The 230,686-nt window shown below is 68.1% G+C and carries 203 protein-coding genes and 5 pseudogenes (1 of these 208 cut by a window edge); 142 read left to right on the plus strand and 66 right to left on the minus strand.

The features are described 5' to 3' along the window. Positions 1–350: 350 nt before the first annotated feature. Complete coding sequence (locus ORI27_RS07550; RefSeq protein WP_265996346.1) at positions 351–1,199, minus strand: RecB family exonuclease; 849 nt, start codon at positions 1,197–1,199, stop codon at positions 351–353. 76 nt (positions 1,200–1,275) lie between these two features. Here ORI27_RS07550 and ORI27_RS07555 point away from each other — a divergent pair, with 76 nt between their 5' ends. Next, positions 1,276–2,136, plus strand: a complete 861-nt coding sequence (locus ORI27_RS07555; protein WP_265996345.1) for a tRNA (adenine-N1)-methyltransferase — start codon at positions 1,276–1,278, stop codon at positions 2,134–2,136. Between the two features lie 66 nt (positions 2,137–2,202). On the opposite strand, the gene ORI27_RS07560 is transcribed toward ORI27_RS07555, so the two are convergent. Genes ORI27_RS07560 through ORI27_RS07570 form a run of 3 tightly spaced genes read right to left on the minus strand, consistent with a single transcriptional unit; the run spans position 2,203 to position 3,572 of the window. Next, positions 2,203–2,496 carry a DUF503 domain-containing protein gene (locus ORI27_RS07560; RefSeq protein ID WP_265996344.1) on the minus strand — a complete coding sequence of 98 codons (294 nt, stop codon included), beginning with the start codon at positions 2,494–2,496 and terminating at the stop codon, positions 2,203–2,205. Further along, on the minus strand, positions 2,497–3,069 hold the full coding sequence (locus tag ORI27_RS07565; RefSeq protein ID WP_265996342.1) for a hypothetical protein: 573 nt from the start codon (positions 3,067–3,069) through the stop codon (positions 2,497–2,499). A gap of 11 nt (positions 3,070–3,080) precedes the next feature. Continuing rightward, complete coding sequence (locus ORI27_RS07570; RefSeq protein WP_265996341.1) at positions 3,081–3,572, minus strand: hypothetical protein; 492 nt, start codon at positions 3,570–3,572, stop codon at positions 3,081–3,083. Positions 3,573–3,719: 147 nt separating this feature from the next. Between ORI27_RS07570 and arc the strand changes: the two genes are divergently transcribed. The 3 genes from arc to ORI27_RS07585 all read left to right on the plus strand — a co-directional run bounded on the left by arc (position 3,720) and on the right by ORI27_RS07585 (position 7,492). Further along, positions 3,720–5,522 carry a proteasome ATPase gene (gene arc / locus ORI27_RS07575; RefSeq protein ID WP_265996340.1) on the plus strand — a complete coding sequence of 601 codons (1,803 nt, stop codon included), beginning with the start codon at positions 3,720–3,722 and terminating at the stop codon, positions 5,520–5,522. 106 nt (positions 5,523–5,628) lie between these two features. Further along, positions 5,629–6,099, plus strand: a complete 471-nt coding sequence (locus ORI27_RS07580; RefSeq protein ID WP_265996338.1) for an adenosine-specific kinase — start codon at positions 5,629–5,631, stop codon at positions 6,097–6,099. A gap of 82 nt (positions 6,100–6,181) precedes the next feature. Then, the gene (locus ORI27_RS07585) at positions 6,182–7,492 is read left to right on the plus strand and encodes a phenylacetate--CoA ligase family protein (RefSeq protein WP_265996337.1); all 1,311 of its coding nucleotides are present in this window, start codon (positions 6,182–6,184) and stop codon (positions 7,490–7,492) included. 3 nt (positions 7,493–7,495) lie between these two features. Here the strand turns inward: ORI27_RS07585 and ORI27_RS07590 are convergent, their stop codons facing one another. Genes ORI27_RS07590 through ORI27_RS07600 form a run of 3 tightly spaced genes read right to left on the minus strand, consistent with a single transcriptional unit; the run spans position 7,496 to position 10,443 of the window. Continuing rightward, positions 7,496–8,107, minus strand: coding sequence for a hypothetical protein (locus ORI27_RS07590; protein WP_265996336.1), 612 nt, complete (start codon positions 8,105–8,107; stop codon positions 7,496–7,498). Further along, positions 8,091–9,257, minus strand: a complete 1,167-nt coding sequence (locus ORI27_RS07595; RefSeq protein WP_265996335.1) for a hypothetical protein — start codon at positions 9,255–9,257, stop codon at positions 8,091–8,093. Before ORI27_RS07595 ends, ORI27_RS07590 begins: the two co-directional genes overlap by 17 nt. A 28-nt stretch (positions 9,258–9,285) precedes the next feature. Then, positions 9,286–10,443, minus strand: coding sequence for a hypothetical protein (locus tag ORI27_RS07600; protein ID WP_265996334.1), 1,158 nt, complete (start codon positions 10,441–10,443; stop codon positions 9,286–9,288). A gap of 99 nt (positions 10,444–10,542) precedes the next feature. On the opposite strand from ORI27_RS07600, the gene dop reads away from it, so the two are divergent. The 5 genes from dop to ORI27_RS07625 all read left to right on the plus strand — a co-directional run bounded on the left by dop (position 10,543) and on the right by ORI27_RS07625 (position 14,919). Then, complete coding sequence (gene dop, locus ORI27_RS07605; RefSeq protein ID WP_265996332.1) at positions 10,543–12,051, plus strand: depupylase/deamidase Dop; 1,509 nt, start codon at positions 10,543–10,545, stop codon at positions 12,049–12,051. Positions 12,052–12,137: 86 nt separating this feature from the next. Then, complete coding sequence (locus tag ORI27_RS07610) at positions 12,138–12,332, plus strand: ubiquitin-like protein Pup (RefSeq protein ID WP_108059026.1); 195 nt, start codon at positions 12,138–12,140, stop codon at positions 12,330–12,332. Beyond that, complete coding sequence (prcB, locus tag ORI27_RS07615; RefSeq protein WP_265996330.1) at positions 12,329–13,207, plus strand: proteasome subunit beta; 879 nt, start codon at positions 12,329–12,331, stop codon at positions 13,205–13,207. The genes ORI27_RS07610 and prcB overlap by 4 nt, the downstream gene beginning before the upstream one ends. Then, positions 13,208–13,948, plus strand: coding sequence for a proteasome subunit alpha (gene prcA / locus ORI27_RS07620; RefSeq protein ID WP_265996329.1), 741 nt, complete (start codon positions 13,208–13,210; stop codon positions 13,946–13,948). Further along, positions 13,945–14,919 (plus strand): NAD-dependent epimerase/dehydratase family protein, encoded by a 975-nt coding sequence (locus ORI27_RS07625; protein ID WP_265996376.1) that lies wholly within the window; start codon positions 13,945–13,947, stop codon positions 14,917–14,919. The genes prcA and ORI27_RS07625 overlap by 4 nt, the downstream gene beginning before the upstream one ends. Here ORI27_RS07625 and ORI27_RS07630 read toward each other — a convergent pair. Both ORI27_RS07630 and ORI27_RS07635 read right to left on the minus strand, forming a co-directional pair. Then, positions 14,916–16,625, minus strand: coding sequence for an alpha/beta hydrolase (locus tag ORI27_RS07630; protein ID WP_265996327.1), 1,710 nt, complete (start codon positions 16,623–16,625; stop codon positions 14,916–14,918). The two genes, ORI27_RS07625 and ORI27_RS07630, sit on opposite strands and share 4 nt — an antisense overlap. Beyond that, positions 16,622–16,894 (minus strand): hypothetical protein, encoded by a 273-nt coding sequence (locus ORI27_RS07635; protein WP_265996326.1) that lies wholly within the window; start codon positions 16,892–16,894, stop codon positions 16,622–16,624. The genes ORI27_RS07630 and ORI27_RS07635 overlap by 4 nt, the downstream gene beginning before the upstream one ends. 116 nt (positions 16,895–17,010) lie before the next feature. Here ORI27_RS07635 and pafA point away from each other — a divergent pair, with 116 nt between their 5' ends. The 7 genes from pafA to ORI27_RS07670 all read left to right on the plus strand — a co-directional run bounded on the left by pafA (position 17,011) and on the right by ORI27_RS07670 (position 25,284). Then, positions 17,011–18,369 (plus strand): Pup--protein ligase, encoded by a 1,359-nt coding sequence (gene pafA / locus ORI27_RS07640; protein ID WP_265996324.1) that lies wholly within the window; start codon positions 17,011–17,013, stop codon positions 18,367–18,369. Between the two features lie 11 nt (positions 18,370–18,380). Then, the gene (locus ORI27_RS07645; protein WP_265996323.1) at positions 18,381–19,370 is read left to right on the plus strand and encodes a helix-turn-helix transcriptional regulator; all 990 of its coding nucleotides are present in this window, start codon (positions 18,381–18,383) and stop codon (positions 19,368–19,370) included. Next, complete coding sequence (locus tag ORI27_RS07650; RefSeq protein ID WP_265996322.1) at positions 19,367–20,338, plus strand: helix-turn-helix transcriptional regulator; 972 nt, start codon at positions 19,367–19,369, stop codon at positions 20,336–20,338. Before ORI27_RS07645 ends, ORI27_RS07650 begins: the two co-directional genes overlap by 4 nt. 65 nt (positions 20,339–20,403) lie before the next feature. Then, entirely contained in the window at positions 20,404–20,667 is a 264-nt protein-coding gene (gene tatA, locus ORI27_RS07655; protein ID WP_265996321.1) for a Sec-independent protein translocase subunit TatA, read from the plus strand. A 45-nt stretch (positions 20,668–20,712) separates the two neighbouring features. Next, entirely contained in the window at positions 20,713–21,648 is a 936-nt protein-coding gene (gene tatC / locus ORI27_RS07660) for a twin-arginine translocase subunit TatC (RefSeq protein ID WP_265996319.1), read from the plus strand. A 28-nt stretch (positions 21,649–21,676) separates the two neighbouring features. Then, the gene (locus tag ORI27_RS07665) at positions 21,677–24,448 is read left to right on the plus strand and encodes a DEAD/DEAH box helicase (protein WP_265996374.1); all 2,772 of its coding nucleotides are present in this window, start codon (positions 21,677–21,679) and stop codon (positions 24,446–24,448) included. A 56-nt stretch (positions 24,449–24,504) separates the two neighbouring features. Further along, a complete protein-coding gene (locus ORI27_RS07670) occupies positions 24,505–25,284 on the plus strand; it encodes a DUF4333 domain-containing protein (protein WP_265996317.1) in 780 nt (259 codons plus the stop codon). A gap of 79 nt (positions 25,285–25,363) precedes the next feature. Here the strand turns inward: ORI27_RS07670 and ORI27_RS07675 are convergent, their stop codons facing one another. Both ORI27_RS07675 and ORI27_RS07680 read right to left on the minus strand, forming a co-directional pair. Beyond that, positions 25,364–26,326, minus strand: coding sequence for a 5'-3' exonuclease (locus ORI27_RS07675; protein ID WP_265996315.1), 963 nt, complete (start codon positions 26,324–26,326; stop codon positions 25,364–25,366). Positions 26,327–26,329: 3 nt separating this feature from the next. After that, the gene (locus ORI27_RS07680; protein WP_265996314.1) at positions 26,330–27,178 is read right to left on the minus strand and encodes a hypothetical protein; all 849 of its coding nucleotides are present in this window, start codon (positions 27,176–27,178) and stop codon (positions 26,330–26,332) included. Positions 27,179–27,213: 35 nt separating this feature from the next. On the opposite strand from ORI27_RS07680, the gene ORI27_RS07685 reads away from it, so the two are divergent. After that, positions 27,214–28,389 (plus strand): M24 family metallopeptidase, encoded by a 1,176-nt coding sequence (locus ORI27_RS07685; RefSeq protein WP_265996313.1) that lies wholly within the window; start codon positions 27,214–27,216, stop codon positions 28,387–28,389. Here the strand turns inward: ORI27_RS07685 and ORI27_RS07690 are convergent. Beyond that, a complete protein-coding gene (locus ORI27_RS07690) occupies positions 28,386–28,802 on the minus strand; it encodes a F420-dependent biliverdin reductase (protein WP_265996312.1) in 417 nt (138 codons plus the stop codon). The two genes, ORI27_RS07685 and ORI27_RS07690, sit on opposite strands and share 4 nt — an antisense overlap. 35 nt (positions 28,803–28,837) lie before the next feature. Between ORI27_RS07690 and ORI27_RS07695 the strand changes: the two genes are divergently transcribed. From ORI27_RS07695 to ORI27_RS07710, 4 genes are read left to right on the plus strand one after another with little or no spacing between them, the layout of a single operon-like run. Continuing rightward, positions 28,838–29,587, plus strand: coding sequence for an SDR family NAD(P)-dependent oxidoreductase (locus tag ORI27_RS07695; protein ID WP_265996311.1), 750 nt, complete (start codon positions 28,838–28,840; stop codon positions 29,585–29,587). Beyond that, entirely contained in the window at positions 29,584–30,795 is a 1,212-nt protein-coding gene (cbiE, locus tag ORI27_RS07700; protein ID WP_265996309.1) for a precorrin-6y C5,15-methyltransferase (decarboxylating) subunit CbiE, read from the plus strand. The genes ORI27_RS07695 and cbiE overlap by 4 nt, the downstream gene beginning before the upstream one ends. Continuing rightward, entirely contained in the window at positions 30,792–31,547 is a 756-nt protein-coding gene (gene cobM, locus ORI27_RS07705) for a precorrin-4 C(11)-methyltransferase (RefSeq protein ID WP_265996307.1), read from the plus strand. The genes cbiE and cobM overlap by 4 nt, the downstream gene beginning before the upstream one ends. Continuing rightward, a complete protein-coding gene (locus tag ORI27_RS07710; protein ID WP_265996305.1) occupies positions 31,547–32,275 on the plus strand; it encodes a cobalt-precorrin-6A reductase in 729 nt (242 codons plus the stop codon). Before cobM ends, ORI27_RS07710 begins: the two co-directional genes overlap by 1 nt. 21 nt (positions 32,276–32,296) lie before the next feature. Here ORI27_RS07710 and ORI27_RS07715 read toward each other — a convergent pair whose 3' ends face one another. The 4 genes from ORI27_RS07715 to cobG form a co-directional block, all read right to left on the minus strand. Beyond that, positions 32,297–33,649 carry an HNH endonuclease signature motif containing protein gene (locus tag ORI27_RS07715; protein ID WP_265996302.1) on the minus strand — a complete coding sequence of 451 codons (1,353 nt, stop codon included), beginning with the start codon at positions 33,647–33,649 and terminating at the stop codon, positions 32,297–32,299. Positions 33,650–33,727: 78 nt separating this feature from the next. Further along, positions 33,728–35,182: a precorrin-2 C(20)-methyltransferase gene (locus ORI27_RS07720; protein ID WP_265996299.1), complete on the minus strand. Its 1,455-nt coding sequence runs from the start codon at positions 35,180–35,182 to the stop codon at positions 33,728–33,730. After that, positions 35,179–35,805 (minus strand): precorrin-8X methylmutase, encoded by a 627-nt coding sequence (locus ORI27_RS07725; protein WP_265996296.1) that lies wholly within the window; start codon positions 35,803–35,805, stop codon positions 35,179–35,181. Before ORI27_RS07725 ends, ORI27_RS07720 begins: the two co-directional genes overlap by 4 nt. Positions 35,806–35,809: 4 nt before the next feature. Next, positions 35,810–36,943, minus strand: a complete 1,134-nt coding sequence (gene cobG / locus ORI27_RS07730) for a precorrin-3B synthase (RefSeq protein ID WP_265996294.1) — start codon at positions 36,941–36,943, stop codon at positions 35,810–35,812. A 30-nt stretch (positions 36,944–36,973) separates the two neighbouring features. On the opposite strand from cobG, the pseudogene ORI27_RS33105 reads away from it, so the two are divergent. From ORI27_RS33105 to cobN, 7 genes and pseudogenes are all read left to right on the plus strand, one after another. After that, positions 36,974–37,315 (plus strand): annotated as a pseudogene (locus ORI27_RS33105) (NAD(P)-binding protein); the annotation flags it as partial. Positions 37,316–37,587: 272 nt separating this feature from the next. Next, complete coding sequence (locus ORI27_RS07740; RefSeq protein ID WP_265996290.1) at positions 37,588–38,529, plus strand: DUF4129 domain-containing protein; 942 nt, start codon at positions 37,588–37,590, stop codon at positions 38,527–38,529. 53 nt (positions 38,530–38,582) lie between these two features. Further along, a complete protein-coding gene (locus tag ORI27_RS07745) occupies positions 38,583–39,002 on the plus strand; it encodes a hypothetical protein (protein WP_265996372.1) in 420 nt (139 codons plus the stop codon). Further along, the gene (locus ORI27_RS07750) at positions 38,999–39,967 is read left to right on the plus strand and encodes an AAA family ATPase (RefSeq protein WP_265996289.1); all 969 of its coding nucleotides are present in this window, start codon (positions 38,999–39,001) and stop codon (positions 39,965–39,967) included. The genes ORI27_RS07745 and ORI27_RS07750 overlap by 4 nt, the downstream gene beginning before the upstream one ends. Next, a complete protein-coding gene (locus ORI27_RS07755) occupies positions 39,964–41,226 on the plus strand; it encodes a DUF58 domain-containing protein (protein WP_265996288.1) in 1,263 nt (420 codons plus the stop codon). Before ORI27_RS07750 ends, ORI27_RS07755 begins: the two co-directional genes overlap by 4 nt. Continuing rightward, positions 41,223–41,642 (plus strand): hypothetical protein, encoded by a 420-nt coding sequence (locus tag ORI27_RS07760; protein WP_265996286.1) that lies wholly within the window; start codon positions 41,223–41,225, stop codon positions 41,640–41,642. The genes ORI27_RS07755 and ORI27_RS07760 overlap by 4 nt, the downstream gene beginning before the upstream one ends. A 42-nt stretch (positions 41,643–41,684) precedes the next feature. Next, the gene (gene cobN, locus ORI27_RS07765; RefSeq protein WP_265996285.1) at positions 41,685–45,257 is read left to right on the plus strand and encodes a cobaltochelatase subunit CobN; all 3,573 of its coding nucleotides are present in this window, start codon (positions 41,685–41,687) and stop codon (positions 45,255–45,257) included. 179 nt (positions 45,258–45,436) lie between these two features. Here cobN and ORI27_RS07770 read toward each other — a convergent pair. Beyond that, a pseudogene (locus tag ORI27_RS07770) lies at positions 45,437–46,843 on the minus strand (IS1380 family transposase). A 133-nt stretch (positions 46,844–46,976) separates the two neighbouring features. On the opposite strand from ORI27_RS07770, the gene ORI27_RS07775 reads away from it, so the two are divergent. The 5 genes and pseudogenes from ORI27_RS07775 to lnt all read left to right on the plus strand — a co-directional run. Then, positions 46,977–47,357: a PPOX class F420-dependent oxidoreductase gene (locus ORI27_RS07775; protein ID WP_265996284.1), complete on the plus strand. Its 381-nt coding sequence runs from the start codon at positions 46,977–46,979 to the stop codon at positions 47,355–47,357. 2 nt (positions 47,358–47,359) lie between these two features. Next, on the plus strand, positions 47,360–47,743 hold the full coding sequence (locus tag ORI27_RS07780) for a PPOX class F420-dependent oxidoreductase (protein WP_265996370.1): 384 nt from the start codon (positions 47,360–47,362) through the stop codon (positions 47,741–47,743). Between the two features lie 20 nt (positions 47,744–47,763). Then, the gene (locus ORI27_RS07785) at positions 47,764–48,279 is read left to right on the plus strand and encodes an FxsA family protein (protein WP_407666250.1); all 516 of its coding nucleotides are present in this window, start codon (positions 47,764–47,766) and stop codon (positions 48,277–48,279) included. A gap of 103 nt (positions 48,280–48,382) precedes the next feature. Further along, on the plus strand, positions 48,383–49,924 hold the full coding sequence (locus tag ORI27_RS07790; RefSeq protein ID WP_265996366.1) for an amidohydrolase: 1,542 nt from the start codon (positions 48,383–48,385) through the stop codon (positions 49,922–49,924). After that, positions 49,917–52,393: pseudogene (gene lnt / locus ORI27_RS07795) on the plus strand (apolipoprotein N-acyltransferase); the annotation flags it as partial. The gene ORI27_RS07790 and the pseudogene lnt, both read left to right, overlap by 8 nt. Before the next feature lie 19 nt (positions 52,394–52,412). On the opposite strand, the gene rbpA reads toward lnt, so the two are convergent. Continuing rightward, positions 52,413–52,751 (minus strand): RNA polymerase-binding protein RbpA, encoded by a 339-nt coding sequence (gene rbpA / locus ORI27_RS07805; protein ID WP_265996278.1) that lies wholly within the window; start codon positions 52,749–52,751, stop codon positions 52,413–52,415. Positions 52,752–52,876: 125 nt separating this feature from the next. Between rbpA and ORI27_RS07810 the strand changes: the two genes are divergently transcribed. The 3 genes from ORI27_RS07810 (at position 52,877) to ORI27_RS07820 (ending at position 55,236) form a co-directional block, all read left to right on the plus strand. Next, positions 52,877–53,206 (plus strand): hypothetical protein, encoded by a 330-nt coding sequence (locus ORI27_RS07810; protein ID WP_265996277.1) that lies wholly within the window; start codon positions 52,877–52,879, stop codon positions 53,204–53,206. Between the two features lie 44 nt (positions 53,207–53,250). Continuing rightward, positions 53,251–54,465, plus strand: a complete 1,215-nt coding sequence (locus ORI27_RS07815; RefSeq protein WP_265996276.1) for an alpha/beta fold hydrolase — start codon at positions 53,251–53,253, stop codon at positions 54,463–54,465. Positions 54,466–54,540: 75 nt separating this feature from the next. After that, complete coding sequence (locus ORI27_RS07820; RefSeq protein WP_265996275.1) at positions 54,541–55,236, plus strand: hypothetical protein; 696 nt, start codon at positions 54,541–54,543, stop codon at positions 55,234–55,236. Between the two features lie 170 nt (positions 55,237–55,406). Here the strand turns inward: ORI27_RS07820 and ORI27_RS07825 are convergent, their stop codons facing one another. After that, positions 55,407–56,459 (minus strand): polysaccharide deacetylase family protein, encoded by a 1,053-nt coding sequence (locus ORI27_RS07825; protein ID WP_265996274.1) that lies wholly within the window; start codon positions 56,457–56,459, stop codon positions 55,407–55,409. 289 nt (positions 56,460–56,748) lie between these two features. Between ORI27_RS07825 and ORI27_RS07830 the strand changes: the two genes are divergently transcribed. Then, positions 56,749–57,945 (plus strand): glycosyltransferase family 4 protein, encoded by a 1,197-nt coding sequence (locus tag ORI27_RS07830; protein WP_265996273.1) that lies wholly within the window; start codon positions 56,749–56,751, stop codon positions 57,943–57,945. Between the two features lie 20 nt (positions 57,946–57,965). On the opposite strand, the gene ORI27_RS07835 is transcribed toward ORI27_RS07830, so the two are convergent. After that, positions 57,966–58,754: an SDR family NAD(P)-dependent oxidoreductase gene (locus ORI27_RS07835; RefSeq protein ID WP_265996364.1), complete on the minus strand. Its 789-nt coding sequence runs from the start codon at positions 58,752–58,754 to the stop codon at positions 57,966–57,968. Positions 58,755–58,851: 97 nt separating this feature from the next. On the opposite strand from ORI27_RS07835, the gene ORI27_RS07840 reads away from it, so the two are divergent. Next, the gene (locus tag ORI27_RS07840) at positions 58,852–59,433 is read left to right on the plus strand and encodes a TetR family transcriptional regulator (RefSeq protein ID WP_265996272.1); all 582 of its coding nucleotides are present in this window, start codon (positions 58,852–58,854) and stop codon (positions 59,431–59,433) included. Here the strand turns inward: ORI27_RS07840 and ORI27_RS07845 are convergent. Beyond that, complete coding sequence (locus ORI27_RS07845) at positions 59,410–60,291, minus strand: DMT family transporter (RefSeq protein ID WP_265996271.1); 882 nt, start codon at positions 60,289–60,291, stop codon at positions 59,410–59,412. The genes ORI27_RS07840 and ORI27_RS07845 overlap by 24 nt on opposite strands. A 35-nt stretch (positions 60,292–60,326) precedes the next feature. Here ORI27_RS07845 and ORI27_RS07850 point away from each other — a divergent pair, with 35 nt between their 5' ends. Next, a complete protein-coding gene (locus ORI27_RS07850; protein WP_265996270.1) occupies positions 60,327–61,652 on the plus strand; it encodes a replication-associated recombination protein A in 1,326 nt (441 codons plus the stop codon). Positions 61,653–61,658: 6 nt separating this feature from the next. Here the strand turns inward: ORI27_RS07850 and ORI27_RS07855 are convergent, their stop codons facing one another. Continuing rightward, the gene (locus ORI27_RS07855; protein WP_265996269.1) at positions 61,659–62,315 is read right to left on the minus strand and encodes a hypothetical protein; all 657 of its coding nucleotides are present in this window, start codon (positions 62,313–62,315) and stop codon (positions 61,659–61,661) included. Positions 62,316–62,372: 57 nt separating this feature from the next. After that, positions 62,373–62,993, minus strand: coding sequence for a hypothetical protein (locus ORI27_RS07860; RefSeq protein ID WP_265996268.1), 621 nt, complete (start codon positions 62,991–62,993; stop codon positions 62,373–62,375). Positions 62,994–63,121: 128 nt separating this feature from the next. On the opposite strand from ORI27_RS07860, the gene ORI27_RS07865 reads away from it, so the two are divergent. The 6 genes from ORI27_RS07865 (at position 63,122) to ORI27_RS07890 (ending at position 69,295) form a co-directional block, all read left to right on the plus strand. Then, positions 63,122–63,511, plus strand: a complete 390-nt coding sequence (locus ORI27_RS07865; RefSeq protein WP_265996362.1) for a secondary thiamine-phosphate synthase enzyme YjbQ — start codon at positions 63,122–63,124, stop codon at positions 63,509–63,511. Between the two features lie 79 nt (positions 63,512–63,590). After that, the gene (gene alaS, locus ORI27_RS07870) at positions 63,591–66,311 is read left to right on the plus strand and encodes an alanine--tRNA ligase (protein ID WP_265996267.1); all 2,721 of its coding nucleotides are present in this window, start codon (positions 63,591–63,593) and stop codon (positions 66,309–66,311) included. A 5-nt stretch (positions 66,312–66,316) separates the two neighbouring features. Further along, positions 66,317–66,820 carry a Holliday junction resolvase RuvX gene (gene ruvX, locus ORI27_RS07875; protein ID WP_265996266.1) on the plus strand — a complete coding sequence of 168 codons (504 nt, stop codon included), beginning with the start codon at positions 66,317–66,319 and terminating at the stop codon, positions 66,818–66,820. Continuing rightward, positions 66,813–68,048, plus strand: a complete 1,236-nt coding sequence (locus ORI27_RS07880; RefSeq protein ID WP_265996265.1) for an endolytic transglycosylase MltG — start codon at positions 66,813–66,815, stop codon at positions 68,046–68,048. The genes ruvX and ORI27_RS07880 overlap by 8 nt, the downstream gene beginning before the upstream one ends. 4 nt (positions 68,049–68,052) lie before the next feature. Beyond that, positions 68,053–68,856 (plus strand): shikimate dehydrogenase, encoded by an 804-nt coding sequence (locus ORI27_RS07885; protein WP_265996264.1) that lies wholly within the window; start codon positions 68,053–68,055, stop codon positions 68,854–68,856. Between the two features lie 19 nt (positions 68,857–68,875). After that, entirely contained in the window at positions 68,876–69,295 is a 420-nt protein-coding gene (locus ORI27_RS07890; RefSeq protein WP_265996361.1) for a prepilin peptidase, read from the plus strand. On the opposite strand, the gene ORI27_RS07895 is transcribed toward ORI27_RS07890, so the two are convergent. Next, positions 69,292–69,735 carry a nuclear transport factor 2 family protein gene (locus ORI27_RS07895; RefSeq protein ID WP_265996263.1) on the minus strand — a complete coding sequence of 148 codons (444 nt, stop codon included), beginning with the start codon at positions 69,733–69,735 and terminating at the stop codon, positions 69,292–69,294. The two genes, ORI27_RS07890 and ORI27_RS07895, sit on opposite strands and share 4 nt — an antisense overlap. Before the next feature lie 69 nt (positions 69,736–69,804). Between ORI27_RS07895 and aroC the strand changes: the two genes are divergently transcribed. The 5 genes and pseudogenes from aroC to ORI27_RS07920 all read left to right on the plus strand — a co-directional run bounded on the left by aroC (position 69,805) and on the right by ORI27_RS07920 (position 74,119). After that, positions 69,805–71,031 (plus strand): chorismate synthase, encoded by a 1,227-nt coding sequence (gene aroC / locus ORI27_RS07900; RefSeq protein WP_265996262.1) that lies wholly within the window; start codon positions 69,805–69,807, stop codon positions 71,029–71,031. 4 nt (positions 71,032–71,035) lie between these two features. Beyond that, positions 71,036–71,548 (plus strand): annotated as a pseudogene (locus ORI27_RS07905) (shikimate kinase); the annotation flags it as partial. Between the two features lie 149 nt (positions 71,549–71,697). Continuing rightward, positions 71,698–72,786, plus strand: coding sequence for a 3-dehydroquinate synthase (gene aroB / locus ORI27_RS07910; RefSeq protein ID WP_265996260.1), 1,089 nt, complete (start codon positions 71,698–71,700; stop codon positions 72,784–72,786). Beyond that, positions 72,783–73,226 carry a type II 3-dehydroquinate dehydratase gene (gene aroQ / locus ORI27_RS07915; RefSeq protein ID WP_265996259.1) on the plus strand — a complete coding sequence of 148 codons (444 nt, stop codon included), beginning with the start codon at positions 72,783–72,785 and terminating at the stop codon, positions 73,224–73,226. Before aroB ends, aroQ begins: the two co-directional genes overlap by 4 nt. A 5-nt stretch (positions 73,227–73,231) precedes the next feature. Further along, positions 73,232–74,119: an MBL fold metallo-hydrolase gene (locus tag ORI27_RS07920; protein ID WP_407666249.1), complete on the plus strand. Its 888-nt coding sequence runs from the start codon at positions 73,232–73,234 to the stop codon at positions 74,117–74,119. Positions 74,120–74,133: 14 nt separating this feature from the next. Here the strand turns inward: ORI27_RS07920 and ORI27_RS07925 are convergent, their stop codons facing one another. Both ORI27_RS07925 and ORI27_RS07930 read right to left on the minus strand, forming a co-directional pair. After that, the gene (locus ORI27_RS07925; RefSeq protein WP_266073913.1) at positions 74,134–74,988 is read right to left on the minus strand and encodes a hypothetical protein; all 855 of its coding nucleotides are present in this window, start codon (positions 74,986–74,988) and stop codon (positions 74,134–74,136) included. A gap of 67 nt (positions 74,989–75,055) precedes the next feature. Next, the gene (locus ORI27_RS07930) at positions 75,056–75,853 is read right to left on the minus strand and encodes a class II glutamine amidotransferase (protein ID WP_265996257.1); all 798 of its coding nucleotides are present in this window, start codon (positions 75,851–75,853) and stop codon (positions 75,056–75,058) included. A gap of 118 nt (positions 75,854–75,971) precedes the next feature. Between ORI27_RS07930 and ORI27_RS07935 the strand changes: the two genes are divergently transcribed. After that, entirely contained in the window at positions 75,972–77,303 is a 1,332-nt protein-coding gene (locus ORI27_RS07935) for a type I glutamate--ammonia ligase (RefSeq protein ID WP_265996256.1), read from the plus strand. Here ORI27_RS07935 and ORI27_RS07940 read toward each other — a convergent pair. Beyond that, positions 77,277–77,956, minus strand: a pseudogene (locus ORI27_RS07940) (B-4DMT family transporter); the annotation flags it as partial. The gene ORI27_RS07935 and the pseudogene ORI27_RS07940 overlap by 27 nt on opposite strands. A 33-nt stretch (positions 77,957–77,989) precedes the next feature. Between ORI27_RS07940 and ORI27_RS07945 the strand changes: the two are divergent. From ORI27_RS07945 to ORI27_RS07965, 5 genes are read left to right on the plus strand one after another with little or no spacing between them, the layout of a single operon-like run. Continuing rightward, positions 77,990–79,081 (plus strand): M24 family metallopeptidase, encoded by a 1,092-nt coding sequence (locus ORI27_RS07945; RefSeq protein ID WP_265996254.1) that lies wholly within the window; start codon positions 77,990–77,992, stop codon positions 79,079–79,081. Between the two features lie 40 nt (positions 79,082–79,121). Then, positions 79,122–79,685 carry an elongation factor P gene (efp, locus tag ORI27_RS07950; RefSeq protein WP_265996253.1) on the plus strand — a complete coding sequence of 188 codons (564 nt, stop codon included), beginning with the start codon at positions 79,122–79,124 and terminating at the stop codon, positions 79,683–79,685. 1 nt (position 79,686) lies between these two features. Then, positions 79,687–80,169 (plus strand): transcription antitermination factor NusB, encoded by a 483-nt coding sequence (nusB, locus tag ORI27_RS07955; protein ID WP_265996252.1) that lies wholly within the window; start codon positions 79,687–79,689, stop codon positions 80,167–80,169. A 9-nt stretch (positions 80,170–80,178) separates the two neighbouring features. Beyond that, positions 80,179–80,715: a TetR/AcrR family transcriptional regulator gene (locus tag ORI27_RS07960; protein WP_265996251.1), complete on the plus strand. Its 537-nt coding sequence runs from the start codon at positions 80,179–80,181 to the stop codon at positions 80,713–80,715. A 32-nt stretch (positions 80,716–80,747) separates the two neighbouring features. Further along, entirely contained in the window at positions 80,748–81,923 is a 1,176-nt protein-coding gene (locus tag ORI27_RS07965; RefSeq protein WP_265996250.1) for an acyl-CoA dehydrogenase family protein, read from the plus strand. Here ORI27_RS07965 and ORI27_RS07970 read toward each other — a convergent pair. Together ORI27_RS07970 and ORI27_RS07975 are read right to left on the minus strand one after the other, a co-directional pair. Further along, the gene (locus ORI27_RS07970) at positions 81,920–83,122 is read right to left on the minus strand and encodes a serine hydrolase domain-containing protein (RefSeq protein WP_265996249.1); all 1,203 of its coding nucleotides are present in this window, start codon (positions 83,120–83,122) and stop codon (positions 81,920–81,922) included. The genes ORI27_RS07965 and ORI27_RS07970 overlap by 4 nt on opposite strands. Then, positions 83,119–83,772, minus strand: coding sequence for a class I SAM-dependent methyltransferase (locus tag ORI27_RS07975; protein ID WP_265996248.1), 654 nt, complete (start codon positions 83,770–83,772; stop codon positions 83,119–83,121). Before ORI27_RS07975 ends, ORI27_RS07970 begins: the two co-directional genes overlap by 4 nt. A 130-nt stretch (positions 83,773–83,902) precedes the next feature. On the opposite strand from ORI27_RS07975, the gene pyrR reads away from it, so the two are divergent. The 7 genes from pyrR (at position 83,903) to pyrF (ending at position 92,705) form a co-directional block, all read left to right on the plus strand. Then, the gene (gene pyrR, locus ORI27_RS07980; RefSeq protein WP_265996247.1) at positions 83,903–84,469 is read left to right on the plus strand and encodes a bifunctional pyr operon transcriptional regulator/uracil phosphoribosyltransferase PyrR; all 567 of its coding nucleotides are present in this window, start codon (positions 83,903–83,905) and stop codon (positions 84,467–84,469) included. 94 nt (positions 84,470–84,563) lie between these two features. Continuing rightward, complete coding sequence (locus ORI27_RS07985) at positions 84,564–85,517, plus strand: aspartate carbamoyltransferase catalytic subunit (RefSeq protein WP_265996246.1); 954 nt, start codon at positions 84,564–84,566, stop codon at positions 85,515–85,517. Positions 85,518–85,519: 2 nt separating this feature from the next. Continuing rightward, positions 85,520–86,815: a dihydroorotase gene (locus ORI27_RS07990; protein ID WP_265996358.1), complete on the plus strand. Its 1,296-nt coding sequence runs from the start codon at positions 85,520–85,522 to the stop codon at positions 86,813–86,815. After that, positions 86,812–87,342 carry a PH-like domain-containing protein gene (locus ORI27_RS07995; RefSeq protein WP_265996245.1) on the plus strand — a complete coding sequence of 177 codons (531 nt, stop codon included), beginning with the start codon at positions 86,812–86,814 and terminating at the stop codon, positions 87,340–87,342. The genes ORI27_RS07990 and ORI27_RS07995 overlap by 4 nt, the downstream gene beginning before the upstream one ends. Continuing rightward, on the plus strand, positions 87,339–88,460 hold the full coding sequence (carA, locus tag ORI27_RS08000) for a glutamine-hydrolyzing carbamoyl-phosphate synthase small subunit (RefSeq protein WP_265996244.1): 1,122 nt from the start codon (positions 87,339–87,341) through the stop codon (positions 88,458–88,460). Before ORI27_RS07995 ends, carA begins: the two co-directional genes overlap by 4 nt. Before the next feature lie 86 nt (positions 88,461–88,546). Continuing rightward, the gene (gene carB, locus ORI27_RS08005) at positions 88,547–91,888 is read left to right on the plus strand and encodes a carbamoyl-phosphate synthase large subunit (RefSeq protein WP_265996242.1); all 3,342 of its coding nucleotides are present in this window, start codon (positions 88,547–88,549) and stop codon (positions 91,886–91,888) included. Continuing rightward, positions 91,881–92,705 (plus strand): orotidine-5'-phosphate decarboxylase, encoded by an 825-nt coding sequence (pyrF, locus tag ORI27_RS08010; RefSeq protein WP_265996241.1) that lies wholly within the window; start codon positions 91,881–91,883, stop codon positions 92,703–92,705. Before carB ends, pyrF begins: the two co-directional genes overlap by 8 nt. Here pyrF and ctaD read toward each other — a convergent pair. Next, complete coding sequence (gene ctaD, locus ORI27_RS08015) at positions 92,702–94,423, minus strand: aa3-type cytochrome oxidase subunit I (RefSeq protein ID WP_265996240.1); 1,722 nt, start codon at positions 94,421–94,423, stop codon at positions 92,702–92,704. The two genes, pyrF and ctaD, sit on opposite strands and share 4 nt — an antisense overlap. Before the next feature lie 571 nt (positions 94,424–94,994). Between ctaD and mihF the strand changes: the two genes are divergently transcribed. From mihF to metK, 5 genes are all read left to right on the plus strand, one after another. After that, entirely contained in the window at positions 94,995–95,315 is a 321-nt protein-coding gene (gene mihF / locus ORI27_RS08020) for an integration host factor, actinobacterial type (RefSeq protein WP_005146193.1), read from the plus strand. 41 nt (positions 95,316–95,356) lie between these two features. Then, positions 95,357–95,935: a guanylate kinase gene (gene gmk, locus ORI27_RS08025; RefSeq protein ID WP_265996357.1), complete on the plus strand. Its 579-nt coding sequence runs from the start codon at positions 95,357–95,359 to the stop codon at positions 95,933–95,935. Between the two features lie 104 nt (positions 95,936–96,039). Then, positions 96,040–96,342 (plus strand): DNA-directed RNA polymerase subunit omega, encoded by a 303-nt coding sequence (rpoZ, locus tag ORI27_RS08030; RefSeq protein ID WP_265996239.1) that lies wholly within the window; start codon positions 96,040–96,042, stop codon positions 96,340–96,342. A 21-nt stretch (positions 96,343–96,363) separates the two neighbouring features. Next, positions 96,364–97,608, plus strand: a complete 1,245-nt coding sequence (coaBC, locus tag ORI27_RS08035; protein ID WP_323055578.1) for a bifunctional phosphopantothenoylcysteine decarboxylase/phosphopantothenate--cysteine ligase CoaBC — start codon at positions 96,364–96,366, stop codon at positions 97,606–97,608. Positions 97,609–97,744: 136 nt separating this feature from the next. Next, the gene (gene metK, locus ORI27_RS08040; protein ID WP_265996237.1) at positions 97,745–98,956 is read left to right on the plus strand and encodes a methionine adenosyltransferase; all 1,212 of its coding nucleotides are present in this window, start codon (positions 97,745–97,747) and stop codon (positions 98,954–98,956) included. A gap of 211 nt (positions 98,957–99,167) precedes the next feature. On the opposite strand, the gene ORI27_RS08045 is transcribed toward metK, so the two are convergent. Continuing rightward, positions 99,168–99,557, minus strand: a complete 390-nt coding sequence (locus tag ORI27_RS08045) for a hemophore-related protein (RefSeq protein ID WP_265996236.1) — start codon at positions 99,555–99,557, stop codon at positions 99,168–99,170. Positions 99,558–99,652: 95 nt separating this feature from the next. Then, on the minus strand, positions 99,653–100,594 hold the full coding sequence (locus ORI27_RS08050) for an alpha/beta hydrolase (protein WP_265996235.1): 942 nt from the start codon (positions 100,592–100,594) through the stop codon (positions 99,653–99,655). Here ORI27_RS08050 and ORI27_RS08055 point away from each other — a divergent pair. The 8 genes from ORI27_RS08055 to ribD are packed head-to-tail and all read left to right on the plus strand — an operon-like array spanning position 100,560 to position 109,836. Continuing rightward, complete coding sequence (locus ORI27_RS08055) at positions 100,560–101,291, plus strand: lysoplasmalogenase (RefSeq protein ID WP_265996234.1); 732 nt, start codon at positions 100,560–100,562, stop codon at positions 101,289–101,291. The two genes, ORI27_RS08050 and ORI27_RS08055, sit on opposite strands and share 35 nt — an antisense overlap. Before the next feature lie 33 nt (positions 101,292–101,324). Continuing rightward, positions 101,325–103,322, plus strand: coding sequence for a primosomal protein N' (locus tag ORI27_RS08060; RefSeq protein WP_265996233.1), 1,998 nt, complete (start codon positions 101,325–101,327; stop codon positions 103,320–103,322). Positions 103,323–103,372: 50 nt separating this feature from the next. Further along, on the plus strand, positions 103,373–105,184 hold the full coding sequence (locus tag ORI27_RS08065; protein WP_265996232.1) for a DUF2207 domain-containing protein: 1,812 nt from the start codon (positions 103,373–103,375) through the stop codon (positions 105,182–105,184). Continuing rightward, positions 105,178–105,714: a LemA family protein gene (locus ORI27_RS08070; protein WP_265996231.1), complete on the plus strand. Its 537-nt coding sequence runs from the start codon at positions 105,178–105,180 to the stop codon at positions 105,712–105,714. The genes ORI27_RS08065 and ORI27_RS08070 overlap by 7 nt, the downstream gene beginning before the upstream one ends. A 4-nt stretch (positions 105,715–105,718) precedes the next feature. After that, a complete protein-coding gene (gene fmt / locus ORI27_RS08075; RefSeq protein WP_265996230.1) occupies positions 105,719–106,648 on the plus strand; it encodes a methionyl-tRNA formyltransferase in 930 nt (309 codons plus the stop codon). Continuing rightward, positions 106,645–108,123: an RsmB/NOP family class I SAM-dependent RNA methyltransferase gene (locus tag ORI27_RS08080; RefSeq protein ID WP_265996229.1), complete on the plus strand. Its 1,479-nt coding sequence runs from the start codon at positions 106,645–106,647 to the stop codon at positions 108,121–108,123. Before fmt ends, ORI27_RS08080 begins: the two co-directional genes overlap by 4 nt. Before the next feature lie 10 nt (positions 108,124–108,133). Beyond that, a complete protein-coding gene (gene rpe / locus ORI27_RS08085) occupies positions 108,134–108,820 on the plus strand; it encodes a ribulose-phosphate 3-epimerase (protein WP_407666248.1) in 687 nt (228 codons plus the stop codon). Further along, on the plus strand, positions 108,817–109,836 hold the full coding sequence (ribD, locus tag ORI27_RS08090; RefSeq protein WP_265996227.1) for a bifunctional diaminohydroxyphosphoribosylaminopyrimidine deaminase/5-amino-6-(5-phosphoribosylamino)uracil reductase RibD: 1,020 nt from the start codon (positions 108,817–108,819) through the stop codon (positions 109,834–109,836). The genes rpe and ribD overlap by 4 nt, the downstream gene beginning before the upstream one ends. A gap of 3 nt (positions 109,837–109,839) precedes the next feature. Here ribD and ORI27_RS08095 read toward each other — a convergent pair whose 3' ends face one another. Both ORI27_RS08095 and ORI27_RS08100 read right to left on the minus strand, forming a co-directional pair. Continuing rightward, positions 109,840–110,829 carry an ABC transporter ATP-binding protein gene (locus ORI27_RS08095; protein ID WP_265996226.1) on the minus strand — a complete coding sequence of 330 codons (990 nt, stop codon included), beginning with the start codon at positions 110,827–110,829 and terminating at the stop codon, positions 109,840–109,842. A 1-nt stretch (position 110,830) separates the two neighbouring features. Next, entirely contained in the window at positions 110,831–111,880 is a 1,050-nt protein-coding gene (locus tag ORI27_RS08100; protein WP_265996225.1) for an ABC transporter permease, read from the minus strand. Positions 111,881–112,004: 124 nt separating this feature from the next. On the opposite strand from ORI27_RS08100, the gene lysA reads away from it, so the two are divergent. Then, positions 112,005–113,279 (plus strand): diaminopimelate decarboxylase, encoded by a 1,275-nt coding sequence (lysA, locus tag ORI27_RS08105; RefSeq protein WP_265996224.1) that lies wholly within the window; start codon positions 112,005–112,007, stop codon positions 113,277–113,279. Here lysA and ORI27_RS08110 read toward each other — a convergent pair. Together ORI27_RS08110 and ORI27_RS08115 are read right to left on the minus strand one after the other, a co-directional pair. Continuing rightward, complete coding sequence (locus ORI27_RS08110; RefSeq protein WP_265996222.1) at positions 113,259–114,824, minus strand: MFS transporter; 1,566 nt, start codon at positions 114,822–114,824, stop codon at positions 113,259–113,261. The genes lysA and ORI27_RS08110 overlap by 21 nt on opposite strands. 11 nt (positions 114,825–114,835) lie before the next feature. Then, positions 114,836–115,534, minus strand: a complete 699-nt coding sequence (locus ORI27_RS08115; RefSeq protein ID WP_265996220.1) for an LppX_LprAFG lipoprotein — start codon at positions 115,532–115,534, stop codon at positions 114,836–114,838. A gap of 130 nt (positions 115,535–115,664) precedes the next feature. Here ORI27_RS08115 and ORI27_RS08120 point away from each other — a divergent pair, with 130 nt between their 5' ends. After that, the gene (locus tag ORI27_RS08120; protein WP_265996219.1) at positions 115,665–116,279 is read left to right on the plus strand and encodes a riboflavin synthase; all 615 of its coding nucleotides are present in this window, start codon (positions 115,665–115,667) and stop codon (positions 116,277–116,279) included. A gap of 329 nt (positions 116,280–116,608) precedes the next feature. Next, the gene (locus ORI27_RS08125; protein WP_265996218.1) at positions 116,609–119,788 is read left to right on the plus strand and encodes an Ig-like domain-containing protein; all 3,180 of its coding nucleotides are present in this window, start codon (positions 116,609–116,611) and stop codon (positions 119,786–119,788) included. A 372-nt stretch (positions 119,789–120,160) separates the two neighbouring features. On the opposite strand, the gene ORI27_RS08130 is transcribed toward ORI27_RS08125, so the two are convergent. Beyond that, a complete protein-coding gene (locus ORI27_RS08130) occupies positions 120,161–120,844 on the minus strand; it encodes a hypothetical protein (protein ID WP_265996217.1) in 684 nt (227 codons plus the stop codon). Here ORI27_RS08130 and ORI27_RS08135 point away from each other — a divergent pair. Together ORI27_RS08135 and ORI27_RS08140 are read left to right on the plus strand one after the other, a co-directional pair. Next, positions 120,801–123,161: an Ig-like domain-containing protein gene (locus ORI27_RS08135; protein WP_265996216.1), complete on the plus strand. Its 2,361-nt coding sequence runs from the start codon at positions 120,801–120,803 to the stop codon at positions 123,159–123,161. The two genes, ORI27_RS08130 and ORI27_RS08135, sit on opposite strands and share 44 nt — an antisense overlap. Before the next feature lie 186 nt (positions 123,162–123,347). Continuing rightward, positions 123,348–125,375, plus strand: a complete 2,028-nt coding sequence (locus ORI27_RS08140; protein WP_265996215.1) for an Ig-like domain-containing protein — start codon at positions 123,348–123,350, stop codon at positions 125,373–125,375. A gap of 84 nt (positions 125,376–125,459) precedes the next feature. On the opposite strand, the gene mgtE is transcribed toward ORI27_RS08140, so the two are convergent. Further along, positions 125,460–126,845, minus strand: coding sequence for a magnesium transporter (mgtE, locus tag ORI27_RS08145; RefSeq protein WP_265996213.1), 1,386 nt, complete (start codon positions 126,843–126,845; stop codon positions 125,460–125,462). A gap of 338 nt (positions 126,846–127,183) precedes the next feature. Here mgtE and ORI27_RS08150 point away from each other — a divergent pair, with 338 nt between their 5' ends. From ORI27_RS08150 to ORI27_RS08160, 3 genes are read left to right on the plus strand one after another with little or no spacing between them, the layout of a single operon-like run. Further along, the gene (locus ORI27_RS08150; RefSeq protein ID WP_265996212.1) at positions 127,184–128,461 is read left to right on the plus strand and encodes a bifunctional 3,4-dihydroxy-2-butanone-4-phosphate synthase/GTP cyclohydrolase II; all 1,278 of its coding nucleotides are present in this window, start codon (positions 127,184–127,186) and stop codon (positions 128,459–128,461) included. 1 nt (position 128,462) lies between these two features. Further along, a complete protein-coding gene (gene ribH / locus ORI27_RS08155) occupies positions 128,463–128,942 on the plus strand; it encodes a 6,7-dimethyl-8-ribityllumazine synthase (RefSeq protein ID WP_265996211.1) in 480 nt (159 codons plus the stop codon). Continuing rightward, on the plus strand, positions 128,939–129,403 hold the full coding sequence (locus ORI27_RS08160) for a PH domain-containing protein (RefSeq protein ID WP_265996210.1): 465 nt from the start codon (positions 128,939–128,941) through the stop codon (positions 129,401–129,403). Before ribH ends, ORI27_RS08160 begins: the two co-directional genes overlap by 4 nt. Here ORI27_RS08160 and ORI27_RS08165 read toward each other — a convergent pair. Further along, the gene (locus tag ORI27_RS08165; RefSeq protein ID WP_265996209.1) at positions 129,390–129,854 is read right to left on the minus strand and encodes a GNAT family N-acetyltransferase; all 465 of its coding nucleotides are present in this window, start codon (positions 129,852–129,854) and stop codon (positions 129,390–129,392) included. The two genes, ORI27_RS08160 and ORI27_RS08165, sit on opposite strands and share 14 nt — an antisense overlap. A 45-nt stretch (positions 129,855–129,899) precedes the next feature. Between ORI27_RS08165 and uvrC the strand changes: the two genes are divergently transcribed. The 4 genes from uvrC to whiA are packed head-to-tail and all read left to right on the plus strand — an operon-like array spanning position 129,900 to position 134,870. Further along, positions 129,900–131,924 (plus strand): excinuclease ABC subunit UvrC, encoded by a 2,025-nt coding sequence (gene uvrC / locus ORI27_RS08170; RefSeq protein WP_265996208.1) that lies wholly within the window; start codon positions 129,900–129,902, stop codon positions 131,922–131,924. Between the two features lie 23 nt (positions 131,925–131,947). Next, entirely contained in the window at positions 131,948–132,838 is an 891-nt protein-coding gene (rapZ, locus tag ORI27_RS08175; protein ID WP_407666253.1) for an RNase adapter RapZ, read from the plus strand. Beyond that, on the plus strand, positions 132,835–133,896 hold the full coding sequence (yvcK, locus tag ORI27_RS08180; protein WP_265996206.1) for a uridine diphosphate-N-acetylglucosamine-binding protein YvcK: 1,062 nt from the start codon (positions 132,835–132,837) through the stop codon (positions 133,894–133,896). The genes rapZ and yvcK overlap by 4 nt, the downstream gene beginning before the upstream one ends. After that, complete coding sequence (whiA, locus tag ORI27_RS08185; RefSeq protein WP_265996356.1) at positions 133,893–134,870, plus strand: DNA-binding protein WhiA; 978 nt, start codon at positions 133,893–133,895, stop codon at positions 134,868–134,870. The genes yvcK and whiA overlap by 4 nt, the downstream gene beginning before the upstream one ends. On the opposite strand, the gene ORI27_RS08190 is transcribed toward whiA, so the two are convergent. Next, positions 134,867–135,532: an MOSC domain-containing protein gene (locus tag ORI27_RS08190; protein WP_265996205.1), complete on the minus strand. Its 666-nt coding sequence runs from the start codon at positions 135,530–135,532 to the stop codon at positions 134,867–134,869. The two genes, whiA and ORI27_RS08190, sit on opposite strands and share 4 nt — an antisense overlap. A gap of 71 nt (positions 135,533–135,603) precedes the next feature. On the opposite strand from ORI27_RS08190, the gene ORI27_RS08195 reads away from it, so the two are divergent. The 6 genes from ORI27_RS08195 to secG all read left to right on the plus strand — a co-directional run bounded on the left by ORI27_RS08195 (position 135,604) and on the right by secG (position 141,202). After that, positions 135,604–137,025 carry a glycosyltransferase family 2 protein gene (locus ORI27_RS08195; RefSeq protein WP_265996204.1) on the plus strand — a complete coding sequence of 474 codons (1,422 nt, stop codon included), beginning with the start codon at positions 135,604–135,606 and terminating at the stop codon, positions 137,023–137,025. Positions 137,026–137,035: 10 nt separating this feature from the next. Next, entirely contained in the window at positions 137,036–137,806 is a 771-nt protein-coding gene (locus ORI27_RS08200) for an ABC transporter substrate-binding protein (RefSeq protein WP_265996203.1), read from the plus strand. A 79-nt stretch (positions 137,807–137,885) separates the two neighbouring features. Next, positions 137,886–138,908 carry a type I glyceraldehyde-3-phosphate dehydrogenase gene (gene gap, locus ORI27_RS08205; RefSeq protein WP_265996202.1) on the plus strand — a complete coding sequence of 341 codons (1,023 nt, stop codon included), beginning with the start codon at positions 137,886–137,888 and terminating at the stop codon, positions 138,906–138,908. 5 nt (positions 138,909–138,913) lie between these two features. Beyond that, positions 138,914–140,137 carry a phosphoglycerate kinase gene (locus ORI27_RS08210; RefSeq protein ID WP_265996201.1) on the plus strand — a complete coding sequence of 408 codons (1,224 nt, stop codon included), beginning with the start codon at positions 138,914–138,916 and terminating at the stop codon, positions 140,135–140,137. A gap of 15 nt (positions 140,138–140,152) precedes the next feature. Further along, positions 140,153–140,938 (plus strand): triose-phosphate isomerase, encoded by a 786-nt coding sequence (tpiA, locus tag ORI27_RS08215; protein WP_265996200.1) that lies wholly within the window; start codon positions 140,153–140,155, stop codon positions 140,936–140,938. Positions 140,939–140,968: 30 nt separating this feature from the next. Then, positions 140,969–141,202, plus strand: coding sequence for a preprotein translocase subunit SecG (gene secG / locus ORI27_RS08220; protein WP_265996199.1), 234 nt, complete (start codon positions 140,969–140,971; stop codon positions 141,200–141,202). Between the two features lie 16 nt (positions 141,203–141,218). Here secG and ORI27_RS08225 read toward each other — a convergent pair whose 3' ends face one another. Continuing rightward, complete coding sequence (locus ORI27_RS08225) at positions 141,219–142,556, minus strand: HNH endonuclease signature motif containing protein (protein WP_265996197.1); 1,338 nt, start codon at positions 142,554–142,556, stop codon at positions 141,219–141,221. A gap of 130 nt (positions 142,557–142,686) precedes the next feature. On the opposite strand from ORI27_RS08225, the gene ppc reads away from it, so the two are divergent. Further along, positions 142,687–145,482 (plus strand): phosphoenolpyruvate carboxylase, encoded by a 2,796-nt coding sequence (ppc, locus tag ORI27_RS08230; RefSeq protein ID WP_265996196.1) that lies wholly within the window; start codon positions 142,687–142,689, stop codon positions 145,480–145,482. 162 nt (positions 145,483–145,644) lie between these two features. Here ppc and ORI27_RS08235 read toward each other — a convergent pair whose 3' ends face one another. The 6 genes from ORI27_RS08235 to tkt all read right to left on the minus strand — a co-directional run bounded on the left by ORI27_RS08235 (position 145,645) and on the right by tkt (position 152,633). Continuing rightward, complete coding sequence (locus tag ORI27_RS08235) at positions 145,645–146,031, minus strand: ATPase (protein ID WP_265996195.1); 387 nt, start codon at positions 146,029–146,031, stop codon at positions 145,645–145,647. 4 nt (positions 146,032–146,035) lie between these two features. After that, positions 146,036–146,779 (minus strand): 6-phosphogluconolactonase, encoded by a 744-nt coding sequence (pgl, locus tag ORI27_RS08240; RefSeq protein WP_265996194.1) that lies wholly within the window; start codon positions 146,777–146,779, stop codon positions 146,036–146,038. After that, positions 146,776–147,687, minus strand: coding sequence for a glucose-6-phosphate dehydrogenase assembly protein OpcA (opcA, locus tag ORI27_RS08245; RefSeq protein WP_265996193.1), 912 nt, complete (start codon positions 147,685–147,687; stop codon positions 146,776–146,778). Before opcA ends, pgl begins: the two co-directional genes overlap by 4 nt. Before the next feature lie 112 nt (positions 147,688–147,799). After that, a complete protein-coding gene (gene zwf, locus ORI27_RS08250) occupies positions 147,800–149,395 on the minus strand; it encodes a glucose-6-phosphate dehydrogenase (RefSeq protein WP_407666245.1) in 1,596 nt (531 codons plus the stop codon). Beyond that, entirely contained in the window at positions 149,392–150,510 is a 1,119-nt protein-coding gene (gene tal / locus ORI27_RS08255) for a transaldolase (protein WP_265996192.1), read from the minus strand. The genes zwf and tal overlap by 4 nt, the downstream gene beginning before the upstream one ends. A 29-nt stretch (positions 150,511–150,539) precedes the next feature. Then, positions 150,540–152,633, minus strand: coding sequence for a transketolase (gene tkt, locus ORI27_RS08260; RefSeq protein WP_265996191.1), 2,094 nt, complete (start codon positions 152,631–152,633; stop codon positions 150,540–150,542). A 247-nt stretch (positions 152,634–152,880) separates the two neighbouring features. On the opposite strand from tkt, the gene ORI27_RS08265 reads away from it, so the two are divergent. Then, positions 152,881–153,810 carry a heme o synthase gene (locus ORI27_RS08265; RefSeq protein ID WP_265996190.1) on the plus strand — a complete coding sequence of 310 codons (930 nt, stop codon included), beginning with the start codon at positions 152,881–152,883 and terminating at the stop codon, positions 153,808–153,810. Positions 153,811–153,844: 34 nt separating this feature from the next. Here ORI27_RS08265 and ORI27_RS08270 read toward each other — a convergent pair whose 3' ends face one another. Both ORI27_RS08270 and ORI27_RS08275 read right to left on the minus strand, forming a co-directional pair. Further along, positions 153,845–156,397 (minus strand): PEP/pyruvate-binding domain-containing protein, encoded by a 2,553-nt coding sequence (locus ORI27_RS08270; RefSeq protein WP_265996189.1) that lies wholly within the window; start codon positions 156,395–156,397, stop codon positions 153,845–153,847. Continuing rightward, positions 156,394–157,341 carry a DUF7065 domain-containing protein gene (locus ORI27_RS08275; protein ID WP_265996188.1) on the minus strand — a complete coding sequence of 316 codons (948 nt, stop codon included), beginning with the start codon at positions 157,339–157,341 and terminating at the stop codon, positions 156,394–156,396. The genes ORI27_RS08270 and ORI27_RS08275 overlap by 4 nt, the downstream gene beginning before the upstream one ends. A gap of 62 nt (positions 157,342–157,403) precedes the next feature. Here ORI27_RS08275 and ORI27_RS08280 point away from each other — a divergent pair, with 62 nt between their 5' ends. Continuing rightward, positions 157,404–158,027 carry a TetR/AcrR family transcriptional regulator gene (locus ORI27_RS08280; RefSeq protein WP_265996187.1) on the plus strand — a complete coding sequence of 208 codons (624 nt, stop codon included), beginning with the start codon at positions 157,404–157,406 and terminating at the stop codon, positions 158,025–158,027. Between the two features lie 6 nt (positions 158,028–158,033). Here ORI27_RS08280 and ORI27_RS08285 read toward each other — a convergent pair whose 3' ends face one another. Then, positions 158,034–159,008 carry a quinone oxidoreductase family protein gene (locus ORI27_RS08285; RefSeq protein WP_265996186.1) on the minus strand — a complete coding sequence of 325 codons (975 nt, stop codon included), beginning with the start codon at positions 159,006–159,008 and terminating at the stop codon, positions 158,034–158,036. 18 nt (positions 159,009–159,026) lie between these two features. Here ORI27_RS08285 and ORI27_RS08290 point away from each other — a divergent pair, with 18 nt between their 5' ends. Continuing rightward, the gene (locus ORI27_RS08290) at positions 159,027–159,977 is read left to right on the plus strand and encodes an ATP-grasp domain-containing protein (RefSeq protein ID WP_265996185.1); all 951 of its coding nucleotides are present in this window, start codon (positions 159,027–159,029) and stop codon (positions 159,975–159,977) included. On the opposite strand, the gene ORI27_RS08295 is transcribed toward ORI27_RS08290, so the two are convergent. The 4 genes from ORI27_RS08295 to mptB all read right to left on the minus strand — a co-directional run bounded on the left by ORI27_RS08295 (position 159,927) and on the right by mptB (position 164,436). Beyond that, complete coding sequence (locus ORI27_RS08295) at positions 159,927–160,856, minus strand: COX15/CtaA family protein (RefSeq protein WP_265996354.1); 930 nt, start codon at positions 160,854–160,856, stop codon at positions 159,927–159,929. The two genes, ORI27_RS08290 and ORI27_RS08295, sit on opposite strands and share 51 nt — an antisense overlap. Before the next feature lie 82 nt (positions 160,857–160,938). Beyond that, positions 160,939–161,715 carry an ABC transporter permease gene (locus ORI27_RS08300; protein WP_265996184.1) on the minus strand — a complete coding sequence of 259 codons (777 nt, stop codon included), beginning with the start codon at positions 161,713–161,715 and terminating at the stop codon, positions 160,939–160,941. 28 nt (positions 161,716–161,743) lie between these two features. After that, on the minus strand, positions 161,744–162,676 hold the full coding sequence (locus ORI27_RS08305) for an ABC transporter ATP-binding protein (protein WP_265996183.1): 933 nt from the start codon (positions 162,674–162,676) through the stop codon (positions 161,744–161,746). Further along, the gene (gene mptB / locus ORI27_RS08310; RefSeq protein WP_265996182.1) at positions 162,673–164,436 is read right to left on the minus strand and encodes a polyprenol phosphomannose-dependent alpha 1,6 mannosyltransferase MptB; all 1,764 of its coding nucleotides are present in this window, start codon (positions 164,434–164,436) and stop codon (positions 162,673–162,675) included. Before mptB ends, ORI27_RS08305 begins: the two co-directional genes overlap by 4 nt. A 45-nt stretch (positions 164,437–164,481) precedes the next feature. Here mptB and ORI27_RS08315 point away from each other — a divergent pair, with 45 nt between their 5' ends. The 14 genes from ORI27_RS08315 (at position 164,482) to ORI27_RS08380 (ending at position 176,411) form a co-directional block, all read left to right on the plus strand. Beyond that, a complete protein-coding gene (locus ORI27_RS08315; protein WP_407666244.1) occupies positions 164,482–165,219 on the plus strand; it encodes a helix-turn-helix transcriptional regulator in 738 nt (245 codons plus the stop codon). A 63-nt stretch (positions 165,220–165,282) separates the two neighbouring features. Next, positions 165,283–166,725, plus strand: coding sequence for a Fe-S cluster assembly protein SufB (gene sufB, locus ORI27_RS08320; RefSeq protein ID WP_265996181.1), 1,443 nt, complete (start codon positions 165,283–165,285; stop codon positions 166,723–166,725). Then, the gene (sufD, locus tag ORI27_RS08325; protein WP_265996180.1) at positions 166,726–167,916 is read left to right on the plus strand and encodes a Fe-S cluster assembly protein SufD; all 1,191 of its coding nucleotides are present in this window, start codon (positions 166,726–166,728) and stop codon (positions 167,914–167,916) included. Further along, positions 167,913–168,680 carry a Fe-S cluster assembly ATPase SufC gene (gene sufC, locus ORI27_RS08330; protein WP_265996179.1) on the plus strand — a complete coding sequence of 256 codons (768 nt, stop codon included), beginning with the start codon at positions 167,913–167,915 and terminating at the stop codon, positions 168,678–168,680. Before sufD ends, sufC begins: the two co-directional genes overlap by 4 nt. A 1-nt stretch (position 168,681) precedes the next feature. Continuing rightward, positions 168,682–169,932, plus strand: coding sequence for a cysteine desulfurase (locus ORI27_RS08335; protein WP_265996178.1), 1,251 nt, complete (start codon positions 168,682–168,684; stop codon positions 169,930–169,932). Next, positions 169,928–170,398 carry a Fe-S cluster assembly sulfur transfer protein SufU gene (sufU, locus tag ORI27_RS08340; protein WP_265996351.1) on the plus strand — a complete coding sequence of 157 codons (471 nt, stop codon included), beginning with the start codon at positions 169,928–169,930 and terminating at the stop codon, positions 170,396–170,398. Before ORI27_RS08335 ends, sufU begins: the two co-directional genes overlap by 5 nt. Beyond that, positions 170,395–170,748: a metal-sulfur cluster assembly factor gene (locus ORI27_RS08345; RefSeq protein WP_265996177.1), complete on the plus strand. Its 354-nt coding sequence runs from the start codon at positions 170,395–170,397 to the stop codon at positions 170,746–170,748. Before sufU ends, ORI27_RS08345 begins: the two co-directional genes overlap by 4 nt. A 10-nt stretch (positions 170,749–170,758) precedes the next feature. Beyond that, positions 170,759–171,328, plus strand: coding sequence for a hypothetical protein (locus ORI27_RS08350; RefSeq protein ID WP_265996176.1), 570 nt, complete (start codon positions 170,759–170,761; stop codon positions 171,326–171,328). After that, on the plus strand, positions 171,325–171,963 hold the full coding sequence (locus ORI27_RS08355) for a hypothetical protein (protein ID WP_265996175.1): 639 nt from the start codon (positions 171,325–171,327) through the stop codon (positions 171,961–171,963). The genes ORI27_RS08350 and ORI27_RS08355 overlap by 4 nt, the downstream gene beginning before the upstream one ends. Before the next feature lie 42 nt (positions 171,964–172,005). Continuing rightward, complete coding sequence (locus ORI27_RS08360) at positions 172,006–173,157, plus strand: oxidoreductase (protein WP_265996174.1); 1,152 nt, start codon at positions 172,006–172,008, stop codon at positions 173,155–173,157. A gap of 44 nt (positions 173,158–173,201) precedes the next feature. Beyond that, entirely contained in the window at positions 173,202–173,561 is a 360-nt protein-coding gene (trxA, locus tag ORI27_RS08365) for a thioredoxin (protein ID WP_265996173.1), read from the plus strand. Positions 173,562–173,586: 25 nt separating this feature from the next. After that, positions 173,587–174,408: an enoyl-CoA hydratase gene (locus tag ORI27_RS08370; RefSeq protein ID WP_265996172.1), complete on the plus strand. Its 822-nt coding sequence runs from the start codon at positions 173,587–173,589 to the stop codon at positions 174,406–174,408. An 80-nt stretch (positions 174,409–174,488) separates the two neighbouring features. Then, on the plus strand, positions 174,489–176,126 hold the full coding sequence (locus tag ORI27_RS08375) for an ABC-F family ATP-binding cassette domain-containing protein (RefSeq protein ID WP_265996171.1): 1,638 nt from the start codon (positions 174,489–174,491) through the stop codon (positions 176,124–176,126). A 96-nt stretch (positions 176,127–176,222) separates the two neighbouring features. Continuing rightward, the gene (locus tag ORI27_RS08380; RefSeq protein ID WP_265996170.1) at positions 176,223–176,411 is read left to right on the plus strand and encodes a helix-turn-helix domain-containing protein; all 189 of its coding nucleotides are present in this window, start codon (positions 176,223–176,225) and stop codon (positions 176,409–176,411) included. A gap of 73 nt (positions 176,412–176,484) precedes the next feature. Here the strand turns inward: ORI27_RS08380 and ORI27_RS08385 are convergent, their stop codons facing one another. Further along, positions 176,485–177,060 (minus strand): TetR/AcrR family transcriptional regulator, encoded by a 576-nt coding sequence (locus ORI27_RS08385; protein ID WP_265996169.1) that lies wholly within the window; start codon positions 177,058–177,060, stop codon positions 176,485–176,487. A gap of 21 nt (positions 177,061–177,081) precedes the next feature. Next, the gene (locus ORI27_RS08390; RefSeq protein ID WP_407666243.1) at positions 177,082–179,892 is read right to left on the minus strand and encodes an aconitate hydratase; all 2,811 of its coding nucleotides are present in this window, start codon (positions 179,890–179,892) and stop codon (positions 177,082–177,084) included. Positions 179,893–180,082: 190 nt separating this feature from the next. Between ORI27_RS08390 and ORI27_RS08395 the strand changes: the two genes are divergently transcribed. The 9 genes from ORI27_RS08395 (at position 180,083) to ORI27_RS08435 (ending at position 189,022) form a co-directional block, all read left to right on the plus strand. Then, a complete protein-coding gene (locus ORI27_RS08395; RefSeq protein ID WP_265996167.1) occupies positions 180,083–180,643 on the plus strand; it encodes an Rv1476 family membrane protein in 561 nt (186 codons plus the stop codon). 193 nt (positions 180,644–180,836) lie between these two features. Next, positions 180,837–182,291 (plus strand): NlpC/P60 family peptidoglycan endopeptidase RipA, encoded by a 1,455-nt coding sequence (gene ripA / locus ORI27_RS08400; protein ID WP_265996166.1) that lies wholly within the window; start codon positions 180,837–180,839, stop codon positions 182,289–182,291. 25 nt (positions 182,292–182,316) lie between these two features. Continuing rightward, positions 182,317–183,006, plus strand: coding sequence for an NlpC/P60 family peptidoglycan endopeptidase RipB (gene ripB / locus ORI27_RS08405; protein ID WP_265996165.1), 690 nt, complete (start codon positions 182,317–182,319; stop codon positions 183,004–183,006). A 130-nt stretch (positions 183,007–183,136) separates the two neighbouring features. Continuing rightward, positions 183,137–184,255 (plus strand): chaperone MoxR1, encoded by a 1,119-nt coding sequence (gene moxR1 / locus ORI27_RS08410; protein WP_265996164.1) that lies wholly within the window; start codon positions 183,137–183,139, stop codon positions 184,253–184,255. Further along, positions 184,252–185,196, plus strand: coding sequence for a DUF58 domain-containing protein (locus ORI27_RS08415; RefSeq protein ID WP_265996163.1), 945 nt, complete (start codon positions 184,252–184,254; stop codon positions 185,194–185,196). The genes moxR1 and ORI27_RS08415 overlap by 4 nt, the downstream gene beginning before the upstream one ends. A gap of 25 nt (positions 185,197–185,221) precedes the next feature. Then, complete coding sequence (locus ORI27_RS08420) at positions 185,222–186,229, plus strand: VWA domain-containing protein (RefSeq protein WP_265996162.1); 1,008 nt, start codon at positions 185,222–185,224, stop codon at positions 186,227–186,229. Positions 186,230–186,362: 133 nt separating this feature from the next. Continuing rightward, a complete protein-coding gene (gene fabG1, locus ORI27_RS08425; protein WP_265996161.1) occupies positions 186,363–187,127 on the plus strand; it encodes a 3-oxoacyl-ACP reductase FabG1 in 765 nt (254 codons plus the stop codon). Positions 187,128–187,150: 23 nt separating this feature from the next. After that, positions 187,151–187,957, plus strand: a complete 807-nt coding sequence (inhA, locus tag ORI27_RS08430; RefSeq protein ID WP_265996160.1) for an NADH-dependent enoyl-ACP reductase InhA — start codon at positions 187,151–187,153, stop codon at positions 187,955–187,957. 9 nt (positions 187,958–187,966) lie between these two features. After that, positions 187,967–189,022 carry a ferrochelatase gene (locus tag ORI27_RS08435; protein ID WP_265996159.1) on the plus strand — a complete coding sequence of 352 codons (1,056 nt, stop codon included), beginning with the start codon at positions 187,967–187,969 and terminating at the stop codon, positions 189,020–189,022. Here ORI27_RS08435 and ORI27_RS08440 read toward each other — a convergent pair. After that, positions 188,991–189,851, minus strand: coding sequence for a hypothetical protein (locus tag ORI27_RS08440; protein WP_265996158.1), 861 nt, complete (start codon positions 189,849–189,851; stop codon positions 188,991–188,993). The genes ORI27_RS08435 and ORI27_RS08440 overlap by 32 nt on opposite strands. A 78-nt stretch (positions 189,852–189,929) precedes the next feature. On the opposite strand from ORI27_RS08440, the gene ORI27_RS08445 reads away from it, so the two are divergent. Then, the gene (locus ORI27_RS08445) at positions 189,930–190,364 is read left to right on the plus strand and encodes an NfeD family protein (protein ID WP_265996157.1); all 435 of its coding nucleotides are present in this window, start codon (positions 189,930–189,932) and stop codon (positions 190,362–190,364) included. Positions 190,365–190,375: 11 nt separating this feature from the next. Continuing rightward, on the plus strand, positions 190,376–191,593 hold the full coding sequence (locus ORI27_RS08450; protein ID WP_265996156.1) for an SPFH domain-containing protein: 1,218 nt from the start codon (positions 190,376–190,378) through the stop codon (positions 191,591–191,593). On the opposite strand, the gene ORI27_RS08455 is transcribed toward ORI27_RS08450, so the two are convergent. After that, on the minus strand, positions 191,590–192,297 hold the full coding sequence (locus ORI27_RS08455; RefSeq protein ID WP_265996155.1) for a TVP38/TMEM64 family protein: 708 nt from the start codon (positions 192,295–192,297) through the stop codon (positions 191,590–191,592). The genes ORI27_RS08450 and ORI27_RS08455 overlap by 4 nt on opposite strands. A gap of 179 nt (positions 192,298–192,476) precedes the next feature. On the opposite strand from ORI27_RS08455, the gene mutA reads away from it, so the two are divergent. The 8 genes from mutA (at position 192,477) to ORI27_RS08495 (ending at position 210,418) form a co-directional block, all read left to right on the plus strand. Continuing rightward, the gene (mutA, locus tag ORI27_RS08460; RefSeq protein WP_265996350.1) at positions 192,477–194,336 is read left to right on the plus strand and encodes a methylmalonyl-CoA mutase small subunit; all 1,860 of its coding nucleotides are present in this window, start codon (positions 192,477–192,479) and stop codon (positions 194,334–194,336) included. Further along, on the plus strand, positions 194,336–196,603 hold the full coding sequence (scpA, locus tag ORI27_RS08465; RefSeq protein ID WP_265996154.1) for a methylmalonyl-CoA mutase: 2,268 nt from the start codon (positions 194,336–194,338) through the stop codon (positions 196,601–196,603). Before mutA ends, scpA begins: the two co-directional genes overlap by 1 nt. Further along, the gene (meaB, locus tag ORI27_RS08470) at positions 196,603–197,586 is read left to right on the plus strand and encodes a methylmalonyl Co-A mutase-associated GTPase MeaB (protein WP_265996153.1); all 984 of its coding nucleotides are present in this window, start codon (positions 196,603–196,605) and stop codon (positions 197,584–197,586) included. The genes scpA and meaB overlap by 1 nt, the downstream gene beginning before the upstream one ends. A gap of 73 nt (positions 197,587–197,659) precedes the next feature. Then, positions 197,660–198,925 (plus strand): esterase/beta-lactamase LipL, encoded by a 1,266-nt coding sequence (gene lipL / locus ORI27_RS08475; RefSeq protein ID WP_265996151.1) that lies wholly within the window; start codon positions 197,660–197,662, stop codon positions 198,923–198,925. 1,016 nt (positions 198,926–199,941) lie between these two features. Then, complete coding sequence (pks2, locus tag ORI27_RS08480) at positions 199,942–206,220, plus strand: sulfolipid-1 biosynthesis phthioceranic/hydroxyphthioceranic acid synthase (RefSeq protein ID WP_265996150.1); 6,279 nt, start codon at positions 199,942–199,944, stop codon at positions 206,218–206,220. A 28-nt stretch (positions 206,221–206,248) separates the two neighbouring features. Continuing rightward, a complete protein-coding gene (locus ORI27_RS08485; RefSeq protein ID WP_265996149.1) occupies positions 206,249–207,685 on the plus strand; it encodes a condensation domain-containing protein in 1,437 nt (478 codons plus the stop codon). After that, positions 207,610–209,055, plus strand: coding sequence for a hypothetical protein (locus ORI27_RS08490; protein ID WP_265996148.1), 1,446 nt, complete (start codon positions 207,610–207,612; stop codon positions 209,053–209,055). Before ORI27_RS08485 ends, ORI27_RS08490 begins: the two co-directional genes overlap by 76 nt. A gap of 10 nt (positions 209,056–209,065) precedes the next feature. Next, positions 209,066–210,418: a hypothetical protein gene (locus ORI27_RS08495; protein WP_265996147.1), complete on the plus strand. Its 1,353-nt coding sequence runs from the start codon at positions 209,066–209,068 to the stop codon at positions 210,416–210,418. 7 nt (positions 210,419–210,425) lie between these two features. Here the strand turns inward: ORI27_RS08495 and ORI27_RS08500 are convergent, their stop codons facing one another. From ORI27_RS08500 to ORI27_RS08515, 4 genes are read right to left on the minus strand one after another with little or no spacing between them, the layout of a single operon-like run. After that, positions 210,426–211,154, minus strand: a complete 729-nt coding sequence (locus ORI27_RS08500; protein ID WP_265996146.1) for a GAP family protein — start codon at positions 211,152–211,154, stop codon at positions 210,426–210,428. A 45-nt stretch (positions 211,155–211,199) separates the two neighbouring features. Next, on the minus strand, positions 211,200–212,480 hold the full coding sequence (locus ORI27_RS08505; RefSeq protein WP_265996145.1) for a glycosyltransferase: 1,281 nt from the start codon (positions 212,478–212,480) through the stop codon (positions 211,200–211,202). Between the two features lie 39 nt (positions 212,481–212,519). Then, a complete protein-coding gene (locus ORI27_RS08510; protein WP_265996144.1) occupies positions 212,520–213,254 on the minus strand; it encodes a hypothetical protein in 735 nt (244 codons plus the stop codon). A gap of 40 nt (positions 213,255–213,294) precedes the next feature. After that, the gene (locus tag ORI27_RS08515) at positions 213,295–213,651 is read right to left on the minus strand and encodes an XRE family transcriptional regulator (RefSeq protein ID WP_265996143.1); all 357 of its coding nucleotides are present in this window, start codon (positions 213,649–213,651) and stop codon (positions 213,295–213,297) included. 136 nt (positions 213,652–213,787) lie between these two features. Between ORI27_RS08515 and ORI27_RS08520 the strand changes: the two genes are divergently transcribed. From ORI27_RS08520 to ORI27_RS08535, 4 genes are all read left to right on the plus strand, one after another. Continuing rightward, positions 213,788–214,393 carry a hypothetical protein gene (locus ORI27_RS08520; protein ID WP_265996142.1) on the plus strand — a complete coding sequence of 202 codons (606 nt, stop codon included), beginning with the start codon at positions 213,788–213,790 and terminating at the stop codon, positions 214,391–214,393. 213 nt (positions 214,394–214,606) lie between these two features. Further along, entirely contained in the window at positions 214,607–217,846 is a 3,240-nt protein-coding gene (gene ileS, locus ORI27_RS08525; RefSeq protein WP_265996141.1) for an isoleucine--tRNA ligase, read from the plus strand. Between the two features lie 340 nt (positions 217,847–218,186). Beyond that, the gene (locus ORI27_RS08530) at positions 218,187–218,429 is read left to right on the plus strand and encodes a hypothetical protein (RefSeq protein WP_265996139.1); all 243 of its coding nucleotides are present in this window, start codon (positions 218,187–218,189) and stop codon (positions 218,427–218,429) included. 131 nt (positions 218,430–218,560) lie between these two features. Then, a complete protein-coding gene (locus ORI27_RS08535; RefSeq protein WP_407666251.1) occupies positions 218,561–219,916 on the plus strand; it encodes a DNA polymerase IV in 1,356 nt (451 codons plus the stop codon). On the opposite strand, the gene ORI27_RS08540 is transcribed toward ORI27_RS08535, so the two are convergent. Next, on the minus strand, positions 219,881–220,798 hold the full coding sequence (locus ORI27_RS08540; protein WP_265996136.1) for an asparaginase: 918 nt from the start codon (positions 220,796–220,798) through the stop codon (positions 219,881–219,883). The genes ORI27_RS08535 and ORI27_RS08540 overlap by 36 nt on opposite strands. A gap of 73 nt (positions 220,799–220,871) precedes the next feature. Here ORI27_RS08540 and lspA point away from each other — a divergent pair, with 73 nt between their 5' ends. Genes lspA through rarD form a run of 3 tightly spaced genes read left to right on the plus strand, consistent with a single transcriptional unit; the run spans position 220,872 to position 223,293 of the window. After that, on the plus strand, positions 220,872–221,468 hold the full coding sequence (gene lspA / locus ORI27_RS08545; protein ID WP_265996135.1) for a signal peptidase II: 597 nt from the start codon (positions 220,872–220,874) through the stop codon (positions 221,466–221,468). Then, positions 221,468–222,394, plus strand: coding sequence for an RluA family pseudouridine synthase (locus tag ORI27_RS08550; RefSeq protein ID WP_265996134.1), 927 nt, complete (start codon positions 221,468–221,470; stop codon positions 222,392–222,394). Before lspA ends, ORI27_RS08550 begins: the two co-directional genes overlap by 1 nt. Further along, complete coding sequence (gene rarD, locus ORI27_RS08555; protein ID WP_265996133.1) at positions 222,391–223,293, plus strand: EamA family transporter RarD; 903 nt, start codon at positions 222,391–222,393, stop codon at positions 223,291–223,293. The genes ORI27_RS08550 and rarD overlap by 4 nt, the downstream gene beginning before the upstream one ends. Here the strand turns inward: rarD and ORI27_RS08560 are convergent. After that, positions 223,269–224,303 (minus strand): polysaccharide pyruvyl transferase family protein, encoded by a 1,035-nt coding sequence (locus ORI27_RS08560; RefSeq protein WP_265996132.1) that lies wholly within the window; start codon positions 224,301–224,303, stop codon positions 223,269–223,271. The genes rarD and ORI27_RS08560 overlap by 25 nt on opposite strands. 77 nt (positions 224,304–224,380) lie before the next feature. On the opposite strand from ORI27_RS08560, the gene ORI27_RS08565 reads away from it, so the two are divergent. Then, on the plus strand, positions 224,381–225,616 hold the full coding sequence (locus ORI27_RS08565; RefSeq protein WP_265996131.1) for a hypothetical protein: 1,236 nt from the start codon (positions 224,381–224,383) through the stop codon (positions 225,614–225,616). Positions 225,617–225,643: 27 nt separating this feature from the next. After that, a complete protein-coding gene (locus ORI27_RS08570) occupies positions 225,644–226,240 on the plus strand; it encodes a SecDF P1 head subdomain-containing protein (protein ID WP_265996130.1) in 597 nt (198 codons plus the stop codon). 4 nt (positions 226,241–226,244) lie between these two features. On the opposite strand, the gene ORI27_RS08575 is transcribed toward ORI27_RS08570, so the two are convergent. Beyond that, positions 226,245–226,586 carry a DUF202 domain-containing protein gene (locus tag ORI27_RS08575; protein WP_265996129.1) on the minus strand — a complete coding sequence of 114 codons (342 nt, stop codon included), beginning with the start codon at positions 226,584–226,586 and terminating at the stop codon, positions 226,245–226,247. Then, positions 226,586–226,957 (minus strand): DUF202 domain-containing protein, encoded by a 372-nt coding sequence (locus ORI27_RS08580; RefSeq protein ID WP_265996128.1) that lies wholly within the window; start codon positions 226,955–226,957, stop codon positions 226,586–226,588. The genes ORI27_RS08575 and ORI27_RS08580 overlap by 1 nt, the downstream gene beginning before the upstream one ends. A 115-nt stretch (positions 226,958–227,072) precedes the next feature. Here ORI27_RS08580 and dnaE point away from each other — a divergent pair, with 115 nt between their 5' ends. Together dnaE and ORI27_RS08590 are read left to right on the plus strand one after the other, a co-directional pair. Continuing rightward, a complete protein-coding gene (dnaE, locus tag ORI27_RS08585) occupies positions 227,073–230,630 on the plus strand; it encodes a DNA polymerase III subunit alpha (RefSeq protein ID WP_265996127.1) in 3,558 nt (1,185 codons plus the stop codon). Between the two features lie 9 nt (positions 230,631–230,639). Next, positions 230,640–230,686: the 5' end (the start) of an SRPBCC family protein gene (locus ORI27_RS08590; RefSeq protein WP_265996126.1), read on the plus strand. The gene runs 367 nt beyond the window's last position; the window shows 47 of its 414 coding nt (coding positions 1–47); it begins with the start codon at positions 230,640–230,642; its stop codon lies off the right edge, out of view.

Raw genomic sequence — 230,686 nt, forward strand, 5'->3', positions numbered from 1 at the left:
CAATGGCGCGGCCTGGCCACCCGCTACGACAAACTCGCCATCGTCTACCGCGGCGCAGCAGTCCTACGTGCCATCACCGTCTGGCTACCACATTTATCGGACACGGCCTAGTCGTCCCGCCCTCGTGCTCACCGAGTAGTTCGAAGCAACACGAGGACTGTGATGGCGACGGCCGATGCCCGGTTCGTCATCGTCGAACTCTCCACGGCCGGTGTGTCCTCGATGGCTTCAGTGAGTAACGCTCAACGGCGTTGAGCCGGAACGGATCTCGGGGTCCCAGTTGCTTCGGGTACGGTCCGTGGACGCGGAGATCGCTGTGTTGTCCTCAGTGCCGGGCCGCGGGCAGCAGCTTATGCCGCCGGCTCGCGACCCGGTTCCTCGGGCCAGCCGGGGTAGGGCGGCGGGGTGCCGCCATAGGCCGGGCACAGCGACTGGTGGGCGCACCAGCTGCACAACCGGGACGGGTTGGGCCGGAAATCGCCTGTGGCGCTGGCGGATTGGATCGCCCGCCAGATCGCCATGAGGGTCTTCTCGAAGCGCAACAACTCATCGAGCTCAGGGGCGTAGTCCAGAACCTGGCCGTCGGCCAGATAGATCAGTCGCAGCCTGGCCGCCAGCACGTCGCGGGAACGCAAGAGCGCAACCGCGTAGAACTTCATCTGGAACATTGCCTTGAACTCGGACAGCGCCCGGGCCGCCGGCGGCGCCTTGCCGGTCTTGTAGTCGACGACCCGGAGCTCACCGGTGGCGGCCACGTCGATGCGGTCGGCATAGCCGCGCAGCAGCGTGCCGTCGGCGAGTTCGACCTCGATGCGCTGCTCGCAGCTCTGCGGGTCGAACCGGGTTGGATCCTCGAGCCGGTAGTAACCGGTCAGCAAGGCCCGCGCCTCGCTCAGCAGCTGGCCGCGCTGCTCGTCGGTGAATCCATCGGCGAGGTCGGGGTGCCCGGCCAGCACCCGCTCGGTGGCCGGGTCGACCAGTGACAGCGCGGTCTGCGGCCCGCGGTCGGCGGCCGGCATGCCGTAGAGCTGTTCGAGAGCGGCGTGCACCACCGAGCCTCGCAGCTGGGCGGTGGACGGGGGCTCCGGCAGCCGGTCGACCGCCCGGAAGCGGTACAGCAGCGGGCACTGCTTGAAATCGGCGGCTCGCGACGGCGACAACGCGGGCCGCGGTCGATCCGCGTTCTCGGTGTCACTCATGACCGAAGCCTAGGACGGGGTGCCGACAGCGGACGGCACGTCGTGCGGCGAGTCCGCTATGGCAGGCTGAACGGCTGTGACAGACGAGCCTGCCGAAGCCCCGCGAAGGACCGGACCCTTCGTCATCGGGGATCGCGTGCAGCTCACCGACGCCAAGGGCCGTCACTACACGATGATCCTGAACCCGGGTGGCGAGTTCCACACCCATCGCGGGGCGATCGAGCACGACGCCGTGATCGGCCTGCCGGAGGGCAGTGTGGTCAAGTCGACCAGCGGCGACGCGTTCCTGGTGCTGCGCCCGCTGCTCATCGATTACGTGCTGTCGATGCCGCGCGGCGCGCAGGTCATCTATCCCAAGGACGCCGCCCAGATCGTCCACGAGGGCGATATCTTTCCCGGAGCCCGGGTCCTGGAGGCCGGGGCCGGTTCGGGGGCCCTGACGTGCTCGTTGTTGCGCGCGGTCGGTCCCGACGGGCTGGTGATCTCCTACGAGGTGCGCGACGACCACGCCGTGCACGCCCGGCGCAATGTGGAGACGTTCTTCGGGCAGGAGCCGCCGAACTGGCGGTTGATCATCGGGGACATCGCCGACTCCGATCTCGCCGAGGCCAGCGTCGACCGGGTCGTGCTGGACATGCTGGCCCCCTGGGACGTGCTCGAGACGGTGGCCCGCCTGCTGATACCGGGCGGGGTGCTGATGGTGTACGTGGCGACCGTCACCCAGCTGTCCAAGACCGTGGAGGCGCTGCGGGAACAGCAGTGCTGGACCGAGCCCAGGGCCTGGGAGACGCTGCAGCGCGGCTGGAATGTCGTCGGCCTGGCGGTGCGACCGCAACACAACATGCGCGGCCACACCGCATTCCTGGTCTCCGCGCGCCGGCTGGCCCCGGGCACCGTCACTCCGACGCCGCTTCGCCGTAAGCGGCTGGCGCCTTAACGGCGAAACCGACGCTTCGCAGAGAAAGTTCGAGTAAGAGTCCGCAAAATGTCGATCTCGAGCGGCTCAATCGTCGCTGCGGTGCAACCCGCGCCGCGTGGACAGCAGCTCGATCTCGGGACGCGCGGCCACCAGCTGTTCGGCGGCGTCGAGTACCTCGACAACGTGGGCGCGATCGCCGGCCACCAGCCCCACCCCGATACCGGCCCGCCGGTGTAGGTCGGCGGAGCCGGTCTCGGCCGCTGAGATCGCGAAACGGCGCCGCAGTTCGCTGACGATCGGGCGCACCACCGACCGCTTCTCCTTCAACGAGTGGACGTCACCGAGCAAGTTGTCGAACTCCAGCCAGCCGATCCACATCTACGGTGTCGGCGTGGGGCTGGCGGGGCTGGCCGGTGCGGGGCTGACCGGTCCGGGGCCGACCCGGGCGTTGCCGAACGCGAGCAGCATGTTCGCCGTCTCACGCGACAGTTGCCAGGCACCCTTGTCCTGTCGGAATTCCATCGGGAAGGTGAAGGCGCCCGGATTGGCCGGATTCGACGTGCTGACGTTCACCGAAGCCAGGGCATCGTTGGGTCGGCGATCCGACCAGCGGATCTCGGTCGCGGTGAACGTCAGCGGGGTGAAACCGCCGTCGCGCAACGCTGCCCCGAACTTGTCGATGGCCGCGGCATCGTCGGGGGTGGCCGCCTCGACGAGTTGCAGCTTGTCGGCACCCTTGACCGCCGGGTCGGCCAGCCGATAGAGGACGTCGGTCAGCGCCTCGGGGGTCGGCAGGGCGGTGGCGGTGGGTGGTGGCGGTGCCAGCGCGGTCGATGACTGTTCGAAGGGGCTCTGCGTCGCGTTCGGCTCTGGTTGCGGCGAACACCCAGAGAGGCTGAGCGCCGCCACGATTGTGGCGGCGCTCAGAACTGCGAACAGCGGGTGACGCATCCAGCGGCGACTCAGCCGGCCGCGGACATCAGCGATAGCGCCGACTGCTTCGTCAGCTGCCAGCCGGTGGGGCTGGGACCTGCGATGAACTGGATGGCCTGGGTGGCGCTCGCACCGGTGGGCGCGGTCGCGGTGACGTTGGCCGTCGCGGTCGGGCCTTCCTGGTCGATGTCGGCGACGTTGAAGCTCAGCGGGAACAGGCCCTTGGCCGAGGCGTTGCTGAAGGCCCGGTCGGCGGTGATGCCCTCGATCCGGCCGAGGCCACCCTCGATGTAGGAGGCCTTGGCGCCGGAGAACGATCCGCCGCTCTGCAGACCGTTGAGGGTGGCTACCAGCTGGCTCTGGAGCTCGGGGGCCGGTGCCTGCGGCATCGGTGCGCCGAAGACGACGGGCTGCACCGCCGGTGCTACCGGGGAGCTGAATGCAACCGACGTCACACCGGCGGCGGCGCCGCCGACGATCGCGGCGGCGGCAACGCCCGTGGCTAGGAATTTCAGGGTCACGGCTGTCCTCTCGATCGGCCCGACTCACGTCAAAGATTAACAGTGTTGCCCGTGTGTCGAAATTCCCCGAACGCACATGATCGTGGTTGGGCCGGTAGCGTTGAGGTATCCACCGCACCAACTCTCGGTGTGGGAGAGGAGCGCAACATGAGTGAGGCACAAGACCCACAACTGTCTAGCGAGGATGCTGCCGAGCTGGAGGAGCTGCGCCGAGAGGCGTCGCTGCTGCGCGAGCAGCTGGAGAACGCCCAAGGGCAGGGCAACGCCCGCAGTGCGCGCGATGTCCACCAGCTCGAGGCGCGGATCGACTCCCTGGCGGCGCGCAACGCCAAACTGATGGACACCCTCAAGGAAGCCCGCCAGCAGCTGCTTGCGCTGCGTGAGGAGGTCGACCGGCTGGGTCAACCGCCGAGCGGATACGGCGTCCTGCTCGGTTCCCACGACGACGACACCGTCGACGTGTTCACCTCCGGGCGCAAGATGCGGCTCACCTGCTCTCCCAACATCGACGTGAAGTCCCTGAGCAAGGGCCAGACGGTCCGCCTCAACGAGGCGCTGACCGTGGTCGAGGCCGGCACCTATGAGTCGGTCGGCGAGATCAGCACACTGCGCGAGATCCTCGCCGACGGTCATCGCGCGTTGGTGGTCGGGCACGCCGATGAGGAGCGGATCGTGTGGCTGGCCGAGCCGCTGGTCGCCATCGAGGATCTGCCGGCCGACGTCGCCGAGGCACTCGATGATGATCTCCGGCCGCGCAAGCTGCGTCCCGGTGACTCGCTGCTGGTGGACACCAAGGCCGGCTACGCGTTCGAGCGCATCCCGAAGGCCGAGGTCGAGGATCTGGTGCTCGAAGAGGTACCTGATGTCGCCTACAACGACATCGGTGGTCTGACCCGGCAGATCGAGCAGATCCGCGATGCCGTCGAGCTGCCGTTCCTGCACAAGGAGCTCTACCGCGAATACGCGCTGCGCCCGCCCAAAGGCGTACTGCTCTACGGCCCGCCCGGCTGTGGTAAGACGCTGATCGCCAAGGCGGTGGCCAATTCACTGGCCAAGAAGATGGCCGAGGTGCGCGGCGACGATGCCAGGGAAGCCAAGTCGTACTTCCTCAACATCAAAGGCCCCGAGCTGCTGAACAAGTTCGTCGGCGAGACCGAGCGGCATATCCGGCTGATCTTCCAGCGAGCCCGGGAAAAGGCCTCGGAGGGAACGCCGGTAATCGTGTTCTTCGACGAGATGGATTCGATCTTCCGCACCCGCGGCACCGGGGTGAGCTCGGACGTCGAGACGACGGTCGTGCCGCAGCTGCTCTCCGAGATCGACGGGGTGGAGGGGCTGGAGAACGTCATCGTGATCGGTGCGTCCAACCGCGAGGACATGATCGACCCGGCGATCCTGCGGCCCGGCCGCCTGGACGTCAAGATCAAGATCGAGCGCCCGGATGCCGAAGCGGCACTGGACATCTTCAGCAAGTACCTCACCGAAGAGCTGCCGGTCAATGCCGACGACCTGGCCGAGTTCGGCGGCGACCGTGGGCTGTGCATCAGGGCGATGATCGAGAAGGTCGTCGACCGGATGTACGCCGAGATCGACGACAACCGCTTCCTGGAAGTCACCTACGCCAACGGTGACAAGGAGGTCATGTACTTCAAGGACTTCAACTCGGGCGCGATGATCCAGAACGTCGTCGACCGGGCCAAGAAGTACGCGATCAAGTCGGTCCTGGAAACCGGGCAGAAGGGTCTGCGGATCCAGCACCTGCTCGACTCGATCGTCGACGAGTTCGCCGAGAACGAGGACCTGCCCAACACCACCAATCCCGATGACTGGGCCCGGATCTCGGGCAAGAAGGGCGAGCGGATCGTCTACATCCGCACGCTGGTCACCGGCAAGAGCTCGAGTGCGTCGCGGGCCATCGACACCGAGAGCAATCTGGGTCAGTACCTCTAGGTGCCGCCGACAGAATCGCCCGACACCGCCATGGTGTTCGGGCGATTCTGTACCCGGCACACCAACACGGCGGCACCATGGAGGGATGCCGTCGCTTTCCTAGGATGTGGTGCCCGTCGACAAGCCGGACGATGTCAACGTCATCATCGGGCAGTCACACTTCATCAGGACCGTCGAGGATCTGCACGAAGCGCTCGCAGGCGTGGGTGGGCCACTGCGGTTCGGGCTGGCCTTCTGCGAAGCGTCCGGGCCACGCCTGGTCCGCCGTAGCGGCAACGATCCCGAGCTGACGAATCTTGCGGTTCGCAATGCGCTGGCGATCGGTGCCGGGCACAGCTTCGTGATCGTTCTCCGGGATGGGTTTCCCGTCAGCGTGCTCAACCCGATCCAAGCCGTGCCGGAGGTATGCACGGTCTTCTGCGCCACCGCCAACCCGGTCGACGTCCTGGTGGCGGTCACCGCGCGCGGGCGTGGCATCGCCGGAGTGATCGACGGCGAACCGCCGCTGGGTGTCGAGACCGACGACGATATCGTCGCGCGCCGTGACCTGCTGCGCGCGATCGGTTACAAGCTCTGAGATGGCATCGTTGCGCGGTAGGCTACGGTTTCTGCAAATCGCCTGGGGAGCATGGTATTTCAGGAAAGGCGACGGCGCCGCCATGGCGCGTCTCCAGCGGGCGCGGCTGCAGAAGCTGGTTTCCCACGCGCGGACGGCGTCGCCGTACTACCGGCAGCTCTACCGGCAGGTGCCGCCAGGGCCGATCGAGCTGCGGTGCCTACCGGTGACGAACAAGCGCGACCTGATGGCCCACTTCGACGACTGGGTGACCGACCCCGAGATCACCCTCGATACCCTCCGCCGGGACCTTCTGGTCGACCCGGCACTGGCGGGAACGCGCTATTTGGGGCGCTATCACGTGGTGACGACGTCGGGGACCAGCGGCCATCCGGCGGTCGTGGTACACGACGAGGACTCCTGGGCGCTCCTCGGTCTGCTGGGCAGGCGCGGACGGGGGCAGTACATGGCCCGATGGGCCATCGTTTCGGCGGTGGCTCGCCGCGGGCTGCGGCTGGCGGCACTGTTCGTCGGCGGCGGCCACTTCGGTGCCGCGGCGGCGCTGGAGAGCGCCAGGCGTCGCAGTGCGTCGCTGGCGCGCCGGGTTCGGCTGTTCGACGTGCTGCGGCCGCTGTCGGACTTGGTGGCCGAACTGAATGCCTTCCAGCCCACTGCGCTCGAAGGCTACCCGAGCGCAGTCGAACTCCTGGCCGCGGAGCAGCGGGCGGGACGGCTGCACGTCGACCCCGTGCTGATCTTCACAGCCGGCGAGGTGCTCTCGACCTCTGTGCGGACCGCCGTCGAAACGACTTTCGGCTGCCCGATCGTCAACAACTACGGCTCCGCTGAATTCGTCGCCCTCGCGTCGCAGTGCCGGCATGGCCTGTTCCACGTCAACGTCGACTGGTTCCTGTTCGAGCCGGTCGACGAGGATTGCCGACCCGTACCGCCCGGGGTCTGCTCGCACACCGTGCTGGTGACCAACCTGGCCAACCATGTGCAGCCGATGATCCGCTACGACCTCGGTGACCGGGTCACCATGTCGGTTGAGCCGTGTGCCTGCGGTAACCGGCTGCCGGCGATGGCGGTGGAGGGCCGCACCGGGGACCTGTTGGTGTTCACCGCACCCGACGGGCACGCGGTGTCGATCCTGCCACTCGCCCTGGTAACGGTCGTCGAGGAGACGCCCGGTGTTCGCCGGTTCCAGGGGATCCGCACCGGCCCGACCACGGTGAGCGTGCGGTTGGACCTTACGGCGGGCGCCGATCCGGCCCAGGTATGGGCCGACGTCGATGCGCGGTTGAGTGCATATCTCGCTGCGCAGGGCGTGCCCGATGTCTCGATCGAGCACTCGGCACAGGCGCCGGCGATCGACCCGAAAACCGGGAAGTTTCGCCAGGTCTGGTCCGTGTAGTGCTCACACCTGAAGCGAGTAGCTGTTGGCGAAGTTGTCCTGGGTGACGTGGGCGTCGCACGTCGTGGTGTCCACGCTCAATCGTTCGGTGAGGATGCGGGTTTCGTAGCGCCAGCCTTCAGGCAGAGTCAGCCGTGGTGCCAGCTGCGCGAGGCCGGCCACGCTCATACCGGGATCCACGGCTTGGCTGTAGGTCTGCATGACCCAGCGCTGGCCCTGCGGGTCGACGAGCTCGAACACCGGGCGTCCGGCGTCGAAATTGAACACCGTCTTGCGGTCCACTCTGTTGACGCTGTACGGCGCGGGACTCATCGACGACAGCTTGACTGTCGCCTGCCGCATCATCTCGATGCCGCCGAATGTCTTGGTGTCGGGCCGGTCTCGAGGGGCCTTATCGATGCTGCTCATCAGCCAGTGCCGCGGACCGTTGAGGAGCGCTGCGAGGGCGCCGTGTTCCTTGGCGATCGCCTGGGCGTCGAGTTTGTCCCACAGTTCGGCGGGGCAGTCGTTGAGCGGAAAGCTGCAGTAGACAGTCGCTTCTGGCCCATCGGTGCCCGCGGTGACCAGCAGCACCTCTCCGTAGCGCTTGTCGAACACATCATTGCGCCCTGTCATCGCGTGCCTCCATCTCCAGATACGCGTCGCGGCCGGCCAGGCTCACCGCGACGTCGGCGATCAACGGGTCGAAGAACCGCTGCCGATACAGCGGATCGACGCTGGTGCTCACGGTGAAGTACAGCCCGGACAACACCGCCACGAACAGTGACACGTGCACCACGGTCTGCGGTACCGGTACATGGATGCCGAACCACGTTCCCGCACAGGGTGGTTGGCCGACAGTGCAGGCCTGTTCGGCTGACCACAGCACGGTCACGTCGTCGGGAACCGCGATGATCCCGAGTGCGAGGAAGAACACGAACAGCCCGGTGGTGAAGAACACCACCTGAATCGCCTGCGATACCACCATGACTGCGACGACGTTGATCTGCTCGGCAACCGACAGTGGCGTGCGGGCCGGGTCGGTATCGGTTTCCAGCGGTGTCCCGACCAGCAGCTGAGCCGGATTGTGTTGGCCGGAAAGGTCATCCCGCAGCGCTCGCACCTCGTCCCGGATGGTGGTCACCATGAACACCACCGCTACCAGCGCCAGGAAACCAATTGTCTGCCAGAGTCTTTGGCGGCTCATTCGAGCCGCGAGTTGCCACAGCTCGCCGGTGAAGTAGACCACCACCGTCAACATGAGCAGCGGCAGGGCCCGGCTCATCAAAGTTCCCAGCGCGCCCAACTGCTGCCAGGCGTACCGAAACGCCCACAGCGCGATCGAGCCGATGCCCAGGTAGGTCAGCCATACGGCCGCCACGGCCACCACGCCGAACACCACCACCTCGGCCAGTGCGACGCCGGTCCAGCCGCTGTCGGCTACCGGGAACCCGATGACGAACAATGCCATCACCAGCAGCGCGCCCGTCCGCCGGCCGGCCTCCCCGCGGGTGGTTCCGGCCCGGTGCAGTACGTCCAGCGCGAACGGTGCGGCGATCAGGACGACCGTCATCACAACGAAGCGGATCCCGAGCGCCAGATCGGGCGATTCGCCGGTGAACTCGGCGGCGGCCAGGGTCGCGGCGATGACCGCACCGACACTGCTGACCACCGGCGCCGACCGCTCGATGAGCGCCCGAGACCTGACCCGGCGGGTCAGCACCAAGGGGAGGCCGCGGTGCAGAAACCACTCCTGCGCACCCCGGATGTCGGACACGCGGCTCATTGTGCGCGCTCGATCCCGTTCCCGTCGATCAGCGCGCCGGGAGCGATGCCCGATAGCGTTCGCGGGCCACCAAAGTCGAGCGGACCTCGCCGATCAGGGGATCGAGGAACTGGGCGCGGTATTCGGTGTCGGTGACCGCCTTGGCGGCCAGATACATGAAGGTGATCGCGGTCAGCATCATGGTGGTCTGGAGCAACGGGTTGGGGATCGGCAGTGTCATGCCGAGGACCTGGCCGTCGGTGGAGCCGCTGCCGCGCGTCCACGCCTCCAGCAGGGGCGGGCTGATCACGATCAGCCCCAGGACGAAGAAGATCGTTCCGGTCATGATCGCGACCGTCAGCACCTGGCCCAACTGCGTGGCGGCGACGATGAACACGACGTTGATGCGTTCGGCGCGGGACAGCGCGTCGGTGCCCGGCCGGTCCGGCATGGCCTCGAACGGGGTGCCGGCCAGTCCGGCCATATCGTCGGGTGACGGCTGGTAAGAGGTCAGGACCGGCCGCACCCGGTCCAGCGTGCCGGACACCAGGAAGCTCGCGGCGATCAGGAACAGGAAACCCAGCGCCAGCCACAGCCGGCCACGGCTGACGATGGCGGCCATCAGCCACACGTAGGTGTTGAAGAACACCAGGAACGTGAGCAACACCACCGGCAGTGCCCGCAGGAACATGCCGCCGATCAGCGTCAGGTTGGATCCGGTGGAGCGGGCGGCCCAGCCCAGGATCGAGCCGATACCGGTGGCGGTGCAGGCCAGGATGGTCGCGACGGTGATCCCCGCCAGCAGCAGGTTGACCAGGATGCGGTGGCTCGGGCCGCCGAAGATCACCGCCAGGGCGATCACCGCGATGGCGGTGTTGGAGGCCACGATCCGGCGCAGCGGCGAGGAGATTCGCGACACCAGCCACCCCACCGCGGAGGCGGCGGGCAAGACCAGCACCAGCGAGGCCAGCACGAGACCCTCGCTCAGGTCCGGTCGTCCGTCGATGTCGATGGTGTGCTTGCCGGTCAGCTCGACGACCAGGATCGAATTCGCCGCCACCACAGCGAATCCGGCGAGCGCGGGGGCCGACCGACTCCACACCCGGCGCAGCAGCGCCCCCGGACGCAACACCGCGGGCAGGCCGTGGGTGAGAAACCAGCGCTCGGCAGCGTTGCGCTGGGCCTTCGTCGCGGGAGTTGCCTGCACGCACGTCAAGGTACCCAGGAACGCCCCGTTTGGCCCGCCGCCGCCGTGCGGCGACTCCTCGCGGCCAAGCGCGGTGGCGGGACCGTTAGGCTGGCGGCCATGCAACGGATCATCGGGACCGAGGTCGAATACGGCATCTCCTCGCCGTCCGACCCGACCGCCAATCCGATCCTGACCTCGACCCAGGCGGTGCTGGCCTATGCCGCGGCCGCAGGCATTCAGCGGGCCAAGCGCACCCGGTGGGACTACGAGGTGGAATCACCGTTGCGTGACGCCCGTGGATTCGATCTGAGTCGCTCGTCGGGCCCCCCGCCGGTGGTCGACGCCGACGAGGTCGGCGCCGCCAACATGATCCTGACCAACGGCGCCCGGCTGTACGTCGACCACGCCCACCCGGAGTACTCGGCTCCCGAGGTCACCGACCCGATGGACGCGGTCATCTGGGACAAGGCCGGGGAGCGGGTCATGGAGGCCGCGGCCCGGCACGTGGCCAGCGTGCCCGGCGCCGCCAAGCTGCAGCTCTACAAGAACAACGTCGACGGCAAGGGCGCGTCCTACGGCTCACACGAGAACTACCTGATGAGCCGGCAGACGCCGTTTTCGGCGGTGATCTCGGGTCTGACGCCGTTCATGGTGTCGCGGCAGGTGGTGACCGGTTCCGGTCGCGTGGGCATCGGCCCGTCCGGGGACGAACCCGGCTTCCAGCTGTCTCAGCGTGCCGATTACATCGAGGTCGAGGTCGGCCTGGAGACCACCCTCAAGCGGGGCATCATCAACACCCGTGACGAACCGCACGCCGATGCCGACAAGTATCGCCGGCTGCACGTCATCATCGGTGACGCCAACCTCGCCGAGACCTCGACGTATCTCAAGGTGGGCACGACATCGCTGGTGCTCGATCTGATCGAGGAAGGCCCCGAACACGGTCTGGACCTCTCGGATCTGGCCCTGGCCCGCCCGGTGCACGCGGTGCACGTGATCAGCCGGGACCCGTCCCTGCGGGCGACAGTGGCCCTGGCCGACGGCCGTGAACTGACCGCGCTGGCCATGCAGCGCATCTACCTGGACCGGGTAGCCAAACTGGTGGACGCGCGCGACCCGGATCCGCGTGCCTCGCACGTCGTGGAGACTTGGGCGCACGTGCTGGACCTGCTCGAGCGCGATCCGATGGAGTGCGCCGAGCTGCTGGACTGGCCGGCCAAGCTGCGGCTGCTGGAGGGATTCCGGCAGCGCGAGAATCTGGGTTGGTCGGCGCCGCGACTGCATCTCGTCGATCTGCAGTACTCCGACGTGCGGCTCGACAAGGGTCTCTACAACCGCCTGGTGGCCCGCGGGTCGATGAAGCGCCTCGTCGCCGAGCAGCAGGTACTCGACGCCGTCGACAACCCGCCGACCGACACCCGCGCGTACTTCCGTGGTGAATGCCTGCGCCGGTTCGGCGCCGACATCGCGGCGGCGAGCTGGGACTCGGTGATCTTCGATCTGGGGGGCGATTCGCTGGTACGGATCCCGACCCTGGAGCCCCTGCGCGGTAGCAAAGCGCACGTTGGGGCCCTGCTGGACTCGGTCGACAGCGCCGCCCAACTGGTGGAACAACTGACGACCTGACGGTCGTTAGAGGGAGCAATACCGGTCTCGACCGGTACTGTGGAGGAACCGGCGGCCCAGTCGCCGATGACGAGCAGGAGGCAGCGATGGCTCAAGAGCAGACCAAGCGCGGTGGCGGTGGCGGTGAGGATGACGACCTCTCCGGCAACGGTGCCGGCGGCCAGGAGCGTCGCGACAAGCTCGCCGAGGAGACCGACGATCTGCTGGACGAGATCGATGACGTCCTCGAGGAGAACGCCGAGGACTTCGTGCGCGCATATGTTCAAAAGGGCGGACAGTGACCTGGCCGTTCTCTGATCGCCTGGCCACTAGTTCACCTCTGTCCGACCTGTCCTCGTTTTCCGATTTCCTGAGGCGAGAAGCACCGCAGTTGCTGCCGACCAGCACTGGCGCCGGCGGCGCCCTGCCCGGTGATGCGCTGCCGCACGGCACCACGATCGTCGCGCTGAAATACCCGGGCGGCGTGCTGATCGCCGGTGATCGCCGTTCGACCCAGGGCAACATGATCGCCGGCCGCGACGTGCAGAAGGTGTACATCACCGACGACTACACGGCCACCGGAATCGCCGGTACCGCGGCCATCGCCGTCGAGTTCGCCCGGTTGTACGCGGTCGAGTTGGAGCACTACGAGAAGGTCGAAGGCGTCCCGCTGACGTTCCCGGGCAAGGTGAACCGCCTCTCGACCATGGTGCGCGGCAATCTCGGCGCGGCGCTACAGGGATTTGTCGCGCTGCCGTTGCTGGTCGGATACGACCTCGGCGACGCCAACCCGGAAGCGGCGGGCCGGATCGTGTCGTTCGACGCCGCGGGCGGCTGGAACATCGAAGACGAGGGTTACCAGTCGGTGGGCTCGGGCTCGATCTTCGCGAAGTCGTCGATCAAGAAGCTCTATTCCGGTGTCACCGACGCTGATTCGGCGCTGCGGGCGGCGGTCGAGGCGCTCTACGATGCCGCTGACGACGACTCGGCGACGGGCGGCCCGGACCTGGTCCGTGGCATCTTCCCGACCGCGGTCACCATCGACGCAGAAGGCGCCGCTGACGTACCCGAGCAGCGGATCGCGGAACTGGCGCGTGAGGTGATCGAAAAACGTTCGGCAACCAACACATTCGGGCCCGGTAAGGGACCCAGCAACGAAGCACCGCGGGTGGACTAAGTGAGCTTCCCATATTTCATATCGCCTGAGCAGGCGATGCGTGAGCGTTCCGAGCTCGCCCGCAAGGGTATTTCCCGGGGCCGCAGTGTGGTTGTGCTGGCCTATGACTCCGGGGTGCTGTTCGTCGCGGAGAATCCGTCGCGGTCGTTGCAGAAGATCAGTGAGCTCTACGACCGGGTCGGCTTCGCGGCCGTGGGCCGGTTCAACGAGTTCGACAACCTGCGACGGGGCGGCATCCAGTTCGCGGACACCCGCGGATACGCATACGACCGTCGCGACGTGACGGGCCGCCAGCTCGCCAATGTCTACGCCCAGACCCTTGGCACGATCTTCACCGAGCAGGCCAAGCCCTACGAGGTCGAGCTGTGCGTGGCGGAAGTGGCCCACTACGGCGAGACGAAAGCCCCTGAGCTGTACCGCATCACCTATGACGGCTCCATCGCCGACGAGCCGCATTTCGTCGTGATGGGCGGCACCACCGATCCCATCATCACCGCGCTCAAGGAGTCCTACTCCGAGAACGCCGCACTCGGTGATGCGGTCGGGATCGCCGTGGAGGCACTGCGGGCCGGCATCACCAGCACGGGCAGCGGCAGCACGCCACCGGCCGAGCCGCGGGTGCTCGGCCCGGCAACCCTCGAGGTGGCCGTCCTGGACGCCAAGCGGCCCCGGCGGGCGTTCCGCCGGATCACCGGCTCGGCCTTGGAGGCCCTTGTGCCCGCGGCAGGCGAAACCCCCTGACCCAACTCGTCATCGGGGCCAGCGGGTTCCTCGGCTCGCATGTCACACGCCAGCTGGTCGCCAGTGGTGTGGACGTCCGGGTGATGGTTCGCCGGACCAGTTCGACGAAGGGTATCGACGACCTGGACGTCGAACGGTGCTATGGCGACATCTTCGATGACGATGCCCTGCGCGCGGCGATGAGCGGCTGCGACGTCGTCTACTACTGCGTCGTCGACGCCCGAATGTGGTTGCGCGATCCGGCGCCGCTGTTCCGGACGAACGTCGAGGGGCTTCGTCACGTGCTGGACGCGGCCGTCGAGGCCCGGCTGAACAAGTTCGTCTTCACCAGCACCACAGGCACATTGGCGATCAGCGACGGCGCGCTTGTCACCGAGGAGGACCCGCAGAACTGGACCGGTGGCGGACCCTATATCGAGGCCAGGCGCCAGGCCGAGGATTTGGTACTGGGTTACGCCCGCGACAAGGGACTGCCCGCGGTCGCGATGTGCATCTCCACCACCTATGGGCCCCGCGACTGGCAGCCCACGCCGCACGGCTCGATGATCGCGCAGGTCGCCGCCGGCCGCATCCCGTTCTACCTCGCCTTCTCTTCGGAGGTCGTCGGGATCGAAGATGCCGCGCGCGCAATGCTTCTCGCCGCCGAGCGGGGGCGGCCGGGCGAGCGTTACATCATCTCTGACAAGTACCTGAGCACCCGCGAGGTGCACGAGATCGCCGCGGAGGCCGTCGGGGCCGGGGGTCCCCGGATCAAGATTCCGCTGTCGCTGCTCTACGCCGGCGCTCACGTCAACGACCTCGCCTCCCGCCTGCTGGGCCGGGATCTGCCCTTCGCGGTCGTCGGGGTGCGGATGGCGCAGTTGATGTCGCCGCTGGACCACAGCAAGGCGCAGCGCGAACTGGGCTGGCAGCCCGAGCCCGTCGAGGAGTCGATCCGCCGGGCCGCACGGTTTTTCGTCGAGCAGCGCTAGTCCTTCACCCGGATGTGTTCTCGGTCGCCGGTGATGACGGCCAGGATGTTGCGCCACGCGTCCGACGGCTCGTTGAGGACGCCGCTGTGCGCCGACGGGCCCATCATCGGTGCGCCGGTCAGCCGGCGCCCGGCATCCAGGCGGATGACCCCGGGCAGCTCATCGGGATCGGCCCCGTGCGACCCGAACGGGATGCCCTGTACCAGGCCGATCGGATCACCGGGCGCGGTGATGGAGAACCGCAACACGTCGGGGTTGCGGTTGTGCCAGTCCGACGGATGGTGGACGCCGACTCCGGCACCGGCCGCCTCGACGTAGATCACCCGGTCGGCGGTCAGGCCCAACCGCTCGGCGGTGCCCACGATCGACCCGCCATAGGAGTGGCCGAGGTAGGTGACCGGCATCGCCCCGGCGCGCCGCTCGACGTCCTCGCTGAACGCGACCAGCCGCGGCGCCATCTGCAGGGCGTAGTGCGGGTCGGCGGCGTCGGCTATCCCGGCGAGCAGCCGGCCGGTCGGGAACGGCCCGCCGAGGTAGCTGATCACGGCGACGTTCCCGCCGGACCCGGCGACGAGCCGCCGGGCGGTCGCGACATCGTCGGCGGAACCGTCGAATGTGGTGTTGAGCCCCGGCACCACCACGGCCAGCGCACGGGCCCGGTCGAGGTCACCGGACAGCTCGATGAGAGATTCCCGCTGCGGGTCGAACCCGAGGATCTGGCGCGGCACCCGGCGGTCGCGGTCCAGCGGATCGGGCGCGTCGGCAAGCAGGCTCTGGTAGTAGGCGATCCGGCGGGTGGCATCTCGGTCGTGGGCGGCGATGGTCGCGGCCCGCAGGGCGGGATCGGCATGCGCTGTCGCCCAAAGCCGTTCGGCGCCGGCCGGATCCCGCATCCGCGCCACGGCGGTGCGAAGCTTCACCTCATCGGGCGCGTCCAGATGGCGACGCTCGTCGAGGATCGCGTTCGCGATGTTGATCCGATTGGCCGCCAGCCGCATGTCCCACGGCACACCGTCGGTGTTGCCCACCTCATGGGGGCGTTGTTCGACCAAACGGCGCCTGCCGGCGTCGGACATCGCGGCGATCTGGCCGACGATGCCGTCCTGGCTCGTCTGTGGCCAGTTGGCCACCGGGTCGGGGGTCATCCCCGCCGGCCGGACCGCGGTGGACTCGGCTCCGGCGCCGAACGCCGCATCGATCGCCCTGGCGGCCGCGGCGTCGGCCGCACCGAGCTCGTTCAGCGCGGCCTGCAACGAACGGGTCAGCTCCGCGGCCCGCGCGTCGAGCATCGCCCGGGCGGGCGCATCGGCACCACCACTGCAGGCCACCAGCAGCGCCGACGGTGCGGGCGGCGGCCCGACCGTCCCGTCGTCGGCGACCGCGCACCCGTCGCCGCGGGCATCGGCCAACACGCCGAGCACCCGTTCACGGCCGCGACCGATCACGTCCGCGGCGTCGCGCGCCTCGGTGGCGGCCAGGATCAGCGCTCGGCAGACCCGGCGCAGTGCTTGTGCGGTCGGGCCGATGGCGTGCCGGGCCGCGGCGGCGGCCGAGCCGGTGAACGTGGCCGCGGTGCCGGCCAGCGCCTCGTCGACGGTATCCGCCTGGGCCTGCAGCCGATTCGCCGCGTCGTCCCATTCGTCGGCCAGTTCGCCGAGTGCCTCCGGTCGCCACGCCTGCACCTGCGCAATGCTCGGCCGGGTCATCGTGTCCGGAGTCGTTCGGCGCTGACATTCTCCGCGGCGGCCAGTTCTTCGACCGACCGGCGAGCCGAGCAAACCCAGTCCCCGATGTCGGCGCCGAGTCGCCGCACTTCAGCGGTGACACGCCGAGGTGCGTCCACACCACCCAGCGCAGAGCCGGGGCACGCGTCCAGGCCGGGTATCGGGATCGTCGCAATCTCGTCCGCGGCGCGGGTCAACTGCTCCACCAGCGCACTGGCCGCGGCGGTATCGAGGGTGACGGGCTCGGGCACGGTCAATGCTGACATCACTGGCGGCCCCGGCTTCTCGGCAATCCACAGGGATTGCCCGCGCGTTTCGGCGGCGGCTTGGGCACCACTAGCGCAAACCAACAAGTAGGCTCGGTGTCGTGCAGCGGAGAATCATGGGCATCGAAACCGAATTCGGTGTCACCTGCACGTTCCACGGCCATCGTCGGCTCAGTCCGGACGAGGTCGCCCGGTACCTGTTCCGCCGGGTGGTGTCGTGGGGCCGCAGCTCGAACGTGTTCCTGCGCAACGGTGCGCGGTTGTACCTCGACGTGGGTAGCCACCCGGAGTACGCCACCGCCGAATGCGACAACCTGGTGCAGCTGGTCACCCACGATCGCGCCGGTGAACGGGTGCTGGAGGACCTGCTCATCGATGCCGAGCAGCGACTGGCCGACGAGGGCATCGGCGGCGATATCTACCTGTTCAAGAACAACACCGATTCCGCCGGAAACTCCTATGGCTGTCACGAGAACTACCTGATCGTGCGCGCGGGTGAGTTCTCCCGGATCTCCGACGTGTTGTTGCCGTTCCTGGTCACCCGTCAGTTGATCTGCGGCGCCGGCAAGGTGCTGCAGACGCCGAAGGCCGCCACCTTCTGCCTGTCGCAGCGCGCCGAACACATCTGGGAAGGGGTGTCCAGCGCGACCACCCGCTCCCGCCCGATCATCAACACCCGCGACGAACCGCACGCCGACGCCGAGAAATATCGCCGGCTGCACGTGATCGTCGGCGACTCCAACATGTGCGAGGCGACGACCATGCTCAAGGTCGGCACCGCCTCGCTGGTGCTGGAGATGATCGAAGCCGGAGTGGCGTTCCGTGACTTCTCGCTGGACAACCCCATCCGGGCGATTCGGGAGGTCAGCCACGATCTGACCGGCCGCCGGCCGGTCCGGCTGGCCGGTGGGCGGCAGGCCAGCGCACTGGACATCCAGCGCGAGTACTACGCCCGGGCGGTGGAGTACCTGCAGACCCGCGAGCCCAACACGCAGATCGACCAGGTTGTCGACCTGTGGGGCCGGCAGCTCGACGCGGTCGAGAGCCAGGACTTCGCGAAAGTCGACACCGAGATCGACTGGGTCATCAAGCGCAAGCTGTTCCAGCGCTACCAGGACCGCTACAACATGGAGCTGTCGGACCCCAAGATCAGCCAGCTCGACCTGGCCTACCACGACATCAAACGTGGCCGCGGCGTGTTCGACCTGCTGCAGCGCAAGGGTCTGGCGGCCCGCATCACCACCGACGAGGAGATCGAGGCCGCCGTCGACACGCCGCCGCAGACCACACGGGCCAAACTGCGCGGCGAATTCATCAGCGCCGCCCAGGAAGCCGGCCGCGACTTCACCGTGGACTGGGTACACCTCAAGCTCAACGACCAGGCGCAGCGCACCGTGCTCTGCAAGGACCCGTTCCGGTCGGTGGACGAGCGGGTCAAGCGGCTCATCGCCAGCATGTGAGCGTCTCGCGAGTGGCGACATCCAAGGTCGAGCGGTTGATGAATCTCGTCATCGCGCTGCTGTCCACCCACGGCTACATCACGGCCGAACGTATCCGTGCCAGTGTCGCCGGTTACGCCGACAGCCCCAGCGACGAGGCGTTCTCCCGGATGTTCGAGCGGGACAAGAACGAGCTGCGCGATCTGGGCATCCCGCTGGAGACCGGACGGGTCTCGGCGTTCGACCCTACCGAGGGGTACCGGATCAACCGGGACGTCTATGCGCTGCCCGATATCGAGCTGACCGACGAGGAGGCAGGCGCCGTGGCGATCGCCACCCAGCTGTGGGAGTCGCCGGAGCTGATCACCGCTACCCAGGGTGCGCTGCTGAAACTGCGGGCGGCCGGAGTCGACGTCGATCCGGATGCGGCCGTCGCGATCACCACCGCCTCAGGACCGCCCGGGCTGCGCGGATCAGAGGATGTGCTGGGAAACCTGTTGTCGGCCATCGATTCGGGTCAACCGGTGCAATTCCGCCACCGTTCCCTGCCCACCGCCCCCTACACCGTGCGGACCGTGGAACCGTGGGGGGTGATCACCGACCGGGGCCGCTGGTATCTCGTCGGCCATGATCGGGACCGCAACGCCACCAGGACCTTTCGGCTTTCTCGCATCGGCGCCGACATCAAGTCCGTCGGGGTGCCCGGATCTGTGACCCGGCCGGACGGAGTCGACCTTCGGGCCATCGTCGACCGGGCCATCGGGGAGGCGCCCAGCGGTGTGCAGGCTTCGGTGTGGGTGGCCGACGGCCGGGCGATGTCGTTGCGCCGCAACGGCAGATCGGTGGGCACCCGCACCATCGGCGGGCGTGCCGGTGAGGTGATCGAACTCGACATCGGCACCAGGGACCGGCTCGCCCGCGAGGTCGCCGGCTACGGGGCCGACGCCCTGGTCCTGGAACCGGACACCTTGCGCGACGACGTGATCGCGCGGCTGCGGGCACAGGCCGGGGAGGAGCCGTGACACCGGTATCGACACGGCTGGTCCGGCTGCTGAATATGGTGCCGTATCTGAAGGCGAACCCCAGCATCACCCATGCCGAGGCCGCGGCCGATCTCGGGGTGACCCGCAAGCAACTCCAGCAGGATCTCGACCAGCTCTGGATGTGCGGGCTGCCGGGCTACGGGCCGGGTGACCTGATCGACTTCGAATTCTCCGGCGACACCATCAAGGTGACGTTCTCGGCGGGAATGGACTCCCCGTTGCGGCTGACCTCGCCGGAAGCCACCGGTCTGCTGGTCGCGTTGCGTGCGCTGATCGACATCCCCGGTGTCGTCGACCCGCAGGCCGCGCTGTCCGCGATCGCCAAGATCGAGTCGGCCGCGGGCACCGTCAGCGGTGACCACACGCACACCGCCGCCGCAGTCCAGGAGCGGGCGCCGATCGAAAGCGATACCGCCGCAGCGGTCCGCGCGGCGGTGCGCGACGCGCGTGCGCTGTGCATCGAGTACTACTCGGCCTCCCGGGACACGCTGTCGAGTCGCGTCGTCGACCCCATTCGGGTGGTCCTGGTCGGCGACCACAGCTATCTGCAGGCCTGGTCGCGCGATGCCGACGGGGTGCGGCTGTTCCGGTTCGACCGCATCGTGGCGGCGACCGTCCTCGACGAGGCCGCCGTCCCGCCGGAACCGGCCGTGCAGGCCCCGCCGGACACGTCGTTGTTCGACGCCGACCCCGCCCTACCGGCCGCGACCCTGCTGGTGGCGCCGACCGCGTCGTGGATGCTCGAGTACTACCCGATGCGGATCCTCGAGGAGCTCCCCGACGGCTACCACAAAGCCGCGATGACGTACGCCTCCGAGGAGTGGATGACCCGGGTGCTGCTCGGATTCGGTGCCGACGTCCGGGTACTGGGCCCCGAACCGCTGGTGACCCGGGTGCGCGAGGGCGCGGCGGCGGCATTGGCCGCCTACGCCGGCCTGGTCGGCTGACCTGCATCCCGGCTCGTCAGGGGGCCGGTGGGGTAGCATCGAACCGACGTCTGGAGGTGACGGAATTGGGTGCTCTACAACCGTGGCACTGGCTGATTCTCATCGCGGTGGTCGTGCTGCTCTTCGGTTCGAAGAGGTTGCCGGACGCTGCCCGCTCACTGGGCAAGTCGATGCGCATCTTCAAGTCCGAGGTCAAGGAGCTGCAGAGCGAGAGCAAGGCGGATACCCCCGTCACGCCCGCGCAGCCCCCCACGCAGGTTCAGTCCGAGCGGGTCGAGGCGCCGGTGACACCGCCGGGCCAAAGCCACACCGACGCCAAACCGGCCTGAACCCGACAACGAACAGGCGCCCACGCGCCGTAGTAAGACGCTGCCGTGCGCACCCCTAAAATCCTGTCGCGGCTGGATCCACGACAACGCCGCAGTCGCACCAACCCGGACGGGACGATGTCCCTGGTCGATCACATCCGGGAGTTGCGGACGCGGCTGCTGATCTCGCTGGCCGCCGTCGCGCTTACCACCGTGATCGGTTTCCTCTGGTACAGCCACGGTTTCTTGGGCATCGAGAGCCTGGGGGATTGGCTGCGCGAGCCCTATTGCTCGCTGCCCCAGTCGGCCCGTGCCGATATCAGCGCCGACGGTGGTTGCCGGCTCCTGGCGACCGCGCCGTTCGACCAGTTCATGCTGCGACTGAAGGTCGGCCTGACGGCGGGCATCGTGCTGGCCTGCCCGGTGTGGCTGCATCAACTGTGGGCGTTCATCACCCCGGGGCTGTACCGCAACGAGCGTCGCTTCGCGTCGGTGTTCGTATTCTTCGCGGCACTGCTGTTCGTGTCCGGCACCGTGCTGGCGTACTTCGTGTTGTCCAAGGCGTTGCACTTCTTGCTGACCGTTGGCAGCGATGTGCAGGTCACCGCGCTGTCGGGCGACCAGTATTTCGGCTTTCTGATCAACCTGCTGCTGATCTTCGGGGTCAGCTTCGAATTCCCGCTGCTGATCATCATGCTGAACCTGGTGGGCGTTTTGCCCTACACCCGGCTCAAGTCGTGGCGCCGCGGCCTGATCTTCGGGGTGTTCGTGTTCGCCGCCTTCGCCACCCCGGGATCGGATCCCTTCTCGATGCTGGCGCTGGGCTTGGCGTTGTCGCTGCTGCTGGAGTTCGCCATCCAGATCGCCCGACTGCAGGATCGGCGCAAGGCCAAGCGGGAGGCGCGGGCCGAGATTCCGGATGACCAGGCCGCGCCCATCGAGGCGCCGGCCCCGGTAGCCGCCCCGGCGACCTTCGCGGCGCACCATGACGACGTCACCTAGCGGCGGGGGAGAGCGCAGCGACCCGCAGCTGGCCGGAGCGTCTCAGCTCGAACAGTTCAGCGAGTTGCTGACGTTTCGACTCGATCCGTTCCAGACCCGGGCGTGTGAGGCGCTCGAACGCGGCGACGGCGTGCTGGTCTGCGCGCCGACCGGTGCCGGCAAGACCGTCGTCGGCGAGTTCGCGGTGCACCTTGCGCTGGCGGCGGGCCGAAAGTGCTTCTACACCACGCCGATCAAGGCGCTGAGCAACCAGAAACACAACGATCTGGTGCGCCGCTACGGCGCGGAGCGGATCGGCCTGCTGACCGGCGACCAGTCGGTCAACGGTGCTGCGCCGATCGTGGTGATGACCACCGAGGTGCTGCGCAACATGCTGTACGCCGGATCCGAAACATTGCGGGCGTTGTCCCATGTGGTGATGGACGAGGTGCACTTTCTGGCCGACCGGATGCGCGGCGCGGTGTGGGAAGAGGTGATCCTGCACCTGCCCGAGGATGTGCGATTGGTCAGCCTCTCGGCGACGGTGAGCAATGCCGAGGAGTTCGGTGGCTGGATCCAGACCGTGCGCGGCGATACCACCGTCGTCGTCGACGAGCACCGACCGGTGCCGCTGTGGCAGCACGTCCTGGTCGGCAAGCGGCTCTTCGATCTCTTCGACTATGACCGCGAAGGCAAGCAGCACCTCGTCGATCCCGACCTGATCCGTCACATCGCCCATCGGCGCGAGGCGCAGCGCCTCACCGACTGGGAGCCGCGCCGCCGCGGGCCTCGGCGCGGCGGGCCCGGCGGTTCGGGCCTCTACCGCCCGCCGTCGCGTCCCGACGTCATCGCCACACTCGACCGCGAGGGGCTGCTGCCGGCGATCACGTTCATCTTCTCCCGCGCCGGCTGCGACGCCGCGGTCAAACAGTGCCTGCGCAGCTCGCTGCGGCTGACCACCGACGCCGACCGGGAGCGGATCGCCGCGGTGATCGATCGACGGTGCGGTGATCTCGCCGATGCCGATCTGGCCGTGCTGGACTACTACGAGTGGCGCGAGGGCCTGCTTCGGGGGCTGGCGGCCCATCACGCGGGCATGCTGCCGATCTTCCGGCACACGGTGGAGGAATTGTTCACCGCGGGTCTGATCAAGGCCGTCTTCGCGACCGAGACGCTGGCGCTGGGCATCAACATGCCTGCCCGCACCGTCGTGCTGGAAAAGCTGGTCAAGTTCAACGGCGAACAGCACCTGCCGCTGACACCGGGGGAGTACACCCAGCTGACCGGCCGCGCGGGGCGGCGCGGGATCGACGTCGAGGGTCATGCCGTGGTGCTGTGGCACCCGGACACGGAGCCCGCCGAAGTCGCCGGACTCGCGTCGACCCGAACATTTCCGCTGAGGAGCTCGTTCGCGCCGTCCTACAACATGACGATCAATCTGGTGAACCAGATGGGCCCGGAGCAGGCCCACCAGCTCTTGGAGCGGTCCTTCGCGCAATATCAGGCCGACCGGTCGGTCGTGGGACTGGTCCGCGGTATCGAGCGCGGCGAGAAGATGCTCGGCGAGATCGCCACCGAGTTGGGCTGGGACCGCCGGGCGCACCCCGACCGCGAGCCGCCCATCCTGGACTACGTCCGGCTGCGGGCCAAGATCAGCGAACGGGAGCGGGCGCAGTCCCGGGCGTCACGGCTGCAGCGCAGGCAGGTCGCCGCCGACGCGTTGACGGCACTGCGCCGCGGCGACATCATCAACATCACCCACGGCCGCCGGGGCGGATTGGCCGTCGTGCTGGAGGCGGCCAACGATCCATCCGATCCGCGCCCCCTGGTTCTGACCGAAAGTCATTGGGCCGGAAGGATTTCCTCGGCCGACTTCGCGGGGGCGGCGTCCCGGATCGGGTCGATGACGCTGCCCAAGCGGGTCGAGCATCGCCAGCCGAGGGTTCGTCGCGACCTGGCGTCGGCGCTGCGGTCGGCCGCGTCCGGGCTGGTGGTGCCCTCGGGCCGCAAACGTCGGGGTGACCCCGATGAGCCCTCGGATATCGACCCGGAGCTGATGAAGTTGCGGGAGGCGATGCGGAAACACTCCGCCCACGGGCTGGCCGATCGGGAGGCCAGGGTGCGCATCGGCGAGCGTTATCTGCGGGTGGAACGCGACAACGAGCAGCTCCGCAACAAGGTCAGCGCGGCGACCAACTCGCTGGCCCGTACCTTCGACCGGATCGTCGGGCTGCTGACCGAGCGCGGGTTCATCACCCTGGGGCAGGCGCGGGGCGACGATTTCCGGGTGACCGCCGACGGCCGGCTGCTGGCGCGCATCTACAGCGAGAGCGACTTGTTGGTGGCCGAATGTCTACGCAAGGGGATCTGGAAGGGGCTTGCGCCGGCCGAGCTCGCCGCGGTGCTCTCGGCGATGGTCTTCGAGACGCGCGGCGGTGACGGCCCCACGCCGGCCCACACGATCGAGATGCCCACCGCCAACGTGCGCCGCGCCCTGGTCGAGACGAGGCGGCTGTCCGGGCAGTTGCGTGCCGACGAGAACCGGCACCGGATCGCCCCGTCGCGTGAGCCGGACGAAGGGTTCGTCGCCGCTGTGTACCGGTGGGCGACGACGGGCGACCTGGCGGCGGCCCTGGCCGCCTCCGATGTGGCCGGTGGCGGCACACCGCTGCCCGCGGGCGATTTCGTGCGGTGGTGCCGACAGGTGCTCGACCTGCTCGACCAGGTGCGTAACGCAGGGCCGCAAGCCGGGCTGCGGGGCAACGCGAAACGCGCCATCGACGACATCCGGCGCGGCGTCGTCGCTGTTGATGGCGGGTAGGGTGAGGCAACCGCTACGGTGGGAGCGGCGACTTGCGACCAGATCAAGGAGAGACGATGAGCGGACCGCAGGGATCTGACCCCAATCCCTGGCAGGGCCAGCCCGCGCAGGGTCAGGATCAGCCCGCCCCCGGCTCCGAGCAGCCCACGACCGCTGCGCCGTCCTGGCAGCAGCCGGAGACGCCGGCCGGTGAGACCCCGGCCTGGCAGCAGCCGACGGCCGAGCCTCCGGCGTGGCAGCCGCCCGCCTACACCCAGCAGCAGTACCCGCAGTACGGTCAGCAGCCGCCGCAGGCCTACCCGCAGCAGCCCTACCAGGCCCCGGCCGAGTACCCGGGCGGCTACGGCCAGCCGGGTCAGTACGGTCAACCGCCGCAGCCCGGCCAGTACGGTCAACCGCAGTACGGCCAGTACCCCCAGACCGGTCAGTACCCACCGCAGCCCGGCCAGCCGGGGCAGTACGCCCCGTACCCGCAGCCCGGCGGCGACGAGGCCGCCAAGAAGTCCATGGCCGTGATCGGCACGGTGGTCGGCGTGCTGGCCGCGCTCCTCGTCGTCGTGGTGCTCATCCTGGGCTTCTGGAAGCCCGGCTTCTTCGTCACCACGAAGCTGGACATCGGCAAGGCCCAGCAGGGTGTGCAGCAGATCCTCACCGACGAGACCAACGGCTACGGTGCCAAGAACGTCAAGGACGTCAAGTGCAACAACGGCCAGAACCCGACGGTCAAGAAGGGTGACACGTTCACCTGCGAGGTGAGCATCGACGGCACCAAGCGCCAGGTGACGGTGACGTTCCAGGATGACAAGGGCACCTACGAGGTCGGCCGGCCCAAGTAGGCCGCAACTTCGCGCGAGCGTGCATGAAGTGCCCGCTGCCGCGGCGTGTCAGCGGACCGACACGCACGCTCGCGGCGAATTAGAGCGCGTCCAGCGCTTTCTGTAGCCGCCCGATCGACGAACCGACGCCGTAGGCGTGCGCCAAATCGGCGACCCGGGCCGGGTCGGCGGCGGCCAGCGGCAGCCGGTCGTCGGGGGTGGAGAATTCGACGGGCGCATCGCGGGCCACCTGTACCACCGGCCCGGCCGCTTCGATGTAATCGGTGGCGGCCAGCAGCTTGGCGCGAAAGGCCTTGGACAGCTTGGATTTCGGATCGTGCGCGGCCGCCAGGATGTCGGCCAGCGACTCATATTGGGTGAGCAGGGTGGCGGCGGTCTTCTCCCCGACACCCGGTACTCCGGGCAGCCCGTCGGACGGATCGCCGCGCAGCAGAGCCAGTTCGGCGTAGGCGGGTCCCGCCCGGTGGGCCGGCACCCCGTAGCGCTCGGCGACTTCGTTCGGCCCGAACATCGTCGCGTTCGACAATCCCCGACCCAGGTACAGCACCCGCACTGACACCGGTTCATCGCCGACCAACTGCAGCAGATCGCGATCGCCACTGACCACCACCACCGGATCGTGCTGCTCGGCGGAGGCCAGGGTGCCCAGTACATCGTCGGCCTCGAAGCCGTCGGCGCCCGCGGTGGCGATCCCGAACGCATCGAGCAGCTCCATGATCATCTCGACCTGCGGGCTGAGTTCGTCGGGCACCTCCTCGACATCCGCTTCGCCACTGGGCATTTCCGAATCTTTTTGGACTGCCACCCGGTGCGCCTTGTACGACGGGATCGCGTCGACCCGGAACTGCGGACGCCAGTCCAGATCCAGGCAGACCACCAGCCGGGCCGGGCGCTCCCGGGTGATGAGCGTTGCCACGCTGTCGAGGAAGCCGCGCACGGCGTTGACCGGCCTGCCGTCGGGCGCGGTGATCGACGACGGCACGCCGAAAAACGAACGGAACCACATGCTGGCGCCGTCGAGCAGCATCACCGGTGCGGACATCGGTTACCGCCCAACCGAGAACAGGTACGACCCGGTGGTGATCGGCTTGTCGCCGGCGCCCTCGTCGTGCAGGGTGGTGCGGACCGCGACCGTGCCGTCGGCACCGGCGATGGGTTCGGCGTCAACGCGGAACGGTCCGAATTTGCCGCGCGACAGGAACATCACGTGCGAGCTGACGCCCTGCAGCCGGTCGGTGCCCGCGACCGTGGCCGCGGCGTCCAGCGCCGCGGTTTCGGCCACCACGAACTGCGGGCCGACGTGCAGCGCCGCGTCCGGGGAGGCCACCTCGACAGACAGTTCTGGCAGCGCCCACGCCCCGGAGGGCCGCCGGCCCGCGCCGAACACCTGCCACAGCGGCGGCAGGTCGGGGGAGTCGATGACCTCGATCGGGTTGAGTTCCATCTTTCCCAGCCCCTCGGGCGGAACGCCGATGCTGATGCCCTGTCCTTCGTTGAGAGCCAGCACCCGCGCCGGGTTGTCGGCATCGATGATCCGAGATCGGCTGTAGGCCAGCTGCCTGCCGCGTTTGAGGTCTTCGGACTGGATCTCGATACGGCGGACATCGCGGCCGGGGTCGAGCACCTGGATGGAGTGGATCACCGGGTTGGGCACCGCCTCGAGATCGGAGACCAGCCCGCTGTCCGGCGAGACGATGCCGAGCACGGCGAGCAGAAGGCCGCCGGTCGGGTTACGCATGTCGTGGCGGATCGCGACGGTGTCGCGGGCGTCGACGTCCATCGACGAGTAACTGCGGCCCAGGTAACGGTAGCTGAGCAACCCGCCCCAGCGGCGGTTCAGTTCGGCGGCGTAGGCCGCGGGGTCGTCGGCGAGCTCACGGATGTCGCGCAGCATCGCGTCATCGTATGCCTGCCGCTAGCCTGGCTGGCATGAGCGCCGACGACGATGCAGAACGTAGCGATGAGGAGGAGCGGCGCAATCATTCCGCCGCCGGCCGTTTCAGCAGCGATGTCTACGCCCGCCGGCTGACCGCCGCCGCGGCCGCGGCCGCCGACGCCGGGCTGGCCGGCCTGGTCATCACCCCGGGGTATGACCTGCGCTATCTGGTCGGTTCGGCGGCCCAGACCTTCGAGCGGCTGACCGCGCTGGTGGTGCCGGCCGCTGGCCAGCCGACGGTGGTGGTGCCGCGCCTGGAGTTGGCCTCGCTGAAGGAATCCGCCGTCGTCGACCTGGGGTTGCCGGTGCAGGACTGGGTGGACGGCGAAAACCCCTACGACGTGGTGGCCGTTGCACTCGGCGGCCACGCACGGGTCGCGGTGACCGACTCGATGCCGGCCCTGCACCTGCTGCCCCTGGCCGAGCGGCTCGGATCGGTGCCGGTGCTGGCCACTGACGTGTTGCGGACACTGCGGATGGTCAAGGACCCGGCCGAGATCGACGCGCTACGCAAGGCCGGCGCCGCGATCGACCGGGTGCACGCGCGGGTGCCGGATTTTCTGGTGCCCGGCCGCACCGAAGCCGACGTCGCGGGTGACATCGCCAAAGCCATTGTTAACGAGGGTCATTCAGAGGTGGCGTTCATCATCGTGGGCTCCGGTCCGCACGGTGCCGACCCGCACCACGAATGCTCCGATCGGGTGTTGCAGACCGGCGACATCGTGGTCGTCGACATCGGCGGACCGTACGCTCCCGGCTACAACTCCGACTGCACCCGGACCTACAGCCTTGGTGAGCCCAACACCGAGATCGCCGAACAGTACGCGGTGCTACAACGCGCCCAGGCCGCCGCTGTCGAGGCCGTGCGCCCGGGCGTGACCGCCGAGCAGGTCGACGCCGCCGCCCGTGACGTGCTGGCCGACGCCGGTCTGGCTGAGTATTTCGTGCACCGCACCGGGCACGGTATCGGGCTGTCGGTGCATGAGGAGCCCTACATCGTGGCGGGCAATGACCTGCCGCTGACCGAGGGGATGGCGTTCTCCGTCGAGCCCGGCATCTATTTCCCGGGCCGGTGGGGCGCCCGCATCGAGGACATCGTGATCGTCACCGCCGACGGCGCACTGGCCGTCAACACCGGCCCGCACGAGCTGACGGTGGTGCCGGTCTAGCCGGTCTTCGAGTGGTCGAGCAGCCCCGAGGACCCCAGCACCCGGGTCACATGCACCTCGATGACCACCCGCTTGGGGTTGACCCGCGGGGTGCGGTAGCGCTGGGCGTAGCGCAGCTCGGCGTCACGAACCGCGGTCGGATCGCGGTTGACGCTGGCCTGACCCTCCAGCGACAGCCACCGAGCGCCGTCGACCTGGGACAGCACGCCGACTTCGGACCGCTCGGCGTTGATGGCCTTCTGCGAACCGTCGCTGGTGATGACGCGGGCGATGTGGGTCTTGGGATCGAAGGTGAAGCCGACGGCCACCACGTGCGGTGAACTGTCCGCCCGCAGGGTCGTCAGCATCGCGAGGTGGCGTTCAGTGAGAAATGCCAGCGCGTCGCTGGTCAGCCGGGTCGTTGAGTTGCCCATCAACGTCCACGCTAGCGCAGTGAATAATCACAGCCGTGAATGACACGGGGGCCGGTCCGGTCGTGATTTTCGGCGGCCGCAGCGAGATCGGCGTCGAGCTCGCCGTGCGGCTGGCGCCGGGCGCCACCGTGGTGCTGGCGGCCCGGCGTGCCGACCGGCTCGATGAGCAGGTCAGGGCGCTGCGTGCCGCGGGAGCGACGGCCGTGCACACCGTCGAGTTCGACGCCGACGACCTCACCGCGCACGGCTCTCTGGTCGACAAGCTGGTGGCCGAGCACGGGCCGATCGGCACGGCGGTGCTGGCGTTCGGGATCCTGGGCGATCAGGCCCGCGCCGAAGCTGACGCCGGCCATGCCGTGGCGGTCGTGCAGACCGACTACGTCGCGCAGATCAGCCTGCTGACCCACCTGGCCACCGCGATGCGGACCGGCGGCCGGGGAGCACTGGTGGTGTTCTCCTCGATCGCGGGGGTGCGGGCCCGGCGGGCCAACTACGTCTACGGATCGGCCAAGGCCGGGCTCGACGCGTTCGCCAGCGGGCTGGCCGACTCGTTGCACGGCAGCGGGGTGCGACTGCTGATCGTGCGGCCGGGTTTCGTCATCGGGCGGATGACCACGGGCATGGATCCCGCACCGCTGTCCAGCACGCCGGCCCAGGTGGCCGGCGCGACGGCGCGGGCGCTGCACAAGGGCCGTGGCACGGTGTGGGTGCCCGCGCCGTTGGCCATCCTGGCGTTCGCGTTTCGGCTGACACCGCGCTTCGTGTGGCGGAGGATGCCCCGGTGAGCCGCATCATCGTGGTCGGCATCGGAGCCGATGGTATGGCAGGGCTGGCGCCGGCGTCGAGCGCCGAATTGCGCAGGGCCACAGTCATTTACGGATCGCGGCGCCAGCTGGACCTGCTGGACGAGTCGGTCACCGCCGAGCGCCGGGAGTGGGGCAAGCCGCTCATGGACACGGTGCGGACGCTGCGCGACTCGACCGCCGGCGACGCACACGTCGTCGCCAGCGGAGACCCGATGCTGCACGGCATCGGCGCCGCCATCATCCGAATGTGTGGCGCCTACCGGGTGACGGTGCTGCCGCACGTGTCGAGTGTGACGCTGGCGTGCGCGCGGCTGGGGTGGTCGGTCCAGGACACCGAAGTCATCAGCCTGATGACCGCGCAACCGCGCACGGCGGTGCGCCACGGTGGCACGGCGATCGTGCTGTCGACCGGGCGGGCCGCGCTGCGGGCGTTGGCGATCGCGCTCACCAACTCCGGGCGCGGCGACTCCGAACTCAGCGTGCTGCAGCAGCTCGGCGGCCCGGGCGAACGCCGCCACGACGCCATCGCACGGGACTGGGTTGACTCGGTGCCCGACGACATCGACGACCTGCACGTGATCGCCGTCCGCTATCTGCCGGAGGGCAGAGTGTGGGGGCTGGCCGACGGCAGCTTCACCAGCGACGGACAACTCACCAAACAGCCCATCCGCCTGGCTACGCTTGCGGCGCTCGCGCCCCGGCCCGGCGGGCGACTCTGGGACGTCGGCGCCGGATCCGGCAGCATCTCCGTCGAGTGGTGCCGCGCCTGGCCCGGCTGCACCGCGGTGGCGTTCGAGCGCGACGAGAAACGAAAGACATTCATCGGGCTGAACGCGTCGGCACACGTCGTCGACATCGACGTGCACGGGGAAGCGCCGGAGGCATTCGGCGACGCCAGGCTCAGCGACGGCGGTGTCGATGCAGTGCCCCGTCCGTCGGCGATTTTCATCGGTGGTGGCGTCACCCAACCCGGCATGCTGGAAGCGTGCTGGGAACACCTGCCCGTCGGGGGCCGGCTCGTCGCCAACGCCGTCACCGTTGAATCCGAAGCGCTTCTCGCCCAGTGGTATTCACGATTCGGCGGTGAACTGCGGCGATTCCAGCACTACCAGGGCGAACCGCTGGGCGCTTTCACCACCTGGCGTCCGGCATTGCCCGTCACCCAGTGGGTGGTGACCAAGCCGTGACGGTTTACTTCATCGGTGCCGGGCCCGGCGCGGCCGACCTGATCACCGTGCGCGGGCAGCGGCTCCTGCAACGCTGCCCGGTGTGCCTGTACGCGGGCTCGATCATGCCGGACGACCTGTTGGCGCTGTGCCCGGCCGACGCCAAAGTGGTCGACACCGGCCCGCTCACGCTGGAGCAGATCATCACCGAGCTGGCCGACGCCGATGCCGCCGGTCTCGACGTGGCCCGGCTGCACTCCGGTGACCCCTCGATCTACAGCGCGCTCGCCGAGCAGTGCCGCCAGCTCGACGCACTCGGCATCTCCTACGAGATCGTGCCCGGCGTGCCGTCTTTCGCGGCGGCCGCCGCGGTGCTCGGGCGGGAGCTCACCGTCCCCGGCGTGGCGCAGACGGTGACGCTGAGCCGGGTGGCGACCCTGTCGACGGCCATGCCCGACGGCGAGGACCTGACCACGCTGTCGAAGCCCGGTGCCACGCTGGTACTGCACCTGGCCGCGCACCGGATCGACGCGATCGTGCTGCAGCTGATCGAGGGTGGCTACCGCGCGGATACTCCGGCCGCCGTTGTCGCGTTCGCCAGCTGGCCGCAGCAGGTCGTGCTGCGCGGCACACTGGCCGACATCGCGGCCAAGACGCACGCCGAAAAGATCACCAAGACCGCGGTGATCGTCGTCGGCGAGGTGCTCGCCGCCGAAGGGTTCACCGACAGCTACCTGTATTCCTCGGGCCGAACCCGGGGGAGCCGGCACTGATGCGCATCCTGCTGCTGGGTGGCACCGGGGAAGCTCGGGCGCTGGCCACGCGGTTGCACCCGGACTACGACATCGTCAGCTCGCTGGCCGGGCGGGTGCCCGATCCGGCGCTGCCGGTCGGCCCGGTCCGCATCGGCGGCTTCGGCGGCGTGACCGGCCTGCGACAGTGGCTGGGCGACAACGAGATCGGCGCCGTCGTCGACGCCACCCACCCGTTCGCGGCGACCATGACCGCGCACGCCGCGCAGGTGTGCGCCGAAATCGACCTGCCACACCTGGTGCTGTCCCGTCCCGCCTGGGACCCGGCCGGCGCGGTGCTGGTGGATTCCGATGTCGAGGCCGCCCACGTCGTCGCCGACCAACACTATTCCCGGGTGTTCCTCACCACCGGACGCTCCGGGGTGCGCCCGTTCGCCGACAGCGACGCGTGGTTCCTGATCAGGGTGGTCACCCCGCCCGACGCCGACATGCTGCCGGTCCACCATGAGGTCCTGCTGTCGCGGGGGCCGTACGGCTACGACGACGAGCACACGCTGTTGCGGGACAACAGAATCGACGTGCTGGTGACCAAGAACAGTGGGGGTCTGCTGACCGAGGCCAAGCTGCGGGCCGCGGCGGATCTGGGTGTCGCCGTGGTGATGATCGACCGGCCGCCGCTGCCCGCCGGAGTGGATGTGGTGGGCACCGTCGAGGAAGCCGCCGCCTGGGTTGCGGGCCTGGAGCAATAACGACGGGGCGGGTCTGCTGTCTCATTCGTCGGAGCAGAGGAGCTCCTCGGGGTGATGGTAGTAGTTCACCCGGGTTTGTCCGCGATCGAGGTGCGGCGGTGGTATCCATTCGGTTTTGTTGTCTCTTCGGTGTTTTCGGGTGGTCCAGCCGGCGGGGCCGTCGTTGACCATGCGGTTGTCGCAGCCGCAGGCCAGGGTGAGTTCGTTGATGTCGGTATTGCCGCCGTGGGCGAAGTCGCGGGCCGCGTGGTGGACCTGGGATTGGTAGGCCGGTGCGGTGCAGTCCGGCTTGGTACATCCCTTGTCGAGGGCGTAGAGGGCGAGCCGTTGTCCGGGAGAGGCGGTACGGCGGGCACGCCCGTGGTACAGCTTGATCTCTTTCGGCGATTCGAACACCGTCAGGTAGGGGTGGGCGTGCGCGGCCATCCGGATGACTGTCGGTATGGGCACGTAGCTGCCCCCGCCGGTATGGGCCAGCCCAGCAGCAGAGGTCAGCTCTTCGAGGGTAGTGGTGACCACGATGGTGACGGGTAGGCCATTGTGCTGACCGAGCTGCCCGGAGGAGAGCATGGCCATGCACACGGTCTTCAGTGCGTCGTGGGTGCGTTGTCCGGTAGATCGCAGGTCACCGCTGATCTGGTCTTCGGTGGGTGTGCCGTCCACGCACGGATTCTCGTCACCGGGGTTGCAGTAGCCGGGCGCGGCGAGCTTCGCGAAGATGGCGTCCAGGGCAGCCCGCAGTTCCGGGTCCACCCAGCCGGTGATCTTGCTCATGCCGTCGATTTGTTGTGGGCCGATGCTCACGCCGCGTTTGCGGGCCTGTTCGCGCTCGTCGTCGAGGTCGCCGTCCTGGTTGATCATGGCCATCAGCTGGTGGGCGAGTTTGCGCAGTCCTTCCGGGGTGAGACCGCCGGCCAGCCCGCCCAATTGCGCTTCGGCATGCTCGCGCGTTGCCGCATCGACGGATGCGGGCAGATGGTCCATGAATGACCGGATAACGGACACGTGGTCGATGCCGATTTCCCCGCGGGCTTGCGCCGCAGCAGTTGTGGGGAGTGCCGGTGGAAGTGCTTGTCCGGTGAGGGAATGTCGTGGCGCCAACTCGGCGGCCTCGGTCAGCCGCCGACTGGCGTCGGCGCCGCTGATGCCGAGCCGGTGGGTGAGCACGGTGCGCCAGGACTTGGCGCCCACGTCGACCGGTGTGGTCTGTGCTTGCAGCTGTGTCAGGACGGTGTGTTCGACCGCGGGCAGTAGCCGGCGCAGCCGCTCCACCCGTTCGAGCACGGACAGTAGTTCGGGGGCGGCCATCGGATTCGCCGGTAATGCCACCACTTTGTCCCAGGCGGTCAGCACGTCCTCCAGCGCTTCCAACATGGTTCGAACATTAGTTCGATATCATGACAGATCCGGTCGGATTGTGACTGCTGTGGCTAATGAGCCCAAAGAAATTTGTCAGGCCGGGTAGCGCCGCGGCGTGAACACCGTGTCGCCGTACCACTGCGTCTGTGACGAGCCGACGATCAGCAGGCAGCGCATGTCGACATCGGCGGGATCCAGGTCGCCCAACCGCACGACCTTCACCGATTCGCGCGGCCCGGCGACATCACGCCCGATCACCACCGGCGTGCCGGGTTCCCGGTGTTCCAGCAGCAGGTCGCGCATCGCGGCCACCTGCCAGGTGCGGCTCTTGGATGCCGGGTTGTAGATCGCCAGCACCAGGTCCGCCGCCGCGGCAGCCGACAGGCGGGCGGCGATGATGTCCCACGGTTTGAGCCGGTCGGACAACGAGAGCACCACGTAGTCGTGCCCCAGCGGTGCGCCGACCCGACTGGCGACGGCCTGGGCGGCCGTCATCGCCGGGATCACCCGCACCGCGACGCTCGGCCACTGCTTGGCCTCCTCGAGCACGGCGGTCGCCATCGCGAACACGCCCGGATCGCCCGAGGACACCACCGCGACCGCGCGGCCCTGCTCGGCCAGCTCGCAGGCCAGCCGCGCCCGCGCGGGCTCGTCGGTGTTGTCGCTGGGGTGCCGCCGTTGCCCGGGCTGTGCGGGTACCCGGTCCAGGTACGGTCCGTAGCCGATCAGGTCGGTGGCCGCGGCCAGCTCGTGACGGCTCTGCGGCGTCATCCAGTCCACATCGCCCGGGCCGAGGCCGACGACGGCGACGCCGCCGACAGCGGGCTTCACCCGACCACCTCCGGGCAGGATCGCCAGCGAGAAGTACGGGACCCCGTCGGCATCGACCTCGCCGGCCGGCAGTACCCGCTGCGCGTCGGTGCTGGCCCGCTCGACATAGAACGCGTCATCGAGGCGACCCGCCATCGAAAGTGCTTCCCGCACATGGGGATAGGAGCGTCCCAGCTTGAGCACCACCGCCGCGTCGGCGTCGGTGAGGCGGCGGGCCAGCTCGCGCACTCCCATGGTGCCGGGCAATACCGAGAGCACCTCGTCGCCGGTGACCAGGGGAGTGGCGATCGCCGCCGACGCGGCGCTCACCGACGTGACGCCCGGAATGATGACCGCGCTGAAGCGTTCGGTGAGGCGGGTGTGCATGTGCATGTAGGAGCTGTAGAACAGCGGATCGCCCTCGGCCAGCAGCGCGACATCGCGCCCGGCATCCAGATGGACGGCGATCCGCTCGGCCGACTCCCGGTAGAAGTCCTCCATCGCGCCGGCGTAGCCGCCGGGGTGTTCGGTGGTCTCGGTGGTCACCGGGTAGACCAGATGTTCCTCGATCTGGCCGGCCCGCAGATACGGCTCGGCGATGCGCCGGGCGATACTGCGACCGTGCCGCGCGCTGTGGTAGGCCACCACGTCGGCGGCGCCGACGATGCGGGCGGCCTTGACCGTCACCAGCTCCGGATCGCCGGGACCGAGGCCGACGCCGTAAAGCACGCCGGTCATTCCCGCTCACTCGCGATCGCGTTCACCGCGGCGGCGGCCATCGCACTGCCGCCCCGACGACCCGTCACCACCAAATACTCCATCCCGCGCGGCCGCTCGATCAGCTCCTGCTTGGATTGCGCGGAGCCGACGAATCCGACCGGCCCGCCGAGCACCGCCACCGGGCCGGGCACTCCGTCGTCGACGAGTTCCAGCAACCGGAACAACGCGGTCGGGGCATTGCCGACGGCCACCACCGCCCCGGGCAGCCGATCAGCCCACAACTCCACACCGGCCGCCGACCGGGTGGTCTGCCGCCGCTGGGCCAGTTCGGCGGCCCGCGGATCGGCGACCAGCGACACCACCTCGTTGCCGGCGGGCAGCCGGGCGGCGGTGATTCCCGCGGCGACCATCGACGAGTCGCACAGGATCGGCGCCCCGGCCAGCAGGGCGGTGTGCGTCGCGGTCACCACACCGGGGGTGAAGGCCACGTGCTCGGCGACGTCGACCTGCCCACAGGTGTGGATCAGCCGGACGACGACCCGCGCGACATCCTCGGGGAACGGCGTCAGGTCAGCTTCGGCGCGAATCGTCGCGAACGACTGCCGGTAGATCTCGGCGGCGTCGCGAATGTAGTCGAGCACCCGATCACCCTACGACCCCGGGTTTCCGCTCGTAGAACCCCTCTGCGGTCGCCACCAGCACCCGCCCGGCCGGGGGGCTGCCACACGCCCGTTCGCAGCCGACGTAATGCACATGGCCGCCGGCCGGCCCGTCCACGTCCCCGGTGGCAACCCGGGTCGCCTCGGCTCGCACGTCGGCCAGTGACTTGTCGCATCCGGGGCTGCCCACGCAGGCACTCACGTCCAGCCAGGGTGAGTTCTCGTCGAACACCAGCCCCATCGGGGCGAGGACCCGCAGCGACGTGTCGGCGACCGCCTCGGTCAGCTCGCAGATGAGCAAGGAACGCCACGGGGTGATGACCACCGGTGCGTCGATGGCGGCGACGAACTCGGCCTGCCTGGCCGCGAGCACGCCCAGGGGGATCGCCGCCCCCAGCGTGACCCGGCCGTCCTCCTGGGCGATCCAGCCGACCGGTGGGCGCGGCACCGGTGGGTAGGTCGCCCCGGCTGACGCGGTTGCCGGAAAATCCGAGACCAATGCCGACGGATCATTCAATTCGGCTATCCGCCAGGCCTTTCCACGGATCGTGACGAAGCGACGGGCGACCGTGGCCAGTGCCGTCACCACGTCACCCGGCGGGAGCCGGATCCCGGTGTCGCGACCGGCCAGCAGCAGCGTCACGCCCTCGTCGAGTACGTGCGCGCCCACGTCGGCACCCAGGCCGGAGATGTCGCCGCGTCCGTCGTCGATGCCGAACAGGAACCGGCCGGGCAGCCGGGCCAGGTCCGGGTCGGCCTGGAGGGCGGCGTCGAGTTCGGCCACCCACGACCGTACGTCGGCCAATCCGCCGACCCGGCCGGACAGCGGGGAGGCGACGATGTTGCGCACCCGTTCGTGGGTCGGCGAGGGCAGTAGGCCGGCCGCGGCCACCGCCTCGGCGACCACTGCGGTATCCCGGACGGCACGCAGCTGCAGATTGCCCCGCGCGGTCAGCTCCAGGGTGCCGTTGCCGAACTCGGTCGCGACATGCGCCAGCGCTTCGAGCTGCGCCGCGGTGATCATCCCGCCGGGCAACCGCACCCGGGCCAGCGCGCCGTCGGCGGCCTGGTGCACCTGCAGGGCACCCGGGCACGCGTCGTCGTCGCGCATTCGCTTCACCGGTCCACCGTACGGGCGTATGTTCAGGCGATGGCGAGGGCAGCCACACCGCGGGTGGGGATCATCGGCGCCGGGATGTCCGGCCTCGGCATGGCGATCAAGCTGCACGACGCCGGTATCGACTCGTTCGTCATCTACGAGAAGGCCGACGACGTCGGTGGAACCTGGCGGGACAACACCTATCCCGGCTTGCACCGCGACATCCCGTCACCGTTCTACGGCTACTCCTTCTTCCCGAACGCGGAGTGGTCGCGGATGCTGCCGCCCGGCGGCGAGATCCAGGCGTACCTGTGCCGCGTCGCCGACGAGTGCGACGTGCTGGTCACCGCGACGGGGTTCCTGCGGGTGCCGCGCGTTCCCGATATTCCGGGTCAGTCGCTGGTTCCGGTCGCCGAGGACCAGGCCGATTGTGCGATGTGGTGGATCGAGCGGATCCGGGCCGGCCGGGTCGCCAGCGCCGCACCCACCGAAGCAGCCGCCGATGAGTACAACGAGGACATCAAAGCGGCTCTACCGCAAACGATCTGGGCCAGCGGGTGCAACAGCTGGTATATCTTCCCGTGGCATCCCGGCCGGCGCCGCGAGCTGTTGCGCGCGCCGGTGGTCACCGACTTCGAGGTTCGCACCGCGTAGGCGGTTCACGGATGCCCGAGACCAGGCGAGCCAAAGTGCGGGTGGCCGCACTGGTCGCGCTGGTGCTGCTGCTGGGGATAGCGCTGCGTGGACGTCTGCCCGGCGGACAGCCCGCCGAGCGCGAACAACCGGCCGGCGGCACGGCGGGCCTGCTGGGGCTACTGGCCTTGGTGACGGCCTGCGTGCTCGTCATCATCGTGTCGATCGTGACGTCGCTGCGCGACCCACAACGGGCCAGGCCGGCCGCTCGCCGTGACCTCCCCGGCGGTGGCGGCAGCGGGGATCGGCGCAACTGGCGCTTCCTGCTGATCGTCCTCGCCGTGATCCTGGCCTGGCTGCTGGTCGCCGCGCTGCTCGCCCGCATGCGGCTGCCGCAGTTTCGGGGCGCGCCGCCACCGTCCGGCTCGGCGCCGCCCGACCACAGCACCGCCCCGCATCCAGCGGCGCCGCGGCCCAACGCCGGTGACAGTCCCTCCTGGGTCTTCTGGTACCTGGTGTCCGCCATGGCGGTGCTGACGGTCGTCGCCGTCATCGGAATGGTCGTGCAGCGGATACGCGGCCGCCATCCGGAGTCGGCTTCGCCCGTCGGCGCGGACTCCGGAGCCGAACCACTGCCGGCGGGTCCGGGATCGCTGGCCCTGGCCGCCGAACGCGGTCTGGCCGAGGTCGGTGATCTCAGCCGTGAACCACGAGAGGCCATCATCGCGTGCTACGCGGCGATGGAACACGCGCTGGCCCGCGCGCCGGGCGCTGCGCCGCAGGAGTCGGACACCCCATCGGAGGTACTGGCCCGCGCGGTCGAGCACGAAGCGATCCACGCCGGCAGCGCAACCGAACTCGTCACTCTGTTCGCCGAAGCCCGGTTCAGCACCCACGTGATGAACGAGGGGCATCGGGAAGCCGCCGAACGAGCTCTTCGCCTCGTCCTCGGCGAGCTGCGGAGCCCGGTGTGATCCGGCTGGCGGTCGGGGGGCTCTTCCTGGTCGCGGGCGCCGAAGTGCTGGCGATGGTGCTGGCCCCCGGTCGGTGGGTCCTGCCGATCGCCGGCCTGGCGGCCGCGGTGTTCCTGCTCGCCGCCCGCCTGAGTTTCACCGCGGCGCAGCCTCGTCGGATCGCCGAACCGGTCGCCGACGACCCCGCCGAAGCGTTGTGGCGCTGGAGGTCTCGCACCGAGTCGACGATTCAATGGGCGGACGCCACCCGGGGTGACTGGGACCGGCACCTGCGGCCCCGGCTGGCGCGTGAGTTCGTGCTCGCCACCCGTCAGCGAGATCCGGCGGCGCTGCATGCGACCGGGCGCATCGTGTTCGGGGACGACCTGTGGGGCTGGGTGGACCCGAACAACGTGGCCCGCGGCCGCGGCCGCGAACCCGGCCCCGGGTACGCCACGCTCGAGGAGATTCTGCGACGGATGGAAGAGCTATGACGATGCCGGCCCCGGCGATGACGGCCTACTGCGAAGCGGTGCTCGACGAGATCGAACGTGCCGTGGTCGGGAAACGCGCCGCGCTCACGCTGATCCTGACCACCGTGCTGGCCGGCGGGCACGTGCTGATCGAGGATCTGCCCGGCATGGGGAAGACCTTGATCGCGCGGTCCTTCGCAGCGGCCCTCGGCCTTCGTTTCACCCGCGTGCAATTCACCCCCGACCTGCTGCCCGCCGACCTGCTCGGCTCCACCATCTACGACATGCAATCCGGGCGTTTCGAGTTTCGGCCCGGCCCGATCTTCACCAATCTGTTGATGGCCGACGAGATCAACCGGACCCCACCCAAGACGCAGGCGGCGCTGCTCGAGGCGATGGCCGAGCATCAGGTCAGCATCGACGGCGAAACCCACCGGCTGCCTTCACCGTTCATCGTGTTGGCCACCGACAACCCCATCGAGTACGAGGGCACCTATCCACTGCCGGAGGCCCAGCTCGACCGCTTTGCCGTCAAGGTGGCGCTGAAATACCTCTCTGAGGCGCAGGAAGCGTCGATGTTGCGTCGCCGCCTGGATCGGGGTTCGGCAGAGGCGACGATCAATCAGGTGGTCGACGCCAAAGATCTTCTGGCGATGCGGCAATCAGTGGAGCAGGTGTCGGTGCACGACGACGTCCTGCACTATGTGGTCTCGCTGGCGGCGGCTACCCGCAGCCATCCGCAGGTGGCCGTCGGCGCCAGCCCGCGCGCCGAACTCGACCTGGTTCAACTCGCCCGTGCCCGCGCGCTGGTGTCGGGTCGCGACTACGTGATCCCCGAGGACGTGAAAGCGCTTGCGGTGCCGGCGATCGCCCACCGCATCAGCCTGCGGCCGGAGATGTGGGTGCGCAGCGTGCACGGCTCGGACGTGGTCGAACAACTGCTGCGGCGGCTGCCGGTCCCGCGGGCGCGCGGGCAGGGCTCATGACGGACACCGACATCGACCAGAGCCGCCGTACCGAGGCTGTGTTGCGGTGGAGCGCATCGCCGTTGACCCGCGCGATCGCCACCTGTGCCGGTGTGGCGCTGGTGGTGGCGGTGGTCGGGTCGAGGTTTGCACTGATCGCGTTCGTGGCGCCGATGGTCGGGGTGCTGGCCTCGATCGGCTGGCAGCGCCGCCCGGCGACGGCAGCGGTGCGGGGTCGCCCGGGCTTGACCCGGTGCTTCGAGAACGAGCGGGTGGACCTGAGCGCCGAGCTGGCCGGCGATCCGACCGACCCGCTGGCGGCACTGGACATCCGCCCGGTACCGGGCCTGCAGGTCGAGGTGCTCTCGAGTGACGGCGCGCGCACGAGCGTGTCCGCCGAGGCGCCGCGGTGGGGCCGCTACCCACTGCGCACCCGGGTGCGGGTCCTCGCCGCGGGCGGACTGCTCACCGGCACCGCGATCATCGACGCGGCCGACCTGTTCGTCTTCCCGGTGGCGCCGCCGCAACCCACCGGGATACCGCGGACCGAGCTACCCGACCGGCTCGGCACTCACCTGACCCGCCACATCGGCCCCGGCGTCGAGTTCGCCGACATCCGCCCCTATCTACCCGGTGACCAGCTTCGCTCGGTGAACTGGGCGGTCAGCGCGCGCCGCGGCGGCCTGCACGTCACCGAACGGCTGACCGACCGGGCCGCCGACGTGGTGGTGCTGGTCGACCTGAGTGCGCAGCCCATCGGTCCCGCGACCGCGGCCACCGAGCGGGCGTTGCGCGGCGCCACCCAGGTGGTTCAGACGGCGCTGCGCAACGGTGACCGGGCCGGCATCGTCGGGCTCGGTGGCCGCAGGCCGCGCTGGCTGGGCGCCGACATCGGCCGCCGCCAGTTCTACCGGGTGCTCGACGCGGCCCTCGGGGTGGGCAGCGAATATCAGGACACCGCAGGAACATTGGCGCCCCGGGCCGCCGTCCCGCCGGGCGCGGTCGTCGTAGGGTTCTCGACCATGCTCGACACCGAGTTCGCGCTGGCGCTGATCGACCTGTGCAAGCGGGGGCACCCCGTGGTGGCCGTCGACGTCCTGGAGGGCTGGCCGTTCGCCGACGATGACGATCCGATCCTCGAGCGGATGTGGGCGCTGCAACGCTCGGCGATGTACCGCGACATGAAGGTGATCGGCGTCGACGTGGTGTCCTGGCCGGCCGGGATCACCCTGGACCAGGCGATGAGCCTGGTGCCCGACCGAGTCCGGCGTCCGTCATGACCTCAAGGAAGTGGCTGGCGGCGGCCTTCGGGGTGGTGATGGCCGCCGCGGCCGCGATCGGCGCCGACGACTGGGGACTGGTGGCGGTGTCAGTGGCGTTGACCGCCGTGCTGGCCGGGCTCTTCCTGCGGGTCGCGGCGACGACCGCCGTGCTGGCCGTGATCGCCGCCATCGCGCTGAGCGGCCCGCAACCGATGCTGGCCGCGGTGTCGGGGGTGTGCGCCGCCGCCTATCTGGTGCTGACGCACGCCGCGGTGACCCGGCCCACGGCGGTCGGGATCGCCGGTTTCGCCGCGGTCGGAATCCTGGCCACCACGGCTCCGGCCGGCGTGCCGTGGCTGCCGCTGCTGGCGCCGGTGGCCGTCGTGCTCATCGTCGCCGTCGCGCTCGGCCCGTTCCTGCGCGCCGCGGAGTAGCCCACCGCGAAACTCCGCCGGTCGCAGGTGTACGAATGGTGGGTGTCTCCCACCGTGCTGTTGCTGTCGACGTCAGACACCGACCTGATCACCGCCCGTGCCAGCGGGGTGGACTACCGGTGGGCCAACCCGGCGCGGCTGGCCGACGGTGAGCTGGCCGAGCTGCTCGATGGCACCGATCTCGTCGTGGTGCGCATCCTGGGCGGCTATCGGGCCTGGCAGGACGGCATCGACGCGGTGGTGGCCAGCGGGCGCCCGACCGTCGTCGTCAGCGGTGAGCAGGCTCCCGACGCCGACCTGATGGAACGTTCCACGGTGCCCGCGGGTATCGCCGTGCAGACCCACATCTACCTGGCCCAGGGCGGAGTGGACAACCTGCGCCAGCTGTACGCGTTCCTCTGCGACACCCTGTTGATGACGGGATTCGGCTTCACCAAGCCGTCGGCGACCCCGGCCTGGGGGGTGCTCGAACGGCCGAACCGGGGCGGTGCGGGGCCGACGATCGCGGTGCTCTACTACCGGGCCCAGCAGCTGGCCGGGAACACCGCATACATCGAGGCGCTGTGCGCCGCGATCGAACGGGCCGGTGGACGTGCGCTACCGGTGTACTGCACCTCACTGCGCACCCCGGAACCCGATCTGCTGGAGCTGCTGGGCACCGCCGACGCCATGGTGGTCACCGTGTTGGCCGCCGGGGGAGCCCGCCCGGCGACCGCCGGTGCCGGTCACGACGATGACAACTGGAATGTCAAACACCTAGCCGCCCTTGATGTCCCGATCTTGCAGGGCTTGTGCCTGACCAGTTCGCGGGCCACCTGGTCGGACAACGACGACGGACTGAGCCCGCTCGACGTCGCCACCCAGGTCGCCGTCCCGGAATTCGACGGGCGCATCATCACGGTCCCGTTCTCGTTCAAGGAGATCGACTCCGACGGCCTGATCTCCTATGTGCCCGATCCCGAGCGATGCGCCCGGGTGGCCGGCCTGGCCGTCAACCACGCGACGCTGCGCCGCGTCGGGCCGGCGGATAAGCGGCTGGCCCTGGTGTTCTCGGCCTACCCGACCAAACACTCACGGATCGGCAACGCGGTCGGCCTGGACACCCCGGCCAGCGCGATCGCGTTGCTGCACGCGCTGCGCGACGCCGGATACCGCATCGGTGAGATCCCCGGTGTCGACGCATCCGATGGTGACGCCCTGATGCATGCGCTCATCGAGCACGGCGGCCAGGATCCCGACTGGCTCACCGACGGCCAACTGGCCGGCAATCCGATCCGGATCGCGGCCGCGCTGTACCGAGAGTGGTTCGCCACGCTGCCCGCCGAACTGACCGAGGCGATCCTCACCCACTGGGGTCCGCCGCCGGGCGAACTGTTCGTCGACCGCAGCCGCGATCCGGATGGCGAGATCGTCGTCGCCGCAATCCAATCCGGCAACATCGTGATCCTGGTTCAGCCACCCCGCGGCTTCGGCGAGAACCCGGTGGCGATCTATCACGATCCCGACCTGCCGCCCAGTCACCACTACCTGGCCTCCTATCTGTGGCTGCGGCACGGATTCGGCGCCCACGCCGCCGTCCATCTGGGCAAGCACGGCAACCTCGAATGGCTGCCCGGCAAGACGGTCGGCATGTCGGCGGCCTGCGGGTCCGACGCCGCACTCGGCGACCTACCACTGATCTACCCGTTCCTGGTCAACGATCCGGGGGAGGGGACGCAGGCCAAGCGTCGCGCGCACGCCACCCTCGTCGACCACCTCATCCCGCCGATGGCGCGGGCGGAAAGCTACGGCGACATCGCCCGGCTCGAACAGCTGCTCGACGAGCACGCCAACATCGCCGCGCTCGACCCGGGCAAGCTGCCGGCCATCCGCCAGCAGATCTGGACCTTGATGCGCGCGGCCAAGATGGACCACGATCTGGGTCTGGCGCAGCGCCCCGAAGACGACTCGTTCGACGACATGCTGTTGCACGTCGACGGCTGGCTCTGCGAGATCAAGGACGTCCAGATCCGCGACGGGCTGCACATCCTCGGCGCGGCACCGGTCGGCGAGGCCGAACTGGACCTGGTGCTGGCCATTCTGCGCGCCCGCCAGCTCTTCGCCGGTGAACAGCACCTGCCCGGCCTGCGCCAGGCCCTCGGACTGGCCGAGGACGGCAGTGCCGACCGGGCCGACGTCGATGAGGCCGAGCAACGGGCCCGCGGCCTGCTCGCCGGCCTGCAGGCCACCGGTTGGGACGCCGGGCGGGTCGGCGAACTGACCGACGATGCCGGCGTCGCGGCCATCCTGCGGTTCGCGGCCACCGAGGTGGTGCCGCGGCTGGCCGGTACGGCCGGTGAAATCGATCAGGTGCTGCGCGCACTGGACGGCCGGTACATCCCCGCCGGCCCGTCGGGTTCGCCGCTGCGCGGCCTGATCAATGTGCTGCCCACCGGGCGCAACTTCTACTCGGTCGACCCCAAGGCCGTGCCGTCCCGGCTGGCCTGGGAAACCGGGCTGGCCATGGCGGATTCGCTGCTGGCACGCTATCGCGGCGACCACGGCGACTGGCCGCGATCGGTCGGCCTGTCGGTGTGGGGCACCTCGGCAATGCGTACCTCCGGCGACGACATCGCCGAAGTCCTTGCGCTGCTGGGGGTGCGGCCGGTGTGGGACGACGCGTCGCGCCGCGTCGTCGACCTGGAGGCCATCTCCCCAGCCGAGCTGGGCCGGCCCCGCATCGACGTGACCGTGCGGATCTCCGGGTTCTTCCGCGATGCCTTCCCCCATGTCGTCACGATGCTCGACGACGCGGTCCGTCTGGTCGCCGGTCTCGACGAACCGGACGACCAGAACTTCGTGCGCGCCCACGCTCAGGCCGACCTCGCTGAGCATGGCGACGAAAGACGTTCCACCACACGTATTTTCGGATCGAAACCGGGAACTTACGGGGCCGGTCTGTTGCAGCTGATCGACAGCCGCAACTGGCGCGACGATGCCGATCTGGCGCAGGTGTACACGGCGTGGGGTGGCTTCGCCTACGGCCGCGAACTCGACGGCAGACCGGCCGCCGACGACATGTCGATGCAGTACCGCCGAATCGTGGTGGCGGCCAAGAACACCGACTCGCGCGAGCATGACATCGCCGACTCCGACGACTACTTCCAGTACCACGGCGGCATGGTGGCGACCGTGCGGGCGTTGACCGGCCAGGCGCCGGAGGCCTACATCGGGGACAACACCCGGCCCGACGCGGTACGTACCCGCACCCTGTCCGAGGAGACCACCCGCGTCTTCCGCGCTCGTGTGGTCAATCCGCGGTGGATGGCCGCGATGCGCAAGCACGGCTACAAGGGCGCCTTCGAGATGGCCGCCACGGTGGATTACCTGTTCGGCTACGACGCCACCGCCGGCGTGCTGGCCGACTGGATGTACGAGCAGCTCACCGAGAATTATGTGCTCGACCCGGAGAACCGCAAATTCATGAACGAGTCCAATCCCTGGGCGCTGCACGGGATGTCGGAGCGGCTGCTTGAGGCCGTCGGACGGGGCATGTGGGAGAACCCGGACCCGGCCACGTTGGACGGGTTGCGGCAGGTTCTGCTCGAGACCGAGGGCGACCTGGAAGCACGCTAGTTTGACGCTAACCTCGATTTTTCGTCGAAGGTGATGCCGGTTGGAATCAGCGGCCGAGTGGGTTGCGAGTTGGGTTCTGTGGTCGCTGGGCGTGCGGGGTGGTCCCGTGCCGCCGGGTGGGGCGGGCTTTCCCAGGGCCAGTGGGTCTTTCGTGATCGGTCGGTCAGGGAGGTCTTCGGTTATCCGAAGGCGGTGCGGATGGTCTGCCAGGCGGTCGCGATCTGGGCGGCCCAGCGCCAGGTGGCATCGATGCGCAGCCGCAGCTGGCGCGCACCTCGGGTGATGCGGGCGGCGACGTGCAGCACGCGGTAGCGGAACGTGGTGATCTCGGCGCGGGCCAGGCCGGGATCGTTTCGGAATCCGAGCAGGCGGCACCAGGTGACCAGGTCGGCGGCGGCCAGCACGATCTCCAGCCAGGCGGCGTTGGCCCAGAAGGACTGACACGGCAGGTTGCGCAGGCCGGTGGCCTTCAGTTCGCGGATGCGGTCCTCGACGCGGGCGTGCTGGCGGTGCCGCAACTCCAGGCCGGCGACCTGACCGGCCACGACACCGGTGGGTGTGTCGGTGATGAACGCGGTGACCCGCATCCCGTCGATGTCGGTGAACCGCAACTGGGCGCCGGGATGGGGGCGCTCCTTGCGCAGGATCAGCCGGGTGCCCGGCGGCCAGCTGTTGAGGTTGACCAGGGTGGTGGCCTCGGCGACCCAGGCGCCGTCGCGGAGGCCACCGTCGGTGTCGATGGCCGGGTACCAGCCCTCGGCGAGGTTGAGCGTGTCCACGGCGTCCTGGACCCGCGCGTCGACGGGGTAGCCGAAGGAGAATCCGACCCCCTGCTCGCGGCAGGCGTCGGCGAATCGGTGGGTGGCTCCGGCGGTGTCGCAGCGCACCAGCACCTGCGGCCGGTCGGGATCATCGCCACGACTCGGGTCTGGCCGCCACGCCGCGGGCAGCGCTGCCAGCGCCTGGGCCAGGACGATGATGTGGTCGCTGGCGGTGTTGGAGCCGGCATTGCCGCTGCGCAGCAGCCCGGCAAGGGCTTCCCCGCCGGCGATCTCGGGGCGGTCCAGGAACGCCAGCAGCGGATGATGCCCGAACGACTTCTTCCAGGTCGGCGTCGCGCCGTGCTTGTTGTCGGAGTGGTCGATCACCAGGGTGGCGTCGATGTCGATGTGCAGCCAGCCACCCGGTGCGGGGGCCGCGCCGGCGGCCCAGGCCGCCGCATGCGCCGTGGCGCGGGCCGCCTGCACCGCGGGCAGGTGTGCGGTGTCGATGCGCTGATCGATCAGCCGCCACATCGTGGTCGTGGAGGCTTTCGCGCCGAACGCGTGCTCGCGGTCGCCGCACAGTTGTCCGACCCCGTCGATGCAGTCCGCGCCGTCGGCCACCGCCGCGGCCAGATCGGCGAACACCTCGCCGGGCGAATACACCTACGGGCCGCGGTAGGTGTCGGCCAACGCGGCGGTGACCTGCGCTGATAACCCGGTCCGGTCGGCGAGCTCACGTAACATCGCCATGCCGGCGTGCGACACGACCCCGTGGCCGTCGGCCGACACTTTCACCCGCGATGCGGCCGCGATATTCTTCACCTGCGAAGTGCCTTCCCAATGGGTTGATTGAACCGTAGAGAAGTCCAGTTATCCCTTGCAGGACAGGCACTTTCGCTTATCTACACACCCTCACCAGCGACAATCCGCGAAAAATCTGGGCTAAGTTGGTGGTATGGCTCTCACATTCGCCGACGTCATCAAGGCGAAGTACATTTCGCTGACCACGTTCACCAAGGACGGCAGGCCCAAGCCGACCCCGATCTGGGTGGCGCCCGACGGAGACGTCGCCCTGGTGATCACCGAGAAGAACGCCTGGAAGGTCAAGCGCATCCGCAATACTCCGCGCGTGACGGTGGCCGTCTGCGACATGCGCGGCAACGTCAAGAGTGAACCCGTCGAGGCGATCGCGACCGTGCTCGACGAATCCCAGACCGAACGTGTCTACTCCGCGATCGGCAAGCGCTACGGAATCGTCGGGCAGGTCTTCAACTTCTTCAGCAAGCTGCGCGGCGGCGCCAAGCGAACGATCGGTCTCGAACTGCGGGCGGCGTGAGGGTGGCTCCCACCTTCGACGACGTCGCCAAAGCGAAGTACCTGCTGCTGACGACGTTCACCAAGGACGGGACGCCCAAGCCGACGCCGATCTGGGCCGTACCCGACGGCAACCGCCTGCTGATCATCACCGACGACGGGTCCTGGAAGGTCAAGCGGATTCGCAACACGCCGCGGGTGACCATCGCCGAGTGCGGAGTGCTGGGCAAGCCGAAGGGTGAGCCGGTGGAAGCCGTGGCCCGGGTGTTGCCCAAGTCGGAAACCCGGGATGTCTACGCCAAGGTGCTCCGCCGCTACTGGAATCACGCGTGGTGGTTTTATCCGCACAGCCTGGTCCGGGGCGGTATCGACAAGGTGCATATCGGGCTCGAGATCACCGCGCAATAGAACTCACAGACTCCTATCAGGTGGCTGTGGAACCCGTCGGTTCGGCGGGTCGTTGCCCTTTCATGGTGATGCGGACGTTCTTCGGTTACGTCGTCGTCGAGCTGGCGGTTCTGGCCGCCCTGACCTGGTCCGTCGGACTGGGCTGGACGCTGCTCATCCTGCTGGGGACCTCGGTGGTCGGGGTCGCGCTGGCCGGCTCACAGGTCAAACGGCAGATCCTTCGCCTGCAATCCACCCGCACCGACCCCCAGGGTGCCGTCGCCGACGGCATGCTCGTCGCGCTCGGCACCGTGCTGGTGTTCATCCCCGGCCTGGTCACCACCGCGCTCGGCGCGTTGATGCTGTTGCCGCCGACCCGCACCCTGGTACGCCCATTGGCCGGGATGCTGCTCATCCGCGGTATCGCCCGCCGGGTCACCGTCGTCAACCTGACCGCACCCGGCTATCCCGGCCGTGGTGACTACATCGACGGCGAAGTCGTCGACGAGCAGGTGTACGGCCGCGTCCACGACGCCAACATCGTCCGGCGCTACTGAGCCCCTGCGTCGACCTCGCCACTGCGGGGCAGACTGATCGACCGTGACCACACTGTTGCTGGGCGGGCGCATCCATAGCCCGTCGCACCCGGATGCCACCGCGATGGCCGTGCGTGACGGCGTCGTCGCGTGGCTGGGCAGCGACGAGGTGGGCCGTTCCCAGTTCAGCGATGCGCAGGTCGTCGACCTCGACGGTGCGTTCCTATCACCGGCGTTCGTCGACAGCCACATCCATCTGACCTCCACCGGCCTGATGATCACGGGTCTGGATCTCACCGCGGCCGCTTCCCGACAGCACTGCCTGGCCCTGGTGGCCGAGCACGTGGCCGCCCACCCGGGCCGGCCGGTCTGGGCGCACGGCTGGGACGACACCGGCTGGGCTCGGGACACCGCGCCGAGCACGGCGGAACTGGATGCCGTCGTCGGCCCGGTGCCCGCCTACCTGGCCCGCGTCGACGTTCACTCGGCCGTGGCGTCGACGGCGCTGCGGGAGCTGGTTCCCGGGCTGGCGGCAGTCGCCGGCTACGACTCGCAGCGCCCACTGAGCGCGGACGCCCATCACCTGGTGCGCAACGAGGCCCGCCGGCTGCTCACCACCCGGCAGCGCGCGGACGCCCGGCTCGCGGCCCTGGATTCGCTGGCCGCCGCCGGCATCGTCGCCGCGCACGAGTGCGCGGGACCCGATATCGGCGGATCCGACGATTGGCAGGAACTACGCGCCACCGAGCACGGCGTCGAGGTGATCGGATACTGGGGCGAGGCGGTGTCCAGCGCCCCGCAGGCCAGGGCGCTGATCGAGGCGACCGGCGCGCGCGGGCTGGCGGGCGATCTCTTCGTCGACGGTGCCCTGGGCTCGCACACCGCCTGGCTGTGTGAACCGTATGCCGACGCGCCGCAGAGCACCGGGAACTGCTACCTGGACCCCGCCGGCATCGCCGATCACCTGATCGCGTGCACCGAAGCCGGCGTGACCGCGGGATTCCACGTGATCGGGGACGCCGCGGTGGGCGCGGTGGTCGACGCCGTGAGCCGCCTGGTCGAGCGGTTCGGGGCGCCCGCGGTCGCTCGCTGCGGACACCGGCTGGAACACCTGGAGATGGTGACTGCCGAGCAGGCGGCCATGCTCGGCCAGTGCGGGATCACGGCCAGCGTGCAGCCCAATTTCGACGCGCTGTGGGGTGGCGACAGCGGCATGTACGCGCGGCGCCTCGGTTCGGCCAGAGCCGCTCTGCTCAACCCGTTCTCGCTGTTAGCATCGGCAGGCGTGCCCATGGCGTTCGGCTCAGATGCCCCGGTGACCGGCATCGATCCCTGGTCGACCGTGCGCGCCGCCAGCCATCATCAAACCCCGGGAAGCGCCGTGTCCGTGCGTGCGGCCTTTGCCGCCGCAACCAGGGGCGCCTGGCGTGCGGGTGGGGTGGCCGACGGCATCACCGGGACATTGGTGCCCGGCGCCCCGGCCTCCTATGCGGTGTGGGAGACGGGTGGCGATCTCGATCTCGATGTCGCCGCCCCGGCCGACACCGTGCAGCGCTGGTCGACCGACCCGCGCTCGAGGGTGCCGGCCCTGCCACGGCTGGCTCCGGGCGATCCGTTGCCGCGCTGCCGGCGGACCGTGCATCGGGGTGTCGTGCTCCATGGTTAGCCGGCTGCTGAAGTGGCTCCGCACCGCGCTGCCGCCGCGGATGATGCGGCTGCTGGCCGCGGTCACCGCCGGGCTGCTGCTGTGCATCAGCTTCCCGCCGATCGGGTGGTGGTGGTCGGCGGTGCTGAGCTTTGCGATCTTCAGCTGGGTTCTGGTGCACCCCAAAACGACCCCCGCAGGCGGGCTCGGCTACGGATTCCTGTTCGGGCTGGCGTTCTACGTCCCGCTGATTCCCTGGATCAGTGGCCTGGTCGGCCCGGTGCCCTGGTTGGCGCTGTCCGCCATGGAAGCCCTCTTCCCGGCGATCTTCGGATGGCTCGCGGTCGTCGTCCGCCGGCTGCCGGGCTGGCCGCTGTGGCTGGCACTGGTGTGGGCCCTGCAGGAGTGGCTGAAATCGACGGTGCCGTTCGGCGGATTTCCTTGGGGCGTCGTCGGTTTCGGGCAGACGAACGGGCCGTTTCTGTCGCTGGTGCAGTTCGGCGGGGTTCCGTTGTTGTCGTTCGGGATCGTACTGCTCGGTACCTCGCTGGCCGCCCTCGCACTCGAGGTCGTGCGCTGGTGGCAGCGCGACTCGACCGAGAACGGGTCTCTTCCCGGCGTGCTGCTGCCCGGGCTGTGCATCACCGCGGTTCTGCTGACCACCGCGGTGGCCGCCCCGCAGGTGCGTCGCGCCGCCGGCGGGGCCGGCAACGAGCCGACGGTCACGGTCGCCGCCATCCAGGGCAACGTGCCGCGACTCGGGCTGGACTTCAACAGCCAGCGCCGTGCCGTGCTGGACAACCATGTTCGCGAGACCGTGCAGCTGGCCGACGATGTGCGCGCCGGCACGGCGCCACAACCGCAGTTCGTCATCTGGCCGGAGAACTCCTCGGACATCGACCCGCTCACCAATGCCGACGCCGCTGCGCAGATCAGCGTCGCCGCCCAGGCGATCGGCGCACCGATCCTGGTCGGCGCCGTGATCGCGCGTCCGGACTGGACACCGCAGAACCCGACAGCGACGAACACCATCGTGGTGTGGGATCCGGTCACCGGGGCCGGACAGCGCCACGACAAGCAGATCGTCCAGCCGTTCGGCGAGTACCTGCCGTGGCGGGGCTTCTTCCGGCATCTGTCATCGTTCGCCGACCGTGCCGGTTACTTCGTGCCGGGCCGCGGCACCGGCGTCGTGCATGCCGCGGGGGTGCCCGTCGGGGTGGCGACCTGCTGGGAGGTCATCTTCGACCGGGCGCTTCGCGAATCGGTCCGTAACGGGGCGCAGATCCTGGCGGTCCCCACCAACAACGCCACCTTCGATGCGAACATGAGCGAACAGCAGTTGGCGTTCGCCCGCGCGCGCGCCGTCGAACACGACCGATACGTGGTGGTGGCCGGAACCACCGGGATCAGCGCGGTGATCGCCCCGGACGGCCGCGAGGTGGCCCGGACCCAGTTCTTCACGCCGGCCTATCTGGACGCGTCGGTCCGGCTGAAAACCAGCGAAACGCCGGCCGCCCGATGGGGGCCGCTGGTCCAATGGGTGCTGGTGGGAGCCGCCGTTGCCGTCGTGATCGTCGCCATGCTGCACAATGGTTGGTTCATGCGTCCGTTGCGCCGTAGGAGGCGGCAACGCGACGCAAATACCGTGTCCGGGGGCGAAGACGACGGCGACAACCCGCCGGAGCAGGGCGAATCATCCTCCGCCCTGGCCGGACAGCACGACAAAGGAGACTCATGACCGACCGGGGCAAGACGGGCGCTGACCGCCCCAGCCGGCGCACCCTGGTGATCATCCCCACATTCAACGAGCTGGAGAACCTGCCGCTGATCGTGGGCCGCGTGCACAAGGCCTGCCCGGAGGTCCACGTGCTGATCGTCGACGACGGCAGCCCCGACGGAACCGGCGCACTGGCCGACGAGCTGTCGCTGGCCGATCCCGACCGGGTCCATGTGATGCACCGCGACGCCAAGGACGGCCTCGGCGCGGCCTACCTCGCCGGGTTCGAATGGGGATTGGGGCGCCAGTACAACGTGCTGGTGGAGATGGACGCCGACGGTTCTCACGCCCCCGAACAGCTCTACCGCCTGCTTGACGCCATCGACAATGGCGCGGATCTGGCGATCGGTTCGCGCTACGTGCAGGGCGGCACGGTCCGCAACTGGCCGACGCGGCGGCTGGTGTTGTCCAAGACCGCCAACACGTATTCGCGGGTTCTGCTCGGGGTCGATATCCACGACATCACCGCCGGCTACCGTGCCTACCGGCGCGAGGTGCTGGAGAAGATCGACCTCGCCGACGTCGACTCGAAGGGCTACTGCTTCCAGATCGATCTGACCTGGCGCACGATCAACAACGGCTTCACCGTCGCCGAGGTGCCCATCACGTTCAGCGAACGCGAACTCGGGGTGTCGAAGATGAGCGGTTCGAACATTCGCGAAGCGATGGTCAAGGTCGCCCAGTGGGGGATCGGCGGGCGGATGGACCGTGCCCGCGGCGTAGTCCGCTAGGTCAGCTTCCGCGGCGCTTGGATTTGATCAGGTCCAGACGCTCCTTGAGCAGCTCCTCGAGCTCCTCGACCGAGCGGCGCTCCAGCAGCATGTCCCAGTGGGTGCGCGGCGGCTTGACCTTCTTGGGCTCGGGCAGATCACCCTCGATGAGGGTGCCCTCCAGACCGTTGCGGCACAGCCAGGTGCCGGGGATCTCGGCATCGTCGGCGAAGGGAACGTCGAATTCCTCGCCATTCTCGGTGCGGTAACGCGCGACCTGACGCGGCGCCAGGTCATGGTTGCGGTCGGTCTCGTAGCTCACGGCTCCGAGCCGGCTGCCTCTCAAGACGCGATCAGCCATCGTCAACTCTCCTCAAACGATTTATCAAGTAGCAGATAGTGAACGCAAGCCCACGCTCTGCGGTTCCCGACTCAACCCGCCATGATACCGGGATCACTGCATCGACCCGTCTACAGTCACAAGACGTGACGCGTCGTACCCGCTCTCAGCCGTGCCGGTGGTGTGGCCGCGAGGTGGCCGATGCCGGGATGGGCCGGCGCAGACAGTACTGCAGGCAGTCGTGCCGGCAGCGCGCCTACGAACAGCGAGCCCTGGTCAAGGGCAGCGCCATCCCCGAGGATGCGGTGGTGCTCTCGGCTGACGAGGCCGCCGAGTTGTCGGACCGGGTCTACCAGGTGCGCTGCGCCGCCGAGGACGTCGCCACGGCTGTCGAGGAAGGCGCTGCCGCCGCCGAGTTGCGGGGGTTGTGCGACGCGCTGGTCCAGGCCGCCAAGGCCGCCGACGGCTGGCGCTGACCGTCCAGTTCGTTTCACAGCGTTTGCGCAGCTAAGCTTGGCCCGTGCTGCCGGAGCCGGATTCTTCGGTGCCCGCGGAATCGGGCGTCTGGCGCTTCGACGACTTCGTTCTCGACACCCGCAACTACGAACTGCGTTCCGGGGAGACGGTGGTCCGGGTCGAACCGCAGGTGTTCGACGTCATGGCGCACCTCGTCACCCATCACGAACGGGTGGTCACCAAAGAGGAACTGTTCGATTCGGTCTGGGGCGGCAAGTTCGTCGGCGAAGCGGCATTGACCAGCCGGATCAAGGCCGCGCGCCGCGCACTCGGAGACGACGGGGAGTCGCAACGCTATATCCGGACCGTGCGCGGTCGTGGCTACCGATTCGTCGGGACGGTGGTGACGACGATCGCGGGACCGGTGGTCACCGCCGCGCCGCCGCAGCACATCTCGTTCTGCCGGGCAGCCGATGGTGTGCGCCTTGCGTATGCGACCGCCGGTGCGGGGCCGCCGCTGGTGCGGGCCGCCAACTGGATGACCCATCTGGCCTACGACATCGAGAGCCCGGTGTGGCGGCATTGGGTCAGTGAACTGTCCGAGGAGCACACGTTCATCCGGTACGACGAACGCGGCTGCGGGCTCTCGGATTGGGAGGTGGGGGAGTTCACCTTCGAAGACTGGGTGGCCGACCTGGAGTCCGTGGCCGATGCCGTTGGGCTGCAGAGCTTTCCGCTGTTAGGTGTGTCACAAGGCGGTGCGGTGGCGATCGAGTACGCTGCGCGGCACCCGGAGAAGGTGAGCCACCTGGTGCTCTGCAGCGCGTACGCGCGCGGGCGCGGAGTGCGCGCCGTGGGCCCCGAGGAGCAGCGCGCCGCAGCGCTGGACCTGGAACTGGCCCGGGTCGGTTGGGGCCGCGACGACCCCGCGTTCCGTCAGGTGTTCGCTGCCCAGTTCCTGCCCGACGGCAGCCGCTCGGATTGGGCGGACTTCGATCAGCTGCAGCGGCGCACCACCTCGCCGGAGAACGCGGTGCGGTTCTTGACCCAGTTCGCCGGCATCGATGTCCACGAGGCGGCGAAGCGGGTGCACTGCCCGACGCTGATCATGCACTCGCGTAACGACCACCGGGTGCCGATGCGGTTCGGCGAGGAACTCGCCGAGTTGATTCCCGGATCCCGGTTGGTCGCGTTGGCGAGCAACAACCACTTGCTGACCGCGGCTGAGCCGGCCTGGCAGGTGTTCTGCGACGAAGTTCGCCGGTTCCTCGCCTCCTGAGGGCCGGGCTCGATCTCCACTCAATCTCCACACTTTCTCCAAGCACCGCTCCGATCGTTGATCGAAGCTGGTGACATGAAAAAACACTTACGCACCCTGCTGGCCGGCGTTGCTGCGACGGTCGCTTTCGGCACCGTCGCTGCCTGTTCCGGCGGATCCAGCACCACCGCGGATTCCCCGGCACCCTCGTCGAGCACCGCGACTGTGACGGATTTCCCGCAGTCGGCGCACTACATCGCCGACATGCCGATGGCAGACGGCAAGACAATGACCATCGGTGTGGCCGTGGAGGGCGACAAGATCGCCGCCTACGCCTGTGACGGCAGCACCGACGAAGCGTGGTTCTTCGGCACCCAGAAGGATGGCGAGCTCGACATCACCTCGAAATACCAGGACACGCTGAAGGCGTCGTTCAACGGAACCGACGTGGTGGGGGAGCTGACGATGAACGATGTGGATTACACGTTCACCGCGGCCTCGGTCGCGGCGCCGGCGGGGATGTACACCGCCGCCGTCGACGGCGTGCGGGCCTCCTGGGTGGTCCGGCCCGACCACACGATGACCGGGGTGCAGTTCCGTCCGACCGACGAGGACGACACCTCCGACCTGGTGCAGGCCAACGAACAGGCGTTCCGCGACCAGGTGCGTCAGCGCCGGCTGGCCCGCGTCCTCTCGCCGGCCCCGGCGATGCAGTTCGGCAGCTTTCAGACCACCATCAACGGTGTTCCGGTCAGGGCGAGCATCGTTAACGGAGACACTCGGCTGAGCTGAAAACCCAACTCTCCCAATATGGCCCGCCCGGGATGATTCCCGGGCGGGCCCCTTATCGGTCGCCGCGAATCGCGCCGATCCATCGGCCGACGGTGTCCGACCGCGGAGACGATCGGTTCGCGCGCGGCGATCGGGTTGGTCATCTCGGACCGAATGCTCGCCCGATGTTGTCAGGCGCTCGTTGCGGTATTGGTGGCGCGGACGGACGCAGCGTCGCTGCGCCTCCGCGGCGACACTCCTGACACCATTGCGCAGAAACTCGCGAAGGACAGGTCGCTGCCGATTGCCAGCCGCGGCAGCGCGAGCGGGTCCGAGTGCCGATCGGCGAATCCTTCGATGGTCGCGAGCGCCCAGCGCACGCCGCGGCCGCGCAGTGCGGCCCTGGCCCGCTCGTCGAAGTCCTGGGCACGGCCGTTTGGATACGCGAAAACTCTGGGCGCGAAACCGGTTTCACGCTCCAGGATCGCGCACGAGTTTGAAATCTCTTGGTGAATCTTGTCATTCGAGCATCGCGAGAGAATTGGGTGCGTCACCGAGTGTGGGTGAAGCGTGACCGATCCGTTCGCGGCCATTCCATGTGCCTCTTGCCAGGACAGCAAGCGAAACGGGCCGGGATCTCCGTCGCCTTCGGGGCGAAGGGTTGTGACGATCGACCGGAGTCGCTCGGCCCGCTGTTCGTCAGGCAGTTCCTTGAGCCGATTGACGGTGAGGGCATACGCCGAGCCTCGGTCGGTCGGGCTCGCCAACGGCTGCTCGCCGAGTCCGAGCTGGGTGAGGTCGACGTCGGCCAGCTTGGTGCGTGTGAATGCCAGCCAGAGACGGTCGGGCCACAGCGCTTCGTCGCTTCCCATCGGTCCCGTGGCCAGGAACACTGCGGCGGGAAGACCCAGAGCGTCGAGTACCGGCGCGGCATGTGTGGCGAGGTTACGGGTCCCGTCGTCGAAGGTGATGCTCACCGCTCGATCGGGCAGGGTCCCGTCCTGTAGCCGCTCGAGGGCCTCGTCGAGCGGTAGTACGTGAAAATGCCGACGCAGGTACGTCAGCTGCCGCCGGAGGGCCGCGGTATCGAGGACGTGCCAGCAGGCCGGGGACAGGGGCGCCGGCTCGATGCCGTGATACATCAGGATCGCCAGTCGGCCGCGGTGGCGGTGCCGCGCGAGGGCGGCAGCGCCGACCGCGCGTAGCACTATGGCGGCGAGGTTCTTCCGGCTAATCCATGCCACCCGAATCACCTTAGTCACACTCAGACAGGTGGTGCTCGCGTTGAATCGTTGCTAAAAATGAATGAGCGCGTAGATTGCTCTGCGCTAGAGTGCATGGAGAAATCCGGATGGAGATGTGTTTTTCGAGCATCGTGGCTGATTGAGTGGCATCAATTCAGTTTTCACTACCACGTCCCGTCCAGCCGTGCTCGAACTTATTTGACTATAGTCAAGAGATTGCTAGATCTCCTCGCCGGGGCACGTTGGCGAGGGGCTGGCAATGAAGCAGCCGAAGGAGCCGCACCGAACAATGAGCAACGACGATGATCGACCGCCGAATCCGACACGGGTGCTGATGGTCCTGGATTCGTTCAGCGCCGGTGGGGCCGAGACACTCACCGCGGAGCTGGTGCGGTGTGCCCCGGACACGATGGAGGTCTCGGTGGCGAGCCTGGCGCCCGCCGAGCGGAGTAGTGTCGACGTGGTCGAGCGGCTCACCCAGGTAGGCCCGCGGCCGACGTACCTCGACGTGCGCCGACTGCGGGACGTCGCAGGTTTCGTGCGACTCGTCCGAAAGTTCCGGTCGGCTCCGGTGGACGTCATCCACGCCCACCTCACCACCTCGGCGATTCTGGTGAGCCTGGCGGCGTGGTTGGCCCGTAAGCCGGTCGTCGCGACCCTGCACGTCAACCCGCAGACAAACGCTGGCCGTGGCGACTGGATCAAGGAACGCCTCGCGACCTGGCTGCCCGCGGCGTTGGGGCGGCTGGTGACCGTATCCCAGTACGCGCATGACCGCTATGCCCAGTCGCACGGTCCCGTCGGGTCGACGTGGCGGGTCATCCACAACGGCGTCGACCTGAATCAGTATCAGGCACATCGCAGTACGCGCCGGGGAAGGGGACCCGTCTGGGCCACGGTCGCCGCATTGCGGCCGAACAAGAACCATGTCGAGCTGGTCCGCGCGTGGGCCGACGTCGTCGCGGTTCACCCCGACGCAACTCTGCTCGTGGTCGGTGACGGACCAAGCCGGGGTGGCGTCGAACGGGCGGTGGCCGATGCCGGACTGGGCGATTCGGTTCAGTTTCTCGGCTTCCGCAACGACGTCGCCGACATTCTGGGAACCGTCGACGGGGTCGTAACCGCTTCGGTCGAAGAAGCGTTGCCGACCGCACTCATCGAAGCGGGCGCGTGCGGGCTGCCGGTGGTGGCCGCCGATGCCGGCGGGACGCGTGAAATCGTCGTCGACAGACTCACCGGCCGTCTGGTGCCGCTGCACGACGTGCCTGCGCTGAGCGCGGCATTACTCGAGACGATCGGCGAGCCGGCCCTGGCGGCCGAATACGGTGCCGCCGGGCGGGCGCGCATCGAAGAGAAATTCTCCATGGACACCTGGATCGAGCAGTTGCAGCTGCTGTACCAAGAGGTGATCGAGGACCAGTCGCGCGACTGGTGGGTGCGTTCACCCCATGACAGGACGGCGCGGCGGGCGGACTGCGTCGCCTGAGTAGTCAGATTTCGCCGCTCTCAATCCAACCGCATCAGTTTCTGCATCATCCGGTGGGCGCCTGCGACCACCTTCGCGCGATCCGGATCATTGCGCCGAGCAACGTCGTCGGCGTTGCCGCCGGCGACATGGACCGGCCCGTAGGGCAACCGGTCGAGACCCTCACGCGCCACGTCCGCCGGGTCGGCCACCCGTATCCCGGGAACATCGAAGTTGAGGCCCACCCGTTCCATCGCCGGTGTTCGTGTCACGCCGAGAACCAGCTCCAGCACATCGACCCCGTGCTCGCGCAGCTCCAGCCACAGTCCCTCGGCGAAGATGCGGCCGTAGGCCTTCACCCCGCCGTAGACGGTGTGGCGCACCGATCCCAGATAGCCCGACATCGAACCCACCAGCAGGATGCCGCCGCGCCCGCGCTCGCGCATCGGCCGACCGTAATGCTGCACACACGCCATCATCGTGGTGATGTTGAGGTCGATCACCCGTTGAAAATCCGCGAGGTCGGCGTCGAGGAACTCGGCGCTGCAGGTATTGGCGCCGGCGTTGTAGATGAACAATCCCACCTCGAGCCCGTCGGTCACCGACGTCAACGCGTCGACGGCCCGCGGGTCGACGAGATCTGTTGCCAGAGTCCGCACTTCGACGCCGAGCTCACGGCAGGCGGCGGCGGTCACCGCCAACGGGTCCGGCTTGCGGGCCACCAGAACGAGATTGACGCCCGCGCCGGCGAGCAGGCGGGCGAATTCGGCGCCCACGCCTTCGGAACCGCCGGCGATCACCGCCCACGGACCGTACTTCGCATACGACACGTACCGATCGTCACCCGCGGCGACGTGACCGGTGACGAGGGTCTCGCTGATCGGTACTGGTGCGCGGTGGCCTGGCCCATAGCCGATACTGAGGGGCATGCCGCGGATCGGAGAGCCCCGTGCGCCGGCCCGTCCGGCGACCGACGATCAGGAGAGTCGTCGTGGCGCCATCCTGACCGCGGCCGCACGGCTGGGCTCGGCCAAGGACATCGACCGGATCCAGGCCCAGGAGATCGCCGCGGACGCCGGTGTCGCGCTACGCACGCTCTACCGCTACTACCCGTCGAAGCATCACGTGTTCGCCGCGGTGCTCGACGACCAGGTGGCTCGGTTCCGTCCGCCGCCGCCCAGCGGCAACGCGGCCGACGACATCGCCGAGCTGATGGTTGCCGCATGTCGAAACCTGCTGCGCCACAAGCATCTTGCCCACGCGATGATCACGTCCACCCAGATCGTGCGGGCTCAGGCCGATGCCCCCGATGATCCCACCCTGCGCGAACTCATCTTGAAGATCGCCGGTGTCGACAACCCGAGCGACGAACAGCTGCGGCGCACCCGGCTGGTGCAGCAGGCCGCTTTCGGCATCCTCACCTGGACGGTCGGCGGTGCGCTGCGCCCCGAGGATGCGCTGGCCGATGTCGATGTCGCATGCCGGCTACTGGTGGGCGACGTCTTCTGACCTCGTGCTCGGCGTCACCCGGCTGGCCAGCACCGAGCCGGCCAGGATCAGTACCAGACCGGCGATGTGGAACCAGGTCAGTGGCTCGCGCAGCAACACCACTCCGGCGACCAGCGCCACGGCCGGGTTGACGTAGGTGAACAGCAACGCGCGCGTGGCCCCCACCTCCCGGATCAGCGCGAAGAACACGACGAACGCCAGCGCCGTGCAGATGCCCGCCAGGGCCGCGATGGCCGCATACGCACGTCCGGTCAGCACCTGCTGCGGCCAGCTCAGGGCCGCCGGCGTCAGATACACCAGCGCCGCCAGCCCCAGGCAGGCCGATGTCAGCGCCGGGCCGGGCACGTCGGCCAGATATCGCGCGGCGACCAGCGGCGCGATGGCATAACAGGTCGCCGTCAGCAACACCTCGATCACCGGCCAGGCGCCACCCGCCGACAAGCCCGGACCCGCCAGCACGGCGACCCCGCTCAATCCGATCGCCAGCCCGGCCACCCTGGTCGGTCCGAGCCGTTCACCGCCGGTCAGCCGGTCCAGGACGGCGGCGATGATCGGCGCGGCGGCGATCAGTAACCCGGTCAGCGAGCTCGTCAGATGCCGTTCGGCATCCGACAGCAGCAGCCAGGCCGCGATGATCTCGAAGAACGCGAACGCCGCCACCGCCTGCCAGTGCCGACGCAACAGCCCACGGTTCTTCCGCGACACGGCCAGGGGGAGCAGCAGCACCGCGCCCACGGCGGAGCGGGCGAACACCAGCACCGGCACCGACACCTCGTCGACTGCCACCTTGATCAGCAGATACGGGATCCCCCAGATGACGCTCATCGCCGCGAACAGAACCCAGCCGCGCGCAGTCACGACGACCACATTACGAACGTGGTAAGTCTGAGGGCGTGTCCGACAGTCTGTTCGACGTGCCCGGCGGGGATGATCGGGCCGGCTCGGCAGCGCCGGTGTCGGCTCCGTTGGCCGTCCGGATGCGCCCGGCCAGCCTGGACGAAGTGGTCGGCCAGGAGAATCTGCTGCGCCCCGGCTCGCCGCTACGGCGGCTGGTGGAGGGCTCGGGTGCGGCTTCGGTGATCCTCTACGGCCCGCCCGGCACCGGTAAGACCACGCTGGCGTCACTGGTGTCCCAGGCCACCGGCCGCCGCTTCGAGGCGCTCTCGGCGCTGAGCGCCGGTGTCAAGGAAGTGCGGGCCGTCATCGACACCGCGCGCCGCGCCGCGGCCTACGGCGAGCAGACCGTGCTGTTCATCGACGAGGTACACCGGTTCTCCAAGACCCAGCAGGACGCCCTGCTGGCCGCGGTGGAGAACCGGGTCGTGTTGCTGGTGGCCGCGACCACCGAGAACCCGTCCTTCTCCGTCGTCGCCCCGCTGCTGTCCCGATCGTTGATCCTGCAGCTGCAGCCGCTGAGCACCGACAGCATCCGCACCGTCGTACAACGGGCGATCGACGACCCGCGTGGGCTGGCTGGCACGGTGGTCGTCGATGACGACGCCGTCGATCTGTTGGTGCAGCTGTCCGCCGGTGATGCCCGCCGAGCGCTGACCGCGCTGGAGGTGGCGGCGGAAAGCGGTTCACCCGTCACCGTCGAGGTGATCGAGCAATCGCTGGACAAGGCGGCCGTCCGCTACGACCGCGACGGCGACCAGCACTACGACGTCATCAGCGCGTTCATCAAGTCGATCCGCGGCTCGGACGTCGATGCCGCACTGCACTATCTGGCCCGGATGCTGGTCGCAGGGGAGGACCCCCGATTCGTCGCCCGGCGGCTGATGATCCTGGCCAGCGAGGACATCGGGATGGCCGACCCGTCGGCGCTGCAGACCGCCGTGGCTGCCGCACAAACCGTCGCGCTGATCGGCATGCCCGAAGCGCAGTTGACCCTCGCGCATGCCACCGTGCATCTGGCCACCGCGCCGAAATCAAACGCCGTCACCACCGCGCTGGGTGCCGCGATGAACGATATTCGCGCCGGCAAGGCGGGCCTGGTGCCGGCTCACCTACGCGACGGGCACTACGCGGGCGCGGCCAAACTGGGCAATGCCGTCGGCTATCGTTATCCACACGACGACCCCGACGGTGTTGTGCCGCAACAGTATCCGCCCGACGAGGTGGTCGGCGTCGACTACTACCGACCGACCAATCACGGAGCGGAGCGGGAGATCTCGGGCCGGCTGGACAAGCTGCGGGCGATCATCCGGCGCAAGCGCTGACGCCGATCAATGGCGTGGAAGCAGTGTCCGGTCAACGTTGGTCTGCGCACGCTCGCGGATTCCGCGCAACATTCCGCGTTCCATGACGAAGTGCACGATGTCGAAGCTGGTGATCCCGACCGCGCCGCCGATGCCGCGGGCCAGCAGCCGGGTCCGGCCGTCCTGCGGGCGTAGGTAGAACGCCCACGAGCCGAAGGCCTTCTCGCCGCGCTGCACCCGCTCGTAGTCGGGGGCCGACATCAGCACCAGATGCGAGTTGGGCACCACCTCGGCGACCAGCTGTCGGGCCCGCTGCCCGTACCGGCGGGCCAGCCAGACACTGTCGCCGACCTGCAGCTCCTGCCATTCCGGATGCACCACATCGGCATTGCGGATCCGTGCACCCGCCAGCCGCTCGAGGAAGTCGTAACTGTAGAAGCCGCCGCGGCACTCGCCGATCTGCGCCAACCACGGCCAGACCTCCTCGACCGGGGCGTCGATGGTGACGGCGCGGGTGGTGCGTGGCGCCCCCGCTTCGGCCAACGTGTCACCGGGGAGCTCGGCGGCGATCTCCTCGTCGGTGGCGCCCCAGGTGTACATCTTCGGCCGCACAGCCCAGCGGTAGAGCCCGGCGATACCCGCCGCCGCCATCCCTGCGGCCAGAATCGGTCTCTGCTTGCCCATAGCCGGAGAACGTAGTCCCGGGACGGGCCGCAGGGGAGAGGCTTAGGTCCCGCCGGGTCAGGCCATTTCGGGCACGCGCAGGTGGGCGAGGGCCAATTCGAATTCGCCGACGTCGAGTTGATCGGCGCCCAGATCGCGCAGCAGGGCGGTCCGCAGCGACCTCGCCGCATCGCGGCTGTGCTCCATGGCGCCACGACTGTCATAGGTGGTCGAGACCACGGCGCGACCCGAGGCGCGATCGCTCATCAGGCTGGTGCTACAGAATCCGTCGAGTTGTTCGATCTCCGGAAGCACCGTCGTCTTGTAGAACTCGAGGGCCCGGTCGAATTGGTCGGGCCGGGCCTTGAGCCAGGTGGCGCGCACGCAGGCCCCTTCTCCTGAACGGTGATCGCGATGCACGGCCGCGATCTCCCATTCGTCCACCGATGTGGTGGCACCGAACGCCTTGGCCGCCCGGGCGCGCAGCGGCCGTACCTGGTCGGCGCCGGACTGCATCGCCGTCTTGTTCTCCCAGGCGGTGGTGGCAATGCAGCGACCCGATTCGTGGTCGGCCAGCAGTGAAACGCCGACACATCCGGTCATGTCCTGCAAGGCGGGCATCACCTCGGCGCGAAACACCGCGATTCCGGCGTCGATGCAATCCGGGCGCGCGACAAACGTGGTAGATCGTGCGTGCACGGTCCACCCCCCTTCGACTCGGGGCAGCGCCCCGGTGGCGCCACCGGCACTTCCCACCTTCCTCCACCCGGTATCAGCTGGCAACGTTTTCTCCCAGGTCACCTAGGCTGGGAACGGTGGATACCGATGTGCTCGACATCGACAGTTCGCGGCGGCGGATCGTCGACCTCACCGACGAGGTGCGGTCGTTCTGCCGCGGTCGCGGTGACGGCCTGTGCAACGTGTTCGTCCCGCACGCCACTGCCGGCGTCGCCGTGATCGAGACCGGGGCCGGCTCCGACGACGACCTGCTCGACACCCTGGAACGCCTGCTGCCGCGCGATGATCGGTACCGGCACGCACACGGCTCGCCGGGCCATGGCGCCGACCATCTGCTGCCGGCCCTCGTGACGCCGTCGGTAACGCTCCCGGTGGCCGGCGGTGCTCCACTACTCGGAACCTGGCAGAGCGTGGTGCTGGTCGACCTGAACCGAGACAACCCGCGCCGGTCGGTCCGGCTCAGCTTCCTGAGCGGCTGACGGGCCAAGCTGGGCCGACCGGTAATGTGGTGCGGTCGAAGCGTCCGTCGAGCCGCACCTAAGAACGCAAGGAAATTCAGTGCAGACACACGAGATCAGGAAGCGGTTCCTGGATCACTTCGTGAAGGCAGGTCACACCGAGGTGCCCAGTGCCTCGGTGATCCTCGACGACCCGAACCTGCTGTTCGTCAATGCGGGCATGGTGCAGTTCGTGCCGTTCTTCCTCGGGCAGCGCACCCCGCCGTACGCCACGGCCACCAGCATCCAGAAATGCATCCGCACCCCCGACATCGACGAGGTGGGCATCACCACCCGCCACAACACCTTTTTCCAGATGGCGGGCAACTTCTCCTTCGGCGACTACTTCAAGCGCCGCGCGATCGAACTGGCCTGGTCGCTGTTGACCACCCCGGTCGCCGACGGTGGTTACGGTTTCGACCCCGAGCGGCTGTGGGCGACCGTCTTCTACGACGACGATGAAGCCGTGCAACTGTGGCAGGAGGTCGCCGGCCTGCCGATCGACCGGATCCAGCGCCGAGGGATGGCCGACAACTACTGGTCGATGGGAATTCCCGGTCCCTGCGGCCCGTGCTCGGAGATCTACTACGACCGTGGCCCGGAGTACGGCGTCGAGGGCGGGCCCGAAGCCGACGAGAACCGCTACATCGAGATCTGGAATCTCGTGTTCATGCAGAACGAGCGCGGTGAGGGCACCTCGAAGGAAGACTTCGAGATCCTGGGCCCGCTGCCGCGCAAGAACATCGACACCGGTATGGGTGTCGAGCGCATCGCCTGTCTGCTGCAGAACGTCGACAACGTCTACGAAACCGACCTGCTACGGCCGGTGATCGACAAGGTCGCGGAGTATGCGCCGCGCGGGTACGGCCAGGGCAGTCATGATGACGACGTCCGCTACCGGGTCATCGCCGACCACAGCCGTACCGCGGCGATCATCATCGGCGACGGCGTCACTCCCGGCAACGAGGGCCGCGGCTACGTGCTGCGCCGATTGCTGCGGCGCATCATCCGGGCGGCCAAGTTGCTCGGTGTCGAGCGGCCCGTCATGGCGGAACTGATGATCACGGTGCGTGACGCGATGGGTCCGTCCTATCCCGAGCTGGTCAGCGACTTCGACCGCATCCAGCGCATCGCGGTGGCCGAGGAGACCGCGTTCAACCGGACGCTGGTGTCGGGATCAAAACTGTTCGAAGAGGCTGCCGCAGCCACGAAATCGGCCGGCAAGACGGTCCTGGGCGGCTCGGATGCGTTCACCTTGCACGACACCTACGGTTTCCCGATCGAACTCACCCTGGAGATGGCCGCCGAGGCCGGCCTGAGCGTCGACGAGCTGGGTTTCCGTGAGCTGATGGCCGAGCAGCGCCGTCGGGCCAAGGCCGACGCCGCCGCTCGTAAGCACGCCCATGCCGACCTCTCGGCGTTCCGGGACCTGGTCGACGCTCATCCGACCGAGTTCACCGGGTTCGACGAATTGACTTCCGAGGCACGGATTCTCGGCATATTCGTTGACGGCAAACGGGTGCCGGTGGTGGTCCACCGCCCGCGGGTGCATTCCGAATCCCCGCCTCCGGAGCGCGTCGAGATCGTGCTGGACCGCACCCCGCTCTACGCCGAATCCGGCGGGCAGATCGCCGACGCGGGCTGGATCAGTGGCACCGGTGGCAGTGGGTCGGCCAAAGCGGCGGTCACCGATGTGCAGAAGATCGCCAAGACGCTGTGGGTGCATCGGGTCAACGTCTCCTCCGGCGAGTTCGTCGAGGGCGACACCGTGACCGCGGCGGTCGACCCCCAGTGGCGCCACGGTGCCACCCAGGGGCATTCGGGCACTCACATGGTGCACGCCGCACTGCGACAGGTATTGGGGCCCAATGCCGTTCAGGCGGGTTCGCTGAACAGGCCGGGCTATCTGCGGTTCGACTTCAACTGGCAGGGCCCGTTGAGCGAGGACCAGCGGACGCAGGTTGAAGAGGTGACCAACGAGGCCGTCGAGGCCGACTTCCCGGTCAACACGTTCATCACCGAGTTGGACAAGGCCAAGGCCATGGGTGCCATGGCCATGTTCGGCGAGCAGTACCCCGACCAGGTTCGCGTCGTCGACATCGGCGGGCCGTTCTCGCTGGAACTGTGCGGCGGCACCCATGTGAACAACTCCGCGCAGATCGGGCCCGTCACCATCCTGGGCGAGTCGTCCGTCGGCTCCGGTGTGCGCCGGGTCGAGGCGTACGTCGGCCTGGATTCGTTCCGGCATCTGGCCAAGGAGCGCGCGCTGATGGCCGGGCTGGCTTCCTCGCTGAAGGTGCCGTCCGAGGAGGTGCCGGCCCGGGTCGCCACGCTGATCGAACGGCTCAAGGCCGCCGAGAAGGAACTCGACCGGGTGCGCCTGGCGACCGCCCGAGCCGCCGCGGCGAACGCCGCCGCGGGTGCCGAGCAGGTCGGTAAGGTCCGGTTGGTGGCACAACGGATGTCAGGCGGTATGAATGCTGCTGATCTGCGCTCCCTCGTCGGCGACATCCGCGGCAAGATGGGCTCGGAGCCCGCGGTCGTGGTGCTCATCGCCGAAGGCCCCGAAACCGACGGAGTGGGGACCGTTCCTTTTGTCGTTGCCGCCAACCCGGCCGCGCAGGACGCCGGTGTGCGCGCCAACGACCTGATCAAGCAGATCTCGTCGGCCGTCGACGGGCGGGGTGGCGGCAAGGCCGATCTGGCCCAGGGGTCGGGCAAGAACGCGGCCGGAATCGATGCGGCGCTGGGGGCGGTTCGCGCAGAGATCGCGCGGAGCTAGCGTCAGTGCGCTCCGCTCAGAACCGTGTGCCCGACCGGCCCGGCGCAGACGATCCCGGTCGGGGGCGGCGGCTCGGCGTCGACGTGGGCACCGTCCGGATCGGGGTGGCCGTCAGTGACCCCGACGGCATCCTGGCCACACCGGTCGAAACGGTGCGGCGGGAGCGATCCGGCAAGCATCTGCGGCGGCTGGCTGCCCTGGTGTCGGAATTCGGCGTCGTCGAGGTGATCGTCGGGCTGCCGCGTACCCTGGCCGACCGGGCCGGTATCTCGGCGCAGGATGCGGTCGAGGTGGCTGACACGCTGGCCGGCCGGATCGCCCCGGTGCCGGTGCGGCTGGCCGACGAACGGTTGACCACGGTGGTCGCGCAGCGGTCGCTGCGGGAGGCCGGGGTACGGGCCAGGAATCAGCGCGGGGTGGTCGACCAGGCCGCCGCGGTGGGAATTCTGCAGGGTTGGCTGGATCAGCGCCGCTCTGTGCGCCCGGCGGCGGAGGGCGACGATGTCTGACGACTTCGACTACGACCGTTCGGCGCCGGTGGCTGTGGGCCGGCCGCGAGCTCGGATGAGCCGTCTGGAGCGAGTCCGTGCCCGGCGAAATCGTAACCGCCGCAGAATGATCGGGGCCGCCGCGGCGGCCCTGCTGACTGTCGTGGTGGTGGCGGCGGTGTTCCTGGGCGCCAAGCTGTTCAGCGGGTCCGGCGGTGGCTTCACCGGCGAGGGCAAGGACGACGTGATCATCCAGGTCCACGACGGCGATTCCACCACCCAGATCGGTCAGACGCTGCGCGAGGCGAACGCCATCTCCACCGTCAAAGGCTTCGTGGACGCGGCCAAGGACAACGCGACGATCGCGGCCATCCAACCGGGGTTCTATCTGGTGAAAACCGAGATGTCGGCGCCGGCGGCGGTGCGACGGCTGGCCGATCCGCACAACCGGGTGGGCAAGCTGGTGATCCCCGAAGGACGTCAGCTCGACGACGTCGCCGAGGTCGGCTCGGGCAAGGTCACCGACGGAATCTTCACGCTGATCTCCAAGGCCACCTGTGTGCAGCTCAACGGTCAGCGCCGGTGTGTGCCCGCCGCCGACCTGCGCAAAGTGGCCGAGCAGGCGCCGCCGGCCGCGCTCAACGTGCCGCAATGGGCGATTCGGCCGGTGACCGCGCTCGGCACGAACCACCGCCGCTTGGAGGGGCTGATCGCGCCGGGCACCTGGAACGTCGACCCGTTGGCCTCACCGCAGGAGATCGTGGCCAAGCTGGTCGGCCAGAGCGCCGATCACTACGTCGGCGGTGGTCTGCTGGACACCGCCACGGCGATGAACATGTCGCCGTACCAGATCCTCATCGTCGGCTCGCTGGTGCAGCGCGAGGCCAAGCCGCACGACTTCGCCAAGGTCGCCCGGGTGATCTACAACCGGCTGGCCGTGCCGCAGAAGCTGGAATTCGACTCGACGGTGAACTACCCGCTGGATCGTCAGGAAGTGGCCACCACCGACGCCGACCGGGCCCAGGTGACCCCGTGGAACACCTACGCCGCCGAGGGGCTGCCGGCCACGCCGATCTGTTCGCCCGGTGACGACGCGCTGGCGGCCGCCGAGCGGCCCGAACCGGGGGACTGGCTGTACTTCGTCACCGTGGATACCGGGGGCACGACATTGTTCACCCGTGACTACGAGCAGCACCTGGCCAATATCGAGTTGGCGCGGCACAACGGCGTGCTCGACTCGGCCCGCTGACGCGATGAGCACAGCGCGCAAAGCGGCAGTTCTCGGGTCACCGGTCGCGCACTCCAAATCGCCCCAGCTGCATCTGGCCGCCTACCGTGCGCTCGGCCTGACCGACTGGACCTATCAGCGCATCGAATGCACCGCCGACGAATTGCCTTCGTTGGTGAGAGGATTGGGTCCTGAATGGGTCGGTGTCTCAGTCACCATGCCGGGCAAATTCGCCGCCCTGGACTTCGCCGACGAGCGCACCGAACGCGCTGAACTGGTCGGCTCGGCCAACACCCTGGTCCGCACCGGGCGGGGCTGGCGCGCGGACAACACCGATATCGACGGGGTCGCCGGTGCGCTCGGGCACCTCCGGCATCTGCGCCACGCGATCGTGCTGGGCTCCGGGGGCACGGCACCCGCGGCGGTGGTGGCGCTGGCCGACCTCGGGGCCACCGAGATCACGATCGTCGCCCGAAACCGGGACAAGGCGGCCAAGCTGGTGGATCTCGGCGCGCAGCTCGACCTCACCGCCGAATTCTGCGGGCTGGCAGATCCCCGGCTCCCGGGGGTGGTTGCCACCGCCGACGTTCTGGTCAGCACCATCCCCGCCGATGCGGCGGCCGGTTACGCCGAGGTGTTCACCGGCGTTCCGGTCCTGCTGGACGCGATCTACGACCCGTGGCCCACGCCGTTGGCCGTCGCCGTGCGCGATGCCGGCGGCGAGATCATCAGCGGCACCCAGATGCTGCTGCACCAGGCGTTCAGCCAGGTCGAACAATTCACAGGACGCCCGGCGCCGCGCGAGCAGATGGCGGCCGCACTGGGTTAACGTCTCGGCGATGCGTCCGTTGCTGGCCGGGATCGTCCTGCTGTGGTTGGCCGCGTTGACGCTGTTCGACATCCGGGACCGACGGCTGCCCAACGCCTTGACCCTGCCCGGCGCGGCCGCGGTCCTCGTCGTCGCCTGTCTGTGCGGCCATGGGCTGCCCGCGTTGGCGGGTGCGCTGGGCCTGGCAGCGCTGTATCTGGTCGTGCACCTGGCGGTCCCGGCCGGGCTGGGTGCCGGTGACGTGAAGCTGGCGGTGGGGGTGGGCGGGCTCACCGGCGCGTTCGGCCCGGACGTCTGGGTACTGGCGGCGTTGGGTGCGCCGGTGCTGACGGCGGTGGTGGCCGTCGTCGTCAGCGTGCGAGACCGCGCGGCGACGGTGCCGCACGGCCCGTCGATGTGCGCCGCGAGCCTGGCCGCCTCCGGGCTCGCCGTGCTCTAGCGTTGCGGCCACCCGAGGGCATCGAACACGGCGACCGGGTTGAGGTAGTCACGCCAGCGCACGATCTGCCGGTCCTCGATCGTGATGACGGAGACGAACTGGTTGGCGTAGCGCCGGTTTCCTTCGACGGTGTGGCCTTCGGCCGCGTATTCGAGCACCGCGACGTTCTGGGCGGCGTCGTGGTAGACCGCCAGGTCGAAGCAGCGGTCGAGGCGCATGACGGTCCCGTAGGCCCGGTACAGCTCGGCCAGCTCGTGGCGGCCCTCCACCCGGCGCGGGTAACCGGGCACGGTGACGACGTATTCGATGAGCACGTCATCGGCCATCAGGTCGAAGAAGTGCCCCGGATCGACGAGTCCCTGCAGTCCGCGCTCGATGATCCGGAAGAACGGGTCGAGTGCGGTGAAATCGTCCAGGTTCGCGATCGGGGTTCTCGTCATCGCTCCATCTTCGCGTGCCCGGGGAAAGCAAATTGGGTCTGCCATGACCGGCGTGGGAAGATGGGACGCGTGTTGCGATGGACGACTGCCGGTGAATCCCACGGCCGCGCGCTGGTAGCCGTGGTCGAAGGCATGGTCGCCGGTGTGCGGGTCACCTCCGCCGACATCGCCGAGCAGCTGGCCCGCCGGCGCCTTGGCTATGGCCGCGGTGCCCGGATGAAGTTCGAGCAGGACCAGGTCACCGTGCTGGCCGGAGTCCGGCACGGCGCCACCCTCGGCGGCCCGATCGCCATCGAGATCGGCAACACCGAGTGGCCCAAGTGGGAGACCGTGATGGCGGCCGACCCGGTGGATCAGCGAGACCTCGACGTGGAAGGGGGAGCCCGCAACGCGCCGCTGACCCGACCCCGCCCGGGCCACGCCGACTTCGCCGGGATGCTCAAGTACGGCTTCGACGACGCCCGCCCGGTACTCGAGCGGGCCAGTGCCCGCGAAACCGCCGCCCGGGTCGCGGCGGGCACCGTCGCCCGGGCGTTCCTGCGTCAGGCGCTGGGTGTCGAGGTGCTCTCGCACGTCATCTCGATCGGGGCGTCACGTCCCTACGACGGACCCCCGCCGGTCGCCGGGGATCTGGCCCGCATCGACGACAGCCCGGTTCGGGCCGCCGACACGGCCGCCGAGGCCGACATGATCGAGCAGATCGAGGCCGCCAAACGAGACGGCGACACCCTCGGCGGCATCGTCGAGGTCGTCGTCCACGGCCTGCCGGTCGGGCTGGGTTCGTTCACCAGCGGTGACAACCGGCTGGACAGCCAGCTCGCCGCAGCGGTGATGGGCATCCAGGCCATCAAGGGCGTCGAGATCGGCGATGGCTTCGAAACCGCCCGCCGCCGCGGCAGCCAGGCCCACGACGAGATGTACCCCGGTCCCGACGGCGTGGTCCGCTCCACCAACCGGGCCGGTGGCCTGGAGGGCGGCATGACCAACGGCCTGCCGCTGCGGGTGCGCGCGGCGATGAAGCCGATCTCCACCGTGCCGCGCGCGCTGGCCACCGTCGACATGGCCACCGGCGACGAAGCCGCCGCCATTCATCAGCGCTCCGATGTGTGCGCGGTGCCCGCCGCCGCCGTGGTCGTCGAGACCATGGTCGCGCTGGTCCTGGCCCGTGCGGTGCTGGAGAAGTTCGGCGGTGACTCGCTCGAGGAGACCAGGCGCAACGTCGACGGGTATCGGCAAGCGGTGACCGAGCGCATGCCCCGGGAAAATCAAGCGTCGCCGGTGCGGGTGTCGGGGTAGCGCGATGGCGCCGAAGGCCGTGCTGATCGGGTTGCCCGGCTCGGGAAAGTCCACCATCGGGCGGCGGCTGGCCAAGTCGTTGGGGGTGGCGATGCTCGATACCGACGCCGCCATCGAGGAGAAGACCGGCCGCACGGTGGCCGACATCTTCGCCAACGACGGCGAGAAGGAATTCCGCCGCATCGAAGAAGAGGTCATCCGCGACGCGCTGAGGACACACGACGGCGTGCTTTCGCTGGGTGGCGGCGCGGTCACCACGCCGGGTGTCCGCAAGGCACTGGCCGGGCACACGGTCGTCTTCCTGGAGATCAGTGCGGCCGAGGGAGTGCGCCGGACCAGCGGCAGCACCGTCCGCCCGCTGCTGGCCGGACCCGACCACGCCGAGAAGTACCGCACCCTGATGAACCAGCGGGTGCCGCTCTACCGGCGGGTCGCCACGATCCGGGTGAACACCAACCGCCGCAACCCGGGTGCCGTCGTGCGCCATATCGTCGCCCGGCTGGAGAATCCGCGACCACCACGGCGTCGCAGACCTCCGTGGCGGCGCTCACCGGCGGCGCCCGAAACGCGTTCCACCCCGACGCCGCCAGAAGAACCACCCCAATCCGATCCGGTCACGCCCGCCACTCCGGCGGCGCTGGCCGCCCGCCGCGCCGGAGTTCGCAAATGACGCAGACGCCAGAGCCGGTGACCATCGAGGTCGCCGTCGACCCGCCTTACCCGGTGATCGTGGGAACCGGCCTGCTCGGGGAGCTCTCCGAGCTGCTCGGCGGTCGGCACAAGGTGGCGATCCTGCACCAGCCGGTGCTCGCCGAGACCGCCGAGGCCATCCGGGCGCACCTGGCCGACAAGGGGGTCGACGCCCATCGCATCGAGCTTCCCGACGCGGAGGCGGGCAAGGATCTCGCCGTCGTCGGATTCATCTGGGAAGTGTTGGGCCGCATCGGAATCGGTCGCAAAGACGCCTTGGTCAGTCTCGGCGGCGGGGCGGCCACGGATGTGGCCGGTTTCGCCGCGGCGACCTGGCTGCGCGGGGTCGACATCGTGCATGTGCCGACCACGCTGCTGGCCATGGTCGACGCCGCCGTCGGCGGCAAGACCGGTATCAACACCGACGCGGGTAAGAACCTGGTCGGAGCCTTCCATCAGCCGGCCGGTGTGCTGGTCGACCTGGCGATGCTGGAGTCCCTGCCGCGCAACGAACTGGTCGCCGGGATGGCCGAAATCGTCAAGGCCGGATTCATCGCCGACCCGAAGATCCTCGATCTCATCGAGGCCGATCCACCGGCCGCGCTCGACCCGGCGGGCGCGGTGCTGCCCGAGCTGATCCGGCGGGCGATCGCGGTCAAGGCCGAGGTGGTGGCCGCCGACGAGAAGGAGTCGGCGCTGCGCGAGATCCTCAACTACGGCCATACGTTGGCGCACGCCATCGAACGCCGGGAGCGCTACCGGTGGCGGCACGGCGCGGCGGTCTCGGTGGGACTGGTGTTCGCCGCCGAGCTGGGCCGGCTGGCGGGCCGGCTCGACGACGCCACCGCGAAGCGGCACCGTGACGTGCTGACGTCGCTGGGTTTGCCGGTCACCTATGAGGCCGACGTGTTACCCGAGCTCGTCGAGATCATGGCCGGCGACAAGAAGACCCGCTCGGGCGTGCTGCGATTCGTGGTACTCGACGGACTGGGCAAGCCGGGGCGCCTGGAAGGCCCCGACCCGGCGCTGCTGGCGGCGGCCTATGCGGAGGTGAGCAGACAATGACGACAGTGCTGGTTCTCAACGGTCCCAACCTGAATCGGCTTGGGCGCCGTGAGCCCGAAATCTATGGCAGCACCACCTATGACGACCTGGTCATGCTCATCGAGGCGCAGGCGACCGAACTCGGGCTGACCGCTGTCGTGCGACAGAGCAACAGCGAAGCCCAGCTGATCGACTGGCTGCACGCCGCGGCCGATGCCGGTGACCCGGTGATCCTCAACGCCGGTGCGTTGACGCACACCTCGATCGCGCTGCGGGACGCCTGCGCCGAACTGAAGGCCCCGTTGATCGAGGTGCACATCTCCAACGTGCATGCGCGCGAGGAATTTCGGCACCATTCTTACCTGAGCGGGGTGGCCACCGGCGTGATCGTGGGGCTGGGGGTGCAGGGCTACCTGCTCGCGCTGCGTTACCTGGCCACCCCCGACGCCCCGCACGACTAGCCGGGATGCCACGGGTGCGCAACCGGATGTCGTTGGGCTCGGCCGCCATCACGCGCGTCGTCGAGACCCGGATCCAGATGCGTACGTCGCTGTTCGGTGACACCCCGGCGCAGGCGTGGGCCGACAACGCCGATCTGCTGGAGCCGCACTTCTGGGATCGTGACGCCGATCAGTGGCGAATCGCCATGCAGTCATGGGTGGTCCAGGTCGACGGTCTGCTGGTGGTGGTCGACACCGGCGTCGGCAACGACCGCGACCGCCCGCACATGCCACCGCTGGATCATCTGTCGACCGACTTTCTCACCGCGTTCACCGCGGCCGGCTTCGACCCGGCGGCCGTGGACATCGTCGTCAACACCCATCTGCACACCGACCATGTCGGCTGGAACACCCACCTGGTCGACGGGCAGTGGGTGCCGACGTTCCCCAACGCCCGCTATGTGATGCCCGAGCCCGACTATCGATTCTTCGGCCCCGGCGGCGAGGGCGAGAACGACGGTATGCGAACAGTGCTGGCCGACAGCGTGATTCCGGTGACCGAGCAGATCCAGTTGTGGAGCGACGACCTTGCCCTGAGCGCGTCGCTGCGGCTGCGGCCCGCCGCCGGGCACACCCCCGGCTCATCGGTGCTGTGGCTCGACGCGGGCAGGCCCGCCGTGTTCGTCGGTGATCTGACGCACTGTCCGATCCAGATTCGGCGACCCGACGACGCCTGCGCGTTCGATGTCGACCCCGCCGCCGCCCGCAGCACCCGTCGGCGGGTGTTCGCCGAGGCGGCCCGCGCCAACGCCGCCGTCCTTCCCGCGCACTACCCGGGACACGGCGGCTCGCGGATCGTGGCGAACGGTGACGGCTTCGATTCCGGCGACTGGCTGCCGATCGACACCATCTAGCGTCCGCCCGGGGGTCAGTCGTCGGTGCTGGCCACCGAATGACAGATTCCCGTGGAAATGATCGAGGGCGCAAGAAATCCCAGGATCACGACGACGACGACGGCCGCCGGCTTCGGCGTCGTCAGCCAGCTCTCGGGAAATCGGTTCACGCTCATGGTCAGCCAGGATGCGAGCACGGCTAGCCCCGCCATCGCGATCGTCACGAATCTGATCGACCGGATATTGAGCAAGGTGGGATTGTCGACGTCGAGCAGGGACCGCCGCAGCGTTCTGGTCCGCGTCGCGACCAGCCACAGATCGACCAGGATGATGACGGCGGCGAACCCGGTGACAGCGGTCGACGTCAGTAAGCCGGGCGGTCGGTGGTACATGAATTGCAGGTAGTCGATCGCCGTCTCCGACATGATGAGCGTCGTCGCCATCGTCGATCCGAATGTCAGCCAGCCTCCCAGGGCGCCCAGAAAGCAGTAGGAACCCAGCTCGTCGGCATGCTGATCGGCCGCCTTGCTGACGGCATGGCTGGCCAGCATCCAGCCCAGACCGCCGAACAGCGCGGTGGTGCCCAGGGCGAGCATCCCGGTTGCCAGGACACCCTGGCTCCAGGCGATCGCACAGATTCCCTGCCGATCGCCGTCGTCGGGAACCACGGTCCCGCTGATGATGCTGAACAGGTAGCTGTCCAGCATCAGGATGAGCACCGCCGAGGAGAACATCGCCAACGTGTACACGGCCTCGCGGCTGTTGCGATCGAACAGCAACGCGATCGCGGTGATGAGGAAGCCGCCGAGGACGCCGGCGAGCTGCGAGATCGACGCGGCAGAGGTGACCATGCTCCACTGGTCGGAGCTGCAGGACTGGTCGGGGTTCATGGCGACCAGATGGTAGAGCACCTCGGTTGATTGCGACCCCGCTTCGCGATCTGAGCGGGTGGGGGATTCATCCGCTGCCCAGGGCTGCCGACGTCACGGTCAGGTCGTCGAGCGCCACCGCGGTGACGGTCTCCGGCGCCAACGCTTGCCAGTCCAGGTCGCCGAAGCCGGTCGAGCCGATCACCACGGTGTCGGAGTCGGGCCTGGCGATCCGCAGGGCGAAGTAGTCCTCGACATGCTCGGCGGGCAGATCCAGGGCGCTCAGCGTCTCGATGTCGTCGACCGGGAGCCGGCTCTGCGCGTGCGCGTGCACCGCGATGAGGTGGCCCTCGCCGAGGACGAGCGCATTGAGGCTGGCCCTCGGGTAGATCCCGCGCAATTGGCTGACCGCGCGGCGGACGGCCTCGGCGAGGGTCGGGGTGCGGGCGCGGTGCTGACGGATCAGCGCGAAGTAGCGTTCACTGTCCGTGGTGCCGCGCAGGCCGGCCCGGGCCTCGGGGGTGAGGAGTTCGTCGAGCGGCTCGAGGGGCTTGATGCTGCCGTTGTGGGCCATGGCGATGCCGTCGGTCAGGAAGGGATGGCAGTTCTCCGGTATGACCGCCAAACCTTCTGTTGCCCAACGTAAATGGGTGATGCCACCGCTGCCGGCGATATGACTGGTAGCGGCGGCGAAGTGGGGGTCGTCGAGGGCGTTGGTCGCCGACACCCGGACCTCCGGTGTGCCATCAGGGTCGTCGACGTGGGCGAGACCCCAGCCGTCGCCGTGCACCTTGGCCAACGCGACGAAGTCCTTCAGCACGGCTTCGCCGACCGCATCGACGACGGTGACGGGCGTGGCGGACGCGACTCCGAGTAGTCGGCACATAGCGGCAATCCTCGCCTATCGAAATTCCCGAATCAAACGGCAGCGACGATGATTAATGTTGCTGAAACCCCTGTCGCATATCGTCACCCGACACTGGGTCGACCTCACAGGAGGTGTCATGGCAGCACCGGCCGACGCGGCCGATACCGGCGCGATCGCGCGTCTGCGCGAGCAGGGCGTCGAGATCGTCGCCGGTTCGATAACCGATCTGGCGGGCGTAACTCGTGCCAAATATGTTCCGGTGCAACGACTCACCGCGTTCGAGCGCTCGGGCATGGGGGCATCGCCATCGTGGAGTGTGTTCTGCGCGGACACCGGAATCGCGTCCGTACCCGGTATCGGTGTCGTCGGCGATCTGCGAATCCGGATATCCGGCGACGACGTGCGCGTCATCTCCGACGGGGTGGGCTGGGCGCCGGGCGGCTTGTTCGACCAGTCCGGGCAGCCCTCGCCGCTGTGTACCAGGGCATTGCTGGCCCGCGTCGAAGCCGCCCTCGCCGAACGCGGGCTCTCGGCGCGGGTCGGCGCCGAGATCGAGTGCACGCTGCTGTCCGGTCAGGGCGGTCATGCCTCGGATGAGACCTGGACACCGTATGGCCTGCGGACGTCGCTGGACAGGTCGGGCTTCCTGCTCGACGTGGTTCGCGACGCCGAGCGCACCGGCCTGGGGATCGAGCAATTGCACACCGAATACGGCCACGACCAGTTCGAGGTCTCGTTGGCTCCGGATAGCCCGGTTGCCGCAGCCGACGCGGTGGTCCTGGCCCGAATCGTGTTGAGTCGCGCGGCCCGCCGGCACGGAATGACGATCTCCTTCGCGCCGGTCGCGTTCGCCGACGATGCGGGTAACGGTGCCCACGTGCACGTATCGTTGTCCGACGCCGAGGGGCCGCTGCTCGCCGGCGGGGACGGGCCGCACGGCATCCGGTCGGCCGGTGGCGCCGCCATCGGCGGAATATTGGCCGCGCTACCGGACCTGATCGGCCTCTATGCCGGCTCGGTGCTGTCCGCGCTGCGCCTGAAACCGGGCAACTGGGCCGGTGGTTCGGCGTGCTGGGGTCTGGAGAACCGGGAAGCGGCCGTGCGGTTCATCGCGGGCAGTCCCGCCAATCCGCACGGTGCCAACGTCGAACTGAAGATCATCGACGGTACGGCCAATCCGTACCTGGCGATCGCAGCGATGCTCGGCAGCGCGCTGCGCGGTATCGATCTCGGTTTCGAGTTACCGCCCGAGGTGACCGGAAATCCGATGACCTCCGGAGCGCCCCCGCTGCCCACCGATCTCGGCGACATCCTCGATACCTTCGAGTCCAGTGCGGTCAGCGCGGAGTTGCTCAGTGCACCGATTGTGCGGGGCGTTGCGGCGGTGCGCCGCTACGAGCTCTACAACTATGGCGACCGGCCGGCCGCCGAGGTCGTCGAGGCGCTTCGGCTGGCCTGGACCTGTTGAGCCGCGGCCAGATCGACGGCTCAGGACTTGTCGGGGTCTTTCCCCTCGGTCATGTGGATCTGCTCGGTCGGCTCGTCGCGCTCGGCGGTCGCCACGGCCGAGGTGTGCTCCTCGGCCGCCGTGGCGGATTCGGTGCCACCCAGCCCGGCGATGGGGCCGGTGCGCTCGTCCTCGCGGACGGCGTCGAACACGTCGGTCTCGCTGCCGTCTTCCCGGCGGCGCGGCTCATCGGGCCGCTTCCGGTCGACCAGGAAGCGGCCGATGGCGACCGCGGCGATGGCCGGGATGAACACCATCAGCGCGGTGAACGCCGCGAACGTGGTGATCTCGCTGATCAGGCCCTCGGCGTAGACGTTCTTGTAGAACAGCGAGACGACCCAGGTGATTAGGCCGCTGACAAACCCGGCGACGAGGCCGGCCAGCAGCCAGGTCATGGCCAGATCGCGTCGGCGGTCCGGGTCGGGGTTGGCGTTGGCGTCGGCGCGGCCGTCGATCAAACCCCAGAGGAACGACCCGATGCCGAACAGCGCGACCAGCACGATGCTGATCAAACCGGCCTTCGTCTCGTAGATGTTGATCAGCGTGCCCTGCCCCAGACGGACGATCACCATGCCGGCAGCGAACGCCAGTCCGCGCAACATCCACGTAGTCATGAGTAGGCAGCGTAGCGAGTAGCGTCAGCGACCGTGACACATTCCCAACGCCGAGAGCGGCTGGCCGCCCGGCTGGCAGCCGACGGGCTGGATGCGATTCTCGTCAGCGACCTGGTCAACGTGCGCTATCTGTCCGGTTTCACCGGTTCACATGCGGCCTTGTTGGTGTTCGCTGGCGACACGCCGACGGTGCTGGCCACCGATGCCCGCTACCGGACGCAGGCGGCCCACCAGGCTCCCGATCTGGAAACGGTCATCGAACGGGCCTGCGGTCGGCACCTGGTCGGGCGAGCCGTCGCCGACGGTGCCGCTCGGATCGGATTCGAAAGCCACGTGGTCACCGTCGACGGTTTCGACGTCCTGGCCCGTGAGCTGGACGAACATCCCGGCGCCGAGCTGGTGCGCGCGTCGGGCACCGTTGAGGCGCTCCGCGAGATCAAGGATGCCGGGGAGGTCGCGCTGCTGCGCCTGGCGTGTGAGGCCGCCGACGCGGCCCTGGCCGACCTGGTGGGCGGTGGCGGTCTGCGCCCGGGACGCACGGAACGTGAGGTCGGCCGCCAGTTGGAGGCGATGATGCTCTCCCACGGCGCCGACGGGCCCTCGTTCGAGACGATCGTGGCCGCGGGCGCCAACTCCGCGATCCCGCATCACCGGCCCACCGATGCCGTGCTGGCCGCCGGTGACTTCGTCAAGATCGACTTCGGCGCACTGGTCGGCGGCTACCACTCGGACATGACGCGCACCTTCGTGCTCGGCGCCGCGGCCGACTGGCAGCTGGAGATCTACGGGCTGGTGGCAGCCGCACAACGGGCCGGCCGCAATGCCCTCGACGCCGGAGCGGAGCTTCGCGATGTCGACGGTGCCTCACGACAGGTGATCGTCGATGCCGGTTACGGCGACCACTTCGGACACGGCCTCGGTCACGGGGTCGGATTGCAGATCCACGAAGCGCCGGGAATCAACTCCGCGGCCGCCGGTACACTGCTTGCTGGCTCCGTGGTGACCGTGGAACCCGGTGTCTACCTGCCCGACCGTGGCGGTGTCCGCATCGAGGACACTCTGGTCGTCGGCGAACGAAGCCCCGAATTACTGACCCGGTTCCCCAAGGAACTCACGGTCCTCTAAGGACCAGTTAGACCCCGAAAGACGAGGAGAACGACCGACCGTGGCATCCACTGCCGATTTCAAGAACGGCCTTGTGCTGAACATCGACGGCCAGCTCTGGCAGATCATCGAGTTCCAGCACGTCAAACCGGGTAAGGGCCCGGCGTTCGTGCGCACCAAGCTCAAGAACGTGCTCTCCGGCAAGGTCGTCGACAAGACCTACAACGCCGGGGTGAAGGTGGAGACCGCGACCGTCGACCGGCGCGACGCCACCTACCTCTACCGGGACGGCTCGGACTTCGTGTTCATGGACTCCGAGGACTTCGAGCAGCACCCGCTGCCGGAACCGCTGGTGGGCCGCCTGGCCGGGTTCCTCTTGGAGGGCATGCCGGTGCAGATCGCGTTCAACGAGGGCTCCCCGCTGTACCTGGAGCTTCCGGTCACCGTCGAGCTCGAGGTCAGCCACACCGAGCCGGGGCTGCAGGGGGACCGCTCCAGTGCGGGCACCAAGCCCGCGACGCTGGAGACCGGGGCCGAGATCCAGGTTCCGCTGTTCATCAACACCGGCGACAAACTCAAGGTGGATTCCCGCGACGGCAGCTACCTCGGGCGTGTGAACGCCTGATATGGCCGACCGCAAGGCCGACAAGGGTCGGCACCAGGCGCGCAAGCGCGCCGTCGATCTGCTCTTCGAAGCGGAGGCGCGGGGGCTGACCCCGGCGGAGGTCGCCGACGCGCGCATCGCGCTGGCCGAGGCCAACGCGGGAGTGTCGGCGCTCAACCCGTACACGGTGACCGTGGCCCGGGGTGTGGCCATCCACGCCGCTCACATCGACGAGTTGATCACCTCGCACCTGCAGGGCTGGACGCTGGAGCGGCTGCCCGCGGTGGACCGCGCGATCCTGCGGGTCGCGGTCTGGGAGCTGCTGCACGCCGAGGATGTTCCCGAACCGGTCGCCGTCGACGAGGCGGTCGAACTGGCCAAGGAACTGTCCACCGACGAGTCGCCCGGCTTCGTCAACGGGGTGCTGGGCCAGGTCATGCTGGTTACTCCGCAGATTCGCGCGGCCGCCGCGGCGGTCCGGGGCGCCACCACCCCCGAGGCGTAACCTCGCCGCATGCTGGCCGCGACCGATTGGGTGGAGGCGGGTTTCTCGCTGCTCGCCACCGACGGCGTCAAAGGGTTGACCCTCGAGCGGCTGTGCCGCCGGGCCGGCGCGACCAAGGGCAGCTTCTACTGGCACTTCGCCGATCTGGCCGCCTACCGGGCCGCGCTGGTGGACACCTGGGCGGAGCTGCACGACAGCGACCGCGCCGACATCACGGCGGGCGCCGATCTGCCGCCGCGGGAGCGGCTCGCCCGGATGATGGGAGTTCTTCTCGGAGAACGGCATTGGATGCTGGAGCGGGCGATGCGGGAGTGGGCGCGGTCGGACGCCGAGGTGGCCGTGGCCGTGGCATCCTCCGATCGCCGGGTGCGCCGCGCGGTGCGGCAGGCCTATCTCGATGAGGGATTCAGCGCCGCGGATGCCGAGGTGCGGGCGGACGCGACCTTCGCGGCCGGCGTCGGGTTTCTGCACCTGTCGGATTCGGCGCCCGGTGCGAAAGCCGCCGTGCAACAGCAGCGGTTCCTGGAGATCATGTTGCGACGCTGATTCCATACTTTTTAGTATGGTAGCGTCGGGCCGTGCTGCCGATCAGCGACGAATTCGTCGCATGCCTGGCCCAGCGGGCGGCCGAGGCCGAGGATCTGCGACGGCTGCCCGACGCCACGATCGCCGACTTCCGGGCCAGTGGCATGGGCCGGTTGCTGCTGCCGGCGCGCTACGGCGGTGAGCAGGCACCGTTCCCGGCGATTCTCGAGCCGGTGCGCATGATGGCGCACGGCTGCGTCTCCAGCTCCTGGACGCTGGGGTTCTACATCCTGCACAACTGGATGCTGGCGCTGTTCGATGAGCGGGCCCAGGACGAGGTGTTCGCCGACGGGCCGGTGCTGTGCCCCGCGCCGCTGGCCCCGACCGGCCGCGGTGTGCCGGTCGACGGTGGGGTGCTGCTGTCGGGTCGGTGGTCGTGGGCGACCGGGATCATGGCGGCGGACTGGGTGATGGTCGGTGCCCTGTGTGGGGCCGGAGCCGCTGGGCCGGCGACATCAGGCAGCGATGATGGTCTTTATCCGGCGCTGGCCCTGTTGCCCGCCGAAGCCGTTACCGTCGAGGACGTCTGGCACACCGACGGGATGCGGGGAACCGGATCCCACGACGTCGTCGTCACTGACGCCTTCGTCCCCGGGCATCGGCTGGTCAAGGTCACCGATATCTACGGCGGCACCGCGCCGGGCGCGGCGCTGCACGATGCGACGGCCTATCGCTGGCCAATGGTGCCCGCGCTGGCGCTGCTGGCGGCCATGCCCGCCCTCGGCGCGGCCGAATATGTCGCCGACCTGTTCGCCACCCGCCTCGGTGAGCGGGTGCTGGCCTACTCCGGGGTGGTCCAGAAGCAGCAGCCTGCCGCGCAGATCCGCCTGGGGGATGCGCGGGTCCGACTGCGTGCGCTACACGGCCTGCTCGGCGACACCGTCGCCATGATCGAGACGATGGTCACCGAGGGTGCCCGCATTCCGCGGGCGGTGCGCGCGCAGGCCCGGGTGGCGGCCGCGCACATCGTGCACGAGTCCCGGGCGGTCATCGCCGACCTGCTCGAATCATCCGGCGCCAGTGCGCATTTCCTGCACAACCCGCTGCAGCGGGCCAAGCGCGACGTCGATGTCATCTCCGGCCACGTCGTGTTCGACTACGACGTGAGCCGGGAGCTGGCCGGCGCGCTGGAGATCGGGGTTCCGATCTCGCCGTTCGCGATGGTCTAGAGACCCAACCCGGAGTAGGTGCGGCGCACGAATCTCGGCTGTACCGACTGCAGTTTGGCCAGCGAGGTGTTGCCCGCGACCGCCGCGGCCGCGGCGGTCAAGTCGGGATAGTTCTGGATCAGGTAGATCACGATCAGGTCGTTCGACGGGTCGGCCTGCCACCAGGTTCCGTACGCGCCGGGCCAGCTGAACGTGCCCAGCCCGCCCGGGCCGAACAGCTGCGCCGACTTGGCCGGATCGGTGACCACCGACAAATTCAGTCCGAAACCGCGGCCCACCCAGAACGGCTGGCCGAGGAACGGCTGGCGCTTCTGCTCATCGGTCAGCCGGTCGGTACGCATCAGCCGCGCGGACTGCTCGGAGAGCACCCGGACCCCGTCGACTTCACCGTCGCCCAACAACATTCGGGCGAACCGCAGATAGTCGTCGACCGTCGACACCAGGCCGGCCCCGCCCTGGCAGAACCGGGGTTCGGTCACCGGTATCGGCCCCATCGCGTCGTGCTGCAGCCCGCTGGCGGGGTCGAGCCGATACATGGTGGCCGCGCGGGCCCGCTTGTCGGGGGTGATGAAGAATCCGGTGTCGGTCATGCCGAGCGGCTCGAGGACCCGCTCTGCGAGCACAGTGTGCAGCGGTTTGCCCTCGATCCGCGACAGGGCGATGCCGAGCACATCGGTGGCCTGGCTGTAGGTGAGCAGCTCGCCGGGCTGGTGCACCAACGGCAACTGGGCGATTTCGGCGAGCCAGTGATCTTGATCCTGGCGCAGCGACACCTTGCCGTAGGCCCGGCTGATCGGGCCGAGCACCGAGAACGCATAGGCCAGGCCGCTGCGGTGGGTCATCAGATCGTCGATGGTGATCGGCCGCCGGGCCGCGACGGTGCGGTCCAGTGGGCCGGTCGGGTCGACGAGTACCTGCATGTCTGCCAGTTCCGGCAACCAGCGGCTGACCGGGTCCGACAGCGCGAGCCTGCCCTCCTCGACGAGGGACAGTGCCGCGGCCACCGTCACCGGCTTGGTCATCGAGGCGATCCGGAAGATCGTGTCGCGCTGCATCGGTAACCCGGCTTCGACATCGCGGTAGCCGATCTCGTTGACCTGCAGCACATTTCCGCGCTGATACACCAGAGTGACGGCGCCGGCCAGTAGCCCGGCATCCACCGCCTGCACGACAGAGGTGCGATTGTCCGCGAGATTCACCGGGGGGATTCTACTGACGGGCGCTGCGCCACCACGAGCCAGAAGCCCATGTCGACGCCGTCCGGGCGGTGCACGGTGCTCGGCGTCACCGAGTCGACAGTCCAGCCTGCGGCGCCCAGGATGGTGCGCAGCGCCGACTCGCTGACCGCGCGCTGACCGCGCATCGGGTCGTCGTTGGCCTCGGAGAAACAGGCGATCAACAGCCGCGCACCGGGCCGGGCGGCGCGGCAGGCCGAAGCCGCGTAGGCGGCCTTGGCGTCCTCGTCGAGGCAGTGGAACATGCCGCTGTCGACGATGGTGTCGAAGGCGTCGTGGTAGCCGGCGAGCTCGGCGGCATCGGCCACCGCGAATCTGACATCGACGTCGGCGTCGGCGGCCCGGCGTTCGGCGGTGATCAGGGCGGTCGGGGAGATGTCGAGCGCGGTGACGTGATGGCCGTGCCGGGCCAGGTAGATCGCGTTGTCGCCCAGCCCGCAGCCGATGTCGAGGACGGCGCCGGAGATCAGGCCCTGCTGCTGCCAGGTGACGACGCTTTCCTTGGGGCCCTTGGTGTCCCAGGGAACGGATGTGACGGGAGGGATTCCCGGCGCCGGGCTCTCGCCGCGATAGAGGGCATCGAAGTCCCAGTGGGAGGGAGGTGGCGTGGTCACCTGATCGAGGCTAGCCGTCGACACACCATCGCGGTTGGGGCTCATGGTCCGGTGAGTGCTAAGCTGCCCGGCAGTTCGACATCCTTTAACGATCCGTCCAGAGAGGCGGAGAAGGAGGTCCGGTCAGCTCGTGGGCGCAGACGACCGTGAATTGATGTCCGGTGCGGACGTCGGTAGAACCGTTTCCCGCATCGCCCACCAGATCATCGAGAAGACCGCCCTGGATGCCCCCGACGCGCCCCGCGTCATCCTGCTCGGCATACCGACGAGGGGTGTCACCCTGGCCCACCGGCTGGCCACCAAGATCAACGAGTTCTCCGGCGTGACGCTGCCCTGCGGTGGCCTCGACATCACGCTGTACCGCGACGACCTCGACTTCAAGCCGCCGCGCGCACTGGAGGAGACTTCGATCCCGACGGGCGGCATCGACGGCGCGCTGGTGATTCTCGTCGACGATGTGCTCTACACCGGCCGCTCGGTTCGCTCGGCGCTGGATGCCCTGCGCGACATCGGCCGGCCGAAGGCGGTGCAGCTGGCGGTTCTCGTCGACCGCGGCCACCGCGAGCTGCCGCTGCGGGCGGACTACGTCGGCAAGAACGTGCCCACGTCGCGCAGCGAGAACGTCAAGGTGCGGCTGATGGAAGACGACGACGTCGAAGGCATCTGGATCGCACCGCAGGGAGGGCCGGCCCGCTGATGAGCGCTTGCGCGAAGAAGAGACGGTCAGTGATGAGCGCTTGCGCGAAGAAGAGACGGTCAGTGATGAGCGCTTGCGCGAAGAACGGACAATCGTGACGATCAGACACTTGCTCTCGGCGGGCGACCTGACTCGTGATGAGGCCACCGCGATCCTCGACGACGCTGACCGCTTCCGGCAGGCGTTGCTGGGCCGCGAGGTCAAGAAGTTGCCGACGCTGCGTGGGCGCACCATCATCACGATGTTCTACGAGAACTCCACCCGCACCCGGGTGTCCTTCGAGGTGGCCGGCAAGTGGATGAGCGCAGATGTGATCAACGTCAGCGCTTCGGGGTCCTCGGTGGCCAAGGGGGAATCACTGCGCGACACCGCACTGACGCTGCGCGCCGCCGGTGCCGATGCGCTGATCATCCGGCATCCCGCCTCCGGTGCGGCCCAGCAGCTCGCCGAGTGGACACTGGAGCCCGACGGCACCGGCCCGTCGGTGATCAACGCCGGCGACGGCACCCATGAACACCCCACCCAGGCGCTGCTGGACGCCCTGACGCTGCGCCAGCGCCTCGGTGACATCGAGGGACGCCGGGTGGTGATCGTCGGCGACATCCTGCACAGCCGGGTGGCCCGCTCCAACGTGGGACTGCTGGCCACTCTGGGCGCCGAGGTGGTGTTGGTCGCCCCGCCCACCCTGCTGCCGGTGGGGGTGGAGGACTGGCCGGTCACCGTGTCGCACGACCTGGACGCCGAGCTTCCCGCCGCCGACGCGGCACTGATGCTGCGGGTTCAGGCCGAGCGGATGAACGGCGGGTTCTTTCCCTCGGAGCGGGAGTACTCGATTCGCTACGGGCTTTCCGATCGCAGGCAGGCGCTGCTGCCCGGGCATGCGGTGGTGATGCACCCCGGTCCGATGCTGCGCGGCATGGAGATCTCCTTCGCCGCCGCCGATTCGTCACAATCTGCTGTGCTGCAACAGGTTTCCAACGGTGTGCACGTCCGGATGGCGGTGTTGTTCCATCTGCTGGTCGGCACGGACGAGGCGGTGTCGGTATGAGCGTGAGTGTGTTGATTCGCGGGGTCAGGCTCTACGGCGAGGGTGATCAGGTCGATGTCCTGGTCGCCGACGGCCAGATCGCCGAGATCGGCCCGAAGCTGGCCATCCCCGACGATGCCGAGGTCATCGATGCCACCGGTCAGGTATTGCTGCCCGGCTTCGTCGACCTGCACACGCATCTGCGCGAACCCGGTCGCGAATACGCCGAGGACATCGAAACCGGTTCGGCGGCAGCGGCTCTGGGTGGCTTCACGGCGGTCTTCGCGATGGCCAACACCGATCCGGTGGCCGACAGCCCGGTGGTGACCGACCACGTCTGGCGGCGCGGTCAACAGGTCGGCCTGGTCGACGTCCATCCGGTGGGCGCGGTCACGGTCGGGCTGGCGGGCAAACAGCTCACCGAAATGGGCCTGATGACAGCCGGTGTGGCGCAGGTGAAGATGTTCTCCGACGACGGCATCTGCGTGCACGATCCGCTGGTGATGCGCCGGGCCCTGGAATATGCCAGGGGCCTGGGCGTGCTGATCGCCCAACACGCCGAGGAGCCTCGGCTGACGGTCGGTGCGGTCGCCCACGAAGGCCCCAACGCCGCCCGGCTCGGACTGGCCGGCTGGCCCCGGGCCGCCGAGGAGTCCATTGTGGCCCGCGACGCGCTGCTGGCCCGCGACGCGGGGGCCCGGGTGCACATCTGCCACGCTTCCACGGCCGGTACCGTCGAGCTCATCAAATGGGCTAAACAGCAGGGTATTTCGATCACGGCCGAGGTCACCCCGCACCATCTGCTGCTCGACGACAGCCGGTTGGCCAGCTACGACGGGGTGAACCGGGTGAACCCGCCGCTGCGCGAGGCCGCCGACGCGCAGGCCCTACGCCAGGCGCTGGCCGACGGGGTGCTCGACTGCGTGGCCACCGATCACGCCCCGCACGCCGAACACGAGAAGTGTTGTGAATTCTCCCAGGCCCGTCCCGGCATGCTCGGGCTCCAGACGGCGCTGTCGGTCGTCGTCGAGACCATGGTTGCGCCCGGTCTGCTGGATTGGCGCGGGGTGGCCCGGGTGATGAGCGAAAACCCGGCCCGCATTGTGGGGTTGGACGATCAGGGCCGCCCATTGGAGGTGGGGGAGCCGGCCAACCTGGTCGTCATCGACCCCGCCGCGACCTGGGTCGTGGAGGGAACCGAGCTGGCCAGCCGCTCGGCCAACTCCCCGTTTGCGGCGATGACGTTGCCGGCCACCGTCACCGCGACTCTGCTGCGGGGGAAAGTGACGGCGCGCGACGGGAAGAGCCCGGCGGCATGAATACGCCCACGACGATCGGGTCGTACGTCTTCGCGTTCGTCATCGTCGTCGTCATCGGTGTGGTGATCGGCCGGATGCTGCGCGGCTGGAAGCGGCGGGCCAAGCGCCAGCTCGACCTGCTGAGCGAATTACCGTCGATGCCCGATCTGCTCGGCGCGGCCACCGTCGCCCCGACCAGGGGCCTCTACGTCGGCAGCACCCTCGCCCCGAACTGGCTGGAACGCATCGCGGCCGGCGACCTGGGCTTCCGGTCCAAGGCGGTGTTGACCCGCTACCCCGAGGGAATCCTGCTCGAGCGTTCGGGCGCGACCCCGATCTGGATTCCGCAGGACTCGATCAGCGCCATCCGCACCGAACGCGGACTGGCCGGCAAGGTTGTCCCGAGTGTTCGGAACAAGGCCGACTCGCCCGCGGGCATCCTGGCGATTCGGTGGCGGCTGCCGTCGGGGACCGAGATAGATACCGGCTTTCGCGGCGACGACCGCCGCGACTACGCCCGCTGGACGACAACAGGAGAAGCAGCGTGACGGGTAAAGCCCATCTGATATTGGAAGACGGGCGGGTCTACACCGGCACCGAGTTCGGTGCGGTCGGACAGACTCTCGGCGAAGCGGTGTTCTCCACCGGGATGTCCGGCTACCAGGAGACCCTGACCGATCCCAGCTATCACCGCCAGATCGTGGTGGCCACCGCCCCGCAGATCGGCAACACCGGCTGGAACGGCGAAGACGCCGAAAGCCGCGGCGACAAGATCTGGGTGGCTGGCTACGTCGTGCGCGATCCGTCGCCGCGAGCCTCGAACTGGCGGGCCACCGGAACGCTGGACGACGAGCTCAAGCGCCAGCGCATCGTCGGGATCGCCGGCATCGACACCCGTGCGGTCGTGCGCCATCTGCGCACCCGAGGTTCGATGAAGGCCGGGGTGTTCTCCGGCCCAGCGCTGGCCGACACCGAGGAGATGCTGCGCCGGGTGCGCAGCCAGGCCGCCATGCTCGGTGCCGACCTGGCTGGCGAGGTCAGCACGCCGGCGAGCTACATCGTCGAACCCGAAGGTGCGCAACGGTTCACCGTCGTGGCACTCGACCTGGGAATCAAGACGAACACGCCGCGCAACTTCGCCACCCGCGGCATCCGCACCCACGTGCTGTCCTCGTCGGCCACCTTCGACCAGATCGCCGAATTGAAACCGGACGGGGTGTTCCTGTCCAACGGTCCGGGCGATCCGGCCACCGCCGACCACGTCGTCGGGGTCACCCGTGAGGTGCTGGGGGCCGAAATCCCCTTGTTCGGAATCTGTTTCGGAAACCAGATCCTGGGCCGCGCGCTGGGCCGCTCCACGTACAAGATGGTCTTCGGCCATCGCGGCATCAACGTGCCGGTCATCGACCACGCCACCGGGCGCGTGGCGGTCACCGCGCAGAACCATGGCTTCGCCCTCGAAGGCGAAGCCGGCGAACATTTCGACACCGACTTCGGCCCCGCCCTGGTCAGTCACACGTGCGCCAACGACGGTGTCGTCGAGGGCATCAAACTCGCCAACGGCAAAGCCTTTTCGGTGCAATACCACCCGGAGGCCGCGGCCGGGCCCCACGACGCGAACTACCTGTTCGACCAATTTGTGGACCTGATGGAGGACACCAAATGACCGTCCGGTCTGCCGCGAGCGTGCGTGTCGGCACGCGACACGCCGCCACTCACGCACGGTTTGCGCACGCTCGCAAGGAGAAATAAATGCCACGCAGGACCGACCTCAACCACGTCCTGGTCATCGGCTCCGGACCGATCATCATCGGCCAGGCCTGCGAGTTCGACTACTCGGGCACCCAGGCCTGCCGAGTGCTGCGCGCCGAGGGACTGACCGTCAGCCTGGTCAACTCCAACCCGGCCACGATCATGACCGACCCGGAGTACGCCGACCACACCTACGTGGAGCCGATCACCGCCGCGTTCGTCGAGAAGGTCCTCGCCCAGCAGGCGGCCCGCGGCAACAAGATCGACGCGCTGCTGGCCACCCTGGGCGGGCAGACCGCGCTCAACACCGCGGTCGCTCTCTACGAGAACGGTGCGCTCGACCGCTACGGCGTGGAACTCATCGGCGCCGACTTCGAAGCCATTCAGCGCGGCGAGGACCGGCAGCGGTTCAAGGACATCGTCGCCAAGGTCGGCGGTGAGTCGGCGCGCTCGCGCGTCTGCTACACCATGGCCGAGGTGCGGGAGACCGTCGCGGAGCTGGGACTTCCGGTGGTCGTGCGGCCCTCGTTCACCATGGGCGGTCTGGGCTCGGGCATGGCGCACTCGGTCGAGGACGTCGAGCGGATGGCCGGTGACGGACTCGCGGCGTCCCCGTCGGCCAACGTGCTGATCGAGGAATCCATCTACGGATGGAAGGAATACGAGCTCGAGCTGATGCGCGACGGGCACGACAACGTCGTCGTGGTGTGCTCGATCGAGAACGTCGACCCGATGGGCGTACACACCGGCGATTCGGTGACGGTGGCTCCGGCGATGACGCTGACCGACCGCGAATACCAGAAGATGCGCGATCTGGGCATCGCGATCCTGCGCGAGGTCGGAGTGGACACCGGCGGCTGCAACATCCAGTTCGCGGTGGACCCGAAGGACGGCCGGCTCATCGTGATCGAGATGAACCCGCGAGTGTCGCGGTCGAGTGCGCTGGCGTCCAAGGCCACCGGGTTCCCGATCGCCAAGATCGCGGCCAAGCTTGCGATCGGTTACACCCTCGACGAGATCGTCAACGACATCACCAAGGAAACCCCGGCGTGTTTCGAGCCGACGTTGGACTACGTGGTGGTCAAGGCGCCGCGATTCGCCTTCGAGAAATTCCCCGGGGCCGACCAGACGCTGACCACCACCATGAAGTCCGTCGGCGAGGCGATGTCGTTGGGCCGCAACTTCATCGAGGCGCTGGGCAAGGTGATGCGCTCCCTGGAGACCACCCGGGCGGGGTTCTGGACCGCGCCCGACGACGACGGCTGGGTCTCCGACGTGCTGGACCGGCTGCGCACCCCGACCGAGGGCCGGCTCTACGACATCGAGCTGGCCCTGCGGCTGGGCGCCGGTGTCGAGGAGGTCGCGGCCGCCTCCGGTGTCGATCCCTGGTTCGTCGAGCAGATCTCTCGCCTGGTCGGTTTGCGCCGGGAACTGATCGACGCCCCGGTGCTCGACGAAGAACTGCTGCGCCGGGCCAAGCACAGCGGCTTGTCCGATCGCCAGATCGCCTCGCTGCGGCCCGAATTGGCCGGTGAGACCGGAGTTCGGGCACTGCGCCAGCGGCTCGGGATACACCCGGTCTTCAAGACCGTCGACACCTGTGCGGCGGAGTTCGAGGCCAAGACGCCCTACCATTACTCCAGTTACGAGCTGGATCCCGCCGCCGAGACCGAGGTGGCCCCGCAGAGCGAGCGGCCCAAGGTCCTCATCCTGGGTTCGGGGCCGAATCGCATCGGGCAGGGCATCGAATTCGACTACAGCTGTGTGCACGCGGCGACCACGCTCAGCGAGGCCGGGTTCGAGACCGTCATGGTCAACTGCAACCCCGAAACGGTGTCCACCGACTACGACACCGCCGACCGGCTGTACTTCGAACCGCTGACCTTCGAGGACGTCCTCGAGGTGTATCACGCCGAATCCGAATCCGGCCACGGCGGTCCCGGCGTGGTGGGAGTGATCGTCCAGCTCGGCGGGCAGACCCCGCTGGGGCTGGCGCAGCGGCTGGCCGATGCCGGGGTACCGATCGTCGGCACCCGGCCGGAGGCCATCGACCTGGCCGAGGACCGCGGCCGCTTCGGGCAGGTGCTGACGGCAGCGGGCTTGCCCGCCCCGAAATTCGGCACCGCCACCAGCTTCGAGCAGGCCCGCGAGATCGCCGCCCGCATCGGCTATCCGGTCCTGGTGCGGCCGTCCTACGTGCTCGGCGGGCGCGGCATGGAGATCGTGTACGACGAGAAGACGTTGCACGGCTACATCACCCGGGCCACTCAGCTCTCACCCGAGCACCCGGTGCTCGTCGACCGGTTTCTCGAAGACGCCATCGAGATCGACGTGGACGCCCTGTGCGACGGCACCGAGGTCTACATCGGTGGCGTGATGGAGCACATCGAGGAGGCCGGCATCCACTCCGGCGACTCGGCGTGCGCGCTTCCGCCGGTGACCCTGGGGCGCAGCGACATCGAGGCGGTGCGCCGGGCCACCGAGGCCATCGCCCACGGAGTCGGGGTGGTCGGGCTGCTCAATGTGCAGTACGCGCTCAAGGACGACGTGCTCTACGTGTTGGAGGCCAACCCGCGGGCGAGTCGCACGGTACCGTTCGTGTCCAAGGCCACGGCCATCCCGCTGGCGAAGGCGTGCGCGCGGATCATGCTGGGCGCCAGCATCTCCCAGCTCCGCGAAGAGGGTGTTCTGGCTTCCGTCGGGGACGGTGCGACACCGGCGCCGAACGCGCCGATCGCGGTGAAGGAGGCGGTGCTGCCGTTCCACCGGTTCCGCCGGGTGGACGGCACGGGCATCGACTCGCTGCTCGGGCCGGAGATGAAGTCGACCGGCGAGGTGATGGGTATCGACCGCGACTTCGGCAGTGCATTCGCCAAGAGCCAGACCGCCGCGTACGGCTCGCTGCCCACCACCGGCACAATCTTCGTCTCGGTGGCCAACCGGGACAAACGCTCGCTGGTGTTTCCGGTCAAACGGCTGGCCGATCTCGGCTTCCTGGTCCTGGCCACCGAGGGGACCGCGGAGATGCTGCGGCGCAACGGGATTCCGTGCGACGTCGTGCGCAAGCACTTCGAGGAGCCCGGGGATGGCCGGCCCCCGATGTCGGCGGTGGACGCGATCGCGGCCGGCGAGGTCAACATGGTGATCAACACTCCGTACGGAAACTCCGGCCCGCGCATCGACGGCTACGAGATCCGCTCGGTCGCGGTGTCGATGAACGTCCCGTGTATCACCACGGTCCAGGGCGCCTCGGCGGCGGTGCAGGGGATCGAGGCCGCCATTCGCGGGGACATCGACGTCCGGTCGCTACAAGAACTGCACGCCACGCTCGGCCATGACTGACACCGGGTTCGGCGCCAGACTGGCCTCGGCGATCGCCGGGCGCGGGCCGCTGTGCCTGGGCATCGACCCGCATCCGGAACTGTTGACTGCCTGGGACCTTCCGGTCAGCGCCGATGGGCTGGCCCGGTTTTGCGAGATCTGTGTGCAGGCCTACCGGGGATTCGCCGTCGTCAAACCACAGGTGGCTTTCTTCGAGACGTACGGCTCGGCGGGTTTCGCGGTCCTGGAGCGCACCATGGCCGCGCTGCGCGAGGCGGGTGTGCTGGTGCTCGCCGACGCCAAGCGCGGCGACATCGGATCGACGATGGCGGCCTACGCCCAGGCGTGGGCCGGCAGCGGGCCGCTGGCCGCCGATGCCGTCACCGCCTCGCCGTATCTCGGCTTCGGCTCCCTGCAGCCGCTTCTGGACCTGGCCGCCGCCAACGGGCGGGGGGTGTTCGTGCTGGCCGCGACGTCCAACCCCGAAGGCGCCTCGGTGCAACGGGCGACGGCCGGGCAGCGCACGGTCGCGCAATCGATCGTCGACGACGCCGCCGCCGTCAACCGGGCCGGACGACCGCGGCCCGGCTCGGTCGGAGTGGTCGTCGGCGCCACCTTGGACGTCGTCCCCGACCTCAGCGCGCTGGGCGGGCCGGTGCTCGTCCCCGGGGTGGGCGCACAGGGCGGACGTCCCGAGGCGCTCGGCGGTCTCGGGGGCGCGCTACCCGGTCAGCTGCTTCCGGCGGTGTCCCGCGAGATCCTGCGCGCCGGACCGGAAGTGGCGGCGATCCGGGCGGCGGGGGAGAAGATGCGCGACGAGGTCGCCTACCTCGCTTAGGCTTTCGTCTCCTCGAGCTTCGCCTTGTGTGACCCGCCGACGTGGGACTCCGCGCGCATCCGCTCGATCATGTGCGGGTAGTGCAGCTCGAAGGCGGGCCGCTCGGAGCGGATGCGGGGCAGCTCGGTGAAGTTGTGCCGCGGCGGCGGGCACGAGGTCGCCCACTCCAGCGAGTTGCCGTAGCCCCACGGGTCGTCGACGGTCACGACCTCGCCGTAGCGCCAGCTCTTGAACACATTCCAGACGAACGGGATCACCGAGACACCGAGGATGAACGCGCCGATCGTGGAGATGATGTTCAACGTCGTGAAGCCGTCGGTGGACAGGTAGTCGGCGTAGCGCCGCGGCATGCCCGCGTCGCCGAGCCAGTGCTGCACCAGGAACGTGGTGTGAAACCCGATCAACGTCAGCCAGAAGTGCAGCTTGGCCCACCGTTCGTCGAGCAGCCGCCCGGTCATCTTCGGGAACCAGAAATACACACCGGCGTAGGTGGCGAACACGATGGTGCCGAACAGCACGTAATGGAAGTGCGCCACAACGAAATACGTGTCGCTGACGTGGAAGTCCAGCGGAGCGCTGGCCAGCAGCACACCCGAGAGACCACCGACCAGGAAGGTGAGCAGGAAGCCGATGGAGAACAGCATCGGCGACTCGAAGGTCAATTGTCCCTTCCACATCGTGCCGATCCAGTTGAAGAACTTGATCCCGGTGGGCACCGCGATCAGGAACGTCATGAAGCTGAAGAAGGGCAGCAGCACCGCACCCGTGACGTACATGTGGTGGCCCCACACCGCCACCGAGAGTGCGGCGATCGCCATGGTGGCGAACACCAGGGTGGTGTAGCCGAAGATCGGCTTGCGGGAGAACACCGGGAAGATCTCGGTGACGATGCCGAAGAACGGCAACGCGATCACGTACACCTCGGGGTGGCCGAAGTACCAGAACAGGTGCTGGAACAGGATCATCCCGCCGTTGGCCGGGTCGTAGATGTGCGCACCGAGGCGGCGGTCGGCGGCCAGGGCGAACAGGGCGGCGGTCAGCAGCGGGAAGATGAGCAGCACCAGGATCGACGTCACGAGGATGTTCCAGGTGAAGATCGGCATCCGGAACATCGTCATGCCCGGGCACCGCATGCACACCACCGTGGTGATCATGTTGACCGCGCCCAGGATGGTGCCCAGACCACCGACGGCCAGACCCAGGATCCACAGGTCACCGCCGGCGCCCGGTGTGTGCATGGCATCCGAGAGCGGGGTGTAGGCCGTCCAGCCGAAGTCGGCGGCGCCACCGGGGGTGATGAAGCCGCTCAGGGCGATCAAAGCGCCAAACAGGAAGAGCCAGAACGACAATGCGTTCAGCCGGGGGAAGGCGACGTCGGGGGCGCCGATCTGCAGCGGCAGCACCAGGTTGGCGAACCCGAACACGATGGGTGTCGCGTAGAACAGCAGCATCGCCGTGCCGTGCATGGTGAACAGCTGGTTGTACTGCTCGTTGGACAGGAACTGCAGACCCGGCACCGCCAACTCGGCGCGGATGAACAGCGCCATCAACCCGCCGACGAAGAAGAAGACGAAGCAGGTGACCACGTACATGATCCCGATCAGCTTGTGATCGGTGGTGGTCACCAGCTTGTAGACCAGGTTGCCCTTCGGGCCCAACCGGGCGGGGTAGGGTCGGCTCGCCGGCAAATGGGCAGCAACGGGCGCCTCAGAAACCACGATGTCTCCCAACATCTAGTCCTGCAGCACCCTGTGAGCACTCTAGCCCAGCTTGCGTTACAACGTGATCCACACCCCGAAGAGCCGGAACCCCGGTCGTCGCCGCGGCGTCCTTCGGGCTCGAATCTGTCACCGGACGCCCACGACTTCGACCAGATTAGGTAGCGCGGCTATCCAAAACTAGGGCACCGCGGCGCGTGCGCTAAGTGATCTTCGGGGCCGGTGTCGACACGCCCGACACGCCGCGACCTGCCTGTGAGGTGAAATTTGGCCCCCATTGCCCCGGGATGCGCGGCGGGGGCCCCGTAGCCAACCGGCATTCTCTTGAAGAACCGCAGGTAGAGCGGCATTTTCCGGGTCGATTTCGGGATGTGGAGTGGCTGGTGCGGGCTGCTGGACAGTTGTCCCAACAGCTGTCCAGACATCGTGATCTTGGGCCATATCCTGCGGGTTTGCATCGGTAATCAGGGGGTGGGGTTAGATTTCGTCAGAGAGCGTGGGTACGGTCGCTGTCGCTGGCTGAAGTACCCGGCCCAGGCAAAACAATGATGGTGATGAGACGGAGGAACCCGTGGCCCTTCCCCAGTTGACTGACGAGCAGCGCGCAGCCGCGTTGGAGAAGGCTGCTGCCGCACGTCGCGCACGAGCCGAGCTCAAGGATCGGCTCAAGCGTGGCGGCACCAACCTCAAGCAGGTGCTCAAGGACGCTGAGACCGACGAGGTCCTCGGCAAGATGAAGGTTTCCGCACTGCTGGAGGCCTTGCCCAAGGTCGGCAAGGTCAAGGCGCAGGAAATCATGACCGAGCTGGAGATCGCCCCGACCCGCCGTCTGCGCGGCCTGGGTGATCGTCAGCGCAAGGCACTGCTGGAAAAGTTCGACTTCACCGCCTAGAAGCGGTGAATGCCGGCGGAGGGCCGGACAGCACGGGCGATATGCCCGGCCACCACGGCCATGGCCGAGTGGTGGTGCTGTCCGGGCCATCCGGGGTAGGGAAGTCGACAGTCGTCCGCCGCCTGCGCGAGCAGGTGCCCGACCTGCATTTCAGTGTGTCGGCTACTACCCGAGCCAAGCGCCCGGGTGAGGTGGACGGTGTCGACTACCACTTCGTCACGCCCACCCAGTTCCAGCGTTTGATCGATGACGGTGACCTGCTCGAATGGGCGGAGATTCACAACGGTCTGCAGCGCTCCGGCACGCCGGCGGCGCCGGTGGCTCAGGCCGCGGCGGCGGGGCATCCGGTCCTGATCGAAGTCGATCTGGCCGGGGCCGAAGCCGTCAAACGGGCGATGCCCGAGGTCTTGACGGTATTTCTGGCCCCGCCCAGCTGGGAAGCGCTCGAGCAGCGTCTGGTGGACCGCGGCACCGAATCGCCGGAGGTCGTGGCGCGTCGGCTGGACACCGCCCGGGCCGAGCTGGCCGCTCAGGGTGGCTTCGACGTCGTCGTCGTGAACAGCCAATTGGATTCGGCCTGCGCCGAATTGGTATCCTTGCTGGTGGGCGCCAAAGATTAAGGCTCCGAAGCCGGCGTCAGACGTCGATAACCCCGACTCGGAACGCGATACAAGACCCACATCTGCCAGTTCAACCCCGCACATCCGCCAGGAAGAAGTTCTACGTGACGCAAGCCAGCACGGATCACTACGATCCGGCCCCGGGTGCCGCAACGGCCTATGACACGCCGCTGGGCATCACCAACCCGCCCATCGACGAGTTGCTGGAGCGGGTGTCGAGCAAGTACGCGCTGGTGATCTACGCGGCCAAGCGCGCCCGCCAGATCAACGATTACTACAACCAGCTCGGCGACGGCATCCTCGAATACGTCGGCCCGCTGGTCGAGCCCGGCCTGCAGGAGAAGCCGCTGTCGATCGCGCTCCGCGAGATCCACGGCGACCTGCTCGAACACACCGAGGGCGAGTAGCCCACCAGGTCGGGCTAGTTGATGAACCGCAAGCGGATCGTCGTCGGCGTCGCCGGAGGCATCGCCGCCTACAAGGCGTGCTCGGTGGTCCGCCAGCTGTCCGAGGCCGGGCACGACGTCCGCGTCGTCCCCACCGAGTCGGCATTGCGGTTCGTCGGTGCCGCGACATTTGAGGCACTGTCCGGGCACCCGGTCCGTACCGGCGTCTTCGAAGACGTCGACGAGGTTCCACACGTCCGGCTCGGGCAGGAAGCCGACCTCGTCATCGTCGCGCCGGCCACGGCCGATCTGTTGGCCCGTGCCGTCGCCGGCCGGGCCGACGACCTGCTGACCGCCACCCTGCTCACGGCTCGCTGCCCGGTGCTCTTCGCGCCGGCCATGCACACCGAGATGTGGTCTCACCCGGCCACCGCCGACAACGTCGCGACGTTGCGTGCCCGGGGGGCGGTCGTCCTGGAACCCGCCTCCGGACGGCTCACCGGTTCCGACACCGGCCCGGGCCGGCTGCCCGAGCCGGAGGAGATCACCACCTTCGCCGAACTGCTGCTGGCCCGATCAGACGCGCTGCCCTACGACCTGAGCGGTGTCAAGCTGCTGGTCAGCGCGGGCGGCACCAGGGAGGCGATCGACCCGGTCCGTTTCATCGGCAACCGCAGCTCCGGTAAACAGGGCTACGCCGTGGCCAGAGTGGCCGCTCAGCGCGGCGCCGAGGTCACCCTGATCGCCGGCAACACGGCCGGACTGGCCGATCCCGCCGGCGTGCACGTCCTGCACATCACCTCCGCGGCGCAGCTGCACGAAACGGTCACCAAACACGCGCCGGAGGCCCATGTGCTCGTCATGGCCGCCGCGGTGGCCGACTTCCGGCCCGCCCAGGTGGCCACCAGCAAGATCAAGAAGAAGCCCGACGTGGTGGATGCGCCGGCGATCGAATTGGTGCGCACCGAGGACGTGCTGGCCGGGGCGGTGCGCCTGCGGACCGACGGGGAGCTGCCGAACATGCGGGCCATCGTCGGCTTCGCCGCCGAGACCGGTGACGCCAGCGGTGACGTGCTGTTCCACGCCCGGTCCAAACTGGCCCGCAAGGGCTGCGATCTGCTCGTGGTCAACGCGGTCGGGGAGGGCCGTGCATTCGAGGTGGACAGCAACGACGGCTGGCTGTTGGGCGCCGACGGCACCGAAGCCGCACTGGAGCACGGGTCGAAGACGCTGATGGCAAGCCGTATCGTGGACGCGATCGCGACGCTGCTGCGGCGGCAGGGCTAGCGGGTCGGTCGGCATTTACCCAAAAACTGCGCAGAAGGCTGGTGGGGGACGTACCGTCCCGGTTTGGTCTGTCAGGTCGAAGTTATGATTCGCTGAACTAATTTCTTGGAAGGGCTGCCGTGGAAGGGATGACGCTGTGAGCGATAAGGGTCGGCTGTTTACCAGTGAGTCGGTAACCGAGGGGCACCCCGACAAGATCTGTGACGCCATCAGCGACTCGGTGCTCGACGCACTGCTGGCGCAGGACCCCAAGTCCCGCGTTGCGGTGGAGACGGCGGTCACGACCGGCCAGGTGCACGTCATCGGCGAAGTCACCACCAATGCCAAGGAAGCGTTCGCCGATATCCCGCTGATCGTCCGTGACCGGATCAAGGAGATCGGCTACGACTCGTCGATCAAGGGCTTCGACTACGAGACCTGTGGTGTGAACATCGGTATCGGCGCCCAGTCGCCCGATATCGCCCAGGGCGTCGACACCGCCCATGAGACCCGCGTCGAGGGTGCCGCCGATCCGCTCGACCTGCAGGGCGCCGGCGACCAGGGATTGATGTTCGGCTATGCCATCGGCGATACGCCCGAGCTGATGCCGCTGCCGATCGCGTTGGCGCACCGGCTTTCTCGTCAGCTCACGAAGGTCCGCAAGGACGGTGTGCTGGACTACCTGCGCCCGGACGGCAAGACCCAGGTGACGATCGAGTACAAGGACAACACACCGGTCCGGCTGGACACCGTGGTGCTCTCGACGCAGCACGCCGAGGGGATCGACCTGGACAAGCAGCTGGCCCCCGACATCCGTGAGAAGGTCGTGAACGCCGTGCTCGCCGAGTTGGCGCACGACACCATGGACATCTCGGACTTCCGGCTGCTGGTCAATCCCACCGGGAAGTTCGTCGTCGGCGGGCCGATGGGCGACGCCGGTCTGACCGGTCGGAAGATCATCGTCGACACCTACGGCGGATGGGCCCGCCACGGCGGCGGTGCGTTCTCCGGCAAGGACCCGTCGAAGGTGGACCGCTCGGCCGCCTACGCCATGCGCTGGGTGGCCAAGAACGTGGTCGCCGCAGGGCTGGCCCAGCGAGTCGAGGTGCAGGTGGCCTACGCGATCGGCAAGGCCGCGCCGGTGGGTCTGTTCGTCGAGACGTTCGGCACCGAGACCGTCGACCCGGCGCGGATCGAAAAGGCGATCACCGCGGTGTTCGACCTGCGCCCAGGCGCGATCGTCCGCGACCTGAACCTGCTGCAGCCGATCTACGCCCAGACCGCCGCGTACGGCCACTTCGGCCGCACCGACATCGACCTGCCCTGGGAGCGGCTGGACAAGGTCGACGACCTCAAGAACTCCGTCTAGTTCTCGTCGAGATCGACGTTGTGCAGGCTTCGTCTCGCACTTTGCCTGCCAAATGTCGGTTTGGGGGAGAAGGTGAAGCATCAGACCGTCGACGAGGTGTCAAAACGGCTCGGCTACACCGACACCTCGACGTTCTGCCACGCGTTCGGCGTAGGTACGGCACGACGCCCAGCCCGTATGCGGCGCGCCGGGCGACGCCCGACCTACCCGGCTAGCCGACGAACTGGTCGAACGCCCACTGGTACTGGGGCGGGATGACCGTCACGCCGCACTGCTTCTGCAGCGTGCCCAGCGGGGCGAGGAGCGCGGTGAACTCCTGGTACTCCTGCGGGTTGGCCTGCGCGTAGGCCTGCAGGGTCGCGGCGGCCTGCGCGCGCGGCTGCAGGGCCGCGGTCATCAGCATCTTCTGGCCGTCCGGATGGGTGTTCAGATAGGTCTGAAGTTGTCCCTGCGAGCTCGCGACCTGGGCATCGACAGCCGGCTTGCTGCAGTCGGGTGCGGCCGAGGCCATCGGGGCGGCGATGACAGCCGACGCGAGGCCGGCGGCGATGACACCGAAGCAGATGCCGAGTGTGCGCCGGGTTCCGGCAGCTTCGTTCATGGGGTAGATCCTCCCGATCATGGCGATTGTTGCCATTGTGGCCTGTCCGGACGGTCCCGACAAGGTTTGCTGCTAGCGGTGGTGTGTTCAGCCGCTCAGGCGTGCAACGCTGCGCGCAGAGCGGCCAATCCGCGTTCGGTCGCCTCGGTGGCGGCCGGAACGACCCCGGCGTAACCGAGGTAGCCATGCACCAATGTGTCGGCCTGATGTAGGTCCACCGTTACACCGGCGCCCGCCAGCAGCTCCGCGTAGCGGGCACCGTCGTCGCGCAGCGGGTCGTGGCCGGCGACGGCAATGTAGGCGGGCGGCAGGCCGGCCAGGTCGGCCGCCCGGCCCGGAGCCAGGCTGGCCGGCGGGTCGGACAGGTCGAGGTGGCCGGCATACCAGCGGGTGAAGGCGATGATGGCCGCGTTGTCCAACACCGGCGCCTCGGCATTCTCGGCGAAGGACGGCAGCGAGGTGTCCCACATCGTGGACGGGTACCAGAGGAGCTGGAAGGCGATCGGTGGACCGTCGTCATCCCGGGCTAGCTGTGCCACCACGGCCGCCAGCGTGCCGCCGGCCGAGTCGCCGGCGACCGCCAGGCGCGAGCCGTCCGCGCCGAACCGGTCGGCCTGGGCGGCCACCCAGCGGGTCGCCGCCCAGGCGTCGTCGACGGCGGCGGGATAGGGGTGCTCGGGGGCCAGCCGGTAGTCGACCGAGACGACCACGCTGCCCGCGCCGACCGCATGCTGGCGGGCCGTCCCGTCGTGGGTGTCCAGGTCGCCGACGGCGAAGCCGCCGCCGTGGAAGTACATCGTCACCGGAGGCCGCTGCGCGGCCTCGTCGGGCCAGTACACCCGCACCGGGATCGGGCCGCCGGGGCCGTCGATGTGGTGGTTTTCCACCCGCAGGCCGGGATGGACGGGGCGGCGCGGCAGGTCGCGCAGCCGTCGGCGCGCCTCGTCGATTCCGCCGTCGACGGTCAGTTGGAACGGCACTGCTTCCAGTACCTTCTGCAGGATGGCATCCACCGGCGGTCGGTCCAAGCTGGGCATCAGCCCACCGTACGTACGCACCCCGACAAGGTGGTGGCTAGCCGGTGCGGCGGCGGCGATCGGCTACGGCATCTTCTTGGTAGTAGCCGCGCTGGGTCTGCCCGACAACGCCGAACTCACCGGCCGGTTCACCGGCCAGCCCGCCGTCAAGGCCCTGATGGCCGTGCTGTTGGCGGTGGCGGCGCTGGGCCACCCGATCGTTCGGGAGCGGCGCTGGCTGGTCGCGGCACTGCTGTTCTCGGCCGGTGGCGACTTCTTCCTGGCGATGCCGTGGTGGCAGCCGTCGTTCGTGCTCGGGCTGGGCTCGTTTCTGGTAACCCATCTCTGCTATCTGGGCGCGCTGCTGCCGCTGCGGGGTTCCAGCCGGCCCCGCCTGGCCGCCTCGGCGGTCGTGCTGGTCGCCTGCGTGGGTTTGCTGGTGTGGTTCTGGCCGCGCCTGGTGGCCGACGGCTTGACCATCCCGGTCACCGTTTACATCGCGGTGCTGGGCGCCATGGTGTGTGCCGCGCTGCTCGCCCGCCTGCCCACCCCGTGGACGGCCCTGGGCGCGGTGTGTTTCGCGGTCTCCGACGGCATGATCGGCATCGGCCGCTTCATCCTGGACTCCCCGGCACTGGAGGTGCCGATCTGGTGGGTCTACGCCACCTCGCAGGTGCTGATCACCGCCGGGTTCTTTTTCGGCCGGGCCGTCGACTGAGATCGGCGTCGGCGCCGTCGATAGTCTTCGACGATGCCGATCCGGCGTGCCGCCGAGCACGAACCCGTCGCCCGGGTGCTGCCGATGCTGTCGGTTCCGCACCTGGACCGCGAGTTCGACTACCTGGTGTCGGCAGAACAGTCCGACGACGCCCAGCCCGGGGTGCGGGTCCGGGTGCGGTTCCACGGCCGGCTCGTCGACGCATTCCTGCTCGAAAGGCGTTCCGACACAGACCATGTCGGTCAGCTGGGCTGGCTGGACCGGGTGATCTCGGCTGAGCCGGTGCTCACCGGAGAGGTCCGCCGCCTGGTCGACGCGGTGGCGGCCCGCTATGCCGGTACCCGCCCCGACGTGCTGCGGCTGGCCATCCCGCCGCGGCACGCCCGGGCGGAGAAGGCCCAGGCCGACCCCCCGCTGCTGCCGGTCGTCGAACCGGTCGACCCGGCCGGCTGGGCCCGCTACAGCGGCGGTGAGGGGTTCCTGGCGGCGCTGCGCGACGGCCGGGCCGCCCGCGCGGTATGGCAGGCGCTGCCCGGCGAACACTGGTGCGACCGCGTCGCCGAAGCCGCCGCGGCCGCCGTCGGCGGCGGCTACGGGGTGCTGGCCGTGGTTCCCGACCAGCGCGATATCGACGCGCTCTGGCAGGCGGCCATCGCCCGCATCGACCCCGCGGCGGTGATCGCCCTGTCGGCCGGACTCGGGCCCTCCGCCCGCTATCGCCGCTGGCTGGCGGCGCTGCGCGGGCAGGTCCGGTTGGTGATCGGCACCCGCAGCGCGGTGTTCGCGCCCGTCGACCGGCTGGGCCTGGTGATCGTCTGGGACGACGGGGACGACAGCCTCGCCGAACCCCGCGCGCCCTACCCGCATGCCCGCGAGGTGGCGATGCTGCGGGCCCACCAGCTGCGCTGCGCCGCGCTGATCGGCGGCTACGCCCGCACCGCCGAGGCGCACGCGCTGGTGCACAGCGGCTGGGCGCACGACCTGGTGGCGCCCCGACCGCAGGTGCGGGCTGCCGCGCCGCGGGTGGTCGCCCTCGACGACGCCGGCTACGCCGAGGAACGGGATCCCGCGGCCCGCTCGGCCCGGCTGCCTTCCCTGGCGCTGCGCGCCGCCCGCGGCGCCCTCGAGGCAGAGGCGCCCGTACTGATCCAGGTGCCGCGGCGGGGCTACGTGCCATCGGTCGCGTGCGCCCGCTGCCGCACGATCGCCCGCTGCCGGCACTGCATGGGCCCGCTGTCGTTGTCCGAGCGGGACGCTGCCGGCGCTATGTGCCGCTGGTGTGGCCGGCTCGACACGGCGCTGCGGTGCCGGCGGTGCGGCTCCGATGCGATCCGCGCGGTGGTGGTGGGGGCCCGCCGCACCGCTGAGGAGATGGGACGGGCTTTCCCGGGGACGGCGGTCATCACCTCGGCCGGTGATGCGGTGCACACTGAGATCGAGCCCGGCCCGGCCCTCGTCGTCGCGACCCCCGGCGCGGAACCGAGGGTGCCGGGCGGGTATGGCGCCGCGCTGCTGCTGGACAGCTGGGCGCTGTTGGGCCGGCAGGATCTGCGGGCCGCCGAGGACACCCTGCGGCGCTGGATGGCGGCCGCGGCGCTGGTGCGGTCCCGCGGCGACGGCGGCGTCGTGGCGGTGGTCGCCGAATCGGCCATCCCGACCGTGCAGGCGCTGATCAAGTGGGATCCCGTCGGCCATGCCGAGGCCGAATTGGCGGGCCGCGCCGAAGTCGGCCTGCCGCCGAGCGTGCACATGGCCGCCGTCGACGGGGCCGCGGATGCGGTCGACGCGCTCCTCGAGCACGCCGAACTGCCCGAGGACGCCGATCGGCTGGGCCCCGTCGACCTGCCGCCGGGGGTGCGCCGCCCGCCCGCGACCCGTCCCGGCGAGCCGGTCATCCGGATGCTGGTGCGGGTCCGCAAGGACGAGGGTCTGGCGCTGGCGGCGTCGCTGCGGCACGCGATCGCGATCGCCAGCGCCCGCCACGACCACGAGGCAGTTCGGGTACAGATTGATCCGTTGCACATAGGGTGAGACCCGGCGAAATGGGCAGGCGTGAACCCGACCGTCTGACAGGGGGCGACATGAAGTGGACCGGACGGGCGATCAGACGGTCGATTCTGCTGCTGCTGATCGCCTTCGGATTGTTGTGGCCGCTGGTGCTCACCGGTTCCTCGCAGGGCGGCCCGGTATCGGACCCGGTCGTCATCACCGACTACCACGCCGATTTCGTCGTCGACCGAGACGGCCGGATGGACGCCACCGAGATCATCACCGGCGACTTCCCCGGCGGCCGGCACGGAATCTTCCGGTACTGGGATGTCGCCAACCTCAACGACGCGCATGTCCGCCAGGCACCTCGGGTGACCGAGATCCTCCTCGACGACCGCCCGGTGCCCTACAAGCTGTACTGGGAGAGCGGAGAGCGCTTCCTGGTTGCCAAGATCGGCGATCCCAACCGCTACCTGGACTACGGCACCCACGTCTTCCGGATCCGTTACACCATCGACGGCGTCCTCGATCCGGGTGGCACCGGCGCCGACAAGGAGTTCGCGTCGTCGACCGGTGACCCGTCGGCGCAGTCGGCGTTCTTCTGGAATGTCATCGCCCCGGCGTGGAACAACGAGATCGACCATGCGGACATCGCTATCACGTTGCCCGGCGGTGTCACCGGGGCGCAGTGCTCGGTCGGCTACGGCGTCGGTCGCGCCTGCGACGACCTGACCGTCAGCGGCGACCAGGTCCACCTGTCGGCGTCCAACCTGGGTCCGCGCACGCCCGTCACGGTGCGGGCGGGTGTCGACGTGCCGACCCCGCCGCGCGCTACGTTGCCGTGGTCCTACCGCTGGGACCGCATTCTGGGCCGGTCGCTGCCCGCCGCGCTGTGGCTGGTGGGAGTCAGCGTGGCGGCCGGTCTGGGTGCCTACCTGTGGTGGCGGACCACGGTCGAGCCCTCGCCCGGTTTCCCGCTGCAGTACGCACCTCCGCCGGGGCTGGGCCCGGTGCAGTGCGAATACATCCGCACCGAGAAAGTGCCGGCCCACGGGCTGACGGCGACGCTGTTCCATCTGGCTGAACGAAAGCTGATCGATCTGCACCAGGTCAGCGAGAAGAAGTGGAAGATCACCGGCGCCGCCCCGTCGGCGGCCTGGGCCGACGCCGACCCGGTCAGCGTTGCCGTCGGCTCCGCCCTGAAGGTCATCGGACCCGATGCCAAGTTCGACGCGAACGGCAGCGTGTCGGCCGGCAAGAAGTTGTCGCGAGCCAAGGAGGATATGGACGCCGCGGTCAGGAACTGGGCGTTCGACGGATTCATGGTGAAGCGCCGCAATGAGCTGTGGCTGCGGCTCGCCAACGTCATCGCCCTGGTGCTGGCCGTCGGCGGATTCGTCGGCTGGTTCTTCCCGATCACCCTGTGGGGTTTGCCGTTCGTGGTGTTCTTCCTGTTCTCGACCAGGTCGTGGCGTCAAGGGGTAGGTAGCCGCCGCACCGCGGCCGGCCGCCAATTGTGGTCGCAGGCGGGCGGTTTCTACCGCATGTTGTCCACCGACTCTGCCGAATCCCGCTTCGACTTCGCCGCGCGCAAGGACCTCTACACCGCCTATATCCCGTTCGCCGTGGCCGGCGGGGTCGCCGCCCTCTGGGCGCACAAGTACCAGGCCACCACAGGCGACATCGCCCCGCAGCCCGACTGGTACCACTCCTCGTCTCCCACCGCCTGGCATGCTGCCAGCAGCGGAGGTGCTAGTTTCGACAGCTTCGAGTCGGCGTTGTCGTCGTCGATCGGTGCCTACACCGCCTCGCAGTCCTCGTCGTCCAGTAGCGGCGGAGGCGGCGGAGGCGGCGGAGGCGGGGGCGGCGGTGGAGGCGGAGGAGGAGGCGGCGGTTCATGGTGAGCTTCGTGCTGGTCGTGGTGCTGGTGCTCGCGGTCCTGGTGCTGATCGGTTTCGTGGTGGGCTACAACAGGGTTCGGGCCGCCGATGTCCGCGTCGACGAGGCGCTGGGTGGTATCGATGTCCAGCTCACCCGGCGGGCCGCCCTCATCCCGGGGCTGGTGCACACCGTGCAGACCTTCGCCGCCCACGAAAAGGCGATCCTGGACCACGTCGCCGACGCCCAGGCCGCACTTGCCGCCGCGACCGCGGGAAAGTCTGTGGCGCAGCGGACTTCGGCGGAGAAAGAGTTCGACACCGCGGTCGGTCAGGTGCTGGCGCTGGGCCAGACCTATCCGCAGCTGAACTCCTCGGCCAACTTCCTCAATCTGCAACAGAACCTGGCCGACACCGAGGACAAACTCGCCTTCGCGCGGCAGTACTACAACGACGCGGTCGCGACGGTGAACCGGTTGATCACCACGATCCCGACGATGTTCGTCGCCGGGATGGCCGGGGTGTCGCAGCGCGAGTTCTACCAGGTGCCAAAGTAGAAGTATGCGAATCATTTTCGCCGGTACACCCGAACCGGCACTGCCGTCACTGCAACGGCTGATCGACTCGCCTCGCCATGAGGTGATCGCGGTGCTCACCCGCCCGGACGCCGCCGCCGGACGCCGTGGCAAACCCGCACCCTCGCCTGTGGCGCGGCTGGCGGGGGAGGCCGGCATCCCGGTGCTGCGCCCGTCGCGGCCGAACAGCGGCGAATTCATCGCCGAATTGACCGAGCTGGCGCCGGAATGCTGCGCGGTGGTGGCCTACGGTGCGCTGCTGAGCGAGGCGCTGCTGGCAGTCCCGGTGCACGGCTGGATCAATCTGCATTTCTCGCTGCTGCCGGCCTGGCGGGGAGCGGCCCCGGTGCAGGCGGCGATCGCGGCGGGCGACACCGTCACGGGCGCAACGACGTTTCTTATCGAGCCCAGCCTGGATTCGGGGCCCGTCTACGGGGTGGTCACCGAAACGGTGCGGGCCACCGATACCTCGGGCGACCTGCTGGACCGGTTGGCGGTCTCGGGGGCGGCCCTGCTGGAGGCGACCCTGGACGGTATCGCTCAACGCACGCTGACCCCGGTGGCCCAGCCCGCCGACGGGATCAGCGTGGCGCCGAAGATCACCGTCGAACAGGCGCGTGTCTGCTGGGATCTACCCGCCCACGTCGTCGAGCGCCGGATCCGCGCGGTGACCCCCGGCCCCGGTGCCTGGACGATGATCGGTGACCTGCGGGTCAAGCTCGGCCCGGTCGCCGTCGACGAGGCCGGGGCGCCGATGCCGCCCGGGGTGATAGCGGTGGATCGCTCCGGGGTCAGGGTCGGCACCGGGTCACACCCGGTCGTGCTCGGCCAGGTGCAGCCGCCGGGTAAGAAGCTGATGAACGCAGCAGACTGGGCCCGCGGCGCGCGGCTCGACGGGACGGTCCGGGCATCATGAGCGATTCCGCCAAGGGAAACCCGCACAGGGGCAAGCGCTTTCAAGGATCGAGTCAGAAGCGCGACCGGACCGGCTCGCCGCCGGGCCGCGATCGCGCTCAGCAGCGTCCGCCGCGCCGTCCGCGGCGTACCCCGCTGGATCCGGCCCGCCAGGCCGCTTTCGATGTGCTGCGCGCGGTGTCGCAGCGGGACGCCTACGCCAACCTGGTGCTGCCCGCCATGCTGGCCGAGCGCGGAATCCACGGCCGTGACGCGGCATTCGCCACCGAACTGGCCTACGGCAGCTGCCGCACGATGGGTCTGCTCGACGCCGTGATCGCCGCCGCGGCCGGGCGTCCCGTCGAGCAGATCGACCCCGTGCTGCTGGACCTGCTGCGCCTGGGCGCCTATCAACTGCTGCGGACCAACGTCGCCGAACACGCCGCGGTGTCCACCACGGTCGAACAGGCCGGCATCGAATTCGACAGCGTCAGAGCCGGTTTCGTCAACGGTGTGCTGCGCACCATCGCCGGCCGCGACGAGGCATCCTGGGTAGGCGAGCTGGCCCCCGGGACGGCTGTCGACCCGGTGGGCCACCTGGCGTTCGTGCACGCGCACCCACGCTGGATCGCCCAGGCGTTCGCTGACGCGCTCGGCACCGATGCCGGGGAACTCGACGCCGCGTTGGCGGCAGACGACGCCCGCCCGGGCGTGCACCTTGCCGCGCGCCCCGGTGTGCTGACCGCGGCCGAGCTGGCCGCCGAGGTCGACGGGACGGTCGGGCGGTACTCGCCGTACGCGGTGTACCTCTCCGGCGGCGACCCTGGCCGGTTGGCGGCGGTGCGTGACGGTAACGCGCTGGTGCAGGACGAGGGCAGTCAGCTGGTGGCCCAGGCGCTGACACTGGCCCCGCTGGCCGGTGAGGACTCCGGACGCTGGCTGGACCTGTGCTCGGGACCGGGCGGCAAGACCGCGCTGATCGCCGCAATCGCCGCGCAGCGCGGTGGCAGCGTGACCGCGATCGAACCCGCGCCGCGCCGCGCCGACCTGGTCGAGCAGAACACCCGCGGCCTGCCCGTCGAGGTGCTGCGGGTCGACGGCCGGGAATCGTCGCTGACACCGGGCAGCTTCGACCGGGTGCTGGTGGACGCGCCGTGCACCGGGCTCGGGGCGCTGCGACGCAGGCCCGAGGCCCGCTGGCGGCGCGTCCCGGCCGATGTCCCGGTGCTGGCCAAGCTGCAGCGCGAACTGCTGGCCGCCGCGATCGCCCTGACCCGGCCCGGCGGCGTTGTGCTCTACGCCACCTGCTCGCCGCACCTGGCCGAGACCGTCGGCGTGGTCTCCGATGCGCTGCGCCGGTACCCGGTCACCGCGATCGACACCCGTCCGCTGTTCGCTCCGGCCGAACGCCTGGGTGACGGCCCGCACGTGCAGCTTTGGCCGCACCGGCAGGGCACCGACGCCATGTTCGCGGCTGCCTTGCAGAAGAATGCTTAGGCTTGCAGCCATGGCGACACCGTCCCGTCCGATGATCGCGCCGTCGATCCTGTCCGCCGATTTCGCGCGCCTGGCCGACGAGGCCGCCGCCGTCGAGGGCGCGGACTGGTTGCACGTCGACGTCATGGACGGCCACTTCGTGCCGAACCTGACCCTCGGCCTGCCGGTGGTGGAGAGCTTGTTGGCGGCCACCGACATCCCGATGGACTGCCATCTGATGATCGACGACCCGGACCGCTGGGCACCCGGGTACGCCGAGGCCGGGGCCTACAACGTCACGTTCCATGCCGAGGCGACCGACAACCCGGTCGCGGTGGCGCGCGACATCCGCGCCGCGGGCGCGAAGGCGGGCCTGTCGGTCAAACCCGGCACACCGCTGGAGCCGTACCTGGAGATCCTGCGCGACTTCGACACGCTGCTGGTCATGTCGGTCGAACCGGGCTTCGGCGGGCAGAGCTTCATCGCCGAGGTGTTGCCCAAGGTCGCGACAGCTCGCCGCCTGGTCGATTCCGGCGAGCTCACGATCTTGGTGGAGATCGACGGCGGGGTCAACGCCGACACCATCGAACTGGCCGCCGAGGCCGGGGTGGACTGCTTCGTGGCCGGTTCGGCCGTCTACGGCGCCCAGGACCCCGCGGCGGCGGTGGAGGCGCTGCGCCGGCAGGCGGCCGCCGCCTCGCGGCATCTGCGGTTATGACAGCACCCACCGCGGGTGAGGTCGAGGCCGCGATGCGGTTGGCCATCACGCAGGCGCAACAGGTAAAGGGCTCAACGTATCCGAATCCGCCTGTGGGAGCGGTCATTCTGAGCCAGGAGGGCGATGTCGTCGGTGTCGGCGGCACCCGGCCGACAGGTGGCCCGCACGCCGAGGTGATGGCGCTGCGCGAGGCCGGGGAGCGGGCCGCCGGTGGGATCGCCGTGGTCACCCTCGAGCCGTGCAATCACCACGGCCGCACCCCGCCGTGCGTCGATGCTCTGATCGAGGCCGACGTGGCCGGGGTGGTCTATGCCGTCGCCGACCCCAATCCGGTCGCCTCCGGCGGCGCCGACCGGCTGCGCGCGGCGGGCATCGCGGTGACGGCCGGGGTATGCGCCGAGGAGGTGTCGGGCGGCCCGCTGCGGGAATGGCTGCACAAGCAGCGCACCGGCCGGCCCCACGTGACGTGGAAGTTCGCCACCAGTGTCGACGGACGTAGCGCCGCCGCCGACGGGTCCTCGCAGTGGATCACCAGTGACGCCGCGCGTGCCGACCTGCACGTGCGCCGCGCGGTCGCCGACGCGATCGTGGTCGGCACCGGCACGGTCGACATCGACGACCCGACATTGACCGCCCGGCTACCCGGCGGGGGACTGGCCGACCGCCAGCCGCTGCGGGTGGTCGTCGGCATGCGCGAGATTTCCCCGGAAGCCAATGTGCTCAACGATGATTCGCGCACGATGGTGATCCGCACCCACGATCCGCACGAGGTGATCCGGGCGTTGTCGGATCGCACTGATGTGCTCGTCGAGGGAGGCCCGACGCTGGCGGGCGCCTTCCTGCGGGCCGGGGTGATCGACCGGATCCTGGCCTATGTCGGCCCGATCCTGCTCGGTGGCCCGGTCACCGCCGTCGACGACGTCGGCGTGCCCAGCATCGCGCGGGCACTGCGGTGGCAGTACGACGGCGTCGACCGGATCGGCCCCGACCTGTTGCTGAGCCTGATACCGGGCTAGCGGTTAATCCGCCAGTTCGTGGTGCTCGATGATCTCGCGAGAACCGGTGGCGCCCAGCTTCTCCCGGAACGCCTGCACCGTGTAGCCCACCACCGTCGCCGCGGTCAGCGCCCGCACCGTCGCCGAGCGCGGCAGGCCGAACACCGGACCCATCTCCCCGAAGTAGTCGCCCGGCCCGGCGACTTTCAGCACTTCTTCAGCGCCGCTGGACAATTCGCGGATCACCTCGACCTCGCCGTGGGACACCACATAGATGCAGTCGCCCATGGTGCCCTGCTCGAAGAGCACCTCGCCAGGTTGCAGGTCCACCGTCTCCGGTTCGTGCTCGGTGTAGGTCAGGTGCGGTATCAGTTCGACTACCCGGTCGGCCATCGGCAGCATCCGGGTGTCGTGCGTGGCGACCACCACCACCCGCTCCCCGGAGGCCAACTCGCGGATCAGTCGCAGCACCTCCTCCACCTGGATGTAGTCCAGGTGGGCGGTGGGTTCGTCGGCCAAAACCAGCGGCGGATCCAGCGCGATCGCCCGCGCGACCGCCACCCGCTGCTGCTGGCCGCCGCTGAGATCGCCGGGCCGGTGCCGCATCCGGTCGGCCAGCCCGACCCGGGTCAGCAGCTCCTCGGCCCGCTGCCGGGCCTCGTGCCGGGGCACCCGGGCCGCCCGCAGCGGCACCATCACGTTCTCCAGTGCGGTCAGGCTGGCCACCAGGTTGAATGCCTGGAACACGATGCCCACCGTGTTGCGGCGGTACGCGGAGAACTCGCGCTGATCGAGTTTCGTCAGATCGACGTCGCCGAATTCGATACGGCCGGCCGACGGGCTGAGGATGCCGCCCAGGCAGGACAGCAGCGTCGTTTTCCCGCAGCCGCTCGGGCCGAGCAGGATCGCCAGTGATCCGGCACTGACGTCGAGGCTGAGCCCGTCGATCGGGCGCACCGCGTACTCGCCGCGGGAGTACTCCACGACGAGGTCCTTGATCCGCAGGTCGGCCACGCTAGGGACCCCCGAACGCCAGCGCGGGGTCGACGGTGACCGCACGGCGAAGGCCCGCGACGCTGGCCAGCAGCCCGATCGCCACCGCCAGGATCGGCAACGCCACGAACGCCGCGGTCGGGATGTCCACCCGCATCGGGAACAGCGGGCCCAGCGCCACCGACAACGCCCCGCCGAGCACCGCGGCCAGGACGGCGACGATGATCGCCTGGACGGCCAGCCCACCGAGGATCGATCGCGCCGGTACCCCGACCGCCTTGAACACCGCGAAATCCCGTGTGCGTTCGATGGCCGAGACATAGATCATCGACCCGACGATCAACGCGGCGACCACCCACAACAGCCCCGCCATCAACGTCATCGCCCGGCGGGCGCCGTTGAGTGCGCGGGACAGATCCTCGATGGCCCCGGCTCGATCGACCGCGCGGAAGCCGTCGGGTATCGCCGTGGGAGCACCCCGCAGCCCGATCGAGGAGATGAGCCGCTGACCGGAGAACAACAACTGCTGGGCACCCTCGACCGTCAGGAACACATTGGGCTGGCCGGCCAACGCTGTCGAATCATCGACCATGCCAACGATATCCATTGTCCGCGAACCGATTTCAATCCGGTCACCGAGCGTCCTGCCCATCGTGCTGGACACCGCGATCTCGGTTGGCTCCGACGGAGGCCGGCCGGCCGACATCGCGGGCATGCCCGGCCCGCGTTGCGGCGCTCCGAACACGTTGACATTGCGGGCCGATCCGCGGTCGGGCATCGTGGCGCTGCCGTACACCAGGGGTACGGCGAGGGTGACACCGGGTAATCGAGCGATTTGCTGTATCGGGGTGGGCGGGAAGGGGGAGGAGCCCAGGAACGGGCCCGGTGCGCCGGATTTCACCAGATAGCCGTCGATGCCGAGGGCATCCACCGTGCGGGTGGCCTCAACCCGGAAACCGTTGGCCAACCCCGTCAGAACCAGGGTCATCGCGAAAACCAGTCCGGTACCGACGATCGCGATCACGAATCGTCGTTTGCGCCACTGCAGATCCCGCAACGCGGCGATCAGCATGCCCTACCCCGCATGGGGCGAGGTTACCGAGGCCGGGGCGCCCGCCGACGGCTTCCATCATTTTTCCCCGGAATGCCCGCAGGCCGGCGGGTAGCGGTCCCGCGGCTGGAGCAAGATAGTTCAGATGAGCCACCCCGACGTACTCGGCCTGTTCCCGCCCGGCTCCCGCATCGACGACGGAGTCCTCAGCGTCGGCGGCTGCCGGCTGGACGATCTCGCCGCCGAGTTCGGCACCCCGGTCATGGTGGTGGCCGAGGACGCCGTGCGACAGCGGGCCAACGACTACCTCGCCGCGTTCCGCGGCCGGTGGCCCCGCTCGGATGTGGCGTTCGCGTCGAAAGCCTTCCCGTGCACCGCTATCCAACGGCTGGCCGCGGAGGAGGGGTTGCTGCTCGATGTCGCCGGCGGGGGAGAGATCATCACCGCGCTGGCCGCCGGCGCGGACCCGGCCCGAATGCTGTTGCACGGCAACGCCAAGACCGACGAGGAGCTCGAACTGGCGGTCGGCAACGGCGTCGGGCTGATCGTCGTCGACAATTTCGACGATATCGACCGGCTGGAGCGCATCGTCGAACCCGGCACCAGGCAAGCCTGCCTGGTGCGGGTGGTGCCCGGTATCGAGGCCGACACCCACGCGGCGGTCGCCACCGGCCACGCCGGCTCGAAGTTCGGTCTACTGCCGGAGGACGCCCGGGTAGCCATCGAGAGGATCCGCCGAAGCAGGGTGCTGCGATGCGACGGCGTGCACACCCACGTCGGCTCCCAGCTGCTCGATGCCGAGCAGCTGGCCGCAGCCGTGGCGCCCGTCGCCGCGCTGGGCAGCTTCGACGTCTACGACTTCGGGGGCGGGCTCGGCGTCCGTTATACGTATGCCGATCAACCGCCCTCGGTGGACGCCTACGCCCAGGCCATGATCGACAAGGCCCGCGAACTGGTTCCCGCCGACGCCCGCATCATCGTCGAGCCCGGCCGATCCATGACCGCGGCCGCCGCGTGCACCGTGTACCGGGTCACCACCGTCAAGCGCGGGCTGATCACCCACGTTGCGGTCGACGGCGGAATGGGAGACAACCTGGAGGTGTCCCTGTACGGGCAGCGGTTCGAGGCCGCGCTCGTCGAGCGGGTGGGCGGCGGCGAGACCGTCACCGTTGTGGGCCGCCATTGCGAATCGGGCGACCAGCTGATCGACGGTGTACCCCTTGAGAATCCGGCCGTCGGGGATCTGCTGGCCGTGCCGGTCACCGGTGCGTATTGCTACACGATGTCCAACCAGTACAACGGCGCGCGCCGGATTCCGGTGGTGTTCGCCGCGGGCGGCGATGCCCGTCTGGTGGTGCGCCGGGATACCTGGGCGGATCTGCTCGCCCGCGACGTTCCGTTACCGGGTAGCGGTCAGTGAGTTCTCGGCTTCCGGCTCGTCTGCGTGTGCCTGCTTGCCGCCGATGAACAATGCCAGCGCGGCACCGACCAGACACACGATGACCGTGATGAAGAAGATGGAGCCGTACTGCATGGCGAAGGCGGTCCGATAGCGCTGCGCCTCCCCGGCGATCCTGGCGGCCAGGGTGTCGCCGCCCGGGCTGGGCAGGGTGGCCAGGATCTGGTTGAACCGGTACAGGCCCCAGGCGCTCAGCGCGGCGACGCCGATCAGCATGCCCGTCATCCGGGCCACGACCACCAGCGACGACGCGATGCCGTGGTGGGCCGATGGCACCACCCGCAGCGCGGCCGAGGTGAGCGGACCGATCACCAGGCCGAGTCCGAAACCGGCCAGCGCGAGGTCGGTGTCGATCACCGGCAGCGACACGAAGCCGAGATCGTGGCGTGCGCTCAGTACGTCGACGCCCCAGTGTGATACCAGCCAATAGGCGCCGGCCGAGATGAGCATGCCGACCACCGCGACGATCCGGTCCCCGATCCGGGTAGCGATCCAGCCGCCGATCAGGGCGCCGATCGGCAGCGCGATCAGGAAGTGCAGCAACAGGAATGCGGCCTGGGTCTGGTCCTTGCCCAGCACGCCCTGGCCGAACAGCTCGACGTTGACCAGAGTGACCATGAGTGCGGCCCCCGCGCACAGCGAGGTGCCCAGGGATGTCAGGAACGGCACGAACTGAATACCGGCGGGGTCGATCAGCCGGGTGCGAGAGAATTTCTCCCACACCACGAAGGCGATCGCCGCGACGATCGCGCCGACGACCAGCACAAGCCCGTGTGGCGGCAGGAGCTGCTTGCCGTCGGGGTTCGGGTTGTAGAGGCCGATCACGGCCAGGCCCAGGGCGATGGCGAGCAGGACGCCGCCGACCAGATCCACCTTCTCGGGATTCTTGGTGCGGTCGTGGGCGGGCAGGCTGAAGTGGATCATCACCATCGCGATGACGGTGAGCGGCACGTTGATCCAGAACACGTCCTGCCACTTGCCCAGCAGCAGCACCACCCCGATGCCGTACAGCGGGCCGAGCACGCTGCCCAGTTCCTGGGCCGCGCCGATACCGCCGAGCACCGCGGCCCGGCTGCGGGCCGCCCACAGGTCGGCGGCCAGCGCCAGGGTCACCGGAAGCAGGGCGCCGCTGGCGATGCCCTGGACGAGCCGTCCGATGATCAGCATGGTCACGTCGGTGGACAGTGCCGTCACGACCGAACCAACCGCGAAGGTGACCAGGGACAGCTGCAACACGAGTTTGCGGCCGAACCGGTCGGAGAACCGGCCCAATAGTGGCATGGCCGCGATGTAGCCCAGCAGATACCACGTGATGATCGGCGTGACCTGCTGAATCTTGTTGATCGGGATGCCGACGGTCGCCATGATGTCGGTCATGATCGTGACGACGACATAGGTGTCGAGCGCACCGAGCAGGACGGCCAGGCTACCGGCGCTGATCGCGACGCGGCGGCTGCGGCCCGTGTTCTGCGCCTGGTGGGCGGCGGCGTCGAGAGACTCAGGCATCAGCGGGGCCGTCAGACGGTGGGCTTGGTGACGGTGACCGGCTTATCCCACTCCGACAGCGTGATCTGGATGCTGCTTCCATTGCCCGTATCGGTCTTGGCCTGCACCAGCTGATGCGGATCGGCCTTCTGGATCCACACTGTGGCGGGCAGCGGGCTGGTCGCCTTGAGCGGAATCAGCTTGTTCATGGCATCAGCGCTCACATTGCCGGTGATCCGGACCGTGTCCACGCCGTTGATCGTCTCGGTGGCCTCCGACTTGGCATCGGTGATGCTGGCGAGCCAGTTGCCCAGCCCGCTCTCGGGATTGAGGACCACCGACGGGTCGTAGATATCCTTGGCCGGCCCCATGTCGAGCCAGCTGTTCGGCGTGAGCGCGGCGTACAGAGTGCCATCCAGCACCACCAGCTGGATATCGACATCCGAGCCGCCCATCGTGATCGTCGAGTCCCCGGACACCGCAACGGTGGGCACATTGGTCAGGTCGCCGGTGAGCTTCTTGACGGGCAGACCTTCGATCTTGCCGCTGACGGTGATGTCCAGATGGGCGCTCTTGAGGCCCTTGGTGACCTGGACGGACTGCTGCACCAGACCGGCCGCGTCCGGCAGCGGCTCGGCGGGCTTCGAAGAAGAGGAGCAACCGGCCACGAACAGGGTTGCTGTGGCGAAGAGGGCGACAAGGACGGCAAACATTCGGCGGCACGTCGGCATAGGTGCATCGTAGAGGGTCGGGCCGACTCAGCCTCATCCGCCGGGCCGGGATCGCCCGGTCTTGTGCCCCATGAACTGCAGTTTTAGTGGGTCTAAGCGAGTGTCGTCCGGCGGGGGCTAGATTGGGCGCGTGTTCACCGGAATCGTCGAGGAACTGGGTGAGGTCGTCGGCAAGGACGAACTGGCCGACTCCGCCCGATTCGTCATCCGCGGACCGGTCGTCACCGCTGACGCTCGCCACGGCGATTCGATCGCCGTCAACGGCGTCTGCCTGACTGTCGTCGAGGTCATGGCCGACGGGCAGTTCAGTGCTGACGTGATGGCCGAGACCCTCAACCGGTCCAGCCTGGCCGCCGTGGGCGTCGGCAGCGCGGTGAACCTCGAGCGTGCGGCGGCGGTCAACAGCCGACTCGGCGGGCATATCGTCCAGGGGCACGTCGACGGCACCGGGACGGTGGTGTCCCGCACCCCGTCCGAGCACTGGGAGGTCGTGCGGATCGCGCTGCCGCCGGAACTGTCGCGCTACGTCGTGGAGAAGGGGTCGATCACCGTCGACGGCATCTCGTTGACCGTCTCCGGGCTAGGCGGCGACTGGTTCGAGGTGTCGCTCATCCCGACGACGCTGGCACTGACCACGCTGGGCCGTGCCCCGGTCGGCGCGCCAGTGAACCTCGAAGTGGACGTCATCGCGAAATATGTCGAGCGGCTGCTCAGCAGTCGCGTGACTGACCGACACCCCGGCTGATCGCTTGATCAGGCAGATGCATTTGCTGTAAACCCAACGCTGTGCACATGCACAGCGTGTGGAGTGGGCGTCGGGATGGGCATTTTCCATCGAGTGCACTGGTCAAGGTGACTTCGGCAAACCTGAGCGACGTTTGTGGTAGGTCCATGTCCGTCACGCGTGTTATGTTGCGAGCAGTCCGTGTGACGGGGGTCTCTCGCGGCTCGCGGGATGAGTCTCGTCACACCTCAGGCGAGTGGAGATTTCGGTGAGTTCGGGAAAGCGCCCGGCGTTCGGGGACCGCACTGGATACCGCTTGTCGCCGAGATGCTGTGGAACGACGGTCGGCGATGGCTGCCGGTAGTCCGCGCAACCCGCGCCGCCCCAAGGGGCGCCACCGTAAACCCTCGACTTTCGAGGCGTCGAACTGTGCCCAATGGCTGCGCGTCGGCACGGTCGGCGTGGGGCTGGGTGCGGCCATCGTCAGTAGCCAGGGCATTGCCTCGGCCGCTCCGGACGACTCGTCGCATTCCGCCAACCCGGGTTCGGGCACCGGTCGTGCCAAGACCGACCATGGCGCGTCCAACGCCACCGCCGGGCCGCGTAGCCCGTCCGCGCGGGGCGGTCAATCGGAGTCTGCGAAGCACGATACCGGCGGCGTCACACGGTCATCGACAACCAGTTCGCACCAGTCGGCCACCCCGGCGAGCCCGACCCGCCCCGGCACGCGGTCGGCTGCCGATGTCACCCCTGATGACCGCTTGGCATCGACGATGCAGGTTGCCAAACCCGTCCCGGCGGCGGGCGGGAGAACCGGGCCGGTCGCGAAATCGGAAAATGCCGCTCCGGTCGCCGCGGCCGCACCGTCGGCCGTGCCAGCCACCGCGGTGCGCAGTGCCCCCGAAGTCACGGCACTCCCCGCCAAAGCGACCCATGAAATCCGCAGAGCGCCAACGGGTTACATCGGTGCCCTCAACGATGCACTGGACTCGATGGGACTTGGCACACTTCCAGGCCCCGTGCGATTGCCCGCGGTCCCCGGGGACGCGCTGGAGTCGCTGTGGTTGGCGGCCGGCCGAAATCACGAGAAGCGCACCGTCCGACAGTCGGCGGTGAATTCGAGGACTTCTGCCGAGGCCGCGGCTGCCGAAACCTCGGCGACCAACCGCCCCGCATCCGCACTCCGGCCGCATCAATGGGATGCGGTGCAGGCCGCATTCGACGGGTTGGCCGAGGCGCTTCAGCTGCCGGGAACCGTTGAGAACGGCGCGCATCTCTTCGCTGATCTGTCGGAGTTGATGACAGTGACCGTTCATCGGGTTGGCGCCGCAGTTGACGACGAAATCGCCAACGCCACAAAAGATTTGGAAAGCATGGTCCGGCTGGCCGTCGCGCCGGTCGCCACCAGCCTGCACGCCCTTCTGGCCCCGGTATCCGGCGCGGCCCCCAGCGCCGCCGCCAGCCTGACCGCGGCAGCCACGCCGGCCGCCGCTGCCACGCCGGCGGAGACGTTCCAATCCGTCCTGACATATGCGATCAACCGGCTCGCTAGCTGGCCTGGTCCGCCGCACAACTTCGTCACCATCACCAACCACATAACCGACCAGACTCTGGACGCCCTCGACGATCAGCTCGACGCCATTTACGCGACCGCGCCGGTGGGCAGTCCGGCGCGGTGGCTTCCCGATCTGGTCGGCATATTCAACCTTTTCGTCCAGTCGGCAATCCCCGGCTATACGATCAGCGACACCTTCAACGCGTGGGGCGATTTCCTGAACCGGGTCGTTCCGCCGTTCAAGATCAAACCGGGTGCGGACACTTTGGGCGTGATAACGCCCTACAAGATCATGGGCGCCGCCGTGGTGGGCACAGCGACGGTCTTGAAAGACATGCTCAATGGCGTCTACGACCCCGCCCAATGGGAGATCGACGTCATCAAGGCGACCACCGGGGCTAACGTCACCAGGTCTGACCTCACCAACTTCACCATTCTCGGAACCAAAATCACCGCCGCGCAGACCGCGGCCATTCTCACGTTCGGGCTCAGCGACGGTGGCGCTTACTACGACCCGGAGCGGGCCTGGGATATCACGCTGCCGACCTGGACGGCTGCCCAGACCAACCCTTTCACAATAGTGACCTACGTGGTGCTGGTCGGCCTCTACAAGCGGTTCCAGGAGATCGCCATCCACGGGACGAACACTGCCCCCACAGTGTCCAGCACCACCGTGGGCAGTTCCGACGCGCTGGGTGTGGTGCGGGGCAAGGTCAACGGTAGCGACGCCGAAGGTGACGCGTTGACCTACACGCTGGTTGGTCCGGAGGTCAACGTACTGAGCGGCAACTCCGCCTATACCGCCGACGGCGGGATCGTCACCGTCAATCAGACCACCGGAGACTTCACCTATATCTCGTCGGCGACGGCCGGTGCCACACAGAGCTTCCAGGTGTTGGTCTCCGATGGCTACGGCGGCCAGATCGTCACGACCGTCACGGTGCCCAACACCACGTCGATCACCCCGGCCAACGTCAACACCTCGACGCAGAACGTCGTCACAGGCTCGGTGCCGATCCCGAGCGGCGACGCCGGCCTGTTCACCGGCTTTGCGCTGGGCACCGCCCCGACGAAGGGCACCGTGACATCGTTCGACCCGGTTACCGGGGCGTTCACCTACACCCGCAACTCGACTCTGGGCCACAGTGGTGGGCTTACCGACCTGGTCACTGTGATCGCCACCGACGTCAACGGCCGTACGGTCACCCTGAACATGTTCGTCACGCCCACGATTGCCAACAACGCACCTGTGGTGGTCTCGACCACAACGGATGTGGGGAACGCGAGCTCGGCAAGGTGGGGCCTCAACACCAGTACCTGGACCCAGACCACCACCGGCAAGATCACCGCAACCGACAGTGACGGGGACACGCTCAGCTACTACCTGGTCAATCCCACGACCCATGCCCCGGTCGCCACGACAACCAACGGCGGCACTGTGGTATTCGCCCCGGACGGGTCGTACACCTACACGATTACCAAGAACCAGGCGTATTTCCACGGTGCGGCCAAGATTGGTGCCGGCGGCACCGCGGTGAGCGACTCCTTCACTGTTGCGGTGGATGACGGCTACGGGGGCATCGCCTACACCACCGTCTCGATGCCGATCTACGCGGTGAACAGCGCGCCCGTGATCAGCGGCTTCGGCCCCATCGCGTGTCTCCTCTACGTTTGCACGGTGGGCTTCATGACCGTCAGCGATCCCGATGGCGACAGCATTCCCAACTCGAAGATCACCGCGGGTACAGGTCCCGGGTACACCCTCGACACCGGGATTGTCACCGCCTGGGGTGCCGGAGTAACCGCCATTTCGTGGGGCGCCGGCGGCTTGTTAGGTGTCACGCCGACTGCCAATACCTTCACTGTTTACGACGGCTATTACACCGTCACCAACGGTCTGGCGAACACCGGCGACCCGGCGAAGTTCTGGGCGCAATGGGCCGCCGGCTCCGGCACCAGGACCACCGGCAACTAGCGCCGATGCCCGTCGGCGACGGGTAGCACGTCAATCGTCAGCGGCGTTGTCTGCCGGGCTGTGGCCTGACGCCCATAGCGTCACCGTCGCCTGAGGTCCTTGAAACCGGGATTAATACCACACCCCGAGCCCGCTCACCTCGAATCAGTGCCCATGCGTACGCACAATTTGCTGTATATCCAGTGCTAAGCAATTGCTCAGCATTGGACACCGACACGTTCTTCGGCGAATTGCCCTAAAGGCGCTGGTCAGTGGATTTCACAAAAAGTTGACTGAGACAAACGTTGGCAAAAACGTGTAAGTGGTGTTACGTTGCGGGCCGGTAAAGTGACGTGCGTCTCCTGACGCCGCGTCGGATGAATCTCGGCACACTCATATGAGCGGAGAGTCGGTGAGTTCCAACAAGCGTGTCGGTCGCCACCGGAAGCAGGCGGCCCGCCACCGCAGACGCATGGCTCGCAATCGGCAGCGCGCGGCCCGCAATGGCCTCCTTGCCGCCGCGGTGGGGTTGGGTCTTGCGGTAGGTGTCGGACAAGGCGTGGCCTCGGCGTCCATCGACGGCGGTTCCTCGGATTCCGGGTCGAAAGCGAGTTCGGCGAGCAATTCCGGCAGCAATTCCAGCCATTCCGCAAGTTCCAATCGCGCACACCCGTCCGCCGGACCTGCGCGCAACCGCTCGACGGGCAAGAGCCCTTCGTCGCCCTCCAACAGCGGCTCCTCGTTGTCCGTCCGGTCGTCGGGCTCGGGCCGGGCCCTCGCGGCGAGCAGCACGACGACCGCGGCGAGCAGTACGACCGACACAGCTGCTTCGACGACTTCTCCGACGACCTCGACGCCAACAGCAACCGCGACGGACAGCAGTCCCGCGGAATCCGTTGCCCCGGAGGCCGGCTCGACCGACGACACGACGCCGGTAACGCCGGCCATCGACAGCACGGCGGCACCGACAGCCGCCACCGACGGCACTCCGGCGGCGGCATCGGTCGACTCCACCACCTCGCATCCGACCGGCGTGGCCACCTCGGCCAGGGCCACCGCCACCGCGGCCGCAGCCACGACCCCGTCCGCGGCAGCCACGGCCCCGTACGCCGCCGCGACCGCCCCTTCTGCCGCCGCCTACTCGATGGATGGGGATCTGACTGTCGTCCAGGACGGTGCGGGCCCGATCACCACCCCGGCGGCCTACGACATTCAGACAACGCTCGACGCCTGGAGCGCGCAGCTGGATGCCCTACTGGCGGCACCGCTGACGCCGGCGAACGCCTGGCTCAAGGTGCCCGTCGACATTCTGAACATGTTCTTCGTGTCATGGATCGTGGCCGACAACTTCTCCCACATGCTCAATGGAATGGCGACCCTTCTCGACGAGGTTGTGCCTCCGTTCAAGATGGTCGATGGCGCACCCTCGACCATCACGCAGGCGTCGGTGACGGCCGCGGTGCTGGCCGGGGCCATCACGCTGTTGAACACCTCGCAGACCATCGACATCCCGCACTGGATCGCCGAGGCGGTCAGCCTTGCCGGAGCGTTGCAGGACATCGCCGCGAACCCGGTCGTCAACGGGCTCACCGCAAACGATTTGGACGGCGTCATCGGGGCGGCGCGGTCCGCCTTCCTCGCCCCGAAGAACGTCCTGGACATGACCGTCGACATCGGCCCGGCCCCGAATCCGGTGTCGCTGGTCATGTACGTCGTGGTGGTTGCCATCTTCCGGCGGTTCGCCGACGTGGCGACTGATCACCAGCCCGTGGTGACCGACATGCAGCAGACCAGTCAGCATCTGCCGAACGGTAGCGGCACCACCGTCTCGGGTTACGTGCAGTTCTACGACCCCGACGGCGACCCGATCACCTCGTTCGGTTTCACCGAACCCAATGACAGCCGGTTCACGGTCACCGTCGTCGACGGAACCAACGGGCGGATGAATTGGACGGTGTGGGACTGGAATCCGTTGTCCAGTGACAAGTCTCCGAAGACCTTGACGTTCACGATGACCGTTCTCGCCCAGGGTGATGGCCAGATCAGCGTGTCAAAGCCGTACATGCCGAACGGCAATGAAACCAAGAAAACGGTGACCGTCACGGTCTATTACAATCAGGCAATCGGGTCGGTCAGCACGACGGTCGATAGCACCTCGGCCCTTGGTGTGGTGCGCGGCTCGATCACGTCACCGCAAAACCCTGACAACCCGACGACGTACTCACTCAGCGGGGCCAGTGGGGGATCGGCGTATACCGCCAACGGTGGCATCGTCAAGCTCAACCCGGCCACCGGCGCGTACACCTACATCCCGAACCGGGCGTCGAGCGCAACGTCGGACTCGTTCCAGGTGGTGAGCACCGATAGCTTCGGCCACACCGATACGACCACCGTCACCGTCCCGGTGAGTACGGCGTCTCCGGTGACGAACATCAACACGGCGACGCTGGGTCAGGTCACCGGCAATCTGAACATCTCCGGTTCCGACAGCGGGCTCATGACCTACAGCCTGGGCAACGGGCCCAATCCCGCCAGGGGCACCGTGACGGTCAACTCCGACGGCAGCTTCACCTACATCCGGACGGCGGCGGGTCACACGCAGCCCACCCCGGACTCGTTCACCATCCTCGGAACCGACAGCACCGGGAAGACGGTGACGATCGCGACGGTCAACGTCACACCGCAGGTGGCCAACAGCGCGCCGGTGATCACCCAGACCACGACCAACGTGGGCGCCACGGGCGACTCGGCGAAGTGGGGTCTGAACACGAGTACCTGGACGCAGACGACCAGCGGCAAGATCACTACGACCGACGCCGACGGGGACACCCTCACCTACTCGCTGGTCGACCCCTCCACCCACGCCGCGGTGGCTACCACCACAAACGGTGGGACCGTGACATTCGACGCGGACGGCACGTACCACTACACAATCACCAAGAACCAGGCCTACTTCCACGGTGCGGCCAAGCAGGGCGCCACCGGCACCGCGGTGAACGACTCCTTCACCGTCGCGGTCAGCGACGGCTACGGGGGCACCGCCTACACCACGGTCACGATGGCCATCTATGCGGTGAACAGCGCACCGACGTTCACCAATGAGAACTACACGACGTCCTTCTTCGGCTCCGCCAAGACGGTCTGGCTGCTGCACGCCCAAGATGCCGACGGTGACACCATCGGGACCAATCGTGGCGGCACCCCGGGCTACGACACGAGCAACAACAAGAACGTCACCGGCAACCTCGATGTCGGTGGCGCCAGCCTCGGGTACGGTTCGGGAACGCTCACCATCACCCTGCGTGACGGCTACTACTTCGTCGACAACGGCATTGTCCGCACCGACGGTTCCGGGAACAAGGTTCTGGCGAGTTACTCGAAGACCTGGACCTGATCAGGGCTTCCCGGGCCATCGGGCACGGGCTCGCCGCGCACGGCGTTGAGCGCCGCACGCGATCAGCTCGTCACGGCTGCCCTGGCGGGCAGTCCCGCGCGATGGGTCCCCAACCTCCTCGACATACTGCACCTCTTTGTCGTCCCTGCGGTCCCCAGCTATTCGTTCACGGACAGCCTCAACGCGATGGGCGACTTCTTGAATCGGATCGTTCCTCCCTTCACTATCGCTCCCGGGGCGGACACCTTTGGTGTCATCACGCCGTACAAGATCATGGGTGCTGCCGTGGCCGGGACGGCGACGGTCTTGTCGGACATGCTCAACGGTGTCTACGACCCGGCCCAGTGGGAGATCGATGTCATCTACGTGACCACCGGCGCAACCGTCACTAGGTCTGACCTCACCAACACCACCACTCTCGAAACCAAGATCGCGGCGTCGGTGGTGCTGGGTGGCGGGGTGTACAGCAGCCCGGAAGAGGCCTGGAATATCACCCTGCCGACTTGGACTGCGGCCCAGGTGAATCCGTTCACGGTCGTGACCTACGTCGTGCTGGTTGCGATGTACAAGCGGTTCCAGGAGATGGCCGCCCTGCAAACCTTCACGAAAAGCACTACGTACGAGAGTTGGCTCTACACCCTGGGCAGCGGCAACTCGGAATCCGAATATGCGGCGGGATCGTTCCACGCGGTCGATCAGGACGGTAACTCGGTAAGTTTCGCTCCCGCGGACGGGAACACCTACACCTCGGCCGGAGGTGCGTTGGTGACGATCAACACCTACGACGGTGGCTACACGTATACCAACACGCTTCCCGGCGCAGCGTTTTTCCACCGGGCAACCTCGGAAAACGAGGCCGACAGGTACGACACCGTCGACATACCGGTGGAGTCCGCGGACGGCGCGCCCTACACGCTCACCTTCCAGATTCAAATCATCGATGGGACGAACAGCGCGCCGACGGTGTCCAACACCGTGGGCAGCCCCGACGCGCTGGGCGTGGTGCGCGGCACCCTCAACGGCAGCGACTCCGACGGTGACACGTTGACCTACTCGCTGGTCAGCTCGTCGGTCAACGGTCTGACCGGCAACTCCGGCTATACCAAGAACGGTGCCAGCAACGGCGGCATCGTCACGCTCGACTCGACGACGGGCGCCGTCACCTACGTGTCGACGTCGACGGCTGGTACCTCGCAGAGCTTCCAGGTGCAGGTCTCCGATGGCCACGGCGGCAACACCATCACGACTGTCACGGTGTCGAACACCGCGTCGATCACCCCGGCCAACGTCGACACCTCGACGCTGAACGTCGTCACCGGTTCGGTGCCGGTCCCAACCAACGACACCGGAATGTTCACCAGCTACGCGCTAGGCTCCAGCCCGTCGAAGGGCACCGTGACGTCGTTCGACCCGACCACCGGCGCCTTCACCTACGTCCGCAACTCGAATCTGGGACACACCACCTCGGCCGACGACGTGGTCACGGTGATCGCCACCGACGCCAACGGGCGCACGGTGAGCCTGAGTCTGGCTGTCACACCGACGATCGCCAACGCCGCGCCCACCGCCACTGTCACCACGGCACCGACCGTCGGGACACTCAGCGGGACCGTCCAGACGAGTACCGGAAAGATCACCGCGAGCGACACGGATGGCGACACTCTCACCTACAGCGCCAGCGGGCTGGCAAGCGGTGCGTCTGTGAGCTTCGGCTCGGACGGGAGCTTCACCTACACCACCGATATAGCGACGGCCATCCGCCACGCGGCCGCGAAGGTCGGGGCATCTGCGGCCGACAAGAACCAGACGTTCACCGTGACCGTCAGCGACGGATTCGGAGGCAGCACCGATGTCGTGGTGACCGTGCCCATCTACGCGGTCAACACCGCGCCGACGATCTCGGGCGGTACCACGGCGAGCTTCTTCGGACTGTCTCCGACGGTGACGTCGATCGCGGTATACGACGCGGATGGGGACAATTCCGGTGGCAGCGTGTATTCCGGAGGCGCCGGGTACACCATCACCAGCGGGTTCAACTTCGTCTACCTGGGCAACCAGCAAACCTTGGGAACCAGCTCGATCAATGCCCAGTCTGCGACCACGAACTACTCTGGCAAGACAGTCACGCTCACCGTCTACGACGGCTACCACAACGTGGTCAACGGTGTGGTTCAGGCAACGCCGAGCAGTGCGAGCAAGTCCTGGACGTTCTAGCGGTGTTGTGATCAACGGCTTGGTCACCCGAATGCTGGCCCGTGACAGTAAGACTCACCCGATCACGCGCAGCTGGCCCGGTCTTCACAGCCCCGCGAGCTGGGGCAGCGTCGCATGGGCGATCAGGAAGTAGATGATCAACCCGGTGCCGTCGACGATGGTTGCGATCATCGGCGCCGACACGACAGCGGGATCCACCCGGCACTTCTTCAGCAGCAGCGGCAGGATCGAAGAGACCAGAGCCGACCACAGCACGATCGCGGCGACCGTCAGCGAGACCGTGATGGTGACCTGTGGGCCGACGCCGAGGGTCCACGCCCGGACAATGGCGGCGGCGGCCATCGTCAGCGCGACGAGAAAGCCCGTCGACATTTCCTTGGCCAGCACCCGCGGTAGGTCGCGAAGCCGCACCTGTCCGGTTCCCATCGCCCGCACCAGTGTCGTGGTGATCTGGGTACCGGTGTTGCCGCCGGTGCCGATCAGAAGCGGGATGAAGAATGCCAGCGCGACGACGGCCTCCATCTCGTCTTCGAACGCTCGCAGCACCGTACCGGTGTAGGCCTCGGCCACGAACAACACCAGCAGCCAGACAATCCGCTTGCGCCACAGCCGAAATGGAGACGCGCGAAGGTAGGGGACCTCGAGAGGTTCCGAGCCGCCCTGGCGTTCGGCGTCGCGGGTCGCTTCGGTTTCGATGATATCGGCGGCCGCGTCGGCGGTGAGAACCCCGAGCAGCCTGCGCTGATCGTCGACCACCGGCAGCGCGGCCAGGTCGTAGTCGACCAGCGACTGGGCTGCCTGCTCGGCATCGACCAGGGGACGCACCCAGACGGGATCGGCACTGCTCAACTCCGAGACGGTCTGGTCGGGCTGGGCCAGCACCAGATCCTGGAATTCCAGGAAGCCGATGAGCCGGCGGTCCGCATCGGTGACATAGATCAGCGCACCGACCCGCGCCCTGCCGCGCACCTGGGTGCTCTGCGTGCGGACCAGGGTCTCCGCCTCCGCCGCGGTGATCGTGTCCGGGATGGTGAACACATCGGGGAGCATGTGCGCGGCCACCGAGGTCGGCGGCCAGCGCAGCAGTTCCCGCAGGGCCTGCGCCTGCGGCTCGCTGATCCGGTCGAACAGCTGTTCACGGGTCGGATCCGGCAGGCGCCGCAGAATTTCGGCCGCTTCGTCGCTTTCGATGGCTTCCAGCCACCGGGCCGACTGTGCGGCGTCCGCCGATTGCACGATGCGGGTCGCCAGATCGGGGTCGACCGTACCGATCAGGTCGGGGCCGGTCCGCGAATCGAGCAGCGATACGAAGCCGGCGAGTTTATCCCTGGACATCGCGCCGACCTGGCGGCTGCGCTCCACCGAGCCAACCGAACGCAGCCATTGATCGACAGCCGAAGCGGAATCCAACTGAGTTGCCCGAACCGGCAGAACGCCCAGCACACCGACATCGACACCAGATCCCTGCATCGCAACCCTCATTCCTGGCTTCGGACCTCGCTTTCGGCACGGCCAGCGTAGCCACGACCAGCGGATACGGCGGGCCCCAACCGGACGTCGGCGGCGATCGCGCAGGGCGGTGCACGCAGAGTTCATCTGCGGTTCACCTCGCTGGTCCGTCCTGTCGCCTACGTCACACCGCCCCGGTCGGGTCGGGCGGCCGGTGTCACCTGGCCTGCGGATATCGGTGACCGGTGATGTTGGGCGGCTGAGCGGCGGACCGCTGAACAGGACGGGCAATAGGAGCACATCCGCGGTGGTTCATACTGTCTACAGCAGTATCGGGCAGATATGGGCAGGCGGCGAGGATGACGAGGCTGGACACCGTCGAACGGGCGGTTGCCGACATCGCGGCGGGCAAGGCCGTCGTCGTCATCGATGACGAAGACCGCGAGAACGAGGGTGACCTGATCTTCGCCGCCGAGAAGGCGACCCCGGAGCTGGTCGCGTTCATGGTCCGCTACACCTCGGGATACCTCTGCGTGCCGCTGTCCGGTGAGATCTGCGACAAGCTGGGCCTGCTGCCCATGTACGCGGTCAACCAGGACAAGCACGGCACCGCCTACACCGTCACCGTCGATGCCAAGCATGGTGTGGGGACCGGTATTTCGGCAGCCGACCGGGCGACGACGATGCGTCTACTGGCCGATCCGGCCAGTGTCGCGGAGGATTTCACCAAGCCCGGACATGTCGTTCCGTTGCGCGCCAAGGATGGTGGTGTGCTGCGCCGCCCTGGTCACACCGAAGCCGCCGTCGACCTGGCCCGGTTGGCCGGCCTGCAACCGGCCGGTGCCATCTGCGAGATCGTCAGCCAGAAGGACGACGGTTCGATGGCTCAGACCGACGAGCTGCGGGTGTTCGCGGACGAGCACGATCTGGCTCTGATTTCCATCGCCGACCTCATCGAGTGGCGGCGCAAGCATGAGAAGCACATCGTGCGGATCGCCGAGGCGCGGATCCCGACCCGGCACGGCGAGTTCCGTGCGGTCGGCTACTCCAGCATCTACGAAGAGGTGGAGCATGTCGCCCTGGTGAAGGGCGATATCGCCGGGCCCGAGAACGACGGCCACGACGTTCTGGTCCGGGTGCACTCCGAGTGCCTGACCGGTGACGTGTTCGGTTCCCGGCGCTGCGACTGCGGGCCCCAGCTCGATGCGGCGCTGGCGATGGTGGCCCGCGAGGGTCGCGGCATCGTGCTCTACATGCGCGGCCACGAGGGGCGCGGTATCGGCCTGATGCACAAGCTGCAGGCCTATCAGTTGCAGGACGCCGGCGCCGACACCGTCGACGCCAACCTCGAACTGGGACTGCCCGCCGACGCCCGCGACTACGGGATCGGTGCGCAGATCCTGGTCGATCTCGGGGTCCGTTCGATGCGGCTGCTCACCAACAATCCGGCCAAGCGGGTGGGTCTGGACGGCTACGGACTGCATATCATCGAGCGCGTCCCGCTGCCGGTGCGAGCCAACGCCGAGAACATTCGCTACTTGATGACCAAACGTGACCGGATGGGCCACGACCTGACCGGACTCGAGGATTACGACGAGGCGGTGCGGCTGCCCGGTGACGTGGGCGGAGCCTTGTGATATGAGCGGAGGCGCCGGCGTCCCGGACTTCCCGAAGATGGACGCCTCGGGGGTGTCGCTGGCGATCGTGGCGAGCACCTGGCACGCCAAGATCTGTAACGCGCTGCTCGACGGCGCACGCCGGGTGGCCGATGACTCCGGAATTCCCAGCCCGACCGTCGTCCGTGTGTTGGGCGCCATCGAAATCCCGGTGGTGGCACAGGAACTCGCCCGCACCCATGACGCGGTCGTCGCGCTCGGGGTCGTGATCCGCGGTCAGACACCACATTTCGACTACGTCTGCGATGCGGTCACCCAGGGCCTGACCCGGGTGTCGCTGGACGCGTCGACGCCGGTGGCCAACGGGGTGCTGACCACCAACACCGAGGAGCAGGCGCTGGATCGTGCCGGGTTGCCCGGCTCCGCCGAGGACAAGGGTGCGCAAGCGGTCGCAGCCGCGCTGTCGACCGCCTTGACCCTGTGCCACTTGCGCGGGGCATGACCGCGGCGAACAGTGACTGGGATGCCGTTTTGCGGCCCCGCCTGACACCGTATGTCGCGTATGCCGTCGCCTTCGTGATCGCTGCGGCCGGGATCGTGGTCGGAGTCCTGTTGAAGATCCGCTACACGGGGGCGATCATCCAGACCGCCGATCAGGTGGCGATGGGGGGCATCGGGGTGATCCTGGCCGGCGCCATCCTGCTACTGGCGACCCCGCGGGTTCGCGTCGGGCCCGCCGGGATCGGAGTGCGCAACGTGTTGGTCGAGCGCGTGGTCCCGTGGAGCGACGTGGTCGATGTGTCCTTCCCGGAGGGAGCCCGGTGGGCTCGGGTGGATCTGGCCGACTATGAATACGTGCCGTTGTTCGCCGTCCAGTCCGTCGACGGCGAACGCGCAGTGGAATCGATGGAAACCCTGCGCGCCATGCTGGCCACGTACCGGCCCGGCCCTACCGAATCGTGAGCCGCATCATCACTTCGTGCTGGCCGCCGTCGGTGGGTACCTCGGTGAATCCGAGACCTTCGTAGACGGCGCGCGCCGCGACGTTGTCGGGGGCCATCCGCAGTGTCACCGTGCGCACCCGCCGCCGGCGCGCCCAGTCCAGCGCCGCAGCCACCAGCCTGCGGCCGAGCCCACGCCCCCGCGCCGCGGGGTCGAGCCACAGGGAGTACAGGTAGGCGACCTCCTCACTCTGCTGGTAGGCGGCGACCATGCCGACGGGCCGGCCCGCCAGGACCGCCACGAACTGCGCGTGGTCGCGCAGCCTCCGGCGCCAGGCGGTGGGGGTGAGGGCGGCCTCGGTGAGGTATTGCCGGTCCGCGGTGCCGAAGGCATCGCTGAGCGCCCGCAGCCGAAGCTCGGCGAACTGTTCCCAGTCCGACTCGGTGAGGCGAGTGATGCGTGCTGCGGGCACGCAACCGACGGTAACCCTTGTCGGCATCGCGACTAACCTGGGATCGTGCCCGATCCAGCGACGTACCGCCCGGCGCCCGGGTCGATTCCGGTCGAACCGGGGGTCTATCGGTTCCGGGATCCGCACGGCCGAGTGATCTACGTCGGCAAGGCCAAGAGTCTGCGCAGCCGGTTGACGTCCTACTTCCAGGACATCTCCGCGCTGCATCCCCGCACCCGGCAGATGGTGACGACCGCGGCCAAGGTCGAGTGGACGGTGGTCAACACCGAGGTCGAGGCGCTGCAGCTGGAATACAACTGGATCAAGGAGTTCGACCCGCGGTTCAACGTCCGGTACCGCGACGACAAGTCCTACCCGGTGCTGGCCGTCACGCTCAACGATGAATACCCGAGGCTGTTCGTCTACCGCGGGCCGCGCCGCAAGGGTGTGCGCTACTTCGGCCCGTATTCGCACGCCTGGGCCATTCGGGAGACCCTCGATCTGCTGACCCGGGTGTTTCCCGCGCGGACCTGCTCGGCCGGAGTGTTCAAGCGGCACAGTCAAATCGAGCGCCCGTGCCTACTGGGTTACATCGACAAATGCTCGGCGCCGTGCATCGGCAGGGTCAGCGCAGACGAGCACCGCAGGGTCGTCGAGGACTTTTGCGACTTCCTGTCGGGCAAGACCGACCGTTTCGCCCGCGAGCTGGAACAGCGGATGAACGCCGCATCCGCTGAGCTCGACTTCGAGCGGGCCGCCCGGCTGCGCGACGACATCGCAGCCCTCAAGCGGGCATTGGAGAAGCAGGCCGTGGTGCTCGGCGACGGCACCGACGCCGACGTCGTCGCCTTCGCCGACGACGAACTGGAGGCCGCCGTGCAGGTCTTTCACGTCCGTGGCGGGCGGGTGCGCGGCCAGCGCGGCTGGGTGGTCGAAAAGCCCGGCGATCCCGGCGATTCCGGCCAGGCGGAACTGGTCGAGCAATTCCTCACCCAGTTCTATGGGGCTGAAGCTGAATTGGGCGGCCCGCCCGGGGCCGAATTGAGCGGGGCGGCAGACGAATCCACCAATCCCGTGCCGCGCGAGGTGCTGGTGCCTCACCTGCCGCCCGATGCCGACGAGCTGGCCGAATGGCTGTCGTCGCTGCGCGGGTCGCGGGTGGCGCTCCGGGTGCCGCAACGCGGCGACAAGAAAGCACTGGCGGAGACCGTGCATCGCAACGCCGAGGAGGCACTGCAGCAGCACAAGCTCAAGCGTGCCGGCGATTTCACCGCCAGATCTGCTGCGCTGCAGAACATTCAGGAGTCTCTGGGGCTGGCCGATGCGCCGTTGCGGATCGAGTGCGTCGACATCAGTCACGTTCAGGGCACCGACGTGGTGGCCTCCCTGGTGGTGTTCGAAGACGGGCTGCCGCGCAAATCCGACTATCGGCATTTCGCGATCCGGGAGGCCGCTGGTGCGGGCCGCTCCGACGACGTCGCCTCGATCGCGGAGGTGACCCGCCGCCGTTTCACCCGCCACGTCCACGAGCAGCAGCAGTCGCTTGACGAACTGACCGCAGAAGGCAAATCCCGCAAGTTCGCCTATCCGCCCAACCTGTACGTCGTCGACGGCGGCGCCCCCCAGGTCAATGCCGCCCAGGCCGTGCTCGATGACCTCGGCGTCACCGATGTCGCGGTGATCGGTCTGGCCAAGCGGCTCGAGGAGGTGTGGGTGCCCGCCGAGCCGGACCCGCTCATTTTCCCGCGCAACAGTGAGGGCCTCTATCTTCTGCAGCGGGTCCGCGACGAGGCCCATCGGTTTGCCATCACCTACCATCGCAGCAAGCGGTCCAAGCGGATGACGGCTTCGGCACTGGACGCGGTGCGCGGGCTGGGGGAAGTCCGGCGCAAGGCGCTGGTGACTCATTTCGGATCGCTGGCCCGGCTGCGTGAGGCCAGTGTCGAGGAGATCACCGCGGTGCCCGGGATCGGGACCGCGACCGCCGCCGCAGTGCTGGAAGCGCTAGGCGTGACGGTGGATTCGGCGGGATCGGCTGCGCAGGGCGGGCCCGTCCGCGAAGATCAGTCTGCTGAACAGGCGACGCGATGACAGATCACAGCACAGGCGAAGACATGCGCACCGGCCAGACCGGCGAGGAATCGGGTATCGACGTGGTGCTGGTGACGGGCCTGTCCGGGGCCGGCCGGGGAACCGCAGCCAAGGTGCTCGAGGACCTGGGCTGGTACGTGGCCGACAACCTCCCACCCGAGCTCATCGCCCGGATGGTGGACTTCGGCCTGGCCGCCGGCTCACGGATCACCCAGCTGGCGGTGGTGATGGACGTGCGCTCCCGCGGGTTCACCGGCGACCTGGATTGGGTGCGCAACGAGCTGGCGACACGGGACATTCATCCGAGGGTGCTGTTCATGGAGGCCTCCGACGACATCCTGGTTCGCCGCTACGAGAACAACCGCCGGAGTCATCCGCTGCAAGGCAATCAGACGCTTGCGGAGGGGATTGCCGCGGAACGGGCCATGCTGGCGCCGGTGCGTGCGTCGGCTGACCTGGTCATCGACACATCGACACTGTCGGTGCGTGCTTTACGGGAGGGCATCGAGCGGGCCTTCGGTGGGGAGACCGTCGCGCAGACGAGCGTGACGGTCGAGTCGTTCGGTTTCAAGTACGGCCTGCCGATGGACGCCGACATGGTGATGGACGTCCGGTTCCTGCCCAACCCGCACTGGGTCGACGAGCTCCGTCCGCATACCGGCCAGCACGCCGCGGTCCGTGACTACGTCCTGAGCCAACCCGGTGCCGCGGAGTTCCTGCAGACCTACCATCAGCTGCTGAGACTCGTCGTCGACGGCTACAGCCGGGAAGGGAAGCGATACATGACGGTGGCCATCGGCTGCACGGGCGGTAAGCATCGCAGTGTCGCCATGGCCGAGGCGCTGGCCGGGCTGCTGGAGCACAACGAGAAGCTGTCGGTCCGGGTGCTGCACCGCGATCTGGGTCGCGAATGACACGTATCGTCGCTCTTGGTGGTGGGCACGGTTTGTACGCAACGCTGTCCGCGGCGCGCCGACTGACCCCACACGTCACCGCGGTGGTGACCGTGGCCGATGACGGTGGATCCTCCGGGCGGTTGCGCAGCGAACTCGACATCATTCCCCCCGGTGACTTGCGAATGGCCTTGGCTGCGTTGGCCTCTGACAGTCCCCATGGCCGGCTGTGGGCCACCATCCTGCAACACCGGTTCGGGGGCAGCGGCGCCCTGGCCGGACACCCCATCGGCAACCTGATGCTGGCCGGTCTCAACGAGCTGCTGGCCGACCCGGTGGCCGCGCTCGACGAAATCGGCCGCATCCTTGGGGTCAAGGGCAGGGTCCTGCCGATGTGCCCGATCGCGCTGCAGATCGAAGCCGACGTGTCCGGCCTCGACGAGGACCCCCGGATGAGCCGGGTGATCCGCGGCCAGGTCGCGGTGGCGACCACCCCCGGCAAAGTGCGGCGGGTGCGCCTGCTGCCGGGTGACCCACCCGCCACCCGCCAGGCGATCGACGCCATCATGACCGCCGATCTGGTGGTGCTCGGGCCGGGCTCCTGGTTCACCAGTGTGATCCCGCACGTGCTGGTGCCGGACTTGGCGACCGCGTTGAAAACCACCGCGGCACGACGGGCTCTGGTGCTGAACCTGGCCGCCGAGCCGGGGGAGACCGCCGGTTTCTCCACGGAGCGCCATCTGCACGTGCTCGCTCAGCACGCGCCGGGTTTCGCGATCGACGAGATCGTCGTGGATGCCGCCCGTGTCCCGTCTGACCGGGAGCGTGACCAACTCCGGCGTACCGCAAGCCTGCTGGAAGCTTCAGTTCGGTTTGCTGACGTCTCCAGACCTGGTACACCTTTACATGACCCGGCGAAGCTGGCCGCAGCGCTTGACGGCGTGCGCACCCGGAAGGCGGTCCCCGCGGCGACTTCCCTACCGTCGGCTGCTTCGATGCAAGCCGGAGGGACTCGACAGGGGGATGGGGTGCAGGGACCTGCTGGCAACGGACCGAGAGGTGACGACCCGTGGCGATGACTGCCGAGGTGAAGGACGAACTCAGCCGGTTGGCGGTCAATTCCGTGTCTGCGCGCCGCGCGGAGGTGGCCTCGCTGTTGCGCTTCGCCGGTGGTCTGCACATCGTGTCGGGCCGGGTGGTGGTCGAGGCCGAGGTCGATCTGGGCATCATCGCCCGGCGGCTGCGCAAGGACATCTACGACCTGTACGGGTACAACGCGGTTGTGCACGTGCTGTCGGCCAGTGGCATCCGCAAGAGCACCCGATATCTGGTACGGGTCGCCAAGGACGGTGAGGCGCTGGCTCGCCAGACCGGCCTGTTGGACATGCGCGGCCGGCCGGTGCGGGGACTGCCCGCCCAGGTTGTCGGCGGCAGCGTGGGCGACGCCGAGGCGGCGTGGCGGGGTGCTTTCCTGGCGCACGGCTCGCTCACCGAGCCGGGGCGGTCGTCGGCACTCGAAGTCAGTTGTCCCGGACCGGAAGCCGCGCTGGCACTGGTCGGTGCCGCCCGCCGGCTCGGGGTGAGCGCGAAGGCGCGTGAGGTGCGGGGGACCGATCGGGTCGTGGTACGTGACGGGGAAGCCATCGGCGCGCTGCTCACCCGGATGGGTGCCCAGGACACCCGGTTGACGTGGGAGGAGCGGCGGATGCGCCGCGAGGTGCGCGCCACCGCCAACCGGCTGGCCAACTTCGACGACGCGAACCTGCGCCGCTCGGCCCGTGCCGCGGTGGCGGCCGCAGCCCGTGTGGAGCGGGCGTTGGAGATCCTGGCCGACACGGTGCCAGATCACCTGGCCGCCGCGGGCCGGCTTCGGGTCGAACACCGTCAGGCCTCGCTGGAGGAACTGGGCCGCCTGGCTGATCCGCCGATGACCAAAGACGCTGTGGCCGGTCGCATTCGGCGTCTGCTGTCGATGGCCGATCGTAAGGCGAAGCAGGACGGCGTTCCCGACACCGAGTCCGCCGTCACTCCGGATCTGCTCGAGGACGCTTAGATCGATTTGGCCACTCTTTTGGCTACAAAAGCCTTGAGTTCGGCGGAGAGCGCGTCGGCGGCGAGCAGCCGGGGCAGCAGGCTGGGATCCGACATCTTGGCGCGGTAGACGAGGCTGATCGTCACGTCGTGATCTCGCCGGTGTTCGACCTCGATGGCGTCGCCGGCACGAACGGGTCCCGGCGAGATGACCCGCAGATACGCGCCGGGTTGGCCGGCATCGGTGAACGTCTTGATCCAGCCGTCGATGCCCAGGAATCCCGCGAAGGTGCGGCACGGGGTGCGTGGGGCGGAGACTTCGAGCACCAGTCCCGCGCTACCGATCCGCCAGCGGTCACCGATGCGCGCTCCTGTGACGTCGATGCCGGAGGTGGTGAGGTTCTCGCCGAACATGCCGTTGGTCAGTGGCCGCGACAGCCGGGCCTGCCAGTCGTCGAGGTCCTCGCGGGCGTAGGCATATACGGCCTGGTCGTCACCGCCGTGCAGTTTCTGGTTGCCGATCGTGTCGCCGACCAGGCCGCTGCCGAGGCCTTCACGCATCGGCCCCGGGGCGCGCACCATCACCGCATCTGATGTGCCCGCCTTGTCGATGCCGGTCGGTTTCGACGGCACGTCCGGATTCGCGCGAACGCGGGCCAGATTGACCGACAGCACACTTGCCATCACACCAGGGTAATGGTGACGGAGCGGTCGAACCCACTCGGCCGCAATGCCGTTCTTCTATCATCGAATCGTTGACAGACTCACTGACACCCGCGCTGACCCGCGCATCCTCACGGCTTGCGCCACCGGGGACCCCGGTCGTCAGCATCATCATCCACCTTGTCGTCTTCGTGCTGTGGATCACGCTCTTTTTGCTGGCTTTCGGCCGCGGCGGCGTCCTGGCCTGGTCGGTCGGCCTGGCCTATCTGGGATATGACGCCGCACTGCAGATCTTCACCGGTTGGCAGATCCGGCGGATCGGCCGCCCCGGCGCACCGGCGGCGGCCGGCACCGACCGGTTGACGCTGGCCGTCATCGTGGCCGCACGCAATGAGGTCGCCGTGCTGCCGGACACCCTTGCGGCCCTGCTCGGCCAGACTGACCCGCCCGACGAGATCGTCATAGCCGACGACGGGTCGACGGATGCCACCGCCGAAATGCTGTGCCGTGAATACGGTTTCGTGGCGCCCCCGGTCACCCGGGCCGGTGGGCTGGTCCGGGTGGGGCCGACGGCGCTGCGGTGGCTGCGGTTGCCGCACGGGGGGAAATCGGCTGCCCTCAACGCCGGGCTGCTGCGCACGGGCGCCGACATCGTGCTCACCGTGGACGCCGACACCGTAGTGGAGAAGGAAGCGATCGGTGCTGTCCGACAAGCGTTCTCGCGCGAACCTCAACTGGTGGCCGTCACCGGGGTCATCACACCACGATGTCCGCCCACCGCATGGGGGCGCGCCATGCAGTGGTTTCAGACCTACGAATACATCCGCAATTTCCTGGGCCGTTACGCCTGGATGCGGGTGGGCTGCCTGCAATTGATCTCCGGGGCATTCGCGGGCTTTCGCCGCGAGGCCGTCACCGACGTCGGCGGTTTCGACGACGCCTGCCTGGTCGAGGACTACGAACTGGTGGCCCGGATGCGCCGCTTCGCCGGTGAGCGCCGGCTGGACTGGCGGTTTCGAGTGCTCGGCGATGCGCAGGCGCACACCGAGGCGCCGGCCTCGATAACGGCGTTCCTCCGGCAGCGTCGCCGCTGGTTCGGCGGTTTCCTGCAGACCCACTGGTGGTACCGCGGCATGGTCGGTGATTCCCGGCTGGGCCGGCTGGGGACCGTCATGTTGCCGGTCAAGGCCATCGATACGGTGGCACCGCTGTACGGGCTGACCGCTTTCGGGCTGCTGATCTACTTCCTGGCGACCCGGCACGTCGCCGTGCTGGCCCCGGTGCTGATGGTCATCGTGGGCAAGCTCGCCATCGACATGGCATTTTGGGTGTGGGCGCTGCGCCACTACCGTCGATGGGTGGGTGATCCCGGCCGGGCCAGCCTGCCCGCCGCGGCCGTCGCGCTGGTGATCGAACCGGTGACGTTCACCTTGCTGCTGCACACCGGGGCGGTGCTGGGCTGGACGGCCTTCCTAGGCGGCGTCCACCGCTGGGGGCCGCAGACCAGGGGCTAGCGTTTGTGCCATGCCCGGTGGTGAGGTTCTGCGCGTCGGCGCGGCATTCCCCGACCCGCCGTTCAACTCCGCTGGGTCCATCCCCGGGTCGCTTCGCTCCTGCCCACCGGAAGACTCGGGACTGGACATCGATCTCATGACGGCCATCGCCGAGCAGCTGGGCGCCGAGGCGCGGTTCGTCCGCTACGAGGGCCGCGACTTCAACGGCATCTTCGACGCGCTGGACTCCGGTGACTTCGACTGCGTCGCCTCGGGCACCACCATCACCGGCTCGCGCGCCCTCAAAGCCGCGTTCTGCGACCCCTACCTGATTTCGGGTCAGGCACTGGCCGTCGACACCGGCCGGTTGCCCGATGTCCGGTCGATCGACGATCTCGACGGCCTGACGATCGGGGTGCAGCAGGGCAACACCAGCCAGCCCATCGCCAACCGGTTGCTCGCCGACGGGAAGGTCGCCCGGATCCGGGTCTACGACTACGGGGGCATCCGCGGCGCCTTGCGGGATCTGTCCACCGGCCGTTGCGACGCGTTCATGAAGCTCGGCCCGGTGCTGAGTCTTCTCGCGTCCGCGGCCCCCGGAGTCGCGGTGGTCCAGCGTGGCATCACCACCGAGAAGATCGCGATCGCGGTGCCCACCTCCGACACCGCGCTGCTGGGCCGGATCAACGTCGCGCAGGCAACCCTCGAGGAGGACGGAACGTTGCCCGCGATCCGGGAACGCTGGACCGGATCGCCCCTCGTGGACCAGAGCGGTCCCCAGGCAGGGGGGCCATCCGGGTGAGTGTCCAACCGGTCGCGCGCACCGGTCTGTGCGCCACTAGGCTGAGCGCGGGTACTCAGACGCGATCAGAGGAGACAACGTGACCATCCGGGTTGGCGTTAACGGTTTCGGCCGCATCGGACGCAACTTCTACCGGGCCCTGGCAACCCAGCAGGCCGAAGGTAAGGCCAAGGACATCGAGATCGTGGCGGTCAACGACCTCACCGACAACGCCACCCTTGCGCACCTGCTCAAGTTCGACTCGATCCTGGGCCGGCTGCCCGAGGAAGTCAGCTTGGAGGGCGAAGACACCATCGTCATCGGCAGCATCAAGATCAAGGCCCTTGAGGTCAAGGAAGGCCCGGCGGCCCTGCCCTGGGGCGACCTGGGAGTCGATGTCGTCGTCGAGTCGACCGGCATCTTCACCAATGCCGCCAAGGCCAAGGGCCACCTCGACGCGGGAGCCAAGAAGGTCATCATCTCCGCGCCCGCCACCGACGAGGACATCACGATCGTGATGGGCGTCAACGACGACAAGTACGACGGCAGCCAGAACATCATCTCCAACGCGTCGTGCACGACGAACTGCCTCGGTCCGTTCGCGAAGGTCCTCCACGACGAGTTCGGCATCGTCAAGGGCCTCATGACGACCATCCACGCGTACACCCAGGATCAGAACCTGCAGGACGGCCCACATAAGGACCTGCGCCGTGCCCGCGCGGCCGCGCTGAACATCGTGCCCACCTCGACCGGTGCCGCCAAGGCCATCGGCCTGGTGCTGCCCGAGCTGAAGGGCAAACTGGACGGTTACGCGCTGCGGGTGCCGATTCCCACCGGGTCGTGCACCGACCTCACCGTCGAGCTGAGCAAGGAAGCCAGCGCCGCCGAGATCAACGCCGCGATGAAGGCCGCCGCCGAGGGCCCGCTCAAGGGGATTCTGAAGTACTACGACGCGCCCATCGTGTCCAGCGACATCGTCACCGATCCGCACAGCTCGATCTTCGACGCGGGTCTGACCAAGGTGATCGGCAATCAGGCCAAGGCTGTCTCCTGGTACGACAACGAGTGGGGCTACTCCAACCGCCTCGTGGATCTGGTCGCGCTGGTCGGCAAGTCCCTCTAACTGCGATGGCTGTCAAGACGCTCGCCGACCTGTTGGCCGAGGGTGTTGAAGGTCGGGGTGTCCTGGTGCGCTCCGACCTGAACGTCCCGCTCGAATACCTGGACGGCAACATCGCCCGAATTTCTGACCCGGGACGCATCATCGCCTCGGTCCCGACGCTGAAGGCGCTGGCTGACGCCGGGGCCAAGGTCGTGGTGACCGCACACCTGGGCCGGCCGAAGGGCGGACCTGACCCGAAGTTCTCGCTGGCACCGGTGGCCGCCGCGCTGGGGGAGAAGTTGGGCCGGCACGTCCAGCTGGCCGGTGATGTGGTCGGCACCGACGCCCTGGCCCGTGCCGAGGGGTTGACCGACGGCGACATCCTGCTGCTGGAGAACATCCGGTTCGACCCCCGGGAGACCAGTAAGGACAACAGCGAGCGGTTGGCGCTGGCCAAGGCGCTGGTCGAATTGGTCGGTGAGGATGGCGCTTTCGTTTCGGACGGCTTCGGTGTCGTGCACCGCAAGCAGGCCTCGGTGTACGACGTCGCGACCCTGCTGCCGCACTACGCGGGCACGCTGGTGGCCGCGGAGGTCAAGGTCCTCGAGCAACTGACCAGCTCGACCGAGCGGCCCTACGCCGTGGTGCTGGGTGGGTCGAAGGTGTCCGACAAGCTGGCCGTCATCGAGAATCTCGCCACCAAGGCCGACAGCCTCATCATCGGTGGCGGCATGTGCTTCACCTTCCTCGCGGCGCAGGGGGTCTCGGTGGGCACGTCGCTGCTGCAGGAGGAGATGATCGACACCTGTCGCCAGTTGCTGGAAACTTACGGTGACGTGATCCACCTGCCGGTGGACATTGTCGTGGCCGAGAAGTTCTCAGCCGATTCGACACCGGAAACTGTTGCTGCCGACCGGATTCCGGAGGGCAAGATGGGTCTGGACATCGGCCCGGAGTCGGTGAAGCGGTTCACCACGCTGCTGTCCAACGCCCGCACCATCTTCTGGAACGGGCCGATGGGTGTGTTCGAGTTCCCGGCGTTCGCCGCGGGGACCAAGGGCGTGGCCGAGGCCATCGTCGCCGCCACTGCCAAGGGGGCGTTCAGTGTTGTCGGCGGCGGCGATTCGGCGGCCGCGGTGCGCCAGTTGGGGCTGCCCGAGGACGGTTTCTCGCACATTTCCACCGGCGGCGGTGCATCGCTGGAATACCTTGAGGGCAAAGTGCTGCCCGGCATTGAGATACTTCAGTAATCCTTAAGGAGTCGTGTGTCCCGTAAACCGCTGATCGCGGGCAACTGGAAGATGAACCTCAACCACTTCGAGGCCATCGCGCTCGTCCAGAAGATCGCGTTCTCGTTGCCCGACAAGTACTTCGACAAGGTCGACGTCACGGTGATCCCGCCGTTCACCGATCTGCGCAGTGTGCAGACGCTGGTCGACGGCGACAAGCTGCGGCTGACCTATGGCGCGCAGGACCTGTCCCAGCACGATTCGGGCGCCTACACCGGCGACATCAGCGGCGCGTTCCTGGCGAAACTGGGCTGCACGTTCGTGGTCGTCGGGCACTCCGAGCGCCGCACCTATCACCACGAGGACGACGCGGTGGTCGCCGAGAAGGCCGGCGCCGCGTTCCGGCACGGGCTGGTCCCGATCGTGTGCATCGGCGAGCAGCTCGAGGTGCGCGAGGCCGGCAACCACGTCGAGTTCAACGTGACCTCGTTGCGTGGCTCGCTGGCCGGGCTGACCAAGGAGCAGCTGGCCGACGTGGTGATCGCCTACGAGCCGGTGTGGGCGATCGGCACCGGCCGGGTGGCCAGCGCCGCCGACGCGCAGGAAGTGTGCGCCGCGATCCGTGCCGAGTTGGCCGAGATGGCGTCACCGGACATCGCGGCAGGTATCCGGGTGCTCTACGGCGGCTCGGTGAACGCCAAGAACGTGGGCGAGATCGTCGCGCAGACGGATGTCGACGGTGCGCTGGTCGGCGGGGCATCGCTGGACGGGGAGCAGTTCGCCACGCTCTCGGCGATCGCCGCAGGTGGGCCGCTTCCCTGACCAGGCCGCGGACCGGGTAGTCTGGTCGCCATGGTTTTGGCTCTGCAGATCATCCTGGTCGTCACCAGCGTGCTGGTGGTGTTGCTGGTGCTGTTGCACCGCGCCAAGGGTGGCGGCCTGTCGACGCTGTTCGGCGGTGGTGTGCAGTCCAGCCTGTCCGGGTCGACCGTGGTGGAGAAGAACCTCGACCGCCTCACGCTGTTCGTCACCGGAATCTGGGTGGTGTCCATCGTCGGCATGGCGCTGCAGATCAAGTACAGCTGACGCCTGGCCCCACCCGTCATCGCGGCGGCTCGCCGTCGTCATTGAGCAACCGCTCCGGATGGTGCGCATCGTTCACGCGCGGGGGAGCGATTCCGTCGCTCCAGGCAAGGCGGCCGTTCTCGGTGACGGTCGTCGTGTACCTACCCTCGGTCGCCATCATGTGGTCACACGCGCAGCCGAAGTAGAGGTTGTCCGCATCGGTGCGGCCGCCCTCGCTCCACGGCAGCGCGTGATGTATCTCGGAGTGGTAGCCCGGTTCGAAACAGTTCGGTTTGGTGCAGCCGCGATCCCGGGCGTAGCAGATGATCCGATGGTCGGCTGTCGCAAGGCGTTTGGCGCGCCCCAGATACAGCGGTCGGTCGGAGTGATCGTCGAACACTGCCAGGTAGTGGACCGCTTCGCGGGCCATCCGGATGAGATCGCGCATCGGCAGCCGCCCGGCCCCGCCGGTGCGGGCCCAGCCTGCGGCCTGTTCCAGTTCGCCAAGCGTCGTCGTCACCACCACGGTTACCGGTAGCCCGCGGTGCTGCCCCAGTGTCCGAGATTCCACCGCAGCCTTGAGCCCCAGCTTCAGCCCGTCGTGGCAGCGCTGCTCGGGGGTGCGGGTGTCGCGCTCATCGGTGTCGTCGGCCAGATGCCGTCCCGGCCGGACCGCGGCCGCCACCGCCTCGAGATAGGTGCGGGCCTCCGGATCCAGCCAGCCTGATAGGCGGCTCATCCCGTCCGGTCCTTGCCGGCCCAGCACCAGTCCGCGGCGTCGCGCGCGGTCCTCGTCGGTGAACATGCCGTCCGGATTCAGGCAATCGCCGATCGCAATCCCGATCTCGGTGACGAACTGCGAATCCTGTTTGCGTGCATGGCGAACCAGTGCACGTTCGGCGGCCTCGCGGTCGGCCGGTGCCACCGCCGAGGGCAGTCTGTCCAACGCGCGGCACACCGCGGCGATGTGATCCTCGCCGACCTCGCCGGCCTCGACGGCGTCCGCCAGCGCGGGGAGCTCCGGCGCCAGCGGTGGCCCGCTCAGCGACCGGCGGGCCCGGATCCGGGACGCCACCCGGAACCGCCGCTTGACCTCGCCGGCGGTCAGTCGCAGTCGACTGGACAGCACCTCGCGGACCTTCACGCCGGCCGGCCGCACCGCACTGTCGACCGGTTCGGCGATCTCGCCGAACAGTCGGTAGGACAGACCCCGATTCGTCCGGTGCTGCCTCTCCAGGCGCTCGGCCACCTCGATCCGAAACGCATTCCCGACCAGATCCGTACCCACCGCCCGCAGCCGGTCGTAGGCAGCGTCGACCGCGTCGAGCTCGGCGCGCACCAGGCGGTGCGCCTCGTCGGCGGTCAGCGGTCCCATCACTCCACGGTATAGAACAAGTGTTCGAGCGTTGGGGGCCGAAGGCCCGCGTGTGGATGAATCCTGATCTGTGGACAACCCCACGACCTCTCGGCCTGCGGGTCTAACCCGGCACCCCGATACTTGAGGAATGGCTGAAGTCCCGGAAACCTCCCTGGAGCCGATCGGCGCGGTCACCCGCACCCAGCTGGGGCGGGAGGCCACCGAGCCGATGCGCGAGGACATCCGCCTGCTGGGGGCGATTCTCGGCGACACGGTGCGGGAGCAGAACGGCGATGAGGTTTTCGAGCTCGTCGAGCGGGCCCGCGTCGAATCGTTCCGGGTGCGCCGGTCGGAAATCAACCGGTCCGAATTGGCGATGCTGTTCGACGGTATCGACATCCATCAGGCCATCCCGGTGATCCGGGCGTTCAGTCACTTCGCGCTGCTTGCCAACGTCGCCGAGGACATTCACCGCGAACGCCGCCGGGCGATTCACGTCGCTGCCGGGGAACCGCCGCAGGACAGCACCCTGGCCGCCACCTACGGCAAGCTCGATTCCGCGCGGCTGGATGCGGGCACCGTTGCCGACGCGCTGCGCGGGGCACTGGTGTCGCCGGTGATCACCGCCCACCCGACCGAGACTCGCCGTCGCACGGTGTTCGACACCCAGCACCGCATCACCCAACTGATGCGGTTGCGCCTGCACGGGCAGGGCGAAACCGAGGACGGCCGGCCGGTCGAAACGGAGCTGCGCCGGCAAATCCTCACGCTGTGGCAGACCGCGCTGATCCGGTTGTCCCGGTTGAAGATTCAAGACGAAATCGCGGTCGGGCTGCGGTACTACCCGGCGGCGTTCTTCGAGGTGATCCCGAAGGTGAACGCCGGGGTGCGCGACGCGCTTCGGGCCCGCTGGCCGGGTACCGAACTGCTGGCCGAGCCGATCCTGCGGCCGGGCTCGTGGATCGGCGGCGACCGCGACGGCAATCCGAACGTCACCGCCGAGGTGGTCCGGCTGGCCACCGGAAGCGCCGCCTACACCGCGCTCGGGCACTACCTCGCCGAACTGACCCAGCTCGAGCAGGAGCTGTCGATGTCGGCGCGTCTGGTCAAGACCACCGGCGAGCTGCTCATCCTGGCCGAGGCCTGCAACGAGCAGGCCCGGCTGGACGAGCCCTATCGGCGTGCCCTGCGCGTGGTGCACGCCCGGCTGACGGCCACCGGGCAGGACGTCTTGGACCGCATGCCCGAACACACCCTCGATCTCGGGTTGCCGTCGTATCAGACACCGGCGGAGTTGCTGGCCGACCTCGATGTGATCGATGCTTCCTTGCGCGCGAACGGCAGCGCACTGCTGGCCGACGATCGGCTGGCCCGGCTGCGGGATGCCGTGGACGTCTTCGGATTTCACCTCAGCGGCCTGGACATGCGGCAGAACTCCGAGATGCACGAGCAGGTGGTCGCCGAACTGCTGTCCTGGGCCGGGGTGCATCCCGACTATGCGTCGCTGTCGGAGCCCGAGCGCGTTGAGCTGCTGGTGTCCGAGCTGGCCACCCGGCGCCCATTGGTCCGCGACGACTCCGAGCTCTCGGAGTTGGCCCGCAAGGAACTCGACATCGTCTTCGCGGCCGCCCGCGCGGTCCGGGTGTTCGGTCCGGCGGCGGTGCCCAATTACATCATCTCGATGTGCCAGTCCGTCTCGGACATGCTGGAAGCCGCGATCCTGCTCAAAGAAGCCGGGCTGCTGGATGTTTCGGACGAGCGGGTCTACGCACCGGTGGGGATCGTCCCGCTTTTCGAGACGATCGACGATTTGCAGCGCGGATCGTCGATCCTGGAGTCGGTGCTGGACCTTCCGCTCTACCGCGCGATGGTGCACGCACGGGGGGAGAGCCAGGAGGTCATGCTCGGCTACTCCGACTCCAACAAGGACGGCGGATACCTGGCCGCCAACTGGGCGCTGTACCGGGCTGAACTGGACCTGGTGGAGTCGGCCCGCAAAACCGGCATCCGATTGCGGCTGTTCCACGGCCGCGGCGGAACGGTCGGCCGGGGCGGGGGGCCGAGCTATGACGCCATCCTGGCCCAGCCGCCGGGGGCGGTGAACGGGTCACTGCGCCTGACCGAGCAGGGCGAGATCATCGCGGCCAAGTACGCCGAGCCGCGCATCGCCCATCGCAACCTCGAGACGTTGTTGGCCGCCACCCTGGAGTCGACCCTGCTGGATGTGGAAGGGCTCGGCGACGCAGCCGGTCCGGCCTACCAGGTGCTCGACGACCTCGCCGCCCGCGCTCAGCGCGCCTACGCCGAATTGGTGCACGAGACACCGGGTTTCGTCGAGTATTTCAAGGCGTCCACTCCGGTCAGCGAGATCGGCTCGCTCAACATCGGCAGCCGGCCCACGTCGCGTAAACCGACCACCTCGATCGCCGACCTGCGCGCTATCCCGTGGGTGCTGGCCTGGAGCCAGTCGAGGGTCATGCTGCCCGGCTGGTACGGCACCGGCACCGCATTCGAGGAGTGGATCGCCGAGGGGGACGGCCGCCTCGAGGTGCTGCAGGATCTCTACGAGAAGTGGCCGTTCTTCGCCACCGTGCTGTCCAACATGGCGCAGGTACTGGCCAAGTCCGATATGGGGCTGGCCGCACGGTACTCGGAGTTGGTCGGTGACGAGGAGTTGCGGCGCCGGGTGTTCGACAAAATCGTCGCCGAACACGATCGCACCATCCGGATGCACAAGCTGATCACCAAGCAGGACGATCTGCTCGCCGACAACCCGGCGCTGGCCCGCTCGGTGTTCAACCGGTTCCCCTACCTGGAGCCGCTGAACCACCTCCAGGTCGAACTGCTGCGTCGCTACCGATCCGGCGACGAAGAGGAATTGGTGCAGCGCGGCATTCTCTTGACGATGAGCGGCCTGGCCTCGGCGCTGCGCAACAGCGGGTAGGGAACCGAATCGACGCCCGGCGCGTCAGACCCGCTATGACACAACCCGATTGCTCACTGGAGAACACCGCCGAGCTGATCGGCCCGCTGCCCGCGGTTGCCCCGCCCGTGCTGGCCGATTGGGATGTCGCCAACCCCGACGACGGGTGGTGGTGACCGGCGGCTAACGGCCCCCGCGGCGCACCGCGTTGACCACCCCGCGCACCGCGGACTCTGTCGCCGCCAGCGGCGAGATCACCGCCTCGCCGATGCCCACGATGCGCTCGATACGGTCGACGATTCCTTCCATCCGCTCGACGACCGCATTGAGCCTGGGTGCCAGTTCGTCGATGCGGGTCAGGGTGGAGTTGAACACCCCCAGCGTCTCCTCGAAGTACTCAAGGGTGCCGTTCATCCCGCTCATCGTCTTGTTGAGGTCGGTGAGGGCATCGCTCATCCCGGCCAGGATGGTGTCGAGTTGATCGACGGTGACGTCGGCGTTGAGGGCGGCCTGGGCCAGCGTCTTGATCCGATCGCGACCGGTGCGTGGTGCCGGCGTCTTGTCCACCATGGGGTCAGTCTGACAGCTTGCTCGCGGCCTCGGTGTCGAGAAGCCAAACCGTGGCGTCGCGACCCACCGCGCCGGCGGCGGGAACCTCGTCCGCACTGGCGCCGCCGATGGCTGCCGCGACGGCGTCTGCCTTGGCCGCGCCCGACACCACCAGCCACACTTCACGCGACCGGGTGACGGCGGGCAGCGTCAGGGTGATCCGCCGGGGCGGGGGTTTGGGGGAGTCCTCGACCCCGACCACCATTAGCGTGGTCTCCGCGACGGCGGGGGTGTGCGGGAACAGCGAGTTGATGTGGCCCTCGCCGCCCATCCCAAGCAGGTGCACGTCGAACGCCGGTGTGGGCTGGCCGGGTTCGGCGGCGGCGGCCAGCACGCCCTCGTACGCCAGCGCCGCGGCATCCAGGTCGTCGCCGAACTCCCCGTCGCTGGCGGCCATCGGGTGCACGTTGGCGGCCGGGATGTCGACGTGGTCGAGAAGGGCCTCCCTGGCCTGCTTGTCGTTACGCTCGGCGTCGTCGGCGGGCACGAAGCGATCGTCACCCCAGAAGACGTGCACCTTCGACCAGTCGATCGCCTCGCCGTGCGCACCGATGTGCTTGAGCAGGCCGATACCGGTTCCGCCACCGGTCAATACGATCAATGCCTGCCCACGCGCCCCGATGGCGCCGGTGATCGCCGCGACCAGCCGGTCGCCGGCAGCGGTGACCAGAGCGTCGGTATCCGGGTAGGTCTCGACGACGTGCGTCATCCGTACTGCACCTTGCCCATGCCGGCCAATGCCTCGTGGTAGATCTCGTCGGCGTCGAGCCGGCGCAGGTCCTCGGCCAGGCAGTCGCGGGTCTCTCTGCGCGGCAGCGGCAGCAGGGCCCCCGGGCGGGCGGTGCGGCTCAGGGTGGCGGTGACGCCCTCCTGCGGACGGCTCAGGGTGACCGTCTCGGTAGGGCGCACCAGCTCGACCTTCAGCTCACCGACGGCGCGCCGCACGGTTCCCTCGACGCGGCTGGCAAGCCATCCCGCCAGGATGTCCAGGGCCGGCTCGGTCTCCAGTCCGGACACGAGTACCGATGTGATCGGCTCGTACGGTGGCTGATCCAGCGCCGAGGCCAGCAGCGCACGCCAGTAGGTGATCCGGCTCCACGCGAGATCGGTGTCACCGTCGGTATAACCCTGCAGCCGGCTCTTGATCGACGCCAGCGGATCCGCCGCCGCCGTCGCATCGGTGATCCGCCGAATGGCCAAGCGGCCCAGGGGATCTTCGGCGGGAATCGCCGGGGCGGTACCCGGCCACCAGGCCACCACCGGGGTGTCGGGCAACAGGAACGGCAACACCACGCTGTTGGCATGGTTGGACAACGGCCCGGCGATCCGCAGCACCACCACCTCGCCGGCCCCGGCGTCGCCGCCGACTCGCAATTGACCGTCCAGGCGCGGGTTGGTGGCCAGGCGGTCCTGCGGCACCACGACGATGATGCGGCAGGGATGCTCCCGGCTTGCCGCCACCGCGGCCTCGATGGCGTCCTCGACCAGGTCTTCGGTGTCGGGCGCGATCACCAGCGTCAGCACCCGGCCCAGGGTGATCGCCCCGCCCTCCTCGCGCAGCGCGGTGATCTTCTTGTTGATGTCGTTGGTTGTGGTGTCAGGCAGGTCGACGATCACGGGCGCCGCTCCTCCTCATCGCTCAGAAGCACAGCCCGACTCCTCTTCATCGCTCGTGCCTCGCTCTGCATCGTCGTTCGGGCGCCTCGCTCGGCATCGTCGTCGGCGCGGATCATGGGCGCCTCCATTCACGGCCGGTCCGCTGCAGCATCTCGAACGCCGAGTCCGGTCCCCAGGTACCCGACTCGTAGGGGTCAGGCTTGCCGTGGGTAGCCCAGTATTCGAGCACGGGATCGAGGATCTCCCAGGACAATTCGACCTCGGCGTTGGTCGGGAACAGCGACGGCTCGCCGAGCAGCACGTCGAGGATGAGCCGCTCGTAGGCCTCCGGCGAATCCTCGGCGAACGCCGAGCCGTAGGAGAAGTCCATGTTGACGTCACGGACTTCCATGGCACTGCCCGGGACTTTCGACCCGAACCGCAGCGTGATGCCCTCGTCGGGTTGAACCCGGATCACCAGCGCATTCTTGCCCAGCTCTTCGGTCATCGTCGCATCGAACGGCAGGTGCGGTGCCCGCTTGAACACCAGCGCGATCTCGGTAACCCTGCGGCCCAACCGCTTTCCGGTTCGTAAGTAGAACGGCACACCGGCCCAACGCCGGGTGTCGACCTCCACGGTGATCGCCGCGAACGTCTCGGTGGTGGAGTCCTTGGAGAACCCTTCCTCGTCGAGCAGGCCGACGACCTTCTCGCCGCCCTGCCACCCGCCGCTGTACTGACCGCGCGACGAGGTCAGGTCCAGCGGCTGGGACAGCGACGTCGCCGACAGCACCTTGATCTTCTCGGCCGTGACCTCGTGCGGATGGAAGCTGACCGGCTCCTCCATCGCGGTCAGCGCCAGCAACTGCAGCAGGTGGTTCTGGATGACGTCGCGCGCCGCGCCGATACCGTCGTAGTAACCGCCGCGGCCGCCGAGGCCGATGTCCTCGGCCATCGTGATCTGCACGCTGTCGACGTAGTGACTGTTCCAGATCGGTTCGAACAGTTCGTTGGCGAAGCGCAACGCCAGGATGTTCTGCACCGTCTCCTTGCCGAGGTAGTGGTCGATGCGGAAGACCGACTCCTCGGGGAAGACGCTGTTGACCACCTTGTTGAGGTCGATCGCGCTCTGCAGATCGTGGCCGAACGGCTTCTCGATGACCACCCGGCTCCAGCGGCCCGCCTGCGGGCTGGCCAGCCCGGACTTCTTGAGCTGCTCGCACACCACCGGGAACGCCTTCGGGGGAATCGACAGGTAGAAGGCGTGATTGCCCCCGGTGCCGCGTTCGACGTCGAGCTTCTCCAGCGTTTCGGCCAGCCGGATGAACGACGCATCGTCGTCGAAGGTGCCCTGTACGAAGCGGAAGCCCTCGGCGAGTCGGTCCCACACCTCCTGGCGAAACGGTGTGCGGGCATGCTCACACACCGCGTCGTGCACGATGGCGCCGAAATCCTGGTCGGCCCAGTCCCGTCGGGCGAAGCCGACCAGCGAGAACGACGGTGGCAACAGTCCGCGGTTGGCCAGGTCGTAGATGGCGGGCATCAGCTTCTTGCGGGCCAGATCGCCGGTCACACCGAAGATCACCACCCCGCACGGCCCGGCGATCCTCGGCATCCTTTTGTCCCGCTTGTCACGCAGCGGGTTGTGCCAGGTGGCCGGGGCGGGTGCCACCACCCCGGGCGGGGGACTGTCGACCGCGCCCGTGCCGGGCGATCCGGCGGAGGTCATTTGGTCGCGGCGTCGAGCTGATCCTGGGTTGCGTCGATCAGCTCCTGCCAGGACTTCTCGAACTTCTCCACGCCCTCGTCCTCCAGCACCACGAACACGTCTTCGAGATCGATGCCGACGGCTTCGAGCTTGTCGAACACCTCCTGGGCGGCGGCGGCGGTGCCGGTGATGGTGTCGCCGGTGATCACGCCGTGGTCGGCCACCGCGTTCATCGTCTTCTCCGGCATGGTGTTCACCGTGTTCGGGGCGACCAGCTCGGTGACGTAGAGGGTGTCGGAGTAGTCGGGGTTCTTGACGCCGGTCGACGCCCACAGCGGGCGCTGCACGGGGGCGCCGGCCTCGGCCAGTGTGCTGAAGCGCTCGCCACCGAGGAACACCTCCTCGTAGGCGGCGTAGGCCAGCCGCGCATTGGCCACCCCGGCCTGCCCGCGCAGCGCCAGGGCTTCGTCGGATCCGATGGCCTCCAGCCGCTTGTCGATCTCGGTGTCCACCCGGGACACGAAGAACGAGGCGACCGAATGGATCTTGGACAGGTCGTGGCCGGCCTGCTTGGCCGCCTCTAGTCCGGCGAGGTAGGCGTCCATCACCTCGCGGTGACGGTCCACCGAGAAGATCAGGGTCACGTTCACCGAAATGCCCTCGGCCAGAACCGCGGTGATCGCCGGCAGGCCCGCCTTGGTGGCGGGGATCTTGATCAGCAGGTTGGGCCGGTCGACGATCTTCCACAGTTCGATCGCCTGCAGGACGGTCTTGTCGGTCTCGTGGGCCAGCCGCGGGTCTACCTCGATGGATACCCGCCCGTCGACGCCGTCGGAGGATTCCCACTGCGGACGCAGCACGTCACAGGCCTCGCGGACGTCGTCGGTGGTGACGGTGCGGATGGTGGCGTCGACGTCGGCTCCGCGCTCGGCGAGCTCGGAAACCTGTGCGTCGTAGGCGTCGCCGTGCGAGAGCGCCGCCTGGAAGATCGACGGGTTGGTGGTGACACCGACCACGCTGTGGGTGTCGATCAGGTCCTGCAGGTTGCCGGTCTTCAGCCGGGTCCGGGACAGGTCATCGAGCCAGACGGACACACCGGCGGCGGACAGCGCCGCGAGGTTGGGATTCTGCGCCATGGCGGTTGCCTTTCTTGGTTGGTCGTTGGTTAGTTGTCGATAGCACGTTCCGCGGCCACGGCGACCGCCTCGGGGGTGAACCCGAACTCACGGAACAGGGTCTTGTCGTCTGCGGATTCGCCGTAGTGCTCGATGGAGACGATCTCGCCAGTGTCGCCGACGAACTTGTACCAGCACTGCGCGATGCCCGCCTCCACCGCGACACGCGCCGACACATCGGGCGGCAGCACGCTGTCGCGGTACTCCTGCGACTGCTTCTCGAACCATTCGACGCAGGGCATGGACACCACGTAGGCCTTGATGTCCTTGTCCGCCAACAATTTTTGAGCTGCGACAGCCAGCTGAAGCTCGGAGCCGGTGGCAATGATGATGACGTCGGCGTCCTCGGCGGGGTTGCCGCCGCCCAGAACGTAGCCGCCCTTGGCCACGCCCTCGGAGCTGGTGCCCTCGAGCACCGGGATGCCCTGGCGGGTCAGGATGAAAGCGACCGGGCCCTGACCGTTGTCCCGGGCGATGATGCTGCGCCAGGCGTAGGCGGTCTCGTTCGGATCACCGGGGCGCACCACCGACAGCCGGGGGATGGCCCGCAGTGCGGCCAGGTGCTCGATGGGCTGATGCGTCGGCCCGTCCTCGCCCAGACCGATCGAGTCGTGGGTCCAGATGTAGATGGTGTCGATGTCCATCAGCGCGGCCAGCCGCACAGCTCCGCGCATGTAATCAGAGAATTGGAGGAAGGTTCCGCCGAACGCACGGGTCGGCCCGTGCAGCACGATCCCGGACAGGATCGAGCCCATCGCGTGTTCGCGGATGCCGAAGTGCAGCACCCGGCCATACCAGTCGGCTGTGTAGTCCTCGGTCGAGATCGAGGGCGGCCCAAAGGACTTCACGCCGTTGATGGTGGTGTTGTTGCTGCCGGCGAGATCGGCCGAGCCGCCCCACAGCTCGGGCAATTTGGGAGCGACGTCGTTGAGCACCTTGCCGAACGCCGCACGGGTGGCCAGCGGCTTGGAGCCCGGCTCCCACGCGGTGATGTCGGCGTCCCAGCCGTCGGGCAACTCCTGGGCCAACAGCCGGTCCAGCAGCGCCTTGCGCTCCGGTTCCCGCTGAGCCCAGGCGTCGAACTCGCCCTGCCACTTCTCGTGGGCCTCCCGGCCCCGCTCGACCAGCTTGCGGGTGTGCTCGATGACCTCGTCGCGCACTTCGAAGGACTTCTCCGGGTCGAAGCCGAGCACCTTCTTGGTGGCCGCGACCTCGTCGGCGCCCAGCGCCGAGCCGTGCACGCCACCGGTGTTCATCTTGGTGGGTGCCGGGTAGCCGATGATGGTGCGCACCGCGATGAACGACGGCTTGTCGGTGACCTTCTTGGCCTCTTCGATGGCCTGCTGGATGCCGACCACGTTCTCGCCGCCCTCGACGATCTGCACGTGCCAGCCGTAGGCCGCGTAGCGGGCGGGGGTGTCCTCGGTGAACGCGATGTTCGTGTTGTGCTCGATCGAAATCTCGTTGTTGTCCCAGAACACGATCAGGTTGCCCAGCTGCTGGGTGCCGGCGATGGACGACGCCTCGCTGGTCACCCCCTCTTCCATGTCCCCGTCGGAGGCGACGACGTAGATGTGGTGATCGAACGGGCTGGTTCCCGCCGGGGCGTCGGGGTCGAACAATCCCCGCTCGTAGCGCGCGGCCATCGCCATGCCCACCGCCGAGGCCAGACCCTGCCCCAGCGGGCCGGTGGTGATCTCCACACCCTTGGTGTGCCGGAACTCCGGGTGGCCGGGCGTCTTGGAGCCCCAGGTGCGCAGCGACTCGATGTCGGAGAGCTCCAGGCCGAACCCGCCGAGATACAGCTGGATGTACAGGGTCAGGCTGCTGTGCCCGCAGGACAGGACGAACCGGTCGCGGCCCAGCCAGTGCGTGTCGCTCGGGTCATGGCGCATGACGCGCTGGAACAGCGTGTAGGCCAGCGGCGCCAGGCTCATCGCGGTGCCGGGGTGCCCGTTGCCGACCTTCTGCACCGCATCGGCGGCCAGGACCCGCGCGGTGTCGACGGCCAGTGAGTCGACCTCCGTCCAGTCCCCGGGGTGGTGCGGCTGGGTCAGCGCGGCAATCTCTTCGACAGTTGTCACGAACTCGCTCCTGGCATTGTCAGATGGGCTGGCAAGCGGGGTGGTCCTCTTCACCCTAGTGCTGGTGGGCCGGATGCTGCATAGTGCTGCGACCAGCGTTACCCGCCGGTGAAGCTCTACACCTCAGACTCTGTCATCGCGATGGAATCGCGATGAATCGACCCTTCGGTGCGGATAGTCGCACCGCGCCGTCTACCATCGCTTGTAGTAGATCGTCGGCGATGGGCGTGTGTCAGGAGTCAGTTGCGTGAGAGTTCGCGAAGTGCACCTCGTTGACGGGGCGCCGATCCGATTCCGCGACCGGCTTCTCGGATACCTCGCGCTCACCAAGCCGCGCGTCATCGAGCTGCTGCTCGTCACAACCATCCCGGCCATGCTGCTGGCCGGCCGCGGCACCGTCGACCTTCCGCTGATCTTCAACACCCTGTTCGGTGGTCTGCTCGCCGCCGCCGGCGCCAACACGCTGAACTGCGTGGCCGACGCCGATATCGACAAGAAGATGAAGCGCACCGAGCGCCGTCCACTGGCCCGGGCGACCGTGCCGCGCGGTCACGCGCTGGTGTTCGGGCTGGCGTTGTCGGTCGGCTCGTTCTTCTGGCTGTGGTGGACCACGAACATGCTCTCGGCGCACCTGGCCGGCGCCACCATCGCGTTCTACGTGCTGGTCTACACCCTGCTGCTCAAGCGCCGCACCTCACAGAACGTGGTGTGGGGTGGGGCCGCCGGCTGCATGCCGGTGATGATCGGCTGGTCGGCGGTCACCGACACGATCGGCTGGCAGGCGCTGGTGATGTTCGCGATCATCTTCTTCTGGACGCCGCCGCACACCTGGGCGCTGGCGATGAAGTACAAGGACGATTACGCCGCCGCCGGCGTGCCGATGTTGCCGGTGGTCGCCACCGAGCTGCAGGTCACCAAGCAGATCGTGATCTACACCTGGCTCACCGTGCTCGCCACGCTGGCGCTGGTGCCGGCCGCGGGCTGGCTGTACGGCTCGGTGGCCGCACTGGCCGGGGTTTGGTTCCTGGTCATGGCACACCGCCTGCACGCCGGGGTGCGCCGCGGCAACCCGGTCAAGCCGCTGCGGCTGTTCCTGCAGTCGAACAACTACCTGGCGGTGGTGTTCGTCGCGCTGGCCGTCGACTCGGTGTTGGGGTTGCCGACACTGTTCGGCTGATCTGACGGGGATTTCCCACCGCCGGACAGTGCGCTCAGGCAGGCGGGCTGGGGCTCGGGACGGGGTCCAGATAGATCAGGCCGAGGTTGCCGTCGATCGCCAGCGCGGTGCCGGAAACGAGGCCCGCCGCGGCCACCCGAACTCCGCTGACCGCCGGGATGCCGTACTCCCGAGCGAGAATCGCACCGTGGGCCAGCATGCCGCCGGTCTCGATCACCAACCCGGCAAGGAGAGGGAAGACGCTGGTCCAGCCCGGGTCGATGTTCGGCGCCACCAGAATGTCGCCGGCTTGAACCTGGCCGAGATCCCGTAGCGAGGTGGCGATTCGGGCCGTTCCGCGAGCAGTTCCGCGGCTGATGCCCATCCCGCGCAGCGCGCCGTCGGGCAGATCGCCCGCTTCGTCCACCGCGGCGGGCAATTCGGTTTCGACATCGTCGAACAGGAACGTGGCCGGCGTCCGCCGCTGGTACACGGCATAGTCGTCACGCCGACGGTTCACGGTGACCGTCAGGTCCGGTCCGGCCGGCGCGCCGTCAGCCAGTGCGCTGAATTCGTCGCGGGTGAGCAGGAAGACGTCATCGGCGTTGGCCAGGATGTGCTCTTCGGTGAGTCGTCGCCCTTGCTCGAGCACCAGCGACCGCATGTGGGTGATGAGATAGTCCAGGTAGAAGCGTTGATTCTCGCGATAGCGGGTGTAGTGCCGGACGGTCTCGGTCAACCGCAGGAGGATCCGGCGGCGTAACAGGCCCGCCGGGCCGCGGCCGGCGGCGGCGAGCATGGTGCGCTCGGCGTCGTCCCTGCGTCGTCGTGCGAGGTGTTCGCCGGCCTGCGAGCCGGCGGTCTCGTCGGTCCGTAGCCGGGCTCGGATCAATTCGAGGATGATCTCGGGTTCTTCGAACCAGCGTGGGCTGGCGATGTCGCGGCTGGCCGAACGGTGTCCGTAGCGCTTGAGGAATGCGTCGTAGTGCTGCCAGAACTCGGCTTCGCCCATGCGGGTGCGCAGCGAGTGGTAGTCCTCGCCGGACGCTATCGAGGAACTGAGCGCGTGGTGGGTTCGACAGCGGGTCGCCAGCGAGGTGACGGCGGTGTTCAGTTCGGCGGTGTGTGTGTCGTCGAGGCCGCCGATCACGTGCTGGTAGAGCTCGCCGGTGTCGTCGCGGCACCACCGGTGGAGCAGCTTGGCCAGTGCGGCGTGCAGGAAGGTGTTGTAGATCGTCATGCCCCACCGCACGACCCGGAAATGCTCGCGCCCGAGTTCGTCGACCTGCCGGAACTGTCGCTGCCATTCCGTCGGCGACAGAGCCGAGTAGTCCTGGCCGAGTAAGCCAGCGATGTCGTGTTCGATGCGAGCGCAGTGTCTTTCCAGGGCGACCAGGTTGCGGTTGATTCCGCTGCGCTGCCGGTCCCGCAACGGGGCCAACAGTGCAAGCACCGTCAGCCGGGGTTGCCAGGGTTCGTCCTCGACCCAGGCGTCGACCTGCGCGGGGAACCAGTCTCCCGCTGCGGTGTTGCGCATGGACCTGGGCAGCATCCGGAGCCCGGCCGCGTAGTACCGCGCACTGAAGTAGGCGTAGCCCTGATAGAGCCGGACCGGTTGGGTCGCTGCCAGGTCGGGTCGTCCCTGGAGTACGGCCATCTCCCGGAAGGCGGCTTCGGTGATCCAGGGCACCATGAGTTCGCCGGGAAGGGGCAGCGAACATTCCGAGAGGTACTCGTCGCCGAACCGGCGCGACCAGATGTCGGTGGGATTCTCGCTGGGCAGCGTCGTGATCGGACGGTCCTGCAGGACGTAGACCACATCGTCGGCGATCGCCCACTCGAGGTCGCGGCGCGGGCCGATGCGATCTTCAACCGCACGGGCGATCCGCCACAGGTCGCGGATCTGCTCGTCGGTCAGTGCCGGGCGGTCTCGGCGGGCTTCGTCGATCTCGCGTTCGACAATGCCGCCGTCCCAGACGATCTCGTGATGTTTGCTGCCGACTTTGTGCTCGAGGACCGCTCCGGTGCTGCGGTTCAGCCGAATGTAGTCGGGGTCGGTGTGACCGGATACCACCGCTTCGCCCAAGCCCCAGGAGGTGTTGATGACGATCTCGTCGGCGAACGGGTTCAGTGGATTGGCGGTCAGCAGCACACCGGCTACCCGCGGACTCACCATGCGTTGGATGATCACGGCGATGCCGGGGGAGTCGGTGGGGCCGTGCGCGCCGCGATAGGCGGTGGCGCGGGTCTTGTCCAGGGCGGACCAGCAGCCGTCGACAGCGTCCCGGAGTGCGGGCAGTGCGCCGATACCCAAAGTGGTCTCGTAGACACCGGCGAACGAGGCGTCGTCCAGGTCTTCGGCGACCGCCGAACTCCGCACGGCCCATAGCTGGCCGGGCTGCCGCGCCCCGGTGCGCTCCCACCATTCTGGTAGCGCTTCCTGCAGAATTGTTTGGTGCGCAGCGGGATCCAGCGAAGCGGTGGCGTCGATGTACCAGGCTTCCGGCACGGTGAAGCCGGCTCGTAGCAGCCGGATCAACCCCATGGATTTGCCGCCGAGGTGTGCGATGTCGCTGTCGGTGTCCGGGCCAAGCGGTGTGATCCTCACCGGCGTGTCCGTAGCGCGTGTGCCAGTACCGGGGCCAGCCGGGGCGCCCACCGTATCGGCTCGAAACCGCCTGCATGCCAGGTGTGTTCGACGATGCCGGCGCCAGTGAGAAGCTGACCGTCGAGGTGCGTCTCGAACCGGGCGTGGCTCTCGCTGAGCAGCATTCCCGCCTTGAACAGCGCGACGTCACCGATGGCGGCCCCGGTGATGTCGTACTGTTCGCCGTGCACGTCGCGAATCCTCAGCTGCAGGTCGGCCACCCGATGTGGGCTACGCCAGCGTCGTTGCAGATCGAAGGATTCGATGCCCACGCATCGTCGGTCCCGGTAGACGAATCCCGACTGAGTTTGCGAGCCCGGCGCGCCGGTCTGTGAGGCGGTGACCGCGAAGTGCCCGCCGAAGTGGGCGGATATCCAATCCCAGCCGGCGATGGTGGACCAGTCTCGTGGCCCCCATGATTTGTCCCGGGTGCCGAATCCCGAGATCGAGTACCGCTGACCCGAGAACTGCGCCGTTCCGGTGACGGTTCCGGGATGCTCGAAGTGCCGGGCGGCGAGCACGTGAGCGCCGCCGGATTCGGCGAAGTCGAACGGCGGAGACAGCGCGGTCCAGGTGAGGTCGAAATTGTCTCGGCCGGACAGTTCGAGGTGCCACTTGTGGAGTGGCTCGTCCATGCGGAAGGTGAGTCGGCCGACCCGGAATCCCTGGCCCATCGACGGTGTCGTGGCGACCTTCTGGTTGATCGCGGCATAGACGAACTCCCGCCGCCCGGCGCGCATGGTGATCACCACGGCGTCGGCGGAGCCGTCGCCGGCGCGGTAGCCGAGGCGGGCGAACCCGATGCCGTCCGGCGTGATCCAGTTGAAGTAGAAGCTCTCTTGCCAATGGTCCAGCTGGTCGGGCTGGTGGAGCTCTTCGTCACCGCTCGTCAGTGGAGTGATCATGCTCACATTCAAATGCAAGCAATTACTCGCTTTCAACTTGCATCCGGACTAGCGTCGCGACCATGTCGTCCTTGCTGCGCAAACAGCCCCGGCAGCGTCGTGCGGAGGCCACCATCGAGCGCATCGTCGATGCGGGTGCTCGCGTTCTGGTCCAATACGGCTACGACGGCGCCTCCACCAATCGCATCGCCGAGGCGGCGGGACTGAGTCCGGGCTCGGTCTATCAGTACTTCCGCGACAAGGACGCGATCGTGCTGTCGGTGGTCGCGCGCCTCAGCGACGACCTGACCAGCAGAATCACCGCCGCAGTGCCGTTGACTACGGCACTGTCGCTAGAAGAGCTGGCGCGAACCGTGGTGATCTCACTCGTCGACGCCCTGACCGCCCAAGCCGACCTGCTTGCGGCCTTCCTGGACAGGGTGCCTCGGCAGGCCACCGGTGACCTCTTCGGTGACCTGCTCAACCGTGCGGCACAGCTGACGTATCTCCAGCTGGTGGCTAACCGCGACGTAGTGCGGCACGAGGATTTCGAGGTCACCACCTGGTTCGTCGTGCAGGCGACATCGCACCTGGCGTTGCGCTACGTCGTCGACCGGCCGACGATCGCGCGGGAGCGGTTCGTCGACGAACTCACGACATTGTTGCTCGGATACGCCTATCGGTCATCGCAGTGCGAGTCGCGGTGAGATCGGTCAGGGCACCAGCACGATGGAGCCTGTGGTCTTACGGCCCTGTAGATCTTGGTGCGCCCGGGCGGCATCGGCCAGCGGGTAGTGGCCGCCGACCGTGATGGTGATCGACCCGTCGGCGATCGCATCGAGGAGTTCGCCTGCCCGCCAAGCGAATTCGTCTTGCGTGCGGGTGAAGTGCGCGAGGTTCGGCCGGGTCAGGTATACCGATCCGGCGGCGTTGAGTCGTTGTGGGTCGACCGGTGGCACCGGGCCGCTGGAGGCGCCGAACAGCGCCAGTGTGCCCCGGACCGCCAGGCTGGCCAGGCTGGCGTCGAACGTGGTCTTGCCGACCCCGTCGTACACCGCGGCGACCCCGTGGCCATTGGTGAGGTCGCGGACCTTCGCCGCAAACTCAGCAGGATCCTCGGGATAGTCGAGCACCTCGACGGCACCGGCCCGTCGGGACAATTCGGCCTTCTCCGGGTTGGACGCGGTGGTGATCACCCGGGCGCCCAGGCTGGTCGCCCACTGGGTCAGGATCAGCCCGACACCGCCCGCCCCGGCGTGCACGAGCACGAAATCGCGGGCCTGTACCGCGTACACCGACTTGATCAGGTAGTGCGCCGTCATCCCCTTGAGCAGGGCCGAGGCGATTGCGTCGGAGGGCACCGAGTCGGGTACATAAGCGACGAAATCAGCCGGTGCCGTGCAGAATTCGGCATAGGCTCCGGAGGCGGCGGCGGTCACCACCCGGTCGCCCGCCTTGATCGCGGCGACATCGTCCCCGACGGCGGCGACGGTGCCGCACACCTCGGTGCCGAGCACGAAGGGCACCTCCCGCGGGTAGAGGCCGGAGCGGAAGTAGGTGTCGATGTAGTTGACGCCGATCGCATCGGCCTCGATGAGAACCTCGGTGGGGCCGGGCGTCGGTTTCGGCTTCTCGACGTAATTGAGGACCTCGGGACCGCCGGTCTCGGCGACTTCGATTGCGCGCATGTCACTATCATCCCCGCTGTGAGCCCACCCTCGAAGCTGGCGCGTCCCGACGTGTTCCACCCGAGCATCGTGCTGGCCGGTTGCCCGCAGCTGGTCGGGGGTGACGGCGACGACGACGGGCTGATCGGCGCATTGCGTCATCGCGGGCTGCACGCCCGTTGGCTGTCCTGGGACGACCCCCAGACCGAGAAGGCCGACCTGGTGATTCTGCGTGCCGCGTGGGACTACGCCGCCCGTCGGGACGAGTTTCTGGCGTGGACTCACCGGGTGCGCAATCTGTTGAACGCCCCGGAGGTGGTGGCGTGGAACAGCGATAAGCACTATCTGCGGGATCTCGCCGAGTTGGGCGTGCCCACCGTGGCGTCGTATTTCGTCGAACCGGGCGAGAAGATCCGGCTGCCCAAGGGGGAGATCGTGGTCAAGCCCGCGATCGGCGCCGGCTCGATCGACACCGGGCGGTTCGTCGACCATGCCGCCGCCCGCGCACACGTCGCGGCCCTGCAGGACGCTGGGCGAACCGCGCTGGTGCAGCCCTACGACGCCCGGGTCGAGCAGGGGGAGACCGCGCTGGTGTTCCTCGGCGGCCGGCAGTCACATGCCTTCGTCAAGGGCCCCATGCTGCCGCCGGAAGGTGAGCAACCCCGACTCGACGAGTCGGGCACCTACGTCGCCGAGAAGCTCTCGTCGGCCGATCCGGACTTCGCGATGTGGGATGCCGGAGCCGCCGCATTACAGGCCGCCTGCGGACATCTGGGCATCGACACCAGCGATTTGCTGTACGCCCGCGTCGATCTCATCGGCGACGCCGACAGTCCGGTGCTGCTCGAGCTCGAGCTGATCGAGCCGGGACTGGGCTGGGGCCAACTCGACGACGAGACCTGCGAGCAACAGCAGCGCGTCTTCGCCCTCGAAGTGGAGTCAGCGTGTGAGCGTCTTGGGCTCGGCCCGCTGTCGCATCGACGCCCATAGCGCGGCGGTGGCCGCCGTGCATGCCGCGGCACCCCCGACGTGCATGGCCACCAGTGCCGCCGGCACGCCGGTGAAGAACTGCACCACGCCGATCAACCCCTGGGCCACCACCAGAACCACCAGCACCGCCAGCCGCCGCATGATCAGCCGCGGCGCGAACACCGCCTGCAGGCCGGCGGCCAGCCCGACCAGCAGTGCCAGGTAGGCGATCAGCAGCGTCGAGTGCATGTGCACCAGTGTGAGGATCTCCACCTCGAGCCGCGGCACGGTGCGCTGCGGGCTCTTGTCGCCCGCGTGCGGGCCCGCCCCGGTGACCAGGGTCCCGGTCACGAGGGTGGCGGCCAGCGTCAGCGCGCCCAGCAGGGTCAGATGTCGCAGCGGCTTAGGCACCAGAACGGTCGGCAGGCCGTCGTCCGGTTCGCCGATCTTCACATAGAGCAGCGTGGCCAGCCACACCATCGCCATCGAGGCCAACAAGTGAATCGCGACCGTCCACCACGCCAGCCCGGCCAGCACGGTGATACCGCCGAGCACCGCCTGGACCACCGTTGACGCCGGCATCAGCCAGGCATAGACCAGCACCTCGCGACGCCGGCGGGCCCGGGTCACGGCCAGGACGGCCAGGATCGCGGTGATGACCACCAGGAATGTGATCATCCGGTTGCCGAACTCGACGGCCTGATGGATGCGGGGCACCTCGGCATGTGGCACCGGGACGAAACTGCCCGGGAAACACTGCGGCCAGGTCGGGCAGCCCAGCCCGGAGGCGGTCACCCGGACGATCGCGCCGGTGACGGCGATACCGCCCTGAGTCAGGATGACCGCGGCGGCGATGATGCGCTGGGTGCGCAGGCTCGGCAGTGGCAAGAGATCCACCAGCCGCAGGAAAAACCGTCCGACGGGCACCGCCCGATCGTAGAGGACGGCGAACTACGGCCTGTAGTAGGGACTGGTCGCGTGCCTAGGTGAACCGGAACCAGCGCAGGGCGGCCAGCGCCGACACGGCACCCCACGCCGCCAGCACGGCGACCCCGAACCAGTCCACCGACAACGACATCGCCCGGGTCAGGGTCTCGGTCAGTGCTCCCGACGGCGTCAGCCGCGCCACCCAGGCCAGGCCTCGCGGAATCGCGTCCGTCTCCAGGGTCAGCGCGCCCAGTCCGGCGAAGACGAACCACAGCAGGTTGGCGACCGCCAGCACGATCTCGGCGCGCAGTGTTCCACCGAGCAACAGACCCATCGCGGCGAAGCCGGCGGTGCCCAGGGCGATGACGACCGCACCCAGCAGCAGGCCGGCCGGGTTCGGGCGCCAACCCAACGCCAGGCCGATGCCGCCGAGCAGCAGGGCCTGCAAGAACACCACCGTCACCACGGCTAGCGATTTGCCGGCGATGATGCCCCACACCGGAAGCGCGGTGGCGCCCAAACGCTTCAGCGCCCCATAGCGGCGGTCGAAGGCCACGGCGATGGCCTGACCGGTGAACGCGGTGGAGATCACCGCCAGCGCCATGATCGCCGGCACGAACACCGCCACGCGGTGCGGACCGAATGAGCCCAGCGGCAACACGGTGAGCCCGATCAACAGCGTGATCGGGATGAACATCGTCAGCAACAGCTGTTCGCCGTTGCGCAGCAACAGTTTCAGCTCCAGGCCGTACTGCGCGGCCAACATCCGCGGCACCGTGCTGGGCCGCGGGTCGGGGGTGAACGTTCCGGGCGGGAAAAGCTCCGTGGTCATGGCGTCACTCGCAAAATCTGCCGATGGCTCATGGCCGCAACTCCTTGCCGGTGAGCTCGAGGAATACGTCTTCGAGGCTGCGCTGCTCGACCCGCACGTCGGTGGCCAACACGTTCAGGCGTGCGCACCACGCCGTCACCGTCGCCAGCACCTGCGGGTCGACCTGACCTTCGACCAGGTATTCGCCGGGCGAATGTTCCCTGGCCGCATAGCCTTCCGGCAACGCGGCGATCAGCAGTGACAGGTCGAGCCGGCGGGGCGCGGTGAACCGCAACTGGCCTTCGGCCCCGCCCCGCATCAGCTCGGTCGGTGTGCCGGACGCGACAGCCGAACCGTGGTCGATGATGACGATGCGGTCGGCGAGCTCCTCGGCCTCCTTGAGCTGGTGGGTGGTCAACACCACCGTCACGCCGTCGCGGCGCAACGCCTCGATGAGCTCCCACACCACCAGCCGCGCGTGGGCGTCCATACCGGCGGTCGGCTCGTCCAGGAACACCAACTCGGGGCGTCCGACCAGGGCGCACGCCAGCGCGAGTCGCTGCTGCTGGCCACCGGACAGACGGCGATAGGTGGTGCGGGCGGCGTCCGTCAGCCCCAACGTGTCCAGCAACCACGCGGGATCGAGGGGATCGGCGGCGTACGAGGCCACCAGTCGGAGCATCTCGCCGGCCCGCGCGGCCGGGTAGCCGCCGCCGCCCTGCAGCATGACGCCGATCCGCTCGCGGACCCGTGCGTTGTCGGCGACCGGGTCCAGGCCCAGCACCTCGATCGTGCCCTCGTCCGGCCGGACGAATCCTTCGCACATCTCGACCGTGGTCGTCTTGCCCGCCCCGTTGGGGCCCAACAGCGCCAGCACCTCGGCGGCGTGCACCTCGAGGTCGAGGCTCGACACAGCGGTCGTCGTGCCATATCGCTTGGACACCCCGCGCAGTCGCACGGGGATTTCGCGGCCGGAACTCACGGGGACTCAGCGTATGCGCCGGGCGCCGGGCGTGGCGCCGGTGGCTCGGTGGGTGGCTTTGTCGGCGGCTCGCCCGACGGTGGATCGGGCTCCTGGCCGCTGAACGTCTCGCCGGTGCCGGGCACCCTGCGCCACGGCAGCCGGTTGATCGTCACCGCGATCAGCAGCAGCACGATCAGCGTGCTGGCCAGGGTGGCGTCGACGATCTGGAACAGGGCGAACCGGTCGCCGTTGGCGGTGGGCCCGAAGATGCCGACCACCAGCGTCACCGCGATGGTGGCGATCCGGAATCCCGGGCGGGTGGCCCAGGCGGCCAGCGGGATGATCGCCCACAGCAGGTACCAGGGCTGCACGACGGGGAACAGCAGCACGGTCGCGCCGAGTGCGACACCGAGTCCGCCCACCGGGTGCAGCCGACCCCGCAGCACGGCCAGCAGCAGCCAGGTGACCGTGATCGTGATGATCAGCACACCGATCGCACGGGTCAGTGACAGCACGGCAGTGGTGTGATCGCCCAGCCCGAGCAGGATTCCGATCTGCCCGGTTCCGAGTGCCAGCAGGGTCGGCGGTGACATCCAGCTGCGCACCACGTTGGCGGTGCCGAGGGTGAAGATCCAGCCGAACCCCAACCCGCTGGCCCATCCGATGACCGCCATCACCACCAGCGACAGCGTCGTCATCAGTGTGGTTGCCAGCAGGAACGCCTTGATGGTCGCGCCCCAGCGGCGGGCCAGCGCCATGCCGACGAATCCCAACGCCAGTAGGCCGGGGAGTTTGACCTGGGAGGACATCGTGATCAGCACGGCCCCGGCGATCAGCATGGCCAGCGGTAGCCACGCCGCCCACTGCTCGCGGCCTCGGGGCCAGTGCAGCGGCCGGGGCACCAGAGCACCGGCGGCTCGGTCCGATGTCGCCGGCCCAGCGGCTCCGGTCACGCCGCGCAGGGCGAACTCCGTGCCGGTGAGCATCAGGCCGAGCATCAGTGCCTCGTTGTGGATGCCGGCCACCAGGTGCATCAGGAGGAGCGGGTTGGCGGCTCCCAGCCACAGGGCGCTGACCTCGGCGACGCCACAGCGGCGGGCCAGCCGCGGTACCGCCCAGACGATCATTCCGACCCCGATCAGCACCACCACCCGATGGCTGAGGACGGCCGCGACGATGTTCTCGCCGGTCAGCGCCGAGATTCCGCGGCCGACCCACAGGAACAACGGCCCATAGGGCGCCGGCGTGTCGCGCCACAAGCTGGGCACCGAGAGGGTGAACACATGATCCAGGCCGAGACCGGGGGCCGGCCCGACCTTGTACGGGTTGAGGCCGATGCGCGAGATCTGGCTCTGCGCCAGATAGGAGTAAACGTCCTTGCTGTACATCGGCGGTGCGATGAGCAGGGGCACGATCCACAGCAGCAGCGTGTGATCGAGCTGACTGCGCGACATGCGCCGGCTGCCGAGTGCGAAGCGGCCCAGCATCAGCCAGGCCAGGGCCATCATGACCGCGCCGGTGGTGGTCATCGTCAGGGAGACGGTCTGGATGCGCGAGGGCAGATTGAGCAACCGCACCCCGAAGGTGGGATCCTGGACGACGGGGCGGGCGCCGGCGCCGAGGGCTCCGATCGCCATCAACACGGTTCCGGTCGCGCCGAAGAGCCGGGTCCGGCGCATCGTGCGGAGTTCGGCGCCGTTGAGCGGCGAGCCCACGGTGCGTTCATCGCCGTGCAAGCGGGCGATCGACGAACTCAGCGAGCGTTGGCGGGCTGCCACCACAGCACTCTAACCGCCGGGATTTCGGCCCCCAGCCTGCTAAGGGTGCCCTTGCTAGACCTGTCCGGCGAATTGCGTAACACTGGTGTTGTGAAAATCCCGTCCGATGCGGATCCGGTGCCCGTGATGGGCACTGCGGCGCACGACGGCCAGACCAGACGAGCCATCGTGCAACTGCTGCTGGAGTCGGGATCGATCACCGCGGCCGAGATCGGTCGCCGCCTGGGCATCTCCGCCGCCGGTGTGCGCCGTCACCTCGATGCTCTCATCGACGCCGGCGACGCTCAGGCCAACGCCGCGGCGGCGTGGCAGCAGGCCGGCCGCGGAAGGCCCGCCAAGCGCTACCGGCTGACCGCGGCCGGGCGTGCCAAGCTCGAGCACACCTATGACGACCTGGCCTCCGCGGCGATCCGCCAGCTGCGCGAGATCGGCGGCGAGGAGGCGGTCCAGACGTTCGCCCGGCGCAGGATCGACGCCATCCTGGCGGGAGTAACGCCGGGTCCCGATGACGTTGAATCAACCGCGGAGCGGGTAGCCGATGCGTTGACGAAAGCCGGTTATGCGGCAACGACGACCCGGGTGCACGGTCCAGTTCAGGGCATCGAGATCTGCCAGCACCACTGCCCGGTTTCGCACGTCGCGGAGGAATTCCCGGAGCTGTGCGAGGCCGAGCAACAGGCCATGTCGGAGGTCCTCGGCACTCACGTGCAGAGGTTGGCGACGATCGCCAACGGCGACTGCGCCTGCACCACCCACGTGCCGCTCACCCCGGTACACCGCTAGAGAAGAACCACTTCGGTGCTCAGCTCGCGCCGAAGCCGCCACGATCGATTGAGGAGCGTCGCCATGACACTCACACCGGAAGCCAAGCCGGCCGAGCCACTGACCCAGGACGAGGCGATCGCCTCGCTGGGCAAGTACGGCTACGGCTGGTCGGACTCCGACGTCGCGGGCGCCAGCGCGCAGCGCGGGCTGTCCGAGGCGGTGGTGCGTGACATCTCGGGCAAGAAGAGCGAGCCGCAGTGGATGCTGGACATCCGCCTCAAGGCGCTGCGCACGTTCGACAAGAAGCCGATGCCGAACTGGGGATCGAACCTGGAGGGCATCGACTTCGACAACATCAAGTACTTCGTGCGTTCCAGCGAGAAGCAGGCCGCCACGTGGGACGACCTGCCCGCCGACATCAAGAACACCTACGACCGGCTCGGAATCCCCGAGGCGGAGAAGCAGCGGCTGGTCTCCGGTGTGGCTGCGCAGTACGAGTCCGAGGTGGTTTACCACTCCATCCGTGAGGATCTCGAGGCCCAAGGCGTGATCTTCCTGGACACCGACTCGGGCCTGCGTGAGCACCCGGAGATCTTCAAGCAGTACTTCGGCACGGTGATCCCGGCCGGTGACAACAAGTTCTCCGCGCTCAACACCGCGGTGTGGTCGGGTGGCTCGTTCATCTACGTGCCCAAGGGTGTCCACGTCGACATCCCGCTGCAGGCCTACTTCCGGATCAACACCGAGAACATGGGCCAATTCGAGCGCACGCTGATCATCGTCGACGAGGACGCCTATGTGCACTACGTCGAGGGCTGCACCGCGCCGATCTACAAGAGCGACTCGCTGCACTCGGCGGTGGTGGAGATCATCGTCAAGCCGGGTGGCCGGTGCCGGTACACGACCATCCAGAACTGGTCGAACAATGTCTACAACCTGGTCACCAAGCGGGCCCGGGCCGAAGCCGGCGCCACCATGGAGTGGGTCGACGGCAATATCGGCTCCAAGGTGACGATGAAGTACCCGGCGGTCTGGATGACCGGTGAGCACGCCCAGGGTGAAGTGCTCTCGGTAGCGTTCGCCGGTGAGGGGCAGCACCAGGACACCGGCGCCAAGATGCTGCACCTGGCTCCGAACACGTCGAGCAATATCGTGTCGAAGTCGGTGGCCCGCGGTGGCGGCCGCGCGTCCTATCGGGGCCTCGTCCAGGTGAACAAAGGTGCGCACGGATCGCGTTCGAGCGTGAAATGTGATGCGCTGCTCGTCGATACCGTCAGCCGCAGCGATACCTACCCCTACGTCGACATCCGCGAGGATGACGTCACGATGGGGCACGAGGCCACCGTGTCCAAGGTCAGCGCAGATCAGCTGTTCTACCTGATGAGCCGTGGCATGACCGAGGACGAGGCGATGGCGATGGTGGTGCGCGGCTTCGTCGAGCCGATCGCCAAGGAACTGCCGATGGAGTACGCCCTGGAGCTGAACCGGCTGATCGAGCTGCAGATGGAAGGTGCGGTCGGTTAAGTGAGCAATCTGACTAGGGCGGTGGAGGGTTCGCGCCTCACCGCCGTCAACAAGGGCGAGCAGTTCAGCTCGTTCGACGTCGACGCCTTCGAGGTGCCCGGTGGCCGTGACGAGCTGTGGCGGTTCACCCCGCTCAAGCGGTTACGCGGTCTACACGACGGTTCGGCCCCCGCCACCGGGTCCGCCCAGATCACCGTCACCGAACGGCCCGGCGTCATGGTGGAGACCGTCGGCCGCAAGGACGAGCGGCTCGGCCAGGGCGGTGTCCCGGCCGATCGGGTTGCCGCGCAGGCGTTCTCGTCGTTCAACTCCGCCACCGTGGTCACCGTCGCGCGGGGCACCGAGATCGCCGAGCCCATCGAGATCACCGTCGACGGCCCCGGTGAAGGTGCGGTGGCCTACGGGCACCTGCAGATCCGGGTCGAGGAGCAGGCGCGCGCGATCGTCGTCGTCGACCTCCGCGGCAGCGGAACCTACGCCGACAACGTCGAGATCATCGTCGGCGACGCGGCCGGCCTCGGGGTGATCTGGATCGCCGACTGGGCCGACGACATGGTGAATGTCAGCGCGCACCATGCGCTGCTGGGCCGGGACGCCGTGCTCGGGCATGTCAACGTCACGCTGGGCGGCGACGTCGTCCGCACGACCACGACGGTGCGCTATACCGGTCCCGGTGGCGATGCCCAGCTCCTCGGCACGTACTTCGCCGACGACGGTCAGCACTTCGAGTCGCGGCTGCTGGTCGACCACGCCCACCCGAACTGCAAGTCGGATGTGCTGTACAAGGGTGCGCTGCAAGGTGATCCGGATTCGGCCAAGCCGGACGCGCACACCGTCTGGATCGGCGACGTGCTGATCCGCGCGGCGGCCACCGGCACCGATACCTTCGAGGTCAACCGCAACCTGGTGCTCACCGACGGCGCCCGGGCCGACTCGGTGCCCAACCTGGAGATCGAGACCGGGGAGATCCTGGGTGCCGGGCACGCCAGCGCCACCGGCCGTTTCGACGACGAGCAACTGTTCTATCTACAGGCCCGCGGCATCCCGGAGGAACAGGCCCGCCGGTTGGTGGTGCGCGGCTTCTTCGGCGAGATCATCGCCAAGATCGCCGTCCCCGCCGTCCGCGAACGCCTCACCGAAGCCATCGAACGAGAACTAGCAATCACTGAAGCGAGAGCCACCCAGCCATGAGCACATTGGAAATCAAGGACCTCCACGTCAGCGTCGCCAACGAGGACGGCACCGAGAAGGAGATCCTCAAGGGCGTCGATCTGACCGTGAAGTCGGGGGAGACCCACGCGGTCATGGGGCCCAACGGATCGGGCAAGTCCACCCTGTCGTATTCGATTGCGGGTCATCCCAAGTACCACGTCACCTCCGGCTCGATCACCCTCGACGGTGCCGACGTGCTCGCGATGAGCGTCGACGAACGCGCCCGCGCCGGATTGTTTCTGGCCATGCAATACCCGGTCGAGGTGCCCGGGGTATCGATGTCGAATTTCCTGCGCACGGCGGCGACCGCGGTCCGCGGCGAGGCGCCCAAGCTCCGGCATTGGGTCAAAGAGGTCAAGGCCGCGATGACCGACCTCGAGATCGACCCGCAGTTCGCCGAACGCAGCGTCAACGAAGGCTTCTCGGGTGGCGAGAAGAAGCGCCACGAGATCCTGCAGCTGGGTCTGCTGAAGCCCAAGATCGCGATCCTCGACGAAACCGACTCCGGCCTGGACGTCGACGCGCTGCGCGTGGTCTCCGAGGGCGTGAACCGGTATGCCGAGGCCGAGCACGCGGGTGTCCTGCTCATCACCCACTACACCCGGATCCTGCGCTACATCCACCCGCAGTTCGTCCACGTCTTCGTCGACGGCCGGATCGTGGCATCCGGTGGTCCCGAGCTGGCCGACGAGCTCGAGGAGAACGGCTACGTGCGGTTCACCCAGGCGGCGGCGGGGGCCTGAGATGACCGCCTCGGTGGACCTGGACGTCGTGGGCGTCCGCGCTGACTTCCCGATCCTGAGTCGGGTCATGCGGGGCGGACATCAGCTGGCCTACCTGGATTCCGGGGCCACCTCGCAGAAGCCGCTACAGGTCCTCGACGCCGAGCGCGAGTTTCTGACCACCTCCAACGGCGCCGTGCATCGTGGAGCCCATCAGCTGATGGAGGAGGCCACCGACGCCTACGAGCAGGGTCGCGCGGACATCGCCGCGTTCGTCGGGGCCGCCGACGACGAGCTGGTGTTCACCAAGAACGCCACCGAATCGCTCAACCTGGTGTCCTATGTGTTGGGCGACAACCGGTTCGAACGTTCGGTCGGACCCGGCGACGTCATCGTCACCACCGAACTGGAACACCACGCCAACCTGATCCCATGGCAGGAACTGGCGCGACGCACCGGGGCGACCCTGCGCTGGTACGGAGTCACCGACGACGGCCGCATCGACCTCGATTCGCTGCAACTCGACGACCGGGTGAAAGTCGTCGCCTTCAGCCATCATTCGAACGTCACCGGAGCGGTGGCACCGGTCGACGAAATCGTCAGGCGGGCTCGGTCCGTTGGCGCAATAACCGTTCTGGACGCCTGCCAGTCGGTACCACACCAGCCGGTGGACTTCCACGGCCTGGACGTCGACTATGCCGCGTTCTCCGGTCACAAGATGCTCGGTCCCACCGGTATCGGTGTGCTGTACGGGCGCCGGGAGTTGCTGAATGCGATGCCCCCGTTCCTCACCGGCGGATCGATGATCGAGACCGTCACCATGGAGGCCAGCACGTATGCGCCTCCGCCGCAGCGGTTCGAGGCTGGCACGCCGATGACCTCGCAGGTGGTCGGATTGGCGGCAGCCGCACGGTATCTCGGTGCGCTCGGGATGGCCGCTGTCGAGGCGCACGAGAACGCACTGGTGGCCGCCACCCTCGAGGGGCTGGCCGGGATTCCGCAGGTACGCGTCATCGGGCCGACCACGATGGAGCACCGGGGCTCGCCGGTGAGCTTCGTCGTCGAGGGAGTGCACGCCCACGACGTCGGGCAGGTGCTCGACGACGAGGGCGTCGCCGTGCGGGTCGGGCACCACTGCGCCGCACCGCTGCACCGCCGATTCGGGATCGCCGCCACCGCGCGGGCTTCCTTCGCGGTGTACAACACCGTCGACGAAGTGGAGCGGCTGATCGCCGGCGTCCGCCGGGCCCTCGCATTCTTTGGGCGTGATTGAGTTGAAAATGGAGCAGATGTACCAGGAAGTGATCCTGGACCACTACAAGCACCCGCACCACCGCGGGCTGCGCGAGCCCTTCGGCGCCGAGGTGCACCACGTCAACCCGACGTGCGGGGACGAGGTGACGTTGCGGGTGACCCTGTCCGAGGACGGCGAACAGGTCACCGACGTCTCTTACGACGGCCAGGGCTGCTCCATCAGCCAGGCCGCCACCTCGGTTCTCGCCGATCAGGTGATCGGACAGACGGTGGGTGATGCGCTCAAGACGGTGGCGGCGTTCAGTGAGATGGTGTCGTCGCGAGGAGCCATCGAAGGCGACGAAGACGTGCTGGGCGACGGAGTGGCGTTTGCCGGCGTGGCGAAGTACCCGGCCCGGGTGAAATGCGCGTTGCTGGGCTGGCTGGCTTTCAAAGACGCGGTGGCCCAGGCCTCGCATCGAAAGGACTTGGAGGAGAAGCGATGAGCGACAGCGACATTGCCGCACCGTCGGACGAGCTGCTGGCCGATATCGAGGAAGCCATGCGCGACGTGGTCGACCCCGAACTGGGCATCAACGTCGTCGACCTCGGACTGGTCTACGGCCTCGACGTTGAGAAGGTCGAGACCGGCACAGTCGCGCGCATCGACATGACGTTGACCTCGGCCGCCTGCCCGCTGACCGACGTGATCGAGGACCAGACCATGACCGCGCTGGTCGGCGCCGGCCTGGTCAACGAGGCCAAGATCAACTGGGTGTGGAATCCACCGTGGGGTCCGGACAAGATCACCGAAGACGGCCGCGAACAGCTGCGGGCGCTCGGCTTCACGGTCTAGCCTTTCGAGAATGCTCACCGTCCCCGCTTTCGTCTGGCGGGGAGGCGCGCTGGCCCGAGCGGGAATGGTGGGCCTGGGCGCCGGGGTGTTCCTCGGTGCACTGGCCTGGCTGGATTCGGGGATGTGGTTTCCCGCCCTGCTGGTGCTGGTCGTTGTCACGCTGATCTGCGGCGGCTGGATGGGCTGGTGGATGGCGCGGTTCTGGCCGGGAGCTTCGGCGCTCAGCGGCGAGCAACGGGCGCGGGTCGCCGGGGTCACCCACTGGGGCGGTCGGATGGGCGACCCGGCGCTGGCGCAGCCGGTGGTGGATTTCGCCGATGGGATGCACAGATCCGCGGACAGCGGGCGGCCGTTTCGCTGGGTGCTGCCGCTGGTCCTTGTCCTCGCCCTGGGGGTTGCGGTGTGGGAGGTGGTGGCCGGATCGCCGCGCGGCTTGGTGGCGTCCTGCCTCTGTCTCGTGCTGCTGGGGTTCGTGCTGTTCTGGTGGCCCGATCGGCGAGAGCGATTGCTGGCCAACGCCGATCGCGCCAGAGATCGGGCGCTCGAGCTCATCGAGAGCACCGAAAGGAAGGCTGGGTGACCGAGGGCGCCACCGTGGTGACGACCCGCCGCCAGCTGCACGGCATCGCCGAGAGTTTCATCGCCGGACCGCAGTACCGCGCGACGGGAACGATCCGGCTGGCGGTCCGTCCGGACGGCTTCTGCGGAACAACACTCGGGATCGAGGTGCACGGGACGACGCTGGTATGGCCGCACGGCAGCGTTCGGCTCGCCGGCCCGGTCAGCGCTCTGATCGAGGCCACCGGGCTCGACGTCGGCCCACCGGCCACGGTGTACGACCCTGTGGCGGCACTGGCTCCCGAGGCCGTCATCGAGCTGGACGCCGACGCCGCCGAGGCGATCCACCGAAGCCTTTACGCCGGCGGCGTCGCGATCAACACCGTTCTCCCGGACGGGCATCCGGTTCTGTGGCCGGAACACTTCGACGTCGCCGCCAGCGCCGACGAGGTCAACTACGGCGTCTCGGCCGGCGACGACTTCCACCCGCTGCCCTATGCCTACGTCGGGCCTTGGGATTACCGCGCCTCGCCACGTACGGGGCCGCTGTGGAACGCCCCGTTCGGTGCGGTGCGCGGTCTCGATCTCGCCGCCGACCTCGACGCACTGGCCGCCGACGTCGCCGGCTTCTTCGGCCAGGTGTTGGCGCAGCTGTAATCACTGGAATCACAACGCCGCACGGCGGTGTTGGACACCGTCATGGATGATGCACCCGGAGGGCAGGAGCGTGGCGACGTGGGAAAGGAAACCGTGCAGGAGCTGTTTACGCCGCTGACCGTCGGGTCGTTGACCGTGCGCAACCGGTTCGCGATGGCGCCGATGACCCGGGCGGCCTCGCCGGGCGGAATCCCGGGACCGGACGTCGCCGCCTATTACGCCCGCCGCGCGGCGGGTGGTACCGGGCTGGTGATTACCGAGGGCATCCGCATCCCACATCCGGCGGCAGGTTGGCCCGACCGGATCCCCAACCTCGACGGTGCCGATGTTCTGGCCGGCTGGCGTGCGGTCACCGACGCCGTGCACGCAGAGGGCGGGGCCATCGCCGCACAGCTGTGGCATCAGGGCGCCGCGCGTGGCGTACACGACGGCGACGGTCCCGACGATGTGCCGGTCAGTCCGTCGGGAATCGATCTCGCGGGCGTGGCGATCGGGCGGGCATTGAGCGTCGAGGAGCTGTCCGGGCTCGCGCAGGCGTATGCGCTGGCCGCGACCAACGCGCGCGCCGCCGGTTTCGACGCTGTCGAAATCCACGGCGCCCACGGTTACCTGCTGGACCAATTCCTCTGGGACCACACCAATCGCCGCACCGACGGTTATGGCGGTTCGCTGGCGGCGCGCACCAGGTTTCCGGCTGAGGTGGTCGCGACCGTCCGCGCCGCACTGGGACCCGGTTTCCCGATCATCTACCGGTTCTCGCAGTGGAAGACGAACCACTACGACGCGCAGATCGCCGGCAGCGCCGTCGAACTGGAACAACTGCTGGCGCCGTTGGTGGAGTCCGGGGTCGACGTGCTGCATCCGTCCACACGACGGCACTACCTGCCGGGCTTCCCCGCTGAGGACCCGCAATTGAGTCTGGCGGGCTGGACCAAGAAGATGACCGGCCTGCCCGTCATCGCGGTCGGATCGGTGGGTCTGCAGACCGAATTCCGGCCCGGCGCGGGCGCCGGGCTGATACCGCCGTCGTCTCTCGACCGGCTGCTCGATCAGTTCGATGCGGGTGAGTTCGACATCGTCGCGGTCGGCCGGGCCCTGCTGGCCGATCCCGGGTGGGTAAACCGGGTGCGCGACGGCAAGCTCGACGAGTTCAGTGGTTTCGATGCGGCCAGTGCCCTGGGCCGTTTGTATTGACGTCGACAGGGAACACACAGCGGAGACCGGACGTTAGGACTGACGTGGCTACCCAAGACCTCACCGCACAGAATTTCAACGACACCATCACCGGCAACGAGATCGTGCTGGTCGACTTCTGGGCGTCGTGGTGCGGACCGTGCCGCGCGTTTGCCCCGACCTTCTCGGCGTCCTCGGAGAAGCACCCCGACGTCGTCTACGGCAAGGTCGACACCGAGGCCGAGCAGGAGCTGGCCGCTGCCGCCGAGATCCGCTCCATCCCGACACTGATGGCATTCAAGAAGGGCAAGCTGATCTTCAACCAGGCCGGTGCGCTGCCGCCCGCCGCGCTGGAGGATCTCATCACCCAGGTCAAGGACTTCGACGTCGACGCAGCGATCGCGTCCCAGTCGCAAACCGAGTGACCTACACACGGGTTACCGTGCAACGGTGATTCGTGACTCTGGTTTCGTCCTCGTTGACAACCCTGCGCCCGGCGTCGCCCTGGTGACCCTGAACCGGCCCGAGCGGATGAACTCCATGGCCTTCGACGTTATGGTGCCGCTCAGGGAAGTCCTCGCCGAACTCAACTACGACAACTCGGTGCGGGCGGTCGTATTGACCGGCGCCGGTCGCGGCTTCTCCTCGGGCGCGGACCACAAGTCCGCCGGCTCGGTACCGAATGTCGCCGGGTTGACCCGTCCGTCGTTCGGGCTGCGGTCCATGGCCGTGCTGGACGATGTGATCCTCGCCATGCGCAAGCTGCACCAACCGATCATCGCCGCGGTCAACGGCGCCGCGATCGGGGGCGGGCTGTGCCTTGCGCTAGCCGCCGATATCCGGGTCGCAGCCAGCGGCGCCTACTTCCGCGCCGCCGGCATCAACAACGGGCTGACCGCCAGTGAGCTGGGATTGAGCTACCTGCTGCCGCGCGCGATCGGATCATCGCGGGCCTTCGAGATCATGCTGACCGGCCGGGACGTGGACGCGCAGGAGGCCGAACGGATCGGGCTGGTATCCCGGCAGGTACCCGATGAGGAGTTGTTGCCGGCCTGCTACGAGATTGCCGCCCGGATCGCGGCGTTCTCCCGCCCGGGAACCGAGTTGACCAAGCGGACGCTATGGAGTGGACTGGACGCCGGTAGCCTGGAAGGGCATATGCAGGCCGAGGGTCTTGGGCAACTCTATGTGCGCCTGCTCACCGCCAACTTCGAAGAGGCGGTTGCTGCGCGCGCCGAGAACCGCGCCCCCGTCTTCACCGATGAGAAGTAGTCCCGCAATCACCTAGGAGCAGCGCCCATGATCCGCGGCGGCGACGATGCAGAGCGCAGCGATGAGGAGGAGCGCCGCAGATGATTACCGCAACGGACCTCGAGGTCCGCGCCGGGGCGCGCACGTTGCTGCTGGCGGAGGGCCCGGCGCTGCGGGTGCAGCCCGGCGACCGCATCGGCCTGGTCGGGCGCAACGGTGCGGGGAAGACCACCACCATGCGGATCCTGGCGGGGGAGGGCGAGCCCTACGCGGGCACCGTCGTGCGCACCGGTGATATCGGATATCTGCCGCAGGACCCCCGCGAGGGTGATCTCGACGTCCTGGCTCGCGATCGCGTGTTGTCGGCCCGCGGCCTGGACACGCTGCTGTCCGATCTGGAGAAGCAGCAGGCGCTGATGGCCGAGGTGGTCGACGACGCCGCGCGCGACAAGGCGGTGCGTCGTTACGGCCAACTGGAGGAACGGTTCGCGGCGCTGGGCGGATACGCCGCCGAGAGCGAAGCGGGTCGCATCTGCGCCAGCCTGGGCCTGCCGGAACGGATCCTCACCCAGCCGCTGCGGACCCTGTCCGGCGGCCAGCGCAGGCGCGTCGAGCTGTCCCGGATTCTCTTCGCGGCAGCGGAAGGCGGGGCTGCCGGAGCGAATTCGGCCACCACGCTGCTGCTCGACGAGCCGACCAACCACCTCGACGCGGATTCCATCGGCTGGCTGCGCGATTTCCTCAAGGCGCACACCGGCGGGCTGGTGATCATCAGCCACAACGTCGAACTGCTGGCCGAGGTAGTCAACCGGGTGTGGTTCCTCGACGCGGTGCGCGGCGAGGTCGACGTCTACAACATGGGCTGGCAGAAGTACCTCGACGCCCGGGCGACCGACGAGCAGCGCCGGCGCCGGGAACGGGCCAACGCCGAGCGCAAAGCGGCCGCGTTGCGCACCCAGGCCGCCAAGATGGGAGCGAAGGCCACCAAAGCCGTTGCGGCACAGAATATGTTGCGGCGCGCCGACCGGATGATGTCCGCCCTCGACGCGGAGCGCGTCGCCGACAAGGTCGCCCGGATCAAGTTCCCGACTCCAGCGCCGTGCGGGCGCACCCCACTGGTGGTCAAGGGACTGACCAAGAACTACGGCTCGCTGGAGGTGTTCACCGGGGTCGACTTGGCCATCGACCGCGGCTCGCGGGTCGTGGTGCTCGGCCTCAACGGGGCCGGCAAGACCACCCTGCTGCGCCTGCTGGCCGGTGTCGAGACTCCGGACTCCGGCGGGCTGGAACCCGGGCACGGGCTCAAGATCGGTTATTTCGCACAGGAACACGACACCCTGGACAACAACTCCACGGTGTGGGAGAACATCCGCCACGCCGCGCCCGACACCGGCGAACAGGAGTTGCGCGGCCTGCTCGGTGCGTTCATGTTCAGCGGCGCGCAGCTCGACCAACCCGCCGGCACCCTGTCAGGTGGCGAGAAGACGCGGCTCGCACTGGCGGGGCTGGTCGCCTCGACGGCCAACGTGCTGCTGCTCGACGAGCCGACCAACAACCTCGATCCCGCTTCCCGCGAACAGGTTCTCGACGCACTGCGCAGTTATCTGGGAGCGGTGGTGCTGGTGACCCACGACCCGGGCGCCGCCGAAGCGCTCGACCCGCAGCGGGTGGTCCTGCTTCCAGACGGCACCGAGGACTTCTGGTCCGACGACTATCGGGACCTCATCGAGCTCGCCTGACAACTGGGAAAACCATTTCGGTGATTCCGGCCACGTCATCGAATAGCGCTCCTACTCTGTGGGCTAACGGCGCCGAATCGACCGGGGAGGGTCATCATGAGGAAGCCCAACGAAGCTCGTGATCAGCTGTTGAACAATCTGCGGAGCGCCTACGAGGGCGGTGCGAGCATTCGCACGCTGGTGGCGTCGACGGGCCGGTCGTACGGCTCGATCCACGCGCTGCTGCGCGAATCGGGAACCACCATGCGCAGCCGCGGTGGCCCCAACCACGTCACCCGTCGCTAGCGATTCTCGACTCTCTCGCGAACAGACATAAGCGGTCCGGAACTCACGGCGTGTCGGAGTCTTTTGCGTCTGCTCACGGTGATTCGGGTTCGGCCCGCACCGAATCCTCGACCAGATCCAGCACCGCTGAGAGTCGCTGGGGGTCTTCGCCCGCGGCCAGCCGCGCGACCAGCCCGTCGAGCACCAGGTCCAGGTAACACTGCAGCACGTCGGGCGCCACGTCCTCGCGCAGCCGGCCTGCCTGCTTCTGCCGGCGCAGCCGATCGCTGGTCGCCGCCGCCAACTCGGCGGAGCGCTCCGTCCAACCCCGGTGAAACACCGGGTCGTTGCGCAGTTTGCGGGCGATCTCCAATCGTGTGGCCAGCCAATCGAATTGATCGGGTGCGGCCAGCATGTCCCGCATCACCTGGATGAGACCCTGCCTCGAGGCGACCTCGGCCATCCGCTCGGCGTCCTCACGCGCCAAGGCGAAGAACAGGGTGTCCTTATCGCGGAAGTGGTGGAATATCGCACCTCGCGACAGGCCGATGGTCTGCTCCAGGCGGCGCACGGTTGCCTTGTCGTAGCCGTACTCGGCAAAGCAACGCCGAGCGCCGTCGAGGATCTGGCGACGGCGGGCCGCCAGATGGTCCTCGCTGACCCGGGGCATGATCTTGGTGACCGCGCTCGGCTAATCGGCCTGCAGCATGTTGCGCAGCACGTACTGCAGGATGCCGCCGTTGCGGTAGTAGTCGGCCTCGCCGGGGGTGTCGATGCGGACCACGGCGTCGAACTCGACAGTCCCGCCATCGGCCTTGGTGGCCTTGACGCGCACGGTCTTCGGTGTCTTGCCGTTGTTGAGTTCTTCGATCCCGGTGATGTCAAAGACCTCGGTGCCGTCCAGCTTGAGTGACGCCGCGGATTCTCCGGCGGGGAACTGCAGCGGGATCACGCCCATGCCGATCAGGTTGGACCGGTGGATGCGCTCGAAGGACTCGGTGATGACGGCGCGGACGCCCAACAGGCTGGTGCCCTTGGCCGCCCAGTCCCGCGAGGAACCGGAGCCGTATTCCTTGCCGCCCAGCACCACCAGCGGAGTGCCGGCTGCCTGGTAGTTCATCGAGGCGTCGTAGATGAACGCCTGCGGACCACCTTCCTGGGTGAAGTCGCGGGTGTAGCCGCCGGAGACATCGTCGAGCAGCTGGTTGCGCAACCGGATGTTGGCGAATGTGCCGCGGATCATCACCTCGTGGTTGCCGCGGCGCGAGCCCAGCGAGTTGAAGTCCTTGGGCTCGACGCCGTTGGCTTCCAGGTACTGCGCCGCCGGGGTGCCCTTCTTGATGCTGCCGGCCGGGCTGATGTGATCGGTGGTGACCGAATCGCCAAGCAGGGCAAGCACTCTGGCGCCTGTGATGTCCTTCACCGGATCAGGCGTGGCTGGCATGCCGTCGAAATAGGGCGCCTTGCGTACGTAGGTCGAAGCATCGTCCCACTCGAAGGTGTTGCCCTCCGGGGTGGGCAGCGCGCGCCAGCGGTCGTCGCCCTTGAAGACGTCGGCGTAGCTGGCGGTGAACATGTCCCGGTTGATCGAGGACGCGATGGTCTCTTGGATCTCGGCCGTTGTGGGCCAGATGTCCTTCAGGAACACGTCGTTGCCATCTTTGTCGGTACCCAGCGGATCCGATTCGAAGTCGAAGTCCATGGTGCCCGCGATCCCGTAGGCGATCACCAGCGGCGGGGACGCCAGGTAGTTCATCTTGACGTCGGGGGAGATGCGGCCCTCGAAGTTGCGGTTGCCCGAAAGCACCGCGGTGACCGACAGATCGTTGTCGTTGATGGCCTTGCTGATCTCATCGGGCAGCGGCCCGGTGTTGCCGATGCACGTGGTGCAGCCGTAGCCGCCCAGGTAGTACCCCAGCTTCTCCAGGTAGGGCCACAGCCCCGCCTTGTTGTAGTAGTCGGTGACCACCTGTGAACCGGGCGCCATGTTGGTCTTGACCCACGGCTTGGAGGTCAGCCCCTTCTCGACGGCCTTCTTCGCGAGCAACGCGGCGCCGAGCATCACCGACGGGTTGGAGGTGTTGGTGCACGAGGTGATACCGGCGACCACGACGGCACCGTGATCGAGCACGAATTCGCCGCGGTCCGCCGACTTGACGGTGACCGGCTTGCTCGGCCGGCCCTCGGCCCCGTTGGCCGCAGACGGGCGCGCGTCGACCGCACCGTCGTCGGCGAACGACAGCGACACCGGGTCGCTGGCCGGGAACGACTCCTCGACGGCTTCGTCGAGTTTGGTCTCGGGTGCCGGGTGGTTCTCTTCGACGTAGTTGTGGATGTCCTTGCGGAACGCGTTCTTGGCATCCGAGAGTTCGATGCGGTCCTGCGGGCGCTTCGGGCCGGCGATCGACGGCACGACCGTGGACAGGTCGAGTTCGAGGTACTCGGAAAACTTGGGCTCGTGCTTGGGGTCGTGCCACATGCCCTGTGCCTTGGCGTAGGCCTCGACGAGCGCGAGCTGCTCGTCGGTGCGCCCGGTCAGCCGCAGATAGCTGATGGTCTCCTCGTCGATCGGGAAAATCGCCGCGGTGGAACCGAACTCGGGGCTCATATTGCCCAGCGTGGCGCGGTTGGCCAGCGGCACCTCCGCGACGCCGTTGCCGTAGAACTCGACGAACTTGCCCACCACGCCGTGCTTGCGCAGCATGTCGGTGACGGTGAGCACCACGTCGGTCGCGGTCACGCCGGGTTTGATCTCACCGGTCAGCTTGAAACCGACGACGCGGGGGATGAGCATCGAGACCGGCTGGCCCAGCATCGCGGCCTCGGCCTCGATACCGCCGACGCCCCAGCCGAGTACGCCAAGGCCGTTTTCCATCGTGGTGTGGCTGTCGGTGCCGACGCAGGTGTCCGGGTACGCGACACCATTACGGGTCATCACCACGCGGGCCAGGTACTCGATGTTGACCTGGTGCACGATACCGGTGCCCGGCGGGACGACCTTGAAGTCGTCGAAGGCGCCCTGTCCCCAGCGCAGGAACTGGTAGCGCTCGCCGTTTCGCTCATATTCGAGCGCAACGTTCCTTTCGAACGCATCGGCTGTGCCGAAGACGTCCAGGATCACCGAGTGGTCGATCACCATCTCGGCGGGGGAGAGCGGGTTGACCTTGTCGGGGTCACCGCCCAGCGCGGACACGGCTTCCCGCATGGTGGCCAGGTCGACGATGCACGGGACGCCGGTGAAGTCCTGCATCAGCACACGGGCCGGGGTGAACTGGATCTCGATGCTGGGCTCGGCCGACGGATCCCAGTTGGCGATCGCCTGGATGTGGTCTTTGGTGATGTTCGCGCCGTCCTCGGTGCGCAACAGATTCTCGGCGAGCACCTTGAGGCTGTACGGAAGTTTGTCGGTGCCGGCGACCGCGTCGAGGCGGTAGATCTGGTAGCTGTTGTCGCCGACCTTCAGGGTGTCGCGCGCTCCAAACGAATTTAGTGAATCGCTCACATCAACTCCCGGCGTTGTCATCAATGTCGGCGGGCTGTGCCGACATTCGTCTCGGATACTAACAGTACGCTTGTCCTGCTATGCGGGCGGATCGGCGTCCGCGCGCGGCCAACGGTCCTGTGCTTCAGTCTTATCTCCTCCGGCGCGTGGTGCCACCCCGGGGTGGCGCGGCGAGGTACGGTTTTCGATTGTGACGATCCCGCCCGCGCCGACCTACATTCCGGTGGACGTGTGCAGCAGCGTCGGACTGGCGCCGTCGACTCCGCTCGATCAGTGCATGGCCGCGGTCAAGGCGGACGTCGCCGACGATGGCGTCGCCGCGCCTGCCGCCGACGCCGCCGGTCTGCAGAAGGTGGTCGCCGCGGCCCAGGGGCACGGGATCGACCTCAAGGTCGTCGTGATGCAGACCAGTCCGCCGATCGACACCCCCCTTCGTGATGTCGCCACCGAGATCGGTCAGGCCCATCCCGATGCCACGGTGTTGGTGCTCAGCCCGGGCTGGGCGGGGACGTACAGCACGGCCTATGACCGGGTGACGCTGGAGGCCGGCCAGGATGTGGCCAAGACGGCGGCCAATCCGGTGGTGGGTGCACAGGCTTTTGTCGACCAGTTGCAAACACCCGACTTTCCCTGGATGGGATTAACGATCACGCTTGTGATCGGAGTGGCCGTCGCGGCTGTTTTGACCCGAGTTCTGCAGCTTCGGGCCAAGCGCTCGCAAAATACCCAAACCCCGTCTGAGCAGGCATAACTGCCTTATCTGGCAAATCAATAAGATTACTTTTCGGCAACATCCCGTAAATGACAAACATGTAATTCTTGCCGGAAGTTTCCTCTGCGACAAATGTGACGTACGGTGCAACTGTCGCCATTGTTAATGATGTGACTGAAGTGACATCTGTTACTGGCGTGACTGCACGTGAAGCAGAGGAGACCAGGGTCACATGAGGGGTTCCCATCGCGGCTCTCTTACCCGGCCGGCCATCCGCATCGCCAAGCCGGTGGGTCCGTTGGCGCTCAGCATCGCCATGACGCTGAGCATTCCCGGATTCGCCCAGGCCGAGCCCGGGCCCGGCCCCAACACGATCGCCGGGCTGATCGCCGATGTCGCCGACGCCAACCAGCGGCTGCAGGACATCGGCGCCAAGGTGCAGGCCGAGCAGGAAAGCGTCAACAAAGCACTCGTCGACGTCCAGACCGCGCGCGACGCGGCGGCGGCGGCCCAGGACCAGGTCGATGCCAGCGCACAGGCGGTCTCCGACGCCAACGCGGCGATCGCCGACGCCCAGAAACGATTCGACGTCTTCGCCGCGGCGACCTACGTCAACGGGCCGTCGGCGTCGCTGGTGATGGCGACCAATCCCGAGGACATCATCTCCACCGCATCGGCGGGCCAGACGCTGGCGGCCAGCGCTGCGCAGGTGATGACCGACCTGCAGCGGGCCCGCACCGAGCAGATCAACAAGGAGTCGGCCGCCCGGCTGGCCAAGGAGAAGGCCGATCAGGCCGTCGCCGACGCCGAGGCCAGTCAGCAGTCGGCGGTCTCGGCGCTGACCGATGCGCAGAAGACCTTCGCCGACCAGCAGACCGAGATCGACCGGCTCGCCGCCGAACGCAAAACGGCTCAGGAGAAGCTCGACGCCGCCCGCCAGTCGTCGGTACCGGCGAATTCGCCTGCCGCCGTGCCGCAGTCGGCGGCGACCGGGCCCGCGACACCGGGGGATCGGTGGGATCCGGCCGCGCCGGGATCGTCGTCGGCGCCGTCGTCGGTGAAGGTGCCCTACGGCAAGGCCTCCGAATGGGATCTGACCCTGCCGGCGGTGCCCAGCGCCTTCGTCTCCGGCGACCCGATTCAGATCGTCAACGCCGTCCTGCAGATCGCGTCGTCCTCGCTGGACGCGACCAAGCAGATGGGCAAGAGCTTCCTGCAGAAGCTGGGCATCCTGAAGCCTGACGACACCGGAATCACCAACGGCGCGATTCCCTACGTGTACGGCTCGCAGGCCTCCGAGTACGTCATTCGCAGGGCCATGACCCAGATGGGTGTGCCCTATTCCTGGGGCGGTGGGACCGCCAACGGCCCCAGCAACGGAATCGACAGCGGCGCCGGAACGGTCGGATTCGACTGCTCCGGGCTGATTCTGTACGCGTTCGCCGGAGTTGGGATCAAACTGCCGCACTACTCGGGCTCGCAGTACAACATGGGCCGCAAGATCCCGTCGTCGCAGATGCGTCGCGGTGACGTGATCTTCTACGGCCCGGGCGGCAGCCAGCACGTGACGCTCTACCTGGGCCAGGGTCAGATGCTCGAGGCCCCCTACACCGGCTCGTCGGTGAAGATCTCGCCGGTGCGCACCAGCGGCATGACCCCCTACGTCGTGCGCTACATCGAATACTGACCCAGTTGTTCAGGAGCTTCTTCTAATGTCTCGCAACACTTCTCGACGACTCTTCGTCGGGACGGTCCTGACGGCACTGGCTCTGGGGCTGGGCGTGGCCAGCCCGGCGAATGCCGATCCGGGCCAGTGGGATCCGACGCTGCCCAAGATCCTGAGCGCGGGCGCCCCCGGTGACCCGGTCGCCATCGCCAACGCCTCGCTGCAAGCCACCCAGCAGGCCGCCCAGGCGACCATGGACCTGGGCCGCAGGTTCCTGGCCGGCCTGGGCTTCGGCGGATCGCCGTCGGCGCTGGCCGGTGGCCGGGTCCGCGGGCCGCAGGCCATCGAGTACGTGATCGCCCGGGGTGCCTCACAACGCGGCGTGCCCTACTCGTGGGGTGGTGGCGCGATCAACGGGCCCAGCACCGGCGTGGACGAGGACGCGGGCAAGGTCGGCTACGACTGCTCCGGTTTCACCCGCTATGCCTTCGCCGGCGTGGGGGTGCAGATCCCCAAGTACTCCGGGGACCAGTACAACGCCGGCCGACACATCCCGCCGTCGCAGGCCAAGCGCGGCGACCTGATCTTCTACGGACCGGGCGGCTCCCAGCACGTGGCGCTCTACCTGGGCAACGGTCAGATGCTCGAGGCGTCCTCGGCGGCCGGTCAGGTGACCGTCAGTCCGGTGCGCACCGCCGGCATGACGCCGTATCTGACGCGCATCATCGAGACCTAGCCGCTGCTCGACGCGGCCCACTGCTCGACGCGCCAGCGAAGGGGCACGTCGACGGATCACAGAACGCCTGGAATAGTTGTGTGCGGGTGTCAAGGTGCCCGATAAAACCAACAGCTCGTGGAGGAAGTCGATGACGTCACCAGGTGGGTCGCCCGCAGGCCCCGGATCGTTTGGCGGGCCGAGCGGAGCCCCGGCCTCCCCGCCGCCCGGCGGTAACGGTCTGGCCGGCGAGGTGCACACCCTGGAGCGGGCGATCTTCGAGGTCAAGCGCATCATCGTGGGCCAGGATCAGCTCGTTGAACGCATTCTGGTCGGGCTGCTGGCCAAGGGTCACGTCCTGCTGGAAGGTGTTCCCGGTGTCGCCAAGACGCTGGCCGTGGAGACCTTTGCCAAGGTGGTCGGCGGTACGTTCGCCCGCATCCAGTTCACCCCCGACCTGGTGCCCACCGACATCATCGGTACCCGGATCTACCGGCAGGGCCGCGAGGAGTTCGACATCGAACTCGGGCCCGTCGTGGTGAACTTCCTGCTCGCCGACGAGATCAACCGTGCCCCGGCAAAGGTGCAGTCGGCGCTACTGGAGGTCATGGCCGAGCGCAAGATCTCCATCGGCGGCAAGACCTATGAGCTGCCCAAGCCGTTCCTGGTGATGGCGACCCAGAACCCGATCGAGAACGAGGGCGTCTACCCGCTGCCGGAAGCGCAGCGTGACCGCTTCCTGTTCAAGATCAATGTGGACTACCCGTCGCCGGAGGAAGAACGCGAGATCATCTACCGGATGGGCGTCACCCCACCGGAGCCCAAGCAGATTCTCGAGACCGGCGACCTGCTGCGGCTGCAGAGTGTTGCCGCCAACAACTTCGTCCACCACGCGCTGGTGGACTATGTGGTCCGGGTGGTCACCGCCACCCGTCGCCCCGAGCAGTTCGGCATGAACGACGTCAAGGCCTGGGTGGCCTTCGGTGCCTCGCCGCGTGCGTCGCTGGGCATCATCGCCGCCGCGCGCGCCCTGGCGCTGGTCCGCGGCCGCGACTATGTCATCCCGCAGGATGCCATCGACGTCATCCCCGACGTGCTGCGTCACCGGCTGGTGCTGACCTACGACGCCCTCGCCGATGACATCAAGGCCGAGACGGTGATCAATCGGATCCTGCAGACGGTTGCGCTGCCCCAGGTCAATGCTGTTCCGCAGCAAGGGCATTCGGCCCCGCCGGTGGTTCCCGCCGGGGCAGGTGCCAACGCTCGGTGAGCGAGTCCGAAACTGTCCACCCGCCGTCGTTTCAGCGCGGTGAGATCGGTGACGCCAAGCTGTCGGCGGCGCTGCGCACGCTCGAACTCACGGTCAAGCGCAAGCTCGACGGGGTGCTGCACGGCAACCATCTCGGCCTGATCCCCGGCCCCGGATCCGAACCGGGGGAGTCGCGGCTCTACCAGCCCGGCGACGACGTGCGCCGGATGGACTGGTCGGTGACCGCCCGTACCACCCATCCGCACGTTCGGCAGATGATCGCCGACCGCGAGTTGGAGACCTGGCTGGTGGTCGACATGTCGGCCAGCCTGGACTTCGGCACCACCGGTTGCGAGAAACGCGATCTGGCCGTCGCCGCCGCGGCCGCCATTACCTACCTCAACAGCGGTGGCGGCAACCGGATCGGCGCGCTGGTGGCCAACGGGGACTCGATCGTGCGGGTGCCCGCGCGGTCCGGACGCCAGCACGAACAGAGTCTGCTGCGTGCCATCGCGACGGCGCCGCGGGCGCCGCAGGGAGTGCGCGGCGATCTGGCCGCCGCCATCGACGCCCTGCGCCGGCCCGAACGCCGCCGTGGGATGGCCGTCGTGATCAGCGACTTCCTCGGCCCGATCAACTGGATGCGTCCGCTGCGGGCCATCGCCGCCCGACACGAGGTTCTGGGTATCGAGGTGCTCGACCCCCGTGACATCGAACTGCCGCCGGTCGGCGACGTGATCCTGCAGGACACCGAGTCCGGGGTCACCCGCGAGTTCACCATCGACGCGCAGTTGCGCGACGACTTCGCCCGCGCCGCCGCGGCGCACCGCGAGGAGGTCGCGCGCACCCTTCGCCGCTGCGACGCTCCGTTGATGACCCTGCGCACCGACCGCGACTGGATCGCCGACATCGTGCGATTCGTCGCGTCCCGTCGCCGCGGCGCCCTGGCGGGCAGCCAATAAGCAACACCGATATGACAGGTCTGCTATGACATTGCCGTTGCTGGGGCCGATGACGCTGTCCGGCTTCACCCATCCGTGGTTCTTCCTGTTCCTGCTCGTCATCGCGGGACTGGTCGGGCTCTACATCGTCGTGCAGTACGCGCGCGAGAAGCGCATCCTGCGGTTCGCCAACATGGAACTGCTGGAAAGTGTTGCGCCCAAACGGCCCACCCGCTGGCGGCATCTGTCGGCGATTCTGTTGGTCGCCTCACTGGTCTTGTTGACCATCGCGATGGCCGGCCCGACCCACGACGTGCGCATCCCGCGCAATCGCGCGGTGGTCATGCTGACCATCGACGTCTCCCAGTCGATGCGTGCCACCGACGTCGAGCCCAGCCGGCTGGCGGCTGCGCAAGAGGCCGCCAAGCAGTTCGCCGATCAACTCACTCCCGGGATCAACCTGGGCCTGATCGCCTATGCGGGCACGGCCACGGTCCTGGTGTCGCCGACTACCAACCGTGAAGCGACCAAGAACGCGATCGATAAATTGCAGCTGGCAGACCGCACCGCCACCGGTGAGGCGATCTTCACCGCGTTGCAGGCCATTGCGACCGTCGGCGCCGTGATCGGGGGCGGGGACGCCCCGCCGCCGGCCCGGATCGTGCTGATGTCGGACGGTAAAGAAACCGTGCCGTCCAACCCGGACAACCCCAAGGGGGCTTTCACCGCTGCCCGCACGGCCAAGGACCAGGGGGTGCCCATCTCGACGGTGTCCTTCGGCACCCCGTACGGCTATGTCGAGATCAACGACCAGCGCCAACCGGTTCCGGTGGACGACGACATGCTGAAGAAGATCGCGGACCTCTCCGGCGGCAATGCCTACACCGCATCGAGCCTGCAGCAGCTCAAGGAGGTCTTCACCTCCCTGCAGGACCAGATCGGCTACGAGACCATCAGGGGCGAGGCCAGCACCGGCTGGCTGCGGCTGGGCGCGTTGGTGTTGGCCGTCGCGGCGCTGGCCGCGCTGCTGATCAACCGTCGCCTGCCCGGCTGATCTCTCTTCCATTGCGCCCAAACCGACAAACCGTTGCGAAAGTGCGAGAAACCGCCGACAAAACGTCGAACTCGGCGCGCGGGCGACACCGGCGATTTCGGTGCGGCCGACGGCAGACAGTAAGTTGACCGACATGACCGATACCGACATCGCTGAATCGGCCGGCGTCGCAGCGGCCGTGAAACCCCCGTTTGTCCCCCGTTCGGTGCTGGTCACCGGTGGAAACCGGGGCATCGGGCTGGCGATCGCCCGGCGGCTGGCCGCCGACGGTCACAAGGTGGCCGTCACCCACCGCGGCTCGGGTGCGCCCGAGGGGCTGTTCGGCGTCGTGTGTGATGTCACCGACAGTGCGGCCGTTGACCGGGCCTTCAAAGAGGTCGAGGAACATCAGGGTCCGGTCGAGGTGCTGGTGTCCAACGCGGGCATCTCTCAGGACGCGTTCCTCATCCGGATGACCGAGGAGCGATTCGAGAACGTCATCAACGCCAACCTCACCGGGGCGTTCCGGGTAGCCCAGCGTGCGTCACGCAGCATGCAGCGCAAGCGGTTCGGCCGGATCATCTTCATCGGATCGGTCTCGGGCATGTGGGGCATCGGCAACCAGTCCAACTATGCGGCCGCCAAGGCGGGCCTGATCGGCATGGCCCGCTCGATCTCCCGGGAACTGTCCAAGGCCGGGGTCACCGCGAACGTGGTGGCGCCGGGCTATATCGACACCGAGATGACCCGAGCGCTCGACGAGCGGATCCAGGAGGGTGCTCTGGACTTCATCCCCGCCAAGCGGGTCGGGACCGCCGAGGAAGTCGCCGGGGCGGTCAGCTTTCTGGCATCCGAGGATGCCAGCTACATCGCCGGTGCGGTCATCCCGGTCGACGGCGGCATGGGTATGGGGCACTAGGGAAAAGGACGAGAGGGCTTCACATGACACTTTTGCAAGGCAAACGAATCCTCGTCACGGGGATCATCACCGACAGCTCGATCGCGTTCCACATCGCCAAGGTCGCGCAGGAGGCCGGCGCCGAACTGGTGCTCACCGGATTCGATCGGATGAAGCTGATCCAGCGGATCGCCGACCGGCTGCCCAACCCGGCACCTCTGATCGAACTCGACGTCCAGAACGAAAAGCATTTGGACACCCTGGCCGACCGGATCGCCGCCGAAATCGGCGAGGGCAACAAGCTCGACGGTGTGGTGCACTCCATCGGTTTCATGCCGCAGACCGGGATGGGCGTCAACCCCTTCTTCGACGCGCCGTACGAGGATGTCGCCAAGGGCATCCACATCTCGGCCTTCTCCTACGCCTCACTGGCCAAGGCCGTACTGCCCATCATGAACCCCGGTGGCGGCATCGTCGGTATGGACTTCGACCCCACCCGCGCGATGCCGGCCTACAACTGGATGACCGTCGCCAAGAGTGCGCTGGAGTCGGTCAACCGGTTCGTCGCGCGCGAAGCGGGCAAGGTCGGCGTCCGGTCGAATCTCGTTGCCGCCGGCCCGATCCGAACCCTGGCGATGAGCGCGATCGTCGGCGGAGCGCTCGGCGAGGAGGCCGGTGCGCAGATGCAGCTGCTCGAAGAGGGCTGGGACCAGCGCGCGCCGCTGGGCTGGAATATGAAGGACCCGACGCCGGTCGCCAAGACCGTGTGCGCCCTGCTGTCGGACTGGCTACCGGCTACCACCGGCACCATCATCTTTGCCGACGGTGGCGCCAGCACGCAGTTGCTCTAGAAGGACTTCGTGCCCACCTCGTTTGATGCGCTCCTGGTGCTCTCCTTCGGCGGGCCGGAGGGCCCCGACCAGGTGATGCCGTTCCTGGAGAACGTCACTCGCGGTCGCGGCATCCCACCGGAGCGGTTGGCGGCCGTCGCCGAGCATTACCTGCATTTCGGCGGGGTATCCCCGATCAACGGGATCAACCGCGCCCTGATCGACGAGATCCGCGCCGAGCTCGCCGACCGCGGCGAGCACCTACCGGTCTACTTCGGCAACCGAAACTGGCATCCGCTCGTCGAAGACACCGTCGCCACAATGGCTTCCGACGGTGTGCGGCGCGCCGCGGTGTTCGCCACCTCGGCGTGGGGCGGCTACTCCGGCTGCGCGCAGTACCAGGAGGATATCGTCCGCGCCCGAGCCGCCGTCGGAGACGGTGCCCCCGAATTGGTGAAGCTGCGCCAGTTCTTCGACCATCCGTTGCTGGTGGCTATGTTTGCCGACGCCATCGCGGCCGCCGCCGCGGCCCTGCCGGAACCGTTGCGCGCTGACGCCAGGCTGGTTTTCACCGCCCATTCGATACCGGTGCGCGCCGCGGACCGGTGCGGACCTGGCCTGTACGCCCGCCAGGTTCGATACGCCGCAGGCCTGGTCGCCGCCGCGGCCGGCTACTCCGACTATGACGTGGTCTGGCAGTCCCGATCTGGTCCGCCTCAGGTTCCGTGGCTGGAACCCGATGTCGCAGAACATCTCTCGGCCCTAGCTGAATCGGGATGTGAGGCCGTGCTGGTTTGTCCGGTCGGGTTCGTCTCGGATCACATCGAGGTGGTGTGGGATCTGGACAACGAACTGCGTGAGCAGGCCGACCAACTCGGTATCGCGCTGGCCCGTGCGTCGACGCTCAACGCCCAGCGTCGCTTCGCCCAGTTGGTCCTCGACCTCCTCGACGCGGCGCGCGACGGTCGCGATCCCGCGAAGATGGTTGGTGCCCAGCCGGTTCCGGGTTACGGGTCGAGCGTCAACGGCCAGCTGTGCACCACCGAATGTGTGGTCAGTGCCAGGCCGAGTGCAGGATCGCGATGACCGCGGCGACCCGTGCCGAGCGCACGACCGACGCGAGCGGCCGTAACGCGTCGTTGGCGATCTGAGCCTCCGACGCGCTCTGTGTGCCGATCGGCATCAGTCCCGAGCTCACCGAGATGATCGCGTCCACGTGTGCGGCGTTTTCCAGTACCCGAAGCGCGCGGGTTGGGGCGTGATCGGGGGCGCGGTGGTGCCTGCCGGTTTCGAGCAGCTGCTCGACGAGCCCCCGTGGATCGTCGATACCGCCCGCGGCGCCGAGTTGCAGGGCGCCCAGCGCCTCGGCGGCCGACCGCACCGCCGAACGCAGGGTGTATTCGGCGTCGCCGAGGTCGGTGTGGTCGATGACCGGGCCGGTCGGAAGGGAATACACCGTCCACGACAGCGCGTACAGCTCCGGCACCCGGTCGCCGTCGGGCAACTCGTCGTCGGCATCGTCGTATTCGAAGTCGGGAACCAGGCCGATGGTGTCCCCGGCGGGGCTGGTGACGATGATCGCCTCGCCCGAGGCCAGGGCGTCGCGCTGAAACTGGGTTCCGGCAGCCAGGCCGCGAACGTCGCCGGGAACCGGCAGCGCGACGCTGATCGCGGGGGGCCGGGCATCGTTCGATCGGCCGGCAACGGTCCGCAGCGTCTGCAGCAGCGACACCGCGCCCGCGTCGTCGACGTCCGGCCAGGGCAGGCCGGTGTGTCCGGCTGCCACGGCATCATAGGCGGTCACCGAATGCGTTGGCGCCCAGGTCGATAACGCGTCAAGGACGTCGTCGGGCGCGGCTTGGCCGGCGAGCCAGGCGTTGGCCCACACGGCCAGCGAAACACTTGGGCACCACATGATGCACGCAGTGTAGTGGTTCCACCTCGAACCGGCTTTCTGCGACCGCCCCGCGGTTTGCCGCGATATCCTGATCTCATGCCCGCGGCGCTGATCTGGCTCGTGTTCGCGCTGGGCCTTGCCGGTGCCGAGGCACTGACCGGCGACATGTTCCTGTTGATGCTGTCCGGCGGTGCGCTGGCCGCCGCCGGTTCCAGTTGGCTGCTGGACCTGCCGGTGTGGGCCGACGGGGCGGTATTCCTGGTGGTTTCGGTGCTGCTACTGGCGCTGGTGCGCCCGGCGCTGCGTCGCAAGTTCGCCGCGGGTAAGGGATTGCCCGAGCCGGTCAAAGCGCTGGAGGGCAAGAATGCGCTGGTGCTGGACCGGGTGTCCCAGCATGAAGGCCAGGTGAAACTCGACGGCGAAATCTGGACGGCTCGCCCCTACAACGACCACGATGTTTATGAGCCGGGCGACCACGTGACCGTCATGCACATCGATGGCGCCACCGCCGTCGTCTGGAAGAACGGCTAAGGAGAACAGTCATGGACGGTGCCATCGCCGGTTTGGTCCTACTCGCGGTGCTGGTGATCTTCGCGATCATCGTCGTCGCCAAGTCGGTCGCCCTGATCCCACAGGCCGAGGCGGCCGTCATCGAAAGGCTGGGGCGCTACAGCAAGACCGTCTCCGGGCAGCTCACCCTGCTGATCCCGTTCATCGACAAGGTCCGTGCCCGGGTAGACCTGCGTGAGCGGGTGGTGTCCTTTCCGCCGCAACCGGTGATCACCGAGGACAACCTGACGGTCAACATCGACACGGTGGTGTACTTCCAGGTCACCAATCCGCAGGCCGCGGTCTATCAGATCAGCAATTACATCGTCGGTGTGGAGCAGCTGACCACCACCACGCTGCGCAACGTGGTCGGCGGTATGACTCTCGAGCAGACCCTGACAAGTCGTGACCAGATCAACGGGCAGCTGCGCGGTGTGCTCGATGAAGCCACCGGCCGCTGGGGACTTCGGGTAGCCCGGGTGGAGCTGCGCAGTATCGACCCGCCGCCGTCCATCCAGGACTCGATGGAAAAGCAGATGCGCGCCGACCGGGAGAAGCGCGCGATGATCCTCACCGCCGAAGGCAGCAGGGAGGCCTCGATCAAGCAGGCCGAAGGCCAGAAGCAGGCACAGATTCTGGCCGCCGAAGGCGCCAAGCAAGCGGCGATCCTGGCTGCCGAGGCGGACCGGCAATCCCGGATTCTGCGGGCCCAGGGCGAGCGTGCCGCCTCCTACCTGCAGGCCCAGGGTCAGGCGAAGGCCATCGAGAAGACCTTCGCCGCGATCAAGGCGGGCCGGCCGACGCCGGAGATGCTGGCGTATCAGTACCTGCAGACGCTGCCGCAGATGGCCAGAGGCGAGGCCAACAAGGTGTGGTTGGTACCCAGCGACTTCGGCTCGGCCCTGCAGGGATTCACCAAGCTGCTCGGCGCCCCGGGCGAGGACGGGGTGTTCCGGTACACACCGTCGCCCGTCGACGAAACGCCACCCAAAGCCGATGACGACGCCGATGAGGTTGCCGACTGGTTCGACACCAAGACCGACCCGGCGATCGCCGAGGCGGTGGCCGACGCACGCACATCGGTTGACGACCTTGCCCCGCCGGCCCAACCGAGCCTGGCGCCCAGGCGTGAATACCCGCCGTTGTCCGAGCAGCAGGCCCCGCCGTCGCAGTACGCCCCGGAGCCGCCCGGCGCCCACCGCGCCACCTAGCCGGTCCGGTGGTGCCGCCGGTGCACCCGCACCTCGTAGACCAGCCCGGCGACGCCCACGGCCGCGGTGCACACCGACACCAGCACCAGCAGCGGACTGATGTTGCCGGTGAGCGCGTCGCCGAGAAACACCACGGCGGAGGTGCCGGGTATCAGACCGGCCAGTGTCGCCCACAGGTAGGGCAGGACTCGGACGGCCGATGCTCCGGCGGCGTAGTTGAGCACCGAGAACGGCACGGCGGGAATCATCCGGAGCGAGAAGATCGCCTGCCAGCCGCGCGCCCGCAACCGGGCGTCGACCGACGCCACCGCCGGATGGCTGATCAGCTTGCTGACCTGCCATCCCAGCGCCCGGACCAGCAGCAGCGCGATGAGTGCGCTCAGGGTGCTCGCGACCACGGCGATCGCCACGCCCAGGGCGGGGCCGAACAGCAGGCCGGCCGCCAGCGTGAACGCGGTGCGGGGGAATGGGAACACCGTGACCACGGTGTGTGCTCCGAGGAATGCCAGTGGGAACCAGGCTCCCAGTGATGTCGCCCAGTCCCGAAGCTGTACGGCGGTCGGTAGTGGCACCAGCAGCACGACTGCGACGAGAATCACACTGGCGATCGCGGTGACGACGATGCGCGTCCGGGATACCTGGCGCGCTGTGGAGACCACCGCTGAGCTCACGCTGCGCAACGTGCTGCGGGTCTTCGACGTCACGTTTAGCAAGATTACGGGCAGGTTGTGACGCTCCCCGGGACGAGAGGCGAATTCCGGGGTCGGCGCGCGCACTCGGCGACGTCAGGCCCGAGGCCATCATTTAGCCTGATGGTTTGATGGCGTTTCCGGTTGAGGGCGCCCGCAAGCTGTGACAACAGGAGTTGCCGGTGTCGGTGGAGATGGAGACAGGCCGCGCCCGCTGGCGCACCGCGGTGGCCGGCGTGCTGGCCAAGAGCAGCCGGCGCGATCCGGCGGATCTGCCCGCCGAGCCTGAGACGCTGCTGGATTCGCCCACCTATGAGGGCTTTCCGATTCGGCCGCTCTACACCTCGCTGGACGAACTTCCGGAAGCGCCGCTGCCAGGCAGTTGGCCGTTTGTCCGTGGTGCCGATGCGCACCGCGATGTCGTTTCGGGCTGGAAGGTTGCCGAGGTGTTCGGCGCCGCCGACGTCACCGGCGACGGCAACGACGCGGTGCTGGGAGCCCTCGCCGACGGGGTCAGCGCGCTGGTGCTGCGCGTCGGGGACGGCGGCGTGGCCCCCGCCGATCTGGACCGGCTGTTGGAGGGGGTCTACCTGGAACTCGCGCCGGTGATCATCGACGCCGGGGCGCAGTTCGGTGCCGCCTCCGAAGCGGTGCTGGCACTGGTGGCCGGCGCCGGTGACGCCCAGCGCGCGACATCGGCGGGCAGGAGCGAAGCGACCCGGGGAACTCCGGGACTGTCCATCGACCTGGGCGCCGACCCACTCACCGCTCCGCTCAGTGGCCGCAGCGCCCCAACGGTCGAGGAGGTGGCGCAGGTCGCCGCGACCGTGGCCGGACGCGGCGGGGTGCGTGCCATCACCATCGACGGGCCGGCGTTCCACAACCGCGGCGCGAATGCGGCGTGGGAGCTCGCCGGTGTGCTGGGCGCGGCCGTCGAGTATGTGCGGGATCTGGTCGACAACGGCATTGGGGTCGCCGACGCGGTGCGCCAGATCAGCTTTCGCCTGGTGGCCGATGACGACCAGTTCATGGCGATCGCCAAATTCCGTGCGGTCCGTCAACTGTGGGCCAGGGTTGCCGACGTGCTCGGCGAGCCCGACAGCGCGGCGGCAACGGTGCACGCGGTCACCTCGCTGCCGATGATGACCCAGCGCGATCCGTGGGTGAACATGCTTCGTACCACGCTGGCCGTGTTCGGCGCCGGCGTCGGCGGAGCGGACACGGTGGCGGTGCTGCCGTTCGACGTGGCGATCCCGAGTGGGTTCCCCGGGATCAGTGCGGGCTTCGCCCGCCGTATCGCCCGAAACACCCAGCTGTTGCTGCTCGAGGAGTCGCACGTGGGGCGGGTGCTGGACCCAGGGGGCGGCTCGTGGTATGTCGAGGATCTCACCGAAAGCCTTGCCGCCCAGGCGTGGTCGCACTTCCAGGACATCGAGTCCCGGGGCGGCTTCGTGGCGGCGCGCGATCACGTGGCCGAACAGATCGAGCAGGTGCGGGCGCGTCGCGCCGACGACATCGCCCACAGACGGACACCGGTGACGGGAATCAATGAATTCCCGAACCTGTCCGAACCGCCGTTGCCCCATTACGATTCGTCGGACACGGTGCGCCCCTACGCCGCCGGCTTCGAAGCCCTCCGAGACCGCTCCGACGCTCATCTCCAACGCACCGGTTCACGGCCCCTCGTGCTGCTGTTGCCGCTGGGTCCGCTGGCCGAGAACAACATCCGGGCCACGTTCGCGGCCAACCTGCTCGCCTCCGGCGGGATCGAAACGGTCAACCCAGGCACCGTCGACGCCGCCGGGACGGCCGCCGCGGTCGCCGAGGCCGGCGCATCGGTGGCGGTGATCTGCGGCACCGACGCCCGCTACGGCACCGATGCCGCCGATGTGGTGGCGGCCGCCCGTGCGGCCGGACTGGACCAAATCCTGCTCGCCGGCCCGGAGAAGGCGGTCTCCGACATTCCTGCCGCCGCTCGTCCCGACGGTTACCTGACCGCCAAAATCGATGCGGTCGAAGCGCTTTCGTCCCTGCTCACCCGATTGGGGGCCTGATGACCACCACCACCGGCACCGGCACCGTACCCAGCTTCGCCGACGTCCCGCTGCACGGTGAGCGCCCCGTGCCTGCGCCCACCGAGGCCGCCGTCGCCGACCACGTCGCCGCCGCCGCGTCGGCGAACGGTTACACCGCCGAGCAACTGGAGTGGCAGACCCCCGAGGGCATCGCCGTCAAGCCGGTGTACGTCGGCGCCGACCGTGACGCCGTCGTCGCGGCGGGATATCCGCTGGACAGCTTCCCCGGCGAACCGCCGTTCATCCGCGGCCCGTACCCGACCATGTACGTCAACCAGCCGTGGACCATCCGCCAATACGCCGGGTTCTCCACCGCTGCCGAATCCAATGCCTTCTACCGGCGCAACCTGGCGGCCGGCCAGAAGGGCCTCTCGGTGGCGTTCGACCTGGCCACCCACCGCGGTTACGACTCCGACCATCCGCGGGTGGCCGGCGACGTCGGTATGGCCGGGGTGGCCATCGACTCGATTCTGGACATGCGCCAGCTCTTCGACGGGATCGACCTGGGCACGGTCAGCGTGTCGATGACCATGAACGGCGCGGTGCTGCCGATCCTGGCGCTGTACGTGGTGGCCGCCGAGGAGCAGGGGGTACCCCCGGAGAAACTGGCCGGGACCATCCAGAACGACATCCTCAAAGAGTTCATGGTCCGCAACACCTACATCTATCCGCCGAAGCCGTCGATGCGGATCATCTCGGACATCTTCGCCTACACCAGCGCCAAGATGCCGAAGTTCAACTCCATCTCGATCTCCGGCTATCACATCCAGGAGGCAGGCGCCACAGCCGATCTGGAACTGGCCTACACGCTGGCCGACGGGGTGGAATACCTCAAGGCCGGGCGGGACGCCGGGCTTGACGTCGACAAGTTCGCGCCTCGGCTGTCGTTCTTCTGGGGCATCGGGATGAACTTCTTCATGGAGGTTGCCAAGCTGCGCGCGGGCCGTCTGCTGTGGAGTGAACTGGTGGCCGAGTTCGGCGCCAAGAATCCGAAATCCCTTTCTCTGCGCACCCATTCACAGACCTCAGGCTGGTCGCTGACCGCCCAGGACGTGTTCAACAATGTCGCTCGGACCTGCGTGGAAGCGATGGCCGCAACACAGGGTCACACCCAGTCGCTGCACACCAACGCTCTCGATGAGGCGCTGGCGCTGCCCACCGACTTCTCCGCGCGCATCGCCCGCAACACCCAGCTGCTGCTGCAGCAGGAGTCCGGGACCACCCGACCGATCGACCCGTGGGCCGGTTCCTACTACGTCGAATGGCTGACGTACCAGCTGGCGGAGAAGGCCCGGGCGCACATCGCCGAGGTGGCCGAGCACGGTGGCATGGCGCAGGCCATCAGCGAGGGCATCCCGAAGCTGCGCATCGAGGAAGCCGCGGCGCGCACCCAGGCGCGGATCGATTCCGGCGCACAGCCGCTGATCGGGGTGAACAAGTACCAGGTCGACTCCGACGAGGACATCGAAGTCCTCAAAGTCGAGAACAGCCGGGTGCGCGCCGAGCAGCTGGCCAAGCTGGAGAAGCTGCGCGCCGACCGCGACGAGGCGGCCTGCCAGGCGGCGCTGGCCGAACTCTCCCGGGCGGCAGGCGCTAATCCGTGCGGGCGCGCGGAAGACCCAGACGGCCTGGGCAACAACCTGCTGGCGCTGGCCATCGATGCCGCGCGTGCCATGGCGACTCTCGGTGAGATCTCCGATGCCCTGGAGAAGGTGTACGGCAGGCATCAGGCTGAGATCCGCACCATCGCGGGGGTGTACCGAGACGAGGTCGGGAAGGCCCAAAACGTGAGTGCCGCAACCGAATTGGTAGACAAGTTCGCCGAGGCCGACGGCCGCAGGCCCCGCATCCTGGTCGCGAAGATGGGCCAGGACGGCCACGACCGCGGGCAGAAGGTCATCGCGACCGCGTTCGCCGACATCGGTTTCGACGTCGATGTGGGCTCGCTGTTCTCCACTCCGGAGGAAGTCGCGCAACAGGCCGCCGACAACGACGTTCATGTGGTCGGAGTGTCCTCGCTGGCCGCCGGTCACCTGACACTGGTGCCGGCGTTGCGTGACGCACTCGCCGAGGTCGGGCGACCCGACATCATGGTGGTCGTCGGTGGTGTCATCCCGCCGGGTGATTTCGACGAGCTGTACGCCGCGGGCGCCACCGCGATCTTCCCGCCCGGCACGGTCATCGCCGATGCGGCGGTCGATCTGTTGCACAAGCTCGCCGAGCGGCTCGGCTACGACCTCACCTGATGCCTCCCGACGTGGCAGCACTGGCCGAGGCGATCCGCAGTGGTGATCGTGCGGCGCTGTCGCGGGCGATCACCCTGGTCGAGTCGACCCGCGCCGACCACCGCGATCAGGCGCAACGCCTGCTGCTGGAGCTGATGCCGGATGCGGGCAACGCCCTGCACGTCGGCATCACCGGCGTGCCGGGGGTGGGGAAGTCGACCACCATCGAGGCGCTCGGGATGTACCTCATCGAGCAGGGCCACCGGGTCGCGGTGCTGGCGGTCGATCCCTCGTCGACGCGCACCGGTGGCTCGATCCTGGGGGACAAGACCCGGATGGCGAAGCTTGCCGTACACCCGGATGCGTACATCCGTCCATCGCCGACATCGGGGACACTCGGTGGGGTGGCAAAGGCGACTCGGGAGACGATCGTGCTCGCCGAGGCCGCCGGATTCGACGTGATCCTGGTGGAAACCGTCGGGGTCGGGCAGTCCGAGGTGACGGTCGCCAACATGGTGGACACCTTCGTATTCCTCACCCTGGCCCGCACCGGTGACCAGCTTCAGGGCATCAAGAAAGGGGTGCTGGAGCTCGCGGACATTATCGTGGTCAACAAGGCCGACGGTTCGCACGCCACCGAGGCGAAGGCATGCGCACGCGAATTGGCGGCGGCGATCAGACTGATCCACCCTCACGAAACGCTTTGGCGCCCACCGGTTTTGACAATGAGTGCGATCGAAGGTATGGGGCTGCGGGAACTGTGGGAGACGATCCTGCGCCATCGCGATGTGTTGACCAAGGCAGGCGAGTTCGACGCGCGCCGGCGCGCCCAGCAGGTGGACTGGACTTGGTCGATGGTGCGCGATGCCGTCCTCGACCGGGTGCTGAACCACCCGGTCGTCCGGGCCCAGCGACCGGAGATCGAACGCCAGGTTCGCGACGGCGAGCTCACGCCCGCGCTGGCGGCCCAGCGAATCCTCGATGCGACCGAACAGTCAATGTGACGGTCCGCGTGTCAAGTTAACATTTTGGCAACAATTTGCTGCAGATGTGCTTAGGCCGATTAAATTCCTCTGTGTGACTCAGGCGCGTGAACGCGACACCCTGCCCCACGGGCTGCAGGGTGCCGCCGACCCGAACTTCGCCTGCGCGCTGCGGAACTTCGCCGCGATGTTCGGCCATCCGCGCTTCGGCGGCGGAGCGCTGGCGGTCTACCTCGACGGGCAGCCCGTCGTCGACGTGTGGACCGGCTGGTCGGATCGTCGCGGGCGGCAGCGCTGGTCGGCCGACACCGGAGCCATGGTGTTCTCGGCGACCAAGGGCGTGGCCTCGACCGTCATCCACCGGCTCGTCGACCGTGGCCTGATCGACTACGACGCCCCGGTCGCCGAATACTGGCCGGAGTTCGGCGCCAGCGGCAAGGCGGACATCACCGTTCGCGATGTGATGCACCACCGTGCCGGGCTGGCGCATCTGCGCGGAGTTCGACGACGCGACCTGCTCGACCACTACGTCATGGAGGAACGGATCGCCGCGGCACCGGTCGGCCGATACTTCGGCAAGCCTGCCTACCACGCGCTCACCTACGGCTGGCTGCTCTCCGGGCTGGCCCGTGCGGTCACCGGAAGGGGGATGCGCGAGCTGATCCGCACCGAGGTGGCCGAGCCGCTCGATACCGACGGGATTCACCTGGGGCGGCCGCCGGCGGGCGCGCCGACGCGGGCAGCCAGCATCATCGGCCCGCAGCTCAACATCCCCAACCCGATCTTCAACGCCGTCGCCCCCCGGATCGCGGCACTTGAGATGTCGGCGATCTTCGGCTCGATGTACTTCCCCGGCATGCGGTCGACGGTCCAAGGCGCGATGCCGCTGCTCGACAGCGAGTTGCCCTCGGCCAACGGCATCGCCACTGCGCGCGGTCTGGCCCGCATGTACGGCGCTATCGCCAACGGGGGTGAGATCGACGGCCGGCGTTACCTGTCGTCGGCGCTGGTCGCCGGTCTGACCGGTCGGCGAAACCTGACCCCGGACCGCAACCTGATCCTGCCGCTGGGCTTCCATCTCGGCTATCACTCGCTGCCGATACCCGGCGTGCTGCCGGGCTTCGGTCATGTAGGGCTGGGTGGTTCGCTGGGCTGGGCGATCCCCGAGTCCGGCCTGTCGTTCAGCTTCGTTCACAATCGCTTGCTGACGCCATTCGTGGTTATCGACCAGGCCGGTTTCGTCGCCACCGCGGCGCTCATCCGGCGCGGTGCCGCGGCGGCTCGCCGGCACGGCTTCGAACCCGTCGAGGAGTTCGGCGCGTCATTCGGGCCGACGTCCTCGGGGGTTGTCGCTGGCTGATCGGGCACCTGACCGCCCCCGTCAGCACGTTGCTGATGTGCCCACTTTGGCGGCATGTTGCCTGGTCGCAGACTTCGATGCGGTGGTCGCTGACCTCACCAGATGCCTGTCTGAACCCCCTCCAGCAAACTTTCACAGGTACTTCACAAGGCCTGGCTAAAGGGGTGACAAATGTCACGGAGCGCCGCATGAACCATCTCGAAGTTCGCTTTCATGCAAAAGTTCGCCAATGGTCCGCAAATAGCCGGTCATTTATCCTGTTGCGTTTGCTGACCCGCTCAGGCAAATACCGGGGAACCGGTAATCGACCGCTTCATGCTCCCAGGAATGTGGTAGGCCTCACGGTTGGGAGATTCCCGATCTTGAAATCTCAGGCTACTCTCAGGTTAATAGCCATATCCTGTGCCTGTCGTGGATAATCACAGGTCAAAGGGTTTTCAGAACCTGAGCCAAGGTTGCGGAATCTCTCAGGATGGTCCGACCATGAGAGCTCGGCTCAGCGCCGGCGCCGGCGGAATTCACTAATGAATAACGGTGGTGGAACCATAATTGACATTGGTCGACGACGCTAATTCGGCGATCGCAATACCGAAATTTGCTATAACGGCATCGAAACTAATTTGTGTTGAAATTGCGACAGTAAACACTCTGCAACTTCGCCCCAGGCCCCGAGAGTGTGCCGTCCGAAGCTGTCCGGGTGGCTGACCGGCGGCTGAACGGTCACTAAAAGTGATGGTCAGAGTGATTTTTCGACATCGTCTCAAGATGGTAACGACGCTCTTGCGGATGCCCGGCGTGGCGGGCACAGCTATCGGATATGCACCGGACTCGCAAGAACGACACCGAAGTACCGCCACATTGTCCAATCTCTAATCAAAAACATGAAACATTTCTCGCAGTCGTAACGAAAAACGGCTAAGCTACCGAGCACATTGGCAACTTCGGCTTGGGCGGCTAACGCCAGGTGGTCGGGATGGTTGTCTTGCCCAGCGTGAAGAAGTGAGGTGTGAGCGGACGTGCGTCAGACATCTGTCACCCCCATCGCCGTCGTCGGCATGGCATGCCGGCTGCCGGGTGGTATCGACTCGCCGCACAAGCTGTGGGCGGCGTTGCTCGAGGGCGCCGATCTGGTCACCGAGATCCCCGCCGACCGGTGGGACGGCGACGACCTCTACGACCCCGAGCCGGGTGTGCCCGGCCGTTCGGTGTCGAAGTGGGGTGCCTTCATCGACGACGCCACCGGCTTCGACCCCGATTTCTTCGGCATCAACGAGCGCGAGGCGACAGCGATGGACCCGCAGCACCGCGTGCTGCTGGAGACCTGCTGGGAAGCCACCGAACAGGCGGGCTTCACGCCGTCGTCCCTGTCCGGTACGTCGACCGGTGTCTTCATCGGGATGTCCCATGACGACTACGCGATGGTGACCAGCGACGCCGGTGCCTTCGATCAAGCCTACGCGTTCACCGGCAACCCGTTCAGCATGGCGTCGGGCCGGATCTCGCATGCCCTCGGTCTGCACGGCCCGGCACTGACCACCGATACGGCCTGCTCCTCGAGCCTGGTCGCGGTGCACCAGGCGTGTCGAAGCCTGCACGAGGGTGAAAGCGACATGGCACTGGCCGGCGGCGTGATGCTGATGCTCGATCAGCGCCTCTATGCCTCGTCGTCGGGGCAGGGCATGCTGTCGCCGACCGGGCGTTGCCACTCGTTCGACGTCGCCGCCGACGGCTTCGTCCGCGCCGAGGGCTGCGGGGTCGTCGTCCTCAAGCGTCTCGACGACGCCCAGCGCGACGGTGACCGTGTCCTGGCGGTGATCAAGAGCACCGCGTCCAACCAAGATGGCCGCACCGACAACATCCTGACCCCGTCGAAGGACGCCCAGGTGTCGGTGTTCCAGGCCGCGCTGTCCGCGGCCGGTGTCGACCCCGACACCGTCGGCATGGTCGAAGGGCACGGCACCGGCACCCCGGTGGGCGACACGATCGAGTTCAACAGCATCTCCAGCGTTTACGGAAAAGAGGGCCCATGCGCCCTCACGTCCGTCAAGAGCAACTTCGGACATGCCGAATCCGCGGCGGGTGTCCTGGGCCTGATGAAGGCCGTCCTCGCGGTGCACCACGGGGTGATTCCCCAGAACCTGCACTTCAATCAGCTGCCCGAGAAGCTGTCCAAGATCAAGACCGGGATGTTCATCCCGACCGAGACGACCGCGTGGCCCAAGGACGGGGGTCCGCGCCGCGCGGGCGTGTCGTCCTACGGCATGTCCGGGACCAATGTGCACGCCGTCCTGGAGCAGGCCCCCGAGTCTCCCGTCGTCATCGACGCGGACTCGGCGCCGGCTGCCAAGGACCTGCTGTTCTTCCCGGTGAGCTCGACCTCGGTGGATGGGCTCCGGAACACCGCGGCCCGGCTGGCGGACTGGGTCGACGGCGCGGGCGAGGAACTGTCGCTCACGGATCTCGGTTACACGCTTAGCCGCCGGCGTGGACACCGCTCCCTGCGCACCGCGGTGATCGCCGAGGACCGTGCCGGACTGATCGAGCAGCTGCGCCAGGTCGCCGACGGCGACGAGCCCTACCAGGCCGCCGCCGGCCACGACGATCGCGGACCGGTATGGATCTTCTCCGGGCAGGGCTCGCAATGGGCATCGATGGGCAGCGGGTTGCTGGCCACCGAGCCGGTTTTCGCCGCCAAGATCGCCGAGATCGAGCCCTTGATCGCCGCCGAATCGGGCTTCTCGGTCACCGAGGCGATGACGGCTCCCGAAACCGTCGAGGGCATCCACCGGGTCCAGCCGACCATCTTCGCCGTGCAGGTCGCGATGGCGGCCACGATGCGTGCCTACGGGGTACAGCCCGGCGCGGTGATCGGCCATTCACTGGGTGAGGTCGCCGCCGCCGTCGTCTCGGGTGCCCTGTCCCTGGAAGACGGTGTCAAAGTCATCTGCCGCCGCTCGCTGCTGTGCCTGCGGCTGGCCGGCGGGGGAGCGATGGCATCGGTCGAGATGCCCGCCCAGCAGGTGCGCGAGGAGCTCGAGCAGCAAGGCATCGAGGATGTGGTCGTCGCCGTCGTGGCATCGCCGAAGTCGACCGTGATCGGTGGCGCCACCGAGACCGTCCGCAAGATCGTGGCCGGCTGGGAGGCCCGCGAGATCATGGCCCGCGAGGTCAACGTCGACGTGGCGTCGCACTCGCCGCAGGTCGATCCGATTCTCGACGAGCTCGCCGAGATGCTCGACGACATCACGCCGATGGCCCCCGAGGTGCCGTACTACTCGGCGACCTCGTTCGATCCTCGCGAGCAGCCGTACTGCGATGCCGACTACTGGGTGGACAACCTGCGCCACACGGTTCGGTTCTCGGCCGCCGTGCAGACCGCGCTGGAGGACGGCTTCCGCGTCTTCGGTGAGCTCGCCCCGCACCCGCTGCTGATTCGTGCCATCGATCAGACGGCCGGCACGCTGGACATCACCGTCGCCGCGCTGGCCGGCATGCGGCGCGGTCAGGAAGTTCCGAACGGCCTGGGTGATTTCCTGGGCGACCTGTACGCCGCCGGCGCTCAGATCGACTTCTCGGTGCTGTACCCGGCCGGCCGGCTGGTGGACGCCCCGCTGTCCACCTGGACGCACCGCAGTCTGGTGCTGGTCACCGACGGCACCGACCATCAGGCGCGTGGCGCCCATCTGGTTGCCGCCCACCCCCTGCTGGGCTCGCACGTCCGGCTGCTGGAGGAGCCCGAGCGGCACGCCTGGGCGGCCGAGGTCGGCACCGCCGCGCACCCTTGGCTGGTCGACCACCAGATCAACAATGTGGCGGCGCTGCCCGGCGCGGCCTATTGCGAGATGGCGCTGGCCGCCGCGCGCACCGTTTTCGGTGACGACGCCGAGGTCCGCGATGTCACCTTCGAGCGGATGTTGCTGCTCAAGGATGAGACCCCGGTCAGCGCGGTCGCCTCGGCGGAGGCCTCCGGCGCCCTCGATTTCGTCGTGGAGACCGATACCGACGGCGAGCGTGAGCGCCGCGCCGGTGCGACGCTGTGTGCCGCTGAGTCCGTCGACCGGGCCCAGCCCTACGACATGGACGCGCTGCGCGAGGCCCACCCGAACCACGCGGACGGCGAGGGTGTCCGGCAGTGGTTCGACGGCCGCGGTGTGCAGTTCGGTCCGGCGTTCACCGCGCTGCTGGCCGTGAATGCCGCCGATGAATCCACCGACACCGTGCTCGCCGAGATCGGCCTGCACACGTCGATTCGTAACCAGCAGAGCAGCTATGGCGTCCATCCGGCGCTGTTGGACGCCTGCTTCCAGTCGGTCGCGGCCCATCCGGGCGTGCAGGCCTCCGGTACCGGCGGGCTGTTGTTGCCGCTGGGCGTCGACCGCCTCCGGGTGCACGGCCCGACCCGTAACGCCCGTTACTGCCTGACCCGCGTGACCTCGCTCGACGGTTCTTCCGTGCAGGCCGACATCGACCTCCTCGACGACTACGGCACAGTGCTGTTCACTGTTGAGGGTCTGCGGATGGGCAGCGGGATGTCCGAGGACCACGAAGGCGACCGGGTGCTCAACGAGCGCCTGCTGGGCATCGAGTGGCGCCAGCATCAGGTCGCCGAAATCGCCCACACCGTTGCCGCCACCTGGCTGGTGATCAGCACATCGGACGCCGCCGATCTGCTGTCCTCGGCGCTCACCGACGCGCTGAAACTCAACGACGCCGACGTGACCACGATGTCGTGGCCGCAGCAGGGCGACCACACCGGCAACGCCGAGCGGCTCGGGTCGTTCTTCTCCGAGGGCGGTTTCCACAACGTCGTCGTCGTCAGTGCCGCGCGTAACGGCTGCCCCGAAGAGCAGCTGCCGCACCGCGGAGGAGAGCATGTGCGCCATCTGGTGCGCATCTCCCGCGAACTCGCCGACGCCGCCGGCGAGCCACCCCGGCTCTACGTGATCACCCGCAACGCACAGTCGGTGCTGGCCGATGACCGGCCCAACCTCGAACAGGCCGGCCTTCGCGGTCTGCTGCGGGTGATCGGCGCCGAGTATCCGCAGCTGCGGCCCAGCCAGATCGATGTCGACGACGATGTCGACTCCAAGCTGCTGGCCCGGGTGCTCCTGAGCGGCTCGGAGGAAGACGAGACGGCGTTCCGCAATGGTGAGTGGTACACCGCGCACCTGTATCCGAGCCCGCTGCGCCCCGACGAGCGCTACACCACGGTCGTCGATCATGCCCGCGACGGCATGCGCCTGGAGATCCGCACCCCGGGCGACATGCAGACCCTGGAACTGGCCGCGTTCGACCGGATCCCACCGGGGCCGGGCCAGATCGAGGTCGCGGTCACCGCGTCCAGCCTCAACTTCGCCGACGTCCTGCTCGCCTTCGGCCGCTACCCGAGCTTCGAGGGACTGAACCCGCAGCTTGGTATCGACTTCGCCGGTGTCGTCACCGCTGTCGGCCCGCAGGTCACCTCGCACCGGGTGGGCGATCATGTCGGTGGCATGTCGCCCAACGGGTGCTGGGGGACCTTCGTGACCTGCGACGCCGACGTCGCTGTGACGCTGCCGCCCGGACTGCGCGACGATCAGGCCGCCGCGGTGTCCACCGCGGCGGCGACGGCCTGGCACAGCCTGCATGACCTGGCCCGGATCTCCTCCGGTGACAAGGTGTTGATCCACTCCGCCACCGGTGGTGTGGGGCAGGCCGCGATCGCGATCACCCGCGCCGCCGGGGCGGAGGTCTTCGCCACCGCCGGTACCGAGGAGCGCCGGGACATCCTGCGCGATATGGGTATCACGCATGTCTACGATTCGCGCAGCACCGCCTTCGCCGAGGAGATCCGCCGCGACACCGACGGCTACGGCGTCGACATCGTTCTCAACTCGTTGACCGGCGCGGCCCAGCGGGCCGGCGTCGACCTGCTGGCCTTCGGCGGACGCTTCGTCGAGATCGGCAAGAAGGACATCTACGGCGACACCCGGCTGGGGCTGTTCCCGTTCCGGCGCAATCTGTCCTTCTACGGGGTCGACCTGGCGCTGATGAGCACCACGCACCCCGAGCAGATCCGCGAGCTGCTGAACACCGTGTACCGGTTGACCGCCGAGGGAGTGCTGCCGCAGCCGGAGACGACGCACTACCCGCTGGCCGATGCGGCCACCGCCATCCGGGTGATGGGTGCGGCCGAGCACACCGGCAAGCTGTTGCTGTCGGTGCCGAAGGTGGGTCACAGCACTGTCGTCGTGCCGCCGGAGCAGGCCAAGGTCTTCCGCCGCGACGGCTCGTACATCATCACCGGTGGTCTGGGCGGCCTGGGCTTGTTCCTCGCGTCGAAGATGGCGGCCGCCGGTTGCGGTCGGCTCGTGCTGAACTCCCGCTCGGAACCGAGGGCCGACGCGCTCGCGGAGATCGCCCGGATGCGGGCGGCCGGCACCGAGGTCGAGGTCGTCAGCGGCGACATCGCGCTCTCGGAGACCGTCGACCGTCTGGTGGAGGTGGCCACCGCCACCGGCCTGGCCGTGCGCGGTGTCCTGCACGCCGCCGCGGTGGTCGAGGACGCGATCCTGACCAATATCAGCGACGAGCTGATCGACCGGGACTGGGCTCCGAAGGTCTACGGTGCCTGGCACCTGCACCGGGCCACCACGGCTCAACCGCTGGACTGGTTCTGCTCGTTCTCCTCGGCGGCGGCCCTGATGGGCTCGCCGGGCCAGGGCGCGTACGCCGCGGCCAACAGCTGGCTCGACGGGTTCACCCACTGGCGCCGTTCGCAGGGGCTGCCCGCCACCGCGATCGCGTGGGCCGCGTGGGACGAGATCGGTGCGGGCAAGCACCTGGCCGCCTCCGGCGAAACCACGATGATCAGCCCGGACGAGGGCGCGCATGCCTTCGAGGCGCTGCTGCGCCACGATCGCGCCTACAGCGGCTACGCACCGATTATCGGTACGCCGTGGCTGACCGATCTGGCCGCCCGCAGCCCGTTCGCCGAGGCGTTCCTGGCCAGTGGTGACCGGCTGGCGGACACCAGTACCTTCCGCGCGGAACTGCATGAACTGCCCCGCGACGAGTGGCCGACGAGGATCCGGCGGCTGGTATCCGAGCAGCTCAGCCTGATCCTGCGCCGCTCCATCGACCCAGACCGGCCGATTTCGGAGTACGGTTTGGACTCGTTGGGCAACCTCGAGCTGCGTACCCGTATCGAAACTGAAACGGGAATACGTGTCCGATCGATGGATATAACGACTGTCCGGTCGCTGGCGGAGAGCTTGTGCGAAACGCTGGCCGGCGTCATCACGGCAGCACGTTGATTAATTGGGTCGATAGGGGAATCTGACTGTGGTTGCACTTACCGCAATCCATGACTGGGTTGACGCGCCGGGCACGGTTGTGTCGTGGAGCCCGTCGCCGGCGTGCCTGAAGAAGGTTGCCGAAGCGCCGGTCAGCGAGGTACCTGCCAGCTATCAGCAGGGCCAGCACATCCGCACCTACCGCAATCACACGGCCAACGGGCTGGAGATGGCGCGGCTGCTGATCCCGGCGTGGAACATGCCGGGCAAGTGCGATGTGCGGGCGATGACCTTCGTCATCAACGCCTACCTGCGCCGGCACGACACGTACCACAGCTGGTTCGAGTTCGACGACACCGACGAGCTGCTCCGCCACACGGTCGAGAATCCCAATGACATCCAGTTCGTGGCCACCAAGCACGGTGAGATGAACTCGACGCAGTGGCGCAAGCACGTGCTCGACACCCCGAGCCCGCTGGAATGGGACTGCTTCCGGTTCGGAGTGATCCAGCGCGCGGACCACTTCACGTTCTACGTGAGCGTCGACCACCTGCACGCCGATGCGATGTTGATGATGGCGCTGTTCGTGGAGATGCACATGAACTACGAGGCGCTGGCCGGCGGTGGCGCGCCGCTGCGGTTGCCGGATGCCGGCAGCTACCACGACTACTGCGTGCGTCAGCGTGACTACACCGAAGAGTTGACCATGGAATCGCCGGATGTCCGCGGCTGGCTGGAATTCCTCGGGAACAACGGCGGAACCATGCCGACGTTCGCGCTGCCGCTGGGTGATCCGTCGGTGCCCTGCAGCGGTGATCTGCTCACCGTGCAACTCATGGACGAGCACGAGTCGGACCGTTTCGAGTCGGCCTGCACCGCGGCCGGTGTCCGCTTCATCGGCGGCGTGTTCGCCGCCGCGGCGATCGCCCACCGGCAGCTGACCGGTGACGACGACTACTACGTCATCACGCCGACGACCACCCGCAGCACGCCCGCCGAGTTCATGACGACCGGGTGGTTCACCGGTGTGGTCCCGTTGTCGGTGCCCGTTGCGGCCCGCTCCTTCGCCGAGGTCGCCCGCGCCGCCCAGGAGTCGTTCGACTCAGGAATGCCGTTGGCGAACGTGCCGATCGAACGGGTCTACGAACTGGCGGAGTCCTCGCCGGGCATCCGGCCAGCCGGCCCCGGTGTTCCGATGTTGTCCTATCTCGACGTCGGTCTGCCGCCGCTGAACCCGGTGATCATGTCCCAGTGGTATGCGCTCAACGGACATATCTACACCGATCTGGGCGCCGCCAATCAGGTCGGCATGTGGGTGAACCGGCGTACCGAGGGCACGATCATCACGGTGGCCTATCCCGACAACCCGATCGCGCGGGAGTCGGTCGCCGAATTCGTGGAACTGATGAAGTGCGTGTACCTGCGGGTGGCCGACGGCCGTTCCGAACTGGTGTCGTCGTCTCGCTTGCCCATCGCGACGGCCTGACACCGGTGGGGGAGGATCGCCACCCCGCACCCGATAATGTGGTGCCGTATGCCGACCAGGCGTTGCTGCTGGCATTGCGGGGTGCGGGTCAAGAGGCCGTCATGCAGGTCCTGTGGATCTATGAGCACCCCGTGGACCTCGACGGTGTGCGCCGGTTCCACCAGAACTTCGGCCACGGACTGGTCGGGCGGCTGATCGAACGATCGCCGCTGCCCTTCGGTCGGCATCGCTGGGTTTCGGTGCCGGGCCCGCAGGCGCCGCTGGACGTCGCCGAGCAGCCGCGACCGCGGGAGGAGCTGTACGACTGGGCGCACGAGCAGGTGGAACTGCCGCTCGACCCCGAGTACGGTCCGGCCTGGCGGCTGGGTGTGCAGTCCTTCACCGACGGAACCAGCGCGGTGGGCCTGGTCCTTTCGCACACCGTCGTCGACGGTGGCGGTACCGTCGCGTCGATCGTCGCGGCGATCAACGACAGCGGTAAGGACCTCGGCTATCCACCGAGACATTCCCGCAGCCGCTCGCGTGCGGTCGTCGAGGATCTCCGCCAGCTGGGCAAGGACCTGCCGGAGATCGGCCGAACTCTGCGGAAGGCAGTCAAGGTCGCGACGCGCCGCAAGGAGGAATTGGTGCGCCCCGGTGCGCCGGCGCCCCACTCCGCCGTCGCCGCCGGTGACTCCGTGATGACGGCGTTCAGCACGGCGGTCATCGACCTGGGCGAGTGGGATAGCCGAGCGAAAAGCCTTGGTGGCAATCACTTTTCGTTGGTCGCCGGGTTTGCCGGCAAGCTGGCGCAGAACATCGGCCGGACGCGAGCCACCGACGGTGTGGTGACCTTGATGATCCCGGTCAGTGAGCGCGACAGCCCGGGTGACACCGGCGGCAACGTCGTGACGATCGCCAACGTGCAGTTCGACCCGGGCCCGGTCGCCAACGACCTCTCCACCGCGCGTGCGGCGATCAAGCAGGGGTTGACCGTTGCGCGGCAAACGCCGGACGAGATGGTGGAGCTGTTGCCGCTGATCCCGTTTCTGCCGAGGCGGGCCATGGGCCGCATCGCCGATATGGCGTTCGGCTTCTCCGCCGATGTGCCGGTGTCGTGCTCGAACATGGGCGACGTTCCCGATGACATGCTCCGCCTCGACGGCACCGCCGCCGAGCGGGTGTACTTCGGCGGTGTGGACCGCAATCTCGGCGCGGATGTTCTCGAGAAGCGGCGCGGACTGATGACGGTGGCATCCGCGCGCCTTGCCGGTAAGGTGATCGTTCCGGTCATGAGTTATCAACCGGGCGCCGACAACTCGCGGGCGCGGCTGCGTGAGGTGATCGCCCAAACCCTTTCGGAATTCGACCTGTCCGGCGTTATCGAGTGAGGGTGCAGCAGTGACGACTGATGCTCAGGGACATCGACTCGAATACTTCGACCAGACCGCGTTCGAGATGATGCGGGCCACCGGTCGTGGCCAGCTGATGCAGTGCGTCTGGGTGTACGAGCATCCGGTCGACTTCGAGGGGCTGCGCCGGTTTCACCGCAACTTCGCCGAATCGCACGGCGGACGACACATCGAGCGGTCGCCACTGCCGTTCGGCCGGCCGAGGTGGGTCAAGCCCGGCCGGGCGCCCTCGGAGATCCAGATCAACGAAACGCCCCGTCCGCGCACCGAACTCATGGACTGGGCCGACGAACTCGCCGGCCTGCCGATCGACCCCGAGCACGGCCCGACGTGGTACCTCGTCGTCCAGCCGCTCACCGACGGTTCCACCGCGATCAGCATGGTCGGCTCGCATGTGATCGGCGACGGCACCGCCGCGGGGCTGGCGATCTTCGAAGCGGTCACCGATACCGTTCGCGACGCGGGATATGACCGGCCCGGGGCCCGCACCCGCAGGCAGGCGTTGGCCGACGACGCGCGCCAGGTCTTGCGTGACCTGCCCGAGACCCGCCGGGCGCTGGTCAAAGGCGCGAAGCTGTTGTGGGGAAAGCGCAAAGAACTCGCCGAATCCAGAAAGGCCCGCGCTGGCAGCCAGCCCGACGAACAGTTCGTCACGGTACCGTCGGTGGCGGTCATCATCGACATCCCGGAGTGGGATTCGCGCGCGGAAAGCCTTGGCGGAAACAGCTATTCACTTCTGGTCGGGGTCACTGCGAAGCTCGCGGAGCGACTTGGCCGACGCCGGCGCTCCGACGGAGCCGTGACACTGGTCATCGCGATCAACCTGCGCGAGAGTCTGGAAGACGACCGTGCCCTGGCGATGGCCTTCGCCAACGCCACCGTCGACCCGGACAAGGTGACCGTCGACCTGACCGAGTCGCGCGCGGTGGTTCGCGAGGCCCGGCAGTCGGCCAAGAACCAGACCGACCCCACCATGGAACTGTTTCCGTTGATGCCATGGTTACCCAAGGCCGCGGTCAAAGGGGTGGCCGAGTTGCTGTTCTCCTACTCCGAGGATCTGCCGGTGTCCTGCTCGAACCTCGGCGATCTGCCGCCGCAGATCGCGCAGGTCGACGGCACGACTGCGGAGGTGGTGATTCTGCGCGCCCTGGACCAGAACGTGACCCTGCGGGAGATGGAGCGGTCGCATGGCCAGCTCGTCGTGGTGTCCGCACGGGTCAACGGCAAGGTCGTGATCTCGGTCGAGGCCTATGAGATCGGCGCGGAGAACAGCAAGCAGCGGTTGCGCGAGCTGGCCGAGGCGACCCTGACCGATTTCGGGCTCACCGCCGTCATCGAGTGACGGGCGGTCACAGGCCGTGCAGGCCGACCCCGATCAGGATGAGGCCGACCACCGCCACGAACGCACCGGCGTGCCTGCGGGTGCGGGTGCGGATCCACTCGTTGAAGCGCTGCACCCAGACGCGGGTCTTGCCCGGAGCCACCAGGAAGCTCAGCAGGGGGAGCACCGCCGCCCAACTGGCCAGCAGCAGGAAGGTGACAAGGGCAACGGCCTGCTCGATCGGCGCGACCTTCGACGCGATGATCAGCGCCAGCAGCGCCATGTAGTCGACGCTGGGCATCGCCAGGGCGGCTCCGATCGAGCCGGAGAACCAGGAGGATTCACCCCGCGCGAATTCGCGCACCCGGGTGGTCAGCCGCTTGAACCTGCTCGGCGGCCCGGCGGCCTGCACGACAACCGCGCCGTCACCGGCGCCGCCGGCGGGCACCTCGGCCATCTCGCGCCGGGAGAACTTGCCCAGCGGGATGTTGGAGGCCAATACCGCTCCCAGCAGCAGGGCCACGACGCCGATGCCGATCTGGATCAGTGCGGGATCGGCGCTGGCCTTGCCCAGGAAGCTGTGATGGAAGATGAACAGGACGGCAAATCCCACACTGAGGCTGACGGTCAAGCCGGTGCAGAGGAACACGAACAAGTGCCGGATGGGACGCGGGCGAGTCAGCAGCAGGGCGATCAGTCCGACGCGGGCGGGCTCTATGCTCACCGCGAGGCCGAGAAGCACCACGGTTGTCCACACGAGCCGCCAGCTTACCTTGCCGGGCTGTCGCAGGTGGTGTGGACGTCACCCGGTGCGGCGGTTGCGGGCGGTCTCTTCGAGTAGGTCGGCGGCCGTCGCGACGCTGGTGGCCACCGGGCTCATCCGAGCCGCGAGCAAACGCGCTCGCTCTGCCATTTCCGGAGCCAGCACGGCTCGCAGGTCGTCCAGCAGCGAATCCGCGGTGGAGGCCGAGAATCGTCGGGACCTGCCGACACCCAGCCGATCGACCTGTTTGCCCCACAGCGGCTGCTCGGCCGCCACCCACAGCACCAGGGTGGGCACTCCGGCGCGCAGCCCGGCCGCGGTCGTGCCCGCCCCGCCGTGGTGCACGACGGCCCGGCAGGAACCGAACACGGCGGCATGGTTCACCGACGCCACGAGCTTGACGTGGCCAGCGGTCGCGGTGTCGTCGAACTCGGAGAACCCGGCGCAGATCAGGGCACGCTCGCCGAGTTCGTCGCACACGTCGGTGATCATGCGCACCGCGTCACCGGGGGAGTCCAGCGGCATACTGCCGAAGCCGAAGTAGATGGGCGGCGAGCCCGCCGCGATCCATGACGACACCTCACCGTCGACCTCGGTGGGCAGCTGCAGCGTGAGGGACCCGACGAGTGGCCGCCGGTCACCCCATTCGTCGGCCAGCCCGGGGAAGAACACCTTGTCGTAGGCCTGGATCTCCAGCGCGCCGGCGGCCACGATCCGGGCTACCGGCCGGGTGGTGGCCGCCGGTAGGCCCAGCGCGCGCCGCTGCTCGGTCTCGGCGGGTTTCAACAGCCGCCAGTGCAGCCATTCACCCACCGCATACGCGGCCTTGACCGCCGCTGCCGGCAGTCGCAGTGGCAGAACCGCAGTGTTGGCCCGGACCGGGAAGTAGTGCACCTCGGCCAGTGGGAGGCCGCGCAGCTCGGCGACATTGGCCGCGATCTCCTGATAGGCCGTCCCGGTGACGATCAGGTCGGCACCGTCGGTCAGGGTCACCAGCGTGTCGCTCATCTCGGCCCAGCCCCGGGTGGCCGCCGCCCTGGCCTTGCGCAGGGCGATCAGCGGGTTGCCCAGCCGCACCCAGTCCCCGGGGCTCGCGGCGGTCAGGGCATCCGGTCGTTCGAAGACGTCGCCCTGCAATTGTTTCTGCGAGTCGGGACCATAACCGACGGTGGCCGGCAGGCCCGCGGATTCGACGAACCCGACCAAGTTGGGGGGCACGGCCATCCGCACATCGTGGCCCCGCCGTTGCAGTTCGAGGGCGACCGCTGCACAGGGTTCGACATCACCACGCGTGCCGTGGATGCTCACTGCGAACTTCATCGACACCCATTATCGGGATCGGCCGGTGGCCGCGCGCCGTCAGCTCGCCGCCCGGGTGAACCACCTGGTCTTGATGCGCCACGAATGTGCCGACGCCAGTGCGAAACCGGCACCGCAGGTGCACGCGAAGAACCAGATCAGCGTGCCGCCCTCGAGCTCCTGCAACGGGGGGACGTAGGCGGTGATGATGCGGATGGTGCAGGCGATGACACCGCTGGCCGAGGCCATTAGGTACACGGTGGCGATGCGCCGCGACCGGGGATCGCGGCGCAGGATGAGCAGCGCCCGTGAACCGTAGCCCAGCAGGTAGATCAGGGTTCCGCACAGCAGCAGCCAGTAGGCGGACAGCCAGAAGTCGGTGGGCACGGTGAAGAAGTCGCTGCGGTAGATCGTCGCGCCGTTGCCCATCGAGAACGCGACCAGGAGCAGCGGGATGCACAAGGTCGCGGGACGTTCGACGTACTGCTTGAACGCGGTTTGCATGGCGTTGTCGTCCTGCAGCCGGCCCAGGGCGTTGTAGACGATCGCCGAGGCCGCCACCACATAACAGTCGTGGCCGATGTAGTCCTCGAGATTCCAGATTCCGGTCAATGAGTGCAGCCACCGCCCGAGGGTTTCCGACGCCAGCGGCGACATCAGGAGCACCGCCGCGGCTTGCAGGGCAATGTTCAATGTGGCGGCGATTTCCCATCGACAACCCCACGTGACTCGCCGAATCCACAGGCTCCAGGCCATGCATACCAGCGTGACCGTGATTAGTGCACCGAGCCCCATGCCTTCGTCGCCTTACGCCCCCGAATAACTTCAGCAAATACTACAGCGGAGGTGCGTCGAGTCGAGGCCTTAATTCTGATAGTTTCGCCGGAATTTGTGTCGCAGTTACAGAATTAATTGTCGTCACCGTAAATGGGGCCGATTCGACATATTGCTGGAGCTCGTGGCGGCTCATGAGTCCGAACCGCACCTGCAGGTCTGGGTAGCTCAACCCGAATCGCGTTGCTACCAAGCGCAACTCTTCGGCGTTGGGGTAGTCGCGCTCCTTCACTCGCCGGTAATAAGTGCTGCTTGAGGTCCTAAGTGCATCGTAGATGTCCTTGGCGTCGATATCTCCATCGAGGAGGTAGTCGAGAAGAGCTTTTAGCTGGCGTCCGTTTTCATCGGTCCGTGGCACGCCTCAGAATAACCCGGAACTCCCGGTAGTGGGTATCCAGAACTGTATTCAGGACAATTTTGAATTTATTGACATCGACGTCACGATTGCGGGATCGCTCTCCCATTCATGGGACATGGCCGCTACATTGGGGGGCATGGTTGCTCCTGTGACCTACCCGTCTAGCAATGTGCGGGTAGTTGACGATGAGATTCCCGGCCGGCCAGGACCGCAAGATTTGGTCCGACTGTCGGCACCGCTGTCCCCCGAATTGACCGCTGAACTCGACGGAGCCACTGAGGCCACCGGACTCGGTGTCGAGGACGTGCTCTTGGCCGCATTGGGCCGGGCGATCGCCCGGACCATCGGCGTCGGTTTCGTGACGGTGAGCGGTTTGACCACGGTGCAGCCGGTTCGGCTGTGCTGTGCCGATGAACGAGGTCTGGACGCCGACGCGCTGTTGGCCGATGTCCGCGCGGCGCTGACCCCCGCCCGCCAGCTAGGCACTTCGGCCGCGGACGTGATGTTCTCGTTCCTGGGTCTGCCCCCCGATCCGTCGCTCGGACCGCTGCAGCTCGCTGACGGGCCAGCCCTCGGTGTCCTCGCGTACCGAACTAACGGGGTGCTGTGGATGGATTGGTGGTTCGACGACCGCCGGCTGGATCGCTGCACGGTCGAGGAACTGACCGCCCAGTTCCGGCTCGGCCTCATCGGTCTGACCTCCGAGGCCAGCTCGGTCGCAGGCACGGCTAGAATCTTCTGATCGGCATCGATCCGGCCATCACCGGGGAGCCTTCGGAAGAACGGCCACGCGCGTTGCGTGAACCGGCCGAGTAGAACCGAACGGGTCGGCCCGTCACAGCCTGTACAGAGCGACGCACCCCCGGGTGCGTAAGCGGGGTGGTACCGCGGTGCTCGCGCATTCCGCGCGTCGTCGTCCCCGTGCCCAGGCAGCTGGCACAGGAGACGAACGCACGTGACCGAGAATGGCTACCCGAAGCCGGCCGGTGGCTCACCGAACTTTCCCGCCCTCGAACGCGAGGTGCTCGACTATTGGGCGGCCGACGACACCTTCCGAGCCAGTATCGCCCGTCGTGACGGCGCGCAGGAGTACGTCTTCTACGACGGTCCGCCGTTCGCCAATGGGCTGCCGCACTACGGTCACCTGTTGACCGGGTACGTCAAGGACATCGTGCCGCGGTACCGCACGATGCGCGGCTACAAGGTGGAGCGTCGCTTCGGCTGGGACACTCACGGCCTGCCCGCCGAGCTCGAGGTGCAGCGTCAGCTCGGCATCACCGACAAGGCCCAGATCGAAGAGATGGGTATCGAGAAGTTCAACGACGCCTGCCGCGCGTCGGTGCTCAAGTACACCGGCGAATGGCGTGACTACGTGACCCGTCAGGCGCGCTGGGTCGACTTCGACAACGACTACAAGACGCTCGACCTGTCGTTCATGGAGTCGGTCATCTGGGCATTCAAACAGCTGTGGGACAAGGGTCTGGCCTATGAAGGCGTCCGGGTGCTGCCGTACTGCTGGAACGACGAGACCCCGCTGTCCAGCCATGAGCTGCGGATGGACGACGACGTCTACCAGAGCCGGCAGGACCCGGCCATCACCGTCGGGTTCGGGGTTCACGAGCCCGGGTCGGATCTGGATGGCGCCTATCTGCTGATCTGGACCACCACGCCCTGGACGCTGCCGTCCAATCAGGCCGTGGCGGTGAACCCCGCGGTCACCTACGTCGTGGTGCGGGTCGATGGCCGGCGTCTGGTCCTGGCGCAGGCCCGGCTGGCCGCGTACGGCCGCGAGCTGGGGGAGGACCCGGAGGTCGTGGCCACTCTGTCCGGGGAACAGTTGATCGGACTGCACTACCTGCCGCCGTTCCCGTATTTCCTGGACTCGCCCAACGCTTTCCAGGTCCTTCGCGGCGACTTCGTCACCACCGAGGACGGCACCGGGATCGTACATATGGCGCCGGCCTACGGCGAGGACGACAAGGCCACCACCGACACCGTCGGTATCGTGCCCGTCACTCCGGTGGACTCCAAGGGCCGTTTCGATGTGACGGTGCCGGACTATCACGGCCAACATGTGTTCGACGCCAACCCGCAGATCATCCGCGACCTGAAGAACGGCACCGGATCCGCGGCCGTCAACGCTGCGGTGCTCCTCCGCCACGAAACCTACGAGCACTCCTACCCGCACTGCTGGCGCTGCCGCAATCCGTTGATCTACCGCGCGGTGTCGTCCTGGTTTGTCAAGGTCACCGAGTTCCGCGACCGGATGGTCGAACTCAACCAACAGATCACCTGGTATCCCGAACACGTCAAGGACGGCCAGTTCGGCAAGTGGCTCTCCGGCGCCAGGGACTGGTCGATCTCGCGGAACCGATACTGGGGCACCCCTATTCCGGTGTGGGTCTCCGACGACCCGGCCCACCCGCGCATCGATGTCTACGGCAGCCTCGACGAACTCGAGCGTGACTTCGGGGTGCGGCCGGACAACTTGCACCGGCCCTATATCGACGAGCTGACTCGGCCCAACCCCGATGATCCGTCCGGCAACTCGACGATGCGCCGTATCGAGGACGTCTTCGACGTGTGGTTCGACTCGGGGTCGATGCCCTACGCCCAGGTGCACTACCCCTTCGAGAACCAGGATTGGTACGCGAGTCACTTCCCCGGCGACTTCATCGTCGAATACATCGGTCAGACCCGCGGCTGGTTCTACACACTGCACGTGCTCGCCACCGCGCTGTTCGACAAGCCGGCGTTCAAAACCTGTGTGTCCCATGGCATCGTTCTCGGCAACGACGGCGCCAAGATGAGCAAATCGCTGCGCAACTATCCCGACGTCAACGAGGTTTTCGACCGTGACGGCTCGGATGCCATGCGATGGTTCCTGATGGCCTCGCCGATCCTGCGCGGTGGCAACTTGATCGTCACCGAGCAGGGCATCCGCGAAGGCGTCCGCCAGGTGCTGCTCCCGCTGTGGAATGCCTACAGCTTCCTGGCGCTGTACGCGCCGAAAGTCGGTATGTGGCGCACCGATTCACCCCATGTGCTGGACCGTTACATCCTGGCCAAGCTCGCCGAGCTACGCGACGGACTGACCGTGGCGATGGATGTCTGCGACATTTCGGGCGCCTGCGAGCAGTTGCGCCAATTCACCGAGGCGCTGACGAATTGGTATGTGCGCCGGTCTCGGTCGCGGTTCTGGGAGGAGGACCCCGACGCCATCGACACCCTGCACACCGTGCTCGAGGTGACCACCCGGCTGGCGGCTCCGTTACTGCCGATGGCCGCCGAGGTGATCTGGCGCGGCCTGACCGGCGAGCGCTCGGTGCATCTGACCGACTGGCCGCAGGCCGGTATCGTCCCGGCCGATCCTGGCTTGGTCGCGGCCATGGACCAGGTGCGTGAGGTGTGTTCGACCGGCTCGTCGCTGCGCAAGGCCAACAAACTGCGAGTGCGCCTGCCGCTACCGAAACTGACTGTCGCGGTCGATAGCCCGGCCGCGCTCGCGCCATTCACGGATTTGATCGCCGACGAGCTGAACGTGAAGACCGTCGAGCTCACCGACGATATCCCCGCCTACGGCCGCTTCGAGCTCGCGGTCAATGCCCGCGCTGCCGGACCGCGGATCGGCAAGGACGTGCAGGCTGCGATCAAAGCCGTCAAGGCCGGGGATTATGCGCTCAACGACGACGGCACGCTGACCGCGGGCCCGGCGGTCCTTCTCCCCGAGGAGTTCACGTCCAAACTGGTGGCCGTCGAGCCTCGGGAGACGGAGCGGAGCGGAGCTCGACCATCGGTCCAGTGGACCGCGCCGCTGCCGGACGGCGCGGGACTGGTGGTGCTGGACGGCACCGTCACCCCGGAGTTGGAGGCCGAAGGCTGGGCGCGCGACGTGATCCGGGAGATTCAGGAAGTTCGCCGACAGGGCGGACTCGACATCAGCGACCGTATTGTGCTGACGCTGACCGTTCCTGAGCTGCCGCCGGGATGGAGCGAGCCTCTCGAGAACCTGATTGCCGGCGAGGTGTTGGCGGTGGACTTCGAACTGTCCGCCGACCCGCGGATGAAGCTACGGTCGGAGGCGCCCTCCGATGCCGATACCCAGGGCGGTGCCATCGCTTGGAGCGATGACGTGCTGACGGGGCGTATCGGCCGAGGCTATTTGATTTCGCTCAAGCGGGCTGCCAGGGCCTGATTCCGTCCGCCGACTGGCCAGTTATGCACGCAAACAAGGCGGCAATTGGCGTACAACAAGTGGCCACTCGGCGGGCTCACCAAGGCGTAGAAATCGTGATGGGCGGGAACTGACGGACGAACTCTGCGATCCACGCGGGTACAACGAGTACGGCCGGCAGGACATAGAACGTCAGGATGATCACACCGAAGTATCCGGCGAGCAGTGCGGCCGGCAGGAGGACTGCGCCGAGCGGTGTACGGAAGAACGCGGCCAGGTCCAACCCAAACGGCGGGCGGGGGCTGCTGCCGCGACGTTCGCTGCCGCCAATGGCCGAAGCAGGCCGGCGGTCCTCCGCCGGGTGTCTCTTACACCGGATGCGGCCACCAGCAGTGTCGTCGAGGACGTCGGCGCGTCGACGTTGCGCGCTGGCGTAGGTTTCGTCGCGGTGAGCGCGTTCGTGTGGTGCGACGCCCTCGCGGATCTGGCTGTGCCGGAGGACGGGCCGTGCGACGACGCCGACGACGAATCGGCCGACGCCGTCGGCATGACCCCCCACATCGCCGCACCGACCCCCAGTGTGACCGCCAACCCACCCACATAGCCGACGACATGGTCACCGTTCATACCGCCGATCGTGCGCCGCGCCCGGTCGGCGGGATGCAGTAGGCAGGTACTGCATTCCAGGTCTGCCCCTAGCATCGAGGCGTGGAGCGTTGGGTCCTGCATTTCGACATGGACGCGTTTTTCGCCTCCGTCGAGCAGCTGACCCGTCCGACACTGCGCGGCCGGCCGGTGCTGGTCGGCGGTCTCGGCGGCCGGGGTGTGGTGGCCGGGGCCAGCTACGAGGCCAGGGTGTTCGGCGCCCGGTCGGCGATGCCGATGCATCAGGCCCGCCGGATGGTCGGGGTCGCCGCGGTGGTGTTGCCGCCGCGCGGGGTGGTCTACGGCGTGGCCAGCCGCCGCGTGCTGGACACGGTGCGGACCATGGTGCCGGTCCTCGAGCAGCTGTCCTTCGACGAGGCCTTCGGTGAGCCAGCCGAACTGGCCGGGGCCGGTGCTGAAGACGTCGAGGAGTTCGCGGTGCGGCTGCGTCGGCGCGTCCGCGAAGAGACCGGCCTGGTGGCTTCGGTCGGCGCCGGGTCGGGCAAGCAGATCGCCAAGATCGCCTCGGAATTGGCCAAACCCGACGGTCTGCGGGTGGTCCGCCGCGACGAGGAGCGTCGGTTGCTCGACGGGCTGCCGGTGCGCCGGCTGTGGGGGATCGGCCCGGTGGCCGAGGAGAAGCTGCACCGGCTCGGCATCGAGACCGTCGGGCAGCTGGCCGCCCTGTCCGATGCCGAGGCGGCCAGCATCCTGGGCGCCACGGTCGGCCCCGCGCTGCACCGGCTCGCCCGCGGTATCGATGACCGACCGGTGGCCGAACGTGCGGAGGCCAAGCAGATCAGCGCCGAGTCGACGTTCCCCGCCGACCTGACCACCATCGAGCAGCTGCGCGAGGCCATCGGCCCGATCGCCGAGCACGCCCACCGGCGCCTGGAGCGTGATGGCCGCGGCGCGCGCACCGTCACCGTCAAACTCAAGCGGTCGGACATGACCACGCTGACCCGCTCGGCGACGCTGCCATACGCCACCGGAAATGCGGGCACCCTGTCGGCGACCGCGCACCGGCTGCTGCTCGATCCCCGCGAGATCGGCCCGATTCGGCTTCTCGGCGTTGGTTTTTCGGGACTGTCCGACGTCCGTCAAGAGTCGCTGTTCCCCGACCTCGAACACATGGGGGGAGCGGTGGCCGACACGTTGGACACCCACATGCCGGTGCCCGATCCGGCGCCCGACGCCGGCGGCTGGCGCATCGGCGACGACGTCAGTCACCCCGAACTCGGCCACGGCTGGGTACAGGGAGCCGGTCACGGTGTTGTCAGCGTGCGGTTCGAGACCCGTGGCAGCGGTCCCGGCGTGATGCGGACGTTCGCCGGCGACAATCCCGAACTGCGCACAGCCAACCCGGTGGACAGCCTCGACTGGGGCCAGTACCTCGACGACCTCGCCGGCTCAGCCCCACCGGGCGATGACGTCGACGACCGATAGTTTCAACGCCAGCGCGACCATCAGCAGCACCCGGGCCTGACTGCTGCGCAGCGCCGGCACCAGCACCGCCCCGGCGCCCGCCAGGTCGTGCCCCGGCCCGTACACCGCGGCGGTACGGCCCCGCGGCACGCGGGTGGTCACCGCGACCGCCACCCCGCGGGCGCAGGCCTGCCGCACGGCCTCGACCACCGCGGTGCCGGCATTGCCCGCGCCCGTCGCCTCGACGATCAGGCCGGCCGCACCGGCCTGGACGAACGCCTCGATCGCCGTCTCGTCGGCGCCCGGGTATGCCGCCGCGATGTCCACCCGTGGGATCTCGGTGACCGACCCCAGAAAGGCCCGCCGCTTGGTGCCCGCCACCCGAAAGGTGCCCTCGGCGACCGCGCCCACCGGCGGCGGCCCGCCGAACACCCCGGGGCCGCCGACCTTCGTGGTGCCCAGCGCGGGCAGCACCGCCCCGGCGAAACAGATCAGCACGCCCTGATTCCGTGCCTGCGGACTGGCCGCCACCGCCAGGGCGTCGCGCAGATTGCCCGGGCCGTCGGCATCGGGGGCGTCGGCCGGCAGCGCCGCCCCGGTCACGACCACCGGCGCCGTGCCGTCGTAGGTGAGCTCGAGCCACAGCGCGGTCTCTTCCATCGTGTCGGTGCCGTGCGTGACGACGATGCCGTCGGCGCCCTGCGCCGCCCGGCTGACGGCGGCACCGATGTGCAGCCACTCGGCGGGCGTCAGCTGCGAGCTGTCCATGGTGAACAGGTCGATCACCCGCGCGTCGTGCCCCGAGACCAGCTCCTCGCCGGTGTGCACCGGCCTCAGGACACCCTCGCCGTCGGCGCTGGTGGAGATGGTCCCGCCGGTGGCGACGACGACAAGTCGGGGCATGCCCGCCATCATGGCGCACCGGCCGACATGCAGCCCGCGCAACCAGGGAACGCAACTAGGGAATGATGGTGGGGTGACCGACGAACCCAGGGGCAGCGCAGAGCCCGCGACCAACGCCGCTGACCAGCAGGTCGGTGCGCAATCGTCGCGGCGGCGGCTGCGGCTGCTGCTGTCGGTGGCGGGCGTGGTGCTGGCGCTCGACGTGATCACCAAGGTGCTGGCGGTGAAGTTGCTCACCCCCGGACAGCCGGTCTCGATCATCGGCGACACGGTCACCTGGACGCTGGTCCGCAATTCCGGGGCGGCGTTCTCCATGGCCACCGGATACACCTGGGTGCTGACGCTGGTCGCGACGGGCGTGGTGGTGGGGATTTTCTGGATGGGCCGACGGTTGGTGTCACCGTGGTGGGCCGTGGGGCTCGGGATGATCCTCGGCGGCGCGCTGGGCAATCTGGTCGACCGGTTCTTCCGCTCGCCCGGTCCGCTGCGCGGACACGTCGTCGATTTCCTGTCCATCGGGTGGTGGCCGGTTTTCAACGTGGCCGATCCGGCGGTGGTCGGCGGCGCCATCCTGCTGGTGGCGCTTTCGGTGTTCGGCTACGACTTCGACAGCACCGGTCGGCGCAGATCCGAGCCGTCGGACAGCGACGACGAGGCCGAGACCGCCTGATGGCGGAGCGGTCGATGCCGGTCCCCGAGGGGTTGGCCGGCATGCGCGTCGACGCCGGTCTGGCGCGGCTGCTGGGCCTGTCCCGAACGGCCGCGGCCGCCATCGCCGAGGACGGTGGCGTCGAGCTCGACGGCGTGTGCGCCGGAAAGGCCGACCGGCTCGAGGCCGGTGCGTGGCTGCACGTACAGATCCCCGAGGAAGCCCCGCCGCCGGAGAACACGCCGGTCGAGATCGAGGGCATGACGATCCTGTACTCCGACGCCGACATCGTTGCCGTCGACAAACCGCCCGGCGTGGCCGCTCACGCGACAGTCGGCTGGCACGGGCCCACGGTTCTCGGCGGGCTGGCCGCCGCGGGCTTCCGGATCAGTACCTCGGGGATCCACGAACGCCAGGGCATCGTGCACCGCCTCGACGTCGGCACATCCGGGGTCATGGTGGTCGCCCTGTCCGAGCGGGCCTACACCCTGCTCAAGCGGGCCTTCAAGCAGCGCACCGTCGACAAGCGCTATCACGCAGTGGTGCAAGGACATCCGGATCCCTCCAGTGGGACCATCGACGCGCCGATCGGCCGACATCGGGGCCATGACTGGAAATTCGCCGTCACCGAAACCGGACGGCACAGCATCACCCACTATGACACCCTGGAAATGTTCCGGGCGGCAAGCCTTCTCGACATCCATCTGGAAACCGGTCGTACCCATCAGATTCGCGTGCATTTCGCCGCGCTGCACCACCCGTGCGCCGGCGACTTGACCTACGGTGCCGATCCGGTGCTGGCCAAGCGGCTCGGCCTGGAACGGCAGTGGCTGCACGCGCGGTCGCTGGCGTTCGCGCACCCGGCCGACGGCCGGCATATTGAGATCACCAGTCCGTACCCCGCCGATCTGCAGCATGCCCTCGACTTGCTGCGGGTCGAATCGTGACGACCACCCAACAAGAGCCCAAGACCGGCGGGCTGCTCTACGGCGTCGGCGCGTACGGATCCTGGGGGCTGTTCCCGGCGTTCTTCCCATTGCTCAAACCCGCTGGCGCGCTGGAGGTTCTGGCCCACCGCATTGTCTGGACACTGGTGTTGATGGCGGGTGTCCTGGTGGCCGTGCGCAAGCTGTCCGCCCTGCGGGAGATCACCGGCCGGACCTGGCTGTTGTTGGTCTGCGCTTCGGCGCTGGTGTCGGCCAACTGGGTGATCTACGTATACGCCGTCAACAACGGTCACGTGGTTGACGCCGCGCTCGGTTACTTCATCAATCCGCTGGTCAGCGTGCTGCTCGGGGTACTGATCTTCCGAGAGCGGCTCAACCGGGCTCAGGCGATGGCCCTGTTGGTAGCGCTCGCGGCGGTGGTGCTGCTCGGCGTCGAGGTCGGCGGGCCGCCGTTCATTTCCCTCGGGCTGGCCTTCAGCTTCGGCCTCTACGGCGCGGTCAAGAAGGTGGTGCCCACCGACCCGCGGGTGAGTGTCGGCGTGGAGGCCGCGATCGCCGCACCGTTCGCCATCGCCTACATCGCCGCGCTACAGCTGTCCGGGCACGGCCAGTTCACCAACAACGGGCCGGGCCACATCGCGTTGATGATCTTGGCCGGTCCGGTCACCGCAATCCCGCTGCTGCTCTTCGCGGCCGCGGCCCAGCGGCTGCCACTGGTGACTCTCGGGCTGTTGATGTACCTCACCCCGGCCATGCAGTTGACCTGGGGCGTGGTGATGGGCCACGAGCCGATGCCACCGGTCCGCTGGGTCGGCTTCGCGCTGATCTGGGTAGCGCTGCTGGTGTTCAGCGGTGACGCCCTGCGGCGCGCTCGTCAGTCGGCGGCCACACCGAGCTGACGGCGCAGCGCGCTGTATTCGGTGTGTAGTTGGGTGCGGAGCCGGTCGACGGCGGCGCGCTTGGCCGCCCTGATGGTCCCGGCGTCGGCGAGCGCGCCGAGTGCCCGGTCGACGACGCCGGCACCGGTCACCTGGTCGGTGCGGATCAGTGACCGCTCGTCGTCGATTGACAGCGCGAAGTCCCGGCATTTCGGTTGGTACTCAAGCGAAACCACCGGAGTATCGGACAACGCCGCCAGAATCCCGGCGTGCAGCCGGCAGACGATGGCCGCCGAACAGCGGGCGAACTCCCGCGCGGCCGCCGTGGCGTCGGCCGGCAGCAGGATATCGGCTCCGACATCTCGGAACGCCACTTCCAGCCACCGGCGATCACCGGGATTCATCAGGATCCCGACGAATCGGTGGCCCCGTCTCGACAATTCCTTGACGGCGATGGCGATCTGGTCGGCGACGCCGGCCGGATCATGCCCCCACAGATCGTCGCCGTAGCCGAGGTTCACCCCGATCAAGCCGTCCTCGACCGGCACCTCGGGGCGCGGCAGGATCAGCGCCGGATCGCCGGTCACCTTGGCCGCCAATCCGATGTCGGCGAGCAGCTCGACGCTGCGCGGTCCGCGCACCGACACCGAGTCGAAGCCGGCGAGGATGGACGCCCATTTGGTGAGCTCACCGCGTGCCGAGCCGCTGCCGCGTCCGACGTAGCCGGGGTCCTGGACCCCGACACCGATCGCGTACTTGCCGTTGTTCTTGGTCACCGCCAGGCCCAACTTGACCAGCTGCCGAAAGTAGCGCACGCCGACCAGCGTTCCGCCGCCCATCACCAGTGTGCTGGGCCGGCGCGCCCGCTCCCACGCCGCCGCGGGCGGGAGGACGAACTCGTGCGGCAGCCGCGGGATGTCGTTGAATGTCACGCCGGGAAGCTGCGACTTGACCGCGTCGTAGATCGCGTCGTCGCCGAGATTGTCCTTCTCGTGGAACCCCAGATAGGCGACCGTCGCGGCGTGGCTCACGCACACCGACCCTATACTCATCGTCGCGGCCAGGCCGCGCCCGGCGGCACGGGCCGCCGAAAGCCACTGGGGGTTTGATGCCGAGCACCGCGGTCGAGACGGGGCGCAGGCGCGGCTTCTTCGTCACGTTCACGGTGCTGCTGGTGGTGTGGGCGGCGGTGCTCCTGACGATCGCGCTGACCGTGATCCCCGATGGCTACTGGTACTCCTACTTCGTCATCGACTACTCGGTCGGTTTCATCCGGCGTGGGCTGGCCGGCGAGATCCTGGGCCTGTTTCCCAGGGAGCACTACTTCGGTGCGTTGGCCGTGCTGCGCTGGATTCCCACGGTGGCCTTCGCCCTCGGCCTGGCCGCCGTGGCGTGGTCGGTGGCTGTCTCCTCCGGGCGTTCGCAGCGACGGCGGCTGTTGGCACTGTTGATTCCCGTGCTGCCGTTCGGGTTCGCCTTCGGTTTGTTCTCGGCACGCACCGATCTGCTGGGAGGTGCGGCGCTGATCGGCTTGGCGGTCGCGTTGACCAGGGTCAGCACCGCCCGCGCGACCGTCATCTCCAGTGCGGTCTACGGCTCGGTGCTGGCCGTGCTCACCCTGATCCACGAGGCGACCCCGTTCCTGTTCGGGCTCGGCGTGCTAGCTGCTCTGACGGTGCTGGCGGACCGGCTGGACGCCAGGGCGTTTCGGGCCAGCGCCGCGCTGGCGCTGGGCCCCGGCATCGTCGTCGCGATGACGCTGGCCGCGTTCGGTAAGCAGGGCGTTTCGGCCCAGCTCTGCCAGCTGGTTCAGCACGGGCCGATGGATCATCCGCTGGCGGGCAAACCCTCCATCGGCCAGCTGCTGAGCGGGTTCCACTACTACGTCGACTACCACGACTGGTTCTGCCGGGCCTTCTTGCCGCTGTTCGACATGACCTTCGTCGAGGGTCTGCGATTCGTCGGCAGCATCGGTGTCGTCGCACTGGCCGGTTCGACGGTCTACGGGATCGCCACCCTGGTGATCAGCATGCTGGCCATCGGCCATGTCGCCGGTGTTCCGGTCCGGCGGTTCCGGGATGCCCTGCGCAGACGGCCGCTGGCCATGCTCATCGGGCTGGTGCTGATCCTGCCGGTGTTCGCCACCGGTGTGGACTGGGTCCGCTGGTGGGTCATCATCGCCTTCGATGTCGGCATCGTGTTTCTGCTGTACACCCGCAATCAGCCCGAGGTCGACCAGCCGCCCACCCGGCGCACCCTGGCCGTGTTCGCTGTCGGCGCGATCCTGCTGGCGGTGATCCCGATCGGCATCATCCCCGGTTTCGGCGCGCCGGTTCCGATGTAAGGCCCGAGAACACAGATCGAGGAGCGCATGCCCGACTATTCCCGCCGCAACCGACGGATCGTCATCGCGGTGGTCGCCGCGCTGGCGGCGGCGGCGATCGTGGTACCGGTCCTCGGCGTGCTGTTGACCCCCGGTGTGCTCAAGAAGCAGACGGACACCGCGATGCTGACCACGACGACGACCACCCCGCCGCCGTTGACGATCAAGCCACTGGCGCTGCGGCCGGTGGATGGCCCCGCTTACGTTCCGCAAGGCGACGACTGCGCGCCGCCGCCGCCGACCCCGCCGGAGGCGCCGCTGCGCACCTGCGACATCCTCAAGTCCGCGGTGTACCAACTCGGGCCCGAGGTACTGCGGCTGCAGCCGGTCGACGTCGACTCGTTCCTGAACCCACTGACCGCCAAGCAAGTCGTTCAGGTCACCATGACCCAAGAATCGGCGCGGGCCTTCGCCGATTACACCGCCAGCCATATCGGCGAACAGGTCGCCTTCGTGCGTGCGGACATCGTCGTCTGGGCGCCGAAGATCACCGAGAAGATCGACGGCGAGGTGCTGCAGCTGTCCGGTGAGGTGACGGCCGAGCAGGCGGGCGAGATCGCCAGAATGCTGCGCGACGAGGCCTGAGGCGTCAAGACCGGGCGTACTCGAACATCACGCCCGCGGCGACACCGAGAATGACCACGACCATGAACACGGTGGCGCCGGGCACCAGGTAGCGCGACAGTGGCGTCTGCCCGTTGACCACGGTGTCGCGCACCCGCTCATAGCGGCGGCCGACCAGGAACAGGCTGGCCAGCGCCACCAGCACCGTGACGCCGATGCCCGGACCGAGTGGGAAGCGTTCGGTCACGCTCCACCGGGTCACCAGCGCACCGACGGCCAGCGCCCCGATGATCGTGCGTTGCCAGGCCAGCGCCGTGCGCTCGGCCACCGCCTGGGCGTCCAGGAGCGTTGATTCCCGATCGTCCATCAACGGCCGAACTCGGCGAGGTAGATCAGCACGGCCGCGGCCACGATGATGATCGCGACCCCCGACACGATGAGTTGCGGCAATCGATCGATCGGTAGCGGCCGCTCCTCCCGCAACGCTCGTTCGGTTCGGTCCCATCGCGCGTAGGCCCCGACGCTGACCGCCAGCGACAGGATCAGCAGCAGCGCGGTGATGACGATCCGGAACGGTCGTGGGCCGAAATCGTGCACCAGGCTGGCCAGCGCGACCGCACCGGCCAACAGCGCCAGGGCGGTGCGCAGCCAGGCCAGAAACGTCCGCTCGTTGGCCAGCGTGAACCGGTAGTCGGGATCGGTGCCCACGCTGCGCAGCGGAGGTTTGCGGCCGAACATACGCATCTCCCTATCAGGACCGGCGGGTCAAAGGAAAGCGAATCAGCTTCGCCCGCCAGACACGTACCGCGACACGCCGAAGCCTGTCGGTCGGCGGCCCTAGACTGACGGGCCTATGGGTACCTCGGGAACTCCTGCCGGATCTTTTGTGCACCTGCACAACCACACCGAGTACTCGATGCTCGACGGCGCCGCGAAGATCACGCCCATGCTGGCCGAGGCGCAGCGCCTGGAGATGCCGGCGATCGGCATGACCGACCACGGAAACATGTTCGGGGCCAGCGAGTTCTACAACGCGGCCACCAAGGTCGGCATCAAGCCGATCATCGGGGTGGAGGCCTATATCGCGCCCGGTTCGCGATTCGACACCCGCCGGATCCTGTGGGGTGATCCCGGCCAGAAAAGCGACGACGTCTCCGGCAGCGGCTCCTACACCCACATGACGATGATGGCCGAGAACGCCACCGGCCTGCGCAATCTGTTCAGGCTCTCCTCGCTGGCCTCGTTCGAGGGGCAGTTGGGCAAGTGGTCGCGGATGGATGCCGAGATCATCGCCGAGCACGCCGAGGGCATCATCGCGACCACCGGCTGCCCATCCGGCGAGGTGCAGACCCGGCTTCGGCTGGGCCACGAGCGCGAGGCGCTGGAATCGGCCGCCAAGTGGCGGGAGATCTTCGGACCGGAGAACTACTTCCTGGAGCTGATGGATCACGGGTTGTCGATCGAGCGCCGGGTCCGTGAGGGCCTGCTCGAGGTCGGCCGCAAGCTGGGCATCCGTCCGTTGGCCACCAACGACTGCCACTATGTCACCCGCGACGCCGCGCACAACCACGAGGCGCTGCTGTGTGTGCAGACCGGCAAGACACTCTCGGACCCCAACCGGTTCAAGTTCGATGGCGACGGCTACTTCCTGAAGTCGGCCGCCGAGATGCGGGCATTGTGGGATGCGGAAGTTCCGGAGGCCTGCGATTCGACCCTGCTCATCGCCGAGCGGGTGCAGTCCTACGCCGACGTGTGGGCGCCGGTGGACCGGATGCCGATCTTCCCGGTGCCCGACGGGCACGACCAGGGCTCCTGGCTGCGCAGCGAAGTCGATGCGGGGCTGCGCCGGCGGTTCCCGCACGGCGTCCCGCCGGAGTACACCGAGCGGGCCCGCTACGAGATCGACGTCATCTGCGGCAAGGGGTTCCCGTCCTACTTCCTGATCGTCGCCGACCTGATCAACTACGCCCGGTCCATCGACATCCGGGTCGGGCCGGGCCGCGGATCGGCCGCGGGCTCGCTGGTCGCCTACGCCCTCGGCATCACCAATATCGACCCCATCCCGCACGGCCTGCTGTTCGAACGATTCCTCAACCCGGAGCGTCCGTCAGCACCTGATATCGACATCGATTTCGACGACCGTCGTCGCGGCGAGATGGTGCGCTACGCCGCGGAGAAGTGGGGGAGTGACCGGGTCGCCCAGGTCATCACCTTCGGCACCATCAAGACCAAAGCGGCGCTGAAGGATTCGGCTCGGGTGCATTACGGCCAGCCCGGGTTCGCGATCGCCGACCGGATCACCAAGGCGCTCCCGCCGCCGATCATGGCCAAGGACATCCCGCTGTCGGGCATCACCGACCCGAACCACGAGCGGTTCAAGGAGGCCGCCGAGGTTCGCGGCCTCATCGACACCGATCCCGATGTGCGCACCATCTACGAAACCGCCCGCGGACTGGAGGGCCTGGTCCGCAACGCCGGGGTGCACGCGTGTGCGGTGATCATGAGCTCCCAACCGCTCATCGAGGCGATTCCGCTGTGGCGCCGGCCGCAGGACGGCGCGGTCATCACCGGCTGGGACTACCCGTCGTGTGAGGCCATCGGCCTGCTGAAGATGGACTTCCTGGGCCTGCGGAACCTGACGATCATCGGTGACTGCATCGAGAACATCAAGGCCAACCGCGGCATCGACCTGGATCTGGAATCGCTGCCGCTCGACGACCCCAAGGCCTATGAGCTGCTCGGGCGCGGCGACACCCTCGGGGTGTTCCAGCTCGACGGCGGTCCGATGCGGGATCTGTTGCGGCGCATGCAACCCACCGAATTCAACGACATCGTCGCCGTGCTGGCCCTGTACCGGCCCGGCCCGATGGGCATGAACGCCCACAACGACTACGCCGACCGTAAGAACAACCGACAGGCCATCAAGCCGATCCACCCTGAACTGGAGGAGCCGCTCAAGGAGATCCTGTCCGAGACCTACGGTCTGATCGTCTACCAAGAGCAGATCATGTTCATCGCGCAGAAGGTCGCCTCCTACACCATGGGTAAGGCCGACGCGCTGCGAAAGGCGATGGGCAAGAAGAAGCTCGAGGTTCTCGAAGCCGAGTACAAGGGCTTCTACGAAGGCATGACGGCCAACGGGTTCTCCGAGCGCGCCGTCAAAGCGTTGTGGGACACCATCCTGCCGTTCGCCGGCTACGCGTTCAACAAATCGCACGCCGCCGGATACGGGCTGGTGTCGTACTGGACCGCCTACCTCAAGGCGAACTTCCCGGCCGAATACATGGCCGGGTTGCTCACCTCGGTCGGTGACGACAAGGACAAGGCAGCCGTCTACCTGGCGGACTGCCGGCGCTTGGGCATCACGGTGCTGCCGCCCGACGTCAACGAGTCGGTGCAGAACTTCGCCTCGGTCGGCAACGACATCCGGTTCGGGCTGGGCGCCATCCGCAACGTCGGCGCCAACGTGGTCAGCTCGCTCATCGCGACCCGAACCGACAAGGGGAAGTTCACCGACTTCTCGGACTACCTGAACAAGATCGACATCGCCGCCTGCAACAAGAAGGTCACGGAATCTCTGGTCAAGGCAGGGGCTTTCGACTCACTGGACCATCCCCGCAAGGGCTTGTTCCTGATCCACACCGATGCGGTGGATTCGGTGCTGGGCACCAAGAAGGCCGAGGCGATGGGGCAGTTCGACCTGTTCGGCGGCGCCGATAGTGACGGCGATACTGGGGACTCTGCGTTCACCATCCGGGTGCCCGACGAGGAATGGGACGACAAGCACAAGCTCGCCCTCGAGCGCGAGATGCTGGGCCTTTACGTCTCCGGGCATCCACTCAACGGGGTGGCGCACCTGCTGGCGGCTCAGGTCGATACCCAGATCCCGGCCATCCTGGACGGCGATGTGGCCAACGACACCCAGGTGCGGGTGGGTGGCATCCTGGCCGCCGTCAACCGGCGAGTCAACAAGAACGGAATGCCCTGGGCCTCAGCTCAGTTGGAAGATCTCACCGGTGGTATCGAGGTGATGTTCTTTCCGCAGACCTACTCGCTGTTCGGTGCCGAGATCGCCGACGACGCGGTGGTGCTCGTCGGCGGCAAGGTTCGCATCCAGGATGACCGAATCTCGTTGATCGCCAACGAGCTTGTGGTGCCGGACTTTTCGAACGCACAGGTGGATCGACCCGTGGCGGTGAGCCTGCCCACCCGGCAGTGCACTATCGACAAGGTCACCGCACTCAAGCAGGTCCTGGCCCGCCATCCCGGTACCTCACAGGTGCACTTGCGGCTGATCAGTGGTGATCGCATCACCACACTGGAACTCGACCAGTCATTGCGGGTGACCCCGTCGTCAGCGCTGATGGGAGATCTCAAGGCGCTGCTGGGGCCCGGCTGCCTGGGCGGGTAGGTTTGGGCCATGGACGGTGACACCGTGGGCGCGTCCCGGCATATCAGCGCGTGGAT

Origin of the sequence: Mycobacterium pinniadriaticum (genome assembly GCF_026242045.1) — a bacterium.
Taxonomy (GTDB): Bacteria; Actinomycetota; Actinomycetes; order Mycobacteriales; family Mycobacteriaceae; genus Mycobacterium; species Mycobacterium pinniadriaticum.

What these genes read in the sequence shown, in the direction of transcription:
- ORI27_RS07550 (WP_265996346.1), bottom strand. Translation starts at nt 1,199, where the DNA reads ATGAGTGACACCGAGAACGCGGATCGACCGCGGCCCGCGTTGTCGCCG.
- ORI27_RS07560 (WP_265996344.1), bottom strand. Translation starts at nt 2,496, where the DNA reads ATGTGGATCGGCTGGCTGGAGTTCGACAACTTGCTCGGTGACGTCCAC.
- ORI27_RS07565 (WP_265996342.1), bottom strand. Translation starts at nt 3,069, where the DNA reads ATGCGTCACCCGCTGTTCGCAGTTCTGAGCGCCGCCACAATCGTGGCG.
- arc (WP_265996340.1), top strand. Translation starts at nt 3,720, where the DNA reads ATGAGTGAGGCACAAGACCCACAACTGTCTAGCGAGGATGCTGCCGAG.
- ORI27_RS07585 (WP_265996337.1), top strand. Translation starts at nt 6,182, where the DNA reads ATGGCGCGTCTCCAGCGGGCGCGGCTGCAGAAGCTGGTTTCCCACGCG.
- ORI27_RS07590 (WP_265996336.1), bottom strand. Translation starts at nt 8,107, where the DNA reads ATGACAGGGCGCAATGATGTGTTCGACAAGCGCTACGGAGAGGTGCTG.
- ORI27_RS07595 (WP_265996335.1), bottom strand. Translation starts at nt 9,257, where the DNA reads ATGAGCCGCGTGTCCGACATCCGGGGTGCGCAGGAGTGGTTTCTGCAC.
- dop (WP_265996332.1), top strand. Translation starts at nt 10,543, where the DNA reads ATGCAACGGATCATCGGGACCGAGGTCGAATACGGCATCTCCTCGCCG.
- ORI27_RS07610 (WP_108059026.1), top strand. Translation starts at nt 12,138, where the DNA reads ATGGCTCAAGAGCAGACCAAGCGCGGTGGCGGTGGCGGTGAGGATGAC.
- ORI27_RS07630 (WP_265996327.1), bottom strand. Translation starts at nt 16,625, where the DNA reads ATGACCCGGCCGAGCATTGCGCAGGTGCAGGCGTGGCGACCGGAGGCA.
- ORI27_RS07670 (WP_265996317.1), top strand. Translation starts at nt 24,505, where the DNA reads ATGAGCGGACCGCAGGGATCTGACCCCAATCCCTGGCAGGGCCAGCCC.
- ORI27_RS07675 (WP_265996315.1), bottom strand. Translation starts at nt 26,326, where the DNA reads ATGTCCGCACCGGTGATGCTGCTCGACGGCGCCAGCATGTGGTTCCGT.
- ORI27_RS07680 (WP_265996314.1), bottom strand. Translation starts at nt 27,178, where the DNA reads ATGCTGCGCGACATCCGTGAGCTCGCCGACGACCCCGCGGCCTACGCC.
- ORI27_RS07685 (WP_265996313.1), top strand. Translation starts at nt 27,214, where the DNA reads ATGAGCGCCGACGACGATGCAGAACGTAGCGATGAGGAGGAGCGGCGC.
- ORI27_RS07690 (WP_265996312.1), bottom strand. Translation starts at nt 28,802, where the DNA reads ATGGGCAACTCAACGACCCGGCTGACCAGCGACGCGCTGGCATTTCTC.
- ORI27_RS07710 (WP_265996305.1), top strand. Translation starts at nt 31,547, where the DNA reads ATGCGCATCCTGCTGCTGGGTGGCACCGGGGAAGCTCGGGCGCTGGCC.
- ORI27_RS07715 (WP_265996302.1), bottom strand. Translation starts at nt 33,649, where the DNA reads ATGTTGGAAGCGCTGGAGGACGTGCTGACCGCCTGGGACAAAGTGGTG.
- ORI27_RS07720 (WP_265996299.1), bottom strand. Translation starts at nt 35,182, where the DNA reads ATGACCGGCGTGCTTTACGGCGTCGGCCTCGGTCCCGGCGATCCGGAG.
- ORI27_RS07740 (WP_265996290.1), top strand. Translation starts at nt 37,588, where the DNA reads ATGCCCGAGACCAGGCGAGCCAAAGTGCGGGTGGCCGCACTGGTCGCG.
- ORI27_RS07745 (WP_265996372.1), top strand. Translation starts at nt 38,583, where the DNA reads ATGGTGCTGGCCCCCGGTCGGTGGGTCCTGCCGATCGCCGGCCTGGCG.
- ORI27_RS07750 (WP_265996289.1), top strand. Translation starts at nt 38,999, where the DNA reads ATGACGATGCCGGCCCCGGCGATGACGGCCTACTGCGAAGCGGTGCTC.
- ORI27_RS07755 (WP_265996288.1), top strand. Translation starts at nt 39,964, where the DNA reads ATGACGGACACCGACATCGACCAGAGCCGCCGTACCGAGGCTGTGTTG.
- ORI27_RS07760 (WP_265996286.1), top strand. Translation starts at nt 41,223, where the DNA reads ATGACCTCAAGGAAGTGGCTGGCGGCGGCCTTCGGGGTGGTGATGGCC.
- ORI27_RS07775 (WP_265996284.1), top strand. Translation starts at nt 46,977, where the DNA reads ATGGCTCTCACATTCGCCGACGTCATCAAGGCGAAGTACATTTCGCTG.
- ORI27_RS07790 (WP_265996366.1), top strand. Translation starts at nt 48,383, where the DNA reads ATGGCCGTGCGTGACGGCGTCGTCGCGTGGCTGGGCAGCGACGAGGTG.
- rbpA (WP_265996278.1), bottom strand. Translation starts at nt 52,751, where the DNA reads ATGGCTGATCGCGTCTTGAGAGGCAGCCGGCTCGGAGCCGTGAGCTAC.
- ORI27_RS07820 (WP_265996275.1), top strand. Translation starts at nt 54,541, where the DNA reads ATGAAAAAACACTTACGCACCCTGCTGGCCGGCGTTGCTGCGACGGTC.
- ORI27_RS07830 (WP_265996273.1), top strand. Translation starts at nt 56,749, where the DNA reads ATGAGCAACGACGATGATCGACCGCCGAATCCGACACGGGTGCTGATG.
- ORI27_RS07840 (WP_265996272.1), top strand. Translation starts at nt 58,852, where the DNA reads ATGCCGCGGATCGGAGAGCCCCGTGCGCCGGCCCGTCCGGCGACCGAC.
- ORI27_RS07855 (WP_265996269.1), bottom strand. Translation starts at nt 62,315, where the DNA reads ATGGGCAAGCAGAGACCGATTCTGGCCGCAGGGATGGCGGCGGCGGGT.
- ORI27_RS07880 (WP_265996265.1), top strand. Translation starts at nt 66,813, where the DNA reads ATGTCTGACGACTTCGACTACGACCGTTCGGCGCCGGTGGCTGTGGGC.
- ORI27_RS07885 (WP_265996264.1), top strand. Translation starts at nt 68,053, where the DNA reads ATGAGCACAGCGCGCAAAGCGGCAGTTCTCGGGTCACCGGTCGCGCAC.
- ORI27_RS07895 (WP_265996263.1), bottom strand. Translation starts at nt 69,735, where the DNA reads ATGACGAGAACCCCGATCGCGAACCTGGACGATTTCACCGCACTCGAC.
- aroB (WP_265996260.1), top strand. Translation starts at nt 71,698, where the DNA reads ATGACGCAGACGCCAGAGCCGGTGACCATCGAGGTCGCCGTCGACCCG.
- aroQ (WP_265996259.1), top strand. Translation starts at nt 72,783, where the DNA reads ATGACGACAGTGCTGGTTCTCAACGGTCCCAACCTGAATCGGCTTGGG.
- ORI27_RS07920 (WP_407666249.1), top strand. Translation starts at nt 73,232, where the DNA reads ATGCCACGGGTGCGCAACCGGATGTCGTTGGGCTCGGCCGCCATCACG.
- ORI27_RS07925 (WP_266073913.1), bottom strand. Translation starts at nt 74,988, where the DNA reads ATGAACCCCGACCAGTCCTGCAGCTCCGACCAGTGGAGCATGGTCACC.
- ORI27_RS07930 (WP_265996257.1), bottom strand. Translation starts at nt 75,853, where the DNA reads ATGTGCCGACTACTCGGAGTCGCGTCCGCCACGCCCGTCACCGTCGTC.
- ORI27_RS07935 (WP_265996256.1), top strand. Translation starts at nt 75,972, where the DNA reads ATGGCAGCACCGGCCGACGCGGCCGATACCGGCGCGATCGCGCGTCTG.
- nusB (WP_265996252.1), top strand. Translation starts at nt 79,687, where the DNA reads ATGGCCGACCGCAAGGCCGACAAGGGTCGGCACCAGGCGCGCAAGCGC.
- ORI27_RS07960 (WP_265996251.1), top strand. Translation starts at nt 80,179, where the DNA reads ATGCTGGCCGCGACCGATTGGGTGGAGGCGGGTTTCTCGCTGCTCGCC.
- ORI27_RS07995 (WP_265996245.1), top strand. Translation starts at nt 86,812, where the DNA reads ATGAATACGCCCACGACGATCGGGTCGTACGTCTTCGCGTTCGTCATC.
- carB (WP_265996242.1), top strand. Translation starts at nt 88,547, where the DNA reads ATGCCACGCAGGACCGACCTCAACCACGTCCTGGTCATCGGCTCCGGA.
- pyrF (WP_265996241.1), top strand. Translation starts at nt 91,881, where the DNA reads ATGACTGACACCGGGTTCGGCGCCAGACTGGCCTCGGCGATCGCCGGG.
- gmk (WP_265996357.1), top strand. Translation starts at nt 95,357, where the DNA reads ATGCCCGGCCACCACGGCCATGGCCGAGTGGTGGTGCTGTCCGGGCCA.
- coaBC (WP_323055578.1), top strand. Translation starts at nt 96,364, where the DNA reads ATGAACCGCAAGCGGATCGTCGTCGGCGTCGCCGGAGGCATCGCCGCC.
- ORI27_RS08045 (WP_265996236.1), bottom strand. Translation starts at nt 99,557, where the DNA reads ATGAACGAAGCTGCCGGAACCCGGCGCACACTCGGCATCTGCTTCGGT.
- ORI27_RS08055 (WP_265996234.1), top strand. Translation starts at nt 100,560, where the DNA reads ATGGCATCCACCGGCGGTCGGTCCAAGCTGGGCATCAGCCCACCGTAC.
- ORI27_RS08050 (WP_265996235.1), bottom strand. Translation starts at nt 100,594, where the DNA reads ATGCCCAGCTTGGACCGACCGCCGGTGGATGCCATCCTGCAGAAGGTA.
- ORI27_RS08060 (WP_265996233.1), top strand. Translation starts at nt 101,325, where the DNA reads ATGCCGATCCGGCGTGCCGCCGAGCACGAACCCGTCGCCCGGGTGCTG.
- ORI27_RS08065 (WP_265996232.1), top strand. Translation starts at nt 103,373, where the DNA reads ATGAAGTGGACCGGACGGGCGATCAGACGGTCGATTCTGCTGCTGCTG.
- ORI27_RS08070 (WP_265996231.1), top strand. Translation starts at nt 105,178, where the DNA reads ATGGTGAGCTTCGTGCTGGTCGTGGTGCTGGTGCTCGCGGTCCTGGTG.
- fmt (WP_265996230.1), top strand. Translation starts at nt 105,719, where the DNA reads ATGCGAATCATTTTCGCCGGTACACCCGAACCGGCACTGCCGTCACTG.
- ORI27_RS08080 (WP_265996229.1), top strand. Translation starts at nt 106,645, where the DNA reads ATGAGCGATTCCGCCAAGGGAAACCCGCACAGGGGCAAGCGCTTTCAA.
- rpe (WP_407666248.1), top strand. Translation starts at nt 108,134, where the DNA reads ATGGCGACACCGTCCCGTCCGATGATCGCGCCGTCGATCCTGTCCGCC.
- ribD (WP_265996227.1), top strand. Translation starts at nt 108,817, where the DNA reads ATGACAGCACCCACCGCGGGTGAGGTCGAGGCCGCGATGCGGTTGGCC.
- ORI27_RS08100 (WP_265996225.1), bottom strand. Translation starts at nt 111,880, where the DNA reads ATGCTGATCGCCGCGTTGCGGGATCTGCAGTGGCGCAAACGACGATTC.
- lysA (WP_265996224.1), top strand. Translation starts at nt 112,005, where the DNA reads ATGAGCCACCCCGACGTACTCGGCCTGTTCCCGCCCGGCTCCCGCATC.
- ORI27_RS08110 (WP_265996222.1), bottom strand. Translation starts at nt 114,824, where the DNA reads ATGCCTGAGTCTCTCGACGCCGCCGCCCACCAGGCGCAGAACACGGGC.
- ORI27_RS08115 (WP_265996220.1), bottom strand. Translation starts at nt 115,534, where the DNA reads ATGCCGACGTGCCGCCGAATGTTTGCCGTCCTTGTCGCCCTCTTCGCC.
- ORI27_RS08125 (WP_265996218.1), top strand. Translation starts at nt 116,609, where the DNA reads ATGGCTGCCGGTAGTCCGCGCAACCCGCGCCGCCCCAAGGGGCGCCAC.
- ORI27_RS08140 (WP_265996215.1), top strand. Translation starts at nt 123,348, where the DNA reads ATGGGCGACTTCTTGAATCGGATCGTTCCTCCCTTCACTATCGCTCCC.
- mgtE (WP_265996213.1), bottom strand. Translation starts at nt 126,845, where the DNA reads ATGCAGGGATCTGGTGTCGATGTCGGTGTGCTGGGCGTTCTGCCGGTT.
- ORI27_RS08150 (WP_265996212.1), top strand. Translation starts at nt 127,184, where the DNA reads ATGACGAGGCTGGACACCGTCGAACGGGCGGTTGCCGACATCGCGGCG.
- ribH (WP_265996211.1), top strand. Translation starts at nt 128,463, where the DNA reads ATGAGCGGAGGCGCCGGCGTCCCGGACTTCCCGAAGATGGACGCCTCG.
- ORI27_RS08160 (WP_265996210.1), top strand. Translation starts at nt 128,939, where the DNA reads ATGACCGCGGCGAACAGTGACTGGGATGCCGTTTTGCGGCCCCGCCTG.
- rapZ (WP_407666253.1), top strand. Translation starts at nt 131,948, where the DNA reads ATGCGCACCGGCCAGACCGGCGAGGAATCGGGTATCGACGTGGTGCTG.
- yvcK (WP_265996206.1), top strand. Translation starts at nt 132,835, where the DNA reads ATGACACGTATCGTCGCTCTTGGTGGTGGGCACGGTTTGTACGCAACG.
- whiA (WP_265996356.1), top strand. Translation starts at nt 133,893, where the DNA reads ATGACTGCCGAGGTGAAGGACGAACTCAGCCGGTTGGCGGTCAATTCC.
- ORI27_RS08190 (WP_265996205.1), bottom strand. Translation starts at nt 135,532, where the DNA reads ATGGCAAGTGTGCTGTCGGTCAATCTGGCCCGCGTTCGCGCGAATCCG.
- ORI27_RS08200 (WP_265996203.1), top strand. Translation starts at nt 137,036, where the DNA reads ATGCCCGGTGGTGAGGTTCTGCGCGTCGGCGCGGCATTCCCCGACCCG.
- ORI27_RS08210 (WP_265996201.1), top strand. Translation starts at nt 138,914, where the DNA reads ATGGCTGTCAAGACGCTCGCCGACCTGTTGGCCGAGGGTGTTGAAGGT.
- secG (WP_265996199.1), top strand. Translation starts at nt 140,969, where the DNA reads ATGGTTTTGGCTCTGCAGATCATCCTGGTCGTCACCAGCGTGCTGGTG.
- ORI27_RS08225 (WP_265996197.1), bottom strand. Translation starts at nt 142,556, where the DNA reads ATGGGACCGCTGACCGCCGACGAGGCGCACCGCCTGGTGCGCGCCGAG.
- ppc (WP_265996196.1), top strand. Translation starts at nt 142,687, where the DNA reads ATGGCTGAAGTCCCGGAAACCTCCCTGGAGCCGATCGGCGCGGTCACC.
- ORI27_RS08235 (WP_265996195.1), bottom strand. Translation starts at nt 146,031, where the DNA reads ATGGTGGACAAGACGCCGGCACCACGCACCGGTCGCGATCGGATCAAG.
- pgl (WP_265996194.1), bottom strand. Translation starts at nt 146,779, where the DNA reads ATGACGCACGTCGTCGAGACCTACCCGGATACCGACGCTCTGGTCACC.
- zwf (WP_407666245.1), bottom strand. Translation starts at nt 149,395, where the DNA reads ATGACCTCCGCCGGATCGCCCGGCACGGGCGCGGTCGACAGTCCCCCG.
- tal (WP_265996192.1), bottom strand. Translation starts at nt 150,510, where the DNA reads ATGGCGCAGAATCCCAACCTCGCGGCGCTGTCCGCCGCCGGTGTGTCC.
- ORI27_RS08275 (WP_265996188.1), bottom strand. Translation starts at nt 157,341, where the DNA reads ATGATCACTCCACTGACGAGCGGTGACGAAGAGCTCCACCAGCCCGAC.
- ORI27_RS08280 (WP_265996187.1), top strand. Translation starts at nt 157,404, where the DNA reads ATGTCGTCCTTGCTGCGCAAACAGCCCCGGCAGCGTCGTGCGGAGGCC.
- ORI27_RS08285 (WP_265996186.1), bottom strand. Translation starts at nt 159,008, where the DNA reads ATGCGCGCAATCGAAGTCGCCGAGACCGGCGGTCCCGAGGTCCTCAAT.
- ORI27_RS08300 (WP_265996184.1), bottom strand. Translation starts at nt 161,715, where the DNA reads ATGACCACGGAGCTTTTCCCGCCCGGAACGTTCACCCCCGACCCGCGG.
- sufB (WP_265996181.1), top strand. Translation starts at nt 165,283, where the DNA reads ATGACACTCACACCGGAAGCCAAGCCGGCCGAGCCACTGACCCAGGAC.
- sufC (WP_265996179.1), top strand. Translation starts at nt 167,913, where the DNA reads ATGAGCACATTGGAAATCAAGGACCTCCACGTCAGCGTCGCCAACGAG.
- ORI27_RS08335 (WP_265996178.1), top strand. Translation starts at nt 168,682, where the DNA reads ATGACCGCCTCGGTGGACCTGGACGTCGTGGGCGTCCGCGCTGACTTC.
- ORI27_RS08345 (WP_265996177.1), top strand. Translation starts at nt 170,395, where the DNA reads ATGAGCGACAGCGACATTGCCGCACCGTCGGACGAGCTGCTGGCCGAT.
- ORI27_RS08350 (WP_265996176.1), top strand. Translation starts at nt 170,759, where the DNA reads ATGCTCACCGTCCCCGCTTTCGTCTGGCGGGGAGGCGCGCTGGCCCGA.
- ORI27_RS08360 (WP_265996174.1), top strand. Translation starts at nt 172,006, where the DNA reads ATGGATGATGCACCCGGAGGGCAGGAGCGTGGCGACGTGGGAAAGGAA.
- ORI27_RS08375 (WP_265996171.1), top strand. Translation starts at nt 174,489, where the DNA reads ATGATTACCGCAACGGACCTCGAGGTCCGCGCCGGGGCGCGCACGTTG.
- ORI27_RS08380 (WP_265996170.1), top strand. Translation starts at nt 176,223, where the DNA reads ATGAGGAAGCCCAACGAAGCTCGTGATCAGCTGTTGAACAATCTGCGG.
- ORI27_RS08385 (WP_265996169.1), bottom strand. Translation starts at nt 177,060, where the DNA reads ATGCCCCGGGTCAGCGAGGACCATCTGGCGGCCCGCCGTCGCCAGATC.
- ripA (WP_265996166.1), top strand. Translation starts at nt 180,837, where the DNA reads ATGAGGGGTTCCCATCGCGGCTCTCTTACCCGGCCGGCCATCCGCATC.
- ripB (WP_265996165.1), top strand. Translation starts at nt 182,317, where the DNA reads ATGTCTCGCAACACTTCTCGACGACTCTTCGTCGGGACGGTCCTGACG.
- moxR1 (WP_265996164.1), top strand. Translation starts at nt 183,137, where the DNA reads ATGACGTCACCAGGTGGGTCGCCCGCAGGCCCCGGATCGTTTGGCGGG.
- ORI27_RS08420 (WP_265996162.1), top strand. Translation starts at nt 185,222, where the DNA reads ATGACATTGCCGTTGCTGGGGCCGATGACGCTGTCCGGCTTCACCCAT.
- fabG1 (WP_265996161.1), top strand. Translation starts at nt 186,363, where the DNA reads ATGACCGATACCGACATCGCTGAATCGGCCGGCGTCGCAGCGGCCGTG.
- inhA (WP_265996160.1), top strand. Translation starts at nt 187,151, where the DNA reads ATGACACTTTTGCAAGGCAAACGAATCCTCGTCACGGGGATCATCACC.
- ORI27_RS08440 (WP_265996158.1), bottom strand. Translation starts at nt 189,851, where the DNA reads ATGTGGTGCCCAAGTGTTTCGCTGGCCGTGTGGGCCAACGCCTGGCTC.
- ORI27_RS08445 (WP_265996157.1), top strand. Translation starts at nt 189,930, where the DNA reads ATGCCCGCGGCGCTGATCTGGCTCGTGTTCGCGCTGGGCCTTGCCGGT.
- ORI27_RS08450 (WP_265996156.1), top strand. Translation starts at nt 190,376, where the DNA reads ATGGACGGTGCCATCGCCGGTTTGGTCCTACTCGCGGTGCTGGTGATC.
- mutA (WP_265996350.1), top strand. Translation starts at nt 192,477, where the DNA reads ATGGAGACAGGCCGCGCCCGCTGGCGCACCGCGGTGGCCGGCGTGCTG.
- scpA (WP_265996154.1), top strand. Translation starts at nt 194,336, where the DNA reads ATGACCACCACCACCGGCACCGGCACCGTACCCAGCTTCGCCGACGTC.
- meaB (WP_265996153.1), top strand. Translation starts at nt 196,603, where the DNA reads ATGCCTCCCGACGTGGCAGCACTGGCCGAGGCGATCCGCAGTGGTGAT.
- ORI27_RS08505 (WP_265996145.1), bottom strand. Translation starts at nt 212,480, where the DNA reads ATGAAGTTCGCAGTGAGCATCCACGGCACGCGTGGTGATGTCGAACCC.
- ORI27_RS08510 (WP_265996144.1), bottom strand. Translation starts at nt 213,254, where the DNA reads ATGGGGCTCGGTGCACTAATCACGGTCACGCTGGTATGCATGGCCTGG.
- ORI27_RS08520 (WP_265996142.1), top strand. Translation starts at nt 213,788, where the DNA reads ATGGTTGCTCCTGTGACCTACCCGTCTAGCAATGTGCGGGTAGTTGAC.
- ORI27_RS08535 (WP_407666251.1), top strand. Translation starts at nt 218,561, where the DNA reads ATGGACGCGTTTTTCGCCTCCGTCGAGCAGCTGACCCGTCCGACACTG.
- ORI27_RS08540 (WP_265996136.1), bottom strand. Translation starts at nt 220,798, where the DNA reads ATGCCCCGACTTGTCGTCGTCGCCACCGGCGGGACCATCTCCACCAGC.
- ORI27_RS08550 (WP_265996134.1), top strand. Translation starts at nt 221,468, where the DNA reads ATGGCGGAGCGGTCGATGCCGGTCCCCGAGGGGTTGGCCGGCATGCGC.
- ORI27_RS08565 (WP_265996131.1), top strand. Translation starts at nt 224,381, where the DNA reads ATGCCGAGCACCGCGGTCGAGACGGGGCGCAGGCGCGGCTTCTTCGTC.
- ORI27_RS08570 (WP_265996130.1), top strand. Translation starts at nt 225,644, where the DNA reads ATGCCCGACTATTCCCGCCGCAACCGACGGATCGTCATCGCGGTGGTC.
- ORI27_RS08575 (WP_265996129.1), bottom strand. Translation starts at nt 226,586, where the DNA reads ATGGACGATCGGGAATCAACGCTCCTGGACGCCCAGGCGGTGGCCGAG.
- ORI27_RS08580 (WP_265996128.1), bottom strand. Translation starts at nt 226,957, where the DNA reads ATGTTCGGCCGCAAACCTCCGCTGCGCAGCGTGGGCACCGATCCCGAC.
- dnaE (WP_265996127.1), top strand. Translation starts at nt 227,073, where the DNA reads ATGGGTACCTCGGGAACTCCTGCCGGATCTTTTGTGCACCTGCACAAC.